Annotated in this window: 187 protein-coding genes, 3 tRNA genes, 1 other RNA gene and 10 pseudogenes (1 of these 201 cut by a window edge); 108 read left to right on the forward strand and 93 right to left on the reverse strand. The window is 57.0% G+C overall.

Features of this window, described 5'->3' with window-relative positions:
- The 18 genes from ACTG19_RS00005 to ACTG19_RS00090 all read right to left on the reverse strand — a co-directional run.
- Positions 1-2,764: retention module-containing protein (locus ACTG19_RS00005; RefSeq protein ID WP_439988538.1), on the reverse strand; the 2,764-nt coding region annotated here is incomplete at its 3' end.
- A 383-nt stretch (positions 2,765-3,147) separates the two neighbouring features.
- Entirely contained in the window at positions 3,148-3,339 is a 192-nt protein-coding gene (locus tag ACTG19_RS00010) for a hypothetical protein (protein WP_439988539.1), read from the reverse strand.
- A 30-nt stretch (positions 3,340-3,369) separates the two neighbouring features.
- Positions 3,370-3,711 (reverse strand): hypothetical protein, encoded by a 342-nt coding sequence (locus ACTG19_RS00015; protein WP_439988540.1) that lies wholly within the window; start codon positions 3,709-3,711, stop codon positions 3,370-3,372.
- Between the two features lies 1 nt (position 3,712).
- Complete coding sequence (locus ACTG19_RS00020) at positions 3,713-4,255, reverse strand: hypothetical protein (RefSeq protein WP_439988541.1); 543 nt, start codon at positions 4,253-4,255, stop codon at positions 3,713-3,715.
- A 28-nt stretch (positions 4,256-4,283) separates the two neighbouring features.
- Positions 4,284-4,592, reverse strand: coding sequence for a type IV toxin-antitoxin system YeeU family antitoxin (locus ACTG19_RS00025; RefSeq protein ID WP_254127577.1), 309 nt, complete (start codon positions 4,590-4,592; stop codon positions 4,284-4,286).
- 14 nt (positions 4,593-4,606) lie between these two features.
- A complete protein-coding gene (locus ACTG19_RS00030) occupies positions 4,607-4,969 on the reverse strand; it encodes a hypothetical protein (RefSeq protein WP_439988542.1) in 363 nt (120 codons plus the stop codon).
- Positions 4,966-5,181 carry a hypothetical protein gene (locus ACTG19_RS00035; RefSeq protein WP_042019084.1) on the reverse strand — a complete coding sequence of 72 codons (216 nt, stop codon included), beginning with the start codon at positions 5,179-5,181 and terminating at the stop codon, positions 4,966-4,968. The genes ACTG19_RS00030 and ACTG19_RS00035 overlap by 4 nt, the downstream gene beginning before the upstream one ends.
- Positions 5,181-5,687 carry a hypothetical protein gene (locus ACTG19_RS00040; protein ID WP_439988543.1) on the reverse strand — a complete coding sequence of 169 codons (507 nt, stop codon included), beginning with the start codon at positions 5,685-5,687 and terminating at the stop codon, positions 5,181-5,183. The genes ACTG19_RS00035 and ACTG19_RS00040 overlap by 1 nt, the downstream gene beginning before the upstream one ends.
- A 161-nt stretch (positions 5,688-5,848) precedes the next feature.
- Complete coding sequence (locus ACTG19_RS00045; RefSeq protein ID WP_439988544.1) at positions 5,849-6,187, reverse strand: hypothetical protein; 339 nt, start codon at positions 6,185-6,187, stop codon at positions 5,849-5,851.
- 24 nt (positions 6,188-6,211) lie between these two features.
- Positions 6,212-6,403 carry a hypothetical protein gene (locus tag ACTG19_RS00050; RefSeq protein WP_064336606.1) on the reverse strand — a complete coding sequence of 64 codons (192 nt, stop codon included), beginning with the start codon at positions 6,401-6,403 and terminating at the stop codon, positions 6,212-6,214.
- Positions 6,400-6,897 carry a JAB domain-containing protein gene (locus tag ACTG19_RS00055; protein ID WP_439988545.1) on the reverse strand — a complete coding sequence of 166 codons (498 nt, stop codon included), beginning with the start codon at positions 6,895-6,897 and terminating at the stop codon, positions 6,400-6,402. The genes ACTG19_RS00050 and ACTG19_RS00055 overlap by 4 nt, the downstream gene beginning before the upstream one ends.
- Positions 6,898-6,985: 88 nt before the next feature.
- A complete protein-coding gene (locus ACTG19_RS00060) occupies positions 6,986-7,288 on the reverse strand; it encodes a hypothetical protein (protein WP_439988546.1) in 303 nt (100 codons plus the stop codon).
- A 9-nt stretch (positions 7,289-7,297) separates the two neighbouring features.
- Entirely contained in the window at positions 7,298-7,723 is a 426-nt protein-coding gene (locus tag ACTG19_RS00065) for a DUF2787 family protein (protein ID WP_439988547.1), read from the reverse strand.
- 19 nt (positions 7,724-7,742) lie between these two features.
- Complete coding sequence (locus ACTG19_RS00070) at positions 7,743-8,321, reverse strand: hypothetical protein (protein ID WP_439988548.1); 579 nt, start codon at positions 8,319-8,321, stop codon at positions 7,743-7,745.
- 87 nt (positions 8,322-8,408) lie between these two features.
- On the reverse strand, positions 8,409-8,852 hold the full coding sequence (locus ACTG19_RS00075) for an IrmA family protein (protein ID WP_043123616.1): 444 nt from the start codon (positions 8,850-8,852) through the stop codon (positions 8,409-8,411).
- Between the two features lie 42 nt (positions 8,853-8,894).
- Positions 8,895-9,338 carry a hypothetical protein gene (locus tag ACTG19_RS00080; RefSeq protein WP_439988549.1) on the reverse strand — a complete coding sequence of 148 codons (444 nt, stop codon included), beginning with the start codon at positions 9,336-9,338 and terminating at the stop codon, positions 8,895-8,897.
- A gap of 76 nt (positions 9,339-9,414) precedes the next feature.
- Positions 9,415-9,963, reverse strand: coding sequence for a recombinase family protein (locus ACTG19_RS00085; RefSeq protein ID WP_231721767.1), 549 nt, complete (start codon positions 9,961-9,963; stop codon positions 9,415-9,417).
- A 746-nt stretch (positions 9,964-10,709) separates the two neighbouring features.
- Complete coding sequence (locus tag ACTG19_RS00090) at positions 10,710-13,502, reverse strand: hypothetical protein (RefSeq protein ID WP_227094737.1); 2,793 nt, start codon at positions 13,500-13,502, stop codon at positions 10,710-10,712.
- 423 nt (positions 13,503-13,925) lie between these two features.
- On the opposite strand from ACTG19_RS00090, the gene ACTG19_RS00095 reads away from it, so the two are divergent.
- The 4 genes from ACTG19_RS00095 (at position 13,926) to ACTG19_RS00110 (ending at position 18,139) form a co-directional block, all read left to right on the forward strand.
- Positions 13,926-14,225, forward strand: coding sequence for a helix-turn-helix transcriptional regulator (locus ACTG19_RS00095; protein WP_227094738.1), 300 nt, complete (start codon positions 13,926-13,928; stop codon positions 14,223-14,225).
- A 134-nt stretch (positions 14,226-14,359) separates the two neighbouring features.
- Positions 14,360-15,913 (forward strand): YfjI family protein, encoded by a 1,554-nt coding sequence (locus ACTG19_RS00100; protein ID WP_227094739.1) that lies wholly within the window; start codon positions 14,360-14,362, stop codon positions 15,911-15,913.
- A gap of 510 nt (positions 15,914-16,423) precedes the next feature.
- Positions 16,424-17,107 (forward strand): inovirus Gp2 family protein, encoded by a 684-nt coding sequence (locus tag ACTG19_RS00105; protein ID WP_227094740.1) that lies wholly within the window; start codon positions 16,424-16,426, stop codon positions 17,105-17,107.
- Positions 17,108-17,737: 630 nt separating this feature from the next.
- Positions 17,738-18,139: an H-NS family histone-like protein gene (locus tag ACTG19_RS00110; protein ID WP_227094741.1), complete on the forward strand. Its 402-nt coding sequence runs from the start codon at positions 17,738-17,740 to the stop codon at positions 18,137-18,139.
- A 180-nt stretch (positions 18,140-18,319) separates the two neighbouring features.
- On the opposite strand, the gene ACTG19_RS00115 is transcribed toward ACTG19_RS00110, so the two are convergent.
- Complete coding sequence (locus ACTG19_RS00115; protein WP_043852269.1) at positions 18,320-19,237, reverse strand: IS5-like element ISAs13 family transposase; 918 nt, start codon at positions 19,235-19,237, stop codon at positions 18,320-18,322.
- Positions 19,238-19,326: 89 nt separating this feature from the next.
- On the opposite strand from ACTG19_RS00115, the pseudogene ACTG19_RS00120 reads away from it, so the two are divergent.
- From ACTG19_RS00120 to ACTG19_RS00140, 5 genes and pseudogenes are all read left to right on the forward strand, one after another.
- Positions 19,327-20,217 (forward strand): annotated as a pseudogene (locus tag ACTG19_RS00120) (SEL1-like repeat protein); the annotation flags it as partial.
- 419 nt (positions 20,218-20,636) lie between these two features.
- The gene (locus ACTG19_RS00125) at positions 20,637-25,607 is read left to right on the forward strand and encodes an AAA domain-containing protein (protein ID WP_043852268.1); all 4,971 of its coding nucleotides are present in this window, start codon (positions 20,637-20,639) and stop codon (positions 25,605-25,607) included.
- On the forward strand, positions 25,604-27,046 hold the full coding sequence (locus ACTG19_RS00130) for a hypothetical protein (RefSeq protein ID WP_082044197.1): 1,443 nt from the start codon (positions 25,604-25,606) through the stop codon (positions 27,044-27,046). The genes ACTG19_RS00125 and ACTG19_RS00130 overlap by 4 nt, the downstream gene beginning before the upstream one ends.
- Before the next feature lie 350 nt (positions 27,047-27,396).
- Positions 27,397-28,815: an IS66-like element ISAs21 family transposase gene (locus ACTG19_RS00135; RefSeq protein ID WP_004576012.1), complete on the forward strand. Its 1,419-nt coding sequence runs from the start codon at positions 27,397-27,399 to the stop codon at positions 28,813-28,815.
- A gap of 8 nt (positions 28,816-28,823) precedes the next feature.
- A pseudogene (locus ACTG19_RS00140) lies at positions 28,824-29,066 on the forward strand (hypothetical protein); the annotation flags it as partial.
- A gap of 77 nt (positions 29,067-29,143) precedes the next feature.
- On the opposite strand, the gene glgC (ACTG19_RS00145) reads toward ACTG19_RS00140, so the two are convergent.
- Positions 29,144-30,418, reverse strand: a complete 1,275-nt coding sequence (gene glgC, locus ACTG19_RS00145; protein ID WP_043852307.1) for a glucose-1-phosphate adenylyltransferase — start codon at positions 30,416-30,418, stop codon at positions 29,144-29,146.
- A gap of 260 nt (positions 30,419-30,678) precedes the next feature.
- Between glgC (ACTG19_RS00145) and ACTG19_RS00150 the strand changes: the two genes are divergently transcribed.
- Positions 30,679-32,097 carry an IS66-like element ISAs21 family transposase gene (locus ACTG19_RS00150; protein ID WP_393923077.1) on the forward strand — a complete coding sequence of 473 codons (1,419 nt, stop codon included), beginning with the start codon at positions 30,679-30,681 and terminating at the stop codon, positions 32,095-32,097.
- Positions 32,098-32,163: 66 nt separating this feature from the next.
- Here ACTG19_RS00150 and ACTG19_RS00155 read toward each other — a convergent pair whose 3' ends face one another.
- A complete protein-coding gene (locus ACTG19_RS00155; protein WP_043851088.1) occupies positions 32,164-33,372 on the reverse strand; it encodes a tyrosine-type recombinase/integrase in 1,209 nt (402 codons plus the stop codon).
- A 280-nt stretch (positions 33,373-33,652) separates the two neighbouring features.
- Here ACTG19_RS00155 and ACTG19_RS00160 point away from each other — a divergent pair, with 280 nt between their 5' ends.
- From ACTG19_RS00160 to ACTG19_RS00195, 8 genes are all read left to right on the forward strand, one after another.
- A complete protein-coding gene (locus tag ACTG19_RS00160) occupies positions 33,653-35,041 on the forward strand; it encodes a site-specific integrase (RefSeq protein WP_102948322.1) in 1,389 nt (462 codons plus the stop codon).
- 244 nt (positions 35,042-35,285) lie between these two features.
- Positions 35,286-36,458, forward strand: a complete 1,173-nt coding sequence (locus tag ACTG19_RS00165; RefSeq protein WP_227656665.1) for a tyrosine-type recombinase/integrase — start codon at positions 35,286-35,288, stop codon at positions 36,456-36,458.
- Positions 36,459-36,655: 197 nt separating this feature from the next.
- The gene (locus ACTG19_RS00170; RefSeq protein WP_149153970.1) at positions 36,656-37,621 is read left to right on the forward strand and encodes a site-specific integrase; all 966 of its coding nucleotides are present in this window, start codon (positions 36,656-36,658) and stop codon (positions 37,619-37,621) included.
- Between the two features lie 508 nt (positions 37,622-38,129).
- Positions 38,130-39,485: a VapE domain-containing protein gene (locus ACTG19_RS00175; protein WP_102948324.1), complete on the forward strand. Its 1,356-nt coding sequence runs from the start codon at positions 38,130-38,132 to the stop codon at positions 39,483-39,485.
- Positions 39,486-40,411: 926 nt separating this feature from the next.
- Complete coding sequence (locus ACTG19_RS00180; protein ID WP_234923751.1) at positions 40,412-40,687, forward strand: hypothetical protein; 276 nt, start codon at positions 40,412-40,414, stop codon at positions 40,685-40,687.
- Positions 40,688-40,925: 238 nt separating this feature from the next.
- Positions 40,926-41,975 carry a chemotaxis protein gene (locus tag ACTG19_RS00185; protein ID WP_149153952.1) on the forward strand — a complete coding sequence of 350 codons (1,050 nt, stop codon included), beginning with the start codon at positions 40,926-40,928 and terminating at the stop codon, positions 41,973-41,975.
- Between the two features lie 56 nt (positions 41,976-42,031).
- A complete protein-coding gene (locus ACTG19_RS00190; RefSeq protein ID WP_201975651.1) occupies positions 42,032-43,741 on the forward strand; it encodes a hypothetical protein in 1,710 nt (569 codons plus the stop codon).
- A complete protein-coding gene (locus ACTG19_RS00195) occupies positions 43,735-44,022 on the forward strand; it encodes a YkgJ family cysteine cluster protein (RefSeq protein WP_149153902.1) in 288 nt (95 codons plus the stop codon). Before ACTG19_RS00190 ends, ACTG19_RS00195 begins: the two co-directional genes overlap by 7 nt.
- Positions 44,023-45,294: 1,272 nt before the next feature.
- Here the strand turns inward: ACTG19_RS00195 and ACTG19_RS00200 are convergent.
- The 8 genes from ACTG19_RS00200 to ACTG19_RS00235 all read right to left on the reverse strand — a co-directional run bounded on the left by ACTG19_RS00200 (position 45,295) and on the right by ACTG19_RS00235 (position 51,660).
- Entirely contained in the window at positions 45,295-46,017 is a 723-nt protein-coding gene (locus tag ACTG19_RS00200; protein WP_439988550.1) for an AcvB/VirJ family lysyl-phosphatidylglycerol hydrolase, read from the reverse strand.
- 11 nt (positions 46,018-46,028) lie between these two features.
- A complete protein-coding gene (mprF, locus tag ACTG19_RS00205; RefSeq protein WP_439988551.1) occupies positions 46,029-48,578 on the reverse strand; it encodes a bifunctional lysylphosphatidylglycerol flippase/synthetase MprF in 2,550 nt (849 codons plus the stop codon).
- A gap of 153 nt (positions 48,579-48,731) precedes the next feature.
- Positions 48,732-48,914, reverse strand: a complete 183-nt coding sequence (locus tag ACTG19_RS00210) for a hypothetical protein (RefSeq protein WP_439830913.1) — start codon at positions 48,912-48,914, stop codon at positions 48,732-48,734.
- Positions 48,915-48,968: 54 nt separating this feature from the next.
- Complete coding sequence (gene rstB / locus ACTG19_RS00215) at positions 48,969-50,294, reverse strand: two-component system sensor histidine kinase RstB (protein WP_439988552.1); 1,326 nt, start codon at positions 50,292-50,294, stop codon at positions 48,969-48,971.
- A gap of 21 nt (positions 50,295-50,315) precedes the next feature.
- Positions 50,316-51,026 carry a two-component system response regulator RstA gene (rstA, locus tag ACTG19_RS00220; protein WP_439988553.1) on the reverse strand — a complete coding sequence of 237 codons (711 nt, stop codon included), beginning with the start codon at positions 51,024-51,026 and terminating at the stop codon, positions 50,316-50,318.
- A gap of 315 nt (positions 51,027-51,341) precedes the next feature.
- Positions 51,342-51,417 (reverse strand) — tRNA-His (locus ACTG19_RS00225).
- 52 nt (positions 51,418-51,469) lie between these two features.
- Positions 51,470-51,546: transfer RNA gene (locus ACTG19_RS00230), tRNA-Arg, on the reverse strand.
- 37 nt (positions 51,547-51,583) lie between these two features.
- Positions 51,584-51,660, reverse strand: a tRNA-Pro gene (locus tag ACTG19_RS00235).
- A gap of 213 nt (positions 51,661-51,873) precedes the next feature.
- Here ACTG19_RS00235 and folD point away from each other — a divergent pair.
- Entirely contained in the window at positions 51,874-52,728 is an 855-nt protein-coding gene (folD, locus tag ACTG19_RS00240) for a bifunctional methylenetetrahydrofolate dehydrogenase/methenyltetrahydrofolate cyclohydrolase FolD (RefSeq protein WP_439988554.1), read from the forward strand.
- A 117-nt stretch (positions 52,729-52,845) separates the two neighbouring features.
- Here the strand turns inward: folD and cspD are convergent, their stop codons facing one another.
- Positions 52,846-53,064 carry a cold shock-like protein CspD gene (cspD, locus tag ACTG19_RS00245; RefSeq protein ID WP_005300025.1) on the reverse strand — a complete coding sequence of 73 codons (219 nt, stop codon included), beginning with the start codon at positions 53,062-53,064 and terminating at the stop codon, positions 52,846-52,848.
- A 229-nt stretch (positions 53,065-53,293) separates the two neighbouring features.
- Here cspD and clpS point away from each other — a divergent pair, with 229 nt between their 5' ends.
- Both clpS and clpA read left to right on the forward strand, forming a co-directional pair.
- The gene (gene clpS / locus ACTG19_RS00250) at positions 53,294-53,611 is read left to right on the forward strand and encodes an ATP-dependent Clp protease adapter ClpS (RefSeq protein ID WP_005337111.1); all 318 of its coding nucleotides are present in this window, start codon (positions 53,294-53,296) and stop codon (positions 53,609-53,611) included.
- 59 nt (positions 53,612-53,670) lie between these two features.
- Positions 53,671-55,926 (forward strand): ATP-dependent Clp protease ATP-binding subunit ClpA, encoded by a 2,256-nt coding sequence (gene clpA / locus ACTG19_RS00255; protein ID WP_005337110.1) that lies wholly within the window; start codon positions 53,671-53,673, stop codon positions 55,924-55,926.
- Positions 55,927-55,994: 68 nt separating this feature from the next.
- On the opposite strand, the gene infA is transcribed toward clpA, so the two are convergent.
- The 3 genes from infA to aat form a co-directional block, all read right to left on the reverse strand.
- Positions 55,995-56,213, reverse strand: a complete 219-nt coding sequence (gene infA / locus ACTG19_RS00260) for a translation initiation factor IF-1 (RefSeq protein ID WP_005300033.1) — start codon at positions 56,211-56,213, stop codon at positions 55,995-55,997.
- A 68-nt stretch (positions 56,214-56,281) separates the two neighbouring features.
- Positions 56,282-56,998, reverse strand: a complete 717-nt coding sequence (locus ACTG19_RS00265; RefSeq protein WP_005337108.1) for an arginyltransferase — start codon at positions 56,996-56,998, stop codon at positions 56,282-56,284.
- Positions 56,995-57,702 (reverse strand): leucyl/phenylalanyl-tRNA--protein transferase, encoded by a 708-nt coding sequence (gene aat / locus ACTG19_RS00270; protein WP_439988555.1) that lies wholly within the window; start codon positions 57,700-57,702, stop codon positions 56,995-56,997. The genes ACTG19_RS00265 and aat overlap by 4 nt, the downstream gene beginning before the upstream one ends.
- A gap of 19 nt (positions 57,703-57,721) precedes the next feature.
- On the opposite strand from aat, the gene ACTG19_RS00275 reads away from it, so the two are divergent.
- On the forward strand, positions 57,722-58,192 hold the full coding sequence (locus tag ACTG19_RS00275) for a glycine zipper 2TM domain-containing protein (protein ID WP_058059142.1): 471 nt from the start codon (positions 57,722-57,724) through the stop codon (positions 58,190-58,192).
- A 108-nt stretch (positions 58,193-58,300) separates the two neighbouring features.
- On the opposite strand, the gene ACTG19_RS00280 is transcribed toward ACTG19_RS00275, so the two are convergent.
- The 3 genes from ACTG19_RS00280 to ald all read right to left on the reverse strand — a co-directional run bounded on the left by ACTG19_RS00280 (position 58,301) and on the right by ald (position 61,862).
- Positions 58,301-59,548 carry a diguanylate cyclase gene (locus ACTG19_RS00280; protein WP_439988556.1) on the reverse strand — a complete coding sequence of 416 codons (1,248 nt, stop codon included), beginning with the start codon at positions 59,546-59,548 and terminating at the stop codon, positions 58,301-58,303.
- Between the two features lie 62 nt (positions 59,549-59,610).
- On the reverse strand, positions 59,611-60,561 hold the full coding sequence (gene trxB, locus ACTG19_RS00285; protein WP_439988557.1) for a thioredoxin-disulfide reductase: 951 nt from the start codon (positions 60,559-60,561) through the stop codon (positions 59,611-59,613).
- A gap of 185 nt (positions 60,562-60,746) precedes the next feature.
- Positions 60,747-61,862: an alanine dehydrogenase gene (ald, locus tag ACTG19_RS00290; protein ID WP_076494667.1), complete on the reverse strand. Its 1,116-nt coding sequence runs from the start codon at positions 61,860-61,862 to the stop codon at positions 60,747-60,749.
- Between the two features lie 150 nt (positions 61,863-62,012).
- Between ald and lrp the strand changes: the two genes are divergently transcribed.
- The 5 genes from lrp (at position 62,013) to serS (ending at position 68,930) form a co-directional block, all read left to right on the forward strand.
- Complete coding sequence (gene lrp / locus ACTG19_RS00295; RefSeq protein WP_005300047.1) at positions 62,013-62,504, forward strand: leucine-responsive transcriptional regulator Lrp; 492 nt, start codon at positions 62,013-62,015, stop codon at positions 62,502-62,504.
- 202 nt (positions 62,505-62,706) lie between these two features.
- Positions 62,707-65,223: a DNA translocase FtsK gene (locus ACTG19_RS00300; RefSeq protein ID WP_113739365.1), complete on the forward strand. Its 2,517-nt coding sequence runs from the start codon at positions 62,707-62,709 to the stop codon at positions 65,221-65,223.
- 80 nt (positions 65,224-65,303) lie between these two features.
- Entirely contained in the window at positions 65,304-65,912 is a 609-nt protein-coding gene (gene lolA / locus ACTG19_RS00305; protein ID WP_041202312.1) for an outer membrane lipoprotein chaperone LolA, read from the forward strand.
- 76 nt (positions 65,913-65,988) lie between these two features.
- On the forward strand, positions 65,989-67,326 hold the full coding sequence (locus ACTG19_RS00310) for a replication-associated recombination protein A (protein ID WP_113739366.1): 1,338 nt from the start codon (positions 65,989-65,991) through the stop codon (positions 67,324-67,326).
- A 308-nt stretch (positions 67,327-67,634) separates the two neighbouring features.
- The gene (gene serS, locus ACTG19_RS00315) at positions 67,635-68,930 is read left to right on the forward strand and encodes a serine--tRNA ligase (protein ID WP_005351225.1); all 1,296 of its coding nucleotides are present in this window, start codon (positions 67,635-67,637) and stop codon (positions 68,928-68,930) included.
- Positions 68,931-68,932: 2 nt separating this feature from the next.
- Here the strand turns inward: serS and ACTG19_RS00320 are convergent, their stop codons facing one another.
- Positions 68,933-69,109 (reverse strand): hypothetical protein, encoded by a 177-nt coding sequence (locus ACTG19_RS00320; RefSeq protein ID WP_155395816.1) that lies wholly within the window; start codon positions 69,107-69,109, stop codon positions 68,933-68,935.
- 8 nt (positions 69,110-69,117) lie between these two features.
- Between ACTG19_RS00320 and ACTG19_RS00325 the strand changes: the two genes are divergently transcribed.
- The 9 genes from ACTG19_RS00325 (at position 69,118) to ACTG19_RS00365 (ending at position 77,263) form a co-directional block, all read left to right on the forward strand.
- Positions 69,118-69,606, forward strand: a complete 489-nt coding sequence (locus ACTG19_RS00325) for a CvpA family protein (protein WP_005337086.1) — start codon at positions 69,118-69,120, stop codon at positions 69,604-69,606.
- Between the two features lie 21 nt (positions 69,607-69,627).
- Entirely contained in the window at positions 69,628-71,148 is a 1,521-nt protein-coding gene (purF, locus tag ACTG19_RS00330; protein ID WP_005351229.1) for an amidophosphoribosyltransferase, read from the forward strand.
- Positions 71,149-71,352: 204 nt separating this feature from the next.
- On the forward strand, positions 71,353-72,111 hold the full coding sequence (gene miaE, locus ACTG19_RS00335) for a tRNA isopentenyl-2-thiomethyl-A-37 hydroxylase MiaE (RefSeq protein WP_005346385.1): 759 nt from the start codon (positions 71,353-71,355) through the stop codon (positions 72,109-72,111).
- Positions 72,112-72,414: 303 nt separating this feature from the next.
- Positions 72,415-73,059 carry an adenylate kinase gene (gene adk, locus ACTG19_RS00340; RefSeq protein ID WP_005337083.1) on the forward strand — a complete coding sequence of 215 codons (645 nt, stop codon included), beginning with the start codon at positions 72,415-72,417 and terminating at the stop codon, positions 73,057-73,059.
- A gap of 98 nt (positions 73,060-73,157) precedes the next feature.
- A complete protein-coding gene (gene hemH / locus ACTG19_RS00345) occupies positions 73,158-74,132 on the forward strand; it encodes a ferrochelatase (RefSeq protein WP_439988558.1) in 975 nt (324 codons plus the stop codon).
- Positions 74,133-74,166: 34 nt separating this feature from the next.
- A complete protein-coding gene (locus tag ACTG19_RS00350; RefSeq protein ID WP_005337081.1) occupies positions 74,167-74,559 on the forward strand; it encodes an MAPEG family protein in 393 nt (130 codons plus the stop codon).
- Between the two features lie 186 nt (positions 74,560-74,745).
- On the forward strand, positions 74,746-76,050 hold the full coding sequence (locus tag ACTG19_RS00355) for an inosine/guanosine kinase (RefSeq protein WP_005337079.1): 1,305 nt from the start codon (positions 74,746-74,748) through the stop codon (positions 76,048-76,050).
- 180 nt (positions 76,051-76,230) lie between these two features.
- The gene (locus ACTG19_RS00360) at positions 76,231-76,593 is read left to right on the forward strand and encodes a DUF2750 domain-containing protein (protein WP_439988559.1); all 363 of its coding nucleotides are present in this window, start codon (positions 76,231-76,233) and stop codon (positions 76,591-76,593) included.
- Between the two features lie 175 nt (positions 76,594-76,768).
- A complete protein-coding gene (locus ACTG19_RS00365; protein ID WP_042055706.1) occupies positions 76,769-77,263 on the forward strand; it encodes a hypothetical protein in 495 nt (164 codons plus the stop codon).
- Here the strand turns inward: ACTG19_RS00365 and ACTG19_RS00370 are convergent.
- Entirely contained in the window at positions 77,226-78,866 is a 1,641-nt protein-coding gene (locus tag ACTG19_RS00370) for an EAL domain-containing protein (RefSeq protein ID WP_088869175.1), read from the reverse strand. The two genes, ACTG19_RS00365 and ACTG19_RS00370, sit on opposite strands and share 38 nt — an antisense overlap.
- 189 nt (positions 78,867-79,055) lie before the next feature.
- On the opposite strand from ACTG19_RS00370, the gene glgC (ACTG19_RS00375) reads away from it, so the two are divergent.
- Positions 79,056-80,330: a glucose-1-phosphate adenylyltransferase gene (gene glgC, locus ACTG19_RS00375; protein WP_201989305.1), complete on the forward strand. Its 1,275-nt coding sequence runs from the start codon at positions 79,056-79,058 to the stop codon at positions 80,328-80,330.
- A gap of 84 nt (positions 80,331-80,414) precedes the next feature.
- Here glgC (ACTG19_RS00375) and ACTG19_RS00380 read toward each other — a convergent pair whose 3' ends face one another.
- Together ACTG19_RS00380 and ACTG19_RS00385 are read right to left on the reverse strand one after the other, a co-directional pair.
- On the reverse strand, positions 80,415-82,412 hold the full coding sequence (locus ACTG19_RS00380) for a hypothetical protein (RefSeq protein WP_201989307.1): 1,998 nt from the start codon (positions 82,410-82,412) through the stop codon (positions 80,415-80,417).
- A gap of 195 nt (positions 82,413-82,607) precedes the next feature.
- Positions 82,608-83,159 (reverse strand): lipoprotein, encoded by a 552-nt coding sequence (locus tag ACTG19_RS00385; RefSeq protein ID WP_033138307.1) that lies wholly within the window; start codon positions 83,157-83,159, stop codon positions 82,608-82,610.
- A 285-nt stretch (positions 83,160-83,444) separates the two neighbouring features.
- On the opposite strand from ACTG19_RS00385, the gene ACTG19_RS00390 reads away from it, so the two are divergent.
- Positions 83,445-84,164 (forward strand): hypothetical protein, encoded by a 720-nt coding sequence (locus tag ACTG19_RS00390; RefSeq protein WP_234923090.1) that lies wholly within the window; start codon positions 83,445-83,447, stop codon positions 84,162-84,164.
- A 12-nt stretch (positions 84,165-84,176) separates the two neighbouring features.
- On the opposite strand, the pseudogene ACTG19_RS00395 reads toward ACTG19_RS00390, so the two are convergent.
- The 4 genes and pseudogenes from ACTG19_RS00395 to ACTG19_RS00410 form a co-directional block, all read right to left on the reverse strand.
- Positions 84,177-84,636, reverse strand: a pseudogene (locus tag ACTG19_RS00395) (DUF2919 domain-containing protein).
- 148 nt (positions 84,637-84,784) lie between these two features.
- Positions 84,785-85,732 (reverse strand): magnesium/cobalt transporter CorA, encoded by a 948-nt coding sequence (gene corA, locus ACTG19_RS00400; RefSeq protein ID WP_005337059.1) that lies wholly within the window; start codon positions 85,730-85,732, stop codon positions 84,785-84,787.
- 399 nt (positions 85,733-86,131) lie between these two features.
- Complete coding sequence (locus ACTG19_RS00405) at positions 86,132-86,227, reverse strand: 4Fe-4S dicluster domain-containing protein (protein WP_082034880.1); 96 nt, start codon at positions 86,225-86,227, stop codon at positions 86,132-86,134.
- A gap of 12 nt (positions 86,228-86,239) precedes the next feature.
- Positions 86,240-87,883, reverse strand: coding sequence for an electron transfer flavoprotein-ubiquinone oxidoreductase (locus tag ACTG19_RS00410; protein WP_201989308.1), 1,644 nt, complete (start codon positions 87,881-87,883; stop codon positions 86,240-86,242).
- Between the two features lie 169 nt (positions 87,884-88,052).
- Between ACTG19_RS00410 and ACTG19_RS00415 the strand changes: the two genes are divergently transcribed.
- From ACTG19_RS00415 to aroG, 5 genes are all read left to right on the forward strand, one after another.
- Complete coding sequence (locus ACTG19_RS00415) at positions 88,053-88,820, forward strand: electron transfer flavoprotein subunit beta/FixA family protein (RefSeq protein ID WP_113739373.1); 768 nt, start codon at positions 88,053-88,055, stop codon at positions 88,818-88,820.
- Positions 88,817-89,743 (forward strand): electron transfer flavoprotein subunit alpha/FixB family protein, encoded by a 927-nt coding sequence (locus tag ACTG19_RS00420; protein ID WP_111900017.1) that lies wholly within the window; start codon positions 88,817-88,819, stop codon positions 89,741-89,743. The genes ACTG19_RS00415 and ACTG19_RS00420 overlap by 4 nt, the downstream gene beginning before the upstream one ends.
- A 225-nt stretch (positions 89,744-89,968) precedes the next feature.
- Positions 89,969-91,057 (forward strand): 3-phosphoserine/phosphohydroxythreonine transaminase, encoded by a 1,089-nt coding sequence (serC, locus tag ACTG19_RS00425; protein ID WP_058057450.1) that lies wholly within the window; start codon positions 89,969-89,971, stop codon positions 91,055-91,057.
- 227 nt (positions 91,058-91,284) lie between these two features.
- Positions 91,285-92,568 carry a 3-phosphoshikimate 1-carboxyvinyltransferase gene (gene aroA, locus ACTG19_RS00430; protein ID WP_113739374.1) on the forward strand — a complete coding sequence of 428 codons (1,284 nt, stop codon included), beginning with the start codon at positions 91,285-91,287 and terminating at the stop codon, positions 92,566-92,568.
- A gap of 220 nt (positions 92,569-92,788) precedes the next feature.
- Positions 92,789-93,844, forward strand: coding sequence for a 3-deoxy-7-phosphoheptulonate synthase AroG (aroG, locus tag ACTG19_RS00435; RefSeq protein ID WP_139708301.1), 1,056 nt, complete (start codon positions 92,789-92,791; stop codon positions 93,842-93,844).
- Positions 93,845-93,970: 126 nt separating this feature from the next.
- Here the strand turns inward: aroG and ACTG19_RS00440 are convergent, their stop codons facing one another.
- Positions 93,971-95,566: a methyl-accepting chemotaxis protein gene (locus tag ACTG19_RS00440; RefSeq protein WP_113739376.1), complete on the reverse strand. Its 1,596-nt coding sequence runs from the start codon at positions 95,564-95,566 to the stop codon at positions 93,971-93,973.
- Between the two features lie 256 nt (positions 95,567-95,822).
- Here ACTG19_RS00440 and hutW point away from each other — a divergent pair, with 256 nt between their 5' ends.
- Positions 95,823-97,184, forward strand: coding sequence for a heme anaerobic degradation radical SAM methyltransferase ChuW/HutW (gene hutW, locus ACTG19_RS00445; RefSeq protein WP_439988560.1), 1,362 nt, complete (start codon positions 95,823-95,825; stop codon positions 97,182-97,184).
- 111 nt (positions 97,185-97,295) lie between these two features.
- Here hutW and ACTG19_RS00450 read toward each other — a convergent pair whose 3' ends face one another.
- Both ACTG19_RS00450 and ACTG19_RS00455 read right to left on the reverse strand, forming a co-directional pair.
- Entirely contained in the window at positions 97,296-98,699 is a 1,404-nt protein-coding gene (locus tag ACTG19_RS00450) for a DEAD/DEAH box helicase (RefSeq protein WP_113739378.1), read from the reverse strand.
- Positions 98,700-98,881: 182 nt separating this feature from the next.
- Complete coding sequence (locus ACTG19_RS00455; protein WP_042080383.1) at positions 98,882-99,358, reverse strand: glutathione peroxidase; 477 nt, start codon at positions 99,356-99,358, stop codon at positions 98,882-98,884.
- Between the two features lie 350 nt (positions 99,359-99,708).
- On the opposite strand from ACTG19_RS00455, the gene ACTG19_RS00460 reads away from it, so the two are divergent.
- Positions 99,709-100,317 carry a 2OG-Fe(II) oxygenase gene (locus tag ACTG19_RS00460; RefSeq protein WP_005344994.1) on the forward strand — a complete coding sequence of 203 codons (609 nt, stop codon included), beginning with the start codon at positions 99,709-99,711 and terminating at the stop codon, positions 100,315-100,317.
- Between the two features lie 204 nt (positions 100,318-100,521).
- Complete coding sequence (locus ACTG19_RS00465) at positions 100,522-101,511, forward strand: D-alanine--D-alanine ligase (RefSeq protein WP_058057457.1); 990 nt, start codon at positions 100,522-100,524, stop codon at positions 101,509-101,511.
- Between the two features lie 164 nt (positions 101,512-101,675).
- Here ACTG19_RS00465 and mngB read toward each other — a convergent pair whose 3' ends face one another.
- A complete protein-coding gene (gene mngB / locus ACTG19_RS00470; RefSeq protein ID WP_439988561.1) occupies positions 101,676-104,330 on the reverse strand; it encodes a mannosylglycerate hydrolase in 2,655 nt (884 codons plus the stop codon).
- Positions 104,331-104,416: 86 nt separating this feature from the next.
- Entirely contained in the window at positions 104,417-106,363 is a 1,947-nt protein-coding gene (gene mngA / locus ACTG19_RS00475) for a PTS 2-O-a-mannosyl-D-glycerate transporter subunit IIABC (protein WP_439988562.1), read from the reverse strand.
- 246 nt (positions 106,364-106,609) lie between these two features.
- On the opposite strand from mngA, the gene ACTG19_RS00480 reads away from it, so the two are divergent.
- Positions 106,610-107,329, forward strand: a complete 720-nt coding sequence (locus tag ACTG19_RS00480) for a GntR family transcriptional regulator (RefSeq protein WP_047438273.1) — start codon at positions 106,610-106,612, stop codon at positions 107,327-107,329.
- Positions 107,330-107,457: 128 nt separating this feature from the next.
- Here the strand turns inward: ACTG19_RS00480 and xseA are convergent, their stop codons facing one another.
- On the reverse strand, positions 107,458-108,837 hold the full coding sequence (gene xseA / locus ACTG19_RS00485) for an exodeoxyribonuclease VII large subunit (protein ID WP_439988563.1): 1,380 nt from the start codon (positions 108,835-108,837) through the stop codon (positions 107,458-107,460).
- A gap of 289 nt (positions 108,838-109,126) precedes the next feature.
- Here xseA and ACTG19_RS00490 point away from each other — a divergent pair, with 289 nt between their 5' ends.
- The 7 genes from ACTG19_RS00490 (at position 109,127) to ACTG19_RS00520 (ending at position 120,378) form a co-directional block, all read left to right on the forward strand.
- Positions 109,127-109,678: a cytochrome b gene (locus tag ACTG19_RS00490; protein ID WP_439988564.1), complete on the forward strand. Its 552-nt coding sequence runs from the start codon at positions 109,127-109,129 to the stop codon at positions 109,676-109,678.
- Between the two features lie 442 nt (positions 109,679-110,120).
- Positions 110,121-111,584 (forward strand): IMP dehydrogenase, encoded by a 1,464-nt coding sequence (gene guaB, locus ACTG19_RS00495; protein WP_041207517.1) that lies wholly within the window; start codon positions 110,121-110,123, stop codon positions 111,582-111,584.
- Positions 111,585-111,668: 84 nt separating this feature from the next.
- Positions 111,669-113,258 (forward strand): glutamine-hydrolyzing GMP synthase, encoded by a 1,590-nt coding sequence (gene guaA / locus ACTG19_RS00500; protein WP_041207518.1) that lies wholly within the window; start codon positions 111,669-111,671, stop codon positions 113,256-113,258.
- Positions 113,259-113,636: 378 nt separating this feature from the next.
- Positions 113,637-113,909: a hypothetical protein gene (locus ACTG19_RS00505; protein ID WP_033115211.1), complete on the forward strand. Its 273-nt coding sequence runs from the start codon at positions 113,637-113,639 to the stop codon at positions 113,907-113,909.
- Positions 113,910-114,127: 218 nt separating this feature from the next.
- Positions 114,128-117,802, forward strand: coding sequence for a YobI family P-loop NTPase (locus ACTG19_RS00510; protein ID WP_439988565.1), 3,675 nt, complete (start codon positions 114,128-114,130; stop codon positions 117,800-117,802).
- Positions 117,803-118,082: 280 nt separating this feature from the next.
- The gene (locus ACTG19_RS00515) at positions 118,083-119,462 is read left to right on the forward strand and encodes a leucine-rich repeat-containing protein kinase family protein (protein ID WP_439988566.1); all 1,380 of its coding nucleotides are present in this window, start codon (positions 118,083-118,085) and stop codon (positions 119,460-119,462) included.
- Between the two features lie 268 nt (positions 119,463-119,730).
- Positions 119,731-120,378: a thiopurine S-methyltransferase gene (locus ACTG19_RS00520; RefSeq protein WP_203130791.1), complete on the forward strand. Its 648-nt coding sequence runs from the start codon at positions 119,731-119,733 to the stop codon at positions 120,376-120,378.
- 329 nt (positions 120,379-120,707) lie between these two features.
- Here the strand turns inward: ACTG19_RS00520 and ACTG19_RS00525 are convergent, their stop codons facing one another.
- The gene (locus tag ACTG19_RS00525) at positions 120,708-123,494 is read right to left on the reverse strand and encodes an insulinase family protein (RefSeq protein ID WP_439988567.1); all 2,787 of its coding nucleotides are present in this window, start codon (positions 123,492-123,494) and stop codon (positions 120,708-120,710) included.
- A 162-nt stretch (positions 123,495-123,656) separates the two neighbouring features.
- On the opposite strand from ACTG19_RS00525, the gene sixA reads away from it, so the two are divergent.
- The 3 genes from sixA to ACTG19_RS00540 all read left to right on the forward strand — a co-directional run bounded on the left by sixA (position 123,657) and on the right by ACTG19_RS00540 (position 125,546).
- On the forward strand, positions 123,657-124,124 hold the full coding sequence (gene sixA / locus ACTG19_RS00530; RefSeq protein ID WP_005351311.1) for a phosphohistidine phosphatase SixA: 468 nt from the start codon (positions 123,657-123,659) through the stop codon (positions 124,122-124,124).
- Positions 124,125-124,257: 133 nt separating this feature from the next.
- Positions 124,258-124,464, forward strand: a complete 207-nt coding sequence (locus ACTG19_RS00535; protein ID WP_005336998.1) for a DUF1107 domain-containing protein — start codon at positions 124,258-124,260, stop codon at positions 124,462-124,464.
- A gap of 164 nt (positions 124,465-124,628) precedes the next feature.
- The gene (locus tag ACTG19_RS00540; RefSeq protein WP_075115921.1) at positions 124,629-125,546 is read left to right on the forward strand and encodes a DMT family transporter; all 918 of its coding nucleotides are present in this window, start codon (positions 124,629-124,631) and stop codon (positions 125,544-125,546) included.
- A gap of 103 nt (positions 125,547-125,649) precedes the next feature.
- Here the strand turns inward: ACTG19_RS00540 and ACTG19_RS00545 are convergent, their stop codons facing one another.
- Positions 125,650-127,266: a peptide ABC transporter substrate-binding protein gene (locus tag ACTG19_RS00545; protein ID WP_439988568.1), complete on the reverse strand. Its 1,617-nt coding sequence runs from the start codon at positions 127,264-127,266 to the stop codon at positions 125,650-125,652.
- Positions 127,267-127,649: 383 nt separating this feature from the next.
- On the opposite strand from ACTG19_RS00545, the gene fbp reads away from it, so the two are divergent.
- Entirely contained in the window at positions 127,650-128,684 is a 1,035-nt protein-coding gene (gene fbp, locus ACTG19_RS00550) for a class 1 fructose-bisphosphatase (protein ID WP_005336993.1), read from the forward strand.
- A 240-nt stretch (positions 128,685-128,924) separates the two neighbouring features.
- On the opposite strand, the gene mfd is transcribed toward fbp, so the two are convergent.
- Positions 128,925-132,392, reverse strand: a complete 3,468-nt coding sequence (gene mfd, locus ACTG19_RS00555) for a transcription-repair coupling factor (protein WP_174218723.1) — start codon at positions 132,390-132,392, stop codon at positions 128,925-128,927.
- Between the two features lie 55 nt (positions 132,393-132,447).
- Positions 132,448-133,023 (reverse strand): PilZ domain-containing protein, encoded by a 576-nt coding sequence (locus ACTG19_RS00560; RefSeq protein WP_113739392.1) that lies wholly within the window; start codon positions 133,021-133,023, stop codon positions 132,448-132,450.
- 76 nt (positions 133,024-133,099) lie between these two features.
- Between ACTG19_RS00560 and ACTG19_RS00565 the strand changes: the two genes are divergently transcribed.
- The 3 genes from ACTG19_RS00565 to lolE all read left to right on the forward strand — a co-directional run bounded on the left by ACTG19_RS00565 (position 133,100) and on the right by lolE (position 136,372).
- Positions 133,100-134,335, forward strand: a complete 1,236-nt coding sequence (locus ACTG19_RS00565; RefSeq protein WP_005345085.1) for a lipoprotein-releasing ABC transporter permease subunit — start codon at positions 133,100-133,102, stop codon at positions 134,333-134,335.
- A gap of 97 nt (positions 134,336-134,432) precedes the next feature.
- Entirely contained in the window at positions 134,433-135,131 is a 699-nt protein-coding gene (gene lolD, locus ACTG19_RS00570; RefSeq protein ID WP_005336988.1) for a lipoprotein-releasing ABC transporter ATP-binding protein LolD, read from the forward strand.
- The gene (gene lolE, locus ACTG19_RS00575; RefSeq protein ID WP_439988569.1) at positions 135,131-136,372 is read left to right on the forward strand and encodes a lipoprotein-releasing ABC transporter permease subunit LolE; all 1,242 of its coding nucleotides are present in this window, start codon (positions 135,131-135,133) and stop codon (positions 136,370-136,372) included. Before lolD ends, lolE begins: the two co-directional genes overlap by 1 nt.
- Positions 136,373-136,459: 87 nt before the next feature.
- Here the strand turns inward: lolE and yfbR are convergent, their stop codons facing one another.
- Entirely contained in the window at positions 136,460-137,050 is a 591-nt protein-coding gene (gene yfbR / locus ACTG19_RS00580; RefSeq protein ID WP_047436789.1) for a 5'-deoxynucleotidase, read from the reverse strand.
- A gap of 92 nt (positions 137,051-137,142) precedes the next feature.
- Positions 137,143-137,577: a YccF domain-containing protein gene (locus ACTG19_RS00585; protein ID WP_076495751.1), complete on the reverse strand. Its 435-nt coding sequence runs from the start codon at positions 137,575-137,577 to the stop codon at positions 137,143-137,145.
- A gap of 442 nt (positions 137,578-138,019) precedes the next feature.
- On the opposite strand from ACTG19_RS00585, the gene tig reads away from it, so the two are divergent.
- The 6 genes from tig to ppiD all read left to right on the forward strand — a co-directional run bounded on the left by tig (position 138,020) and on the right by ppiD (position 146,458).
- A complete protein-coding gene (gene tig / locus ACTG19_RS00590) occupies positions 138,020-139,330 on the forward strand; it encodes a trigger factor (RefSeq protein WP_005336981.1) in 1,311 nt (436 codons plus the stop codon).
- Positions 139,331-139,416: 86 nt separating this feature from the next.
- A complete protein-coding gene (gene clpP / locus ACTG19_RS00595) occupies positions 139,417-140,040 on the forward strand; it encodes an ATP-dependent Clp endopeptidase proteolytic subunit ClpP (RefSeq protein WP_005336979.1) in 624 nt (207 codons plus the stop codon).
- A 70-nt stretch (positions 140,041-140,110) separates the two neighbouring features.
- Entirely contained in the window at positions 140,111-141,385 is a 1,275-nt protein-coding gene (gene clpX, locus ACTG19_RS00600; RefSeq protein WP_439988570.1) for an ATP-dependent protease ATP-binding subunit ClpX, read from the forward strand.
- A gap of 141 nt (positions 141,386-141,526) precedes the next feature.
- On the forward strand, positions 141,527-143,881 hold the full coding sequence (lon, locus tag ACTG19_RS00605; RefSeq protein ID WP_005336976.1) for an endopeptidase La: 2,355 nt from the start codon (positions 141,527-141,529) through the stop codon (positions 143,879-143,881).
- 240 nt (positions 143,882-144,121) lie between these two features.
- A complete protein-coding gene (gene hupB, locus ACTG19_RS00610) occupies positions 144,122-144,394 on the forward strand; it encodes a nucleoid-associated protein HU-beta (RefSeq protein ID WP_005315375.1) in 273 nt (90 codons plus the stop codon).
- 150 nt (positions 144,395-144,544) lie between these two features.
- Positions 144,545-146,458, forward strand: a complete 1,914-nt coding sequence (ppiD, locus tag ACTG19_RS00615) for a peptidylprolyl isomerase (RefSeq protein WP_162628380.1) — start codon at positions 144,545-144,547, stop codon at positions 146,456-146,458.
- A gap of 210 nt (positions 146,459-146,668) precedes the next feature.
- On the opposite strand, the gene ACTG19_RS00620 is transcribed toward ppiD, so the two are convergent.
- From ACTG19_RS00620 to ACTG19_RS00640, 5 genes and pseudogenes are all read right to left on the reverse strand, one after another.
- Positions 146,669-148,261 carry an ABC-F family ATPase gene (locus tag ACTG19_RS00620; protein ID WP_439988571.1) on the reverse strand — a complete coding sequence of 531 codons (1,593 nt, stop codon included), beginning with the start codon at positions 148,259-148,261 and terminating at the stop codon, positions 146,669-146,671.
- Between the two features lie 167 nt (positions 148,262-148,428).
- A complete protein-coding gene (locus tag ACTG19_RS00625) occupies positions 148,429-150,081 on the reverse strand; it encodes a cation acetate symporter (RefSeq protein ID WP_335848737.1) in 1,653 nt (550 codons plus the stop codon).
- On the reverse strand, positions 150,078-150,389 hold the full coding sequence (locus ACTG19_RS00630; protein WP_040068110.1) for a DUF485 domain-containing protein: 312 nt from the start codon (positions 150,387-150,389) through the stop codon (positions 150,078-150,080). Before ACTG19_RS00630 ends, ACTG19_RS00625 begins: the two co-directional genes overlap by 4 nt.
- 105 nt (positions 150,390-150,494) lie before the next feature.
- Positions 150,495-151,120: pseudogene (locus tag ACTG19_RS00635) on the reverse strand (3'-5' exonuclease).
- A 2-nt stretch (positions 151,121-151,122) separates the two neighbouring features.
- A pseudogene (locus ACTG19_RS00640) lies at positions 151,123-152,909 on the reverse strand (putative nucleotidyltransferase substrate binding domain-containing protein).
- Between the two features lie 168 nt (positions 152,910-153,077).
- Here ACTG19_RS00640 and ACTG19_RS00645 point away from each other — a divergent pair.
- The 3 genes and pseudogenes from ACTG19_RS00645 to ACTG19_RS00655 all read left to right on the forward strand — a co-directional run bounded on the left by ACTG19_RS00645 (position 153,078) and on the right by ACTG19_RS00655 (position 154,739).
- Positions 153,078-153,884 (forward strand): crotonase/enoyl-CoA hydratase family protein, encoded by an 807-nt coding sequence (locus ACTG19_RS00645; protein WP_113739396.1) that lies wholly within the window; start codon positions 153,078-153,080, stop codon positions 153,882-153,884.
- Between the two features lie 18 nt (positions 153,885-153,902).
- Positions 153,903-154,429, forward strand: a pseudogene (locus ACTG19_RS00650) (phage portal protein); the annotation flags it as partial.
- Positions 154,430-154,487: 58 nt separating this feature from the next.
- Complete coding sequence (locus ACTG19_RS00655) at positions 154,488-154,739, forward strand: ogr/Delta-like zinc finger family protein (RefSeq protein ID WP_042067783.1); 252 nt, start codon at positions 154,488-154,490, stop codon at positions 154,737-154,739.
- Between the two features lie 132 nt (positions 154,740-154,871).
- On the opposite strand, the gene ACTG19_RS00660 is transcribed toward ACTG19_RS00655, so the two are convergent.
- The 5 genes and pseudogenes from ACTG19_RS00660 to ACTG19_RS00680 form a co-directional block, all read right to left on the reverse strand.
- Positions 154,872-155,291 carry a hypothetical protein gene (locus ACTG19_RS00660; protein WP_113739398.1) on the reverse strand — a complete coding sequence of 140 codons (420 nt, stop codon included), beginning with the start codon at positions 155,289-155,291 and terminating at the stop codon, positions 154,872-154,874.
- Between the two features lie 281 nt (positions 155,292-155,572).
- A complete protein-coding gene (locus ACTG19_RS00665; RefSeq protein ID WP_113739399.1) occupies positions 155,573-155,896 on the reverse strand; it encodes a type II toxin-antitoxin system RelE/ParE family toxin in 324 nt (107 codons plus the stop codon).
- Complete coding sequence (locus ACTG19_RS00670) at positions 155,871-156,101, reverse strand: TA system antitoxin ParD family protein (protein ID WP_005308760.1); 231 nt, start codon at positions 156,099-156,101, stop codon at positions 155,871-155,873. Before ACTG19_RS00670 ends, ACTG19_RS00665 begins: the two co-directional genes overlap by 26 nt.
- A 292-nt stretch (positions 156,102-156,393) precedes the next feature.
- A pseudogene (locus ACTG19_RS00675) lies at positions 156,394-157,110 on the reverse strand (replication endonuclease); the annotation flags it as partial.
- Positions 157,111-157,468: 358 nt separating this feature from the next.
- Positions 157,469-158,967 (reverse strand): annotated as a pseudogene (locus tag ACTG19_RS00680) (alanine/glycine:cation symporter family protein).
- 348 nt (positions 158,968-159,315) lie between these two features.
- Here ACTG19_RS00680 and ACTG19_RS00685 point away from each other — a divergent pair.
- On the forward strand, positions 159,316-159,753 hold the full coding sequence (locus ACTG19_RS00685; protein ID WP_113739400.1) for a GNAT family N-acetyltransferase: 438 nt from the start codon (positions 159,316-159,318) through the stop codon (positions 159,751-159,753).
- Between the two features lie 76 nt (positions 159,754-159,829).
- The gene (locus ACTG19_RS00690) at positions 159,830-160,594 is read left to right on the forward strand and encodes a zinc-dependent peptidase (protein ID WP_439989583.1); all 765 of its coding nucleotides are present in this window, start codon (positions 159,830-159,832) and stop codon (positions 160,592-160,594) included.
- Positions 160,595-160,675: 81 nt separating this feature from the next.
- Here the strand turns inward: ACTG19_RS00690 and ACTG19_RS00695 are convergent, their stop codons facing one another.
- The 9 genes from ACTG19_RS00695 to ACTG19_RS00735 all read right to left on the reverse strand — a co-directional run bounded on the left by ACTG19_RS00695 (position 160,676) and on the right by ACTG19_RS00735 (position 172,296).
- Positions 160,676-161,272: an acetate uptake transporter gene (locus ACTG19_RS00695; protein ID WP_005336948.1), complete on the reverse strand. Its 597-nt coding sequence runs from the start codon at positions 161,270-161,272 to the stop codon at positions 160,676-160,678.
- A gap of 225 nt (positions 161,273-161,497) precedes the next feature.
- Positions 161,498-164,494, reverse strand: coding sequence for a DUF748 domain-containing protein (locus ACTG19_RS00700; protein ID WP_113739402.1), 2,997 nt, complete (start codon positions 164,492-164,494; stop codon positions 161,498-161,500).
- A gap of 52 nt (positions 164,495-164,546) precedes the next feature.
- The gene (locus ACTG19_RS00705) at positions 164,547-165,308 is read right to left on the reverse strand and encodes a substrate-binding periplasmic protein (RefSeq protein ID WP_113739403.1); all 762 of its coding nucleotides are present in this window, start codon (positions 165,306-165,308) and stop codon (positions 164,547-164,549) included.
- 36 nt (positions 165,309-165,344) lie between these two features.
- Positions 165,345-165,755: a MerR family transcriptional regulator gene (locus ACTG19_RS00710; RefSeq protein WP_439988572.1), complete on the reverse strand. Its 411-nt coding sequence runs from the start codon at positions 165,753-165,755 to the stop codon at positions 165,345-165,347.
- Positions 165,756-165,757: 2 nt separating this feature from the next.
- Positions 165,758-166,726 carry a hydroxymethylglutaryl-CoA lyase gene (locus ACTG19_RS00715; protein WP_439988573.1) on the reverse strand — a complete coding sequence of 323 codons (969 nt, stop codon included), beginning with the start codon at positions 166,724-166,726 and terminating at the stop codon, positions 165,758-165,760.
- Positions 166,723-168,693, reverse strand: coding sequence for an acetyl/propionyl/methylcrotonyl-CoA carboxylase subunit alpha (locus tag ACTG19_RS00720; RefSeq protein ID WP_439988574.1), 1,971 nt, complete (start codon positions 168,691-168,693; stop codon positions 166,723-166,725). The genes ACTG19_RS00715 and ACTG19_RS00720 overlap by 4 nt, the downstream gene beginning before the upstream one ends.
- The gene (locus tag ACTG19_RS00725; RefSeq protein WP_439988575.1) at positions 168,690-169,544 is read right to left on the reverse strand and encodes an enoyl-CoA hydratase-related protein; all 855 of its coding nucleotides are present in this window, start codon (positions 169,542-169,544) and stop codon (positions 168,690-168,692) included. The genes ACTG19_RS00720 and ACTG19_RS00725 overlap by 4 nt, the downstream gene beginning before the upstream one ends.
- An 11-nt stretch (positions 169,545-169,555) precedes the next feature.
- A complete protein-coding gene (locus tag ACTG19_RS00730) occupies positions 169,556-171,157 on the reverse strand; it encodes a carboxyl transferase domain-containing protein (RefSeq protein WP_439988576.1) in 1,602 nt (533 codons plus the stop codon).
- Positions 171,154-172,296 carry an isovaleryl-CoA dehydrogenase gene (locus ACTG19_RS00735; protein WP_439988577.1) on the reverse strand — a complete coding sequence of 381 codons (1,143 nt, stop codon included), beginning with the start codon at positions 172,294-172,296 and terminating at the stop codon, positions 171,154-171,156. Before ACTG19_RS00735 ends, ACTG19_RS00730 begins: the two co-directional genes overlap by 4 nt.
- A 304-nt stretch (positions 172,297-172,600) precedes the next feature.
- On the opposite strand from ACTG19_RS00735, the gene ACTG19_RS00740 reads away from it, so the two are divergent.
- The 8 genes from ACTG19_RS00740 (at position 172,601) to ffs (ending at position 180,308) form a co-directional block, all read left to right on the forward strand.
- Positions 172,601-173,758, forward strand: a complete 1,158-nt coding sequence (locus tag ACTG19_RS00740) for an acyl-CoA dehydrogenase family protein (protein ID WP_113739410.1) — start codon at positions 172,601-172,603, stop codon at positions 173,756-173,758.
- Between the two features lie 140 nt (positions 173,759-173,898).
- The gene (locus ACTG19_RS00745) at positions 173,899-174,486 is read left to right on the forward strand and encodes an enoyl-CoA hydratase-related protein (protein ID WP_439988578.1); all 588 of its coding nucleotides are present in this window, start codon (positions 173,899-173,901) and stop codon (positions 174,484-174,486) included.
- A gap of 18 nt (positions 174,487-174,504) precedes the next feature.
- Positions 174,505-175,617, forward strand: a complete 1,113-nt coding sequence (locus tag ACTG19_RS00750; RefSeq protein WP_439988579.1) for an enoyl-CoA hydratase/isomerase family protein — start codon at positions 174,505-174,507, stop codon at positions 175,615-175,617.
- 51 nt (positions 175,618-175,668) lie between these two features.
- A complete protein-coding gene (mmsB, locus tag ACTG19_RS00755) occupies positions 175,669-176,589 on the forward strand; it encodes a 3-hydroxyisobutyrate dehydrogenase (RefSeq protein WP_439988580.1) in 921 nt (306 codons plus the stop codon).
- Between the two features lie 52 nt (positions 176,590-176,641).
- On the forward strand, positions 176,642-177,421 hold the full coding sequence (locus ACTG19_RS00760; RefSeq protein WP_439988581.1) for an SDR family oxidoreductase: 780 nt from the start codon (positions 176,642-176,644) through the stop codon (positions 177,419-177,421).
- 358 nt (positions 177,422-177,779) lie between these two features.
- A complete protein-coding gene (arcD, locus tag ACTG19_RS00765; RefSeq protein WP_005336921.1) occupies positions 177,780-179,216 on the forward strand; it encodes an arginine-ornithine antiporter in 1,437 nt (478 codons plus the stop codon).
- Between the two features lie 104 nt (positions 179,217-179,320).
- The gene (locus tag ACTG19_RS00770) at positions 179,321-180,109 is read left to right on the forward strand and encodes a sulfite exporter TauE/SafE family protein (protein WP_113739414.1); all 789 of its coding nucleotides are present in this window, start codon (positions 179,321-179,323) and stop codon (positions 180,107-180,109) included.
- Positions 180,110-180,211: 102 nt separating this feature from the next.
- Positions 180,212-180,308, forward strand: an RNA gene (ffs, locus tag ACTG19_RS00775) — signal recognition particle sRNA small type.
- A gap of 335 nt (positions 180,309-180,643) precedes the next feature.
- On the opposite strand, the gene ACTG19_RS00780 is transcribed toward ffs, so the two are convergent.
- On the reverse strand, positions 180,644-182,470 hold the full coding sequence (locus tag ACTG19_RS00780) for an ATP-binding protein (RefSeq protein WP_368174108.1): 1,827 nt from the start codon (positions 182,468-182,470) through the stop codon (positions 180,644-180,646).
- A gap of 8 nt (positions 182,471-182,478) precedes the next feature.
- Positions 182,479-182,970 (reverse strand): molybdopterin-dependent oxidoreductase, encoded by a 492-nt coding sequence (locus ACTG19_RS00785; protein ID WP_219264008.1) that lies wholly within the window; start codon positions 182,968-182,970, stop codon positions 182,479-182,481.
- Between the two features lie 339 nt (positions 182,971-183,309).
- Here ACTG19_RS00785 and ACTG19_RS00790 point away from each other — a divergent pair, with 339 nt between their 5' ends.
- The 6 genes from ACTG19_RS00790 (at position 183,310) to ACTG19_RS00815 (ending at position 189,463) form a co-directional block, all read left to right on the forward strand.
- The gene (locus tag ACTG19_RS00790; RefSeq protein WP_005333409.1) at positions 183,310-183,660 is read left to right on the forward strand and encodes an STAS domain-containing protein; all 351 of its coding nucleotides are present in this window, start codon (positions 183,310-183,312) and stop codon (positions 183,658-183,660) included.
- Positions 183,657-184,073 carry a hypothetical protein gene (locus ACTG19_RS00795; protein WP_139429626.1) on the forward strand — a complete coding sequence of 139 codons (417 nt, stop codon included), beginning with the start codon at positions 183,657-183,659 and terminating at the stop codon, positions 184,071-184,073. Before ACTG19_RS00790 ends, ACTG19_RS00795 begins: the two co-directional genes overlap by 4 nt.
- Positions 184,074-184,091: 18 nt before the next feature.
- Positions 184,092-186,197 carry an SLBB domain-containing protein gene (locus tag ACTG19_RS00800; protein ID WP_005360128.1) on the forward strand — a complete coding sequence of 702 codons (2,106 nt, stop codon included), beginning with the start codon at positions 184,092-184,094 and terminating at the stop codon, positions 186,195-186,197.
- 1 nt (position 186,198) lies between these two features.
- Positions 186,199-186,867, forward strand: coding sequence for a tyrosine-protein kinase family protein (locus ACTG19_RS00805; protein WP_005360129.1), 669 nt, complete (start codon positions 186,199-186,201; stop codon positions 186,865-186,867).
- 23 nt (positions 186,868-186,890) lie between these two features.
- A complete protein-coding gene (locus ACTG19_RS00810) occupies positions 186,891-188,381 on the forward strand; it encodes a SpoIIE family protein phosphatase (protein ID WP_439988582.1) in 1,491 nt (496 codons plus the stop codon).
- Between the two features lie 80 nt (positions 188,382-188,461).
- Complete coding sequence (locus ACTG19_RS00815) at positions 188,462-189,463, forward strand: glycosyltransferase family 4 protein (RefSeq protein WP_113739418.1); 1,002 nt, start codon at positions 188,462-188,464, stop codon at positions 189,461-189,463.
- 193 nt (positions 189,464-189,656) lie between these two features.
- Here the strand turns inward: ACTG19_RS00815 and ACTG19_RS00820 are convergent, their stop codons facing one another.
- Genes ACTG19_RS00820 through ACTG19_RS00830 form a run of 3 tightly spaced genes read right to left on the reverse strand, consistent with a single transcriptional unit; the run spans position 189,657 to position 192,629 of the window.
- Positions 189,657-190,292 (reverse strand): sugar transferase, encoded by a 636-nt coding sequence (locus ACTG19_RS00820; protein ID WP_113739419.1) that lies wholly within the window; start codon positions 190,290-190,292, stop codon positions 189,657-189,659.
- Positions 190,289-191,482, reverse strand: a complete 1,194-nt coding sequence (locus ACTG19_RS00825) for a glycosyltransferase family 2 protein (protein WP_113739420.1) — start codon at positions 191,480-191,482, stop codon at positions 190,289-190,291. Before ACTG19_RS00825 ends, ACTG19_RS00820 begins: the two co-directional genes overlap by 4 nt.
- A 31-nt stretch (positions 191,483-191,513) precedes the next feature.
- Positions 191,514-192,629: a glycosyltransferase gene (locus ACTG19_RS00830; RefSeq protein WP_439988583.1), complete on the reverse strand. Its 1,116-nt coding sequence runs from the start codon at positions 192,627-192,629 to the stop codon at positions 191,514-191,516.
- A gap of 157 nt (positions 192,630-192,786) precedes the next feature.
- Between ACTG19_RS00830 and ACTG19_RS00835 the strand changes: the two genes are divergently transcribed.
- The 4 genes from ACTG19_RS00835 to ACTG19_RS00850 all read left to right on the forward strand — a co-directional run bounded on the left by ACTG19_RS00835 (position 192,787) and on the right by ACTG19_RS00850 (position 196,896).
- The gene (locus ACTG19_RS00835) at positions 192,787-194,202 is read left to right on the forward strand and encodes a GumC family protein (RefSeq protein ID WP_021230256.1); all 1,416 of its coding nucleotides are present in this window, start codon (positions 192,787-192,789) and stop codon (positions 194,200-194,202) included.
- Between the two features lie 357 nt (positions 194,203-194,559).
- On the forward strand, positions 194,560-195,126 hold the full coding sequence (locus ACTG19_RS00840) for a hypothetical protein (protein ID WP_113739422.1): 567 nt from the start codon (positions 194,560-194,562) through the stop codon (positions 195,124-195,126).
- Between the two features lie 244 nt (positions 195,127-195,370).
- Positions 195,371-195,745: a hypothetical protein gene (locus ACTG19_RS00845; protein WP_113739423.1), complete on the forward strand. Its 375-nt coding sequence runs from the start codon at positions 195,371-195,373 to the stop codon at positions 195,743-195,745.
- Between the two features lie 71 nt (positions 195,746-195,816).
- Entirely contained in the window at positions 195,817-196,896 is a 1,080-nt protein-coding gene (locus tag ACTG19_RS00850; protein WP_113739424.1) for a hypothetical protein, read from the forward strand.
- Positions 196,897-196,990: 94 nt separating this feature from the next.
- Here ACTG19_RS00850 and ACTG19_RS00855 read toward each other — a convergent pair whose 3' ends face one another.
- Positions 196,991-197,836, reverse strand: coding sequence for a DUF1194 domain-containing protein (locus ACTG19_RS00855; protein ID WP_113739425.1), 846 nt, complete (start codon positions 197,834-197,836; stop codon positions 196,991-196,993).
- Positions 197,837-197,993: 157 nt separating this feature from the next.
- Between ACTG19_RS00855 and ACTG19_RS00860 the strand changes: the two are divergent.
- A pseudogene (locus ACTG19_RS00860) lies at positions 197,994-198,759 on the forward strand (hypothetical protein).
- Positions 198,746-199,192, forward strand: a complete 447-nt coding sequence (locus ACTG19_RS00865) for a hypothetical protein (protein WP_113739427.1) — start codon at positions 198,746-198,748, stop codon at positions 199,190-199,192. The pseudogene ACTG19_RS00860 and the gene ACTG19_RS00865 overlap by 14 nt, the downstream one beginning before the upstream one ends.
- Here ACTG19_RS00865 and ACTG19_RS00870 read toward each other — a convergent pair.
- From ACTG19_RS00870 to ACTG19_RS00885, 4 genes are read right to left on the reverse strand one after another with little or no spacing between them, the layout of a single operon-like run.
- Positions 199,170-199,646, reverse strand: coding sequence for a hypothetical protein (locus ACTG19_RS00870; protein ID WP_113739428.1), 477 nt, complete (start codon positions 199,644-199,646; stop codon positions 199,170-199,172). The two genes, ACTG19_RS00865 and ACTG19_RS00870, sit on opposite strands and share 23 nt — an antisense overlap.
- Before the next feature lie 11 nt (positions 199,647-199,657).
- A complete protein-coding gene (locus ACTG19_RS00875) occupies positions 199,658-202,192 on the reverse strand; it encodes a hypothetical protein (RefSeq protein ID WP_439988584.1) in 2,535 nt (844 codons plus the stop codon).
- Positions 202,189-203,388: a glycosyltransferase gene (locus tag ACTG19_RS00880; RefSeq protein ID WP_111900038.1), complete on the reverse strand. Its 1,200-nt coding sequence runs from the start codon at positions 203,386-203,388 to the stop codon at positions 202,189-202,191. Before ACTG19_RS00880 ends, ACTG19_RS00875 begins: the two co-directional genes overlap by 4 nt.
- Positions 203,385-204,140 carry an acyltransferase gene (locus ACTG19_RS00885; protein ID WP_439988585.1) on the reverse strand — a complete coding sequence of 252 codons (756 nt, stop codon included), beginning with the start codon at positions 204,138-204,140 and terminating at the stop codon, positions 203,385-203,387. Before ACTG19_RS00885 ends, ACTG19_RS00880 begins: the two co-directional genes overlap by 4 nt.
- Before the next feature lie 299 nt (positions 204,141-204,439).
- Between ACTG19_RS00885 and ACTG19_RS00890 the strand changes: the two genes are divergently transcribed.
- From ACTG19_RS00890 to ACTG19_RS00905, 4 genes are read left to right on the forward strand one after another with little or no spacing between them, the layout of a single operon-like run.
- The gene (locus tag ACTG19_RS00890) at positions 204,440-205,759 is read left to right on the forward strand and encodes a lipopolysaccharide biosynthesis protein (protein WP_439988586.1); all 1,320 of its coding nucleotides are present in this window, start codon (positions 204,440-204,442) and stop codon (positions 205,757-205,759) included.
- A complete protein-coding gene (locus ACTG19_RS00895) occupies positions 205,747-207,153 on the forward strand; it encodes an O-antigen ligase family protein (protein ID WP_421332456.1) in 1,407 nt (468 codons plus the stop codon). Before ACTG19_RS00890 ends, ACTG19_RS00895 begins: the two co-directional genes overlap by 13 nt.
- A complete protein-coding gene (locus ACTG19_RS00900) occupies positions 207,150-208,421 on the forward strand; it encodes a glycosyltransferase family 4 protein (RefSeq protein WP_421332454.1) in 1,272 nt (423 codons plus the stop codon). The genes ACTG19_RS00895 and ACTG19_RS00900 overlap by 4 nt, the downstream gene beginning before the upstream one ends.
- A gap of 12 nt (positions 208,422-208,433) precedes the next feature.
- Positions 208,434-209,570, forward strand: a complete 1,137-nt coding sequence (locus ACTG19_RS00905) for a glycosyltransferase family 4 protein (RefSeq protein WP_439988587.1) — start codon at positions 208,434-208,436, stop codon at positions 209,568-209,570.
- A gap of 44 nt (positions 209,571-209,614) precedes the next feature.
- Here the strand turns inward: ACTG19_RS00905 and ACTG19_RS00910 are convergent, their stop codons facing one another.
- The gene (locus ACTG19_RS00910; RefSeq protein ID WP_213389574.1) at positions 209,615-210,661 is read right to left on the reverse strand and encodes a diguanylate cyclase domain-containing protein; all 1,047 of its coding nucleotides are present in this window, start codon (positions 210,659-210,661) and stop codon (positions 209,615-209,617) included.
- A 1,249-nt stretch (positions 210,662-211,910) separates the two neighbouring features.
- Here ACTG19_RS00910 and hybO point away from each other — a divergent pair.
- The 11 genes and pseudogenes from hybO (at position 211,911) to ACTG19_RS00965 (ending at position 222,964) form a co-directional block, all read left to right on the forward strand.
- Positions 211,911-213,044, forward strand: a complete 1,134-nt coding sequence (gene hybO, locus ACTG19_RS00915; RefSeq protein WP_439988588.1) for a hydrogenase 2 small subunit — start codon at positions 211,911-211,913, stop codon at positions 213,042-213,044.
- A gap of 2 nt (positions 213,045-213,046) precedes the next feature.
- Entirely contained in the window at positions 213,047-214,093 is a 1,047-nt protein-coding gene (hybA, locus tag ACTG19_RS00920; protein ID WP_113739437.1) for a hydrogenase 2 operon protein HybA, read from the forward strand.
- Positions 214,086-215,273 (forward strand): Ni/Fe-hydrogenase cytochrome b subunit, encoded by a 1,188-nt coding sequence (gene hybB, locus ACTG19_RS00925; RefSeq protein ID WP_005351459.1) that lies wholly within the window; start codon positions 214,086-214,088, stop codon positions 215,271-215,273. Before hybA ends, hybB begins: the two co-directional genes overlap by 8 nt.
- The gene (gene hybC, locus ACTG19_RS00930; RefSeq protein WP_113739438.1) at positions 215,270-216,973 is read left to right on the forward strand and encodes a hydrogenase 2 large subunit; all 1,704 of its coding nucleotides are present in this window, start codon (positions 215,270-215,272) and stop codon (positions 216,971-216,973) included. The genes hybB and hybC overlap by 4 nt, the downstream gene beginning before the upstream one ends.
- The gene (locus ACTG19_RS00935; protein ID WP_113739439.1) at positions 216,973-217,503 is read left to right on the forward strand and encodes a HyaD/HybD family hydrogenase maturation endopeptidase; all 531 of its coding nucleotides are present in this window, start codon (positions 216,973-216,975) and stop codon (positions 217,501-217,503) included. The genes hybC and ACTG19_RS00935 overlap by 1 nt, the downstream gene beginning before the upstream one ends.
- Entirely contained in the window at positions 217,485-218,000 is a 516-nt protein-coding gene (gene hybE / locus ACTG19_RS00940; RefSeq protein WP_113739440.1) for a hydrogenase-2 assembly chaperone, read from the forward strand. The genes ACTG19_RS00935 and hybE overlap by 19 nt, the downstream gene beginning before the upstream one ends.
- Positions 218,001-218,131: 131 nt before the next feature.
- Positions 218,132-219,742, forward strand: coding sequence for an ABC transporter substrate-binding protein (locus ACTG19_RS00945; protein WP_439988589.1), 1,611 nt, complete (start codon positions 218,132-218,134; stop codon positions 219,740-219,742).
- The gene (locus ACTG19_RS00950) at positions 219,727-220,737 is read left to right on the forward strand and encodes an ABC transporter permease (RefSeq protein ID WP_439988590.1); all 1,011 of its coding nucleotides are present in this window, start codon (positions 219,727-219,729) and stop codon (positions 220,735-220,737) included. Before ACTG19_RS00945 ends, ACTG19_RS00950 begins: the two co-directional genes overlap by 16 nt.
- A complete protein-coding gene (locus tag ACTG19_RS00955; protein ID WP_439988591.1) occupies positions 220,727-221,542 on the forward strand; it encodes an ABC transporter permease in 816 nt (271 codons plus the stop codon). Before ACTG19_RS00950 ends, ACTG19_RS00955 begins: the two co-directional genes overlap by 11 nt.
- Positions 221,536-222,323, forward strand: a pseudogene (locus ACTG19_RS00960) (ATP-binding cassette domain-containing protein). The gene ACTG19_RS00955 and the pseudogene ACTG19_RS00960 overlap by 7 nt, the downstream one beginning before the upstream one ends.
- Positions 222,323-222,964, forward strand: a complete 642-nt coding sequence (locus tag ACTG19_RS00965) for an ATP-binding cassette domain-containing protein (RefSeq protein ID WP_439988592.1) — start codon at positions 222,323-222,325, stop codon at positions 222,962-222,964. Before ACTG19_RS00960 ends, ACTG19_RS00965 begins: the two are co-directional and overlap by 1 nt.
- 221 nt (positions 222,965-223,185) lie before the next feature.
- Here ACTG19_RS00965 and hypB read toward each other — a convergent pair whose 3' ends face one another.
- The gene (gene hypB, locus ACTG19_RS00970) at positions 223,186-224,022 is read right to left on the reverse strand and encodes a hydrogenase nickel incorporation protein HypB (RefSeq protein ID WP_439989584.1); all 837 of its coding nucleotides are present in this window, start codon (positions 224,020-224,022) and stop codon (positions 223,186-223,188) included.
- Between hypB and ACTG19_RS00975 the strand changes: the two genes are divergently transcribed.
- Positions 223,903-224,283 (forward strand): hypothetical protein, encoded by a 381-nt coding sequence (locus tag ACTG19_RS00975; RefSeq protein ID WP_439988593.1) that lies wholly within the window; start codon positions 223,903-223,905, stop codon positions 224,281-224,283. The genes hypB and ACTG19_RS00975 overlap by 120 nt on opposite strands.
- On the opposite strand, the gene hypA is transcribed toward ACTG19_RS00975, so the two are convergent.
- The 6 genes from hypA to selB all read right to left on the reverse strand — a co-directional run.
- Positions 224,261-224,602 carry a hydrogenase maturation nickel metallochaperone HypA gene (gene hypA / locus ACTG19_RS00980; RefSeq protein WP_439988594.1) on the reverse strand — a complete coding sequence of 114 codons (342 nt, stop codon included), beginning with the start codon at positions 224,600-224,602 and terminating at the stop codon, positions 224,261-224,263. The two genes, ACTG19_RS00975 and hypA, sit on opposite strands and share 23 nt — an antisense overlap.
- Before the next feature lie 69 nt (positions 224,603-224,671).
- Positions 224,672-225,676 (reverse strand): hydrogenase expression/formation protein HypE, encoded by a 1,005-nt coding sequence (hypE, locus tag ACTG19_RS00985; protein ID WP_439988595.1) that lies wholly within the window; start codon positions 225,674-225,676, stop codon positions 224,672-224,674.
- Positions 225,673-226,785 carry a hydrogenase formation protein HypD gene (gene hypD, locus ACTG19_RS00990; RefSeq protein ID WP_439988596.1) on the reverse strand — a complete coding sequence of 371 codons (1,113 nt, stop codon included), beginning with the start codon at positions 226,783-226,785 and terminating at the stop codon, positions 225,673-225,675. Before hypD ends, hypE begins: the two co-directional genes overlap by 4 nt.
- On the reverse strand, positions 226,779-227,030 hold the full coding sequence (locus tag ACTG19_RS00995) for a HypC/HybG/HupF family hydrogenase formation chaperone (RefSeq protein ID WP_040065728.1): 252 nt from the start codon (positions 227,028-227,030) through the stop codon (positions 226,779-226,781). Before ACTG19_RS00995 ends, hypD begins: the two co-directional genes overlap by 7 nt.
- A 5-nt stretch (positions 227,031-227,035) precedes the next feature.
- On the reverse strand, positions 227,036-229,462 hold the full coding sequence (gene hypF / locus ACTG19_RS01000; RefSeq protein WP_439988597.1) for a carbamoyltransferase HypF: 2,427 nt from the start codon (positions 229,460-229,462) through the stop codon (positions 227,036-227,038).
- A protein-coding gene (gene selB, locus ACTG19_RS01005; protein ID WP_439988598.1) for a selenocysteine-specific translation elongation factor crosses the window boundary here: on the reverse strand, positions 229,459-230,686 show its 3' portion. Its footprint extends 668 nt past the window's final position; only the last 1,228 of its 1,896 coding nucleotides appear in the window; its start codon lies off the right edge, out of view; it ends in the stop codon at positions 229,459-229,461. Before selB ends, hypF begins: the two co-directional genes overlap by 4 nt.

Raw genomic sequence — 230,686 nt, forward strand, 5'->3', positions numbered from 1 at the left:
TCGCCTCGGCGGCGTTGATGACGTCGTCGTCGGTGATGTTGGCATCGAGGGTGATGGTGAGCTCCGGCGCCGCGGTGTCGACCCCGTAGTCTTCGCTGTCGGTCACGGTGGTGCTGTTACCGGCCGTATCGGTGCTGGTCACGCTGGCGTCGATGGTCTTGTCGCTGTCGGCCGCCAGGTCGCTGCCCGCCACCAGGATGGTGAAGCGGCCAGCCGCATCCACCTGGCCTGTGTATTTGACGTTGTTGACGGTCAGGGTGACGGTGTCGCCCTCGTTGAACTCGCCCCTCACGGTGCCGCTCACCGGGATGTTCACTTTCGCCTCGGCGGCGTTGATGACGTCGTCGTCGGTGATGTTGGCATCGAGGGTGATGGTGAGCTCCGGCGCCGCGGTGTCGACCCCGTAGTCTTCGCTGTCGGTCACGGTGGTGCTGTTACCGGCCGTATCGGTGCTGGTCACGCTGGCGTCGATGGTCTTGTCGCTGTCGGCCGCCAGGTCGCTGCCCGCCACCAGGATGGTGAAGCGGCCAGCCGCATCCACCTGGCCTGTGTATTTGACGTTGTTGACGGTCAGGGTGACGGTGTCGCCCTCGTTGAACTCGCCCCTCACGGTGCCGCTCACCGGGATGTTCACTTTCGCCTCGGCGGCGTTGATGACGTCGTCGTCGGTGATGTTGGCATCGAGGGTGATGGTGAGCTCCGGCGCCGCGGTGTCGACCCCGTAGTCTTCGCTGTCGGTCACGGTGGTGCTGTTACCGGCCGTATCGGTGCTGGTCACGCTGGCGTCGATGGTCTTGTCGCTGTCGGCCGCCAGGTCGCTGCCCGCCACCAGGATGGTGAAGCGGCCAGCCGCATCCACCTGGCCTGTGTATTTGACGTTGTTGACGGTCAGGGTGACGGTGTCGCCCTCGTTGAACTCGCCCCTCACGGTGCCGCTCACCGGGATGTTCACTTTCGCCTCGGCGGCGTTGATGACGTCGTCGTCGGTGATGTTGGCATCGAGGGTGATGGTGAGCTCCGGCGCCGCGGTGTCGACCCCGTAGTCTTCGCTGTCGGTCACGGTGGTGCTGTTACCGGCCGTATCGGTGCTGGTCACGCTGGCGTCGATGGTCTTGTCGCTGTCGGCCGCCAGGTCGCTGCCCGCCACCAGGATGGTGAAGCGGCCAGCCGCATCCACCTGGCCTGTGTATTTGACGTTGTTGACGGTCAGGGTGACGGTGTCGCCCTCGTTGAACTCGCCCCTCACGGTGCCGCTCACCGGGATGTTCACTTTCGCCTCGGCGGCGTTGATGACGTCGTCGTCGGTGATGTTGGCATCGAGGGTGATGGTGAGCTCCGGCGCCGCGGTGTCGACCCCGTAGTCTTCGCTGTCGGTCACGGTGGTGCTGTTACCGGCCGTATCGGTGCTGGTCACGCTGGCGTCGATGGTCTTGTCGCTGTCGGCCGCCAGGTCGCTGCCCGCCACCAGGATGGTGAAGCGGCCAGCCGCATCCACCTGGCCTGTGTATTTGACGTTGTTGACGGTCAGGGTGACGGTGTCGCCCTCGTTGAACTCGCCCCTCACGGTGCCGCTCACCGGGATGTTCACTTTCGCCTCGGCGGCGTTGATGACGTCGTCGTCGGTGATGTTGGCATCGAGGGTGATGGTGAGCTCCGGCGCCGCGGTGTCGACCCCGTAGTCTTCGCTGTCGGTCACGGTGGTGCTGTTACCGGCCGTATCGGTGCTGGTCACGCTGGCGTCGATGGTCTTGTCGCTGTCGGCCGCCAGGTCGCTGCCCGCCACCAGGATGGTGAAGCGGCCAGCCGCATCCACCTGGCCTGTGTATTTGACGTTGTTGACGGTCAGGGTGACGGTGTCGCCCTCGTTGAACTCGCCCCTCACGGTGCCGCTCACCGGGATGTTCACTTTCGCCTCGGCGGCGTTGATGACGTCGTCGTCGGTGATGTTGGCATCGAGGGTGATGGTGAGCTCCGGCGCCGCGGTGTCGACGGCCATCGTCGGTGGCGGTGGCGGTATTGCCGGCGTATCGGTGCTGGTCACGCTGGCGGTCACGTCATAGCCGCCATCCGGCAGAGGGGTCACCACATCCACACTGAAGCTGCCATCTGGATTGACCGTGGTTGTCAGGGTCTGCTGATTGCCATTGGCGTCGGTCACCACCAGGGTCACAGTGCTGCCGGGAGCGGCGTCCGTGGTCCCTGTGAGGGTCGGGGTGTTGTCGTTGATGTTGTCCGGCGCGGACACTGTGATGGTGGGTGCAGTGAGATCGAGGAGTTCATCCTCATCGTCCAGTACCTCGGCCAGTGGCGCGGGATTATCCGGATTGGCGGTATCAAAGCCGGCGGTGGAGATGGTCGAATCGCCGGTTCTGTCGATGGTGACGAAGCCGCCGTTGCCACTGGCCCCAGCAACGCCGCCTATGTTGTCCGCAGCGAGTGCCCCGCCCGCAGCAGCCGCTTCAAATGCCTGGGTCGGGTCCGTCCCCGCCAGGATCGCCTGCTGCAGGGCGGCAATGTCGTCAGGCTCATTCGCCTGCGCCGGTTGGGGTTCCTCCGACTCGGGAGTATTGCTCGGGCTCAGGGTAAAGGTGGTCTCTCCTCTCTGGAAAGTGGCCCCCTCAGGCGCGAGCAATACCGCATCCTTGGGCAGCACATCGCCTTCAGAAAGAAGCGTGCGGCTCCCATCATCGGCAACCAGGTAGACTTTGCCTTGCAATTGGGTCACAACGACATCTTGATCCAGTACGATGCTCTTGCTGCTCATAGTTTTTTCCTTAAATATCAATGGGCATAGATTTCCAGTCTCCAATGTACCTACAAGTCTGACCAGATACCAGTGAGAAAAATCGAACGGACAGACCGAAATGAAGCTTGGATTCGCGCCGAAAACGAAGGGTGTTTAAAAAACAATAAAATTAGTTAGTTGGGTAACTGTAAGGTCTTGATCCAAAGTTACGCTAGCTAGGCTCATAGTCTCTCCTTGATCTCATTTAACATCACAAATACAACGAAACGTTTTTATGATGACGATTCTTATAATTCAATACCAATGTAATTAGCATGGAATTCATCAAAATGTGATCTGAAGGGATTTCGCCCCCCGCAGGACCCTATTGAGAAACTACGACTAAAGATGTGAAGTTATGGTCATTTCTGGTCTATCGGGGGATCGAGGAGGCCGACATGTTCATGGGAGGCCATACGCTTGACCCATTGCCATTTCGGCACCAAGTCTGCGTCATCGTAATCGCCCACGATGGTGCTCATGGCGACATCCAGCATTTTCATCACCGGATAGCCGACCTGCAGGGCGGGTGTTGTGGGGAGGAGAGGGGTCATTGTGTCGTTCCTTGTTGTCTGGGCGGTGCGTTACAGCCGATTGATAACCGGCTTGCAATTGAGTCGGTCCAGCAGGTGCAGTGAGCCGTACTGGGCCACTAGCCGGTCTATGACCATCTGGGCGCAGGCCGTTCTGCTGGGCTTGTTCTCCGGTACTGAGTAACGTGCGGTCAGCCAACCTCCGAGCAACGCGATGCGATAGCCACTGGGGATGTGGGTGAGCGACGTACCGATGCCCCTCCCGTGAATGAGGAAAGGCACGGCTTGCCCGCCGATGCTGATATCAATACGTTGTCCCTTCTGCTCAAAGGTGGAGAGCACGCCGGTTTGCGGATGTTTGCCGGGTACCTTGATGGTGATGTTTTTTGCCATCTCACACCTCCGGCTTGGCTTCAAAGTGGTGGGCCACCACGCCAGCTTCCGGGTCGATGCTGATAAACGCAGGGGCCTGTGGGTGGTACTGGTATAGCCGCGCCAATTCAGCACGAAACGCTTCTACGTTTGGCGCAATCACATGACTGGTATCCCCCTCGGCGTAGGTAAAAGTCTCCAGCTTCTCTGTGTGAATCCAGATGCCGAAGTACCAAGCATCTTCCTCTGTGTCGTATTGCTGCCAACCTTGAGCCAGCAGCGTGCGGTCGTAGTAGTAGCGGTCTGCCTGATGGCTGCCACGGTCGATGCGGCAACCCGTCACGGTGAGCTCAAGCGGGATACGCCCTACCTTCAGAGCCTTCTTGACCCGGCGCAATGTGTGCCGTGCCTTGGTCTTCTCTTTACGCGGGTCGTAGGGGTTCAGCTTGCTGCCCACGTAGTTGAGGATCCCCTCGGCATTGGCGGCTGCATTGTGCGTCAGCGTGTGCAGCAGGGCGGTGACTTCACGGCGGGCCAGTGTGCCCACGTGATAGAACTTGTTCATGATATTTATCCTTGAAACAAACACCCCGCTAACTAGCGGGGTGGTAGATGTCGAGGTAGAGGTAGCCGTAGCTGCGCCTCGGACTGGCTTCACACACCCAGCCCTTGTGTTCAAGGCGAAACACCTCGTCCATGTCGGTGCATATCTGGTATGCCTTGGCCATCTTGGTTAACTCACGCAGGAAGTGCGGCAGCACCGTGTCGCACTCGGCCCGCCACGCCTCGTCTGGCTCGCCGTACATACCGGCACGGTCGCCCAGGAAATCAATATAACCACGTTGCAAAATGGCTCGAGCCCCCAGCTTGGGCAGGTTCGGGGTGCCCAGTCCCCATGTCATGTGCTCGAAGATGCTCATGTGTGGCTGCTCCAGTTTGGGTTGTCGTTGGTGCCGTGGTTGACGTAGGCACCCACAATGGTGCGTCTCCACTCCCCAACGGGATAGCCGAGGTCGTTGCACTCACGCTCCCACCACGCAAAGTTAATCTCGCGGGGCAGGTTGTCCACCATGTCCAGTGGACTCACGAACAGCGAGGTCTTGTGCATCGTTGGCACGGGCTTGATCTTGTCGGGGCCAGTGCGCTTGCCGATCTCGTCATAGTCGTGTGCCCACTTCGGGAAGGTGAGCTGATAGGTAATGAGCCGATGCAAATCGCCATGTGCGCTCATTGCCTGAGCTACTGCGACCTGAGTGAAGCTATCGTTGAATTCGATCATGGGTGTTTCTCCCTTTCTGCAGGTGAACGGTAAGCCGCTGCCAGCAGCGCAAACTGTTCGACTAGGTAACTGATGCTGATTCCCAGTTCATCACTGACCCCATCCCCTAGACGGTGATGCAGGTGTGCCATGTCATCGGCGATACGCTGGGCTATATGGGCAGTTGAGCTCGGTGGTGAGCTTGTCACCGTCAGGATGATGGAAAGGTTCATCACATCTCTCCCCAAGGGGCTTGCTCCCACAGTGACAGCCGGGTCAGCACGTCTTGCGCGAGAGCCTGTTGCAACTGCTGTAGTACCTTCACAAGCCGAGGTGCCTGTTCATGGCTCCCGCTCCATTCACTCGATTGGTACAGGGCGCAGCAGGTGAATTTGTAGAGGGCTACCAGTGCGGCATCGTTGAGTGGTGCCTGGTGGTAACGGTGGGCAGGTTTAAGCGGTCCCAGTTTGGTTGAGCCACGCTGGCGTGGTTCCTTCTGGTCTTGCTGGCGTCCTAACTGATAGCGATGCCAGACTGCCCGCCGATTGGCGAGCATCATCAGCCGTACCAGCCGGTCTACCCGCCACGTCCAGATACTGGTGACATCCATTGGTGAGTTCCACCAGAGGGAGCGCAGCAGCTCAAGGGTGTAGTGCGGTGGCATGGGGGCATTGCAAAAACGGTGTAACTGTACGGCAAAGGCCAGGTAGTCCTTGCGATCGATCATGAAGGCAGACATGGGGTGACTCCTTGAAATGCAAAAGGCCACCTTCGGTGAGGTGGTCTTGGGGTAATGTCGGGATATCCGGATCATGGTGTGGGACCTGATGATCCTGGTTTGATTATTCGGGTGATCGGGTGGAAACGTGATCGACATGTGATTGGGCGATCGACGGTTCGTTATTGGTGATCTTGGCGTGTGTCGGGGTAAGCCGCATCGAACAGGATGGCGTAGAGCGCACAATCAATGCAGTTGACGGCATCGTGATGCGGGTAATAGGGCGGTGCGTCTCGGGAGCGTTCGAAGTAGCCGCCAAAGCAACTGAGGCACTCGCGTATCTCAACGGTAGAACCGTGCAGCAAGGTCTCTTCAAACTGCTTGGCATAACTCCGGTCATCACGAGTCTTGGTGACGGCCTTCTCCAGCAACGTCAGCGCATCTTCGTTGTAGGCGGCTGCCAGACGATGGCGCAGCTTCTCGAGGGTTTCCTCCAGGGAATAAGGATTAGGTAATCGCATGGCGTTTGTTCCTTCTTAGCGCGACTAATGGCGTAGTTGGTGGAGCAGTGTGTCAATGGCCTCGATGCAGTCGGCTTGGGTGAGCAGGTAGCCATTGGGCAGATGAGCGACGATAGCGGGCTCGGCCTGCATCTGAACGTTATCTTCAAGCCAGCAGCGCAGCTCGAGGAGGATATCGAGGGCAGTGAGGTGTGACTTACCTTGGGTCTGGTTCATAGCTGGCCTCTTTCGGCCATCGAGACTATGCCCTCAGCCCCGACCACCAGATGGTCGAGTAATCGCACATCGACCAGCGCCAAGGCCTCTTTGAGGGCTTGGGTAAAGACCCGGTCAGAATGGCTGGGCTCGGGGTAACCGCTGGGGTGATTGTGCACCGCGATAATCGAGGCACTGCAAAGCAGTATGGCCCGCTTGACCACTTCTCGAGGGTAGATGCTGGCACTGTCGAGGGTGCCGCGAAACAGTTCCTCAAAGGCCTGCACGCGATGCTGGGAGTCGAGGAACAGTGCACCAAACACTTCATGCTCCCGGTCCTGCAGCAGGGTTTGCAGTCGCTCTGCGGCCTCTGTAGTACTGGTAATGGCAGTGCCTTTGGCCAGGCGTTTGCGGGCAATCTGGTTGGCGATGCGAAGCAGGTCTTGCTCGGTCACCGGTTCAGTGACGACATAAGTGCCGGGGCATTCCCCGGCTTTGAGTTTGTGGTAACGCATGGTGGTCTCCTGAAAAAGAAAGACCCCGGCAGCGCGAGGCATACCGGGGCTAAGTGCAGAGGTGTTGTTGGTTCACTTTGAGGGTAGTTCAGTTGGCCGTCGTGATGGGGGCTGCCATGGCTGTGGGCTCACTCTTCACTGGCACCAGCGATTCGGGGACCAGCACGGTGAGCGGGATAGCGAGCGCCACACTCAGCCGTTCCGCCAGTTGGTAAGCCGGTCCTATGGTGTCGTAGTCAGCGACCCAGGTGGCCAGGGCCAGTCTGCTGGCTTCGACGGCCCGCAGGTAGACGCTGTAGCCCTGTACGGTCAGGCCGCTGTCACGTACTACCTGTGTCTCTCCCTCTCGATTGATGGCCTCCAACTCAACGGCTATCGGTTGCTTGGGCATCAGGCCTCCTCAGTCACCACTGACGGTGACGGTAAAAAAGCCCAGCTGGGCGTAGGCAAGAAAACTGTTCTGCCACATGTTGAATAACTCTTGGGCATCCGCCATGGGGAGCGGTCCCCAGCCTTGCAGGTAGTGCTCGTTATCCAGGAAGTTGAAGTCGAGTTCTTTGCAGAGCTCGGTATCTTGTCCCAAGCCTTGGTAGCTAAAATCAGTGACGTAGTCGAATAGCCAACCATCAAGACCACGTATCAGCTGGATTTCGACCGGATGGACCCCACCACTTTGAGGTTGATAGTCAGGGTTGCGAAAGCTAAAAGTAAGCCGGGTGAGTTGTTCAAGGTCGAAGTCATATTTCACGGCTTCCTGGTTGAGTAGTACCAGCAGTGGCTCTGTCACAAACAGGCTAACGCCATCCCGGTGAAAAGGAATTGTCACGATGTCTCCTCGTATAGATTCAGTCTTTGAACCAATCCCAGAGTTTGCTGACGCCATAGGCAGCAACGGCGCCTACTGCAAGAGGCGCTAACAGCGGGGCTGAAGCAATGCCGGTGATCGACACTACCGTCGCTGCAGCCCCACTACCGCCAGCAGTTGTGGCTAGCGTACTGGCAGCAAGCCCTGCGGTTGCACTGGTGGCCGCCTTGCCCAGCGTATTGCGGGCCACTTCGGCTGCCACTACCGTTGCTACCGCGGTCTGCAGCAGCTTCGGGGGATGCTGAACCCCTTCAATGCACCAGGTAACAAATTGTTCGCTAGTGGCAAATGGCTGGCCTTGTTCACCTTCATTGAGCCGTGCGTAGGCCCGCGTCAGGCTCTCCTCTCGACAGAACAGGCGTTGGACATGGGGCCAGACCTCAATAGCGTTGTTCTGGCTGAATTCAGCCAGCGAGGTCAACGCCAGTTGGCCTGAGTGCTCTCCGGAAGGGGATAGTCGACAGTGAATGACCAGGTCATGGCCAACAAAGAGTCCGTGATGGTGGCCTTCAGGCTGTGATGTAACCAAGTGATCGCCGATAATGAAATGTCGTGACATGGGGTGATGATCCTCATCAAGGGTTGGAAATGAAAAAGGGCGTCACCGTGATGGTGACGCCCTTTGGCTTTGTTTTTCCTGAGCGGACTACTTGCCGCCTACGGTGATCTTCAGTGGTTGATGAAACTCGGGTGTGAAGGTGGAGATTGGGAGCCGGGTAACTTGGTTATGAGCAAAGACTTCGGTCGCCTGAATAATGGCGATAGACTTGGCTTGCTCAACCTGTCCGCAATCCACTTCAGTAAAACCACCGCCATAGCGTGTGGCTGAGCTCCCGCCGAAAGGTTCCACTTCTAGTGTTGATTCGGCCAGTGCTTTGCCCTTCTTGTCATTGAATTGCAGCGTGATATACAAATGACCAAACTCGTCTGCCCCGCCACTATCCAAAGAGAAGTGATACGCACAGACGCCTTGGTTTGCGTAAACGGTGTCAGTGTGCTGGATAGCGAGGTAGCGTTGCTCTTGCGCATTGCAGGCTAGGGCCGAAAATATCAGAGTCGAGGCCAATAAATACCGATGTATGTCTTTCATAAAAACCCTCGTAGCATTTACTCATATCTTAAAAGCATCTGGTTATTTACGCCCCAGATATCTGAATATTTCTTTGCCATTGTAAAAACCAACTAGGTCTTCCTCATTTTTATACTTCTTGTTTGGTTGAAATTTGACAACAGTACCTGGACGACACATATCTTTCAGTGAAATATTGAATTTTTCATCGGGTGTAATTGTATAACCAATGGCAATTTTGTGTGGAGAGCCAGCTGTGGAGATCCAGCCCCACATGCCAGCTTCACAGTCACCGAATGGCTGACTGCGAACAATGACCATTGAAAGATTGCTGATTTCAGTTGCGATGCATTTTCTGTTTAAATTTAAATGTGCGTTGCACCAAAATGGTTTTCCTGTTTTGTCCTGCACTAGTGCAGGCAGAAAGCCTGTGAATGGCTCCGCCGCCTGTATTGATTGACTTCCAGACATAAGAGTTAGTAGTAAGCAGAATGTCAGCTTTTTCATTTTTTTATCTCACTGAATAACTATGATCAAATAGATGTGTATGGCTATCGTCAGAAACGGTAAACCACACTACTTTTCAGTTGCTCTGAGATCTGAGAATGCGTTGCACACTGGAGATACTGATCCCCGTGCGTTTGGCAATTTCAGCTCTGGGTAACCCTTTGGCAACCAATGCAAGAACTTCATTACCTTTTGCCATTGCGGTAGGCTTACGGCCTTTATAAACACCTCGTCGCTTGGCTAACTCAATTCCTTCAGCTTGCCGCTCCAACATCAACTCTCGTTCGAATGTTGCGATAGCACCGATCATGGTTAGCATTAACTTGCCAGTAGGCGTTGAGGTATCGATCCCCAGATTCAATATCCGTAATGCAACTTGCTTATGTTGTAGAAATTCTGATATCTCCAATAGGTGACGAGTATTACGAGCCAGACGATCCAGCTTGGTAACCATCACCACGTCTCCTTCCTTCACATAATCCAAGAGGAGAGTAAGCTGTGGCCTATCATCACTGGCACCGCTAACCTTCTCCTGGAAAACTTTATTGCATTCAGCCAGTGCTCGAAGCTGGACTTCAAGGCTCTGACCTCCCGTACTAACACGTGCGTAACCTACCAGTGCCATGGTCTCCTCCCGGTCAATAGGGCAAGGTACACTGACCCCCATGGTCAAAAGTCTCGAAGAGACCTTAATGACCAGAAAATGGGGGGGAATAGATGAAATGAGTGCCGATTTCGTGAGTGTCACTAGGGCTTGATCTATTGAATCACACCAGTTGTTTAAATAAGAAACCGGTTGTCTGATTGAGCTGTACTGGGGCGCAGAGCGTTCTACCACAACAGAAGATAGGACTTCACCTTATCCCTGCCTTGGAATATCGGGTCTTGGTTGGTAAGGCCAGTACCTATAATTTCGACCGCCCTTGAGCAACCCAGCTGTCTCCAGTTCAAAGCCACCGGCTGCCTGCAACCACATATAGAGCAACGGCGTTAGGAGGGGGATAATTACCGAGGCTATGCCTGGGTGGTTGGCCGATATAGGCCACGGAGTCAATGAAATAAGTCATGAAATATCTCCAATGAAAATTGGACTGATAGAGTAGTCCCTTGGTTAGGTTCATGGAGATAACATATATCTCAAATTTTTTATAATAGGAGGGGGGAGAAACACCAACTATTTAGGGTCAAAAGCGCGTGAAAATTTAGAGCCAGCTATGAGCAAGGAACAGCAATTCAACACCTCCCCCACACTCATGAAATGAAGAAACAGTCAATAGGCTGCAGGGCTTTTTTTGGTCTTAAGACACTGCTATTTTTGCTACAAATAGCAAAAATAGCAGTGTCTTACGGGGACGGTAGGTCACCATACGGTCAGTTTACGGTGACACCGAGGATGCTGTCCCGAGCCTTAGAGCGCAGGTGGTCATACAAGCGTGCCATATTCTGTTGTTGAGATGCAAATTGGGAAATAGCCAAGATGTCATTAGGCGCCATCGAAGGTCCGCATAGATGTTCAATTAAAAACAAATTTTCTGACATACAGTAAATGAAGGATGAATCCTTGAGGAAGGGAATAAGATCACCATGAAGGTCATCTTCTGTCAGCGTTGTACGGTTCATGAATATTTCTGCGCGTTGTTCTGGTGAAGCATCTGGTGATATATTGTTTAATTCAGCCGTCAACGTAGCGCTAACATGATATAACCTGTCTAACATACCGTATATTGCTTGTGGTATGGGTTCGGTCCCATAACCTTTCTTGGAGGTACAGGTCAATTTTAATGTTAGCTGATTGTAGGCATAAATGGCACGTATGATTGAGATGTTGTTAGGGGAAGATATTAAGGCATTGCGTGGCTCACTAGTGAGCGTTCCATTTATGAGCTGGCTTATTGCAATAGGGCTTTTTTGGCATGTAGTAATAAGTCCCTGCCCTGCTATGATGTAATGAGACAAGATAGTCAACTTACTGTTACTTAACTTTCCTTTCTTTAAGCGAAAATGCAATCCAACGTAAAGCATCGAAAAGGCATAGGCAAGAAAACTAAATTGTTCACATGCACCATATGGCGCATCATCAGCTAATGCGTAAGCATCATCTAACTTTTCATCCTGAATGCAGTTGATAATCTTGATAAGATAGGCATAGGGAATAAAAAGAGTCCGATGAGCCCAATCCTGTTGATCTATATCAGTGATAGGTTTAAAAATAGTTCGGTCATAGATATCAAAAGAAGATTGGTGTGGGCTGGAAACGAGATCTTTTAGCTGATTTATTAGATGTTCACTTCCCTGCATAGCTTCTACTGACAACTCACGTCTGACTGGTGTGTGAAGAAGATTAATCAGTGGTGCAAACTGGCGCTTTAAGTTATTTTCACCAAACCTATTGATGTGATCAATGCCAAGGTCCCCCGTCAAATTTGGCAGGAAGAAAAGATTTTGTAGATGATATTGCAGACAAAGCATTTCTTCATCCTTAGATAACAGCTTATGATAACAGTGAACAAGTGTTTCTAAATGAATTGACTTGCTTTCAAGCCTAGACAAAAGTGACATAGCGAGATATGCCGTGTTTAGTTTTAGCAATTTCGCTGACTCTACACATTCATTCTTAAATTCAAACATGTCACGAATGGCATCAGCTGTTTGCATTTTGCCAGGGCCAATATTCTTGATGTTTCTTTCTATTTCCTTGGCGATATTGCTTTCATTTAAATCCAAATGCTGAATGTACTGCCTTAAGTAAAGCTTTATCCTTACATGCAAGTTATCAGAGCTGAGTGTTTCACCTTCAAAATTCGATTCAATCATTTTGTGAATGTGATAAAAAAACGACTCAGCGCGTTCGATAGTGCTTTCTTTGTGAATGATAATGGCGATTATCGGCATTAACACATGCTTGGCATAGCAATCCTTTACATCCTCTTTGGACTTTAATGTGATGATAGGGATAGATGAAACTTCTAAATATAGATGCTCCAGTACACTATAACGAAAGGGCGTAAAATCGTTGGTTGTGCCACTTATTAGATCGATAAGCAAAGGCATGTAAGTGCCAAACATATCCTGGTGTGCCTTAAAGTCATTAGTGTTTTTAAAATGCCCCTTTCTGGTCTGCTTTATACCATCTGGGTTCGAATTCTCATTGATTAGTTTCAATGAGTAAAAAATATCATATATAAAACTCTTTAAAAAATGCGTCTGTACAAAAGGTTGCAATGGCTCTCTAATGAATAGCTTAGGGGCAGTTTTATAATGTGCTTGTAGACGTGTAAAAGGTGTAAGATTTTTTATGGCACGTTGAGGTATGCGATGGTTATACCAATATGTAAAGCGTTCTAGCTGTATTTTAAGAACGTGCCAAAGCACCACTGATGGAGTTTTATTTGTCAATAAGTCGCTATCTCGAAAGAGCTTGTCACTATCTGTACATCGCTCATTATTGATTAGCATCAATTCAAGATGTGGCAGTGCTAACACATCGCAGATTTCGGTCGGGGCACTGATAAGGCCGGCTTCCTTTGACAGAGAATATTTATTTAATACGCGAAGGTGTTGTTCGACAAGCAGCACCCGGATATGAAACGGAAAATGTGCCTTCACGTTCTTCAAAAACGACATCACGTTAGCGGCATTATTGTATTTTTGTATCTCGATATAAGCCCAGTGAGATGCGCTATCTTGTGCGACCAACACGTAATGATGCCCAGTGCCCCTCGGCATATCGGGTAGACGCCTGACCTTTATCTCAACGATGCCTGGCTTGTTGAGATGTCGTCGCGATTTGCCCTTTGCCTGGACGTATTGAGAGAACGGATCGGTGATACTGGTCTCCCCGCCACGCGCTAGGCAGCGGTACAGGGTAGAACGAGATGTCGTTGATAGGACGAAGGTTCTCGCGACATACAAGAGATCATCAAGCGTCAGGCGAAGCATTTTGTGTATCGCAATCAGAAACCACTGCTGCTCTTCTGTGAGCGTTGTTGGAAGACTGTGCGGAGTATGTGAGGCATCCTCCGTCGTCGTCCTGGGCCTCCAGCGTCTTACTGTTCTCTCGGAAACCCCCAACTTCTTCGCCAGCTCAGACGTCATCAGTGTAGAGTCTTGAATGAGCTTGCGTTGTTCGGGGGTTGTCGTTGCATTGGGATGTCGTGATGCCATGGTGCGTTCTCCTTCCATTTAGCAAGTCGATACGATAAAGCAAACGGCACCTACCTACGACCAATCATTGGAACAAGTTGGCCAAAACCAGAAAAAAATTCCCTCTAATGCAAAGTTACATTTAAATTTTTGATCTAGTTGGTTTTTTTAAGGGTTGACTTGTATCTGTATGCATTTTGTTAAGTTTAAGCCAACACACTCGTGGGCACGGCTTGATGTGAAGGTCGTGGTGTAAGCTAACCGATTGAAAATAAAAGTTTAATTTTCATTGTCGCACGAGGTTTGCTTGTCGTTTTTGACATCAATACAAGGCATTGCACAGCATCAAACATGGTAGGTCGTATATTTTGTATAGTTACCGATAATCGCGAATTGCATGAAATGATTGCTTCACAGACAAGCACTATCGATGTGGAGGTAAACATGGAACATGCGAAGAAACTCAAGTTAATTAACGATGACGCTGTGCAGGCTCAGTATCATCACACTCGGTATAATGCAACGTTAACTAAGCCAGCTTCAAAAATACCTTATCCTATTCAGATTATTCGCATTAAGGATTTAGTGGTGTTGCTTGGTCTTAGTCGCTCTACTATCTATAACAAAATAAATCCACGCAGCCGGTGGTATGACAAGCGGTTCCCCACGCCACTGCGTTTGGGAGGTGCCTCAATAGGATGGCTGTTAGCAGATATTGAAGAATGGCTTCACTCTTTGTCGTAGCCAGCAAAAATATAACGTCATACTGAACGGTATAAACAACCATTATTAAATGGCTGTTAAGTTGTTGGCTATCATCATCCTGATAGATGGTTGCATTAATCATAAAAGCATTGATTGTTTAAATGAGGGAGTGAATGATTTGTGAAATTAAAATCGTGCCGCCAGGTGAGTTTCCCATAGAGAGCTTTCCTGCATTTTTGCAAGGCACCGCCAAAAGCATAAAGGATATAAGCCAAGCACATGAGAGCCTTATTATACCTCTGATGTTGAGCGTTATGGCTGCGGTATGTCAAGACTTGGTTATTGTCGAGGTCAATGAGAGACTGAAATTTCAGGTGACACTGTATTTTATTGTTATTGCCGATTCGGGTGAGCGCAAGACATTTGTGTTTAATCTGTTGACGTCTTCAATCCATGATATTCAAGCGAGATTGAGCAGAGTGTATGAAGAGGCGCATAAAAAATTCATTAGCGAAATGAAAATATGGCGTTTAAAAGAATCAGCAGCAGATAAAATGTTTAGGGATGCGATTAAGAAAGGGGACAGTACTGAGCATGTGGAGGAGATGATCAGAAAGCTTCATTATAGCAAGCCGACAGAACCACCATATATTAATTTGATACTGAATGATGTCACGACAGCAGCAATCAAGCAGCAGCTAAGCATGGGAAATATGTCATTTTCTATCATGAATGATGAAGCCGGTCGTCTTCTTACAATGGACTTTCTAAATGAGACGTCGTTATTGAACAGTTTGTGGTCAGGTGGGCGTATTGTTCAAGAGAAAGGTGTAGGTCCAGGAATTAACATTAGTGATGCTCGTCTTGGACTCACGCTAATGGTCCAGCCAAAGGCCTTTGAACGTTTTTTAACTAAAAATGGGGATGTGGCGCGTGATAGTGGATTTCTTGCCAGGTGCCTGATTGCTACGTGCGAGTCAACTCAGGGAAAGCGTCTGCAAACAAGTGAGCCTTTGCTGGGGGAGGAAGACCTGACGTGGTTCCATGAGCGTGTCACTACCTTACTGAAGCAAGGAATAGAACGACGTAAAAACCGTCAGCCGCATACTACAATTAAGCTATCAAAGGAGGCGCTAGCGCATTGGAATCACATGTGCGTGACGTTTGAAAAACATCTCGCTGCTGGGGAGCAACTGGAAGCATACCGTGACTATGCATCAAAGTTTCACGAGCAGGCGGTTAGGTTGGCAGCAGTGATTGAGGTTTTTGTTAATGGATGTGATTCCGACATCTCTATTGGTTCAATCAAAGCTGGGTATAAAATCGCCAATTGGTATTTTGACCATTTTATACAGTTAATGAGTTCGTGTGATAAAGCCGGGGTGAAAAGTGATGCGAAATTATTAGATGAGTGGCTTTATAAGCATGTATATCAAAACAACCTCGTTTCAATCGAGAAAAATGACATATTGCAGCGGGGCCCTAATCCGTTGAGAAATGCGAAGTCCCGTGATGAAGCGCTCAGGCAACTGGAATTCGATGGCAGAGTGCGAAACTATAAAAAGGAAGGGAAGATGATGATTGAGTACACCCAAGCTAAACAACGCAACGAGTTTGAAGATTCAAGAGTAGCTTCTTTTTCAGGAGGATTGCATTCAGAGTTTAAATTTGTCTCTTATCAGGAGTCAGAGGAAAGAAAAACAAAAGACCCAATACTTTGGAAATAACTAATTGGTAGGGTTTGTAAGTGTCAACTTAAATAACATAATTTAAGGCTTGTTTTGTAGGCTATTCAGTTAGTCCTTATTTTACAAGGCCTTATATAGCAAGGCTTGCGTCAATTGCATGGCATTATATATCAGTTTTAAATGTCCGGTATAGGTAATATATGCATGCAGTATATACACCAACTAATACACTGCACATATTCTGTACAGATACCAAGTTTATACATACCTGGTACAGTACATGCCTGTTGATACAAGCATGTACTCATCAACAGAGTCAGGCAATGGGTGGCGTACACCCATTGAGAGCATATCAATTGATAGTGCGTGTATATCCTGAAGGAAATTAAATGCATGTGCTATCTAGAGTCGTATCCTAGCAATATCCAAGACTACTAGGGACTGGTGTTAACAGTGCCTGACTTAGTGAGTAACATAAACCTAGCTACTACCCTGAGCCAAGTGCTCAGGGAGTACTAGCCTGGTTAATAACACATTGGAGCAATGAACGTGTTGAATAACATTAAATTGAATTTATCAGAGCTATCTAAATTGATGACACTAAGTGAAGCCAATTATGGCTCCATTGATCGTCGCTGTTTATTTCGTAGCCTGGATGTCATTTACGATATGCTTATTCGATATCCACGTGTCTATGCGTTACGTATAGACCTGCGTTTTGCTATCGAAAGCCCACCTGACGATCCTGATACGCTGCTCTGCCAACAGCGTTCAGATCCAAGAGCGATTACCCGTTTTTTTGAATCACTTAAAGAACAACTCCGAGCGGACCACATACGCAATAACCGGCGAGGTGAACCTGAGCTGCCAGCCTATATCTGGTGCCGGGAACGGGATACCTCAGTCCACAGTCATTACCACGTCGTATTGCTCTTTAACAAAGACGTATATGCCTTTTTAGGCAATTATCAACGTAGTGATGCTGACAACATGGGTGTCAGGCTTCAGAAGGCTTGGTGTAGTGCATTAGCGCTCCCTTACCGTGATTACACACACTTGGTCGAATTTCCTGAAAATCACAACTGCTGGTTTACGAGAGATGATGCAATCTTAAGGAGAAGCGACTATTTAGGATTTTTATTTCGTATTGCGTATCTGAGCAAGCAGGAAGGCAAGATAAGTGATGACTACCGGAACTTCGGTACTAGCCAAGTCCGCTCATTGGGGCATTAACTGTGTAAACCCATTATGTTGTTCACAGTGAACGAGTATCTTGGATGATGGAGATATAAAACTGCTACCAGATGATTACTCGATTCCTGGCAATGGGGTATCAGAAGATATTGTTAATGTCTTAATGGGGGGGGCATGCAACAGTTTGTGAGCGAGATGGCTAAGATGCGATAACATAATATCGCAGAATTTAAAGAAACACTGTCTAGGTTGTGTATTGCTTCGGAAAGGCTGCTAGCGTTCACCAGAGGCCCTATACACGCGTCAAAGGGCAAGTTGATACATGAGGGAGATAATTAACAGGATGTGCTATATGAGTATTACAAGCGATTTAATAGGCATAGCCAATGGCTGTATAACGAGAGTAGCTATGCGAAGGTGGCTCTCTCTCAATTTTAATATCAAAGGTATTGTTAAATCCTGTTCTATTGATGGTGATAGAAATCACAGACAGCAGTTGCTTTAAATAGGAACATTAATGTAATCTTTATTGTAGTTGTTTTTGTATCATTGCGAACACAACGAGCTACCATCGGTCATCCGTTCGTTCTGGTTAAACATGTACACTCCCTGTATTACGGTTATTTATAGCACCTGACAGGTATCCCCTTATCGAGAGAGATTTTAATCATGAGTGAATTTCTTAAAGTATCGTTAAATGTGCGCAGTCTGCGAGCAGCACTGCGTGAGCTGTCCCTAGAGCAAGTCAAAGAAGCTCATGAGAAAATCGAGCTGATTTATCTGGAGAGATTGGAGCTGGCAGAAAAAGAACAAGCCGCCCAAGCTGAGCATCAGCAAAAGCTGGCCGAATTCCAAGCGATGTTGGCCCAAGCTGGTATCGACCCCACTGAGTTGGTAGGCAGTGCCCCAGCAGCAGCGACTGCGGCTAAAGCTAAAAGAGCACCTCGTCCCCCAAAATACCGTTATGTTGAAAATGGTGTAGAGAAAACCTGGACCGGTCAAGGCCGTACCCCCAAGTTCCTGGCTGAGCAGCTCGAGCAAGGTCACCTGTTGGATGAATTCCTTATCTAACTAAATAGACAAGGCCATGCCCTTACGGTGTGGCCTTTCTGTTAACCGGCTCAGTGACCCAAATCATGACAGCCCTCATAGCTACGAACTTGTTCTGTCGCATGACTGAGGTTAGCTCTAATGAGGCCTTGTTGCCCAAATAAGCCAGCAAGTCCTGGCTTTCCCAGCACCAGGTTACCGCTACACTCGGGGCTGCCTGACAGGTAGGTCCAAGGTATTCAGTTTGTTTATGGCACTGACATACGCCATGACTTCTCCCACTTGGCCATTGTAGTTACGCAGACTGATTCTCCCCGCCAGCAACTGCTTGAACCGATACATCGCCGTTTCCGCCAGCGAGCGACGGTGATACCCCGATATCTTCTTCCAGTGCGCCAGCCCTTCCTTGCGCATCACCAGCACAGCCTCATTTCTTGGATGTCCTTTTTCCCATAGCCCAGCGTTCTTGCGAGGCGGGATACAGGCTGTCGCCCCTTTGCGCGAGATTAGCTGATGGCTGGCTTTGCTGTCATAGGCGCCATCCGCATAAACACGTCCCAGCTTGCGCCGCAGTGGGTTGAGCAAGGTCGGCAACACCTCGGCATCATGGACATTTTCCAGCGAGACTTCCGCCGCCACGATATCGTGGGTCACCGGGTCTACCGCCAGATGCAACTTGCGCCACACTCGCCGCTTCTCGGCGCCGTGTTTTCTGACCTTCCACTCGCCTTCACCAAATACCTTCAGGCCCGTCGAATCGATAACCAAGTCAGTGATGCGCCCCTTAGAGGGCTGTCGATAAGCCACCGCCACCGTGCGTGCTCGCTTGCTGACACAGCTGTAATCGGGGGCACAAAGCGGTACGTTCATCAACTCGAACAGGGAGTCGAGTAGTCCCTGGGTGGCCCGCAGAGTGAGGTTGAAAATCCCCTTGAGCATCAGGAAGGTGCAGATGGTCTGGTCAGTGTATAGTTGGCTGCGGCCCCGCCGCCCATGATGGCCGTGGTGAAACCAGTTGTTCATGGCCTCGGCATCAACCCAGAAGGTGAGTGAACCACGGTTAATCAAAGATTTGTTGTATGTAGGCCAGTTGGTGATGGGGTGAAGCGACGTGCTCATGATGCAGACTTGAAGGAGATGGTGGTGATCAGATCACCAAGTCCTCAGTTAGTTCCATTCAAGCTGCATCGATTTGGGCAACAACGCCGTACAGCACCCAACCGGGGGCAGATGCAGACGCTATCAAGTGGCTTGAACGGTCCGCAGAGCTGGGTAACCGTGATGCCCAGTACCTGCTGGGTGAGCGATATGCGCAAGGTAAAGGGGTAGTCAAACGATCAGACCTCGCCCAGCGCTGGAACGACAAGGCTGCGGCTCAGCAGCAGCCGAATGCGTTACTACAGCAAGCCAAGCAGGCCGCTCCCACTAATGCGTTCACAGCCTATCAGAGAGCCGCTACAGCTGGCTCTGCCGAAGCCGAACTCTGGCTTGGCAAGGCTTATCTGGCTGGGGAGCAGATCCCCAAAGACCCCTCTCTAGGTCGTTACTGGCTGGAGCTGGCTGCAGGACACGGCTCCCATGAAGCAGAGTACCAACTGAGCTTGCAGCAGGTAGACCAGAAGCAGCAGGTCTATTGGTTAGAGAAGGCTGCTGACAGTGGCGTACCAAAGGCATTGTTCGAACTGGCGGAGCTACAGCATAAACAAGGTGAACTGGAGCAGGCCAGAGCCAGTTATGCCAAGGCAGCCCAACAAGGGCACATTCTCGCGCAGTACACCTACGGTGAAATGCTGCGTCTGGGACAAGGCGGCAAAGAAGATTACGCACTGGCCTTCAAGCAGTATCGCCTAGCGGCCCAGCAGGGTGACCGCCAAGCCCAATACCGAATGGGGACGCTACGAGAGGAAGGCTTGGGGGCCCCGCGCAATCGGGTGCATGCCTATGCCTGGTTGTCACTGGCCGCGATAGAAGGGATGCCTGAAGCCGTGCTGGCCCGTGATGAACTCGAGGCCACGATGACCAAACCAGAAGTAAAGCAGGCTCAGAAGCTGTCCGAGCACTGGTTTGACAAGATGTCATCAAGGGCCAAGAAAAGCTAAAAAAGCATAGAGGGAAGCTGCTATTTGGCCGCTTCCCTCTTATTCAGTTAGCAAATTACCAGCCACAGGCCAGTCCAGGTCTCCATCATAGGCCGCATGTGATCGCGATAGCACGAGCCCTTCTTACATTGCTTCAGCTTATCAGCCACTTCGTTGCAAGGGGAGGCTGGCCTATCGCAGCATTTCTTCCAGGCGGGTATGGTGGATAGTTTCCGATTTGAGGAGCAATGTTATCGAAGGACAGATTGTCAAGAATACCAAGTACTTACTTGAGACTTATTGATTTTCATAGACTATTCAGGCTGCTACAATGGGACAAGTTTGGATATTGAAAGTAAAGTACAGTTAGATCATGCATAACTCAAATACTTTTACTAAAAAGCATGATTTCCCTACCATGTCTCAATGAGGAATAACGATTGGAAGTAGAAATTTGGGATGGCGGTTTACAAGAGCAAGAAGTAGCTGCTATTGAAAAGATCAAGGCTGCATTTTCGGATACTGTTACTGTGCCTAAGGTTCCTCTTCGAGGGGGGTCTCTTCGAGATCAGTTGCAAAGTAATTATGGTATCAGCAACAACAGCATGTTCCCTTGGAAAGGCTATGCCGGATTTCGATTCGTTGATTCCAAGAGCCATGCTGGTGAGTTTGACTTGGTTATTGTAACCCACTGCAATGTGATTATTGTCGAGTTAAAAGATTGGAACTATCAATCGGTCACGGCAAAGGGAGATATCTGGTACAAAGGTACCAAAAACATGAAACGCTCCCCGGTGAGCACTACTCGGGTTAAGAAGCAAACATTAGATACCAAGTTATCTAGGCTAGCACACCGCTTTACCAATAAAGGATTTGTACCCCATGTGCATTTCTTTGTTGTAATGACAGGTAATGCTGATTTTAGCCAATTGCCTGAGGAGCAGTTACTTCATACAATATCGCTTGATGATTTTCTTAAGTTTGCTGATAAAAAAACCTTCAATGAACGATTTAGACCACACCCAAGCGCTCAAGTTCTGAACAAGGATTTTTTGCTTTTTGATGAGCTCTTTTTAGGAAATAACACGGCTCCAAAAGCTTTACTGGTTGATGGCTATGAGGCCAAAGACATCATCTTTGAACATCCCAAGATGATTTATAAAGAGTATATTGCTAGATCTGAAATATCGACCAATACAGAGGTTTTGCTTCGTATTTGGAAATTTAAGAATGTTGATGGTAACAAAGCGTTCACATCTGAAGGGCGTGCTGAGATTGTTTCACGTGAACGTGTTATTTTAGAGCGCATAAATCATCAGAATCGGGATCTATATAATCATTGCTTGCGATCACTTACAAGTTTCCAAAAAGATGAGGTGACAGCAGAGTACAGTGAGGTATATGAGCTACCTCCTGGTCATGTTCGGTTTAACGAGTTTATTGGAAAGTATGGAAAGGCATTCTCAGAGTTAGACCGTTTGAATGTCACTAAATTATTGCTCGCAAAGTTTGGTGATCTACATGAAATGAAAATTGCTCATAGAGATATCGCAGATCATAGTATTTGGATCTCACCCTCAAAAGAGGTTGCACTGTCAAACTTTATCTCGGCATATCATCAACCGATTGGTACTGTTGGAGATTATAGAAAGAGTCTTTCTGTCGGTGCTGTTGAAGTGCAAGATATGTTAGATGGAGTAAGTTTAACTCCTTATCAGCAGGATGTTCATGCCTTGGGGATTGTAGCTTGGCACTTATTAAGCGGCAAACGTATGTCCCCTAAAAGTTTGCAAACAATACAAGACGAAATGCTTAATAGCGAGGCATGGTATTCAAATGCCTTGCTTAATGCTGTTACTGCAAAGTTTAATTCAGCAGCAGATTTCTTTGATGCTCTGAAACAAGCTGAACCAATAGGCGAGACTATCCCAACGTTTGATGATACTGAGCTTGATCCCTACCGCCATTCTATCAACCATTCCCGTCAATATCGGGAGGACGATGATTTTCTCGTAGAGACGACGGAAAAAGAAGTTTATATATCCGGTGGAAGACTAGTAAAAGCTTGGTTGAATGTCGGCGGGCAAGATAACGACTCTGTAGCTAATTTCCAAGTTCTTAAATTTCTTAAGCAATTAGATAAGTTATCATCGGTTAAACCGACGTATCTACCAGAAATCCGTGAGTTTGGTATTGCTTCTAAGTCATCAAGTTTGTATATGGTTACAGACTTGGTTAATGGAGAAACCTGGGATAACGCTATTATTGCTGACGACGAAAAAATTGATTTAATTGGTAAGTTTATTGCGGCAGTTGAGCATTTACACAGTCTTGGTGTTTCTCACGGAGATATCCACCCAGGCAATGTTATGCTAGAAACCCAATGTCGCTCCATTTATCTAATAGATATCCCTGACTTTTCTCTCTCCGGAGACGAACCCAAGAATCACAGCTACAGTCCTGAATATATCGACAGTTGCTCTTCTTTTGAACGTGACAACTTTGCTGTGATGAAAATGTCCTGTGAGTTATTAGGCTTGCCTTGGGGCCATGAGTCTGAAAATTATCCTGCCGTGGCAAGAGCGATTATTGCTGAACTAGAAGATTATCAATTTGGGTTTAAGGATTTGGGGCGCTTTAAAAAGGCGATTGATAGAGGCGATGTATTGCCAGAGCAAACCCTGATTGAGATCACAGCAGGACATGCCGATGAAGTTATCACTATCTTACCTGATAATGGTCATCTTTATGTCAAAGTGGAACCCAGTCATAAAGAATTACATGAAGTGAAGGTAACCTTCACTGGGATCGGTGGTAGCTTTTCTGCGATGTACTGCAAACAACAACAAGCTTTAATTGTTGGCTTTAAGCCAAGGCCGCGATCATCGATTCGGAAACAGGATATTGATGAAAGTCAGTTTGAAATTAGTACAGGCATAAGGATTATCCCAGGTCGCCCGCACGAGATGTCTTCTTTGACGTACATACTCAATGAAGATGAAGCATTCTCACGAGCGATTGAACTAGCCATAGCACCTGAGGTAAATCAAGATAAAAATTTACTCACTCTTCAACTGAAAGAAGCTTTTGCAAGGCTAGATAAGCAAGCTGAGCAACCAATTTCAGCAAAGACATTTGAAATTCAGACAGAGAAACTTTGGCGGGCAATTTTAGATACGGAGACTGAGTCGTATCCAAATATTGAGGTCAGTGGTGAAATTATTCCTGTTGCTGACGCTCATGGAGAACTTCTAATCCCGTATTCTGCAGATATAGATCCACTTGGCGGATTCAGCAGTAGTGATGAAGTCGAGGCGTTATTGGTGGATCAGGACGGTATCGAACGGTTTATTGGTGAAGTGTCGCTTAAGATGTCTGCTCTTAAGGAAATTAGGCTGATTAAAACTCGGGCTGATGCATACAAGTTAACAGACTCTGATATTGTCTATTTCCGTTCCAAGAAAGATCGTTCGTCGTATCACAAGCGCAAAAGAGCATTAGAGCGATTGCTTGATCGTGAAGCAGTAATGCCCGACTTGATAGACCTCTTCGATCCATCTTGCGAAGTCGCAGCCCAAAATTACGGTATCTCGTTAAGTGATAATGATTTTGCGAGATATGATCGTGAAGACCAGTACGGAAATAAGATTAGCTTGAATGAACAGCAAAGAGAAGCGTTTGCTAAACTAGTTAATAATGGCCCCCTTTCCTTACTACAAGGCCCCCCAGGGACAGGTAAAACCGAGTTTATCGCTGCTTTTGTGCATTATTTGGTAGAGAAGCAGAATACTAAACGTATCTTGTTGGTTAGTCAGTCTCATGAAGCAGTTAATACAGCCGCTGAACGGATTCGGAAGCACTGCGCTCGTCTTAATACAGATCTAGAAGTCGTAAGGTTTAGTAACCGCGAAGGCGCTGTATCTCAAGGGCTGAAAGATGTCTACTCGAACGCAATCACAACGGAGAAGCGTGAATTGTTCAGCGCTGAAAGTAAGTATCGTGTAGAGGCCTTGAGTGAAGCAATTGGTTTGGATCCAGAGTTTATATCTAGTATTGTGCAGGCAGAGCTTAAGCTTTTCAAAAAAATTGACCATCTTGAGACATTGCTTTATCAAGTGAATGACCTGAGAGACGAGAGTGATATTAAGGTTCTGAAGGAAATTTCAGTAGAGCTTGATATTTCAATACGCTCAAAGTTAAGTTATGAGTATGATGTTAATTTGGATGCCGATGCTAATATATCGGAAGCAAAAGAAATTCTGATATATAAATTGTGTCGGGAGTATGGTGTTAGGCCCGATGAGGCACGCCGAGTAAAAGCATTAGCTAAGATATCACGAGATATGCTGGATGCTTTGTCGGGAGAGCGGGTTAACGTTGACGAATTCTATGCACGTTCGAGACAGTTAGTAGCAGGAACATGTGTCGGTATTGGACAAGGCCATATTGGCATTCAGGACAATATATACGATTGGGTGATTATCGATGAGGCTGCACGCTCAATTGCGAGTGAATTAGCTATTGCTATGCAGTCAGCGAGACGTATTCTGCTAGTTGGAGACCATTTGCAACTTCCTCCATTGTACTCCGATGCACATAAAGCCGCTTTGGCAAGAAAATTGGGTATCAATAGTTCGCGCACTGAGATCGATGAGCTATTACGAAGTGACTTTGCTCGAGCATTCAACTCTACCTATGGTAAGCAAGCAAGTGCAGCATTGCTTACTCAATATCGTATGGCCCCCCCTATTGGGAGTCTTGTATCGGAGACCTTCTATGAAGGTAAGCTTCGAAATGGTGTGCGAACAATTCCAGATGTCTATCAGCACGCGCCACCTGCTTTGCACAGTATTGTGACTTGGCTAGATACCTCTTCTCTGGGTCAGCGCGCACATCACTTGGAAGATCGTGGGACAAGTATCTACAACCGCAGTGAGGCAGATCAGATTATTTCTGTACTTAAACAGGTGTCAGAAAATATAGATTTCGTTGCGAAGTTATCGAATCTTACCAGCAAAGATGAACCCGCTATAGGTGTGATTTGTATGTATGCCGAACAAAAAAAATTATTGCGCCAGAAGTTCAACCAGGAAATCTGGAGTGACGGATTCAAAGATATTGTAAAAATTGACACAGTAGATAGCTATCAAGGTAAAGAAAACAGGATTATCATTTTGTCCTTAACTCGTTCTGATAAAAAGCATAGCCCTGGTTTTTTACGAGCCCCAAATAGAATAAACGTTGCGATGTCTCGAGCGATGGATCGTTTGTTGATTGTTGGCAATGCGGATATTTGGAAAGGAAATAATAAAGAGTTGCCATTAGGATCTGTTGTTCGTTATATGACCGAGTCTGGTGAAAAAGCTGGGTATAAATTTATCTCCGCTGAGCAAGGTGGGAAAAGAAAATGATATCAGAAAATAAGGTAACTTATCATGAGGTCGATTTTTTGCTGCCTGCGCAGAGATTTAACATTCAATTCTCATATGTCTCTAAGAAGGGGCTTCCATTTATAAGAGAATTTGTGCTGAGGCTTGTTCATGTGGCATCAATGAGTAAGTCACAAATTTCAAAATATTTTGGACTTAGCCGTCGTGAGACAGAAGAGGCTATATCTGATTTAGTTCAACGTGGTGAGTTGACTCTTTCAGATGACGGTCGTTTAACATTGACAGATAAGTCAAATGGTTATTTTTCAGAAATTGGTGAAATACCACAGCTTTCTACTGTACAAGATAGTGGAGCTACGTTGTCATTTGATTTGGCTACATTTAGTTGTTTCAGTAATCAGAATATCCAAGAGAAGTGGAATGCCGGAATATCTCTGAAAATCGTTGACAGCAACGTTTCTCAAAGTGAAAGGTTAGTAGAAAAACATTTTCAGCATCAGTTTACCCAAATTCTGGATAAAGGATATCTATCTCATTTACTGACTCAAGATGGGAAAGAACGTCCCTCTGTTTATACCGTAAACTCTGTCAACAAACTGCGACAATTTCCATTGCGTTTGACGACCTATTTTAAAATGGATACTGATGGAAAGGCTGTCGAACGTGAAGACTATGAACAGTTGAATAGTTCGGAGTGTATTCATGAACTAATGGCTTTAGAGCTATCTCGGATATCTATGGTCAACAACTCCATGAGTATCTTCAAGTCCATGGTTTCCCTGAATGATGAAGATACACTTAAATTATTTGACTCAAAAACAAATCTATTCAATCCAAAGTATATAGAAGATATCCAGGTATTAGAGGCTCATACAACATCTGAGAGGTTGACTTTTCTTGGTCCAATATACTTAAAAAACAACTGGGAAAAGCTACAAAAGATTCTAAATCCTGTGCTCAGTAAGCGAATTAAAGAAAAATCAGATACCAGTAATAGTCGATTTACCTGGATTGCTCCTTCAGACCCATATTGGGCGAAGAGCGCTCGTTTTATTTCTAGTTTAAGTGACTTCATCCACAGATCTAGTACGAAAGAGAAGAGGCTTTATAAGCCTGTGCTATACGTTCCAGTATGCGACCATCGGGATATAAAAGGAGCCAAACAGTGGGAGCGTGAACTTGGTCAGTTCTATAATGATGCGAAGGGCCTTGCTGAGGGATTCCTGGACGGCAATGTTGAGATCCTTCATCTTGAAGATGAATTTGGTGTTGTTATTTACCATTTTTCTCAACCAGAGACTTTACCAATAACTATGCCGATTGGCTATATTACAAAAAATAAAGAGTTGGTTAAGAAGATTGGGACCTTGGTTAATGATTATATTAGAGATATCTCTGCATTTGATAAACCAAATGACTGTGGTGCTATTTCTTCGTTAGCTAAAGGGGTTAATGCTTAGCGATTATTACTAAGGGGGCCTTAAGAAAATATCTAACTTAGGTCCCTTTCTCCATTGTGTCACTTGGTAAAACACGAGGTTTTAAATAGGAACCAAGCGTTCACTCCTGACTATCCGTTGCTTACCAGTTTAATTATTTGTTGGTTAATACGGAGATGAGCAACTACTCAAGTTATCGACAAAGCGATGAGGGGAGGCGTTGTTCTTTCTGACCGGTAATAATTTTTTACAGTTGGAATACAGTGGGGTAACTGTTCACCCAGATGGCATTGACAGGAAAAAGTGAGACGATCATCCCTTGATCCACTGTTGCCCCTTGCCTGATCCCGCCAGCTTGGCACCATCACGTCATGAGCAAACCCATTACGCCACCACCCGGCCTGCCGCTGACCCTCGAGCAAGCCAACGAGCTGATTTACAAGCTGATGGCGCGCATCGCCGAGCTTGAAGACCGCCTCAACCAAAACAGCAATAACTCCTCCAAGCCCCCCTCCACTGATGGCTCGGGGACCCCGCCTGCGCGCAAGCGCCCCGCTTCCGGCAAGGCTCGTGGTGCCCAGCCTGGCCACAAGGGGCAGCGGCGTGAACGTCATCCTGAGGACGACCGACTGACGGCAATACCACACTATCCTGCCCGGCAGTGCGCCTGCTGTGGTGAGCAGGTGGTGTCCCATGACAAGCCCTACCGGGTTCATCAGGTGTTTGACCTGCCCGAGGTCAGCTATGTGGTGACAGAGCATCAGCTGTATCGGGGCACCTGCCGTGGGTGCGTCACCACCAGTGAAGCAGCCCTGCCCGATACGGTGAGCCACAGCCAGATGGGGGCTAATCTGCTGAGCTATATCGCTTTGCAGAGTGGTCAGTTCCACCAGAGCATCAGCAAGATACAGCAGCAGCTCAAGCAGCACTTCGGTTTGAGCTTTAGCCGAGGCGCCATCAGTGAAGCGCAAGGCCGGGTCAGCGCCATGCTCACCCCGACCCACCAAGCCATCAAACAGCAAGTGCAGTCTGCCGCCATCATCCATGCCGATGAAACCCGGCACCAGCGGGGCGGTGAGCGACGCTGGATGTGGCTGGCCCTGAGCAAGGTCGCGGTCTGCTTCATGACGGCGTTTGGCCGCGGTCAGGAGGCAGCGAAGCGGTTGCTGGGCAGTGAGCTTGATGGGGTGCTGGTGACCGACCAGTATGCGGGATACCGCTTCATCGACAGCGCCCAGCGCCAACTGTGCTGGGCGCATGTGCTGCGCAACGTGGCGGCGATTGCCGAGAGTAGCGACGCCGTCAACCAGCCTATCGGAGCCCGGCTGGTACTGCTGGCTGACACGGTGTTCAGAACCCGGCATGGCTATGAACAAGGCTGCTTAAGCCGGGAGCAGTACCAGCGAAGGTTGCAGCGATGTCGGCAAAGCTGGCGAAGGCAGCTGGAGCGGGGCAGTGTACTGTGTTCCAAGCGCTACCGTGGGCGCTGCCAGTTACTGCTCAAGGACGATGAGATGCTATGGCGTTTTATGGAAAACGACGAGATAGCGCTGACCAACAATGAAGCGGAGCGGGCGCTGCGTGGCTATGTGCTGTGGCGCAAGGGAAGCTATGGCGTCTGGTCGCATCGAGGCGAGCAGTTCAGGCAGCGTATCCTATCGTTGGTGGAGACGGCCAAGCGATTGGGCCGCTGCCCGCAGGAGTGGCTGAGGGCAGTTGTCAGGTCCTGCATCGAGAAAACCGACTACCCGTTCCCGGAGGAGTTGGTGCTGTCAACACCGTCCCGGTGAACGGTTACGGGGCCGAGAAGGCACCCGAGCTTGAGCTGGCACAGCTGACCCAGCGCTACGTGGGCTGGTTCCGCGGCACCGTCAACGGCGGCATGCAGATGGCCGAATGGGTCGGTGACTCCGGCGAGAACGTCATCGAGGGTGCCGGCAGCGACACCGACGAAGATGGCGTCCCGCAAGTGACCGCCGCTGGTGGCAAGCACGGCACCGCCATGGTGATGGCCACCAAGGCGCTGATCACCGAAAAATAATCAGCCACTCGCTGAATAGAAAAAGGGAGCCATATCGGCTCCCTTTTTAGTTGTGACGTCTGACGTTGGCAATGGTGTCACCCCAGCTTGGCCAGCATCGGCTTGGTCACCAGCACGATGCCCTGCTCGGAGCGGTAGAAGCGGCGGCTATCCTCGTCTGCATTCTCCCCCACCACCAGGCCGTCTGGCAGCTTGCACCCCTTGTCCACCACCACCCGGCGCAAGCGGCAACCAGCCCCGATCTCGACCCCGGGGAAGATCACCGCCTGATCCAGGGTACAGAAGGAGTGCACCCGCACGTTGGTGAACAACACCGAGTTGAGCACGAAGGAGCCGCTCACGATGGAGCCCCCCGCGAACATGGAGTTGATGGTCATGCCGTGCTGCCCGTTTCTGTCCTGCACGAACTTGGCCGGGGGCGACATGTTCTGGCTGGTCCAGATGGGCCAGTTCTCGTCATAGATGTCGAGCTCGGGCACCACGGAGGCAAGGTCCATGTTCGCCTCCCAGAACGAATCCAGGGTCCCCACGTCACGCCAGTAGGGTTTTTGCCCCTCCTTGGCCCCGACACAGGACATGTTGAACGGGTGGGCAAAGGCCTTGCCCTCCCCCACGATGCGCGGGATCACGTCCATGCCGAAGTCGTGCTTGGACTCCAGGTTGTGGATGTCCTCCTCCAGCAGCTGATAGAGATATTCCGCCTCGAAGATGTAGATCCCCATGGAAGCCAGGGAGACCTGGTCATTGCCCGGCATGGCGGGCGGGTTGGCCGGTTTCTCGACGAAGGCGCGGATTTTGCGCTGCTCGTCGATGTCCATCACCCCGAAGGCGGACGCCTCCGCACGCGGCACCTCGATGCAGGCCACCGTCACCTTGGCGCCGAGGCGCACGTGATCGAGCAGCATAGCGGCATAGTCCATCTTGTAGATGTGATCCCCCGCCAGCACCACTATGTATTTGGGGCCGTAGTCGCGAATGATGTCGACGTTCTGGTAGATGGCATCGGCGGTGCCGCGATACCAGTGCACCTCGTCCACCCGTTGCTGGGCAGGCAGCAGATCGATGAACTCGTTCATCTGATAGCGCAGGAAGGACCAGCCCGATTGCAGGTGGCGCAGCAGGCTGTGGGACTTGTACTGGGTGACCACACCCACCCGGCGAATGCCGGAGTTGATGCAGTTGGAGAGCACGAAATCGATGATGCGGAACTTGCCGCCGAAATGGACGGCGGGCTTGGCGCGGTTGTCGGTCAACTGCTTCAGGCGACTACCACGTCCCCCTGCGAGCACCAAGGCCATACTCTGATTCAATAGTTGCCGTGCTTTGGCTGTGTCTACGGGTTCTTGCAACATATTTACCTCTGCTCTGTTGGGGCTGTTTTCAACCCATCTTCGCTTTTTTCACAAACTATGAAAGTGTTTTCACTCACATTTAGTTGCTTTCCGCCGGTCCTTTTCACGGAGTTGCGTGAGTACTCATGCTTTGTGCCGGCGGCTTGGTTAGAATTTCGTAACTGTTCACCCAGATGGCATTGACAGGAAAAAGTGAGACGATCATCCCTTGATCCACTGTTGCCCCTTGCCTGATCCCGCCAGCTTGGCACCATCACGTCATGAGCAAACCCATTACGCCACCACCCGGCCTGCCGCTGACCCTCGAGCAAGCCAACGAGCTGATTTACAAGCTGATGGCGCGCATCGCCGAGCTTGAAGACCGCCTCAACCAAAACAGCAATAACTCCTCCAAGCCCCCCTCCACTGATGGCTCGGGGACCCCGCCTGCGCGCAAGCGCCCCGCTTCCGGCAAGGCTCGTGGTGCCCAGCCTGGCCACAAGGGGCAGCGGCGTGAACGTCATCCTGAGGACGACCGACTGACGGCAATACCACACTATCCTGCCCGGCAGTGCGCCTGCTGTGGTGAGCAGGTGGTGTCCCATGACAAGCCCTACCGGGTTCATCAGGTGTTTGACCTGCCCGAGGTCAGCTATGTGGTGACAGAGCATCAGCTGTATCGGGGCACCTGCCGTGGGTGCGTCACCACCAGTGAAGCAGCCCTGCCCGATACGGTGAGCCACAGCCAGATGGGGGCTAATCTGCTGAGCTATATCGCTTTGCAGAGTGGTCAGTTCCACCAGAGCATCAGCAAGATACAGCAGCAGCTCAAGCAGCACTTCGGTTTGAGCTTTAGCCGAGGCGCCATCAGTGAAGCGCAAGGCCGGGTCAGCGCCATGCTCACCCCGACCCACCAAGCCATCAAACAGCAAGTGCAGTCTGCCGCCATCATCCATGCCGATGAAACCCGGCACCAGCGGGGCGGTGAGCGACGCTGGATGTGGCTGGCCCTGAGCAAGGTCGCGGTCTGCTTCATGACGGCGTTTGGCCGCGGTCAGGAGGCAGCGAAGCGGTTGCTGGGCAGTGAGCTTGATGGGGTGCTGGTGACCGACCAGTATGCGGGATACCGCTTCATCGACAGCGCCCAGCGCCAACTGTGCTGGGCGCATGTGCTGCGCAACGTGGCGGCGATTGCCGAGAGTAGCGACGCCGTCAACCAGCCTATCGGAGCCCGGCTGGTACTGCTGGCTGACACGGTGTTCAGAACCCGGCATGGCTATGAACAAGGCTGCTTAAGCCGGGAGCAGTACCAGCGAAGGTTGCAGCGATGTCGGCAAAGCTGGCGAAGGCAGCTGGAGCGGGGCAGTGTACTGTGTTCCAAGCGCTACCGTGGGCGCTGCCAGTTACTGCTCAAGGACGATGAGATGCTATGGCGTTTTATGGAAAACGACGAGATAGCGCTGACCAACAATGAAGCGGAGCGGGCGCTGCGTGGCTATGTGCTGTGGCGCAAGGGAAGCTATGGCGTCTGGTCGCATCGAGGCGAGCAGTTCAGGCAGCGTATCCTATCGTTGGTGGAGACGACCAAGCGATTGGGCCGCTGCCCGCAGGAGTGGCTGAGGGCAGTTGTCAGGTCCTGCATCGAGAAAACCGACTACCCGTTCCCGGAGGAGTTGGTGCTGTCAACACCGTCCCGGTGAACGGTTACTACAGTGGGTTCATCATCGCGGTAAAAATGAAGCGGCCTATTCGGCCGATTCATTTTTTTATTCAGTTGTTTGGCAACCGGAAATAAATGCAGCCCATGCATCCATCATGGGCCGCCGCTGGTCCAGCAAGTCGGTGCGATGGTACGCTGCCTCTACCTTGTTTTGTACTGTGTGGGCTAACGCTCGTTCAGCAAGATCCCGCGCATAACCCTGCTCGCTGCACCAGTCGCGAAAGCTGGAACGAAAGCCATGTGCCGTTGCCAGACGGCCAGGAGTAGAGCTTGGCGCTTTTACCCGTCGCAAAAATGTCGTTAGTACCATATCTGATAGGGGGACTTGATCGCGTGGAGAAGGGAAGACCAATTCATCATGCAACCCCTGTAATCCCATCAGGATCTCAACAGCTCGAAGAGATAACGGGACGCGATGCATTTGTTTGGCCTTCATTCGTTCTGCTGGCAAGGTCCAGATCTTTGCTTCCAGATCTACCTCTGACCATTTCATCGCTCGGACTTCACCTGAGCGGCAAGCGGTCAGGATCAAGAACTCCAGCATTAAGCGAGTAACATCGTAACGTTGTATTGTCCTCAGATGCTGCTGAACAAAGGCTGGAATATCACGCCAGGGCATCGCTGGCTGATGCTCTGTACGAACGGCTTTACTGGGTTGCAGCGGGAGCAAGTGATTTACCACATCGACCGGATTTGCTTGGCAGTGACCATGCGCCCAGGCCCAAGCCATGACCGCATGCAGCCGTTGTTTCACACGGCTGGCAGTTTCAGGGATCTCCAACCAGATCGGCATTAAGACCTCAGCGATCTGTGCAGGGGTGATGGCAGAGATTGAGTACTGGCCAATCATGGGGAATGCATACTGCTCGAGCGTCGAGATCCACTGTTTGCCGTGTTTGGGGTTTTTCCATCCAGGCAGCAGTTTGGAGTGAACTTCTCGAGCCGCAGCCTCAAAAGTTGGGATAGAGGGTTTGCTCTCTTCTGCACGTTTGAGTTCGAGTGGGTCAAGGCCATTGGCGAGTTGCTCTCGCATCTTCTGTCCTTGCTTGGTGGCATCGGCGATTGATATCTCTGGGTAAGAACCAAGCCCCGCATTTCTGCGTTTGCCGGTCACTGGGCTGACATAACGAAGCACCCAGTTGCCACGGCCTTTCGCTGTTGATGGATGAAGTGCAAGGCCTGTTACGCCACCATGTGCAATAGCTTTGTCATCTGGCTTGAGATTACGTGCTTTAGTATCGGTAAGAAGTGCCATAGGGAAGATTCCTTGAGAATGTGGCATGCCATGGACTATGCCATCCATTGTGCCATTTAGTACGGGATAGAGTCATTTTTAGTTGGACCACACTGGACTAATTTATTTGTAAGATGTTGATTTTATATGGGTTTGTTGGATGTGGCTGGCTTTGGCTGGACTTGATTCAGGCGGTCTCCCTCACCGCCAAATTGAGTGTGAATCAACCCCATGAATTTCATGGGGTTTTTTCGTTTCTGGAGGAGCGAAAAGGCCAGTGTCACTATGAGGTGTCACGATCATGCCGAGCTACCTGCTGAAAAACCGAAACGGAAACTACTATACCCGCATTCCGTTTCCCCAATCCCTCCGCCTGTTAGGCTGCCCCCTAGAGATCAGAGTCTCCCTGCTTACCAAGGATCGCAGTGAAGCCACGCTACGCAATCTGGTTGCAGCACATGGCATCAAGATAATGATGGGCAGATTACCCGCTCTCTTGAGGACTGACAGCCATCAGCCGACGACCCGTTTTCGAGACCTTATCGCGCCGGATCTGGCTCGCTTACGCCAACAACTGCTTTCCTCTGCTAACGGGCTTATTCAGTCGTCCCCACTTCCTTATAGTCAGCCCGATGACGTGTCAGCAGCATCCTGCTGCGACTCTCCAATGAGGGCATCGCAGTTACAGCCGTCTCTTGAGCCGATGCAGCACCTTGATCCGGTTACAGTGCCCAAGGCAATGGGCCAGTTGCAGGCTGAGTTTCTGGAGCGCAAATCGAATGAAAAAATCTCATCACGTTCGCTCCAGCAGCTCCAGACTCGTACAACAGCACTTATCAACGCTGTGGGTGGTGGCTTCTTCGTACAGGCTTTGAAATTCAGGCATGTAGATCAGTTTGTTCAGGAGCTGGCGACCAGTAAGGGACTGAAGACTGTGCGTGAATACAAGGCGGCCTGTACCCAGATGCTGAATTTTGCTGTGCAGATGGAATATACGGCCAAAAATCCATTTGATCAGGTCAAAATAAAATGTGCGCAGCCTACCCCACGACAGCGCTGGGAGCCCACCCAGCTCAGGGCATTGTTCAGCTCGGTAAACTTCACCCAGCACGCTTACAGCAACGTCGATGACTATTGGATACCCCTGGTACTACTACACACTGGCGCACGGCCTGCGGAGATCTGTCAGCTACGTGTCAGTGATGTGATGACCCAGGATAATATCGCTTGCCTCAACATTACCGACGAGGGAGAGGCGCAGTCGATCAAAAACGGCAACAGCAGGCGACTCGTACCCATCCACAGCAGGTTGATTGCGCTGGGATTCCTGCATTATGTCGAATTACGACGTAGGCAGGGCCATGTGCAGCTATTCAGTTGTACGGCTACAGGGGAGTTTGGCGAATGGACCAAAAATTTCGAGTGTCGCTTCTCCCGCTACCTGGGGAAACTGGGATTTGTGGCGGGGCAACGACCTACCGCCTATGGGTTCCGTCACACCGTTATTGATGAGCTGCAACAGCGTGATACACCCGAACATGCGGTCGCAGACCTGGCAGGACATAGCAAAATTGGTTTTACCTATCGCCATTATGGAAAAAAATCCACAGTGCAGCGTTTGCAGGCTGTAGTAGAACAATTAGATTTTTCTGATGCGCTTAAATTTGTTCTCCCTCACCGTCCAGAATAAGATTATCAAATAATATAAATAATTTCATCTGGACTATTTATATTGTTTTTTCTGGTGATGAATGACGCACATTAGGAATATCTAATAACCTGTCTTAAATTCCACTGAAATATTAGTAAAAATGGATATTGACAAGCCTGAAAAAATGTGATTTTGCATGTTGGCATGTCGTTTTGATGCGGTTAGTCTCACCGCAAATGACATGAGGATGGAGTTAATGGCGTATAGAAAAAACAGGATGGCAATGACGATTGAAGTGGCACTAAAAAATAATGTTCTTATTATGAAGCCGGCATATGCGCCAGCTACATTTAAGGCTTTTCGTCGCAAATCTGAACAGCTGAATAAATGGATTGGTAGGCAGATTATCTCTGATGTGACCGCAACCGACATGGGCCTCTTTTTGGCTAGGTTGCATCAGGAATATAGTAACAAAACTGTAAATCACTATCTCTCAATCTTGCGGCAGATATTCACTCGGGCTGTGGACGATAGGCTGATTGCCATGAGTCCGATACAAAATATAAAAACGTGTAAAACATCTTCCAACGATCCCGATCCATTTTTACAGCATGAGATCCAGGCTCTGAGGAGTTGCGAGGAGCATTATCCGATTGAGGTGGCATTAATCACCCTGGGAATCGGTACTGGGCTGCGAATTAGCGAACTCATGGCTCTTACTGTCGAGTCAATTGATCTGAATAAGCAGCAGCTGTTTATCGATTTAGCGCTGGTGGATAAGGAATTTAAAATCCCAAAAACCAGGGAGTCAAAACGGGTCATTGAACTGTGTGGCTGGACTCTGAGCGCAGCCAAAACACTGGTTGAGTATGCCCATCAAAGACAACCTCAGTTAATTACTGTATTACAAGCGGACAATAAAAAATCTTTACAGATGTATAGAACCTTATTGGCGTATTCGCAGGAAGAAGATCGGCCCTATGTCTCTGTTGACGATTTTCGGGGGGCATTTTTTAGGCCCTATTGTGAACGAGTAGCTGTACGCTATCGAGGGCCTAGCCAATTCCGCCACACCTATGCGAGTCAGATGCTCACTGCGGGCGTCTCTGTAGAGCGGATTGCCCGTAAAATGGGGCTAACCAGTACCGCCATGATATATAGGCACTACGGGAAATGGATTGTAGAGGATGCACCTGATTATGATGCCGTTGAGGATACTGTGCTGGACCGCTGTTTTAATGGTTTTACGAAACTGGAACCAGCTACGATAGCTAAATCCGACGAGTCTCATCAGTGTTATGGTTCAGACACTGCGTCTATAGACGATAGTGATTCGAGAATACACGATATTTCCGTTAATAGCTCATCTACATTACATATGGATGATAGGCGGATGGCAGCTATACATAAATTGAGCCAGCGATGGGGAGTAGACAAAAACAATATATTCTTATAGGTCAAGTGGTTTTATTTAACTAACAACAAATCCACGATATAATACTGTATGCAATAATTCAATTATTGTAGTGATACCGTTCACTATCATTTTACGATAAACGTTACGTGAGGTGTTATCCTATATGGCTGGCGCTCATAACTGTTGCGTTAAGATAATAGATTTAAATAGGGGCCGAAAAGAGCCCTAGGAGATATATGACTACCAAAAAGACTGAGTTTGAGTATACGAAGCTGGCTGAATTTTTTTACCAACGCCTTGAAAATAGGGCGATACCACTCACGGCAAAAAATATTTCTAATGAATTGCTAGCCTGTGCACCAGATTACCGACCAGGGTATTGGCGGAGACTGCGATGTGCTCTGGCATATCACCAGAATATGCTGGGCTATGTTGATGCTGCCGAGCGTATTCGGAGGGCGAAAAACCCTGTGACTGCACATGGTAGTAATTTATCAAAAAAATCCAGACAGCCCCGCGCGAGGGCGATCAATCAGGCAGATGAGGATGCTCTGAAATCATATTTTAACCAGCGTGGTGACATTAGTATGGTTTCTGCCATCCTCATTTTTAAAAACGCAGGTATTAGACCCGCAGAGCTTTCAGGTCTGAGAGTGGATGGAAATCGGCTTATTGTGACGGGCGCTAAAAAAAGCCATAGCGGACAACGGGGGGCAGACCGCACTTTACTGTTGGATGGCATCGATTCTGGCCTGCTCAGATATTGTGTCATGCAGGCGAAACGAGTAGACATTGGTGTGATGCAGGACAGGCTGCGGGCTGCTGGTAAAAAACTATGGCCTAGGCGTAGGGCTCTACCCACATTTTATAGCTGGCGTCACCAGCTCGGCTCTGAGCTCAAAGGTTCCGGAATGGACCGCCAACGTATTGCATATTTGATGGGCCATCAGGCCACTGGCTCTGTTGACCGTTATGGCAATAGGAAATTGGCTAGAGGTGGGCGACTGCCTAGCTGCCCTGCTGATGCCGATTTAAGCGGAATTCGTATGACTCACAGTCAGCTATCAGCGGATAATACACATTATATCAAGCCTGAGTCTCCAGTAATAAATCAGGTCAATAATAATTCTGTGGGGAATAGAGGATTGGCCGCATTCATACGCAGAGGGAAAAATGAATCCAGTGGGAATGATTTATCATAGTCAAAAAACTCAGGGCGAATTATCTAAATGCAATCATTTTAAAATGGGAGGAAGTTGACAATACACAACATGGTAATGCCGACTGCCACACACGTAAGTACGAGGCGTGATACCACGTAAGAACGCGTTTTAAAACCATACTTACGCGCACAAAAGTGCGTAAGTATGTGGATGGGTCGAGGCACGAGACCGGAACCCCGTAGAGAGCTTGCGAACGGAGTGGGTGGAGAATCCATTTTTATGGATGGCATGAAGCGGGAAATATGGAATGACATCGGAACCATATGTGTGCCAAGGTGACATCTGACGAAGTATGAGGAAGATCAACCTTGACACATATATTGGTGACGGTCATCCATATTTATAGCGCAATGCCATTCATAAAAACTTTTTAGATTTAATTGAATTGGCTGGCTAATGTATTAGCGGCTCATGAAATTAATAAGTAGAAAATAATAAGGGTTCATATATAACAACAATCAGGCGATAACGCCCAGGATAACAAAAAATGAAAAACAATAAAAATACAACAGTTGAGCATGATATTCCGTCATATGACGGTCAGAACGATGGTGTTGCCACAGAGCAGGTTCAGCAGGCTGTTAGGTCAGTGATGCAGGGTGAACTGCTGACTCTGCCGGACATGGGCCCTACTGGCCGCCCTATCAAGACCAGTGCAAATCTGTGCGCCCTGATTCGATTTCAGGCATGGTTGCCGCGCTACAACCTGATGACGGGTGAGCCGGAACTGGCGGGGGCTGATGGTGAGCGCCTGGGGGGCTCTGAGGCGGGCCAGCGATCTGCGCTGGTTGATGCCTGCCAGCTGGCAGGTGTGCCGGATGCCGCAATTGATGAGCACCTGATCGCGATTTGTGAGCGCCACAGTTATCACCCTGTGCGTCACTGGCTCGAACGTGGAGCCCCGTGGGACGGGATACCGCGCATCGATGCGGTGATTGCTACCCTCAATGCTGCAAATCCTGCCTATGCGAGTGCGGTGCTACATGCATGGCTGGTTGGGTGTGTTGCTGCGCTCTATCAACCACGTTGGAATTCAAAACTGGTGCCCGTGCTGGCGGGGGCACAGTCCTATCGAAAAAGCGCCTGGGTGAGTCGTTTGGCTGCCGTGGTGCCAGGTTCGACCCTCGATTGCTCCATTAATCCAGACAAGCCGGATGACGTGCGCCGTGCGGTGTCAGCGTGGATTGTGGAACTGGCTGAGTTGGAAAGTACGACGAAGCATGAGTCTGGCTCGCTCAAAGCGTTCCTAACCAGGGAGAGCGACTGTTTCCGCCTGCCCTATGCCCGTAGCATGACAATCAAAAAGCGCCAGACGTCATTCATTGCCACGGTTAATGGATCAGATTTCCTCAGAGACCCAACAGGGAGCGCCCGATTTGCGGTTATCGAACTGGCCGCAGCGGCTGATGTTGATCGCTTGAATGCGATCTTGGGTTGGAGCTGGAATGCGGGCCGCCTTTCCCAGACTGATCCTGAGCAACTGCGCCAGTTCTGGCTAGAGGTGCTAGCTCTTTATGAGTCTGGCGTGTCGTGGTTCCTAGATGATGCGACCGCTGCACAGGCCGCATCGGCAAACGATGCTCACACCGACAAGGGCCCATTGTATGAATTGATAGCTCATCACTACCTGTCGAGCGAGCATTCCAATTTTGAATGGCTCATCGCAAGCGAACTGTGTACCAGGCACGGTGAGAAATTGAGCGCAGCTGGGGCCTGGGGTAAAGCTCTCAGGCAGCATGCGAATGATGGAAACATCGAGAGCAGGAAAGGGCGCTCAAACCAAACTCAGTACCGTTTGCCCATTGTTAACCCAAAAATGATGGGCAAAATCGACAAGAAATGACGTTCAAGCCCTGCCGATAAGGTGGGGCTTTTTTCTGCCCGCCTGTTGGATGCTGATGATTAAGTGGTTAAGCGCCGGTTAAGTGGGTTTTCGCGCTTCTTAACCAGCCTCAAACCTTCGCCATTACTGGCATTCGGTGAATTTTGGTTAATTGATTAAGTAATTTTTATATAAAAAGTCATTGAGTAAATATGCATGGGCTCCTCAAATGCTCACAACGCTTTGCGGCAACGGTGCTTAACCACCTAACCATCATTGCATCAAACGCTGTCATAGCAAGGCTCAGGGGTTGATTAAGAGGGGTTTGACTGGCTTAACCAGTGCCTAATCACAACAACCTATCACACACCATAAAGATTTCCGATCACCATTATACCGAGAGCCCAGCAGGCATATTGGGAATTGACGCTGCACAACCTAATGGTCGTCGGTGCTGATTTTCTTATTGCCGTTGAATACTCAACGGCAGATTAGCCACATTGGCACCCAGTATCCTTGTTTGGGTGTATCAGACCGCTCGATCCATTCCAGACAGCAGAGTCATACATTGACAATATTCGTTTGAGTAGTGATATGGCTCATGTTCATGGTGATAACACCATGGTAATATTGAAAAAATCATGAAGCAGCGCCCAAATGACTACGGCGATACTCATCCCCTGATAGTGCTGTCAGTTGGGTGCGGTAGCCATCCCAATGTGGAGCAGAGCTACAACAAGCCGGACGGGAGGGTTGTGACTCAAATGAGTTACAATTTGAACTCATTGGGGCAGATCTAACGTGGTTTGACGCCGGTATAGCTTTACTAGCATGAGTGCAATAGGAAACCCGGCAAGAGCCAGCCTGTTGCCTTGCCGCGCCCAGGGCCGTACATGCGGAATACGCTGAATGTGAATCTTTCCAAGATTACCTGAGTAAGAGGAATAATGATGAAAGTTTTGAATGAAATTTTGGCAATTATAAAGGAACATCCGCAGACCAAATCCAGCGGGGTGCTGGCTGCCGCGCTGGCATCCGCTTGCAACGCAGGCTACGCAGTATCACTGCTAGATGTGTCTGCTAGCCTTGACGATAACGGTAAAAGATTGGTTGACCGGCTTGCTCGAATTACTCAGGAGCCTGATTACTCGAACGGTGCGCAGGATGAGGCTCTCTACCAACTACGTGCGCTCGGGTTCATCCACGGATCGAGTAAAGAATGAAATCATACATGAACATAGCATGGCATGGCATTGTTGAGCAAAAACATCCTTTACTGATGTCGAGTACCTGTATCCCCCCGGATGAACATCAAGTGCGTGACTTTATGAGGGGTGATCAAAGCATGATCATTATTGGTAATAGTAGACGCGACAACAGGACACTCTTGGCAACCTCAGAGCATCAGTCTAATGCCATCAGCCTAGCCAGTGAAAATCAATAATACAAGGAGTTTATATTATGCCATTACCATTTATCTTAGGAGCAGCTGCAATCGCAGCAGCAGGATTTGGTGCAAAAAAGGGTTATGATGGATATCAGGATAAATCATTAGCGAATGATATACTCGAGGAAGCTCGTTCAAAATATGAAAAAGCAAAAGGCTCGTTCGATACCATCAATAATGAAACAACTACTGGTCTTGAGCAGCTCGGTTCTCTACAATTAAAAATAGGCTCTGATTTTAAAGAGTTTCGCAAACTATCAAAAGAAATTCTTGCCAAAATCAATTCCGCAAATAATAAAGACGTAGAGTTTACGTTACCAAAACATAAATTGGTGAAAATAGATGAGCTAGCCATGTCAACAACCGCATATCTAGGTAAGATTGCTGGTGCTGGTGTTGGCGGTGCAGCTGCGGCATATGCCGTATATGGTGGAGTAATGGCATTGGCGGCCGCTTCTACCGGTACTCCGATTGCAGCTCTCTCAGGTGCGGCTGCTTATAATGCTGCCATGGCAGCAATAGGTGGAGGTTCACTAGCTGCCGGTGGTTTTGGTATGGCGGGGGGCGCAATGGTATTAGGGTCTGTGGTCGCAGCCCCCATCATAGCTATTGCTGGTTGGGCTTATGCCGCCCACGCTGAAGAAGCGTTAAAGGATGCTCGTTCTACTCGTGATGAAGCAAATGCTGCCGTGGACAAACTCGAGCGAGCCAAAATACAGCTTAAAAAAACCTCTATTTATGTGGATAAAATCCATCGCCATACTAATAACCTCTATCAACAGTTTACGCCATATTTTGATATGCTTAAGTATATTAACAATCAAATTATAACCCGAGGGGCTATAGGTGATCTGAAAGAAGAGGCCTTGCAAATCATTGAAAATGGTATGCAGTTAGCCTCTATCCTGACTGATATTATTACTACTCCACTGTTCAAGCCGAAAATGGATAATAAAGGCAAGATTATCATGGACAAAAATAATATCCCTCAATTTGATACGGATGCCAATGGCATGCAGATATTGAATGAAGATGCAATAAATTCAGCATTAACTTTAAAATAGTTAAAAATAGCAGCGATGCTATCGTTACATCGCTGCTTTTTTCTATAGGTAAGACTATGAATAATGCACAAAGTATAGAGTTTGACTTTACCTCTGAGCTTCACACGCAAGTTGTAAAAAGCTTAGTCACATCCTTTGGTTTGGATTTTTTGCTGCTGGAAGATAAGAAAGGCGGTAACATCGATACCATCCATAATGTCAGACAACGGCAGCGTGGGGAGACCGATATCCATGTCTCAGATGATTTTAAAATATCATATGAGAACAAAGGTGAATATCGGCCAATAAAAAAGAATGAGCACGGCGACACCATTTTTTCTAAAAATAGCAAAGCTAAAAGAGAGGATATTTATCGCTCTGATGACAACTACAGAGCTCGTGGTGCTCAGGATAAAATTTTGCATAAAGATGGTCAACTCTATGATATATATAGAGGCGACACTATGCGACAGAATGAAGATCGCCAATTGGATCATGTTATCTCTGCCCATGAGGTACATCACGATGCAGGGAGAGTTCTAGCAGGGGTGGATGGCGTCGCGCTAGCCAATCAAGATTCTAATCTCATTTCTACACACTATTACATCAATAATATCAAACGAGAGCACTCGGTAGAAAAATTCGTCAATGAAATTGTCCCACAAAAGATAGAATCAACCAAAGACAATATTCATAAAATTAAAGCACGGTTAGATAAGATCCCTATTGATAGTCCAGAGAATCGACATAAGAGACGAGAGCTAGAGGCTGAAATTAACAGTGCTGAGCAAAAAATTGCTACGCTGGAGAGCATTGATACACAAAAAATGCTGGCAGCAGATAAGGTTGCACGCAAAAATTATGATCACCACATAAATATAGCATACTATACCAGTAGCAAATTCCTTACTAATACTGCGTGCGCATCAATAAACACCGGTGTGCGTATGGGTATGAGAGAAACGCTTGGTATCGTGCTGGCCGAAGTATGGTTCGAGTTAAAAGAGCAGTTTCCTGTTATTTTTCATAAGAATAAACATAACTTCACGTTAAGATCGTTCATGACAGATATTGGTAATATACTGAAAAATATCTGGCAGCGGGTAACCGATAAATTTAAAGACTTGCTGATCACCTTTAAAGACAGTGCCGTGGGTGGCATCCTTTCCAGCATAACAAATACACTTATAAATATTTTCACTACCACAGGTAAGACTCTTGGTAAATTTATTCGTGAAATGTGGGGCACTATGGTAAATGTTGCCAAATTGGTGTTTTTCAATCCACAAAATCTTGAGTTGGGAGATCTGACGCGTGAAGTGCTGCGCTTAATCTCCATGGGAGTTTCACTGTCGCTCGGTGTAGTATTAAATCAACATCTGATCACGGTGATGACATTTCCATTCGGCACGGAAATAGCTGCTTTCTTGAGCGCCATGGCAACAGGGATCATGACCGTTGGTATGACCTACTTCCTCGATCACAGTGAATTGATGAAAAAGGTTTGGAGTTTCTTAAATCAATTTAAGAGCCACTACAAGCGAACTCTGGAGCAATTCCAAACAATCAATTACAAATTGGACATGTATCTCGCCGAGTTGGCAAGACTAGACTTCAATATGGATGTTAACGAGTTACAAGCGTTCACAGATGCACTGTCTGTCACCAATAGCGAATATGAGCGTGGTCTTATTCTTCATGCAGAGATTATCAAACGAAATATTGATCTGCCATTTGAGCCTGGCAATTCCGAAAGTACCCGTAGTTGGCTAAAGAGCTTATGCTAAAATCGTTGAAATCTTTCCCATGTAATCAATGTGGCCTGTGTTGCCGCAATGTTGGCATGAGTGAAGTTACCGCCTATCTGGATGCGGGAAATGGGGTGTGTCGTCATTTTGATGACACTACCCATCTTTGTACCATTTATCATGTTCGGCCATTGATATGTAGGGTTGAAGATTATTATCATGCGAATTTGTCTCATCAGATAACATGGGCGGATTTTGTTGTTATAAATGAAGAAATCTGTAAAAACTTACAAGAACATGGTGTTCCATGGGGGAAGTAGTGAGTTTATTCTTATCAACGTGATGAGTTGCTGAATAAAGAATTCTTCCACTGACTGGTTGCAAATTTAGCTCTCGCCAGATGCTTGAAGGGGGTATTCCTTTGTCTTCACCTTTCTGTGTAACGACCGAATTAGCTGATGTAGATAAAAATTCGATCATATGTATCGTTTAAACACTACATTCAGAATTATAAACTCTAGTTTTTAAACGCACTATACGTTTGTAGCGTGACAAATCAGGGTGAGAGCGTGAGTTGCTGAAATGTTCACTTAACCATGTATCTTCTGAGTTGCAAGGGTAATTTATGTGCATATTTCATACAGGCTAATAGTGAGTATGCGATGTCAAATTTTCCGATAATTTGTAAAATTACCTATATAGACATGAAAATAAACAAAGATATTCTCATGATCTCGCCTTGTGTGATCCTGCGTGCTCAAGGTCTGTTTTCACTAAAGCTTCGCTGATAATAAAGCCATAAGGTTTTATTATCTAACGATCACAGTAATTGAATCCCCCCCTGATGATGAAAGAGGCAATAGGGAAATATTATACTTCGGCAGTATCAATCCAATAGCCTTATTGCACTCAGTTCCTGCATCCACCGCACTTAAGCTCCGCCCCTTATGTGACTGGCCGTACCAACTCTGCTTCATACATCAACGGCATGAATATTGCTTGGACTGCGCCACGAACGATGAATCTATGCCTGTCACTGCGTGACTTCATGCTGTGGATTGTAAGCTCTGTTTGAAAGTGATCTTGACTGGCTAGGTCTGTAACTGTCTTGGATCCGGTATCTGTCATGCTCAGTGATGGCCAGAAGAAGGAGACCTTTATTGGAGTGAATCGAAATATTAAATATAATTGATGTTGTCACAAAATCGTGGCACGATATTACTTGCTTTTAACTATAACTGGTTGATTCACAACGATTTAGTGAGTGATTTCGAGGGTTCGAATCCCTCCCTCACCGCCAAATTGCAAAGCCCTGATGGAAACATCAGGGCTTTTGTTTTATGGCGCAATCCCGAGCGGTTGTCAGCATAGGACTGCAAATCCTCATTGTTGATCGCCCAGCATCTGGCTGAACCTCTTGGGCAATCGTAGTGAAAAGCCTCGGTTACTTTGACGCCACGGCCAACCCATTGGTCGATCCTTTTAAAGTTTCCACCCGATTCAGTAAAAGGGCCTCTCGCAAGAGAGGCCCTTTTCATTGTTCGCTGATTTGCCCTGCTCGGTACTTGAAAGGCATTCCGTGGTGATACGGGTTAATGCTCAACAGTCAGTGGATCCGGGGGCAGGTTCAGATGCTTGGTGATGGCCTGATAGAGCTGGGGGTAGTTATCGTCAAAATGGTGTCCTCCCGGCAGGGTGATGCTGGTGACGTTGGGTTGGTTGAGACGGGGGCAGAGGCGGTCGTCGTCATCATCATCGGCACCTTGCAGGCAGACCATCGGCAGATCCCGGATGGTTTTCACCTGCGGTTCGGTCGGATAGCTGCGCGCCTTGTGGGTCAGCATGTCGCTGACGTGGATCTCGAAGTCCGAGCTGGTGGAGGGGGAGAGCATCACGGCCCCGACCAGCCCCTGACGATAGTGCTCCGGCAACCGGTTGATGACGAAGGGGACAATCTCGGCACCAAACGAGAAGCCGACCAGCAGCCAGCGGGGACGCTGCCAGCGAGTCTGGTAATCATCGAGGATCCGTTCCAGATCGGCGGTCACCTGCTCCGGGGTTTTCTTCTTCCAGTAATAGGTGAGGGAGCTCCAGCCCACGACCGGCATGTCGTGCAGCTGAAACTGGGCGCTCAGCCCCTTGTCGAGAGCCGCCCAGCCACCATCGCCGCTGAGAAAGATCACCATGGGGGCGTCGGATGGCTGCTTGACCGGCAGCTCAATCAGGCTCAGGTCATCCTTGACCGGGGCGGCGTGCGCCGCAAAAGATGCAACGGGCAGTACGAGACTGAGTAACAGCAATATCAGGGCTCTCATTGGCCATGCTCCTATTTCTTGATCAGCCCCAGCGGGCCGCGATTAATCAGGGTGATCAGGTGAGTCAGGGTTCTGGGCAGTACCAGCTTGCTGCTGCAGAGCAGGTAGCGGGGTTCCCAGCGGGGCGAAAATTTCTCCTTGTAGCGTCTGAGCCCCCGAAAGTTGTAAAAACGGCTGCCACGCACAAACAGGGTATTGCCAAGGCGGGCCCAGTAGCTGTTGAGCGGGTGATCGTTGAAGCCGGACATGGGGGCCATCCCCAGATTGAAGCTGGCGTACCCTTGCACCTTGCCCCACAGCAGCAGTTCGACAAAGAGAAAATCCATGATGGGGGCGGTGCCGGTATCCAGGCTGTAGCGCATCAGATCGATGGAGAGCATCTCCTTGTTATCGCTCACCCAGAGATTGGCAAAGCCGACGATCTGTCCCTCGTGCCACACCAGCGCAGCTGGGCTCAAGGTCAGGTAGTCAGGCTCGAAACGGCCGACCGAGAAGCCCTTTTCCTTGCCCATCTTGCTCTGCAGCCAGGTGTCGGAGACGGTCTGCAATCTGGGCAGCAGGGGGGCCACGGCACTTGCCTCGAACACCTCGAAGGTCAATCCTTCCCGTTTGCCCTTGGCGTGGCTCTGGCGCAGGTTGCGCAGCCGGCTGCCCGCCAGATCGAAGGTGGCCAGATCGACCATCGCCTCTTCACCAAGCTTGAAGGGGATCAGCCCCAGCTCCAGATAGAGCGGCAGATAGCGGGCCGAGACCTGATAAAAGACCGGATTGGCGTCGTGCTCGTCGCACCGCTCGCGAAATTGCCAGAGCAGCTCTTCGATCTGCTCGGGGCGACCGACCGGATCCCCCATCACAATCCAGCTGCTGCCCTCGATGCCATACATCAGGAAGGCGTCGCCTGCGGGGTGGAACAGTAGGGACTTGTCCTGCAACTGGGCCAGATAGCCTTGGATCCCCCCTTCACGCACCACCAGTTCGTGGGCGCGAGCAAGCGCCTCCTTGTCCGGCTTTTCACCGACTACGCGCAGCGGTGCAAGCAACTGGGCAACCCCGGCCAAGGCCAGCACGGCCACCACGCTCCCCATGGCGCGCAGGCCGCGGGCCGCCCCGCTATGGGGCGAGAAGTGGAACCAGAGGGCGTGGTCATACTCCACCTGACGGTAGGAGAAGAGCAGCAGCCACAGCGCCCCCAGCAGCACGGCGCCGACCGAAATGAGCCAGCCCGGGGTGTACTGGGGATAGAGCAGCGACCCCTTGCGATAGAAGAGGGAGCGGCAGGGGGTCATGATCAGCAGTAAGCTGCCGAGCAGCAGGGCTGACTCCCAGTCCCCCCCCTTGAGCAGGGAGAAGGCGATCCCCAGAGCCAGCAGCAGCTGGGTGATGCGAAACGCGGCGTCGTGACGGCGATAGAGGCTGCGAGCCAGCAGGATCAGGAGGATACCGCTCACGCTGCCGAGCACGTGGGAGAGCTCGAGCAGATGGAGCGGTAACACCTGCAGCCACACTTCGATGTGGCTGCGCATAGTCGGGATCATCCCCGAGCAGAGCAGCAGGCTGCCGGCGGCGAAGGTGCCCATGCTGATAAGGGCAGGCAGAAATTCGCGCACTGCGCTCATCAGCCCCTGTAGCCGCTGCCAGCGCGCTTTTTGTTGCAACATCTCCTGGCTGGTAAAAAGCAGCAGGGCGCAGAGGAAAGGCAGTAGGTAATAGATGCAGCGGTAGAGCAGCAGCGAGGCGAGCAGCTTGTCGGCTGGCAGGTAGTGAGCCAGCAACAGGCTCATGCTCGCTTCGAACACCCCAATCCCGCCCGGCACGTGGGCCAGCACCCCGAGGAAGCTGGCCAGCACGAAGGCACTGAGCAGCACGGGGTAGGGGACGCTATCTGCAGGCAACAGCACAAACAGCACTGCGGCGGCGGCCATCCAGTCGGCCAGCGCGACCAACAGTTGCAACAGACGTATCCGAAAGCCCGGCAGGGTCAGGGTGTGTTTCCGCCAGGAGAGACGGTGTGTAGGCCAGCAGAGGTAGCTGGCCACCAACAGCAGAGCCATCATGCCCGCCAGCCTGAGCAGGGTATCTGCCCACTGCGGCCAGTTAGGCAGCAGCTGTGATACATCGCAGGTCAGTAGGGCGCCACCTCCCCACGCCAGCAGGCCGAGGAAAAAGGTGATGGAGCAGAACAGCACCACTCGGGCTACCTCACCGGTCGCCAGACCGAGAGCTGAGTAGAGCCGATAGCGTACCGAGGTGCCGGTCAGCAGGGCAAATCCCAGGGTGTTGGAGAAGGTGTAGGCGATAAAGGAGGTGATGCTGACCTGTTGCCAGGGAAGGCGCTTGCCCAGCGCATGGAGCGCCAGCATGTCATAGCTGCAGAGGCAACCATAACTGAGCAGGGTCAGCAACAGGGCGCCCGCCAGTCGCAGCAGGGGTTGGGACCAGATGGTCACACGAATATCGTGCCAGTGCCATGCCTGAGTCAGGTGATACAGCACGGTCAGTGCGGTGCCGAGCAGCAGCAAGCTGCACAAGGGGCCTAGCCATTTAAGCAGATGACGCCACATGCCATGTTCCTGTGGTCATTGACCGTTTCCCGCAAAGGGGGAGCCGGGTCGTGGATCCGGTTTGGACGAGGGAGGCTCTCGTCAGGAAAATTTCGGGAAGAGATGGAAAGGGAGGCGTCAGCCTCCCTCTGTGTTATCCAGTGACCGGTTGGATCACTTGGTTTTCGGCGCGACTTTGACGGCAGGAGTCTTGGCGTGGGTGGTTTTATGGTGTTTTTTCACCACCTTGGTCTGGGTCGCCTGCGGTGCGGCTGTCTTGGTCGGGGTGGCCGCCATGGTGAAACCGGAAGTGAGGGCGAAGACGGCTGCCAGGGTCAGAGGAATGATCTTTTTCATGTTCAATTTCCTTATTCGGGTTGATGTTATGGAGCGTTCTCCATGACAGTCATCCTATGACGGTTGCGGCGGCCCTTCAGTGAGCGGTTGGTGACGGTTTGTATCCAAATGTACAGGCAGGGTGAGGCAGAAGCGGGCGCCGTGGTCACTGGCCAGCAGCGCCACATCGCCCCCGTGATGACGGGCAATGCTGCGCACGATGGCCAGTCCCAACCCGGTGCCGCCGGTGCGACGATCCCGACTCTGATCAAGACGCACGAACGGCTCAAAGATCTGGGGCGCCAGCGCCGGATCGATCCCCGGTCCATCGTCGCTCACCTCTAGCAGATAGTTCTCCTGTAGCCGCGAGATGGAGAGGGTAACCTCGCTCTCGGCGTAGCGCAGAGCATTGCCGATGAGGTTCTCCACCGCGCGCGTCAGCAGACGCTGATCGCCGCACCAGGGCATATGACGTGGTGGCAGATCGAGGGTGAGCTTCTTTTCGGGGGCCAGCGCTTGCCAGTCGCCGAGATGCGCTTGTGCCCAGTGGCTGAGCTCCAGCTCGTCGCGCTGCAACGGCAGCTCCGGCCTGTCCAGCTTGGCGTAGGTGAGCATCTCTTCGATCAGAGCGTCCAGCGCTCCCAGATCTCGCTCCAGCGCCTGCTGCTCCTGCTCGGCAGGGGCAGGATCGAGCATGGCAAGCCGATAGCGCAACCGGACCAGCGGGGTGCGCAACTCGTGGGCGATGGCATCGGTCAGTTGCTTGCGGCTGGCAATCATGGCCTGCAATTGGGTCGCCATTTGATCGAAGGTGCGTCCCACCCGGGCCAGGCTGCTGCCCGGTGGCAGATTGGTTCGGCAGGAGAGATCCCCATCGCCCACGCGACGTGCGGTTTGCTCCAACTGCTGCAATCCCTGCCAGTGGGGGCGCAACCAGAGCAGAATGGGCAGGCCGAGGGATAGGCCGATCACCAGCAGCAGCCCCACATCGACCCAGTGCAGCTCGTGCAGGTAGGAGAGGTAGGGTACAGGGCCGACAATCAGCACCTGGTCGGTCTCGGGGATGCGCTGCAGGAAGGTGTCATCCTCCTCGACGATGACAATGTTGCCGGCAGCCAGAAAGGCCTGATCCTCGCTGGCCAGCGGCTGGTGCACCAGCTCGCCGATCTTGAGGGGGAGGGTAAACTGGCTGCTCTGCTCGGCCAGCCGATCGGTCCAGCGCTCTGGCGGGGTTCTTGCCAACTCGCCGGTCAACAGGCCAAGAGAGCCCTGCATCATGCGTTCGAGATAGCGATCACCCGCCCGTTCGGCGGTCACCTGATAGACCACGCCCACCAGCAGGATGGCCAGGGTGAAGCAGCTGATCAGCAACAGATAGAACTGGATAAAGAGACGGCGCATGGCGGTGCTCCCGAAAGAGGGTTATTCCCAGGCGTGGGGGACGAAGAGGTAGCCTTTCTGGCGCACCGTCTTGATCCGGGTCGGGTTGTCAGGGTTATCACTCAGTTTGCGGCGCAGGCGGGAGATGGCCACATCCATGCTGCGATCCTGACCGTCGTACTCCCGGCCGCGCAAGCTGCGAAAGAGGGCTTCCCGACTCAAGATTTGGCCCGCGTGGCAGGCGAGCTCCCACAGCAGATCAAAGTCGGCGGTCGAGAGAGCAATGCTCTCGCCGTCGAGCCGCACATCTCGCCCCGGGCCATCCACCCGCAGCCGACCAAATTGCAGCTGCTGGGGAACGCAGCTGGTGGCGGCCGGTTGGGTTGATGCTTGCTGGTGCTGGCGAAACTGCACCCTCAGTCTGGCCAGTAGCACGGGGGGCGGGGTGGTTTTAAGGATGTAGTCGTTGGCGCCCAGCTCCAGACTCAGGATCTGGTTCATGTCGCTATCCAGCGAGGTGAGCATTACGATGGGGCCGTCGAAGCGCGGCCGCAGATCCCGACAGAGGGACATGCCATCCTGCCCCGGCAACATGATATCGAGCAGCACCAGATCGGGCTGTTCGGCCTCGACCCGAGCCAGCGCCATATCCCCTCTGGGCTCGAGGATCACGTCCATATCGTGGCGACCGAGCCAACTGCTGATGAGTTGGCCAATCTCGGGATCATCTTCGACAAAAAGAATGCGTTGCATAGAAAAGCTCCAACGGAAAGCAGGAGAGAAGAAGAGCGATCAGCATATCAATGGCGCTTGGGAAATACAGAAAAAGAACCGGGCAGGCTGATGTGTGGGGGAGAGTGGCTGTGTGTATCGATGAGGAGTCGCGAATCGTGACAAATGGGCGGAGCCGCGTTTATCGATCTGGAGGATGATGGCCTTGCAGACAAGGCATGGCACAGTCGAGCGCAAAACAAAAAACCGGCCAAGGCCGGTTTTTCGCGGAGCAGACCAGAAGGTCACTGCACCAAGTAGATGGACATCACCTTACGGCGATTATCGACAGAATAATGGGGTGGCTGATGGGGCTCGAACCCACGACAACCGGAATCACAATCCGGGACTCTACCAACTGAGCTACAGCCACCACTGAAATTTTCATCAACGCTCGCCAATCCAGAAGGATTGGGGAACATCAATGGCGCGCCCTGCAGGATTCGAACCTGCGACCCACGGCTTAGAAGGCCGTTGCTCTATCCAACTGAGCTAAGGGCGCTTTGTATCAACACGTCTTAAGGACGAGTCGATGAACATGGTCGGTGATAAAGGATTCGAACCTTTGACCCTCTGGTCCCAAACCAGATGCGCTACCGGACTGCGCTAATCACCGAAAATCCCTGACCAGCATATCGACATGAGTCGTACTGGGCAACGGGCGGGCATCATAGCCAAGCGTAAGGGCCAGCGTCAACGACTTTTTCCCCCAGTAAATTCAAGTGCCTACTTATTGCCCGCTACAGGTCTGGCGTGCGTCTGCCGCTAACATCCCGGCTAAAAAAATGCGACAATGCGCGGCAGTTGAACACATGGTGAGTGGAGAACGATGTCTGCCAAAATCATAGATGGAAAACAGGTTGCGCAAACGATTCGCAGCCAGGTCGCGGCGCAAGTCCAACAGCGGTTGGCGGCAGGGAAACGGGCTCCTGGGCTGGCAGTCATTCTGGTGGGGGCGGATCCAGCCTCTCAGGTCTATGTCGGCAGCAAACGTCGGGCGTGCGAGGAGGTGGGTTTTCTCTCCCGCTCCTATGATCTGAGTGCAACCGCCAGTCAGGAAGAGCTGCTGGCGCTGATCGACCAGTTGAATGCGGATAGCCACGTAGATGGCATTCTGGTTCAGCTGCCGTTGCCGGATCACTTTGATACCACTCAGGTGCTGGAGCGGATCCAGCCTGACAAGGATGTAGATGGATTTCACCCGTATAACGTCGGTCGTCTGGCCCAACGTATTCCGGCGCTGCGCCCCTGCACTCCGAAAGGGATCATGACACTGATCGAGACCACCGGCGTGAAGACACATGGTCTGCATGCGGTCGTGGTGGGAGCGTCCAACATAGTGGGGCGTCCCATGACTCTCGAATTGCTGCTGGCAGGCTGCACAACTACGACCTGTCACCGCTTTACCCGGGATCTGGAAGATCAGGTACGCCGTGCCGATCTGCTGGTTGTTGCGGTCGGCAAGCCCAACTTCATACTTGGCGAGTGGATCAAACCGGGAGCACTGGTAATTGATGTGGGTATCAATCGCCTGGCTGATGGCTCGCTGGTTGGGGATGTGGAGTTTGAGACGGCGCGCAGCCATGCCTCTTTCATTACTCCGGTACCCGGTGGCGTGGGCCCGATGACGGTCGCCAGCCTGATGGAAAATACCCTGATCGCCTGTAGTGAATATCACGACTGATCATGGCTGTTGATAACCCTGTGATCCCGTGAGGAGGCAGGGTTCTCCAGAAATCTGACAATAAAAAACCGGTTGCTCAGAGAGGAACCGGTTTTTTATTTATCCAACGGGTGTTATTTACATATTTTGTGCTTCGTTTGGCACAATCACAGAGGCGTGATTTCCTTTTGGCCCCTGTTGCAGTTCAAAATTGACAGCCTGACCCGCTTTCAGGGTCTTGTAGCCCTCCATTTGAATCGTGGAGTAGTGAGCGAATATATCCTCACCGCCCCCTTCCGGACAGATAAACCCAAATCCTTTTGCGTTGTTAAACCACTTAACTGTGCCGGTTGCCATACTTCTACATCCTTTTATTGATTACCCAGAAGTCGTTGAGTAACCTGCGCCAGCCCTTTATAACTAGGGACATGGGCCCATAGCAGACGGGCACAGATTAGCAAGTAACCAATCTAGTCTAACTTTTGAGCGAGTCAAGAAGTTGTTAACAGCTGATGTGATCTGGTTAACAAGTCTATTGACAACCTTGTGTTAGACGGTAGTAATCTAGAGGTACCAAAGCGCGATTATGAGCAAGCAGAAAGAACTCTTTGCTAATGAAGAGATTGCAGAAGCAGAGAAAACAAAGCTGCAGCCGCCACCCATGTATAAAGTTGTGTTGAACAACGATGACTACACCCCGATGGAGTTCGTGGTGGAGGTGCTGCAAAAGTTCTTTGGTATGGATTTGGACAAGGCGACTCAGGTCATGCTGAGTGTGCATTATAGTGGTAAGGGTGTCTGCGGCATGTTTACCGCAGAGATCGCCGAAACCAAGGTTGTCCAGGTCAACACCTATGCACGTAACAACGAACATCCACTGCTCTGTACTATGGAAAAGGCTTGAATCTGATGACTTGATGGCGAGTGTGACACCACATTGTAGCTGTACTAGGGGAGGTGCCTATGTTGAATAAAGATCTAGAAAAGACGCTGAACGAGGCTTTCAAACTGGCCCGTGACGAGCGCCACGAATTCATGACCGTCGAGCACCTGTTGTTAGCCCTTCTGGATAACAGTTCAGCCCATGAGGCGCTGAGCTCCTGTGGTGCCGATGTCGAGCAGATGCGCAAGGAGATCCGCGCATTTATCACCCAAACTACTCCGCTCATACCGCGCGATGATGAAGATCGTGAAACCCAGCCGACACTGGGCTTCCAGCGCGTGTTGCAGCGTGCCGTCTTCCATGTGCAATCCTCTGGCAATACCGAAGTAAGCGGCGCCAACGTGCTGGTCGCTATCTTCAGTGAGCAGGAGTCACAAGCTGCCTATTTCCTGAAAAAAGCCGAGATCAGCCGTCTCGACGTCGTCAATTTCCTCTCCCACGGGGTGCGCAAGGACAGCAAGCCGGATCTCGGCAGCAATAACAATCCCGAGTCTGATGATGATGTTTCGGCCGCACAGATCGAGAGCTTTGCCACCAACCTGAACCAGCTGGTGCTGGAAGGGCGCATCGATCCGCTGATTGGCCGTGATCAGGAGCTCAATCGTACCATTCAGGTGCTCTGCCGCCGTCGCAAGAACAACCCGCTGCTGGTGGGTGAAGCCGGCGTGGGGAAAACCGCCATTGCCGAAGGGTTGGCCTATCGCATCGTCAAGGGGGATGTGCCCGAGGTGATTGCGGGCAGTACCATCTATTCGCTGGATATGGGTTCTCTTCTGGCGGGCACTAAATACCGTGGTGATTTCGAGAAGCGCCTCAAGGTACTGCTCAAGCAGATTGAGCGTCAGGAAGGGGCCATCCTCTTTATCGACGAGATCCATACCATCATTGGTGCCGGTGCGGCATCCGGTGGTCAGCTGGATGCGGCCAACCTGATCAAACCGCTGCTCTCCAATGGTTTGCTCCGTTGTGTGGGATCCACCACTTATCAGGAGTACGCCCAGATCTTCGAGAAAGACCGTGCGCTGGCCCGTCGCTTCCAGAAGATCGATATTGTCGAGCCGACTATCGATGACACCACTCGCATCCTGATGGGGCTCAAGAGTCGCTATGAAGCTCACCACGGCGTGCGCTATACCGCCAAGGCGATCCGTGCAGCTGCCGAGCTCTCTGCCAAGTACATCAATGATCGTCACTTGCCCGACAAGGCGATCGACGTGATCGACGAAGCGGGTGCCGGTCAGCGGTTGCTGCCGGCGAGCAAGCGCAAGAAAGTGATCAATGTGCAGGAAATTGAGTCCATCGTAGCCAAGATAGCCCGTATTCCGGAGAAATCAGTTTCTTCCTCGGATAAAGAGGTGCTGAAGAACTTGGAGCGCAATCTGAAGATGGTGGTCTTTGGTCAGGATAAAGCCATCGAGGTGCTGACCGATGCGATTCGCCTCTCTCGTTCAGGACTTGGCAACGAGCGTCGTCCGGTTGGTTGCTTCCTGTTTGCCGGTCCTACCGGTGTTGGTAAAACAGAGGTGACCCAGCAGTTGGGCAAGGCATTGGGTGTCGAGATGCTGCGCTTTGATATGTCCGAGTACATGGAACGTCACACCGTCTCACGTCTGATTGGTGCGCCTCCCGGCTATGTTGGTTTTGAGCAGGGGGGGCTGCTGACCGATGCGGTGATCAAGCATCCTCATTCCGTCGTGTTGCTTGACGAAATTGAGAAAGCTCACCCGGACGTATTCAATCTGCTGTTGCAGGTGATGGACAACGGCACCTTGACCGATAACAACGGGCGCAAGGCGGATTTCCGTAACGTCATTTTGGTGATGACTACCAACGCTGGTGTGCAGGAGACCCAGCGCAAGTCGATTGGCTTCCAGCAGCAGGATCTGAGCCACGATGCTATGGCGGTGATCAACAAGACCTTCAGTCCGGAGTTCCGTAACCGGCTTGATCACACCATCTGGTTCAACCATCTCGATATGACGGTGATCCATCAGGTGGTCGACAAGTTCATTGTCGAATTGCAGGTTCAACTGGATGCGAAGGGCGTTTCTCTCGAGGTGTCCGAGCGTGCCCGCCACTGGTTGGCGGAGAAGGGGTATGACAGAGCCATGGGTGCCAGACCGATGGGTCGGGTAATCCAGGAGCACCTCAAGAAGCCCCTGGCCAACGAGATCCTGTTCGGTTCACTGGTTGACGGGGGGATAGTGAAGGTTGAGTTGGTAAATGACAGCCTCAGCTTTGATTTTCAGGTCAATGTTGAAGCTGTTTCCCACTAAGCGTCAGTGATCAGAAAACGACAAAAAACCCCAACCGAAAGGTTGGGGTTTTTTGCTGAATTCCTGGCTTAGCGAGAGCGGAAAACAATACGTCCCTTGGAGAGATCGTAGGGAGTCAGTGCTACCGTTACTTTGTCTCCAGTCAGGATACGAATGTAGTTTTTGCGCATCTTGCCTGAAATATGAGCGATAACCACGTGACCATTCTCCAGTTCCACACGGAACATGGTATTGGGCAGGGTTTCGAGAATAGTGCCCTGCATCTCAATACTGTCTTCTTTAGCCATTGAATCCTCTTGATAAGCCACAACAAAAAACCGCTGGATCATGCCGGATTTAAGGCTATGTGTAAAGTTTACTCGGGCTTGGTGTCGATATTTTTCCATTCCCCCTGAATTAACAGCTCATGAGGGAGGTAATTGCGCTTGTAATTCATCTTGCGACACGCCTCTACCAGATAGCCAAGATAGAGCCAGCTTCGCCCTGTTCGCTTGGCCAGATCGAGCTGGCAGAGGATGGCAAAGGTGCCCAGGGAGCGATCGGCATAATCCGGATCGAAGAAGGTGTACATAGCGCTCAAGGAGTGGGGTAGCAGGTCTGTGGTGGCCACGCCGATAAGACGGCCCTCCTTGCGCATTTCCAAATAGAGTGGCGGCATCCAGTCACAATGGAGAAACCCGCGATACTGGCTGCGGTTGGGGGGATACATGCTGCCATCGTGATGGCGTTCGCGGATATAGCGTTCGTAGAGCAGGTAATACTCGGGTTTGTCATCATAGCTCAGGACGATTTCGATATCCCTGTTGAGCTGGCGGATCCGTTTCTGGCCACGGCTGGGACGAAAGCGTTCGCTGTGAATACGAAGGGACTGGCAGGCATGGCACGCCGGGCAGTGGGGGCGATAGATGTCGTTGCCACTGCGGCGAAAACCGGCAGTCAACAATCGCTCGTAACCGTTGGCGTTGAGCAGATTGTGATCCATCAGCACCAGCAACTGCTCCTGTTCATGGTCCAGATAACTGCAGGGATGCTTGGGAGTCAGCCCTACTTTAAGGATCACTTCTTCTGTCATAGGCTGATCTCCCCCTCTTGCCAGCAGGAAGCCAACAGTGGTTGATGGCCAAGGCGCGCCAGCTCGGCCAGAAAACGGGCCCTTGGCCATTCCTCGATACCCAGGGTCGCCAGAAACGGGTTCTGCATCTGGCAATCGATGAGGGCGCCGCGATGGCGTGCGAAGTGGCGACAGAGTGCCACCATGGCAAGTTTGGCGCCGTTATCAATCCGGCTGAACATGGATTCACCGCAAAACAGTCGGCCGATAGATAGGCCATACAGTCCCGCTTGCAGCTCTCCCTCCTGCCAGATCTCGATAGAGTGGGCATGACCCAGTTGGTGCAACTGCTGGTAGGCCTCGATCATGGGTTGGCTGATCCAGGTGCCATCGGCAGTGCGACGAGGGGCGGCGCAGGCGGTAATGACTTCATTAAAGGCGCGATTGACGGAAATATCGAATGGGGTACGGCGGATAATCTTCTGCAGTGTCCGCCCCACATGGAGTTGGTCGGGACGGATCACTCCGCGGGGATCCGGTGACCACCACAGGGTCGGCTGGTGGGGTTCATTCCACGGGAAGATCCCCTTGTGATAAGCTGCCAGCAATCTGGCCGGGGAGAGATCCCCGCCGATCGCCAGCAAGCCGTTGGGCTCTTCCAGCGCATGGCTGGGGTTGGGAAACCAGCAAAGCTCATCATCCAGTTGGGTAAGATAGCGAGACATAAGGCAACGAGGTTCATAGATGAAGGCCATTATCCTGATAGTATCCAGCTTGCTCTGCTTTGTCACGGCGCCCGCCGGGGCGGAGGTCTACCAGCGCAATACCGCGCGGCCGGTCAATCAGGTGGTGTTTGGTCAGGTCGAAACGGTGCGCAATATTACCCAGCGCCAGATCCTGGAGTCCGAGCACTCTGGCTGGAAGACGCTGGGTGGTGCCGTGTTGGGCGGCCTGCTGGGGAACCAGTTTGGCGGCGGTCATGGCCGTGAAATCGCCACCGCCGTCGGCGCGCTCGCGGGGGCTGCAGCTGCCCAGCAATACCAGTCCGGGGGAACCGTGGTGGAAAACAAGCTGGTGGAGCTGCTGATCCGCAACGAGCAAAATGCCCTTATCAACGTGATCCAGGATTATGATCCCGCCATGGTCTTTACCAATGGGGATAAGGTGCGCATTCTCTACTTCGATGATGGGGTGCGGGTCGACAAGACTTACTGACTTTCGATAGTCATTGTGATGGGGAGACTGTGGCAGGAAAGGAACCCGCAGACTCTCCTGCCGGAAAGTCTGTCGGGCGGTAATACACGGGACTGATGCCCTGAGGATTCAGATAGCTGTCTCTTGAGAGACTATCTTGTCGCGACCGGTGTTCTTTGCCTGATAGAGCAGCCGATCCGCTACGCTCAGCGCCTCGTCCATGGATATCCGCCTGACGCTGATCACGCCGTAACTGGCGCGAACAAAGAGCGGGGTTTCCGGTGACAAGGGTTGCTGGCGCAGCTGCTGACGCAGCCCTTCAAGACGCTTGATCAACACAGGGACGGTACAGTGAGGCACCATCATGGCAAACTCCTCTCCGCCAAACCGGGCGATCATGGCATCGGGGAAGAACTGGGTCAGTAGCCGGGTCAGATGACAGAGCAGTTGATCGCCGATGGCATGGCCCCAGTGATCGTTGACCTGCTTGAAGTGATCCACATCGAGCACACATAGTGCAAGAGGCGTCTGCTGGCGCTGATGTTCTTCAAACCATTTTTGCCCTTCGTTGAACCAGTAGCGCCGGTTGTAGAGACCGGTCAGGTAGTCACGATTGGCTGACTCCTGAATGCTGTTGAACTGCTCGAGCGCTTCCAGATTGTGGCTGACCCGACACTGCAGCTCTTCCGGTTCGAACGGCTGGTTGAGAAAGTCGTTGGCGCCCTGCTTGAGATAGCGAGCAGAGAGACCGCGCTTGTCCGAGACCGAGATCCCGATAATCGCGAGCTGCTGCTTGCTGTAACGCTCTCTCAGCATCCGCACCAGACTGATGCCATCGATATCCGGCATATAGTAGTCGACCAGTGCCAGCCGGATGCCCGGGTGTTGCTCCAGCATCGCCATCGCTTCACGGGCATGACTGGCCTCATGCACCTGCAACAACTGCTTGCGCAACTGGGCCATGGTGCGGTGACGGGAGGTGCGTGAGTCATCGACCACTAGCACTTCGATGGACTGGTTGAGATAGAGGCGGTGCACCAGACTGACGGCATATTGCAGCGAGTGGCGCGAATCCTTCATCACATAGTCCAGCACGCCGGTTTCCAGCCAGGCGGCACGTTTATCCTCGCTGATGTCGGCAGTGAGGATCACCACCGGCAAACCTCGAGCCAGCAGCTCGTTGACCGCTTCGCCACGGGGCGCATCCGGCAAGGTCAAGTCCACCAGCGCGACCACATACTCCTCGCCCCGACAGTGACGGGCACCTTCGAGGGTATCGAAGGCGTCAATCTCGAGGCCAGTTTGCTGGGCAATAGCCTGAGTCAGCATACGGCGGATGGTCAGGCTATCTTCGACAATCAATATCTTCTGTTTCATTAGACTCCTTTAAATAAAAAAGGCATACCGACTGGTATGCCTTATATCACAACTGCGCTTGTTTATTGCGCGTCGAGGTAGCGTTCGGCATCGAGGGCTGCCATGCAGCCGGTACCGGCAGAGGTGATCGCCTGACGGTAGTTGTGGTCGGCCACATCGCCGGCAGCGAAGACACCTTCAATGCTGGTCTGGGTGGCAAAACCGTCGAGGCCGCCACGTACCTTCAGATAGCCGTTTTGCATCTCCAGCTGGCCATCGAAGATCTGGGTATTGGGCTGGTGGCCGATGGCGATGAAGACGCCCATCAGCGGCAGCTCGCTGGTGCTGTGGTTCTGAGTGTTGCGCAGGCGCACACCGGTGACCCCCATCTGATCGCCCAGCACTTCGTCCAGGGTCTGGTGGGTGTGCAGCACGATGTTGCCGCTCGCAACCTTGTCGTGCAGACGCTTGATCAGGATCTTCTCGGCACGGAACTCGTCGCGGCGGTGGATCAGATGCACCTTCTTGGCGATGTTGGCCAGATACAAAGCCTCTTCAACAGCGGTGTTGCCGCCGCCGATCACCGCCACTTCCTGATTGCGGTAGAAGAAACCGTCACAGGTGGCACAGGCAGAGACGCCGCGACCCTTGAAGGCCTCTTCGGAGGGCAGGCCCAGATACTTGGCGGAGGCGCCGGTCGCGATGATCAGGGCATCGCAGGTGTATTCGCCGTTGTCGCCCTTGAGACGGAACGGGCGCTGAGTCAGTTCGACACTGTTGATGTGATCAAACAGGATGCGGGTATCGAACTTCTCTGCATGCTCTTTCATGCGCTCCATCAGGGCAGGGCCGGTCAGGCCTTCCGGATCACCTGGCCAGTTTTCTACTTCGGTGGTGGTGGTCAGCTGACCCCCTTGCTGCATGCCGGTGATGAGCAGGGGATTGAGGTTGGCGCGGGCGGCGTAGACGGCCGCGGTGTAACCGGCCGGGCCTGACCCTAAGATCAGCAATTTGCTGTGAGTGACTTGGCTCATGATGTCATTTCCGGGATGTGATGAGTTTGCGCGATTGTAGGTAATTCGTGATCCGGGGTCAAAGGCTGGTGAGTCGATTGCACTAATCGTGTTCACAAGGGGTGACATGCAAAATAAAGGAATAAAAAAACCGCCCATCGCGGGCGGATTTTCACTCATCTCCAACTGGCGCAGGCCAGAGCAGATCAGTTCAGCAGGGTCAGGGGATCCGTGTAGGCAAGGCCATGTGCCACGGCCACTTCCTTGCAGGTGAGCTTGCCCTCCATCACGTTGAGCCCGTGCAGCAGGTTGGGATCGCTCAGCAGTGCCTGACGATACCCTTGCTGGGCCAGCTTGATGATAAAGGGGAGGGTGGCATTGTTGAGCGCCACGGTCGAGGTGCGGGCCACCGCCCCCGGCATGTTGGCGACACAGTAGTGCACCACCTCATCGACAATATAGGTCGGATCCTGGTGGGTGGTGGCGTGGGAGGTTTCCACACAGCCGCCCTGATCGATGGCCACATCGACGATGGCAGAACCCGGCTTCATGCGCGCAATGTGGTCACGGCGGACAAGTTTTGGCGCAGTGGCACCCGGTACCAGCACGCCGCCGATGACCAGATCGGCCGCCAGCAGATGGCGCTCCAGCGTCTCGCTGTTGGAGTAGACCACCTTGGCTGCTCCCTGGAACTCGTTATCAAGACGACGCAAGGTATCGATGTTGTTGTCGAGGATGGTCACATCCGCGCGCAGGCCAATGGCCATGCGGGCTGCATTGGAGCCGACCACGCCGCCGCCGATGATCACCACCTTGGCCGGTTCGACACCGGGTACGCCGCCGAGCAGCACACCGCTACCACCGCGCGATTTTTCCAGCGCCTGGGCACCCGCCTGAATAGACATGCGTCCGGCCACTTCCGACATGGGGGCCAGCAGGGGCAGGCCGCCACGGCCGTCGGTGACGGTTTCATAGGCGATACAGATGGCGCCGCTTTTCAGCAGGGCTTCGGTCTGGGGCAAGTCTGGCGCCAGATGCAGATAGGTGAACAGGGTCTGACCCGGACGCAGCATGGCACATTCGACAGGCTGAGGTTCCTTGACCTTGACGATCATCTCGGCTTTGGCGAAAACCTCTGCTGCAGAGGCCAAAATTTCGGCTCCAACAGCGATATAATCTGCATCGCTGAAGCCAATGCCGTTTCCGGCACCGCTTTGGACGAAAACAGTATGGTTTCGTGCTGTCAGTTCACGTACACTGGCCGGAACCATGCCTACGCGGTATTCATGGTTTTTTATCTCTTTAGGTACACCGATAATCATGCTATCCCTCGTCTATCGATTGGTGTTTCATGTTGCCAAAATGTTAACCAACATTTGCGCCTAGTATATTCAGGTATTGACAGGATTTGTGACCATAATTATAAAATGACTGGTGATTCTTACCAAAAAATAGCCAAAGGATGGAATAAAATGATGGAAGCTAAGAGTCGGCTAAAGGATTTGGACAGGATTGACCGCAACATTCTTAATGAACTGCAAAAGGATGGCAGGATTTCGAATGTTGAGTTGTCCAAGCGAGTTGGCCTGAGTCCTACACCGTGTCTGGAACGGGTTCGTCGCCTCGAGCGACAAGGTTATATCGAAGGATATGCCGCTATTCTGAACCCTCATTATCTGGACGCATCTCTGCTGGTGTTTGTAGAGATAACCCTCAATCGCGGGGCGCCTGATGTGTTTGAACAGTTCAACAAGGCTGTTCAGGTGCTCGAAGAGATCCAAGAGTGTCATCTGGTTTCCGGTGACTTCGACTATCTGCTCAAGACCCGAGTCAGCGACATGTCGGCTTACCGCCGTCTGTTGGGGGAAACCCTGCTGCGTCTGCCCGGTGTCAATGACACCCGTACCTACGTGGTGATGGAAGAGGTCAAGCAGAGCAGTCGTCTGGTGATCAGCACCCGATAAAGCAGGTTATGCCGCGGTATCTTTTCCATATGAGACACCATGACAGTCAGAAACGAGCGGCCGGTCCGCTCGTTTCTTCTTGTAAAGATAATTGCAAATATGGCCCCGTCCCATCAGGCTCTGGCTGACAATCGATGGGCTTTTCGGGGATACTAGGCCCCCTTATTTCCTGCATTACATGTTTTCAGAAAGGAGCCGGAGTTTGGCCGATAAAAAGCTGTTTACTCCTTTATCAGGTACACAACGGATCTTCGAAGCCGTCTTGATCGCCATCACCCTGATGGCTGCTTATCTTCTGCTTGCCCTGTTGTCCTATCATCCCGCTGATCCCGGCTGGTCCCAGACCTCCTGGCAAGGGGAGGTGAAAAACCTCGCCGGTAGTGCCGGTGCCTGGCTCGCCGACATCACCATGTTTACCTTTGGTGCCTTCTCCTATCTGGTGCCGCCGCTGGTGGTGCTGCTGGGCTGGAGTCTGTTCTGGCGCCCGAGCCGTCTGCTCGATGTGGATTACCTCACCCTGGGGGTGCGGATCATCGGCTTTATCCTGACCGTGCTCGGCATGTCGGCCATTGCCAGCATGAACTTCAACGATATGCAGAACTTCTCCGCCGGTGGTCTGGTGGGGGATGTGATCGCCTCCGCGGTGGTGCCGCTGTTTGGCGGCGTCGGGGCCAATCTGATGCTGCTCTGCTTCGTGGCAACCGGCATCACCCTGTTTACCGGCTGGTCCTGGCTCACCATCGTCGAGCAGATCGGCGCGGCCTGCACCGGTTCGGTCAGCGCTGTTTACCACTTCCCGACCACCCTCGGCCGCTGGCTGACCGGTGGCTGGCGTCAACCCCGCAACGAGGGGCCGGATCCCTTGCTGGAAGGCGGGGTAGGGGCCATCGCGTTTGATGACGAGGAAGATGAGCCGCATACAAGTTGGACTCGCAAGCCCAAGGCCAAGAACCAGAAGGCTGCCTCCGAAGAGTGGCTGCCGGAACTCGACGACGATACCTTCGAGTTCGATCCCCAGTTTGATGATGAAGATGATGAGCCGGCTCCGGCTGCCAAGCCGAAACGTGCGGTGGCGGCTGCCAATGGGCGCCGTCAGCCGGTACTGGCTGTGGCCGACGACGATGATGATGACGATCTGGATCTGCCGTGGGCCGAAGGGGACGACGAGGTCGCCGCGCCGGTAGCCGTCGCACCGACCAAGCCCAAGCGTCGTCCGCAATCTACGCTGCCGCCGTTGCCGAGTATCGAACTGCTCGACCGTCCACCCGCCAAGACCCAGATGATGAGCAAGGATGAGCTGGATCGCATGGGTCGTCTGGTGGAGGCCAAGCTTGCCGACTACAACGTGCAGGCCAAGGTGGTGGGTGTCTATCCGGGTCCGGTTATTACCCGTTTCGAGCTGGATCTGGCGCCGGGCATGAAGGCGAGCAAGATCACCAACCTCTCACGCGATCTGGCCCGCTCCTTGTCTGCCAGCAGCGTGCGGGTGGTTGAGGTGATCCCGGGTAAAACCTATGTCGGTATCGAGCTGCCCAACCGGGTGCGTCAGACCGTTTACCTGCGCGAAACCCTCGACTGCGATGCTTTCCGCGATAGCCGCAACCCGCTCACCATGGGCCTGGGTCAGGACATCGCAGGAGAGCCGGTGGTGGTGAACCTGGCCAAGATGCCGCACCTGCTGGTGGCCGGTACCACAGGTTCCGGTAAGTCGGTGGGGGTGAACACCATGATCATCTCGATGCTCTACAAGTCATCCCCCGATGATCTGCGTTTCATCATGATCGACCCCAAGATGCTGGAACTCTCGGTCTACGAAGGGATCCCGCACCTGCTGACCGAGGTGGTGACCGACATGAAGGATGCCGCCAACGCCCTGCGCTGGTGTGTGGGCGAGATGGAACGCCGTTACAAGCTGATGTCGGCAGTCGGGGTGCGCAACCTCAAGGGCTACAACGACAAGGTGCTGGCTGCCATCGAGGAGGGGGAACCTCTGCTGGATCCGTTGTGGCGCCCGGGTGACTCCATGGATCAGATGCCGCCAGAGTTGGAGAAACTGCCTCACATCGTGGTGGTGGTGGACGAATTTGCCGACATGATGATGATCGTCGGCAAGAAGGTGGAAGAGCTGATCGCCCGTATCGCCCAGAAGGCGCGGGCCGCCGGTATTCACCTTATTCTGGCGACCCAGCGTCCGTCGGTGGATGTCATTACCGGTCTTATCAAGGCCAACATCCCGACCCGGATCTCGTTCCAGGTGTCGAGCAAGATCGACTCGCGCACCATCATCGATCAGGGTGGTGCCGAATCTCTGCTCGGTATGGGCGACATGCTCTACATGCCGGCCGGTACCTCCAACCCGACCCGGGTACACGGTGCGTTCGTCGATGATCACGAAGTGCACAAGGTGGTGGCGGACTGGAAACTGCGCGGCGAGCCGAACTACATCGAGGAGATCCTCTCCGGTGAGTCGGGTGGTGAAGGTGGCAGCGGCGAATATGGCGGTGGTGGCGATGAAGAGCTGGACCCCCTGTTCGACGAAGCGGTCGCTTTTGTGGTGGAGTCCCGCCGTGGCTCGACCTCCAGCGTCCAGCGCAAGTTCAAGATTGGTTACAACCGGGCAGCCCGTCTCATCGAGCAGATGGAGAATCAGGGCATCGTCAGCTCACCGGGTGGCAATGGTCAGCGCGACGTCCTGGCACCGCCGCCGGTGCGGGACTAAGCCTCATCGTTTCATACTATCCTTGGCCATGCCCTCCGCGGGCGTGGCCTTTTATCGAGAGCGTCTTTATGAAGAGCGTGATGAAAAAACAACTGTTGATGGGTACCGTGCTGCTGATGGCCAGCAGCCAGGTGTGGGCCGATGCGGCCAGCGATCTCAAACAGAAGCTGGCGGGTGTCAGCCTCTTCTCCGCCAAATTTGCCCAGACCGTCTATGACAGCAAGGGCAAGGAGCTGCAAAAGGCCAGCGGCGATCTGCTGGTGCAGCGGCCAAACCGTTTCAACTGGCACACCACCTCGCCGGACGAGAGCCTGATCGTGGCCGATGGTCAGGATGTCTGGGTCTATGATCCCTTCGTCGAGCAGGTGACCGCCCTCAAGCTGAAAGATGCGGTGCTCAACACCCCCTTTATTCTGATCGCTGGCAATGACGACAAGTTCTGGAAGAACTATGACGTGACCCAGCAGGGGGATGTCTACACCGTCACCAGCCGCAACAAGGATGAGCTGATCGCCTCCTTCCGTGTCACCTTCGACAGACAAGACAACATCAGTCGTTTCGATGTGAAAGAGGCACAAGGGCAGTGGAGTGAATTCACCCTGAGCAGCTTCAATCGCAAGCCGGTGCTCAAGGGCAACGAATTTGTTTTCAAGATCCCGAAGGGGGTCGAACTGGACGACCAGCGCTAATGAGCAAGCGGTCGTTGGATTGCTCGCCACTGCGCCAGTCAAAGGCGAGTGGTGTGACGCTGGGTGGTCAATACAGATGAGCAACTTGTCGTTGGATTTCTCATCGGACTTTCGTCCGCTGGCGGCCCGGATGCGGCCGCAAAACCTCGACCAGTATATCGGTCAGCAACATATCCTGGGGGCTGACAAGCCCCTGCGCAAAGCGATCCTGGCGGGTCACTGCCACTCGATGATCCTGTGGGGGCCGCCCGGTACCGGCAAGACCACGCTGGCGGAGTTGATGGCTCACTACTGCCAGGCGGAAGTGGAGCGACTCTCGGCGGTCACCTCCGGTATCAAGGAGATCCGCGCCGCCATCGACAAGGCGAAGGAGAACAGCTGGCGCGGAGTGCGCACCATCCTGTTTGTGGATGAGGTGCACCGCTTCAACAAGAGCCAGCAGGATGTGTTCCTGCCTCACATTGAAGATGGCACCATCACCTTTATCGGTGCCACCACCGAAAACCCCTCGTTCGAACTCAACAACGCACTGCTCTCCAGGGCCCGAGTCTATCTGCTCAAGCGACTGGAGGAGAGCGATATTCTCGCCATGCTCGATCAGGCGATGACCGATCCCCGTGGTCTCAATGATCCGGCACTCACCTTCGCCCCCGGTGTCAAAGAGGCGCTGGCCAAGACGGTGGATGGGGACGGGCGTAAATCCCTCAACTATCTGGAGCTGTTGGCCGACATGGCCGAAACCGACAGCACTGGAGTGCGGGTGATCGACAGTGCCCTGCTCGCCGCCGTGGTGGGGGAACATGTGGCCCGCTTCGACAAGGGGGGCGATCACTTCTACGACCTCATCTCCGCGGTGCACAAATCCATTCGCGGCTCGGCGCCGGATGCAGCGCTCTACTGGTATGCCCGCATGGTGAGCGCCGGTTGCGATCCGCTCTATATCGCCCGCCGCTTGCTGGCGATTGCCTCGGAAGATGTGGGCAATGCCGATCCCCGTGCCATGCAGGTCGCCCTGTCGGCCTGGGATTGCTTCCATCGGATCGGTCCGGCGGAAGGGGAGCGGGCTATCGCCCAGGCGATCGTCTATCTCGCCTGTGCCCCGAAAAGCAATGCGGTCTACACCGCTTGGAAGGCGGCGCTTAATGATGCCAAAAACCTCCCTGACTTCGAGGTGCCGGTACACCTGCGCAATGCGCCGACCAAGCTGATGAGCGATCTGGGCTATGGCGCCGAGTATCGCTATGCCCATGACGAGCCGGGCGCCTATGCGGCGGGCGAGCAGTATTTCCCGCCCGAGCTGGCGGGCAAGCAGTACTACCAGCCCACCGATCGCGGCCTTGAAAAGCAGATTGGCCAGAAGCTCGATTACCTCCATGAACTGGACAGGCAAAGTCCGCAGCAACGGGGCAAATAGCCCCTTTGTTACCTCGCATGGCTGAAAATTGGTCAGGCGTTTGAATATGCAGGACGGTTTGCGTGCCAAAGTCGGTAAAAACGACACAAATAGTCCCTGTTCGGGCGGGGGGGCGGTCTGCTACACTGCCCGTCTGACCCCGCTTGTCTTGGCCTTGTGCCATCTTCTTGATCTCGAAGGCCTGTGATAGTTAAGGCCCGATTCTGAAGACGATTGGGGTGCGCCAACCGATGTTAACTTCCGGATCTGTTTCCCAGCCCGTCATGACGACTCAGGCCCAGATCCCATTTTAAAAAAGTAGGTAAACCATGCTGGATCCCAAATATCTGCGCAGCGATATCGAAGAGGCTGCCGCTCGTCTGGCGACACGTGGCTACGTTCTGGACGTAGCGGCTGTCAACGCTCTGGAAGAGAAACGCAAGGATCTGCAGTCCCGTACCCAGGAGCTGCAGGCCGAGCGCAACGCCCGCTCCAAATCCATCGGTGAAGCTGCCCGTCGTGGTGAAGATGTTGCCCCGCTCAAGGCCGAAGTGACCAAGATCAACGACGAGCTGGAAACCAGCAAGGTCGAGCTGGATGCCCTGCTGGCCCAGCTGAAAGCCATTGCCGACGCCATCCCCAACCTGCCGAGCGAGACCACTCCGGTGGGTCGTGACGAGAACGACAACGTGGAAGTGCGTCGCTGGGGGACCCCGCGGGAGTTCAGCTTCCCGGTACGCGATCACATCGATCTGGGCGAAGCGGCCAAGGGCGTTGATTTCAAGAACGGCGTCAAACTCTCCGGTACCCGTTTCGTGGTGATGAAGGGGCAGATTGCCCGTCTGCACCGTGCCCTGGCTCAGTTCATGCTGGATCTGCACACCCAGCAGCACGGTTACACCGAGTGCTACGTGCCCTATCTGGTGAACCCGGACAGCCTCTATGGCACCGGCCAGTTGCCGAAATTTGCTCAGGACCTGTTCAATACCGGTATCGAAGGTGAAGGGGAAGAAGAGGGCAAGCTGCGCAAGTTCTCCCTGATCCCGACCTCCGAAGTGCCGCTCACCAACATGGCCCGTGACGAGATCTTTGACGCGCAAGAGCTGCCGATCAAGATGACCGCCCACAGCCCCTGCTTCCGCTCTGAAGCCGGTTCCTACGGTCGTGATACCCGCGGCCTCATCCGTATGCACCAGTTCGACAAGGTTGAAATGGTTCAGCTGGTTCATCCGGAGAAATCCTGGGATGCACTGGAAGAGATGGTCGGTCACGCCGAGAAGGTGCTGCAACTGCTGGAGCTGCCGTATCGCGTGATGGCGCTCTCTACCGGTGACATGGGCTTCTGCGCTTCCAAGACCTACGATCTGGAAGTGTGGCTGCCGGCCCAGAACACTTACCGCGAGATCTCCTCTGTCTCCAACTGCACCGACTTCCAGGCGCGCCGCATGCAAGCTCGCGTGCGCATCGACGGCAAGCCGCAACTGCTGCACACCCTGAACGGCTCCGGTCTGGCAGTGGGTCGTACCCTGGTTGCCGTGATGGAGAACTACCAGCAGGAAGATGGCCGCATCGCCATCCCGGCTGCGCTGCAATCCTACATGGGTGGCCTGACCCACATCGGGTAGGTTCATGCCGCAGACCACAACGCCATGGCATTGCCATGGCGTTGTGCATTCTGGCGCCGATCAACCGTTTTAGTGCTGAAAAAATGCGGCTTTTCGGCGTCGCTTTGAACAGTTAACACATTTTTATCAAGCAATGCGCAATCGTTTTTGTTAGACTGCGCCGCAATTTCGCAGGACATCTTTTTCTATGGTCTGGATTGATTACGCCATCATCGGCATCGTCGGTTTCTCTGCTCTCATCAGCCTGGTGCGCGGCTTCGTCAAGGAGGCCATGTCTCTTGTCACCTGGTTCGTCGCCTTCTTTATTGCCAGCCATTTCTATCCTGATCTCGCCGTCTATTTCACCTCCTTCTCCGACGCGCTGGTTCGCAACGGTCTGGCCATCGCGGCGCTGTTTGTGGCGACTCTGATCCTCGGCAGCGTGGTCAACTATGTGGTGGGCCTGTTGGTGGACAAGACGGGTCTCTCCGGTACCGATCGGGTGCTGGGGGTCTGCTTCGGTGCAATTCGCGGGGTGCTGATCGTCAGTGCCCTGCTTTTTTTCATGGATACCTTCACCAGCCTCTCCCAGAGCGACTGGTGGGTGGCATCCAAGCTGGTGCCGGAGTTCAAGCCGGTGATCCAGTGGTTTTTCGGGTTCATGTTGAACTCATCCAGTTTTCTTAAACAGGTATAGTGACTTCGAGGTAGCAAAGACATGTGTGGTATTGTCGGTATAGTTGGCACCACCCCCGTCAATCAGGCCCTCTACGACGCCTTGACGGTGTTGCAGCACAGGGGACAGGATGCCGCCGGGATCGTGACCATTGATAGTGGAAACTTCCGGCAACGCAAGGCCAATGGCCTAGTGAAGGACGTGTTTGAAGTGCGCCACATGCAGCGTCTGCAAGGGAACATCGGCATAGGTCATGTCAGATACCCCACCGCAGGCAGCTCAAGTGCCGCTGAAGCCCAACCTTTTTATGTGAACTCGCCCTACGGCATGGTGCTGGCCCATAACGGCAACCTCACCAACGCCAAGGAGCTCAAGGAGCAGCAGTTCAAGGTCGCCCGCCGTCACATCAACACCACCTCCGACTCGGAAGTGTTGCTGAACGTGTTGGCCCACGAGCTGGATCGCTGTGACAAGATGGCCCTGCGTCCCGAAGATATCTTCGCCGCGGTGCGCAGAACCCATCAGCAGATCCGCGGCGCTTATGCGGTGGTCTCGCTGGTGATTGGTCATGGTCTCATCGGTTTTCGCGATCCCAACGGCATTCGCCCGCTGATCCTCGGTCGTCGTCAGGACGAGCAGGGCCAGGTGGAGTATATGCTCGCCTCCGAGAGCGTGGCACTCGACGCCATCGGTTTCGAGACGGTGCGGGATATTGCGCCGGGTGAAGCCATTTACATCACCGAGCAGGGCCAGCTCTTCTCCGAGCAGTGTGCGGAGAACCCGCAAATGAGCTCCTGTATCTTCGAATATGTCTATTTCGCCCGTCCCGATTCGTGCATCGACAAGGTCTCGGTCTACGCCGCCCGCCTCAACATGGGTCGCAAGCTGGGTCAGAAGATTGCCCGCGAGTGGGAAGATCTCGACGTCGATGTGGTTATCCCCATCCCCGAGACCTCCTGTGACGTGGCGCTGGAGATCGCTCACACCCTGGATCTGCCATACCGTCAGGGCTTCGTGAAGAACCGCTACATCGGCCGTACCTTCATCATGCCGGGTCAGACCCAGCGCAAGAAGTCGGTGCGTCGCAAGCTCAACGCCATCAGCTCCGAATTCAAGGGCAAGAAGGTGTTGCTGGTAGATGATTCCATCGTGCGTGGTACCACGTCCGAGCAGATCATCCAGATGGCCCGTGAAGCGGGGGCAGCCAAGGTCTACTTCGCCTCGGCGGCGCCGGAAATTCGCTTCCCCAACGTCTATGGCATCGACATGCCCACCGCCAACGAGCTGATCGCCCACGGTCGCGAAGTGGAAGAAGTGTGCAAGCTGATTGGCGCTGACGGTCTGATTTTCCAGGATCTGGAAGATCTGGAAGCCGCCGTGCGGGAGATCAACCCGGATCTGCGTCACTTCGAGACCTCGGTGTTCAATGGTCACTACGTCACCTCCGATGTGGACCAGTCCTATCTGGATCACCTCAATGCCCTGCGCAACGATGACACCAAAGCGGTGCGTGAGTGGCAGGAAGGCACCAGCAATCTGGAAATTTTTAACGAAGGAAGTTAAACGTTTGCGGTTTTGCCGGATGGGATAGCGAGATGGGGGCCTGTGGCCCCCATTGTCGTTTCTACCTAACACGGCAGAAGGGGGAGGAGATATCTGTTTGAAAAATATCCGCTTATCTTGCCGGATATGGGCATGGCCAGCAGGATCCGCTAGCATAGGCGGCAACATATATGATCGATACGCTTTTAAGAGACGAGAGTTCAGATGGATGATCTGCTAGCCCCAGTGCGCCAGTTTTTGCAGTGCGAGACCCCGGATGAGTGGGTAGAGATGGCGCGGGATCCGGCCCGTTTACCGACCCTGCTCATCGATCACGCCAACTGCGAGACCAAGGCCGCACTCACTGCACACAGTCTGGTGCGCCGCTACTGCCTGCCCAAGGGCAAGCGCCATCTGCTGCCCAAGCTGGAGTTTTATCGCGAGCTGGATGCCATTCCGGAGAAGGCCGAGATCTTGGGCAAACGCAGCATGGGGGAGTCTGATCGCACCGTCTTTGCCGAGCTGGAACGCAATCCGCTGCTGTTTCCCATGGTGCGACTCATTCAGGAGGAGCTGCACCACTTCGAGCAGGTGCTGGAGATCATGCAGGCCCGCGGCATCGAATACGGGCCGGTGACGGCCTCCCGCTATGCCCGCCAGTTGATGCAGCATGTGCGCACCCATGAACCGGCCACCATTGTCGACAAGATGATCATCGGTGCCTATATCGAGGCCCGCTCCTGCGAGCGCTTTGCCAAGCTGGCGCCCCATCTGGACGAGGAGCTGAGCCGCTTCTATGTCTCTTTGCTGCGCTCCGAAGCGCGCCACTATCAGGATTACCTGAGCCTGGCCGAACAGTACGCAGGGGAGGATATCAGCGAACGGGTGGCCTTCTTTGGCAAGCTGGAAGCCGAGCTAATCTGCTCGCCGGATCCGCAGTTCCGGTTCCATAGCGGCCTGCCTGTCACATCTGACAGTTGTTGACGCACAGGGGGCAAACTACTATTGCCCTGTTCCTACTACGAGCGACAAGTAGTTACTTTTGAGCGCAATTCCCGGCCCTGAGCCGGGATCTTTTTTTCTGTCGTACCTCCTTCCTGCATTTGGCGCTCTATGCTGAATCCCTGGCTATTTTTGCGTCTTCCCATTGCGATGAAATCCTGTTCGATCAGCCGGTTATTGTGGTGATAAAGTGCTCATTCAGGTGGCTCACCCTTGTAGAAACGGGCGAAACCGTGTACTTTTTTGCCTTCGCAAGATTTGAATAACCAATCAATAGGAGCGTGTATGCGCATTGTTCTGTTGGGGGCTCCGGGCGCCGGCAAAGGTACCCAGGCTCAGTTCATCATGGAAAAACACGGTATTCCCCAGATCTCCACCGGCGACATGCTGCGTGCGGCGATCAAGGCGGGCACCGAGCTCGGTCTGAAAGCCAAAGCTGTGATGGACGCAGGTCAGCTGGTCTCTGACGACATCATCATCGGTCTGGTCAAAGAGCGCATCGCTCAGCCGGATTGCGCCAAAGGCTTCCTGTTGGACGGTTTCCCGCGCACCATTCCCCAGGCGCAAGCCATGAAGGACGCCGGTGTCGTGGTTGATTTCGTACTGGAGTTCGATGTGCCGGACGAAGAGATCGTCAAGCGCATGAGCGGCCGTCGCGTTCACTCCGGCTCCGGCCGTACCTACCACGTGGTGTTCAACCCGCCGAAAGTGGAAGGCAAGGATGACGTGACCGGTGAAGATCTGGTGATCCGCGCCGACGACGAAGAGACCACAGTACGCAAGCGTCTGGATGTATATCATCAGCAGACCGCGCCGCTGATCGGTTTCTACGGCAAAGAGGCGGAAGCGGGCCACACCCGTTACGTCAAGATCGACGGCACCCAGCCGGTTGATCTGGTCAGCAAGCAGCTTGCCACCATTCTGGGCTGATCTTTGCTGCCGGCACTGTTTCCCGTGCCATCAGATAAATAAAGAGAAGGGCCCTGTCGGGCCCTTTTTGCATAATGACAGATAGACAGGAAGCCAACGTGACCACGAAAACCGGAATATTGCTGGTCAATCTGGGTACCCCAGCCGCACCGACCACCGCTGCCGTCAAAGCGTTCCTCAGCCAGTTCCTGCACGATCCCCGTGTGGTGGACCTGCCCCGTTACCTCTGGTGCCCGCTGCTCCACTTCATCATCTTGCCGACGCGCTCGCCCAAAGTGGCCAAGCTCTATCAGCAGGTGTGGACCGAGCAGGGCTCGCCGCTGATGGTGATAAGCAAGCAGCAGCGCGCCGCACTGGAGCAGGAGCTCAAGCGGGAGGGGGTCGATGTGCCGGTGGAGCTGGCGATGACCTATGGTTCCCCGTCAGTGAATGATGGCTGGCAGGCGCTCAAGGCCAAAGGGGTCAACCGGGTGATCCTGTTGCCGCTCTATCCGCAATATTCGGTCAGTACCACCGCCTCGGTCTTCGATGCCTGGGGCAAGGCGATGAAGAGAGAACGCAATCTGCCGGTGGTACGGCTCATTCGTGATTATCACGCCCATCCCGAATACATTCAGGCGCTGGCCATGAGCGTACGCCGTCACTGGGAGCAGCACGGTCAGGGTGGTCACCTGCTGATGTCGTTCCACGGTATTCCCGAGCGCTATGAGAACGAAGGGGACCCCTATGGTCACCAGTGTCGCCATACCGCCAGCTTGCTGGCCGAGGCGCTCGGGCTGGAGGCCGGGCAGTGGACGGCCAGCTTCCAATCCCGCTTTGGCAAGGAGGAGTGGCTCAAGCCTTACACCGACGTGACCATCGCCGGTATGCCTGCAGCGGGTATCAAGCGGCTCGATGTAATTTGTCCTGCCTTTGCCGCCGACTGCCTCGAAACCCTCGAGGAAATTCAGGTACAGAACCGGGATATCTTCATGGAGGCCGGTGGCGAGCGGTTTGAATATATTCCGGCCCTCAATAGCGATCAGGCCCACATCAGGATGATGGTCTCGCTCATCTGCCGCGAATTGGCATGAGTGACCGGCAGTCAGTCAAACAAGGAGTCGAGTCATGGTACATATCACGCTGATCTACGCAGGCCTGCTTGGACTGCTGTTTCTGGGGCTCTCCTTCTGGGTGGTCAGACGCCGCGCCCAGTTCGGGGTGATGATAGGGCAGGGGGAAGCCCCCGAGCTGCTGGCGGCGATCCGGGCTCACGGTAATTTTGCCGAGTATGTGCCGCTGACCCTGCTGCTGATGGCGCTGTGCGAGTTCTCCGGTGCCGGTGCGCTCTGGCTGCATGCCGGTGGCGCCATGCTGTTGGTCGGCCGCATCCTGCATGCCATCGGCATCCAGATCCCCAAAGCCCCCAATGTGCCCCGTTTTCTGGGCACCTTGCTGTTCTGGCTCGCCCTCGGCCTCTTCTCGCTGCTGGCACTGTTGCAGGGGATGGCGGCCGCCTGAAAACAGGCGCTTTTGTATGCTATGGAACCACCCCGGGCAGGGTGGTTTTTTTATGGTGAAAAGGCAAACGTTTTTCCTTGCAAGCCTTGTCTATACTGACTCCATTATTTAAACAGGGCGACTTTTCGGGGCGGCGGATTGTGTTAAAATCCCGCCCCTCTTTCCCCCAGAGCACAGAACATTGCCATGAAATTTCCCGGTCAGCGCAAGTCCAAACACTACTTCCCTGTCGACAGACGCGATCCCCTGGTTCCGCAAAATCCCCTGTTAACCGAGCTGGGCAAAGCCTACGTGGTCGGGATTGATCAGACCCTGGTTGATATCGAAGCCCATGTGGATGAAGACTTTCTGACCCGTTATGGTCTGAGCAAGGGACACTCCGTCGTCATCAATGACGACGTGGCCGAACGGATTTATGACGAGCTCAAGGCCAATAACATGGTGGTGAGCGAGTTTGCCGGTGGCACCATTGGCAACACGGTACACAACTACTCGGTACTGGCCGATTCCCACTCCATCCTGCTGGGTGTGATGAGTCAGGACATTCGCATCGGCTGCTACGCCTACCGTTATCTGTGCAACACCTCTTCCCGCGTCAATCTGGACTATCTGCAGCCGGTTGATGGCCCCATCGGCCGTTGCTTCACCTTCATTACCGAGTGCGGCGAGCGCAGCTTCGGCATCAACGCCGGCAAGATGAACCAGCTGGATGTGCAGCACATTCCGGAGGATGTGATTAAGGGGGCGTCAGCCCTGGTGATCACCGCCTATCTGGTGCGTGGTGACGATGGTGACCCGATGAAAGAGGCGGCCATGACAGCGGTGCGTTATGCCCGCGAGGCCGGTATTCCCGTGGTGCTGACCCTGGGCACCCGTTTCGTCATCGACGAAAACCCCCAGTGGTGGCGCGATTTCATTGCCGAGAACGTCACTGTGCTGGCGATGAACGAAGACGAAGGTGAAGCCCTGACCGGCATCGCAGATCCGCTGGGTGCTGCCGACAAGGCGCTCGACTGGGCCGACATGGTGCTCTGTACTGCTGGCCCCATCGGCCTTTACATGGCGAGTTATACCGATGAGGACTACAAGCGCGAGACCACCCATACCCTGTTGCCCGGCGTTATCCCCGAGTTCAACATGTATGAGTTCAGCCGCCCGATGGCCCGGGCCAAGTGCCGCAAACCGGCCCGTATCTACTCCCACATCTCCCCGTATATGGGTGGCCCGGAGAAGATCAAGAACACCAACGGGGCAGGGGATGGCGCCCTTTCCGCCGTGCTGCACGACATGGTGGCCAACTCCTATCACCGGATGAATGTGCCTAACTCCGCCAAGCACATCTCCGAGTTCCTGACCTACTCCTCACTGGCCCAGGTGTGCAAATACGCCAACCGCGTCAGCTACGAGGTGTTGGCCCAGAGCAGCCCCCGTCTCTCCCGCGGTTTGCCGGAGAAAGAGGACAGCCTGGAAGAGGTTTACTGGGAGCGTTGATCTCCTGAATCTGCAAGACGCCTCCATCGGGAGGCGTTTTTGCAGGCAAATATGAGTTATCCCGGCTTTTTTCCCGGAATAACCCCAATATGCTTGAGTCCATGTCACTTTTACGACACCATTTGGCCATCGTATTGTCGCCCGACAATGCCGCAGCACCCGAAAGAAAGAGAGAACCCCATGAGCATGCTTAACGACAACCTTGACGCCAATTTCCAACTGTTTATCGAACAAGTCCGCGAGTCGGGTCAGGTGTGGGGTCTGCGCTATGGGGAAGACTGGGTCGTCTGTCGCTCCGCCGAATTTGAAGATGCCGACGTGATGCCGCTCTGGTCTGCCGAAGAGGACGCCCGTCTGCACTGCGTCGACGAGTGGGCCGATTACGAGCCGGAAGTGATCGATCTGGAAGAGTTTCTCGATATCTGGATCAACGATCTGGATGAAGACGATGTACTGGTCGGCCCGAACTGGAACGCCGATCTGGAAGGTCAGGAGCTCGAACCCATCGAGCTGGCCAAGGCACTGATTGAACTGGACGCCTGAAAGCGCCTCCATTGATGGCCTGAACGCACAGGCTATCGGGACAAAGACCGGCATCCGTGAGGGTGCCGGTCTTTTTTATGGTCGAATGGCCCGATTGATGAGTTAAAAGCCGATTTGCCTTTGCACCTGTCAGGGGGATGGTCCATCATCAACCTTTTGCCAAGGGAGGAGCGCCATGTTTGTATTCGACGTAACGGGAGCTGCGGGTGAGAAGGCCAGCATTCGGGTGCAGGCGCTGGATTGGGCGCAAGCCGGACCTGTGACCTTCCAATGCGATGATGATCAGCTGGCGGTCGTGCTCCTGAGCGGTTGTCGTTGCGATGCGGTGGGCTTTTTCAATCTGTTGGCGGGGTGCAAACCCCTCTATATCGAGCAGTGGCTCAGCTATCTGCAGGAGAGTGGTCGCATTGGCAAGTGGAGCCATCAGACCGAGAGTCCCGCCGATGGGGACTATCTGGCCAGAGCCGGTCTGGAGCACGATGAACTCAATACCCTGCTTGGCCAGGTCTATCAGGTGGCGGGGTTCAATCGCCTGCAAATCAACCGTTACCTCAAGAACCGCCACAACCCCACCACGCTGGCGACCCGTTACGATCAGAAAGAGCTGGAGCGCTATCGCCAGCTCAATGACATCATTCTGACCCTTTTGAAGCTGAAGCATCCTCAGTAAAGAGCCCCAGCTGGCTTATATCCGGTCGCAGCGGTTGCGGCCGGGCGATCAGATAGCCCTGCAAGCCATCCACGTACATCCCCTGCAGCAGCTGTTTCTGACCAAGCTGTTCTACCCCCTCTGCAATCACCTGACACCCCATCCGATGTGATACATCGACGATCATCCGCACGAACTGCTGGTTGGTCTGATCCTGCTCCAGCCCGGTGATCAGGGCAGGGTCCAGCTTGATATAGTCGGGCTTGAGCTCGCGAAACAGGGTAAAGGAGCCGATCCCCTTGCCGAAATTGGCGATGGCCGAGCGGCTGCCGTTGCGGCGCAGCAATTCAAACACCCGCTTGGCGCCTGTCAGGTTGCGTTCCAGATGCTCTTCATCCAGTTCGAACACCAGATTGGCGCTGGTATTGGGATCTTTGAGCAGCTGGCGGTCAAGCCAGATCAGGAAGGCGCTGTTTTGCAGCAGGTTAGGGGAGAGGTTGATCCCCCAGCGACTCTGGTTGGCACCAAAGGCCCGGTACTGGCGCATGATATGGGTAATGACCAGCTGCTCCAGCCGCATCACCATATCGAGCCGCTGTGCCATGGCAAACAGGGTGTCGGTGGGCAGGGCAGTGCCGTCATTGCCGCTGAAGCGGGTGTAGATCTCGTTGTAAGCCAGCATGCTGCGGTGCAGGGGCTGGATTGGCTGATAGGTAAAGCTGAGGCGCTCCTGCGCCAGCACTTCGGTCAGCACGTCGCGCCAGTGGTGTTGCCCCTGTAGCTCGGAGGCGCTGTCATCCTGCTGGATGGCCCAGCCGTTGATGGTTTCAGTCTGGGCGCGAGCCAGCGCCAGATCCGCTCTGGCCAGCACGGCTTCAATTTTCTGGCCGCTGCTGAGCTTGGTCAGCCCCGAGTAACCGGTGCTCTCCAGCTCGTGCTGATCCTGATAGTGATCGAAGGCCACCTTCAAATCCTGCCCCAGCAGATGGGGGGGAATATTGGCCACCGGTTGCACCAGCACGGCGAAATCGGCCCCCGAAATGCGGTAGACCTGATTGCCCGGGAAGCGGCTTACCACCCGCTTGATGAGGGCGGCCATGTCCTTGATGTAGGCATCACCAGACTGGAAGCCGCGCTGGGCGTTGATTTTGCCAAGCTCGGTGGCACGGATCAGCACCAGGGTGGCGGTCTGGGTGTCCTGATCCCGCTGCAGCAACTCGGTCATGTCGCGGCGAAACGCGTGGCGGTTGAGTAGCTGAGTCAGCTCGTCGGTGGTGGCCAGGTTGCTGAGCTCGGTCAGCTGGCGATGAGCGCTCTGCTCGGCGCTTTCGAACTGCTCCAGCAGCTGTTGCAGCACCTCCCGGGAGGCGGGCTCATCGAGTTGTGAGGGGTCCCGCCCCCTGATCGCCTTGACCCAGGTGAGCTCCTGATGCTGGAGCATGCCATCCATGGTGCGGATGGCCAGCATCAACAGCAGGATCATGCCAAGCAGTGTGGTGGCCAGAATAATGGCCAAAGTGAGCGGTGTGCTCTGCAGGGCTAACCAAACTGCTTGCAGGAGCAGCAGGGGTATGGTCACTATGGTGGCGATCAGAAAGAGGGTACGTCCGAGCTTGTGAACCATCTTGTCATCCTTGAAGTGGCTGCTTTGTGGGGGAATTTTAACCAAGCTGGCGGAGCAAAGCATGCTATTCCTCGCAACTCGGTGAAAAGGGTCAATTGAGATCGGTTAAATGTGAGTGAAACCACTTTCACAGGTGCCGAAACAGGCGAAGATGAGTTGAAAATAGATCAAACAAGGCAGAGGTAAATCATGTTGTTAGAGCCCGAAAATAGTGCCAAAGCACGACAATTATTGAACCAGAGTATGGCACTGGTGCTGGCGGGTGGACGTGGTAGTCGCCTGAAGCAGTTGACTGACAACCGCGCCAAGCCTGCCGTCCATTTCGGTGGCAAATTCCGGATCATTGATTTTGTGCTCTCCAACTGTATCAACTCGGGGATCCGCCGCGTTGGTGTAGTCACCCAATACAAATCTCACAGCCTGCTGCGTCACCTGCAATCGGGCTGGTCCTTCCTGCGTTACCAGATGAACGAATTCATCGACCTGCTCCCTGCCCAGCAACGGGTGGACGAGGTGCACTGGTATCGCGGCACCGCCGATGCCATCTATCAGAACGTCGATATCATCCGTGACTACGGCCCCAAATACCTGGTGGTGCTGGCGGGGGATCACATCTACAAGATGGATTACGCAGCCATGCTGCTCGACCATGTGCGCCTTGGCGCCAAGGTGACTGTGGCTTGTATCGAGGTGCCGCGGGCCGAGGCATCCGCCTTCGGGATCATGGATATCGACGAGCAGCGCAAGATCCGCGCCTTCGTCGAAAAACCGGCCAATCCGCCCGCCATGCCGGGTTGCGAAGATCGCTCGCTGGCCTCCATGGGGATCTATATCTTCGAGGCGGAGTACCTCTACCAACTGCTGGAGGAGGATATTCACAATCAGGACTCCAAACACGACTTCGGGATGGATGTGATCCCCCGCATCGTGGAGGAGGGGATGGCATTTGCTCACCCCTTCAACATGTCCTGTGTCGGGGCGCGCGAGGGGCAAAAGCCCTACTGGCGTGACGTGGGTACGCTGGACTCTTTCTGGGAAGCGAACATGGATCTCGCCTCCGTGCTGCCCGAGCTCGATATCTACGATCAGAACTGGCCCATCTGGACCAGCCAGACCCTGACGCCACCGGCCAAGTTTGTGCAGGACCGCAACGGTCAGCATGGCATGACCATCAACTCCATGTTCTCGGGCGGTACCATCGTCAGCGGGTCGTTCGTGCTCAACTCGGTGCTCTTTACCAATGTGCGGGTGCACTCCTTCTGCACCCTGGATCAGGCCATCATCTTCCCCGGGGTCGAGATCGGCGCCGGTTGCCGTCTGCGCCGTGTGGTGGTGGACAAGGGATGTGTGCTGCCCGATGGGCTGGTGGTGGGCGAGAATGCCGATGAAGATAACCGCCGCTTCTACCGCTCCGAGCAGGGGATTGTACTGGTGACCAAGGAGATGCTGGACAAGCTGGTTTGAGGAAGGCCCTTGAAACTGTGTCAGACGCTGTAATGCAAAGGGAGCCAAGTTGGCTCCCTTTTTCATGCTGGTGAATGGCGAGGATTATTCGCTAACCACCGCTTTGGCGGCCATCACCATGGCGATGCCGTGCTTGCCACCTGCGGCGGTCACTTGCGGTACGCCATCTTCGTCGGTGTCGCTGCCGGCACCTTCGATGATGTTCTCGCCGGAGTCACCGATCCACTCGGCCATTTGCATGCCACCGTTGACGGTGCCACGGAACCAGCTGACGTACTGACCGGTCAGCTTCGCCAGCTCCAGCTCGGGCGCCTTCTCGGCCCCTTCGTTGCGCAGGTTCAGCATGGCAGAGCGCAGGGCGCCGGAGATGGCTGCTTGGGTCCAGGGGGTGTATTCACCCTGTTTACCCGCCAGCCAGGTGCCCGCTTTGGCATTGAAGTAGGCCTTGTCGACGGCGATGAACAGTTCGCGCGCCGCGGTGCGGTACTTGGCATCCGAGGTCGCCAGGAAGGCGGCGGTTAGGCCGCGGATGGCGGCAAACTGCGCGTCGATGGAGTGGCCGGCATCGAGCTTGCCATCTAGCGTGATGCCGTCATGCACCAGACCATTTTTGCCCTTGAGGTTGGCAAGGATGAAATCGGCCTGTTTGCGGATCAAGTCGAGCGCCTCTTGACCCTGCTGGGTCTTGAGGTTCAGCTCGCCATTGTCACCGGCGGCGTAACCGACCGGCAGCGCATCCTGAGCGCGCTGGAAGATCTGCAGGGCGACCAGTGCGTAAGCAGCGTCAAAGGTGGTGACGTGCTTGCCCTGTTTGCCTGCCTGCCAGCTGTCGACCAGGGTACCAGCCTTGGCATCAAAGTGCAGGGCCGCCAGGTTCTTGAAGGTGAGGTTGGAGAGATTGATCGCCAGCGAGAAGGCATCGCTGCCCGCGACCGCTTTGCCCAGGTCATTGGTCTTGTTGGCAGCCGGTGCGGCGGCAAACGGCGCGCCGTCAAACACGGCGTGGAAGGCCGGGTTCTGGTTGGTGTTGGCGCTGCGCTGATCGCTGAAGGCATAGAACTCGGAGAGCGGCCACAGCATCATCCAGGCATCGCGCAGCTGAGCGGAGCCATCCACCACCTCCAGCTTGCCGATGGCACCGGCATCGTTGTTGCTGGTTTCGGTCACTTTCACCTGATGGGGGAAGTAGACAACGCCCTTGGCCGGATCGTACTGCGGGGTGATCTTGGCGCCCAGTTGCTTGCCATCGAAGCCAAGCTGGTTCTGCATGATGGCCAGCTTGTCGATGGATTGCTCGGTCAGCATCATGCCGTTGAAGCCATCGGCGGCAGAGACGCCCAGCTTGTGCTTGCCATCCTGATCCATGGTGGCGGAGGCGGCTTCTACCTCTTCATCGGTCTCGGCTACGTGCATGCCGCCGAGGAAGTCCTGCGACCACATCACCTCTTTGAGCAGGATGCCGCCTACCGCTGCGGGCACCAGCAGGTTGTCACTGCCGCTCCAGCGCAGGGTGCTGTAGTCACGGAAGTAGGCGGGCACCTGGGTCTTGACGGTTTTCTCGGTCCCTTTGGCGGTCTTGATGGTGATCTGGTCGCCATTGACCGGGGTGGCGTTGACGGCCTGGGCAAACTCCGGATTGGCGGAGGCGTAGGGCAGGGAGAGGGGATACATGCCCTGCGGCACTTCATCCGCCGGGAAGCCAACGGCATCGGCCATGGCCAACACCCGTTGCCCCAGAGATGCCATGGTGCCGCCACGGGCCAGGTTTTGCGGCCCGTTCACCAGATGCGGGCCCATGCCGGATTGGTAGTTGAGGGCGTACATCGCCTCTTCGGAGTATTCGTAGGATTCGATGCCGGCAGCGAAGTCGAACGAGGTCGGCTCATCGGCACGGTTGGCATCCAGCACATCCAGATCCAACCCCAGCGCTTCGGCCAGCGGCTCACCGGAGAGCTCGAATTCGGTATAGGCCAGCATGTTGGCGGCGGTATTGAATGTCTTGTCTTCGACTTTGACGGCAGCGTGTGCGGCGCCGCTGATCAGTGCGCAGGCAATCGCCTGAACCAGTACGGTTTTTCTCATGTCCCTTCTCACCATTGGTTTTATTATTGACGCTTCTCATAACGAATCTAAATGAGAATGGTCTGCATTATGCTGTGTTGCAGGGGACTTGAGAAGTAAAAAACCGCCCCATTCGGCTGCACGTTAAACCGGATGTGCGCTGTCGAAGAGGACGGTTATCTGTTTATTGCGATGAAAGTGCCAGTGCGGCGGCGATCAGAGCACCTTGAACGGGATCACCAGACGGCCCGGCTCTACCTTGAGGGCTTCTACCTTCTCTTTGATCCTGGCTTCGTTCTTTCGGCTGCTGTCGAGACGATAGACCGGGGTTTGCGACAGGAACAGGGAGAGCGACTGATTGAAGGTGGGCAGGATGGGGGTCAATGCGGCACCTATGTTGGCCGGATCGGTCTGAACCGAGACCAGTTCGAGATCACGCAGGTAGATAGCGCCCTGATCGGCCACATAGTCCGGGCGGGCACTCAGGGCAAAGCGGATCTTCATCTGCTGGCTGCCAAGGGGACTGCTCACCTGCAGGTCGCCAGCGGCATCCAGCTCGATGCGATCCGGTTGCTTGCGGCCGATACGGCTCTGCATCTCATCCAGACGGATCTTGCTCGACATGATGCCGGGGATCCCCAGCTGTTTTTCAAAAGAGACCTGCTCTTTGAGGTACTGGTTGATTTCGGCCTCGCTGACGTTGTACTGGGTCAGGGAGCAGGCCCCCAGCAGCAGGGCGAGGGGGAGTAACAACAGCTGTTTCAACATGATGGATTCCGCGTGGGCAAATTTGATGGCGCTATCTTACGCGATAATGGGCGTGGAATGAGAGCCTCATACCGTGGGAAAGCACGGGGTTGCTGCATTCCCGGTTGTTTTTTGGCAACCGTCGGGTTCATCATCGACGGGTTAACTGAGTAGGACAGAGCTGTTGGCAACGGGAGTTGGCCCACGCCTGAGCAAAGCGTGAGTAGAGCACAAGAAGAGAGCGAGGAGAGGGCAATGGAGCGGATGGACAAGGTTGGCCGCAGGGTGCTGCTGTGGTTTGGCTGCATGATGGGACTCTGGAGCTCGTCGCTGTGGGCCGATGTGAAAGTGATCCCGGTCTTCGAGGCGCAGGCGGCTGTGCAGACCCTCAAGGAGATCTATCCCCAGCTTGGGGTGAGTGCCATGGGCAACCAGCTGGTGCTGAGCGGAACGCCAGCCCAGTTGCAGGAGGCCGAAGCCACGTTGGCCCAGATCAACCAGCCGCCGCAAAGCCTGCTTATCGAGTGGCGGGTCGATGGGGCCGCCAGCGGCCAGCAACTGGGGGGCTCAATCAGTCGCGACGAGGCCAAAAGGCAGTGGCTGCTCGATGGCAATGCAGAGCAGTATCAACGCAGCCAGAACGACAGCTGGCAGGTGCGTGGGCTTTCGGGTCGCCCCGTGCTGTTGCAGATGGGCTCCTATCAGCCGGTGACCTTCTATCAATGGAACGGGGGCGCCGTGGTGGGGATGATGCCGCTGGTGAACGGCCTCTATGCCACGGCCACCTTGATTGGCGATCGGGTGCAGATTGCGCTGAGCAGCGAGCAGGCGAGGCTGGAGCAGGGCACCATCAGCACGGGACAGAGTGCCACCGAAGTGAGCGGGGCCCCGGGCCAGTGGCTGACGGTGGGGGAACTTTCGACCAGTTCAGCAGATCAGGGGAGCCGCCTTGGCACCCAGCTACAGGTAGGGCGAGGCAGCCAGAGCGAGCGCCAGACCCTGCAGATCCGGGTCACTCGTCAATAGGTGTCAGCCCCGTCAGTGGGGCTGATCTGCGGCATATTCCCGCAGTTGGCGACTGCGCAGCAGATACCATAGTGACCAGAGGCTGGCGACCAGCACCAGTGCGGTGGGCCAGCTGAATGACCACTTCTGCAGATTGAGGCTGTGCAACTGCATCAGCAGGCCGCTGACGGCAGAGCAGAGCAGCAGCAGCGGGCTGTGGCGCCGGAGTCTGGCGCGAATGCTCTGGGTCTGCTGATAGGTGCCCCCGCAGGCGAGCAACGCCAGCATGGCGGGCACGTCGGTCAGCAGGCTGATGTAGAGGGTGATCTTGTCCGGATAAAAGAGGGTCAGGATCGCTGCCGCTCTCGCGGGTCACTCCCGCCATCAGAAAGAGCCAGACCGAGCGGGTCAGCAACAGGGCGATGGGCCAGAACCAGAGGGGCGGGCGCAACTGGCCGTGATCGTCATATCGGTGTTCGGGGTAGAGGGTCATGGTTGCCCGTTATCCACTTGAATTGAGTGATGAAGGGGATATGGGGCGACGAAGCGTCCTTTGCAAGGCGTTGGGTGTGGCGCAAATTAATCGGGGGGCCATGCCCCCCAATCCGTTTCTTCAGATATCGCAGCGCGCGTCGGCGGCGTTACAGCCAGCCTTTGCGCTTGAAGAAGAGGCCGGTACCGAGCGATGACATCACCATCAGCACCAGTGACATGGGATAACCATACTCCCAGGCGAGCTCCGGCATGCGGCCGAAGTTCATGCCGTAGATACTGGCGATCAGGGTCGGCGGCAGGAAGATCACGGCGGCTACCGAGAAGATCTTGATCACCTTGTTCTGCTCCAGATTGGTCACCCCCATGGAGGCCTCCAGCTGGAAGTTGATCTTGTCGAACAGGAACTGGGTGTGGGGCAAGAGAGACTCCACGTCGTGCAGCATCTCGTCGATCCACTTGTTCTGCTCAAGGCTCATGCGCTGGCGCAGGCTGCGTTTGAGGAAACGCAGGGCGCGGCGGGTATCGTGCAGAGAGAGACGGATCTGGCCGTTGGCCTCTTCCTGTGCCATCAACTCTTTCAGCATGGGGTTGATCTGATCCGGCTCGAAGATCTGATCGGCGGTGTTTTCCAAGGTCTTGTAACCATCTTCGATAAGGTCGGAGAGGTACTCCACCTTGAGGTTCTGCACCTCCAGCAGGATGTCGAGGGCATCCTCCACCTCCAGCCGATCCTGGCGCATATAGTGGCGCAGCAGGCGCACCAGCCCGATGTCATCTTCACGAATGCTGATCAGCAGGTTGTTGCGCAGGGTAAAGGAGACGTGGACACCCTTGGTGTCACGACCGATCCGCTGGGGAAACAGGGAGTGAATGTGCAGACCATCGGTATCCCAGTAAAAACGGGCGGATGCTTCGATGTCGTCGAGCTCTTCCTTGTCGGGGACCTCTTCCAGGAACAGGCCCGTCAACCATTCTCGCTCTGCCGTGTCCGGCTTGTAGGCATCCAGCCAGACCGTGTTGTCAGGTACTATGTCGTCAGGCCCGAGCGTGACTATGTCCAGCACCTTGTTGTTGAGAATGTAGGCGGTGATCATCTGTCCCCCCTTAAAAAGTCATGGGTAATCAGGGATGGTTGCACAGGTCATGCGACCTTAGATCGCTGCAGAAGGCGATCCCGTGGATAAGCAGATCGGGCCGATGGAAAACCTGAATGCGGCGAACTATACAGGGGCGGGCCGCGCTTGTCAGGGGCTATTCATCAGGGATTCAGCCTGTTTGTTCAAAAAAACAGCGAGGTCGGATCACCTGAGCGGCTATGCGGGGCAGAACCCGGCCTTTGGCTGGAGGAGGGCTAGCTGGGGCTGCTTGCTGCCGCTGCCCCGCTTCATCACATGTTCGGATAATTGGGCCCGGAGCCCCCCTGTGGTGGCGTCCAGACGATGTTTTGGGACTGAGTATCTTTGATGTCACCGCATCTTGGCATCGCCGTTCGATCACATATTCGGATAGTTGGGCCCGGAGCCCCCCTGTGGTGGTGTCCAGACGATGTTTTGGGACTGGGTATCTTTGATGTCACCGCGTCTTGGTATCGCCGTACTTCATCACATATTCGGATAATTGGGTCCGGAGCCCCCCTGTGGCGGCGTCCAGATAATGTTTTGACTGGGATCTTTAATGTCACAGGTCTTGCAGTGAATGCAGTTGGCGGCATTGATCTGCAGTTTGGCCGCACCTTCCATTTCCAGTACTTCAAACACCCCGGCCGGGCAGTAGCGTTGGGCGGGTTCGGCCCAGGTGGGCAGATTGACCTCGACCGGAATGCGCTCGTCCTGCAGCTTGAGGTGACAAGGCTGATCCTCGTCGTGACTGGTGTTGGCCAGATACACAGACGAGAGTTTGTCAAAGCTCAGCTTGCCATCGGGTTTGGGATAATGGATGGGCTCGCAGCGGCTGGCCACGCGCAGCTGACGGTAATCGTGAGCCTTATCGAGCAGCTTGAAGGGCGAGTTTGCGCCAAACAGCCGTTGCTCCAGCCAGTTGAAGGCACCGCCCAACCAGGGACCATAGCGATGAAGCGCCGCGCCGAAGTTGCGCGCCGCCTTGAGTTCGCGGGCCAGCCAGCTCTGGTGCAGCTCGTCACCATACTGGGCCAGATCCCGGCCCCCTTCATCACCACCTCGCAGCGCCATCGCGACGGTTTTTGCCGCCAGCATGCCGGACTTCATGGCGGTGTGGATCCCCTTGATGCGGGAAAAGTCGAGAGTGCCCGCATCGCAGCCGATCAGCAGGCCGCCCGGGAAGTGCATGCGGGGCAGGGCGTGCCAGCCCCCCTTGGTGATGGCGCGTGCGCCATAGCTGATGCGCTCCCCATCTTGCAACACGCCAGCGATAAGCGGGTGATGTTTGAGGCGCTGGAATTCGTCAAACGGGCTGAGCCAGGGATTCTGGTAGTTGAGATCGACGATCAGCCCGACCGCCACCTGATCCCCCTCCATGTGATAGAGATAGAAGCCACCGTGGCTATTGCCGCCCCCCTGCTTGCCAAGGGGCCAGCCACTACCGTGCAGCACCTGTCCTGCTTTGCCTTGGCCAGCAGGCAGTTGCCACAGCTCCTTGAAACCGATGGCATAGTGCTGGGGCTGGGCAGGGCTTGCCAGGTTGAAGTCGGCGATCAGCTGCTTGCCGAGATGACCTCGGGCACCCTCGGCAAAGAGGGTGTAGCGGCCGAGCAGCGCCATGCCGGGCACATGATCAGCTTTTGGATTGCCCGCCCGATCCAGCCCCAGATCGCCGGTGATGACCCCCTTGACCCGGCCCGCTTCCATGATAAGTTCGCTGGCGGTAAATCCCGGGTATATTTCGATTCCCAGTTTTTCCGCCTGTTGGCCAAGCCAGCGGCAGAGATTGCCGAGGCTGACGATGTGACAGCCCTCATTGTGCATCCGGGGCGGCACCGCCCAGGCGGGGAGTTGCAGGGAGTGTTGCTCGCTTTGCAGCAGATGAACCTGATCGTCGCTGACCGGCACGCCGAGCGGCGCTTGCTGCCAGCCATCCGGCAGCAGTTCTTGCAAGGCGACGGGATCAAACAGGGCGCCGGAGAGCAGATGGGCGCCAATTTCCGCCCCTTTCTCCAGAAGACAGACGGAGAGAGTGGCATCCTGCTGTTTCAGGGCGATGGCTGCACTGAGCCCCGCCGGACCGCCGCCGACGATGACGACATCAAATTCCATTGCTTCCCGTTCCATCTTGCCTCTGCGCTCTGGTTGGCCTAGGGTAATGCTGGTAGTTTACGTAAACGTAAAGCGGTTGTAAGCAAAACTGAGCAAGAAAAAGCAAAAAATCAGGGAAGAGCGTACTGCAACAAACGCAGAGGCACACTAATGAATTCAATCCAAAGAGACGAGGCATGACCCCATGAAGCTGCTGGTCGCGATCAAACGGGTAGTCGACTACAACGTCAAGATCCGGGTGAAGGGAGACGGTTCCGACGTGGAGCTGGCCAATGTGAAGATGGGGATCAACCCCTTTTGTGAAATTGCGGTGGAGGAGGGGGTCAGGCTGCGGGAAGCGGGTATCGCCAGCGAGCTGGTGGTGGTGACCTTTGGCCCTGACGCTGCCGCCGAGCAACTGCGCCATGGGCTGGCGCTGGGGGCGGATCGGGCGCTGCACTATATAACCGGTGAGAGTGTCACCGATGAGACGCTCACCCCGCTGACTGTCGCCCGCGCCTTGCACAAGGTGTGTGAGCAGGAGCTGCCGGATCTGGTGCTGCTCGGCAAGCAATCCATCGATTCAGACAACAATCAGGTGGCCCAGATGCTGGCTGCCCTCAATGAGTGGCCGCTGGCGACCTGCGCGTCAGCCCTCAAGGTGGAAGCGGGGGAACTGCTGGTGACCCGCGAAATCGACGGTGGCCTCGAGACCCTGGGCATGCCGTTGCCTGCGGTGGTGAGCGCCGATCTGCGTTTGAATGAACCGCGCTTTGCTTCGTTGCCCAACATCATGAAGGCCAAGCGCAAGCCGCTTGATAGCGCCCCGTTCTCGACACTCGCCGTTGAGGTGGCCAATCAGACCCGCTTGCTAGGGGTGATGGCACCGCCAGCCCGCAGCGCCGGGATCAAGGTGGGCTCGGTGGACGAGCTGGTGGACAAACTCAAACACGAAGCGAAGGTGCTGCCATGAGCGTGCTGATCATTGCCGAACATCATCAGGGCCATCTGGCCGACAACGTGGCACAACTGGTCACCGCCGCCGGATCCATCGGCGGTCAAGTTGACCTGCTGTTACTGGGTCAGGGGCTGACCGAGGCGGGTGAACAGGCGGCTGCCCTTGGCGGTGTCGACAAGGTGTTGCTTGCCGAACATCCCCGCTTGGCCGACGGGCTGCTGGATGGGGTGGACAAGCTGCTGGCCAGCTGGTGCGAAGGTTACAGCCACTGCCTGATGGCGGCGAGTGCCATGGGCAAGGCGCTGCTGCCACAGGTGGCGGCCCGGCTCGGGGTGGAGATGCTCTCCGAGGTGACGGCTATCGAGAGTAGCGACACCTTCCTGCGCCCCATTTATGCGGGCAATGCCATTGCCAGAGTGGCAAGCTCGGCACCCGTCAAGGTGATGACAGTGCGGGCCACCGCGTTTGCCAAGGCGGCGACAGGCGGGCAGGCTCTCATCGAACGCTTGGCCGTGCCCGAATTCGCTGGTCGTACCCGGTTGGTCGAGCGCCGCGCGGTGCGCTCCAGCAGGCCCGAACTGACCGCCGCCCGGGTGGTGGTCTCCGGTGGTCGGGCTCTGGGGTCCAAGGCGCAGTTTGCCCTGATTGAGGCGCTGGCCGACAAGCTGGGTGGGGCGGTGGGGGCATCGCGGGCCGCCGTTGATGCAGGATATGTCGCCAACGATCTGCAGGTGGGGCAGACCGGCAAGGTGGTGGCGCCCGAGCTCTATATCGCGGTCGGCATTTCGGGCGCCATCCAGCATCTGGCGGGGATGAAGGAGTCGAAGGTGATCGTGGCCATCAACAAGGACAGCGACGCCCCCATCTTTCAAGTGGCGGACTACGGGCTGGTGGGGGATCTCTTCACTCTGCTGCCGGAGCTCACCGCCAAACTGTAAATTTGTCAGAAACGGCACCGCAGTGGTCGTTTATGCGCTCTGCCCGCCATTTCTGTGCATGTTCCCTGCAAGCCCTGACCCGTTCAGGGCTTTTTCTCCTGCAAGGGGGTCGCAGAGTGACGGTAAAAGGCTGAGCCAGCTCCCAAAAAGCCTTTGATCCGCTGGCTGCTCTTGTGTAAAACCTGACAAGTCATCGATTACTCTCATCCACTCACGGAAAGCGTCATGAGCAAACAGATTTACAACTTCTGCGCCGGCCCCGCCATGCTGCCGGTTGAAGTCATGGAGCGCGCCCAGCGCGAATTTTGTAATTTTCAGGGGCTGGGAGCCTCGGTCATGGAGCTTTCCCATCGCGGCAAGCCCTACATGGCGGTTGCCGAGAAGGCCGAAGCGGATCTGCGCGAACTGCTGGCGGTGCCGGACAACTACAAGGTGCTCTTCATGCACGGTGGCGGCCGCGGTCAGTTCTCCGCTGTGCCCATGAACCTGCTGGGCGGGGCCAACAAGAAGGCGGACTTCCTGCTGACCGGTGTCTGGTCCCAGAGCGCGGTGGATGAAGCCAAAAAGTATGGCGATATCCAGACCTTCCAGGGGGTTGCCAAGAACGAGCAGGGGATCTCTCACCTGTTGCCGACCCCGGCGTTTCGCGCCGATGCGGCTTATGTTCACTACTGCCCGAACGAAACCATTGACGGCATCGAGATGTTTGACATCCCGGCCACTGGCGAGGTGCCGCTGGTGGCGGATCTCTCCTCCACCATTCTCTCCCGTCCTCTCGATGTGAGCCGCTTTGGCATCATCTATGCTGGTGCCCAGAAGAATATCGGGCCGTCCGGGCTTGCCATCGCCATCGTGCGCGATGACCTGCTGGATCAGGCCCGCGCTGATGTACCGTCGATTTTTGACTACCAGCTCACCGCCAAGAACGACTCCATGTTCAACACGCCGCCCACCTACGCCTGGTATCTGGCCGGTCTGGTGTTCGAGTGGCTCAAGGAACAGGGTGGCCTCGAGGCGATGGAAGCGCGCAACAAGGAGAAGGCCGACTTCCTCTACGACTATCTCGATCAGTCGAGCTTCTATGGCAATCAGGTGGATGTCAGCTGCCGTTCGCGGATGAACATCCCGTTCCAGCTGAAAAATGCCGAGCTGGACAAGCAGTTCCTGGCCGAATCGGAAGCCGCTGGCCTGCTGGCCCTCAAAGGGCACCGCATCGTCGGTGGCATGCGCGCCAGCATCTACAACGCCATGCCGCTGGAGGGAGTGAAGGCCCTGGTGAGCTTTATGGATGGCTTTGCCAAGCGCAACGGCTGAGAACAGAGCCCCTATGTGTTTGCTGGTGGCCTCTCGTGACAACCAGTGAGCCGCTTCCAGCTATTGCAGTGATTCAAGACGCCGGGGATACCCCGGCGTCTTTTTTTCAACAGAACCAGCGCGCTGGCGTTTGCCGTGCGATTTCCCCTGAAAGTGCCCTTGCCGAGCGGGACGCAGGCTGTTAACGTCCGGACAGGCGTTTATTTTTGAGATAGCACAGGAAGTCTATGAATTCGTTGCGTTTGGAACCCATTTCTCGTGTAGCCGGTGAGGTCAATCTGCCCGGATCCAAGAGTGTCTCTAACCGTGCGCTGCTGCTGGCGGCGCTGGCTCGTGGCACCACCCGTCTGACCAACCTGCTCGACAGCGATGACATTCGTCATATGCTGGCTGCGCTGACCCAGCTCGGGGTCAAGTACAAGCTCTCCGCCGACAAGACCGAGTGTACGGTGCAGGGCCAGGGCCGCAGCTTTGCGGTAAAAGAGCCGGTCAATCTGTTCCTCGGCAACGCCGGTACTGCGATGCGACCGCTCTGCGCCGCGCTATGCCTCGGCTCCGGTGAATATACCCTGGGTGGCGAGCCGCGCATGGAAGAGCGTCCCATCGGCCATCTGGTGGATGCTCTACGTGAGGCGGGTGCCCATATCCAGTACCTGAAACACGATGGTTATCCGCCGCTGGTGGTGGATGCCAAGGGGCTGTGGGGCGGTGACGTGCACGTCGATGGCTCCGTCTCCAGCCAGTTCCTGACCGCGTTTTTGATGGCGGCGCCAATGGCGGCCGGTGATACCCGGATCCACATCAAGGGGGAGCTGGTTTCCAAGCCCTACATCGACATCACCCTGCACATCATGAAGCAGTTCGGGGTGGTCATCGAGCACGACAACTACAAGCTGTTCTACATCAAGGGCAACCAGACCTACATCAGCCCGGGTGATTTTCTGGTGGAAGGGGATGCCTCCAGCGCCTCCTACTTCCTCGCGGCGGGTGCCATCAAGGGCAAGGTACGGGTCACCGGTATCGGCAAGCACAGCATTCAGGGTGATATTCACTTCGCCGATGTGCTGGAGAAGATGGGCGCGCGCATCACCTGGGGCGATGATTTCATCGAGGCGGAGCAGGCGCCGCTGCACGGAGTGGATATGGACATGAACCATATTCCCGATGCGGCCATGACCATCGCCGTTGCCGCGCTGTTTGCCGAGGGGCCGACCTCCATTCGCAATATCTACAACTGGCGGGTGAAGGAGACCGATCGTCTGCACGCCATGGCGACCGAGCTGCGCAAGCTGGGCGTCGAAGTGGAGGAGGGGCATGACTTTATCACCGTGACCCCGCCGACCCAGCTCAAGCATGCCGAGATCGATACCTACAACGATCACCGTATCGCCATGTGCTTCTCGCTGGTGGCGTTGTCGGATACCCCGGTCACCATCAATGATCCCAAGTGCACGTCGAAGACCTTCCCGGATTACTTCGACAAGCTGGCCAGTATCAGCCAGCGTGGCTGATCACTGACAAACCCGTCATCACCGACGCTTCGGGCCCGCGCTGAGCGGGCCTTTTTGCCTTCCTCACCAGCATCGTCATTTCGCTTAGCATCATTTCAATAACTTGCAAGATTGCCATATAAAATAGTTTTGTAATTGCTGTAATTTCCTATTTACACATGCGCGGTCGCGGGCTATGTTGAGATTTCCTAATCGCAGTCATCTAGCAGGAAGCCTTGTCATGCAGCATCAAACCGACGACGTTCGTATCAGTGAAATCAAAGAGTTATTACCCCCGGTTGCGGTGCTTGAGAAGTTTCCGGCTACCGAGGTGGCCTCGTCCACCGTTTTTGAATCCCGTCAGGCCATTCACAATATCCTGGCTGGCGAAGATGATCGTCTGCTGGTGGTGATTGGCCCTTGCTCCATCCATGATCCGGTTGCCGCGCTGGAGTACGGCAAGCGCCTCAAGGCGTTGCGCGACGAGCTGAAAGGTCAGCTGGAGATCGTGATGCGGGTCTACTTCGAAAAACCGCGCACCACAGTGGGCTGGAAGGGGCTGATCAACGATCCGTACCTCGACAATAGCTGCAAGATCAACGACGGTCTGCGCATTGGTCGCAAGCTGTTGCTGGATCTCAACGACATGGGGCTGCCGACTGCCTCCGAGTTCCTCGACATGATCACCCCGCAATATGTGGCGGATCTGATGAGCTGGGGCGCGATCGGTGCCCGTACCACCGAATCCCAGGTACACCGCGAGCTAGCCTCCGGCCTCTCCTGTCCGGTGGGCTTCAAGAACGGCACTGACGGCACCATCAAGGTCGCCATCGATGCCATCGGGGCTGCCAGTGCGCCGCACCACTTCCTGTCGGTCACCAAATACGGTCACTCCGCCATCGTGGCGACCCGTGGCAACCCGGATTGTCACATCATCCTGCGTGGTGGTCGTGAGCCGAACTACAGCGCCGCACATGTCAGCGAAGTTGTGAAGGGGCTGGAGAAGGCTGGTCTGCCACAGAAGGTGATGATCGACTTTAGTCACGCCAACAGCAGCAAACAGTTCAAGAACCAGATGGTGGTGGCTGAAGATGTAGCCGATCAGCTGCGTGCCGGCAGCAAGGCGGTGTTTGGTGTGATGGTGGAGAGCCATCTGGTAGAAGGCCGTCAGGATCTGGTGGAAGGGTGTGAACTCACCGTCGGTCAGAGCATCACCGATGCCTGCATCGGTTGGGCTGATACCGAAGTGTTGCTGCGCAACCTGGCGGATGCAGTCGCAACCCGCAACGCCCGCTAAAGTCATCCCGGCGGCGTAGTTAATAGTCAGCGCGCCGCTGGAACAGCAACGATGCCATTCGGCCAAATCGAATCCATAAAGCAAAAACGCGACCCTCGGGTCGCGCTTTTTCATATGTGAAGTGGATTACCAGCGGTAGGTTTTCAGCAGCGCCTCCAGTTTCTGGCACTGCTCTACCAATTGGATGCTGGCGAGGTTGGCGGCGTGCGCTTGACCCAGGGTGTCGTTGGAGGTGTTGCGAATGTCGCTCACCGAGCTGTCTACCTCATGGCAGACCCTATCCTGCTCTTCGGCCGACTGGGCCATCTGGGCGTTGAGGTCATTGATGCGGGCGATGCGCTCGATGATGTTCTGCATGGCTGCCAGAGTCGCTTCGGTCTTGCTGATGCTCTCATCGGCTTTGCTTTTTGCATCCCCGATCACCGTAACTGCGCTCTGGGCCTCATTTTGCAGGGCGGCGATCATCTGGGAGATCTCTTCGCTAGCGGTGCGGCTGCGGTTGGAGAGGGCCCGCACTTCATCGGCCACCACCGCAAAGCCACGGCCTTGCTCGCCTGCCCGGGCCGCTTCAATCGCAGCGTTGAGGGCCAGCAGGTTGGTCTGATCGGCAATCCCCTTGATCACCTCGAGCACACCGTCAACCGCAAGACAGCGACTGTCGAGTTGCTGGATTACCTGATCCACCCGATCGATCTCTGCCGACATCTCGCCCATATCGGTGATGGAGTGCTGGGCGAGGCGACTGGTGTCAGCGGCATCCTGATTGGTGAGGGCGGAGAGCTCGGCGCTGTGGCGGGCATGTTCGCGCACCTCATGAGAGCTGGCGGCCAGCTCGCTGACGGCGGCGGCAACCTGGGTGGTCATCCCCTCTTGCTGGCGGGCCGAGTTTTCGGTCTGGGTCGCCACCTGACGGATCTGGTTCGACTCCTGATAGAGCTGGTGGGTTGCCCCTTCCACCTCCTGCAGGCTGTGGCGGAATCCCTGCACCATGTCATTGACGGCGCGGGTCATCTGGCCCAGTTCATCCCGGCTGTGATTGACCAGGGGGAGGGCGAGGTCGCGCTCTTTGGCCATCCGGATCATGGTGAGCTGCAGCTGGCGCAGAGGGTGTTTCACGTAGCGTTGCAATACCCACCAGAGCAAGCCGAAGCCGAGGCTGAAGACGGCGGCCAGGCTGCCGCTCAGGATCAGGTTGTTGTGGCGGATCTCGCCGAAGGTGTGGCTGAGGTCATAACTGATCCGCACAGCCCCCATCACGGTCCCCTCATTGACCTGATGACAGGTGAGGCATTGGGTGCCGCGATACTCCTTGTAGGCTTTGAACGGTTTGATCAGGGTGAGCCGGTTGCCCTGCTGCTCCAGAATGGCTTCGCCCTGATTGATGGCTCGCTCATCGAGGGGATCCTGCGCTTTCTGATCCGGGTGACCCGGGCCAAACAGGTTGCTTACTGCTGGTGCGCGCACCAGACGGGCCTCAACGATGCCCGCTTCACTCTTGAGTTTGGTCTGCACTATCTGCCGGTTGGCCATGCCACCAGTCATCATCAGCACGTTCACCTGATCCATATAGGTGTTGGCCATGCTCTCAACTTTCTCCTCAGCCAGCCGGATGGCGAGATCCCGTTGCAGCCATGCGGAGAGTTCGAAGCAGAGGCCAAAGGTGGTGCTGATGACCAGCGCAAGAGGGAGGAATATTTTCCAGTTCAAGGAGAGGTTATGCATTTTGGGCAAGTTCCATGCGCTTGGTGTTGTTATGTGATCCCGTATCATCTTGATCGTAGACGAAGAAACGGCGGGAGATGGTTCTCTATCGGCACACGATAACCACTCTTGAGTAAATAATCTGTTAAGCAGATCGGTAATGCAGGTTGCCAAAATGCCTTTCGGGAGGGGGGCTGCTCCTCGGGTTGATCCAGAACAAATTGCCAGTAACGATAATCGTTATCATTGTCATTATTTGCTGATAATAGTGACCATCATGAATCTGACCCCTTCCATGACCGGTATTGCCACGCCGGATCCCCTCAAGTTTGCTTTTAGCGCCAAGACCTCGGCTCACGCCAGTCGGGGAGGGATGCGCCCCTTCCCGCTGGATGAGGCTGGCTGGCAGAGTTGGTGGCTGCGAGAGAGTGAAGCTGAGGAGCGAGCCCTCTACATCCACATTCCGTTTTGCCGAAAGCGCTGCAGCTTCTGCAATTTCTTTGAAAATGGCGCCAATCCGGCGCGGATCAACCGCTATGTCAACGCCCTCTGCGCCTCCCTTGCGCAGGCGACTGACACCCCGTTGGCGCAGAGCATGCCGTTTTCAGCCGTCTATGTGGGGGGCGGTACGCCGACCGACATGAGCGCCGACGAGCTGGCCATGCTGGCCGCCGTGATCCGCCGTTTCCCGTTGGCGGCCGATGCCGAGGTGACGCTGGAGGGACGGCTCAACGGCTTTGATGATGAGAAATGGCAGGTTGCGCTGGCGGGGGGCTTCAACCGCTTCTCATTTGGGGTGCAGAGCTTTGATACCCGGGTGCGTCAGCAGGCGGCCCGTTTCGATGACAGGGAGACGCTGCTGACCCGTCTGGGTGAGCTGACCCGGGATGATGCTGCTGTGATCGTGGCGGATCTTATCTTTGGTCTGCCCGGTCAGGATGATGCCGTGTGGCAGCAGGATATCCGCGATGTGATGGCGAGCGGTGTACACGGGGTCGATCTCTATCAGCTCATTGCCATGCAGGGCACCAATCTGGAGCGGGCGCAGGAGAAGGGCACCCTGGATTGGCTCGCTGATGGCCAGCAGCGGGCGGCCATGTATGCCTATGGCGGGGCGCAACTGGAAGCTCAGGGCTGGGAGCGTCTATCTTGCAGCCACTGGCGGCGCAGTCCGGCCGAGCAGAGTCGTTATAACCAGATGGCCAAGCGCGGTGCGGAGATCCTCCCCTTTGGTGCCGGTGCTGGGGGCAGCATTCTTGGCCATGGCTTGATGTATGGACGGGATCTGGCCCCCTGGCACGATGCGCTGGCCAGTGGCAAGCGGGCGCCCGGGATGGTGATGGGACGCAATCCCAATGCAAGGATGGACGGTCTGCTGCGTGGCGCCCTCGACAGTGGCGTGCTGGCGCTGGATCGTCTGCCAGCGCCTTTGCTGACCCATCTGATGCCGCTTTTTGCCGCCTGGCAGCAGCACGGGCTGGCCGAGATAAGCCATGAGCGACTACAACTCACCCTCGCCGGACGCTTCTGGAACGTCAATATGCAGGCTGGCTTGTTCGAGTTCTTGCAGCTCAATCCGCTCGATGGTTCTGCGCCGCCCAGCCATGGTACTGCCGCGGTGCGCCATTCGCTGGTTTGAGCCCGAGCGGAGCATTTGCAAGGAGCACTTGCACGGCTCCGAGCGATCCATAACGAAAGAGGGAGCCTTGCAGGCTCCCTCTTTTGGCTTGGCAGTTAGCGTCGCGCGAGCTTACTCGTCGCTGCTCTCCTGATAGCTGTCGCGCATTGCTTTGGGCAGACGGCGCATCGGCGCAAAGCCGATATCCTCGCCCACTACTTCCCGCTTGCGGGACTTGTTTTGAGGAGACTGGGCCGGTTTTTTGCTTGCCTCTCCCTTGGTTTTGCCCTTGCCTGCGGCTGGTTTGCCCTTGGCATTGCTGCTCTTGGCGTTGGCATGGCCGCGAGCCCGAGGCGGGTTCTGCACCGGCTTGCTGCCCGGCAGAGTCTGGCGACTCGGCTTGCCGCTTGGCTCATACCCTTCCAGGATCTCCACGGTCAGGGATTGGCCGATCAGGGCTTCGATCGCCTTGAGCTGACCCAGCTCGTCCTGACTGACCAGCGAGATGGCCTCGCCGCCACGACCGGCGCGGCCGGTACGGCCGATACGGTGGATGTAATCCTCCGCCATCTGGGGCAGTTCAAAGTTGATCACGTAGGGCAGTTGATCGATGTCCAGACCGCGGGCGGCGATATCGGTCGCTACCAGCACCCGCACCTCGCCACTGCGAAAATCGGCCAGCGCCCGGTTGCGGGCTCCCTGGCTCTTGTCACCGTGGATCGCCACGGTATTGAGGCCATCTTTTTGCATCTGCTGGGCGAGGCGGTCGGCGATCTGCTTGGTGCGGACAAACACCAGCACCCGCTGCCAGTTGCCACGGCCAATCATATGGGAGAGCAGCTCGCGGCGGCGTTCCCGATCTACCTGAATGATGCGCTGGGTCACCTGCTCGGCGGCAGTATTGCTGGGGTCCACCTCGATCAGGGTGGGGTCGTTCAGCAGATCATCGGCCAGCGCCTTGATGTCGTTTGAGAAGGTGGCAGAGAAGAGCAGGGTTTGCCGCTCTGCAGGCAGCGCCTTCATGATGCGGCGGATGTCGACGATAAAGCCCATGTCGAGCATGCGATCCGCTTCATCCAGCACCAGCACTTCCAGCTGGCTCAGGGTCAGGGCGCCCTGGGTCAGCAGATCCAGCAGACGGCCCGGGGTGGCGACAAGAATGTCAACTCCCAGCTTGATGGCGTCCAGATTGGGCTTGATGCTGACACCGCCATAGGCGATCAGCGTCTTGAACGGCAGGTGGTGGGCATACTTGATGATGCTCTCGCCAACCTGGGCCGCCAGTTCGCGGGTCGGGGTCAGTACCAGTGCGCGCACCTGACGACGGCCACGACCGTGGTTGGCCAGCAGACGCTGCAACATCGGCAGGGTGAAACCGGCCGTTTTACCTGTGCCTGTCTGAGCGCCGCCGAGCACATCCTGACCGGCCAGAATGGCCGGAATCGCTTGCTGCTGGATGGGGGTTGGCTGTTCGTAACCCAGCTCCTTGACGGCCCGCAGAATATGCGGAGACAGACCCAGTTCGTTGAATGACATGTTCGAGAGAAACTCCTGAGATGAGCCTTTGGCTCAACGGGCAGCCGGCGTGTTGGGGCCAGCCACGATATGGAAAAGATAGTGGGGCCGTAATATAGCAAAAGAGCGGCCGATGCGCAGTAGCTGTCGCACCGGCCGCCATACAATCGTTCAACGCAGTGGCGTAAAACGGTGCGGGAGCATCAGAGCATCTCGCGGATCTGCTCGGCCAGACTCTCCGGTTTGGCCTGGGGGGCGAAACGCTCTACCACATTGCCATCGCGGTCGATCAGGAACTTGGTGAAGTTCCATTTGACGTTTTCCAGCCCAAGAAAGCCCGGTTTCTGTTGCTTGAGCCACTGATAGAAGGGGTGGGCATGCTCACCGTTGACATCGCACTTGGCCATGATGGGGAAGGTGACCGGATAGTCGAGGGAGCAGAAGCGGGCGATCTCGTCCGCATCCCCCGGCTCCTGATTGCCAAACTGGTTGCAGGGGAAGCCCAAAATCACCAGCCCCTTGGGGCCGAGCTCCCGATAGAGCGTTTCCAGCCCTTCATATTGGGGAGTAAAGCCGCAGCGACTGGCCACATTGACCACCAGCACCACCTTGCCCGCCAGTTGAGTCAGCGGGTAGGGGGTACCATCCAGTCGTTGCAAAGTGAGATCGGGCAGAGGCATAAGAAGATCCTTTCGTGGGTGATGCGCGGGTTGTGCCGTGAGTGGTTCGGTCGGTGACAGAGACAAGCGCCGGATGAACAGCAACATGGCGATGCGGCTACGGTATCGGTTGGCTCTTGGCACCGCAAGGAGGCCGCGGCGCCTCCTCGTCCCGATTGCAAGGGCCATCACAGTTTCGACAGCCAATACGCTCTTTGGCAGGGCGGGATCACAACTGGCGACAAAAATGCGGGGCGGCGGGCAGCAACTCGCGTATTGATGTTGGGACTTCTCAAGAGAAGCAAACCGGTTTGTGACTTTGCCGGTAAGTCGCTACAAAGCGCCCTCTTTCCACTCATTGTGAGCCAATCTTGGACTATCAAGCTGCCATGGATGCCATTTACACCCGGGGATGGGTGATAGTGGATGATTTTTTGACCGCCGCCGAGGTGGATGCCCTCAAAGCCTGTTTGCCAAGCGAATGGCAACCGGCCGGGATCGGCCGTGACGCCCTGCACCAGGGCAATCCCGATATTCGCCGTGACCAGATCCACTGGCTGGAGCCCTCCCTCGGTGCGCCGGTGGCCGACTACCTCGCCCGGATGGAGTCCCTGCGTCTTGCCGCCAACCGGATGCTGATGCTGGGATTGTTCGACTACGAGGCACACTTCGCCCGCTATCGCAGCGGGGATTTTTACGCCACCCATCGGGATGCCTTTGCCGGTCGCTCCAACCGCCGTCTTACCACCGTATTTTACCTCAACAACGACTGGCTGCCCGAAGCGGGTGGAGTGCTGCGCATGTATGACGACAAGGAGCAGTTTCTGATGGATGTCAGCCCCAAGGGGGGGCGGCTGGTCATGTTTCTCTCCGAGGAGTTTCCCCACGAGGTGCTGCCTGCCAATCAGGAGCGCTACAGCATTGCCGGCTGGTTTCGGGTCAATGGCAACGGCATGGGAAGGGTCGATCCCCCGCGCTGAGGGGCAATGTGTCCCGATTTTGACACAGGGGAGACTTTTCACTGCAAGAAGTGGGGTCATGGGTCTCCCATCAGCTGACAAGGGTTGAGCTCCCTTGCTACACTGGCGCGCACTTATGTTCGTATCTGGCTTCGTCCGGTTTTTATGGTGGTTGGCTTATCAAATGGTCATGACGAGGCCGCTTTTCCCAAGGGATCACATCTAATGAAGAACATGCATGTCTTGCTGCTGTGCGGCGGCGGTGGCTCAGAGCACGAAGTTTCTCTGCGCAGCGCCAATTTCCTCGAGCAACAACTGGGCCTTCTGCCCGGTGTCGAAGTGACCCGCGTCGAGATGTTCGCCGATCGCTGGCTCAGTGCCGATGGCCGCGAGTGCAAGCTGGGGCTCGACAAGCTGCTTTCGTTCGACAGCGTGGCCCGTCCGGTGGATTACGTGGTGCCCTGCATCCACGGCTACCCGGGTGAGACCGGCGATCTGCAATCCTTCCTCGAACTGGCCGGATTGCCTTATCTCGGTTGCGATGCCGAGGCGAGCAAGATCTGCTTCAACAAGATCAGCACCAAGCTGTGGCTCTCCGCCATCGGCATTCCCAACACCCCGTACCTGTTCCTAACCGAGCAAAATGAGGCGGCGCTGGCCGAGGCCAAAGCCGCGCTGGCCAAGTGGGGCAAGGTCTTTATCAAGGCCGCTTCCCAGGGCTCTTCCGTTGGCTGCTACTCCGCCAGCAACGAAGCGGATCTTGTGAAAGGTATTGCCGATGCATTTGGTTACTCCGAACAGGTTCTGATCGAGAAAGCGGTCAAGCCGCGTGAGCTGGAAGTGGCGGTTTACCAGTATGGTGACGAGCTGGTGGCGACTTATCCGGGCGAGATCTGCGTGCCGCAGGACAAGTTCTACACCTATGAAGAGAAGTACAGCAGCGCCAGCCATACCGAGACGGCACTGCGTGCCGAGGGACTGACCCAGGCGCAGGCCGATGCGATCCACGAGTATGCCCTCAAGGCGTTCCGTCAGCTGAAACTGACCCATCTCTCCCGCATCGACTTCTTCCTGACCGAGGAGGGGGAGATCCTGCTGAATGAAATCAACACCTTCCCGGGCATGACCTCCATCTCCATGTTCCCGAAACTGTTGGAGCATCACGGTCACCGCTTCGCCGACTACCTTGAGCAGATCCTGCGCAAGGCCAGCTAAGCGTGCTCTCCCGCTCGCGGGATGAAGCAGGACCCAATAAAAAATCCCCGCCAATCGGCGGGGATTTTTTATGTCTTTATCAAGCGGGGCAGGCCAGCTTGAAGGGATAAACAGGCGGGGATGACTCTTCCCCGCCTGTTGCTACCTGTGGGTGTTACCGGCGGTTAGCCGCGAGCCACCCGAAAGCGCACGCTGCGGGAGTGGCACGGCGCCAGCTCGCCAAACTCGCCAGCGGCCAGTTCAAGGGGCAGGGGCTGCTCGTCCATCCGCACCGCTTGCCAGTCGTGCAGGGCGTGTTCGCAGCTCACTTTGCCACCCTCCAGTACCGCCTGCTCGCTCGGGTTGTAGACCCGGATCACCAGCGCCTCTTCATCCTCGGCCTTTTTCAGGGCGCTCAGCACCGGACCGGACGGGTCCATGGAGAACAGACTGAAGTGCAGCGGGGTGGTGAAGCTTGCCTTGTTGAGCTTCATGGCATCGAACGGGATCTTGTTGTAGCAGCGCACCGGGGTGAGGTAGCTGCGCGCCGCCTGCATCACGTTGGCGCTGATGTGATCGCCAGCAAACGCCAGCAGGCTGAAACGGCAGCTGAGTTTGCCACGCACCTGGGAGTCCGGGGTGGGCAGCTTGATGCCGGAGGGGCGACCCGGGCGCAGCAGCAGCTCCTCTTTACCTAGTACGCCGACCCCGCGCAGCAGGGTGAGAGCCAGGGTGTCGCACTGCTCACCGATCACTTCAAACTCGCGCAGACCGTCGCTCAGCACCGCCAGCCCCTGCTTGCCATCTTGCAGGGCGACGAAGTTCATCAGTTGCCAGACCGGAATGGGGGCCTCTTTCCACCCCTCCGCTTCCCAGTTCGCCATGGCGCTGTCGCGGGTGGGGCGGGTGATGCAGCCAAACTGGTTATCGGATACCACTGTGTCGCTCGGGAAGGGGGTGGGGATCAGCACCCGCACCCGGTGATCATCGGCCTGATTGTCGAGCTCCAGCTCGATGTCGATCCGTGGGCTCTGGTGCGCCAGCGTGATGCGGCAGGTGACATCGAGATGGCCGCTGCACTGGCGGTTGGCACGCTCGGTGAGGTTGGCAGGCAATGCCATACGCAGTTTGAGCGTAGCGATGCTCTGCCACGCCTGATGGGTGACCTCGCGGGTCACCGCAAACTCGGTGGAGTAGCGCAGCCACTCGTCGCGCGATGGCGAGTAGTCATACTCGTCGCCATCATCGGAGCCCTCTTCCAGCGTGAGCACCTGATCGAAGGTGGTGCCGCGCAGCTTGTCCAGGATCTGCAGGGTGCCGTTGTCATTGAGGGCGATGCGGTAAAAATTGTTCTCCAGCAGATCGTCGCTGGCCGTCACCGGCTGCTCCAGTCCCGGCTGGTTGCCCTCAATATGGAGGGTGCAGTAACCCATGGCCGGCAGAGGATGGCAGAGCTGGATGTCGTACTCCATAAAGGGGTCGTAGTTGCCGTAGTGAACGATCTGTCTGTCCACCAGACCCGGGTCAATCTCGCGTCTGGCGCGGATGAAGTAGGGGACCGGCTGGCCCGCTTCATCGCGCAGGGCAAAGGATTGAGCGCGAATGCGGATGCTGGTGTTGATCACCTCCTGACGGGGGAAGGGCATCAGGTTGAACAGGCAGAGCTTGTCGGCTACCTGCACGCCGTCTTCGCACAGCGCCACCGGCATGTTGTCGACAATCTTGCGCATGTAGAAGCGGATCAGGTTTTCGGCCATGTCGTCGGCCAGAATGAAGCGGGTCATCACCTCCTGATGCACCTTGTCGCTGCAGCAGCAGCCGATGCTGTCGTGGGCGTGGTTCTTCATGATCTCCTTCCACATCTTCTCAAGCAGCCCATGGTGGTACTCGAAGCCGAGTGCCCAGGCGATGCTCGCCAGCGGCTCGAGGATGTTGACGATCTTGTTCTCGATGGCGGCGTGGGCCAGCTTGATGTCCATCCGGGTGGAGGAGATGGTACGGTGTACCCGCATGTATTTGCCGTCGTTGAACTCCCCCTTGAGGGTGGCCAGTTGGTCGCGGCACGCCTCGATGCGCTCGAAGACCTGCTCGAAGCGGCTCATGTGGAATTCACGCTGGGGGTAGATCTCGCGCAGCTTGTCGATGATGGCGAAGATGTTCTGTTGCAGCGGCATCTGATCGTGGCCGTTGGGCAGCAGGATATCCTGGGTCACCGAGGCCTTCTCCAGCACCTCGAAGTAGGATTCGAGCCGCTTGCGCAGGCCCGCTTCATCTTCCGGCAGGTACTTGCCGATGGCGTAGCCAAGCGGCAGCACCTGGGCGGTCACCTCGCTGCCATCGTTGCTCTGCCAGAGGAACTCGGTCTTGTCGGTGCCGTGGCGCTCGGAGCAGCCGCGCCAGAACATGGCCCGATCGATCCCGAAGCCGTTGAAGATGTGGGGCAGTTGGGAAGACATGCCGAACGAGTCGGGCAGGTAACCGATCTTCATCGGCTCGCCAAGGCTAAGGCAGTCGCGCATCCCGTAGAGCAGGTTGCGCAGGATGGACTCGCCGCTCACCTGCATGGTGTCGGTCTGGGTGTACCAGGGGCCGATGATGAGCTTGCCCGCTTCCACCAGCGCCTTCACCCGGGCTTTGTTCTCGGGCTGGATGGCGAAGTAATCCTCCAGCACCGCAGTCTGGCCGTCCAGCACATAGAACTTGTAGTCGGGGTCGGATTCAAGACGCGCCAGGATCTCAGCCATGTTGTTGACCAGCAGGATGCGGGACTCCTCGGTGGTGAAGTACCACTCCCGATCCCAGTGCATGTGCGGCGTGATGTGAACTCGTGAAACAGTCATGACAATGATCCTTTGTTGACGCACGGCGGCCCTTGCCTGCCGTGCGGAAAAATAGTCTGTTGAAAAAGTGGTGGTGAAGATGAGCCTTACTCTGCGGCAACCACCTGATAAGTGCCGCGCTGCATGGCGTGACGGCGCCAGCCGATCAGCACCACAGTGGAGATAAGGGTGCCCACCAGCGCCGCCCCGAGCCAGACGGCGGCAGCCATCAAGGCGCCGTGGCCGCCATCGTGGAGCAGGAACAGGGAGAAGATGCCGGCCCCCGGGGTGGAGAGACCAATTCCCATGGCACCCACCATGGCGCCGGTGACCACCGATCCTGCGAGGAAGGAGCCGATCACCCGGATCGGATCTTCGATGGCCATCGGAATGGCGCCCTCTGTGATCCCCGCCAGCCCCAGCAGCCAGGTCGATTTGCCGGTCTCGATCTCGAAGGTCTGGAACAGGCGTGGCGCCAGCAGGGTGGAGAAGGTGACGGTAAAGGCCGAGACCATCTTGACCGCGCCGAAGATGGCGTAAGGGCCGTAGACCCCGTTGGCCATGGCGCCGAGGCAGAAGGCGTAGGCCGCCTTGTTGACCGGGCCACCCAGGTCAAACGAACACATAAAGCCGAGCAGGGCACCCAGCACCAGCGCATTGGTGCCGGAGAGGCCGTTGAGCCACTCGGTGAGGCTGTTGTTGAGCCAGGCCACCGGCTGGCCGATGACAAACAGCATCAGGCTGCCCGCCACCAGAGTGCCGATCACCGGATAGAGGTAAAAGGTGAGAAAGCCGTTGAAGTTGGGGCTCAGGCGCACATGCTGCTTGACCCAGCGCATCAGGTAACCGGCGATAAGACCACCGACCACGCCGCCGAGAAAACCGGAGCCAATCATGTTGGCGGCCAGTCCCGCTGCAAAGCCCGGGCCCAGCGCCGGTTTGTCTGCCAGCGAATAGGCGGTATAGGCCGCCAGCACCGGCACCATCAGGGTGCCCAGCATGCCACCGCCGAGTTTTCGGTACATCCAGAGCCAGGAGTTCTCGGTATCAAACAGATGTTGCAGGCCGAAGATCTGGGCCAGCAGCACAGAGACGGCGAGCACGGTACCGCCCGCCACGATGAGCGGTACGGCAAAGGAGATGCCGCTCAGCAGCGCCTGCTTGAGCTCGGTCTTGAGGCTCACCTTCTTGCCGGTCGGCGCGTCGCTCTGGCTGGGGTTTGGCGTCGGGGCGGTGCGACCGGCCTTGGCCGCTTCCAGCGCATCATTGAGGATCCGCTCGGCATGGCGAATGGGCTCGGCCACCGGCGTCTCGATCCGGGGGATACCGGCAAAACGCTCCTGCTCCTTGATGGCCACCTCGGCGGCGAAGATGCAGGCCACCGCAGCATCGAGCGCCTCTTGCGGCAGGCGATCCTCGATGCCGTTGGCACCCTGCTTCTCGACCAGTACCCGAATGCCCAGCTTGCGCCCCGCCTTTTCCAGATACTCGGCAGCCATATAGGTGTGGGCGATCCCCGCCGGACAGGCGGTGACACAGACCACTGTGGGTTGATTTGTATCTAAGTTGTCTTCTTTTGCTGGTTGCTTGCCGCTATCCCCTTCACCATCGAGCAGCGCCATCAGCTGCTCGGCACTCTGGGCCGCCAGCACTGCCTCGCGGGTATCGTCATCCACCAAGGCTGTAGTGAGGGTGGTGAGCAGCTGCATATGGGTCGAGCCCGCCTGATCGGTCGGGATCGCCAGCATGAAGATCAGGTTGACCGGCTCGGGGCCGTCGATCCCCTCCCAGCCCAGCTCCTCGCTTAAGGTTGCGACGGCAAAGGCCGCTTCGCGCACCGCATCGCACTTGCCGTGGGGCACCGCCAGCCCTTCGCCAAGGGCGGTGGGGCCCTGTGCCTCGCGGGCCATGACCGCGGCCAGAAAGGCGGCCTTGTCGTGCAGCTTGCCGGCCTGATCGAGCCGATCAGCCAGGGCATGAATGGCCGCATCCCGATCGGCAAACCGGGTTTGCAGCGTGATGAGATGGGGGCCGGTAAGACTGGTCAGATTCATGATGATCCTCTGTCAGGTTGGCTTGCCAGCAAGCCGTCATGGTGAAAGTGACAGCGATGCTAACAAACCGGCCGACTGATTTTTGTGAGTGGTATCATACAATTAATTATTTGTATTGTTTTTGTATTGTCTTGCCAAGGTGATTTGTTAGGTCAAATGGAGCGAGCCGTTTTGTCTGCCGGGCAACTGGGGTAGAATGGCGCCTCTTCCATTTATCATGGCGCAGAGCCGACGAGGTGGCCTTTCGTGTCGAAAAAACCCATGTACCGCCAGATAGCCGACACCATCCAGCAGTGGATTGCGCAAGGGGAGCTGGCCCCCGGCGATGCCCTGCCCACCGAAGCCGAGTTGCGCGAGCAGTTCGGGGTGAGCCGGGTGACGGTGCGTCAGGCCCTCAAGCAGCTGACCGAACTCAACGTCATCGAGAGCATTCAGGGCAGCGGCAGCTACGTGCGGCAGGAGAAGGTGAACTACGACATCTATCAGCTCACCAGTCTCTACGAGAAGGTGACTGATCCGGCGGCCGAGACTCACAGCGACATTCTTGCCTTCGAGGTGATCAAGGCGAGCCGCGAGCTGGCCGAGCGGCTCAATCTGCTGGAAGGGGCGCTGGTCTACTACGTCAAGCGGGTGCGCTTTATTCGCCAGATCGCGGTAACGCTGGAGGAGACCTGGATGCCGCTCGCTCTCTTCCCCGATCTCAGCTATGCGGTGATGCAGGGCTCCAAGTACCACTACATCGAAGAGGTCAAGCAGCTGGTGATCGACCGCAGCGAGCAGGAGATCATTCCGGTGCTCCCCTCGGCGCAGGTGGTGGAGGCGCTCGGTATCGATCCCGCCAAACCCATTATCGAGAAGGTCTCCCGCGGCTTCTTGCAAGATGGCACAGTGTTCGAGTTCAGTCGCAACTTCTTCAAGAGCGATGATTACAAGTTCACTCTGGTCGCCCGCCGCACCAAGGGGTGAGCAGGCGGCAGCACCCGAGATAAAAAAGGCCACCACCCTGTTTGCGGTGGTGGCCTTTTTGTTTGACCGATTAACGGGCCAGCAGCTGGGCTGGATAGTTCGTTGGCTGGTCGTTTGACTCAGCCGATCTACTGCGCAGAGTCCTTGACGATCCCCTCGACCCGCACCTGCAGGCTCCCTTGTGCCAGGGTGGTGACGAGCTGGTCGCCGCTGCTGACCTGATCGGCGCGGCTAATGACTTCGCCGCGTGGAGTGCGGGTGATGGAGTAGCCGCGCCCCAGAGTGGCAAGCGGGCTTACCCCGTCGAGGCGGGCGGTGAGCATCGCGAGGCGGTGACTGGCAAGGTCTTGCCGCTTGGCAATCAGGGCATGGAGCCGCTCCTCGGCCAGCTGGTGGCGGCGCTTGCCAGCTGCCAAGAGGCGCTCCGGGCTCTTGCCCTGCAGGCGCAGCTCAAGGTTGGTGAGGCGCCGCTCACCCTGATGCAGCCGCTGGCGCAATAGCTGTTGCAAACGGGTGGAAAGCTCGTCGAGGCGCTGGGACTGCTGCTCCAGCCGCCGCTTCGGATCCTGATGGTCGAGCCGCTTTTGCAGCAGGATGAAATCGTGGCGGGCGGCGGTCTGCTGGCGACTCATCGCCTGCAGCAGTCGCTGCTTGAGGTGGGCGAGGCGCTGGGCACGGGCGCTCTGATCCGGCGCCACCAGCTCGGCGGCGGCCGACGGGGTAGGGGCGCGCAAGTCGGCGGCAAAGTCGCTGATGGTGACATCCACCTCGTGGCCCACCGCGCTCACCACAGGTATGGCGGAGTGGGCAATGGCGCGCGCCACCGCCTCTTCGTTAAAGCACCAGAGATCTTCAAGCGATCCACCGCCGCGCCCGACGATCAGCACATCCACCTCGGCGCGTCGGTTCGCTTTGGCGATCGCCGCGACGATCTGGCTGATGGCGGCGCTCCCCTGCACCTGAGTCGGGTAGATAAAGACCGGCAGATCCGGCGCACGCCGTTTGAGCACGGTGAGCATATCGTGCAGGGCGGCGCCGGTGGCGGAGGTGATAAGGCCCACCGCCCGCGGTTCGCGGGGCAGCGGCCGCTTGCGGCTTTCGTCAAACAGCCCCTCGGCGCCGAGGCGGCGCTTGAGCTCTTCAAAACGCAGGGCCAATACGCCGTCGCCCGCCGGCTGCATCGACTCGATGATCAGCTGGTAGTCGCCGCGCGGCTCATAGAGAGAGACCCGCGCCTGCACCAGCACCTGCATGCCATCCTGCGGGCGGAAGGCCACCCGTCGGTTGTTGCCCTTGAACATGGCGCAGCGCACCTGCGCCGACATGTCCTTGAGGGAGAAGTACCAGTGGCCGGAGCTTGGCATCGCCAGATTGGAGAGTTCGCCGGTCAGCCACACCAGCCCCAGATCCTGCTCCAGGATCATGCGCACGGCGCTGTTGAGGCGGGTGACGGTAAAGACCTGCTGCTCGCGGCCGCTTGCCGCACTGGATGGGGTAAATCGGTTCAATGGTGTACCTGTGGTCTGCTCCGGCGGGGCCGGGATAAAACAATGGCCGCTATCTTAACCCGAAACAGGGAGAGGGCGTTAAGCAGGAGGCGTCAGCAGCAGAAAAGCAAGATTGGAAACGCTGCCGTTTATCCGGGCAGGCAGTATGGCTCCCGACAAAGCCCTCGCGCTTGCCCGCATCTGGCCGCGTTGCAGCTTGTCTCGATGCCGTTGATATCTCAGGTGCTGCTGATATTCACGGCGCCACCATCTTGACCAGCGTTTACTTGCCCCCTGTTTGGAGTTGCTTATGAATCCCTCAACCCACTTAAGTTTGACGACCCGTTTGCTGCACTGGTCGGTTGCCTTGCTGATGATTGGCCTGACCCTTGTGGGTTATCTGATGGTGAAATTTGAAATATGGGATCTCTATGCCCTGCATAAATCCCTAGGGGTGATTGCACTGATCTCGATCCTGCCCCGCGCCATTCTCCGCCTTGTTAAAGGGTGGCCTGAGCCTGTGCGTCAATATCCTGTTTACGAGGCATTGGCAGCCAGGGCGATCCACTGGGGTTTGCTGATTTCAACGCTGCTTATTCCGGTGTCCGGTCTCTGTTATTCTGCTGCGGCTGGCCGAGGTGTTGCGATATTTTGCTGGTCTATTATTCCGATGAATCCAGATATCCATGATCCGGCCAATGTGATTCCATTCAGTGAATCCGTTCGGGATATTGCCCACACAATCCATATTTATTTGCCATATGTCATGCTGGCATTTTTGCTAGTGCACATTGTCGGGGCGTTGAAACATCATCTGCTGGATAAAGATAATACCTTGCTGCGGATGGTGGGGCGAAAATAATAAAGAGAGGCAACCCTTGTTGTGCCAGAAAATATATATTGGCAGCGGGCTAAATTTATTATCCAGACCGAGTAAAGGACATTGAGAAGATAATGATACCGGTGCGAGTGGTCGCCGCGAGGGCAAGAGACAATACAAGGACACAAGACAAGGGGAGGGGGGCAGAAGCCGTTTGCCCCTGAGCCCCTGTCGACCATCCCTTTGCATGGGGGTTGCGCCGCGTCGGCACCTACCGGTTTTGCATAAATCACCGGTTAGCCAACTCTTTTGCCCCGAAATGGCGCTTTTCGTACTGATAATCTTGGTTTTTTGGCGTTTTGGCCGCCTAAAAGAGGGCTATGCCATAAAAAATTCAAAAAACTTCTTTACCAGTGACCAATGCGTGAGTAAACTTCGTCGGCAATATTTTACACCCCCACTTCCTCAACGGTGAGATATTGCCATGCTCAGGATTGCCAAAGAAGCGTTAACCTTCGACGATGTACTGTTGGTTCCCGCCCACTCCGAAGTTCTTCCCAATACTGCCGATCTGCGTACCAAGCTGACCTCCGCCATCAGCTTGAACATCCCGATGATCTCCGCTGCCATGGACACAGTGACCGAAGCCCGTCTGGCTATCGCACTGGCCCAGGAAGGCGGTATCGGCTTTATCCACAAGAACATGTCCATCGAGCAGCAGGCTGCCGAAGTGCGCAAGGTCAAGAAGTACGAGAGCGGTGTGGTCACTGACCCCGTCACCGTGCGCCCTGACATGACCATCGCCCAAATCAAGGAGCTGAGCCACAAGAATGGCTTCGCCGGTTACCCCGTGGTGACTGACGGCAATCAGCTGGTCGGTATCATCACCGGTCGTGACGTGCGCTTCGTGATTGACCTCTCCCAGACCGTTGAACAGATCATGACCCAGAAAGATCGTCTGGTCACCGTGCGTGAAGGGGCCCCTCGCGAAGAGGTGGTTGCCCTGATGCAAAAGCACCGTATCGAAAAAGTGCTGGTGGTGAACGCCGACTTCAAACTCAAGGGCATGATCACCGTTAAAGATTTCCAGAAAGCCGAGCGCAAGCCCCACGCCTGTAAAGATGACAAGGGTCGTCTGCGGGTCGGTGCTGCGGTCGGTGCCGGTGCTGGCAACGAAGAGCGCGTCGCTGCGCTGGTGGAAGCCGGTGTTGACGTGCTGCTGATCGACTCCTCCCACGGCCACTCCCAGGGCGTGCTGGATCGCATCAAAGCCACCCGCGAAGCCTATCCGGATCTGCAGATCATCGGTGGCAACGTCGCGACCGCCGCGGGCGCCAAGGCGCTGGTTGCTGCCGGCGTCAACGCCGTCAAGGTTGGTATCGGCCCGGGCTCCATCTGTACTACCCGCATCGTGACCGGCGTGGGCGTGCCCCAGATCACCGCTATCTCCGACGCCGTTGATGCGCTGGAAGGCACCGGTGTACCGGTTATCGCCGACGGCGGCATCCGCTTCTCCGGCGACATCGCCAAGGCCATCGCCGCGGGCGCCAGCTGCGTCATGGTCGGCTCCATGTTCGCCGGTACCGAAGAAGCGCCGGGCGAGATCGAGCTCTATCAGGGGCGCTCCTTCAAATCCTACCGTGGCATGGGCTCTCTGGGCGCCATGTCCAAAGGCTCCAGCGACCGCTACTTCCAGACCGACAACGCCGCCGACAAGCTGGTACCGGAAGGTATCGAAGGTCGCGTGCCTTATAAAGGTCGCCTCAAAGAGATCATCCATCAGCAGATGGGCGGCCTGCGCTCCTCCATGGGCCTGACCGGCAGCGCCACCATCGACGACATGCGCACCAAGGCTGAATTCGTGCGCATCTCCGGCGCCGGGATGAAAGAGTCCCACGTCCACGATGTGACCATTACCAAAGAAGCCCCCAACTATCGGATGGGCTGATAAAACGGGGCCCTGCGCCCCGTTTTTCCACCCTTTTTTTATCCCGTGCCCTTTGTGACAACATCAGCCTGATGCAGGAATAAAATGACTAAAGACATTCACCAGCACCGTATCCTTATCCTCGACTTCGGTTCCCAGTACACCCAGCTGATCGCCCGCCGCGTGCGCGAAATCGGCGTTTACTGCGAACTGTGGGCCTGGGACGTAACCGAAGAGCAGATCCGCGAATTCAATCCGAGCGGCATCATCCTTTCCGGCGGCCCCGAGTCCGTCACCGAAGCGGGCAGCCCGCGCGCCCCCGAGTATGTATTCAACGCCGGTGTCCCTGTGTTTGGTATCTGCTATGGCATGCAGACCATGGCCGAGCAGCTGGGTGGCAAGGTGCAATCCTCCACCGAGCGTGAATTCGGTTACGCCAAGGTGGAAGTGCTGGGCGAGGCTGGCAAGAGTAGTGCGCTGCTGCGCAACATCGAAGATGCCATCGCCGACAACGGCAATGCCCTGCTGGATGTGTGGATGAGCCACGGTGACAAGGTCACTACCATTCCGGCCGACTTCACCACCATCGCCCAGACCCCGACCTGCCCGCACGCGGCCATGGCGTGTGAGGCCAAGCGCTTCTACGGCGTGCAGTTCCACCCGGAAGTGACCCACACCCGTCAGGGTGCCCGCATGCTGGAGCACTTCGTCAAAGACATCTGTGGCTGCGAATGCCTCTGGACCCCAGCCACCATCATCGACGACGCCGTTGCCCGCATCCGCGAGCAGGTGGGGGACGATGAAGTGATCCTCGGCCTCTCCGGCGGTGTCGACTCCTCCGTGGTCGCCATGCTGGTACACCGCGCCATCGGCGATCGCCTGACCTGCGTCTTCGTTGACAACGGTCTGCTGCGCCTGAACGAAGGCACCCAAGTGATGGAGATGTTTGGCGATCACTTTGGCCTCAACATCGTCAAGGTCGATGCCGAAGAGCGCTTCCTCTCTGCCCTGGCCGGTGTTGACGAGCCGGAAGCCAAGCGCAAGATCATCGGCCGCGTCTTCGTCGAAGTGTTTGATGATGAAGCGAAAAAGCTGAAAAACGCCAAGTGGCTGGCACAAGGCACCATCTATCCGGACGTTATCGAATCCGCTGCCAGCAAGACCGGCAAGGCCCACGTCATCAAGTCTCACCACAACGTCGGCGGCCTGCCGGAAGAGATGAAGATGGGTCTGGTCGAGCCGCTGCGCGAACTGTTCAAAGACGAAGTGCGCCGCGTTGGCCTCGAGCTGGGTCTGCCCTACGACATGCTCTACCGTCACCCGTTCCCGGGCCCGGGTCTGGGCGTGCGCGTCCTTGGCGAAGTGAAGAAAGAGTACTGCGATATCTTGCGCCGCGCCGATGCGGTCTTTATCGAAGAGCTGCGCAAAGCTGACCTCTACAACCAGGTCAGCCAGGCGTTCGCTGTGTTCCTGCCGGTGCGCTCCGTTGGCGTCATGGGCGATGGTCGTAAATATGACTGGGTTATTGCGCTTCGCGCCGTTGAAACCATCGACTTTATGACTGCCCACTGGGCTCACCTGCCGTACGACTTCCTCGGTCACGTATCGAACCGCATCATCAACGAGATCAACGGTATCTCCCGCGTGGTGTACGACGTCTCCGGCAAGCCGCCTGCAACCATCGAATGGGAATAAGCGGCTCGCGCCCTTCTGCCCTTCGAGCATAAAAATGCAAAAAGACGCCCTTGAGGCGTCTTTTCTTTTCTCAATCGTTTGCGCCACACATCTTCTTTTTCGAGCAGCTTTTTTGCCACCTTGCCCCTGTCATATGTGACAGGGGCATTTTTGCCATCCCGCACTAGGCTCTCTCATGCCAATTGAGCCCGCTGTCAACAGTGGCTTGTGGCTGGGGGGAGGGCTGATCCAGTTGCAGATAGCTGCGCAAATTTGCTCATCGTCATCGCGCCAACTGGCAGTGACGACACCCCGGTGGAGACCGGAAACCACTTGAATCAACGGGGCGCAGCCCGAACGGCCAAACGAGTCGGGATCATAGAGCACGGAGAGTTTGATATGTCAGAACAAGCAGTGTTGGTGGGTGGATGGACCGCATATCACAAGCTGACCGCCGAAGATCAGGCAGTGTTCAACCAGGCGATGAAAGGATTTGTCGGGGTACAGTACACCCCCTTTGAAGTCTCCACCCAGGTGGTGGCTGGCACCAACTACCGCTTCAAGTGCAAGAGCACTGTGCCGCTCGCCCAGCCGATCCATGGCGAAGCCGTGGTGCAGATCTTCCAGTCTCTGGATGGCTCGGCCCATATCACCTCCATTACCCCGATCTGATAGGGTTGCGGGCAAGATGGGGAGGGGGAGATCTCCTAACCGGTTTGCTACAGACTCCAGATAAAGAAAGACGCCTTAGGGCGTCTTTTTAATTCTGATGCACCTTCATGTTTATCTGCGGCCTATTGCGTAGTTAATTTATTTTTGCTCCAGAACAAAATTTTATGCGATCGGTTTGGGTATTTCTCTATAGGGAGTGGCACAATGTGATGTCCTGAATGGAGAAAATGTGCGACATGATGGTGTGCCAAAAAAATACTTCGTCTGAACCTTGGAATCTAGTACCTCTTACGCCCGAATACCTCGAGGCTGAACATGGTGAGTATGTTGCGGCAATTGAATCAGCTTTTGCTGACGAGCAAATCCGGAATATAGCCTTGTCTGGTAATTATGGGGTAGGTAAAAGTAGCATCCTGCGAGAGGTTGCTCGCAGACAGAAAGACCGAGTGGTTGAGCTATCGTTGTCGACCCTTGCTCCAATCGAAATGTCACAACTCGACGAATCTGTGCCAAAACAGGCAACTACCCAGACCAATCGTATCCAGCAGGAAATCGTCAAACAGTTACTCTACCGAGAAGAGCCAAGTAAAACGCCAGGTTCGCGGTTTCAACGTATTCAGCGCTTTCGATGGCCACGAGAAATTGGGATGGCGATAGTACTTGGATTTGTTTTTGCGATCATTTTCTTACTGACCGGATGGACAAATCAGATTATTGCCTCGCTGACAATGTTAAAAGGTGTCGGTGATTGGGCTCACGCTGGAGTTTTAGGGCTAGGTGCGGGGGCTGCGCTTCTGGTTCGCTGGTGGTTCTATGGGAAATTTCACATCAAGCAGTTTTCAGCTGCTTCGGCAACTGTGACTCTTGACGACCATTCTGTTTCATACTTTGATCAGTATCTTGATGAGATCGTCTACTTTTTTGAAGTGTCAGAACATGATGTTGTGATCTTCGAGGATATTGATCGCTTCAACGACTCATATATTTTCGAAACCCTCCGAGCGTTAAATACATTACTTAACACCGCACCTCAGATAAAAAACTCAATTCGTTTTATCTATGCCATTAAAGACAGCATCTTCGACCAGATTGGATTAGAAGCAGAAGGTCGAAAGCTTGAGATGGGTATAGTTACAACCGATGATCCTGCACTGGTTGAGTCCGCACGAGCAAACCGTACTAAATTCTTTGACATGGTTATTCCCGTTGTCCCATTTATCACTCACAGAAGTGCTCGCAATCTAGCAACACAACTGCTGGGGAAAATAGATCATGACGTAGCTCCTGCTCTGCTAGATTTAGCTGCACAATATGTCCCAGACATGCGATTGCTAAAAAACATTCGAAACGAGTTTATTGTTTTTCGTGGTCGGATTTTTTCGGGTGACGGTGAGCAGCTCCAGCTAAGTGAAACCGATCTTTTTGCGATGATGCTATACAAAAGTACTCATTTGACAGACTTCGAGTATATCCGGCTTGGCAAGAGTAATCTTGATATTCTTTACAAATATAGTCGCGAAATTGTAAATTCGAACATAACTAAACTTGATAAGAAATGTATAGAGTTACGTCAACAGCTCGCACGGCGAACTGGTGCTGAAAGACGCAACAATAAATTAGGTGAGAAGCTAATTGCACATGTAGAGCGGACGCTAGAATCAATCGGCACTCAGTGGAAAAATGGTTCTTTAAATTTTAAACAAGAAGCCTTGTCTAAGGATGAACTTAAGCAACCAAGTTTCTGGGCTAGTTTCGTCGCGGCAGATTCTAATACTGCTGTACTTCAATGGCACAGTAACAGTAATTATTACAATAAAACTTCACTGTCATTCACTCGTAATAATCTCGCAGGTGCTCTAGATGATCCTCTAGATGCTGAAAGTTGGAACGAAGAGGATCACAGATTTTTAACTGAACAGATTGAGGATAAGCAGCAAGATATAAGATTCTTGAGAACTGCTGAGCTTAATGAGTTAATTAAACGACCTGATTTTATTGTGATGTATGAGGGGGTTGAACAGCCCTTCGATACAATTGCGAAGTCTCTCCTGAAACCTGGTTTAGCTTATCAGCTTGTCTGCGCAGGATACCTCAACAGAAATTTCACTTTATATACGTCAACCTTTCATGGAGATCGAGTAAGTCCTGCAGCGACTAACTTTATCATTCATCATGTTGAAAGAGGCCTGATGGATGAGTATTTTGAATTATCTCCAGATGATGTTGATGCCGTCGTTCGTGAGCGAGGTCGAAGCTCACTGAAAGAATCCGCATTGTATAATATAGCCATCCTTGACCACCTTTTGGTGACTGATATCAATGGATCAGATATTATGGTTCGTTCCCTTGCGGAGCTTGGGAATAACCAGACGCGTTTTTTACAGTCATATCTCTCTGCAGGAACACAAAGCGCAGCCTTTATTAAGCAATTTACAGCTGTTTGCCCGAGGGTACTTGTTTATCTGATCACTCAAGTCGAATTGGAAGAAGGATTACGGTTGAAATTGGTCGATATGACACTGGCTCATCTTACATCATTAAAGCTTCGTGCTGATTCGGCGGTAGCTAAATATCTCTCAACATACTATTCAGAATTCATATCGTTGACTTCTGACTCTACTGAATCTGCCATAGCAGAGCGTATAGGTAATCTTTATGCTGATTCGAGTATCAAGGTGTTTAGCCTCAAGCATCTTGGCAAATCTGTTTGTTCATCATTTGTCTCACGTAATGTGTATGAGATCACTCATGAGAACCTCACTATTGCGATCAGCAACACAAATACAGTAGCACTTGATGTCATTCGTACAGCAAACAATACAACTTACGAGTATGTACTTGCGCATTTAGGTGCTTATTTAAAAAATACGAAAGGACTTACCACGACAATTGATGCAAATGAGCACTTCAACATAGTGATAGAAGATGTGCTTGGGCGAGAAGAATCTCTCCTTGGTGATGTGATCGAGCGTGCAGCGTCAAATTGTATAATCACAGATTTGAATGACGTGTCTGATACCGCGTGGCCTGCTTTGGCAGAGCATTTGCGTTTCCCTGCTACCTTTAATAATGTCAGTTGTTATTTCGATGTGTTTAATTCGATTGATTCACACTTGGCAAAGGTGCTGACTCATGCAGGATGTATCACCGAGAATAAAAAAAATGAAGATAAGATAAAGGAAAAATTAGCTGTCGCTGTACTGGAGGCGAAGGTAGATATCCCATCACCAATATTACGTGTAGAACTTGTCACAAGCTTGGATTTGGGCGAATTCCTAAATGTTGAGGATGTTGCACCGGAAGCTGGGGAATTATTCCCTCTGCTGCTAAAAAACAAAATTATTGCGGACGAGTTTGAAACTTACGCGTATCTTGCTACGTTGGATTGGTCGACGCGCCATCAATTTATTTGTGCATCGGAGAAATTTGTCAATTACATGTCGCCAGAGCTAGTGGGTACAGATTTGGCTAGGCTTTTGACCAGCAATGATATTGATTCAGTGATCAAAATGGTGATTATCGAGCAGTCTGTTGAATATGTAGAGGTGGGTGGTGCTCAGGGGCTTGAGGAGTTGGCTCAGTTTGCAGCTATCAATCGACATCAACTACCGTCGATAGTTTTGCATAAAATGGCACAGGCAGGTATTGATGCTCAATTGCTCGTACAGTTACTCGAACCTAATCTGGTATCAATCCCAACTGAACAGTTATTCAAAATTTTAACTTCAGTCGGTGGCGATTATGCGAAGCTAACTACGGTCGGATATGACAAACCTAGGATTCCAAATACATCAGCCGATCGTGCGCTGCTTGATCGTCTCAAACAAGATGGGATTGTCGGAAAATATGACGAACAGGGTGGGTTGATAAAAGTAAATAAGAGATACAAATAAGTAGGGTGCAATGAAATTGCACCTCTACTTTTGTTCCTCATACATTGCACAAAAGCCGCTCAGTAAACGGTGCAATGCGCTGCGCTTATTGCACCCTACTTCTCGTCGTCAATTCGCCGGGGTGGGGCGGCTGAGCGCCGAGCCTTGCCAAAGCAACAAAAGGGGCGATCTGCGCCCCGAATTCTTTATAATGCCCCCCTTTAAAATCGCCGGACCCGGGTTCGGCGCGCGCTGATGGTCGCTGTGCCATCAGGCAGATCATCAGGATTGAGAAACGGTTATGCATACTCTGGAACAGCTGCGCGCGGGTGAACTGTGCGGTGCCCGCCATTTGAAGCTCTCTGAAAATCTGACGGAGTTCCCCCACGAGATTTTGAGCCTGAAAGAGACGCTGGAGGTGCTGGATCTCACCGGCAACCAGCTAAGCACGCTGCCGGACGAGCTGGCCGGGTTTGGCAAACTGCGCATCATCTTCTGCTCCGAAAACCGCTTTACCGAGCTGCCCGAGGTGCTGGGGCGCTGCCCGGCGCTTACTATGGTGGGCTTTAAGGCCAACCAGATTGCCACCGTCTCGGCAAAAGCACTGCCCGCCGGTTTGCGCTGGCTGATCCTGACCGATAACGCAATTGAGCGGCTGCCCGATGAGTTGGGCCAGTGCGACGCCCTGCAAAAGCTGATGCTGGCGGGCAACCGCCTGCGCGAGCTGCCGGAAAGCCTTACCAACTGCCGCAAGCTGGAGCTGCTGCGCATCGCCGCCAACCGCATTGAGCGCTTCCCCGAGTGGTTGCTCTCGTTGCCGCGCCTTGCCTGGCTTGCCTACTCCGGCAACCCCTTTAGCGAGGGGGCGGAGGCGCGCGCCATCAGCGATGAGCAGGTTGCCACCCTGCCGTGGCAGCGCCTTGCGCTCGGCGAGCTGCTGGGGCAGGGGGCCTCTGGCGTTATTTATCGCGCGGCCATGCGCAGTGAGCCGCTGATGACTGAGCGTATGGCCGATGAGTCGAGCGATGCCATTGGCGCGAGTGAGGTTGCGGTCAAGATCTTCAAGGGGGCGGTGACCAGCGATGGCTTGCCCCAGTGCGAGATGGCGGCGTCGCTGGCGGCAGGCGCCCATCCCAACCTGATCCCCGTGCTGGGGCGGGTGGCCGCTCACCCCTCCGGTATGCCGGCGCTGGTGATGGCGCTGATCGACCCGGCCTTTGCCAATCTGGCGGGGCCGCCGAGTCTGGCCTCCTGCACTCGAGATGTCTATGACGACGGGCTGCGCTTTACCCTGGCCGAGGCGCTGACATTGGCTCTGGGGATTGCCTCGGTGGCGGGTCATCTGCACCAGGCCGGCATCATGCACGGGGATCTCTACGGCCACAATATCCTCTTTACCCGCGGGCCCTCTGCCCACGCCCTGCTCGGTGATTTTGGCGCCGCCTCCCTCTATGACCTGCATGATCGCGAGCTGGCACAGGGGCTGGAGCGACTGGAGGTGCGCGCCTTTGGCTGCCTGCTGGAGGAGCTGCTGGCACGCTGCGATGGCGATGTTGATGACGCGCAGCTTGCCGGTTTGCACCAGCTCACGGCGGCCTGCCTCTCTGAACTTCATGGCGAGCGGCCCGCTTTTGCCGAGATCGGCCGTCAGCTTGCGGCGGTGCGCAGCACGCTGTTGTGATCTTGCGGGCCTCTTCGGCCCGTTAAATCCTCCTCTTTTGCTCATTAATCATCACCAACCCATGCCGTTTTGGCATGGGTTTAAGCCCCTGTTTGCCTGCGGGAGAGGCCAGAGTGTCCCGCAGGCCATCACAGGAGAGGCGGTGAGGGGCCGCCCGATAAAAAGGGTGGGCAGAGGGTTGCGTGGTGTCGGTTAAGTTGTGATATTGAGGCATCTTTTAGTAAGCAATTTTTCGTAAGCAATTTTTCGTAAGCAATGGGGAATCATGATGGAAGCTGCGTTTTGGCATCAGCGTTGGGAAGAGAACCGAATTGGCTTTCATCAGGCAGATTTCAACCGCTGGCTGCAATCCTGGTGGTCGGCGCAGCAGCCGGATGAGCCGGTGCTGGTGCCCCTGTGCGGCAAGTCCCGCGACATGCTCTGGCTGAGCGGGCAGGGTCATCCGGTCGATGGCTTCGAGCTCTCCTCCGTCGCCATCGCCAGCTTTTTCAGTGAAAACCACCTGAAGGCGGCGGTGAGCGAGGTGGGCCCCTATCAGTGCCATCAGGTCGATAGCCTGCGCATCTTTGAGGGGGATTTCTTTGCCGCCCCCGAGCTTGGCCGTCGCTATCGGCTGGTCTATGACCGGGCGGCGCTGATCGCCCTGCCAACCGCCATGCGCCGCCAGTATGCGGCGCTGATGAGCCGGTTGGTGGAGGAGGGGGGCCAGATCTTGCTGGTGACCCTTGAATATCAGCCGGAGCAGCAGAGCCAGCCGCCCTTCTCGGTGGGCGAGATGGAGGTGCGGGCGCTGTTTGAACGGGACTTTCGGGTTGAGGTGCTGGGGCGGGCTGCCGAGGTGGATCACCCGCGGGTGCTCTCCGGTCAGCTCTCCTATTTTGACGAAGTGGCCTATCGCCTGATCCGCCGCGCCTGAGAGGCAGCTGGCGGGCGCCAAAGAGTGATCCGGCAGGGCAAATGAGTCGTCAGGTGGACTCTTCGCTACCTCCTTTGACGTAGATCAACGTGGTTTTCGGGGGGAGTGCCTAAGATGTGGCTGTTTCTCAATCACTGTTGGCATTGTACGGCGAGTTCAAGGGGTTTCCTGCTTGCCTGTCATCAACTCAGTGTCTGATTTTCACGCTCATGTTCACTTTTGGCGGCTTTGTCGCAATTGTTATGGTTTTTCCAGCCGACCCTCGTGGGTCGGCTTTTTATTGGCTGCGATTTGCCGTGGAAGGAAAAACGGGGAGATGCGAGGCCTGATCAGGCCTCGAAGGTGGCGGCATTGAGCCGGAAGGCCCGCGGGTCGTCGATAAACTGGCCGGTGATCCGCTCCTCGTGCTCGTGGCCCTGCCCGTAGCTGCAGAGGATCAGCCGATCGGAGGTGCGTGAACGCAGCTGGGTGATAAAGCGCACCAGATCGGCGCGCGTCAGCTTGCCGACCTCCTCGCAGACCCGTTCCCGTTGGTCGAACCCCAGATCCTTGTTGCCGATGCTGACCCACAGCCGCTGGCCGCGGCTGCGCAGATTGGCGTCGCGCTCGCTGAGCTGGGCCTGCAACCCGGCCTTGCTCTCCTGCCACTGCTGCTCGGTAAATTCGAGCATGGCCAGCGGGAAGAGGTCGATAAACTCCTCCACCGCATCGAGCAGATGCTGGGGCCCCGCCACCGGCGACTGGATATAGAAGATGAGACCCGGGTGGCGATTGAGCGGCAGGTTGCCAGCCCCCACCACATAACCGAGCTGCTGGCGGGTGCGCAGCTCGTGGAAGAAGGTGGAGGACATGATGTGGTTGGCCAGGGTAAAGCAGGCGAGATCCCGTGCCCGGGTGGTGCGGGACTGGTAGTAGACCAGGAGCGCCGAATCTTCGTGCTCGCAGCCCTGCTCGCGAATAAGGGTGCCCCTGTCCTGAATCGAGATAAGCGGGCGGCGGGTCTCGCCACTCGGTTTGCTGCTGGTGCCATTGATGTCGCTCAGGTGGCGCTCCATCAGGGCGGCCAGCTCCAGTGCTTCGGCGGCAGTCCAGTCGCCATGCACCAATGCCTCGACATGCACCTCGCCAAACAGCTGGGCCACGAAGCCGGGCATCTCCTCCAGCTCGACGGTGCGCAGGTGGCGCAGCAACTGCTCGAACGGCGGGTTGTTCGGTTGCAGCAAACTGGTGAGCTGGTTAAAGAGCTGGGAGATGGGGCGCGCCTTGGACTGGTTATCCCAGTTGCGAATGAGCTGCTCCTTGATCTCGGCGAAGCGACCCGGATCCGGATACCCCAGGGTGCGGTTGCCGAGGATCATGTCGAGCAACAGCGGCTGCTTGTCGGCAAAGCCGCTCAGGTTGATGGTAAAGCCCCCCTGATGGGCATAGATCTGGTAGCCAAGCCCCGCCAGCTCCGCCGGATAGGTGAGGGCATTGAGGTGGTCGGCCAAAAGCTCCACCGCTAGGCGCGCCATGGCGATGTGGCGCGGGCTTTTGACCGCGTGTTCGCTGTCGATGGAGATATAGAGATTTCCCTTGGGCACACTGAACAGGTGCTCATGGAGGTGCCAGAGGCGAAAGCCGGGGCGATCGATAAGACAGGCTGGCATCTCGGCGGCGATCTCCGGCGTGCGCGGATCGAGCCGGCTGCTGATAAAGGGGTTGGGTTTGGGCAGCGCCAGTGCCTTGTCCGGTTCGCTCTGCTGCCAGCGGATCTTCTCCGCCTCGGTGATGGTCGCCACGCTGTAGGGGGTCTGATACCAGCGGGCCAGCCGGTCGGTGGTTACCTCCGGCGCCGTGATGGTCATGCGCAGGTTGTGCGGGGTGAGTTTGGCGAGGAAGCGACGGATCAGCGCCTCGTCATACTCCCGCATCATGTAGTCACCGTGCAGCAGATCCTCCGGCTGGTAGCTAAAGAGGTTGAGCACCAGCCCCGAGACGGTATCGAGCGGGCGGCCGCGCTCCTGAAAACGGAACGCCGATTCGAGCACGGTGCGCTTCTCGTCGTAGCGCCAGGCCTCCAGCCCTGCACGGTCGATAAGCTTGAGGTAGCCAAACAGGAAGGCCACGATCTCGTCCACATGCTCAAGGCCCAAGGGGGTCAGGCCAAAGTTGACGCCAAAATCCTTGAAGTTGGCGCCGCTGATGCCACCACCTGCCGAGAGCTGGTTGACCCAGCCTTTCGCCTTGAGCAGGGAGAGCAGGCTGCCATCCCCCTCGTAGCCAATCAGATGGCTCAGGAAGGTGAGGGGCTTTTTGTCGTAAAACTCGTCCACATTGGGCAAGGGGAAGCTCAGCGACAGCTTGCGGGTCTCCTTGACCGGATTGATGTGGATGCGCACGCCGAGATCATCGAGCCGATAGAGCGGCATGGTGAGGGTCGGGGTTCCCAAATTGCGATTCAAAATGGGAGCAAAGTAGCGACAGCACCACTGCAACTGGGTATCGATGGATTCCGGCGAGATCATCACCAGCGCCATGCGATCCGCGCTGTAGTGGCTTTCGTAAAAACGGATAAGGTCGGAGCGCAGATCCCGTCCCGGCAGATCGGCCAGGGTATCAAGGTTGCCCACCGAGAACTTGGAGAAGGGGTGCGCCGGGTTGACCGTCTCTTTATGCACCTGATAGCTGCGGCGCATGTCGTCCTGCAGCTTGAGGCGATACTCGGAGTCGACCGCGTTGCGCTCCTTGTCCACCCACTCCGGATCAAAGGTGGGGCAGATAAAGAACTGGGAGAAGCGATCCAGCCCCGCTTCGAAGAAGCCGTTGTCGATCTCGAAGAAGAAGTTGGTGAACTCGGTGCCGGTCCAGGCGTTGTTGCTGCCGCCATGACGGCTCATAAATTGCTGGTACTCACCAGGCTTGGGGTAGGTGCAGGTGCCGAGAAACAGCATGTGCTCCAGAAAATGGGCCATTCCCTGCCGGTCGGCGGGATCGTCAAAATGGCCGGTATTGACCGCCAGCGAGGCGGCAGATTTGTCGGTGTCGGGATCACAAATCAACAAGACCCTGAGCCGGTTGGCCAGCTCCAGAAAATGGTATTGCCGATGGTCATTGGGACTGGCATATGGGCTCATTGGCGTGTGACTCACGTTGGATTTATTTGAATTTAAACATGATTATCGACCCCGCTATCCCGTCAGGCAAACCCTTTTCTGAGAGGTAGCGCAATTGTTTCCACTCCCGTGGCGGGGTAAGATTCCCCGGCTATCAAAACAGGCCCGTTGGGCGAGGTTGTAATGAAGATCTATATCATGCGTCATGGCCAGGCTGGCATGAATGCGAAAACAGATGAACAGCGTCCATTGACCGAGCAGGGTATTGAAGAGTCTATCCAGATGGCCCGCTGGCTGGCGCCTCAGCTGATTGGCCCGCTGGATCGGGTGATCCACAGCAACTATCTGCGGGCACGTCAGACCTGGCAAGCCATATGCAGTGAATTACCTGACGCAGCAGCCGTTGAAGAGAGTGGCGACATTACCCCTTACGGTGATCCCGCTTTCGTGGCCAGCTACCTCACCACTTTGGCGCAGCAACATGACCAGATCCTGATGGTCAGCCATCTGCCGCTGGTGGGTTATCTGGTGCAAAGCCTCTGCCCGGCCGCAGGAGCACCCATGTTCGCCACCTCGGGGATCGCTTGTATCGAGTGGCACGATGGCAAAGGAGCCTTGCTCTGGCTCGAAGGGCCGCATACAATAGGCTAAAAGTTAATAAAAAGTTATAGATTGAATTTTTTGGGAAGAGATGGGCGAGTTTTCCGGATTTTTATAAATACTTTACGGAATTAATTCGCAGAAGCTGCTGTCATACGGATACAACTGCAAGAGGTTGCAAACGATGAGAGTGTTCAAGAAGTACCTGCCACTGATGGTGGCAAAGCATGTCAAAACCTTCTTTAAAGGTCGGATTTACATCCATGGTCGGGGGCGGTTTGATTTCCAATCCGGTTTGTTGCTGATGCCGAATCCGGCGGATATTCCCCATCGCCAGACAGTCACCGAGGTCAACGAGCTGATCTCAAGACTGCACATGGATGCCGCGTGATGCGCTTCTGAACCTGTTTCTGCACTGATATGCCCGCACTTTTGCGGGCATATTTGTTTCTGGCGACTGGCGTTCACCATGTGGCTGTTCAGGCCCACACCTTTGTTTATCTCCCATCGCCCCCTATACTGGCCCGCTGTTGTCTCTTCGGTCTGGATCTTCTCATGCCCCTTGCCTTTCTGTTTCCCTTCTCCTGCATTGCCATCTGGGCTGGCAATGGCATCGTCAGCAAACTGGCGGTTGGCGTTTTGTCTCCTGCAGCCTTGGCCTGGTCGCGCTGGGTGGTGGCTGCGCTGGTATTAAGTCCGTTTCTGGCCCGTCGGGTATGGCGTGCGCGTGCCCGCATTCGTGCCGGCATTTGGCAGATCGCCATGCTGGCCTCGCTGGGCATGGTGCTCAACCAGACTTTTGGTTACTACGCGGCGCAAACCCTGGGAGCCACCGAGATGGGGTTGATGATGGGTCTGACGCCGCTGCTGACCGTGTTGTTCAGCATCTGGCTGCTGCGCGAGCGGCCCACCTGGGGCGCTGTACTGGGGGCGCTGCTTTCCATCCTTGGCTTGTCTATCTTGCTGGGGCAGGGGGATCCTACCCGGCTGTTCACCCAAGGCATTCATATTGGCTCTGTCTATATGCTGATTTCGGCGGGAACTTACGCCCTTTACAGCGTGCTGCTCAAGAAGTGGGATCTTGGGCTCGACAACTGGTCGTTGCTCTACGGTCAGGTGATCTGCAGTGTGGTGATCCTGACCCCCTTCTTTTTGCTGGTGGATGGCCAGTGGCCGGATGGTCGGGCCCTGTGGCTGATCCTCTATGCCGGTATCCCCACCTCGGCACTCTCGCCCTGGCTCTGGATGCAGGGCATCGCCCTGCTCGGCGCCAACCGTACCGCCATCTTTATGAACCTGCTGCCGGTGATGACGGCTGGCCTTGCCATCACCCTGCTGGGTGAGCGGCTGACCAGCTATCACCTGATCGGGGGCGGTCTGACCCTGCTGGGTGTCTTGCTGGCACAGTTGCTGGTGCGTCCGGTGGTGATGGGTCGTCGCCGGGTGGTGCTGGCACCCTGTCCCGAAGAGTAATCTTGCGCGAAAGCGTAGATGGGCCCAATGGCCTGCTTGGCCGCCAATGAAAAGCGCCTGCAGCAATGCAGGCGCTTTTTTATGGTTACATCTTCCTAGCTGGTTACTGGGCAACCAGATAGAGCTCCTTGCTGTAGACCACATCCTGCGGGTTAAGGTGGGGGTAGCCTTTCACGAAAGGCTTGAGCAACCTGGATTTGACCGAGAAATAGATAGGGGCGATGGGGGCATCCGCATCAATGAGCGCCTCTGCCTGTTGATACAGGGCATTGCGTTCAGCGGGATCCAGCGAGTCGTGGGCCTTGGCCAGCAGGGCGTCATACTCCTTGTTGAACCACTTGCCGCTGTTGGCACTGCTGCTGGAGGTCATTATGTCGAGGAAGGTGGAGGCATCGTTATAATCCCCGTTCCAGCCATAGCGGCTAACCCCGAAATCCCCCTCGTTGAGTGCCGAGACCATGGTCTTCCACTCCATGTTGTTGAGGGTGGCGGTGACCCCCAGGTTGTGTTTCCACATGGAGGAGACGGCCAGCGCAATCTTTTTGTGGCTCTCGTTGGTGTTGTAGAGAATGTCCACGGTGAGTGGCTTGTCCGGGCCATATCCCGCTTCGGCCAACAGCGTTTTGGCCTGCTTGATCCGCTCCTCTTTGCTTTGCTGCTGACTGGCCGGTTTTTTCAGGTCAAAGCCATCGACACTCGGTGGGGTCAGGCTGAAGGCGGGCAGTTGCCCTTGTCCCAGGATCTTGTCGGTGATGGTCTCCCGGTCGAGGGCCAGCGAGAGCGCCTTGCGCACTTTCGGATCATCGAACGGTTTGCGGTTCACGTTGAACACATAGTAATAGGTGGCGAGCATGGGGGCGCTGACCAGATCTTGCGGGCTCTGGCTCTTGATGTGCTTGTACTGCTCCAGCGGGTAGGTGGTGTAGTGCAGCTCGCCGGTGCGGTAGCGGTTGTAGGCGGCGGTTTCGGAGACGATCTCCAGATAGACCACCTTATTCAGGACGGTGTGCTGGTTGTCCCAGTAGTGGGTATTGCGCTCGGCACTCAGCCGTTCGTTGGGGGTCCACTCCTTGAGTACAAAGGCTCCGTTGGAGACGATATTGCCCGGTTTGACCCAATCCTTACCGAATTTTTCAATGGTGGCCTTGGGGGCCGGGAACGTGGTGTAGTGGGCCAGCATCTTCAGGAAGAAGGGGACCGGATTTTTCAGGGTTACCTGCAGGGTGTGGTCATCGAGCGCCTTAATCCCGAGCTCTGACGGGCTCTTCTTGCCCTGGATCACCTCGCTTGCATTGACCACACCGGTCAACTCGATAAACCAGGCGTAGTTGGAGGCGGTCTTGGGATCGGCTGCCCTTTGCCAGCCGTAGACATAATCGGCGGCAGTGACCGGTTCACCGTTAGACCATTTGGCCTCGGGCCTCAGCTTGAAGGTGTAGACGGTACCGGTTTTGTCGACCTCGTAACTGACGGCACCAGCTGGCTGGGTTTTGCCCTTGCCATCCAGTACATAGAGCCCTTCAAACAGATCGTTGACGATCTCGCTACCGGCACTCTCTTCCACCAGCTGGGGGTCGATGGTGGTGGGTTCGGTGCCGATATTGGTCACGTAGATTTGTTGGGCATCCGGCAGCAGCTTGGTACCGGCAGGCACCTGGGCAGCCCAGGCGGGAAGGGCAAACAGTCCGGCTACCATGCCGGCAATGAGAGTCTTGTTCATTGATAATCCTTGAGTTTTATTTGCTTCCAAAGCGAAATCAGTGTGCTGGATTGGCGATCGGATCTCAAGAGGCAATGGCTGAGGGAACGGCAGGCCCATCAGACTCCATTTTTAATGGCTCAAGGTCAGTCAACTCATGGCTTGCAGCAGGTTATTGCCACGAATTAAGGGGCCGAAAGTTATCGAATGAAACCGAATAAAACGCGTTTTTTACCATAACGTTAGGCGAGATAGCCTATTTAATAGGCCGCTTAATTCGCTGCAAAAACAAAAAACAGACGTTACATTAGGTTACAAATCAAGGCCGCCGGTGATCGGCATTTTTTTTTGCTGACGCCTGCAAACGTTTTCAATGCCAACGGATGCGATCTAAAGGAACAAAAATGCGAAACATGATCACCATGGGTGAGTTCATCGTCAAAAAGCAGGCGGATTATCCTACCGCGACCGGCGAGCTGACCTCGTTGCTCAGCTCGATCCGCCTTGCTGCCAAGGTGGTGAACCGGGAGATCAACAAGGCGGGACTGGCGGATATCATCGGTTCCATGGGCGCTGAAAACGTACAGGGCGAGGTGCAGCAGAAGCTGGATGTTTATGCCAACGAACGCTTCAAGGCGGCGCTGGAAGCGCGCGGCGAGGTGTGCGGCATGGCTTCGGAAGAGGAAGAGGACTTCGTCGCCTTTGACTCGCCGCTCTCCAAAAACTCCAAGTATGTGGTGCTGATCGACCCGCTCGATGGCTCCTCCAATATCGACGTCAACGTCTCGGTCGGGACCATCTTCTCCATCTACCGCCGTTTGAGCCCGCAGGGTTCGCCGGTGACGCTGGAGGACTTCCTGCAACCGGGCAACCGTCAGGTCGCCGCCGGTTATGTGGTCTACGGCTCCTCCACCATGCTGGTCTACACCACCGGTTTTGGCGTCAACGGCTTTACCTACGATCCCTCTATCGGCTGCTTCTGCCTCTCCCACGAGAACATCCGCATTCCGGAAGAGGGCAAGATCTACTCCATCAACGAGGGCAACTACATCAAGTTCCCGGACGGGGTGAAGAAGTACCTCAAATATTGCCAGGAGCGTGATGAGGCGACCCACAGACCCTACACCTCCCGCTATATCGGATCCCTGGTCTCCGATTTCCATCGCAACCTGCTCAAGGGTGGTATCTACATCTATCCGTCCGGCACCAACTCGCCAAACGGCAAGCTGCGCCTGCTCTATGAGTGCAACCCGATGGCGTTTCTGGTGGAGCAGGCTGGTGGCAAGGCCTCCGATGGTTTTGGCCGCATCATGGATATCCAGCCCACCGCGCTGCACCAGCGTACCCCTTACTTTGTTGGCTCGACCAAGATGGTGGAGCGCGCCGAGGCCTTTATGCGCGAGTTCTCCGCCCATGAGGATCCAGCCAACCAGGGCTGATCGTCAGAGGTGTAGGTTGGTGCTGAGCGCAGCGAAGCCCAACATTTACCGATGCGATTCCCTCTCCCCCAGGGATAGGGCAGGGTGAGGGGAATGGTTTTCACTGCCCCCCCTCATCCCCGACCCTTCTCCCACAAGGGGAGACGCTAGTCACCAGCCAACATAAACAAAACGGGAGCCAATGTGGCTCCCGTTTTAGTTGGCATTATCTCTCTGGCTCGCCGCCAGCGTTGCAGAGACTCACAGGCTGTTGTTGGCCAGATCAGCCAGCAAACCATCCACCAGTTTCAGGCGCATGGCGCGATCCTGGGTCGGCACCTGGAAGCGCAGCCGGGTCGGCCCGTCCATCTTGTAGACCCTTGGCTGGCTGGAGAGCAGCTTGACCAGATAGGCCGGATTGACCTTGGTCTCCTGGGTGAAGTCCAGATAGCCGCCGCGCTCGCTCATCTCCACCCGGCGAATGCCAAGGGCGGTGGCGCGCTGGCGGAAAGCGGCCAGCTCCAGCAGGGTTTTGGTTGCCTCCGGCAAGAGGCCGAAGCGGTCGATCAGCTCCACTTTCAGCTCGCGCAGCTCCTGCTCGTCCGCCGCACTGGCGATCCGCTTGTACATGGAGAGGCGCATGTTGACGTCCGGAATATAGTCATCCGGCAGCAGTGCAGGCAGGCGCAGCTCCACCTCGGTGTGCTGGCTCATCAGCTGCTCCAGCGACGGCTCCTTGCCATTTTTCAGCGCCTCGACCGCCTGCTCCAGCATCTCCATATAGAGGGTGAAGCCCACCGATTCAATCTGGCCGCTCTGATCGTCGCCGAGCAGTTCGCCTGCGCCACGGATCTCCAGATCGTGGGTCGCCAGCGCAAAACCGGCGCCGAGATCTTCAAGCGAGGCGATCGCCTCCAGCCGCTTGGCCGCATCCTTGGTCATCAGCTTGGGATGGGGGGTGAGCAGGTAGGCATAGGCCTGATGGTGGGAGCGGCCAACCCGGCCCCGCAGCTGGTGCAGCTGGGCCAGACCCAGGTGATCCGCCCGATCCATGATGATGGTGTTGGCGCTCGGTACGTCGATACCGGTCTCGATAATGGTGGTGCAGACCAGCAGGTTAAAGCGCTGGTGGTAGAAGTCGGACATGATCCGCTCAAGGTCGCGCTCGCGCATCTGGCCGTGGGCGATGCCGATGCGGGCCTCTGGCACCAGCTCCGCCAGGTCGGCTGCGCACTTCTCGATGCTCTCGACATCGTTGTGCAGATAGTAAACCTGACCGCCACGCTTGAGTTCCCGCAGTACCGCTTCGCGCACCACCGCCGGTTCGTGCTGGCGCACGAAGGTCTTGATGGCGAGCCGCTTGGCGGGTGGGGTGGCGATGATGGAGAGATCCCGCATGCCCGACATCGCCATATTGAGGGTGCGCGGAATAGGGGTGGCGGTGAGAGTGAGGATATCCACATCGGCTCGCAGTGCCTTGATCTTCTCCTTCTGGCGCACCCCGAATCTGTGCTCCTCATCGACGATGAGCAGTCCCAGATCCTTGAAGGTGAGTTCGGAGCTGAGCAGCTTGTGGGTGCCGATGATGATATCCACCTTGCCCTCCGCCAATTCCTTCATCACAGCGCTCTGCTCCTTGGCTGAGCGGAAGCGGCTCAGCACCTCGACCCGCACCGGCCAGTTGGCAAAGCGATCGCGGAAGTTGTCGTAGTGCTGTTGCGCCAGCAGGGTGGTGGGCACCAGCACGGCGACCTGCTTGCCGCCGTGGACGGCCACAAATGCCGCCCGCATCGCCACCTCGGTCTTGCCGAAACCCACGTCGCCGCACACCAGTCTGTCCATGCTCTTGGCCTGACACATGTCCCCCAGCACCGCATTGATGGCGTTGAGCTGATCGTCGGTCTCCTCGAACGGGAAGCTGGCGGCAAACTGGCGATAGGCCTCTTTGTCCTGCTTGAAGGCAAACCCGGCGCGAGCGGCGCGGTGGGCATAGACATCGAGCAGCTCGGCTGCCACGTCGCGCACCTTCTCCGCCGCCTTGCGCCGCGCCTTGCTCCAGGCTTCACCGCCGAGCTTGTGGCTGGGCGGGTTATCAGAACCGGTGTAGCGGCTGATAAGGTGCAAACTGGTAACCGGCACGAACAGCTTGTCGCCGCCGGCATATTCGAGGGTCAAAAACTCGGTGGGCAGACCACCGGCGTCGATGGTTTCGAGCCCCAGATAGCGGCCGACCCCGTGATCCAGATGGACCACCGGCTGGCCCTGGGTCAGCTCGCCCAGGTTTCTGATCACTGCATCGGAGCTTAAGTTTTTGCTCTTCTCCCGCGCTCGCTTGCTGCGCACCTTGCCGCCCAGCAGCTCGGTCTCGGTGATCAGCGCCAGTGGATCCTGACCGACCTCCTGCCACAGGAAGCCACGCTCAAGGGGTGCAACCAGCAAGCCGTGTCGAACCGGGCTCGCCATAAAGGCGTCAAGGGAGGGGAACTCCTTGGGTTGCAGCGAGATACGCGCCAGCAGATCGCCGAGCACCTCCCGTCGCCCTTCGGATTCCACCGCAAACAGGGTGCGCCCGGCAAAGCCTTGCAGGAACTGGTTGAGCGCCAGCAAGGGTTGCTCCTTGCTGTGATCGAGTTGCAGGTCGGGCAGCGCCTCGATGGGCAGATCGTGCTGACCTGCATCACCGGCGGTAGCGGCCTCTTGCAGCCGCACCGCGCCATATTGGCCCAGAGAGGCAAAGAGCTGCTCCACCGGCAGATAGAGCTGGGCCGGTGGCAGCAGTGGGCGGGTGTTGTCCCAGCGTCTGTCTTCATAGCGCTGGCCGATGTCGTTCCAGAAGCGCTGGGCGGCGGGGTAGATGTCCCCCACAGTGAGCAGCAGTGTATCTTCCGGCAGGTAGTCAAACAGGCTGGCTGTCTGGTTGAAGAAGAGCGGCAGATAATACTCGATGCCGGCGGGCCAGCGTCCCTTGCTCACCTCCTGATAGACGGAACCCTCGGCCCGCGACAGCTCGAACTGCTCGCGGAACTGGCCGCGAAACAGCTCGATGGCCGCCTCGTCGGTAGGGTATTCCCGGGCGGGCAGCAGGCTGACTGTCTTGACCGGTTCGCTGGAACGCTGGGTCTCGGGATCGAATGGGCGGATGGAGTCCACTTCATCATCGAAGAAGTCGATGCGATAGGGGCTGTTGCTGCCCATCGGGAAGAGATCGAGCAGGGAGCCGCGAGCGGCAAATTCGCCATGTTCCAACACCTGATCCACCGCCACGTAACCCGCCTCGGCCAGCCGCCCGCGCAGCTGTTGCAGGTTGAGGCGCTGACCGGCCTTCACCATCAGGCTGTATTTGTCGAGATAGACCTGGGGGGCGCAGCGCAACATCAGGGTGGAGATGGGGACAATCAGCACCCCCTTGCTCATCTGCGGCAGCTTGTAGAGAGTCTCGAGCCGCTGGGAGATGATGTCCTGATGGGGGGAAAAGGTGTCGTAGGGCAGGGTCTCCCAATCGGGGAACAGCAATACGGGGACGGACTGATCGGCTTGCTGCTTGCCTGCCAGCAAATACTGCAGCTCCTGTTCCAGGCGCAGGGCGCTCGGGGTATCTGCGGTGATAAGCAGTACTGGCCCCTTGGCTTCACTGGTGAGACGGGCTGCAATCAGCGAGAGGCTGCTGCCGACCAGCTGGCCGAGCGTGATCTTTTGGCCCGCTTTGGCGGGCAAGGCGGGGAGTGTCATTGGCATGATTCGATTCTTTTAACGTTGACGTTATCTATCGCGACGTTCGCTCTGGTTAGCGCTGACGTTCTTGGGCGCGCAGCTTGAGCTGCTTCGATTGCACGTGGAGGCTGGCACGAACCAGCAGTTCACGGTCATCTTCGCGGATCCGCACATAGTCGAGCTGCACATGGGTACCATGTTCACCGCCGTCGAGCTGTTTGACCTGGCCATAGCAGTAGATGGCGGCCGCCTCTTCCCGCAGGAAGAGCTTGAGACGCACGATCTGGTGCAGGTGCGGCGCATCCCCGTGACCATGATAGGGGTGCAGGTAGGTGAGTTGACCAGCCCCGAAGCGTAGGGTGTGAAAGCGCTGCTCCGGATGGTCCTGCAGGGAGAGCACATAGCCCATGATCATGTCGATCTTGCGGGACTGTTGATTGACGATCTCGATCAGATCGTGCATCGACTCGTTTTGGTTGCGCAGCAGGCGAGTGGTCACCAGATCGATGGAGGTAATGGCCGAAGAGATCCGAAAGGGCTCCGGCAGCTCAGCGTCCAGCTCCTCCAGCGAGGGGAGGTGGAAGTCGGCCGGCATGGGGATCACATTGACCGGCATGGCATGAGTGACGCTGAAGAACTGTTCCTGCATGGAGGCTATCCCTTGTTGTCATGGACGGTTTCCCTTTATTATCCGGTATCTTATTTTGTTGGCAACGTACATATCCTTGAAGACCGGACTTTTTCAGCCCCTTTCGCTGGCCATCGGCCTGCGTTATGCAGGCTCGAAGCGCAGCAATCGCTTCGTCTCATTTATCTCCCTGTTCTCTACCTTTGGCATCGCCATCGGGGTTGCCGCCCTGATGGTGGTCATTTCGGTAATGAACGGTTTCGAAGGGCAGCTCAAAGGGCGCATCCTCGGGGTGATCCCCCATGTGGTGGTGACCAATCAGGCTGGCCGCATTGATGCCGACCCGCAAGGCTTGCCGGATCTGGCCAAATTACCCCATGTGGTCGCCTCGGCCCCCATGCTCGACAGCGAAGGGATGCTGCAAAGCCCCGGCCAGCTGACCGGGGTGAGCGTGCAGGGGATTGACCCTGCGAAGTGGCCCAAGGATGACATCCTCCACAGCCAGATGCTGGGGGGGCGCCTCGATACCCTGCAGGCGGGTCACTACCGCATCGTGCTGGGGCAGGGGGTGGCACGTCGCCTCAATGTCTCCATCGGCGATCAGGTTCGCCTGATCCTGACCGAAGGGACCCGCTTCACTCCGTTTGGTCGGGTACCGGCCCAGCGCCTCTTTACCGTCTCCGGCATCTTCGGGGTCGGCGCCGATGTGGATAACCAGATTGCGCTGATCGCCCTGGGGGATGCCCAGCGGCTGCTGCGCCTGCCGCCAGAAACCGTCGGTGGCATTCGCCTCTGGCTCGATGATCCCTTTGCGGCCGACGAGGTGATCAAGACGCCGCTGCCGGATGGGCTGCTGTGGCAGGATTGGCGCCGCGAGCGGGGCGAGCTGTTCCAGGCGGTCGCCATGGAAAAACGGATGATGGGGCTGATGCTGGTGCTGATCATCGCCGTCGCCACCTTCAACATCCTCTCTGCGCTGGTGATGGTGGTGACGGACAAGGAGGGCGAAGTGGCCATCCTGCGCACCATGGGTATGAGTGAATCAGGGATCGTTAAAATCTTCATGGTGCTCGGCGCCTCCAGTGGTGTAATTGGTGCCCTGTTTGGCGGACTGGCGGGCCTTGCGCTCTCCCTGGGTCTCAACCCTCTGCTCAATGCAGTGGGGCTCAACCTCTATATGGCGGCTGGCGGCAGTGGCTTGCCGGTGATTGTCGAGCCGGCTCAGGTCATCACCATCTTGCTGGGCGCCGTGCTGCTGAGCTTCAGTGCCACCCTTTATCCGGCGGCCCGCGCCGCACGGGTGAAACCGGCCGAGGCGCTGCGTTATGAGTAATGCCGTGAATAATACATCTTCTGTTGTTACCTCCGGTGCGAGTACCGGCGTTGTTACTGGTGCCTCTGTGGTCACTGGCGTAAGTGGAGCCCCTGTTATGAATGAAGCCGTATCCCGTGAACCTCTGCTGCGCTGCCAGGCGCTCAACCATGTCTATAAAGAGGGGGAGCTGGAGACTCAGGTGCTCAAGGGGATCGATCTCTGCGTCGCGCCCGGTGAAATGCTGGCGGTGGTGGGGAGCTCGGGCTCCGGCAAGACCACTCTGCTGCATCTGATGGGGGCGCTGGACAACCCCTCCAGTGGCGCTGTGCTGTTCAAGGGGGAGGATATTCACCATTGGGACAGCCGTACCCAGGCCCGTTTTCGCAACCGCGAGCTGGGCTTTGTCTACCAGTTCCACCACCTGCTCTCCGAGTTCAGTGCGCTGGAAAATGCGGCCATGCCGCTGCTGATCGCCGGTGAGTCGGTGGCGGTTGCCACCGAAAAGGCAACCAAGATGCTGGGGCGGGTGGGGCTCTCCCATCGCTTGAACCACCGTCCCTCCGAGCTTTCTGGTGGCGAACGTCAGCGGGTGGCGATCGCCCGAGCACTGGTCAACGAACCGAGTCTGGTGCTGGCGGATGAACCTACCGGCAATCTGGATCACGCCAGTGCCACCGCGGTGTACGAACTGCTGTGTGAACTGAATCGTGAACTGGGCACTGCGTTTGTGGTAGTGACTCACGACTTGAGCCTCGCGGCCAAGCTCCATCGCCGGGTGACCCTGGTGAGCGGCGTGATGGCGGAGGTTGCCTGATGTTCAAACCGCTGCCCCTCTTTCTGGGCCTGCGTTACAGCCGCTCCCGCCGTCGCAACGGGTTTATCGCCTTTATCTCTGCCTCTTCCCTGATCGGTATTGCCCTCGGGGTGATGGCGCTGATCCTGGGCCTCTCTGCTATGAACGGTTTCGAGCGGGAGCTTAAAGATCGGGTGCTCTCGGTCGTGCCGCAAGGTGAGCTGGACGCCGTCGAGCGGCCGCTGCCGGATTGGCCACGTCTGCGTGACTATCTGCTGGCCCAGCCGGGCGTTGAGGCGGCCGCGCCGGTCATTCGCCTCAATGGCCTGCTGGAGCATGGCTCTGCCCTCAAGGGGGTGCAACTGCGCGCTGTGTTACCCGATCTGGAAGCCAATCTGTCTGATGCCGGCAAATACATGACGGGCCGTGGTCTGCGTGAGCTGCAACCGGGTGAACGTGGGGTGATCCTTGGCAAGACCATCGCCGACAAACTGGGCGTCAAGGTGGGGGATTCTGTTGCCCTGCTGCTGCCGCAAGGGGGCGATCAGGCGGGGATCAAGAATCCCCGCCGCGAAGCCCTGACCGTGGTGGGGCTGCTGGAGATCGGCGGTCAGCTCGACGGCCTGCTCGGCTTTATGCATCTGGCCGATGCACAAGGGATCACCGGCATGGGCAGTGATGTGGAGGGTTTCAGCCTGCGGGTGAGCGATGTGCTCAAGGCGCAATCCATCACCGTAGCCGCCGCACAGCAGTTCCCTCATCACGTCTATATCCGCAGCTGGATGAACAGCCAGGGCTACCTCTATCAGGACATCCAGATGGTGCGTACCGTCATGTATGTGGTGATGCTGATGGTGGTGGCCGTCGCCTGCTTCAACATCGTCTCCACCTTGGTGATGGCGGTGAACGAGAAGCGCAGCGAGATCGCCATCCTGAAGACCATGGGGGCGAGCCCCGGTCAGATCCGGCTTACCTTCGTCATTCAGGGGATGGTCAACGGCGTGGCCGGTGCCCTGCTTGGTGCCCTGCTGGGCGGGCTGCTTTCGAGCAAGCTGACCCAGATCCTGGGTGTCATCGAGAAGCTTATTGGCCACCGCTTCCTCAATCCGGATATCTACTTCATCGACTTCTTGCCGACCGAGTTGCATATGCAGGATCTGCTTATCGTGACGGGCGCTGCCATCCTGATGAGCCTGGTGGCGACCCTCTATCCCGCCTGGCGGGCGAGCGGTCTGGTGCCATCTCGCGAGCTGGGTCACTGATGCGTTGCATCTAATGCGCAATAAAGAACGAAGGGCCCGCTGGTGCAAACCGGCGGGCCCTTCTGTTTTCAGGTCATGTAGACTGGCTTAGTGAGCGTTAAGCTCATCGAGTGGCAGGGAGAAGCTGGCTACGAAGGTGTCGATAAAGTAGCGCATCTCATCGCTCATCCGGGCTGCCAGCATGGCTTCAAGGCGCTTGCGAGCCGGTTCGAACTCCCGGTTGCCCGCGTTGATCTCCTCCAGACACTTGGTATAGGCGCAGAGGGTGTCGGCATCCTTGACCAGCCTGGCCAGCTCGTCATCCTGGGCTGCCGAATCGAGCAGGGGGCGAAAATCCTCCACCAGCTCCGGCGGCAGCATGCCAAGCAGACGCTGCTCGGCGGCCAGCTCTATCTTTTTGTACTCGCGGGCGATCTCGGGATTGAAGTATTTGACCGGGGTGGGCAGATCGCCGGTCAGAACCTCGCTGCTGTCGTGATAGAGGGCCATCACGGCGGCACGGTCGGCATTCACGCTGCCGCCAAAAAGCCGGTTTTTGATGATGCCGAGGGCATGGGCCACCATGGCCACCTGCAGGCTGTGCTCGGCGATGTTTTCCGGCTGGATGTTGCGCATCAGGGGCCAGCGGTAGATGAGTTTCATGCGGGCGAGATTGGCGAAAAAGTGGCTGGGTAACATGATGGCCTCAACAAAAGAGAATAGAAAAGGGCAGACCCTAGTCTGCCCTTTTTTTCGTTGCAGGGCAGCGTCTGCCCGCGCATTTCCCGTGTTTAGCGGATATAGCGGCCCGATTCCGCCTCCTGGTTGGTCACAATCATCTGGCCGATAGGAGCCAGGCTGATCAGCGCCAGCTTGAGGTGCTGGATACCGAACGGGATACCGATAATGGTCACGAAGCAGGCCAGCGCGGAAGCGATGTGGCCGATGGCCAGCCAGACGCCGATCAGCACGAACCAGAGGATGTTGCCAATCAGCCCCAGAGTGCCGGTGCCGATATCGCTCTGGCCGGTCATGGTCTTGCGATTAACGGCCTGCTTGCCAAACGGGAAGAAGGTAAAGGTGCCGATGACGAAGCAGGCACGTCCCCAGGGGATGCCGACCAGCGAGATAAAGCAGATAAGACCGGCCAGCCACCAGGCCAGGCCCATAAAGACACCTCCCAGTACAAACCAGAGCAGATTGAACAAGAAGCGGAAAAAGGCCATGTGAGTGACTCCAGATCATCAATTTGGTTGCCACCATAACGAGGGAGGGATAGGGACGCAATGGTTGATTGGTCCAATCGCCATTTGGCTGGTCAAATTGAGTCGCCGCCCGCAACGGTGGGCTGTTTTTCGGCGAAAGATGGGTAATAAAGCGGCGTTCGGATGAAATAAAGGTGAGCAAACGCAAAATTATTGCCATCGGATAGTTGAAGTCGGGCACCTCTCTCCCCATATAAAGGGCAGTTTTGCACGAATTGTGCTTGCACGCCGCTCAATGTGGGGGATGTGTAGCTCGACTCGACCAAAGTGCGCCGCTATAATGCCGCGTCATATTTTCTCATCACAAAGACATATCGTTGTCTTTATAAACAGGAAGACTCCGGGCTTTGCCCAGGGGCAATAAAGGGTCAGCACACAGTGCTGAGTTGAACGAGGTAGAAGAATGCAAGTTTCTGTAGAGACAACCCAGGGTCTGGAACGCCGTCTTACCATCACTGTACCGGCCGCTACCGTAGACGCCGCTGTGCGTAAAGAATTGAATGGCCTGGCCAAAACTCGTCGCATCGACGGTTTCCGTCCTGGCAAGGCTCCGGTTGCCATCATCAAGAAGATGTTCGGCGCCATGGCTCACGCCCGCGTTGCTGATGAAATGATGCAGAGCAACTTCATCAAAGCCATCATCGAAAACAAACTGAGCCCGGCCGGTGCCCCGACCATGGATCCGAAAGAGATCAAAGAAGGTCAGGATTTCGAATTCACCGCCACTTTCGAAGTGTATCCGGAGTTCGAAGTTGCAGGTCTCGAGACCATCAAGGTCGAGAAGCCGGTTGCGACCGTGAAGGATGAAGATCTGGCCAACATGATCGACACCCTGCGCAAGCAGCACGCTACTTGGGCTGATGCCGATGTTGCCGCTGCCAATGGCATGCGTGTGACCATGGACTTCGTCGGTTCCATTGACGGTGAAGAGTTCGACGGCGGCAAAGCTGAAGGCTTCAACCTGGTGCTGGGCGCTGGCCGTATGATCCCGGGCTTCGAAGACGCCATCATGGGCAAGAAAGCAGGCGACGAGTTCACCATCGAAGTGACCTTCCCGGCTGACTACCACGCTGAAAACCTGAAAGGCAAAGAAGCCAAGTTCGCTTCCAAGCTGATCAAGGTTGAAGAGCAGATCCTGCCTGAGCTGACCGAAGAGTTCGTGAAGCGTTTCGGTATCGAAAGCGGTTCTGTTGAAGAGCTGAAAGCCGAAGTGCGCAAGAACATGGAGCGCGAACTGGCTCAAGCCCTGAAAAACAGCGTGAAAGAGCAGGTTCTGAACGGTCTGGTTGAAGCCAACCAAATCGACCTGCCGAAAGCTGCCGTTGCTCAAGAGATCGACGCACTGCGTCAGCAGGCTCTGCAGCGCTTCGGTGGCTTCCAGGGCGGCAACGCTCCCGAGCTGCCGGCTGAACTGTTCCAGGCTCAAGCCGAGCGTCGTGTACGCGTAGGTCTGCTGCTGGGCGACGTGATCCGTACCAACGAGATCAAGGCTGACGATGCCCGTGTAAACAGCATCATCGAGTCCATGGCCACTGCCTACGAAGATCCGAAGGAAGTGATCGAGTACTACCAGAAGAACGAACAGATGCTGAACGGCGTTCGTAACCTGGCAGTAGAAGATCAAGCTATCGACCTGATCCTGTCCAAAGCGCAAGTGACCGAAAAAGAAGTTGCCTTTGACGAAGTGATCAACAAGTCTGGCGCCGCTGCCTAAGAACATTTGACTTAAGGTCAAGACTGTTAAGTATAATGGCTCGTGTGATCTCCACTCGGGCCATTTTATTTTAGGGACAATGCCTTATGTACAAGAACTATAACGATATGACCGATTCTCCCAGCAATGCGCTGGTCCCCATCGTGGTCGAACAGACTGCCAAGGGTGAACGTTCCTACGATATTTACTCCCGTCTGCTGAAAGAGCGGGTGATCTTCCTGACTGGTCAGGTTGAAGATCACATGGCCAATCTGGTGGTTGCCCAGCTGCTGTTCCTCGAGTCCGAGAATCCGGACAAGGACATCTATATCTACATCAACTCGCCGGGTGGTTCGGTGACTGCGGGCATGTCCATCTATGACACCATGCAGTTCATCAAGCCGGATGTCAGCACCGTCTGCATGGGGCAGGCCTGCTCCATGGGTGCCTTCCTGCTGGCCGGTGGCGCCAAGGGCAAGCGTTTCTGCCTGCCTAACGCCCGTGTGATGATCCACCAGCCGCTGGGTGGCTTCCAGGGTCAGGCATCTGATATCCAGATCCACGCCCAGGAGATCCTGAAGATCAAAAATACCCTGAACGAGCGCCTGGCCTTCCACACCGGTCAGGACATGGCTACCATCGAGCGTGATACTGATCGTGACAACTTCATGTCCGCCGAGCAGGCCGTGGCCTATGGCCTGGTAGACGGTGTCCTGAGCCAGCGTAGCTGAGCAGGGTGTCCCGGTCTGTTGTAAACTCAACAGGCCGATCCATCCTCTATTGATAAAACGAGGTTGCTGAATGACAGAGAAACGCAAGGGTGAGGGTGATAAGCTGCTCTACTGCTCTTTTTGCGGCAAAAGCCAGCATGAAGTGCGCAAGCTGATCGCTGGCCCTTCCGTCTACATATGTGATGAGTGCGTCGAGCTGTGCAACGACATCATCCGCGAAGAGATCCGCGAGATCTCGCCCAAGCGCGATGGTAACGAGCTGCCGACCCCTCATCAGATCCGCGCTCATCTCGATGACTATGTGATCGGGCAGGAGTACGCCAAGAAGGTGTTGGCCGTTGCCGTCTACAACCACTACAAGCGTCTGCGCAACAGCGGCGAAAACAGTGGTGTGGAGCTCGGCAAATCCAACATCCTGCTGATTGGCCCGACCGGTAGCGGCAAGACCCTGCTGGCCGAGACTCTGGCTCGTCTGCTGGATGTGCCGTTCACCATGGCCGATGCGACCACCCTGACCGAAGCCGGTTATGTGGGCGAGGACGTGGAGAACATCATCCAGAAGCTGCTGCAAAAGTGCGACTACGACGTAGAGAAGGCCCAGCGTGGCATCGTCTACATCGACGAGATCGACAAGATCTCCCGCAAGTCAGACAACCCTTCCATTACCCGTGATGTCTCCGGGGAAGGGGTGCAGCAGGCACTGCTCAAGCTAATCGAAGGGACCATCGCTTCCGTGCCGCCGCAAGGTGGTCGCAAGCATCCGCAGCAGGAGTTCTTGCAGGTTGATACCTCCAAGATCCTCTTCATCTGTGGCGGTGCCTTTGCCGGTCTGAACAAGGTGATCGAGCAGCGTTCCGTGAAGGGAACCGGTATCGGTTTTGGCGCCGAGGTGAAATCCAAGGATGCCAAGGCCACCCTGAGCGAGACCTTCGCCAAGGTAGAGCCGGAAGATCTGATCAAGTATGGTCTGATCCCCGAGTTCATCGGCCGTCTGCCGGTGGTCGCGACCCTGACCGAGCTGGACGAGTCTGCCCTTATCCAGATCCTGAAAGAGCCGAAAAACGCGCTGACCAAACAGTACGCTGCGTTGTTCGATCTGGAAGGGGTTGAGCTGGAGTTCCGTGACGATGCGCTCAACGCCATTGCCCGCAAGGCGATGGAGCGTAAAACCGGTGCTCGTGGTCTGCGTTCCATCGTGGAAGCCGTGCTGCTGGATACCATGTATGACCTGCCTTCTCTGGAAGGGGTCAGCAAGGTGGTGATCGACGAGACCGTGATCAAAGGGGACTCTGCGCCCTTGATGATTTACGAAAATCCCGAAACCCAGGCTGCTGCATCAGAGTAAATGTCTGATTTTTAATCGAATGGAAGGGGCTTTTTGCCCCTTTCATGCTTTTTACGGTTTCGGCGATTGAATCTCATCTCAGCGCCCCCATATACTCAGCCAAGCGCTTTGCCAACGGTATAACAAGCCGAGAGGACATATATGAACCTAGAGCGTTCAGAACGCATCGAGATTCCCGTCCTGCCTCTTCGTGACGTGGTGGTTTATCCCCACATGGTCATTCCACTCTTTGTGGGGCGGGAAAAATCCATTCGCTGTCTGGAAGCGGCCATGGAGCAGGACAAGAAAGTTCTGCTGGTGGCCCAGAAGGATGCGTCAACCGATGAGCCAACGGTGGAGGAGATCTTCACCGTCGGGACAGTGGCCAATATTCTGCAGATGCTCAAGCTGCCGGACGGCACCGTCAAGGTGCTGGTAGAGGGGGGGCAGCGTGCCCGCCTGGAGCGGATGATCGACGACAAGGATTTCTTTGTCTGCGAGGCCCAGTACATCCCCTCCCAAGCCATTGAGGAGAAGGATCAGGAAGTGCTGGTTCGCTCCGCCATCGGCCAGTTTGAAGGCTATATCAAGCTCAACAAGAAGATCCCGCCCGAGGTACTGACCTCGATCTCGGCGATAGACGATGCTGCGCGTCTTGCTGACACCATGGCGGCCCACATGCCGCTCAAGCTGGAAGACAAGCAGAAGGTGCTGGAGATCGTCTCGGTTTCCGAGCGCATCGAATTCCTGATGGCGATGATGGAGTCGGAAATTGACCTGCTGCAGGTCGAGAAGCGCATCCGTACTCGCGTCAAGAAGCAGATGGAAAAGAGTCAGCGCGAGTATTACCTCAACGAGCAGATGAAGGCCATCCAGAAAGAGCTGGGTGAGCTGGAAGATAGCCCGGATGAGTTTGAAGCCCTCAATCGCAAGATTGAAGAGGCTGGCATGCCGGAAGATGCCCGTGAAAAGGCCCAGGCCGAGCTTGCCAAGCTGAAGATGATGTCTCCCATGTCCGCCGAGGCTACCGTGGTTCGCAGCTATGTGGACTGGATGGTACAGGTGCCGTGGAAGGCGCGCTCCAAGGTCAAGAAAGACCTTGGCAAGGCGCAAGAGGTGCTGGACGCCGATCACTATGGCCTCGAGAAGGTCAAGGATCGCATCCTCGAATATCTTGCGGTACAGGCACGGGTGAACAAGCTCAAGGGCCCCATCCTCTGTCTGGTTGGGCCTCCCGGTGTGGGCAAGACCTCGCTGGGTCAATCCATCGCCAAGGCGACCGGCCGCAAATATGTGCGGATGGCCCTCGGTGGGGTGCGTGACGAAGCGGAGATCCGCGGTCACCGCCGTACCTATATCGGTTCCATGCCTGGCAAACTCATCCAGAAGATGGCGAAAGTCGGTGTGAAGAACCCGCTGTTCCTGCTCGACGAGATCGACAAGATGAGCTCGGACATGCGTGGCGATCCCGCATCCGCCTTGCTGGAAGTGCTGGATCCGGAACAGAACAACAGCTTCAACGATCACTATCTGGAAGTGGATTATGACTTGTCGGACGTGATGTTCGTGGCTACCTCCAACTCCATGAACATCCCGGGGCCCTTGCTGGACCGGATGGAAGTGATCCGCCTCTCCGGTTACACCGAAGATGAGAAGCTCAACATTGCCAAGCAGCATCTGGTTGCCAAGCAGATCCAGCGCAACGGCCTGAAAGAGTCCGAGATCACCATCGAAGATTCTGCCCTGGTCGGAGTGATCCGCTACTACACCCGCGAGGCGGGTGTGCGGAGTCTGGAGCGCGAGATCTCCAAGATTTGTCGCAAGGCGGTCAAGCGCATCCTGCTGGACAAGAGCATCAAGCATGTTCAGGTCAATCAGGAGAACCTCAAGGAGTTCCTCGGGGTGCAGCGTTTCGATTACGGCAAGGCGACCGACCAGAATCAAGTGGGTCAGGTGTGTGGTCTGGCGTGGACCGAAGTGGGGGGCGATCTGCTCACCATCGAGACCACCAACATGCCGGGCAAGGGCAAGCTCACTTATACCGGTTCTCTCGGTGACGTGATGCAGGAGTCGATCCAGGCGGCCATGACGGTCGTACGGGCCCGTGCCGAGAAGCTGCGCATCAACGCCGACTTCTACGAGAAGCGCGATATCCACGTGCACGTACCGGAAGGGGCTACCCCGAAAGATGGTCCGAGCGCCGGTATCGCCATGTGTACCGCCTTGGTCTCCAGCTTGACCGGTAATCCGGTTCGTGCTGATGTGGCGATGACAGGGGAGATCACCTTGCGCGGCGAAGTGCTGCCCATCGGTGGTCTCAAGGAGAAGTTGCTGGCAGCCCACCGTGGCGGCATCAAGCGAGTGCTTATTCCGAAAGAGAACGAGCGTGACCTTGAGGAGATCCCGGCAAACGTCAAACAAGACCTTGAAATTTACCCGGTTCGCTGGATTGACGAGGTGCTGGAACTGGCGTTGCAGGACAATCCACAGGGGTTTGAGCGCGTTTCTGTCGTGTAAATGTTGATGCGCCGCAAATTTGGCGCATTCGGCGGGTGGTTAAGGCTTGCATGCGCCCGATAACGGAAGTAGCCTTGACCACCGTTCGGGTACTCGTGATGAGTCGCAATGCGTTGTGTGGCGCGGGTTTGCGCCAGATTGTCACTTGCAACTGATCAGGAGGCTTGCTATAAAACCTCCACTTGTTGTGGCCAGGGAAATCAGCGCCGCAGCGGTGTTTGATAAAAGGGGAATATAAGAGTGAATAAATCTCAACTGATTGACAAGATTGCAGACGGTGCCGATATCTCCAAAGCTGCCGCTGGCCGTGCGTTGGATGCCTTCATTGATGCTGTTGGTGAAGCGCTGAAAGAGGGTGACCAGGTTGCTCTGGTTGGTTTCGGTACTTTCGCTGTACGCGAGCGTGCTGCCCGTTCAGGCCGTAACCCGCAGACTGGCGCGACCATCGAAATCGCTGCTGGTAAAGTTCCTGCCTTCAAAGCCGGTAAGGCCCTGAAAGACGCTGTTAACTAAGTCGGTCGCTGATATCCGTCGGCTACCGTCCTTGGTCGCAGACCAGACAAGTTAGAGAGTCTTCTCTCATACTGATTGACCAAGGCGCATCGCAATCGGTGCGCCTTTTTATTGTTTACGCCCATCGAGTTCGGGAGCATAAGTACAAACATGATGTTGGATAAACTACGCGAAGGGGCGCAGGGCAAGGTAGCCAAGGTTATCTTGGGCCTGATCATCCTCTCCTTTGCCTTGGCTGGTGTAGGTAGTTACCTGAACGGCCCCGCCCGTACCGCCCCCGCCACCGTCAATGGCACCGAGATCAGTGCTGCGGCACTGGAAAATGCCTACCGTAACGAGCGCGCCCGCATGGAATCCCAGATGGGAGAGGCATTCAGCCAGCTGGCCGCGAACCCCGATTACATGAAACAGTTCCGTCGCGGTGTGCTGGATCGGCTGATCGATCAGGCTCTGCTGGACAGCAAGGCCCGTGAACTGGGTCTGCGCATCAGCGATGAACAGATCAAGCAAGCCATCGTGGTCATGCCGGAGTTTGCCGAGAACGGCAAGTTCAACAATGATCGCTATCTGCAGCTGATCCGCCGTGCCGGCATGACTCCCGAAATGTTCCGTGACTCCCTGCGTCAGGACATGGTGCGTCAACAGTTGATGAGCGCTCTGCTGGGCACCGAATTCTCCCTCAAGGGCGAAGCGGAGCAGCTCGACAAGCTCTACAACCAGACTCGCGATCTGCGTCTGGTGCGTCTGGCTGCCGCCAACTACATGGCTGATGTTCAGGTCTCCGACAACGAGCTCGAGCAGTACTACAAGACCAATGGCGCCCGTTTCATGAACGATGAGCAGGTCAAGGTCGACTATCTGCTGCTGGACGCTGCCAACCTCGCCAAGGATATCAAGGTCACCGAGCAGGATGCCCAGGATTACTACGACCAGCATCAGGACTTGTTCCAGCGTGCCGAGCGTCGCCACGTGGCTCACATCCTTATCCCGTTTGGCAAGGATGAGAAAGCGGCCGAGCAGAAAGCAGAAGCCGTGCTGGCCAAAGCCAAGGCGGGCGATGATTTCGCTGCGCTGGCCAAGGCTGACTCTTCCGATACCTTCTCTGCCAAAAAAGGCGGCGAGCTGGACTGGTTTGAGAAAGGGGTGATGGATCCGGCCTTCGAGAAAGCCGCGTTCGCCTTGGACAAGGCTGGCGATCTCTCCGGCGTGGTGAAGAGCCCGTTCGGTTTCCACATCATCAAGCTGCTGGGGGTTGAAGCAGCCCAGACCAAGCCGTTTGCCGATGTGAAAGAAGAGACCATCACTCGTCTGCAAGCTGACAAGGCCAAGGAGAAATTCTTCGCCGAGCAGCAGAAGATGGCTGACAACAGCTTCGAAAACCCGGACTCGCTGGATCTGACCGCTGATGCCATGGGGATGAAGGTTCAATCTTCCGATTTCTTCACCCAGGCGACTGCTCCGGCTCCGCTGAACGATCCCAAGGTGCTCTCTGTTGCGTTCTCCGAACAGCTGCGCGATGACAACACCAACTCCGACGTGATCGAGCTGGCTGACGGCAAGGCGCTGGTGCTGCACATCACGGGTCACAAGCCCAAAGCGGTCAAGCCGCTGGCCGAGGTGAAAGAGCAGGTGATTGCCGCCATCAAGCATGACAAGGCTAGCGAAGTGGCCCGTGGCAAGGCCCAGGGCCTGCTGGACAAGCTGAAAGTCGGTGAGAGCATCACCGCCGATCTGACTGCACTTGGTCTGAAAGTGGAGACCCACAAAGGGGTTGCCCGCTTCGATCGCGAGCTGGATCAGAATCTGATTGCCCAGGCGTTCACGCTGCCCCATCCGATCGACGGCAAGCCGAGCGTGGCTCTGGTTGCCGAGACCAATGGTGACCGCGTTGTGGTTGCGCTGGACAAGGTCAACGTCCCTGCCGCCGCATCCGGTATGGCTGCCATGCTGCAAGCTCAGCTGGGTCAGGGCAAAGCCCAGGTGGATTACAAGTCTCTGATCGACGAGCTGCGTAAAGCGGCCAAGATCGAGTACTTCACCAGTGTGGAAGCGACCGTCGAGTAATAGGCACTGCACAACCCATTGAAAACGGCTCCTTGATGGAGCCGTTTTTTTTTATCTGTGGGCAAGAGGAGGAGACTCAAGTTCTGTGCTCTGTTCTGTGGCGTGTAGTCACACCGCGGTTATACGCCATCTCAGTCGTCTAAAAACGGGATATAAAAAAACCGGCACGTGAGTGCCGGTTTTTCATTGCGAACTTACGCAGGAGCGGGGTTATACCACGCCCTGGGTGCGCAGGTAATCCTCGTACGTGCCGCCGAAGTCGCGGATGCCATCTTCGGTCAGTTCCAGGATACGGGTCGCCAGGGAGGAGACGAACTCGCGGTCGTGGGAGACGAAGATCAGGGTCCCCTGGTAGAGCTCCAGTGCCATGTTCAAGGATTCGATGGATTCCATGTCCAGGTGGTTGGTCGGCTCATCCATGATCAGGATATTGGGGCGCTGCATCATCAGCTTGCCGAACAGCATGCGACCCTGTTCACCACCGGAGAGCACCTTGACCGGCTTCTTGATGTCGTCCTGAGAGAAGAGCAGACGGCCCAGTATGGAGCGTACAGCCTGCTCGTCTTCGTTCTCCTGTTTCCACTGGGCCATCCAGTCGAACACGTTGAGATCAGTGTCGAAGTCTTCGGCGTGATCCTGAGCGTAGTAACCGATCTGGGCGTTCTCGGACCACTTGATGGTGCCGGTATCCGGAGCCAGTGCACCGACAAGGGTCTTGATCAGGGTAGACTTACCGATACCGTTGGTACCCAGAATGGCGACCTTTTCGCCCACTTCCATCATCATGTTGAGGCCCTTGAACAGGGGACCGTCGCCATACCCCTTGGATACACCTTCCACTTCCAGGATGTTGCGATAGAGCTTTTTGTCCTGCTCGAAGCGGATGAAGGGGTTCTGGCGGCTGGAGACCTTGACGTCCTCAATCTTGATCTTGTCGATCTGCTTGAGGCGGGAGGTCGCCTGGCTGGACTTGGATGCGTTGGCACTGAAACGGGAGACGAAGGATTGCAGATCGGCGATCTGGGCCTTCTTCTTGGCGTTGTCGGCCAGCAGACGCTCGCGCGCCTGAGTGGCGGCCAGCATGTAGTCATCGTAGTTGCCCGGGTAGACGCGCAGCTCGCCGTAGTCCAGATCCGCCATATGGGTACAGACGGAGTTCAGGAAGTGACGGTCGTGAGAGATGATGATCATGGTGCTTTCACGTTCGTTGAGCACCTGCTCCAGCCAGCGAATGGTGTTGATATCCAGGTTGTTGGTCGGTTCGTCCAGCAACAGGATGTCGGGGTTGGAGAACAGCGCCTGTGCCAGCAGCACCCGCAGTTTCCAGCCCGGGGCCACTTCGCTCATCGGGCCGTTGTGCTGCTCGATGGGAATACCGGCACCCAGCAGCAGTTCACCTGCGCGGGACTCGGCGGTATAGCCGTCATACTCGGCGACCAGACCTTCCAGCTCGGCGGCCTTCATGTAGTCGTCGTCGGTCGCTTCGAGGTTGGCGTAGATGGCATCGCGCTCGGCGATGGCAGCCCACAGCTCGGTGTGACCCATCATGACCACGTCCAGTACGCGCATATCTTCGTAGGCGAACTGATCCTGACGCAGCTTACCGATGCGCTCGTTGACGTCCAGGCTCACATTACCGCCAGTGGGCTCCAGATCACCGCCGAGGATCTTCATAAAGGTGGACTTGCCACAGCCGTTGGCGCCGATAAGGCCATAGCGGTTGCCGCCGCCAAACTTGACGTTGATGTTCTCAAACAGTGGCTTGGCGCCGAACTGCATGGTGATGTTGTTGCTACTTAACAAGGTATGTGTCCCGATTGGTCTGTCAAATGGCGCGCATTATGGCACAGATCCCCCGAAAGTTTTAGCTAGAAGTGTGATCTTGATCGGGGCAAGCGGGGCGTGCAGCCGATTGATGGGCAATAAAAAAAGCCGGCATGAAGCCGGCTTGGAAGTATGAACTTGATCTGTTAGTGGGAGGTGGCACCAGAGGCACCCAGCCCAGTCTGGGAGCGAACGAACTGCGGCAGGAACTTGGCGTGTTCGTCGGCGGCGTTCTGGGAGCTGTCAGTGATGGAGAAGAACCAGATCCCGACGAAGGCCAACCCCATGGAGAAGAGGGCAGGGTATTCGTAGGGGAAGATGGCCTGGGCATGGCCCAGCACTTTCACCCACACGGTCGGGCCCAGAATCATCAGGGTTACGGCGCTCACCAGTCCCAGCCAGCCGCCGTAGACGGCGCCACGGGTGGTCAGGCGTGACCAGAACATGGAGAGGAACAGCACCGGGAAGTTGCAGCTGGCGGCGATGGAGAAGGCCAGACCGACCATGAAGGCGATGTTCTGCTTCTCGAACAGGATCCCCAGACCAATGGCAACCACACCCAGCACCAGAGTCGTCATCTTGGAGACACGCAGTTCATCGGTCTCGTTGGCCTTGCCCTTCTTCAACACGCTGGCATAGAGGTCATGGGAGACCGCAGAGGCTCCCGCCAGGGTCAATCCGGCAACTACCGCCAGAATGGTGGCAAATGCCACGGCGGAGATGAAGCCGAGGAACAGGCTGCCACCGACCGCATTGGCCAGATGGACTGCCGCCATGTTGGTGCCGCCCAGCAGGGCGCCGGTGGCGTCCTTGAAGGCCGGGTTGGTGCTCACCAGCAGGATGGCGCCAAAGCCGATGATGAAGGTGAGAATGTAGAAGTAGCCGATAAAGCCGGTGGCGTAGAACACCGATTTACGCGCCTCTTTGGCATCGCTCACGGTGAAGAAACGCATCAGGATATGGGGCAGACCGGCGGTGCCGAACATCAATGCCAGACCGAGCGAGATGGCGGAGATGGGATCAGCAACCAGGCCACCCGGGCTCATGATGGCGATCCCTTTCTCGTGCACCTTGACCGCTTCGCTAAACAGGGCACCGATATCGAAGTTGACCGATTTCATGACCATGATGGCCATGAAGCTGGCACCGGAGAGCAGCATCACTGCCTTGATGATCTGCACCCAGGTGGTGGCCAGCATGCCGCCAAACAGCACGTAGAGCACCATCAGGATACCGACCAGCACTACTGCCACATGGTATTGCAGGCCAAACAGCAGCTCGATCAGCTTGCCGGCACCGACCATCTGGGCGATCAGGTAGAGGGCGACCACCACCAGCGAACCACAGGCTGAGAGGGTACGCACTTCAGTCTGCTTGAGACGATAGGAGGCGACATCGGCAAAGGTATATTTGCCGAGGTTGCGCAGTCGCTCGGCGATCAGGAACAGAATGATGGGCCAGCCCACCAGAAAACCGATGGAGTAAATCAGACCATCGTAGCCGGAGGTGTAGACCAGCGCGGAGATCCCGAGGAAGGAGGCGGCGGACATATAGTCACCGGCGATGGCCAGACCGTTCTGGAAGCCGGTGATACGGCCACCGGCCGCATAGTAGTCGGAAGCCGAGCGGTTGCGCTTGGAGGCCCAGTAGGTGATGAACAGGGTAGCGGCCACAAACACCAGAAACATCACGATGGCGGCGACATTAAGGGGCTGACGCTCCACGGCGCCAGAGATTGCATCGGCCGCCAGCAGGGGAGAGGAGGCCAGTGAGGTCAACAGCAGCAACTTGCCTTTCATGATTGCACCCCTTTGAGGATCTTCTGGTTCAGTTCATCAAACTCGCCGTTGGCGCGAAAGACATAGACGCCGGTCAACACGAAGGAGGAGAGGATCAATCCTACCCCGACAGGAATGCCGCGAGTAATGGTCGACCCTTCGCTCAGGGGGGTGCCGAGCCAACCGGGGGCAAAGGCGATGAGCAGAATAAACGCCAGGTAGAGTCCCAGCATCAGAGCCGAGAGGGCCCAGGCAAAACGCTGGCGCTTGGCGACCAGCTCCTGGAAGTTGGGATCTTGCTGGATCCTCAGATAGCTTTGCTGTTCCATTGCAGTTCTCCATGACATGAGTGTCAGCGGTGGATGGGGTAACCCCGACGAGCAGGCAACCTGCTCATGTAAGCAAAATGTGAATTAAATGTTACTTCTCGACAATTAGACTTTGGGATAAGTGAGCGGCGAGCCACAGGTCAGGCGCAGATAGATGAGCGCGGCCGTGGTGGCATCGGCAAGGGCATCGTGGGCGGGCAGGGATGGTAGTTCAAGGTGGCTGCAGATGGAACTTAAACGTAGGTCAATGGCCGCATCGGGGTAGCGGCGATAGAGGTGGTCATGATAAAGCTGGCTCACCTCGATCCCTCGCTGGGGCAGAGTCAATCCCCACAATTTCTGGCAGGCGAGATTGAGAATACGCAGGTCGTAGGCGATGTGATAGCCCACCAGTTCACGGGGGCCGATAAACGCCAAAAGTAAGCGCAGCGCGGCTTCCTGCTCCATCCCCTGTTGCAGATCCTGATGGCGCAGACCGTGGATCACCACAGATTGGCTGGTCAGGCTGGCCGGTGGCTGTACCTTGATGGCGAGGGCCTCGCCGGTCAGCAGCCGGTTGCCCTGAATGCGCACCGCCCCGATGGAGACGATCTCGGCCTGCTCGGATCGAGACTGGTGGTCTCGAAATCGAGGGCGATCCGTTCATCTTCCGGTGGGGTGGCAAAGAGCGGCGCGAACTCGCCCGTTCGGAACGCACGGCCATACCAGTAGCGTCGAACGCGGCTCAACATGGCTATTGTCTCAGACGAAAGTGCAAGGTGAGCCACTGCTGGAACTTCTTCACCTGATGCAGCGCCTGACGCAGCAGATCCCGCTCGCTGTGGCTGAGCTCGCTTGTCTGCACCCGACTATTGCCCCCCTTGAGCTGGCTGCGCAGCCTAAGCCGGATAAAGAGCCGGAACGCCTCCGCCAGATTGCTGCCATAGTCGGCACTGAGCCGATCGGCGGCCACCAGCGCATCGATACGCCCCAAGGTTGAAGTCTCCAGAATGCCTGCCTCAAGGGCCAGCATGCGGATGCCGTGCACCAGCGGGAACAGGCCACCCCGTTTCAGATCCAGCCCTTCCGGTGGCTGCTCCAGCCGGCCAAACAGGGTGAGCGGGGCATGGAAGGCCACCGCCGGTCGCACCATCTCCGCCAGCAGATCCCGCCTGTCCGCCAACTGCTCGCGCAGCGCTCTGGCAACCGGCAGATGGAGCTGACGGTCCCCTGCTATGGGGTGAGCATCGGCCAGGGTGGCGAGCCAGAGCAGCTCATCCTCCTTTGCCGTGGTACAGGCGCTAGCAATGGCGCTTTGCCACTCGCTGCCTGTTTTCACCCAGGCCGGATTGTTCACCATCACCTGCCCGGGGCAGAGGGGGTAGCCGAGCCGCTCCAGCAGGGCGCTGAATTCGGCCAGATCGGCTGCCTGGGTGGGCCATGCCAGCCCCTCTGGCAGGATCAGGGCGTTGTCCTGATCGGTTTTGAGGATCTGCTCGCCGCGCCCCTCCGAGCCCAGCATCAACAAGCAGACGTTATCCTGCACCTCGGGGGGATCACCAGCGCAAAGGCTTTGGCGATCAGCTGTTCGTTGATGGTGGCGATGAGCTTCATCAAAAAGGCGGTGTGGATCCCCTGGGCAAACAGGGATCGGGTCAATTGCTGCTGCTCGCGGGCGACCGCCTCCAGCGCCGGCAGGCTGTCGGCGCGGGCGATACGCAACGTCAGCACGTGGGAGTGGGTAGAGAAGAGCCCCAGCACCTGAGTCAGTTGCAGGATCCCCGCCACCTCATTGCCGCGCCACACCACCAGTCGCTTGATGCGATGGCGGGTCATCAGCAGCAGGGCATCAAACAGATAGCTCTCCAGCGGCAGACCAATCAGGGGCGTGGGGGTCAGCACCGAGAGGGGGGCTGTCAGCGGCAATCCCTTGAGGGTCAGGGCATGGAGCAAGGTCTTGCGGGTTGCCAGCGTGAGGGAGCCGTCGTGGGCCGGGTAGAGCAGGCAATCGGTCCCCTTGCTCACCATGGCTTCGGTGGCTGCCAGCAGTGACAGCTTGCTGTCGACGATAAGCGGTGCCTGCAGGTGGCCGGGTTCGATTCGGGTCAGGATAAATTCAGCCAGATTCTTCTGACCCAGTTGTTCGCGCTGCTCCTGCTGGCGCTGGCGCTCGGCCAGATTGGCGGTGAAGTAGCTGGCAAACTGCGGATCCTGCTCACAGAGCGCCAGAAAGGTGTGGCGAGGGATGAGCTGGCAGAGGCTATCTTCCAGCGCGGTGAAGCGGTGGCGGCAGCGGCCGTCAAACTGGGCGCGCACATCGAACAGATCATCGACCCCGTAATCACCAAACTGGTGGTGAGGGGCCGACTCTTCCACCGCCCCCTTGATGATGAGATAGAGGCCGGGAGGCTCGTCCCCCTCCTGGAGCAGCAGATCCCCGGCCCGAAAATAGCAGAGCGAGAGGTGACGGGAGAGCCGCTCGCGCGCCTCCTCATCCAGTCGGTCGAACGGTGGTCTGGCAAAATTGAACAGGGTTGACATGACAGCGTCCTCTGCTGGCTTGCGGCACTCATGCAGCTCCCAGTGTGACAAAGGGAGGGGGAGGCGACCAGCCGACTTTAGTCTCAGCTGTACCGGATGATAACACTCTGATAACGTGGTGGTATGACCAGTGAGTCAGTTTCAGGTATCAAGGAGAGGATAAGGGAGATGGAAAAACCAAGGATCAAGTGCGAGATCCACGACGGGATTGCCGAAGTGATGCTGACGCGGGGGGACAAACTCAATGCGCTGGACCGCGCCATGTTCAGCGCCATCGACGAGACGCTGACGCAGCTCACCCGGCACAAGGGGCTGCGGGCGGTGATCCTGCACGGCGAGGGGCGGGCCTTCTGCGCCGGGCTGGATGTGAAATCCATGCTGAGACAGCCGGTGGCGGCGCTCGATATTCTCAAGCGTGAAGCGGATGAGGCCACCAATCTGGCCCAGCGGGTTGCCTATGGTTGGCACCAGCTGCCGGTGCCGGTGATTGCGGTGACCCAGGGAGTCTGTTTTGGCGGTGGCTTGCAGATTGCGCTCGGGGCCGATTTTCGCTTCAGCACCCCCGATTGCCGCTTCTCGGTGATGGAGATCAAGTGGGGCATCATTCCCGACATGAGTGGCAGTGTCACCATGCGCAACCTGATGGGGCTGGATACTGCCATGGAGCTGGCCATGAGCGGGCGTGAGCTTGATGCCGTCGAGGCGAAATCCCTCGGGATGGTGAGCCGGGTCTGCGCCGATCCGCTGGTGGAGGCGCGGGAGTTTGCCCGCACCCTCATCACCAAATCGCCGGATGCACTAGCGGGGATCAAGCAGCTCTACAGCCAGGCCTGGGCCCGCAGTGACGAGGCGATGCTCAAAGAGGAGACCCGCCTGCAAAAGCAGATCCTGGGGCGACCCAATCAGTGGCGGGCCACCCTTAACAGCCTGTTTCGCTGGCGGCTGCCCTTCGGGCCGCGCCGCAATCCGCTCTGACTGCGAGCTGCACGAGCGATCTACGGTATGCCCGATTACCTGGGCGGCCTGCAGTCGGCTCTGCTTAACCAGGATGCCACCCTGTTTCGGCGCAAATACTTCCTCAACGGCGCCCACATGGGCTTCATCTTCTACGCCACCGACCCGAACATGGACGACGACACCGAAGAGGAGATGAAGGAGATGATTGCGAGCAGCAAGGGGGTGGGGAATTTCCGCTCCATGTTCGTCAACATCCCGGACGGCAAGCCCGATGGCATCAAGCTGATACCAGTGGGCGATATCGCCACCAAAGACGAGTTCGCAGCCATCAAGGGGATCACCGCCCAGGATGTGCTGACATCCCACCGCTTTCCAGCGGCGCTGGCCGGCATCATTCCGACCAATGGCGGGGGAGGGCTTGGGGATCCCGAGAAATACGATGCCACCTATGCCCGCAACGAGGTGCTACCGCTGTGTGAGCTTATCCAGGATGCCATCAACAGTGCGGGACTTCCGTCTCCCTGCGGGTCGATTTTCGGGAGAATATCGGTTCAACTGTATAAACAAACAGTGTTTGCTGTGGCAAGATAGGCTGTTGATTTGGATAGAAAAGGGGGCGTAATGCGGGTTTATTGCAAAGTGTGTGGCCAGCGGGGCCGTATTACCAAGACCAACCGACTGAGCGATGATGTCTCAGATCTCTATTGCCAGTGCACCGATGCTGAGTGTGGCCACAGCTGGGTGGCTACCCTGTCGTTCGCCCACACCCTAAGCCCGTCAGCAAAGACCACCAACCAGCTGGTGCTCAGCTTGATGGGCTCGCTGACGCCCGAGGGACGGCAGTTGGTGTTGAAAGGACTAGGGGCGCAATAGCCCCCCCATTACCTGTCCACTTTGTGAGTCGATTTGTAGTGGTCTAGTCATCCCATCCAGCAGCACAACACCGCAGACCGAGTACCGATTCTACACAGAGAAGTGAATGTTAGTTTTGGTAGGCTGCATAAGCTAGATCCTAAATGGAAGGTCCCCGTAAGCCCATATGAGAGTGCCGGCTACAACTAACAAGAGAGAGATGACATCCTTTTTGCTTTTTGCCGTAATCATATTGTGTATGCGTTTGATGAAATCTCGTGAATCCCAACCTTCTTGGGCCATGGCGCGCATGCTGATGCCTTGTCCAGACTCTGAGCTTGTTTTTGTTGGAATATTGTTGATTTCATTTTCAAACGCTTGTGCCCATGAGTTGGCAATTTTTTGATATTGAAACCAAACGCTTGCGATAGTTATCAAAGCACCTGAGCGCTGGAACCAATACTTGTCGTTAGGGAAGGCAAGGTCTGTATAGAGCGATACAGCAGTGATGAGAAAAATCAAAGTTAACCCGCAGATTGAGCGCCACTCATCACGAATACAATTCAGAAGCATAGTAATTACCTGAATAAAGTTTTTCTTACAAATAGATACGGCGTCAGCAGGTGTTCTGTAAGCAGAATCAATAGGGGGCCTCTTCCTGTGACATCTCAGACTTTCTGGGCGTTGTCAGTTCTGGCTGCGACCTCACGCAGTTTGTCGTATGTATTAAGGTTCACCTTTCGTTTTTACCAGCATATGTTATTGATTAATTTGAAAAATAAATCATGGCATATCAATAGTGGGGGCGTGTGGGTTCGCTGTAAAAAAATGGGCCCATGAGGACCCACTTTTAGTCAGCCTATCAGTTTCAGATCGGCCTTGCGACGTTCTTTCAGCGAGTCGTAGAAGTTTTCATGAGGGCCAATGCTCAGCAGATAGAGCTGCAGCTCTGCTTCTTTCCAAGAGTAGCCTAGTAGTACCAACTGCCCATTGAGCTTAAATTTGTGCACTCGGAGGTATGACAAGTCCCCTTTCTTCTGCTCCCCTATCTCGGGGTCGTCAATGACCCGTTCGATCTCGTCTTCCACTGCTTTTAACTCATCATCAGAAAGTTTTTTGAGTTGTTTGGTAAACTTGCTTGACTCAAAAACCTCAATCTCGTTTTGTTCTTCTGACATAGCGGGTTACTTGCCCTTCTTTGACTTGCTCCGCAGCAAGCATTACGTCTTTGATGAAGCTGAAAGGAAGGTCCGGGTTGTCTTCAACCATGCGGCCGATCTTGGACCAATACTCAATCTGCTTTGGCAAAGAACGATGTGCTGCAGACGCGTGAATCTTCACGTCGGCGATGAAATCATCGTCTAAGCGTACTGTTTGAGCCATTTTTATGTCCTAGATTTAAGTATTTAAGTATTTGAGTATTTGAGTATTTGAGTATTTAAGTATTTAAGTATTTAAGTATTTAAGTATTTAAGTATTTAAGTATTTAAGTATTTAAGTATTTAAGTATTTAAGTATTTAAGTATTTAAGTATTTAAGTATTTAAGTATTTCGATTGACTCGCAGTTAGTATACCTCAAGGTTTTCTCTTTGCAACAAATTGTCGCGTTTTGATGTGCTTTCCTAGGGGGATGAGTAGCTATGCTTGGTTACAACCTGACGGCATTACCTTTGACTATACTGCTTGGCAGCTCTTCAGGTGCAGCATGTCCAACCCTTCCAGTACTCTCCACATCTCGGACTGATAGGGCTCGGGCAGCATCTCGATCCAGCGGTGCGCCCCAGCGTGACCTTGTGCCTGGTAGACCTTGCCGCACAGCTCAACCAGCATCGGCCAGTCCGGATCGTCTTCCGGTACCGCGAACTCATCCGGCTGGTCCAGTTCGGTTGGTGGTTGGCCATATGCTATCCAATCTGGTTCGTTTGGTAACGATCGGCACGACTGTACCTGTCCATTCTCCAGCCACAGTGTGAAACCATCCTCCCTTACGCTGGCACCTGACCGTAATCGGTCGATGGAGAAGGGCGATAACCCCCATTGTTCCCTCATGATCTGGTCTGCGAAGGTATCAGGAGCCGGTAGCGTACAGTTATTGTCAGAGCTCCAAGGTGCCGGGCTGTCGCCCGTCTTAACCCCAACCCCTCTCGCTGCAGCCTCGGCGGCTTTCCTGGCTTCATGGGTACCGGCAGGCACAATTTCCCATCCTTGCAGGCGGGTCTTGATGCCCAGGCGGGCAGAGGTCAGGCCCATCAGGCGCTTGATGTCTTCGCCATAGCTGTTGGCTTGCTCCTCAATGAGGTGGGCCAGCTTGATGGGGTGTTCGGCACGGGTGGCCAGTGCGCCGCCCATGGCATGCAGGTAGCAGCGAAAGATGCCGTTATCTGCGGCAAAGGGTGAGCCTCGCACACGCGAAATCCATAAACGGGGGCGTTCCACCGCTTGAGAGCGGCCCTGGCGCGGCTCCTTGATATTTCATCAGATGATAACTTATGCCCACTTTGCACCGGATTATCTTAATGATGCGGTCCGCTTTAACCCGCTGGAAAATCATCTTAAACCAGCTTGATCTGCCTCGAGAATGGGCCGAAAAAAGTGTCCACATTTTGCCAATTTTGGTGTCTTTTCACGTCCCAAAGTGTCCCCTTGCGCGGCGCTTAACTCCTTGGTTTTAATGTAAGTTTTTGAAATTAAATAAATAAAAATGGCAGCCGAGGCTGCCATTTTTATTGATGTCTTATGTCGTTCTGGTTCAGGAGGTCTTGCGATCCTGATCCGGCTCGAACTGATGGCCTGATTTCTCCAGTTCCAGGTTCTCTTCGGAGCGCTTGCCCACCCAGTAATCGGCGTTCTTGATGCCGAGCTTCTCCGGGTGGAATACGGGGTCAATCCCTTGTGCCTGCTGCGCTTCATAATCCTTCAGACAGGTGAAGGCGGTTTTTTGCAGCAGCAGAATGGCGATGATGTTGAGCCATGCCATCAGGCCAACCCCGATATCACCCATGCCCCACGCCAGATCTGCAGTCTTGACGGTGCCGTAGACGGTGGCAGCCATCAGCGCAATCTTCAGCAAGAAGGTGAGCCAGGGGCGATTTATCTTGCGGTTGATGTAGGCGATGTTGGTTTCGGCGATGTAGTAGTAGGCAACGATGGTGGTGAACGCGAAGAAGAACAGCGCGATGGCCACGAAAATGCTGCCAAAGCCCGGCATCATGCTCTCCATGGCGGTCTGCACATAGCCCGGGCCTGCTGCGATACCGGCAATACCCGTGTAGATGGCGCGCCGTCCGGCCCTTGTACGTTATAGAGGCCGGTGATCAGCAACATAAAGCCGGTGGCGGAGCAGACGAACAGGGTGTCGATATAGACGGAGAACGCCTGCACCAGACCCTGCTTGGCCGGGTGGCTCACTGCCGCAGCAGAGGAGGCGTGCGGTCCGGTACCCTGACCCGCTTCGTTGGAGTAGACCCCGCGTTTTACCCCCCACATGATGGCCAGACCCAGAATGGCACCGAAACCGGCATCCAGACCGAAGGCACTCTTCCAGATCAGCAGGATCACGCCCGGCAGTTGACCGATATTGAGGGCGATGATGACGCAAGCCACGATGATGTAGCCCAGCGCCATAAAGGGCACCACGGTACTGGCGAAGCTGGCGATACGCTTGACGCCGCCGAAGATAATAAAGCCGAGCAGCAGCGCCAAACCGGCGGCGGTGACGTTCGGATCGATATTAAAGGCGGTCTGCAGGCTGGAGCCGATGGAGTTGGCCTGCACGCCCGGCAGCAGTACGCCGCAGGCGAAGACGGTCGCGATGGCGAAGGTCCAGGCGTACCACTTCATGCCAAGCCCTTTCTCGATGTAGAAGGCCGGGCCGCCGCGGTATTCACCGTTGATCTTCTCTTTGTAAACCTGACCCAGAGTGGACTCCACGAAGGCTGAGCTGGCGCCGAGGAAGGCGACCATCCACATCCAGAACAGGGCGCCCGGGCCACCGAAGGTGATGGCGGTGGCCACACCGGCGATGTTACCGGTACCCACACGACCGGCCAGGGTCATGGCCAGCGCCTGGAAGGAGGAGACACCGGCATCGGTGCTCTTGCCATCAAACATCAGGCGCACCATCTCTTTGATATGACGCAGTTGCAAAAAACGGGTGCGCAGGGAGAAGTAAAGACCGACCCCCAGACACAGGTAGATGAGCGCAGGGCTCCAGATTACACCATTGATGGCATTGACGATTTCATTCATGTACAACAACTCCTTTGTTGTGTTTGTGGCGCTGTCTTGGCGAGATCTTGGCCTCGCTCTCTGTCACTGTTTTCGGCCCTGTTTGTTAACAATCCAGTTAACAAATGAGCGCGAGGTTGAGGGGTTAAGCAGAGCGCAAACACGCGCCATGCATGGCTTGTAACATATCGAGTTGTATCGGTGCTTCCCAGCGAAAAATGTTGCCTTGTTGCAAATTTGTGAATTGACAAGGGTGGGGGGATAATGGCAGGCAGCGTTTTCTATGAGTAAAGATGAGATCCTCCTTGTTGATCTGCGCCGGACAATGTGACGGGCGTAACACTATGGAAAGCAAACATAAGGCCAACAATGAAAAATGACCCTGAGACGTTGACGATCCGTCCCCCTGAGGCCGACGACGGGAGCGCAATCGCCCACCTGTTCACCCAATTGGGGTATCCTGCCGAAGGCGCTGACGTGACGGAGCGCCTGTTGGCGCCGGATCCCGCGAGCGTTGTGCTGCTCGCATCCCTGGCCGACAAGGTGGTCGGCGTGCTGGTGTGGCACAAGCTGGCACCCCTGCATGTTGCACCAGCTTGGGGCCTGATCTCGGCGCTGGTTGTCGATGAAGGGGCAAGAGGGGCGGGAGTGGGCGCAGCCTTGCTCAAAGGAGCAGAAGCGATGGCGCGGGCCGCAGGTTGCGCCCAGCTGGAGCTTTCCAGCAGTCTCAAGCGCGAGGCGGCCCACCGTTTCTATCTGGCGCAGGATTATCAGGAGCGGCCGAAACGGTTCGTTAAACTGTTGTGACCTGTTGTTTGCATCAAAAGAAGGAGTAGGCGTGCTGGGATGGTTCAAATGGCTGGGTGGTCGCCCGCAAACGTCCATGAGTGAGGATGAGTTGGCACTGTGGCGTCAGGCGCTGGCGGCTGTGCCCATCTTGCAAGGGCTCAGCGACACCGAGCAGACGACGCTTATCGGCTTGGGGCAACAGCTGCTCAAGCGCAAGACCCTGACCCTGATCGGGGTCGAGCTCAGCCCCCGCCAACAGGCGGTGCTGGCGCTGCAGGCTGCGTTGCCCATCTTGCACCTCGGCCTTGACTGGTATCGCGGCTTTCACGAAATCATCATTATTCCCGAGCCCGTGACCCGGCGCCAGGAGGTACAGGATGAGTTCGGGCTGGTGAGCGAGTTTGAAGAGGAGAACGCCGGTGAATCATGGCCGCAAGGGCCGCTGGTGCTGGCCTGGAGCGAACTGCAGCAAGATGGCGACTGGGACGGCTTTAATCTGGTGATCCACGAGCTGGCCCACAAGCTCGATATGCTGGGCGGTGAGGCGGATGGCACGCCCCCATTGCCGGGGCCGATGAGCAGCCAGTTGTGGCAGCAGGCCTTTCAGGCTGCCTTCGATGCGCTCTGCCAGCAGCTCGACCGGGACGAGGTAACCGCCATCGATCCCTATGCGGCCGAACATCCCGCGGAGTTTTTCGCCGTCAGCTGCGAGTGTTTCTTTACCGATCCGCTCCGGCTGCAGCAGGTCTATCCCGACGTATACCGGCAAATGAGCCAGTTCTTTAGCCAGGATCCCGCACTGCGTTTCCCCGCGACCCGCTTGCTGGCGGGGGAGGCGGACTCCGAGTCACTTATCTGATAACTGATCTGTTGAACGTTTATTCGAGATAGCAAAAAGGCACCCGAGGGTGCCTTTTTCACAATCTGAGTGGCTTGCCTATCAGGCTGCGGCTTTCAGCTGTACGGCGGCGGCTTTCTTGTGATCGCCGATCGGCATCACGGTGCGGCCGAACTGCTCGTTGATCACGGTGGCCATGGCCAGGTAGATGGCGCTGGCGCCACAGATGATGCCTTCGAAACCGGCGATGGTGCCGATCAGGGTGCTGCCGGTGAAGTCACGGGCGGCCAGCAGGAAGAACAGCACGGTCAGGGAGGCGAACACGAACTGCTTGGCGCGCGGGTAGTTGATGGTGCCAACCAGCATGAACAGGGTGAACATGCCCCACATCAGCAGATACCAACCCATGTAGGCGTGCGGAGTGGCTTCGGCCAGACCCATGGTCGGCATGATCAGCAGAAACACCAAGCTCAGCCAGAACAGGCCGTAGGAGGTGAATGCGGTCACACCAAAGGTGTTGCCACGCTTGTACTCCATGATGCCAGCGATGATCTGGGCGATGCCGCCGTAGCACAGGCCCATGGCCAGGATCATGGCGCTGATGGGGAAGAAACCTGCGTTATGGATGTTCAGCAGGATGGTGGTCATACCGAAACCCATCAGACCCAGAGGGGCAGGGTTGGCCAATTTTTCGCTCACGTGGCGTTCTCCAAAAATAGAGGTGGGGGTTAACAAAAGACGCGCGATTTTAGGCAGGCTGCGGCGTGCCCGCAAGGGGGCAAGGGGGATAAATCGTAAAAAAACTACGTGATTATTTGCATCAGAGGCCAAATGCTCACCAAGACAGGCTGTTTGGTGAGCAAAAGGTGTCAAAATAGTTGAGGGGTTGTATTTTTATTACGCTTTTTACGAAGTGCGGCGGCCTTACTGATCCAGTGTCAGGATCACTTTGGCTTCCTTGTCTTCTTCTTTGACCTGGCTGTCGAGCACGAACAGCCGCTCCGGGGCGATCCCCTGGCTGTCGACCAGAAACTCCTTGGTATTTTGCGCCCGGCGCATGGCGAGATTGCGCAGGGATTTGGCGGTGATGAGCTGCTGATCCCGCAGCAGGATCACCGCCTGGGCCCGCAGTGCCGCGCTCTCTTCATCCAGATGGAGGCGATCGGCCAGATCTTCCAGATCTTCGCCAAAGCGCTCTTCATAGGCCTGGGCCAGCGCCTCTTGCAGGGCGGGGTCCTGTTCCAGCAGGTCGAGATCCGCTTGATTGCCGGTGAGCTTGGCCAGTACCCGTTCCAGCTTTTGCCGTTGCAGGATAGGGCGCTCCTCGTTGAAGTTGACCTTGCCGCGAATGTTCATGCTGAGCTTGGGTCTATCCTTGAGGGCCTGCGCCAGTTTGACCAGTTTCTCCTGCTGGGTGGGGGTGAGATCGGGATCCCCCGGCAGGAAGGGAAGTTCGTCGAGATCTTCGGTGCCATCGGCCAGCGAGGCGAGCAGCGAGAAGGGGGAGGTGATCGCCTTGCTCAGTGTGTTGCCCAGCACATCCCAGAAGATATTGCCGATGCTGAAGTCCGGTTGATCGAGATCCCCCTTCACCTTGAGGTTCATCTGTATCACCCCGTTGGCATCGCTTAGCAGGGCGATGGCCAGCCCCAGTGGCAGATCCTTGGCCTGATCGCTCTTGATCTTCTCGCCCAGTTGCAGCTTCTTGATGGTGATGTCGTTATCCCCCTCCAGCCGGTTGCCCTCCAGCTTGTAGTGCAGCTTCATGGAGAGCTGCCCCTTGTCGATGGCATAACCGGCATAGGTGCCCGAATAGGGGGTAAAGGTGGTGAGCTCCAGATTGTGGAAAGCGACCGCGATGTCGAGGATCGGGTTGGCGACCAGCAGGTTGGTACCGCCGCGAATGGTCACTGGCGCATAGCGATCCACCTTGCCATTGAAGGCGAGATCGGAGCGTTGCCCCGGAATATTGCTGATATGGCGGCTCTGGCCGCCCAGCGAGGCGATATCGGCCACAAAATCCTGACTCAGGCTGCGGTCGGCAAAGCGCAGGTTGCCCTGCTCGGTGCGCAGCTGATCGATGGTGAAACGAAAGTCAGGAGCCTTGCTGCCTGCCGTCGCGTGAGTACTTTTGGTTGCCGCCGGCTGCGGTAACAGCAGCTGTTGCAGGTTGGTGGTGCCATCTTCGTTGATCTCGATGCGAGCGAAGGGCTTGTTCAGAGCAATGTCCTTGATCCGCATCTGCTGGCTGATGCCGTCGTACGTCAGACCGGTGAGAGCCAGGGTGTTGAACTCCAGCAGCCGCTGATTGTCTGCCCGATCGACTACTTTGAGTCCGTTGATATCGAGCCCCCCTTGCAGGGTCAGCTTGCTGAGATCTCCCTGGGCGGTGGTGGCGAGATCAAGGCGGGTCTTGCTGCTCAGCAGCCCGTTTTGCACCTTGATGCGTACCAGATCGGCCAGATAGGGCTGTGCCAGCGTCAGGGGCAGCCCCTGCTGGTTGATGTCGCCGCTTAAGGTGAAAGGAGTCAGGGTCAGTTGGCCATCAAAGGCGAGGGGGCTGCTCTGGTTGAACTGGGTGGCCAGAGTCAGTTTGCTCGGTTGCTCCCCCTTGCTGCCCAGTGGCCCCAACGCCAGCTTGAGGCCGGAGAGCTGGCGTGCCTGCGGTTTGCCGCTGCTCGATTCGGTGAGAGTGAGATCGCCCTTGTCGATAAGGATCTGCTTGATCTGCCACTGCCAGGGTTTGTCTGCCCCGTGTTTCTTGCCGTTATCGGCTGTTTTTGCTTGTTGTGCCGACTTGGGCGCCGCATTGTTGGCCACCTCGTTTGCGGCGTGGGCCCCTTTGACGGGCTTGGCGGGGGCCTGTTCAATCAGCAATTCAGCCAGATCCAGCTCCTGCTGTGGGTTGAGGGTGGCCTTGAGCAGGGGCTGTTGCAGGGTCACCTTGCCGATCTGAAGCGAATGTTTCTGGCCATCGACAGCCAGATCGCTAAGGGCCAACTGGCCGAAGCGGGCAAATTCGTCGCCCTTGTGTTTTTTAAGCTGCCAGTTGTCCAGCGTCAGCTTGCCTTTGGACAATTGCCAAAGCACCCCTTGCTTGCCCTCTTTAAGCTGGTACTGCACCTCTGCATTGGCGTGGCCCTTGGCCAGATCCAGCTTGAGATAGGGTGCCCAGAGCGGGGCGAAGGGTTTCAGCTCGACCTGCTTGAGGCTCACCTTACCCTGACCCATGCCGCTCATCACATCGAGTTTGCCATGAGCGGCGAGGCTGCTTTTGCCGTTGATGGCGGCGCTCAGCTGATAGGCGGTCGGGTGATTTACTTCGGTGCGCAGGTTATCGAGCTTGAGGGTCACTTTTTCCAGATTGAGGGGCGGCAACCAGCCGGGTTCGCTCTCCTTGCGCTGATCCTGATAGCGCACATGGCCGTCAGTGACATTGACACTTGCAATATCGACCAGCAGCGGGGCGCTGGCTGTTTCGGGCTCGGGGGAGGGGGCGAGCAGGGTCGCCAGCGCATCGGTCAGATTGAGTCGAACCTCCCCTTTTTTGTCTGTCAGCCGTTGCAGCTGCACCACGGGGTTGGTCAGGGTGACTGCGGAAAGCACGACCCCTTTCTGCTGCCAGCTGGCTTGCAGGTTTGGGGTGATAAAGAGCTGCTCAAAACGGATGATAGGCTGCTGTTTGGCATCGAGCAGGGCAGTCGCGCCGAGGGTGAGAGAAGGGTTGCGCAGCCCTACGTCAATCTCCCCCAGCGTCAGTTGCAGGCCGTAGTGCTCGGCCAGCCAGCCGGGCAGATAGCGCTGGACCAGACGGGGGGTTTGCCACAGCAGCAGGGTGATCAGGATAAGAAGCAGCAGAAAAGCGTAGGCAAGGTAGCGCAGCAAGCGGAGCTTGGGGGACGCGGGCTCGGTGGTGTTCATTTGGTGCACTCCCATTTGGTTCCCGCCATGGTACAGAAAAGCTGGATAGTAATCATGGGGTTGCGTGCTGTTGTACGCCGTACTTTGTCCAAAGGCGATCCAGTTCACCCTTTTGTTGCAGAGTTGCCAGCCATTGTTCCAGCTGGGCAGGGGTAATGGGGGCCTCAGGGTGAAGGATGGCGCGGTGTTGATACTGTTGATCCCATTTTTGCGAGATCAGCAGCTGGTCGGCTGTGTCGGGATTGGCCAGCAGATACTGATTAAGGTACGAAACGTTGAGAATGGCTACCTCGCCGCGCCCTTTGAGTAGCGCTTGCAGGGCGCTGACGTTGTCTTTGACCAGGGTGATATTGAGCTTGCGCTGCAGGTAGAGAGGATCGGCATTGAACTGGCCGACGCCGTAGTGATAGCCGGTCACCCCGATGAGGTGATGGCTGGCAGGATCGTCAAAAAAGCGCTGATCCCGGCCCGCTTTGTTCAGGGCCACATAGACCTCGCCACCACCGAGGAAGGGGGTTGTCATCTTGAATTTATCGGTGTCCCAGCCCCACTTGGTGTCTTCAAACAGCATCAGCGAGAAACGGCCCAGATCGAGCGCCTTGTAACGGTTGGCGGCCGAGGTGGGGACAAAGACGAAGGTCACCTCTTTCTGTACGGCATTGAGCTGGTCGATAAGCTCCAGAGTCAGTCCTTCATAGCGGGAATCGGGGAGTTTGATCACAAAGGGGGCATAGGGGTATCCACCAACCTTGATGAGGGGATGGCTCCAGCCAGAGAGGCTGAACAAGAGCAAAAACCAGCACCAATATCTCATGGGATCCCCAAGGCAATAGCTTGCTCCCAGATTCGGTTAATCTGCGCCAGTTTTCAAGCTGTTAAGGGAATTAACACAGCGTTGTTCGGCGGCTTCCAGCTCGGCCATCACCATATGGATATCCTCCAGTTGCTGGCGCAGGGCGCCGCGTTTTGCCTCGATCAGCTGGATCATGGAGTGGAGCTGGGTTTTGCTCGATTTGTCGGTGTCGTACATATCGAACAGCTCGCGGATCTCGGCCAGGCTAAACCCCAGCCGTTTGCCGCGCAGGGTCAACTTGAGCCGGATCTTGTCCCGATGGCTGTAGATGCGGGTTTGCCCCTCCCGTAGCGGGGTGAGCAGCCCCTCATCCTCGTAGTAGCGGATGGTGCGCGGCGTGACATCGAACTCGTGGGCCAGCTCCGAAATGCTGTAGGTGATCTCCTTGCCGGGCAGGGAACGGGACATGATCATGACTCCTGTTGCTGGGCGTGTGGCTGGCAGAGGCGGGCACGCAGCCGTTCGGCATTGGCGTGCAAGGCCTGACCGACCCGCGAGCCGTTGGCGCGGCCGAGCTGCTCGCTGACCCACTGGCCGGTGGCCGCCAGTTTGTCGAGATCCACTCCCGTCGTCATGCCAAGGCCGTGCAGCAGGTAGACCACCTCTTCTGACGCCACATTGCCGGAGGCGCCCGGCGCATAGGGGCAGCCGCCAAGCCCCGCCACCGAGCAGTCGATGGTGCGAATACCACGCTCCAGCGCGGGTAGCAGGTTGGCCAAGCCCTGACCGTAGGTGTCGTGAAAATGGACCGCGAGCCGTCCCGCCGGGATCTCGTGCAGCACCGCATCCAGCATGGGGGCCACGGTGCCCGGAGTGCCGACGCCTATGGTGTCCCCCAGCGAAATTTCGTGGCAACCGAGATCCAGCAGTTGCTCGGCCATCGCAGCGACTCGTTTCGGGCGGGTCGGGCCATCGAACGGGCAGGCGATGACGGTGGAGAGGTAGCCACGCACCTTGATGCCGAGGCGGCGCGCCTCCTGAACCAGCGGGGCGAAGCGCACCAGCGATTCCTCCACGCTGATGCCGATATTGGCGCGGGTAAAACCGTCGGAGCAGGCGGTGAAGAGGCCAATCTCATCGGCGCGGGCGGCAATGGCTGCCTGCAAGCCTTGCAGATTGGGCACCAGAGCGCCGTAACGGGTTGAGCCCTTGCGCGGCAGTGCCTCGAACAGCGCTGCGGAGTCCGCCATCTGCGGCACTTTTTTGGCAGAGACAAAGGCACCCACTTCGATGCGTTGCAGGCCGCTGTCGGCCAGTCGCTGGATCAACTCCAGCCGTTGTACCAGGGAGAGGGGCGCAGCTTCATTTTGCAGGCCATCGCGCGGCCCCATCTCCACCAGACTGACTCTGTCGTCACGGACGTCCTGTGATCGGTTCATGGGTGATCCTCCTGTGAAGCTATCTCTTCGGCAAAGCGCACCAGCACGGCCCCCTGGCTTACCTGTTCGCCCTGTTTGCACTGCAGGGCTTCAATTACCCCGTCCTGCTCTGCACGCAGTTGGTGTTCCATCTTCATCGCCTCCAGCACCAGCAGGGGTTGCCCCTTGTTGACCGCTTGTCCCTGTTCGACCAGCACGGCCACCACGATGCCGTGCATGGGGGCAATGGCACCCTGCGCCTGCTCATTCGCCTGATCATGATGGTGACTGCACTGCTGATCATCGGTTGCGAAACGGATGCGCTGGCCCCCCAGGGTCATGATGAAGGCTGCCTCCGAGCCTGCGACCGTCTGAATGGGGATCTGTTGCCAGCAGCCACCTTGTTGTAGCCGGATATGATCGTCACCTCTCTGGTAGCAATGAGTCTCCTCTTGCCACTCAAACTGGCCGCCATGATCGTTAAGGGTCAATACCCGGTGCTCATCACCGATGCGCACCGCCGCTGTCCAGCTGCGATCCGGTCCCAACCGAAATCCGCAGGCTTGCTGCCAGGGGGAGGTGCCCGCAGGGCGGCTCGCCAGCCAGAGGGCGGCCAGCGGCCAGGCGAGCTCAGGAATGGGCCGTGCTGTGGTGGGTATGGGCCACTGGGTATGGTGGCCCATGGCCAGGACGTCAGGCTCTTCACAAAGGCGCAGCAAGAGCGCGCCGTTGTGCACCAGCGGGCCGAGATCCAGCGCCGCCAGCGCATCGGCCAGTTTGGCGAACGCCTCGGTGCGGCTCTGGCCGTGGGCGATCAGCTTGGCGATCATGGGATCGTAATAGGGGCTCACCTCATCGCCAACGGTAACGCCGGTGTCGATGCGCACGCCAACGGGCCAGTGGAGCCAGTGGATAGGCCCGCTGGCAGGCAGAAAACCGGCCGCCACATCCTCAGCGTAGAGGCGCGCCTCCACCGCATGGCCGCGCAGCACCACCTCATCCTGGGTGAGTGGCAGTGGCTTGCCCTCGGCTACGGCCAGCTGCCAGGCCACCAGATCCTGCCCGGTCACCGCTTCGGTGACCGGATGCTCCACCTGCAGCCGGGTGTTCATCTCCATAAAGAAGAACTCATCCTTGCAGAGCAGAAACTCGATAGTGCCCGCCCCCTGATAGTGGATGGCTTTGGCTGCGGCCACGGCTGCCTCCCCCATGGCGCGGCGCAGAGCCGGAGGGATGTCGGGGGCGGGCGCCTCTTCGATCACCTTCTGATGGCGTCGCTGCAAGGAGCAGTCCCTGTCCCCCAGATAGATGGCGTTGCCGAGGCTATCGGCAAAGACCTGTACTTCCACATGGCGAGCCTGGGGCAGATAGCGCTCCAGCAGCACCAGATCGTCGCCAAAGGCGGCCTTGGCTTCCCGTTTGACTGCCGCCAGCGACTCGTCAAAGTCGGCCAGCTGATCGACCCGGCGCATTCCCTTGCCACCGCCGCCGCTGGCCGCCTTGATAAGTAGCGGGAAGCCAATCTGGCTCGCCTGATCGCGCAAGAAGTCCGGCCGCTGATCCGTGCCGTGATAGCCAGGCAGTACAGGTACGCCGGCGGACTGCATCAGCGCCTTGGCGCCCGATTTGTCGCCCATGGCGAGAATGGCGGCGCCGCTTGGGCCGACAAAGCGCAGGCCGCGCTGTTCGCAGGCGGTGGCAAAATCGCTGTTTTCCGACAGAAAGCCGTAACCGGGATGGATGGCATCGGCGCGCGCCTCTTTGGCAATCTTCAGCACCTTGCTGGTGTCCAGATAGCTCTCTCTGGCCGGTGCGGGCCCCAGATGCCAGGCCTCATCGGCTAGACGGGTGTGCATGGCATGGGCGTCGGCATCTGAGTAGATCGCGATGGTGTGAATGCCGAGGCGTTTCGCCGTTTTGATGATGCGCACGGCGATTTCGCCGCGATTGGCAATTAGCAGGCGTTTAATCTGAGTGTGATGGGTCATGTCTCATCCTTGAAACGGGGACGCCAGGCGGGAGGACGTTTGTCGAAGAAGGCCTGCATTCCCTCCTGGGCTTCGAGCCCCACCCGAACCCGGGCAATGGTCTCGACGGTTCTCTCTTCGTGCAGGCGGGAAGGATGGGTCTCTATCGCCGCCAGCAGCCGTTTGGTCTCTTTCATCGCCTCCGGCCCGTTGCGGCACAGACGAAGGGCCTGCGCCCGTCCCTCCGCCAGCAGTTGATCCGGCTTGCAGAGTTGATGTGCCACATTGAGCCGACAGGCGGTGATGGCATCGAACGGCTCGGCACTGAGCATGTAGCGGCGCGCCTGACGCATTCCCATGGTGCGCACCACGTAGGGGCTGATCACCGCAGGCACCAGACCCAGGCTCACCTCGGAGAGGCAGAAGCGCGCATCATCGCTGGCCAGCACCAGATCGCAGGCGCAGATAAGGCCGAGCGCCCCGCCATAGGCGGCCCCCTGCACCAGAGCTACCGTGGGGAAGGGGAGCTCGTCGAGGGTCTGCATCAGCCGGGCCAGTACCCGGGCGTCTTCGCGATTGTGCTCGAAATCGGCGTGGGCCAGATTACGCATCCAATTGAGATCGGCGCCCGCGCAGAAGTGCTTGCCCTCGGCCCGCAGCAGCAGGGCGTGAGGACGTTCGGCGAGATCATGACCATGGAGATGGGCCAGATCATCGAGGCAGTCGAGCAGCCCCAGCATCAGGTCGGCATCAAAGGCGTTGTGGCGGGCCGGGCGCGACAGCACCAGCTCGGCCAGTGGGCCGTGCCGCTCCAGCCGAAACGTGTTCTGGGCTGAAGAGCTGAGTGCAGGGGAAGTGAGTGGATCGGACATATGCTTGCTCCTTACATCCGGAAGATGCCGTACTGCTCGGGTGCAATGCGGGCACCCTGACAGGCGGCCAGTGCCAGTGCCAGCACGGTGCGGCTCTGGGCCGGGTCGATGACGCCATCATCCCACAGGCGAGCGCTGGCGTAGTAGGGGTGACCCTGCCGCTCATACTGCTCGATCACCGGGGCACGGATGGCGGCCGCCTCCTGCTCGCTCAGGCTCTTGCCCTCGGCAGCCAGCTTGTCCCTGCGCACCTGCACCAGCACCCCGGCCGCCTGCTCGCCCCCCATGACGGAGATGCGGCTGTTGGGCCAGCTAAAGAGAAAATCGGGTTCATAGGCGCGGCCGCACATGCCGTAGTTGCCGGCACCAAAGCTGCCGCCGACGATCAGGGTGATCTTGGGCACCCGGCTGCAGGCCACTGCGGTGACCAGTTTGGCGCCGTGCTTGGCGATCCCCTCCTTTTCTGCGCTACTCCCCACCATAAAACCGGTGATGTTCTGCAAAAAGAGCAGCGGGATGGCACGCCGGTTACAGAGCTGGATAAAGTGGGCCCCCTTCTGGGCGCTGTCGCTGTGCAGCACGCCGTTGTTGGCGAGGATCCCCACTTCCATGCCGCAAATACGGGCAAAGCCGGTCACCAGAGTGGAGCCGAACAGCGCCTTGAATTCTTCAAAGTCAGAGCTATCCACCAGTCGTGCAATCAGTTCGCGGGCGTCGTAAGGGCGTTTGAGACTGGTGCCCACCAGACCGTAGAGCTCCTCTATGGAGTAGCAGGGTGGCTCGTAGCCAGGGCTGCTCTCTATCGGCTCGTTACCCAGATGAGTAACCAGCGTGCGGGCGATGGCCAGCGCGTGGGCATCGTCACGGGCCATATGATCAGCAACGCCGGAGTGGGCGCAGTGCACTTCGGCGCCGCCCAGGGCCTCGGCGCTGATCTCCTCGCCGGTGGCAGCCTTGACCAGCGGCGGGCCCGCCAGAAAGATGGTGGCCTGTTCCCTGACCATGATCGACTCGTCCGCCATGGCGGGCACATAGGCGCCGCCTGCGGTGCAGAGCCCCATCACCACCGCCAGCTGCGGAATGTTTTGGGCCGACATGCGGGCCTGGTTGTAGAAGATGCGGCCAAAGTGATCCCGGTCGGGGAACACCTCATCCTGCATCGGCAAGAAGGCGCCGCCGGAATCCACCAGATAGAGGCAGGGGAGGCGCAGCCGCTCGGCGATGGCCTGGGCGCGCAGGTGTTTTTTCACCGTGAGCGGGTAGTAGGTGCCGCCTTTCACGGTGGCGTCGTTCACCACCAGCATGCAGAGCCGGCCCGAAACCCGGCCGATGCCGGTGATGATGCCGGCGGCGGGCACCGGCTCGTCATAGACCTGCCAGCCAGCCAGCGCCGACAGTTCGAGAAACGGGGAGCCCGGGTCCAGCAGCTGATTGATGCGCTCGCGGGGCAGCAGCTTGCCACGGGCCTGATGGCGGGCGTTGTTGGCCGCGCCGCCTCCTTGAGCGATCTCGGCAATGCGGGCATGGAGATCATCGACCAGCCCCTGCATGGCGGCTCGATTGGCCGCATATTCCGGGCTCGCCGTGTCGAGGTGGGAGTGGATACGACTCATGCATTTTCTCCCATCAGCTCGCGACCGATGAGCCAGCGGCGGATCTCCGAAGTGCCGGCGCCTATCTCGTAGAGCTTGGCGTCCCGCAGCAGGCGGCCGGTAGGGTATTCGTTGATGTAGCCGTTGCCGCCGAGCAGCTGGATAGCGTCGAGCGCCATCTGGGTGGCATTTTCGGCGGCAAACAGGATGGCGGCAGCGCAATCCTTGCGGCTGGTGCGACCCTGATCGCAGGCGCTTGCCACCGAATAGACCAGCGCCCGGCTGCTGGCGAGGCGGGTATACATGTCGGCGAGCTTGCCCTGCACCAGCTGGAACTCGCCGATGGCTTGACCAAACTGCTTGCGCTCACGCACATAGGGCAGCACTACATCCATGCAGGCCTGCATGATGCCAAGGGGGCCGGCAGCCAGCACCACCCGCTCGTAATCGAGCCCGCTCATCAGCACCTTGACCCCGCCGTGCAGGGTGCCCAGCAGGTTTTCCTGCGGTACCCGGCAGTTGTCGAACACCAGCTCGCAGGTGCTGGAGCCGCGCATCCCCAGCTTGTCGAGCTTCTGGGCGGTAGAAAAACCGGGAGTGCCGGCTTCAACGATAAAGGCAGAAATTCCTTTGGGGCCCGCACTGGTATCTGTCTTGGCATAGATGACGAAGGTGTCGGCATCCGGGCCGTTGGTGATCCACATCTTGTTGCCGTTCAGCACGAAGTGATCGCCCTCGCTCTCCGCGGTGAGGCGCATGCTGACCACATCGGACCCGGCTCCCGGTTCGCTCATGGCCAGCGCCCCCACATGCTCGCCGCTCACCAGCGGGGGCAGGTAGCGCGCTTTTTGCTCCGGTGTGCCGTGGCGGTGGATCTGGTTGATGCAGAGATTGGAGTGGGCGCCATAGGAGAGGCCGACCGAGGCGCTGGCGCGGCTTACCTGTTCCATCACCAGCACGTGGGCCAGATAGCCGAGATTCACCCCGTCATACTCCTCCGCCACCGTGATGCCGTGCAGCCCCAGTTCACCCATCCGGGGCCAGAGATCACGGGGAAAGGCGTTGCTCTGATCGATCTCGTTGGCGCGCGGGGCGATCACTTTCTGGCAGAAGGCCGCAACCTGTTCGGTCAGGGCATTCAGGGTCTCATCCATCTGCATCCATGCTCTCCTTGCGGATATGACAGTCGGGTAGGAAGGTTGATTCGACCGGCTGACTCGGCGTTACGGCTGGCAGTGGTCGGTCCATTTTGTACTTCACTTCTGCCACAAGTTTACGTTAGCGTAAACGTAAATCAATTGTTAATCTGTTGTGTGTCGATAGAGAGGTGGTAGTGAGATCGTCATCTGCTACCACGACAACAGCGCCATAGTGGCAGATCCGAATGACCAGTGTGTGGGCGCCGCGTCATAAAGCACTAACTCAGGAAAATAAGCGCGGGGTAACAAGGGAGCGAACGACGAGATGGATTTTACCCTGAACGATGATCAACAGGCGTATGTAGAGGCGGCCGCCGCCTTTGCCGATGAGGCGCTCAAACCCCATGCCGCGCGCTGGGACAAGGAGCATGAGTTTCCGATCCCGACCATCAAGCAGGCGGCCGAGCTCGGGTTTTGCGGTCTCTATACCCCGGAGCAGTTTGGCGGATTGGGGTTGCCGCGACTTGACTCGAGTCTCATCTTCGAGCGCCTCGCCATGGGCTGTACCTCGACCACGGCTTATCTGACAATTCACAACATGGTGAGCTGGATGCTGGGCAGCTGGCTGCCCAACGAGGTTGCCAAGGAGTGGGTGCCCAAACTGGCCAGTGGCGAGCTGCTGGGCTCCTATTGCCTCACCGAGCCGGGTGCGGGTTCCGATGCGGCGGCACTCAAGACCCGAGCGGTGCGTGAGGGTGACAATTATCTTATTGAGGGAACCAAGGTCTTTATCTCGGGAGCGGGCAGCAGCGATGTGCTGGTGGTGATGGCGCGCACCGGTGGTGAAGGTGCGAAGGGGATCTCTGCCTTTATGGTACCGGCTAATGCCCCCGGCGTGAGCTACGGCAAGGCAGAAGAGAAGATGGGCTGGAATAGCCAGCCGACCCGGGAGGTTGTTTTCAATGGGGTTCGCATTCCTGCCTGCTATCGGTTGGGCGAAGAGGGGGAAGGGTTCAAGTTCGCCATGCAGGCGCTTGATGGGGGGCGAATCAATATTGCCACCTGCTCGGTGGGCACTGCCCAGCAGGCACTGGACGATGCGCTGACCTATGTGCAGCAGCGCCAGCAATTTGGTCACCCGATCAGCGAATTCCAGAGCGTGCAGTTTCGCCTGGCAGATATGGCGACCGAGCTGGCTGCAGCTCGCCTTCTGGTGCGTCAGGCGGCTGACAAGCTGGATCGCGGGGATCCCGACAAGAGTGCCTGGTGTGCCATGGCCAAACGGTTTGCCACCGACGTCGGTTATCGGGTCTGTGATGAGGCTCTGCAACTCTTTGGCGGCTATGGTTATATCCGCGAGTATCCGCTCGAGCGCTATCTGCGCGATACCCGGGTACACCGCATTCTGGAGGGCACCAACGAGGTGATGCGACTCATCATCGCGCGCCGCATGCTGGCCGATCCCGGTTTGACGCTGGGCTAACCGGTGGTCGCATCAAGGGGGTGTCTACTGCCACCCGATTTGCACCATGCCATGCCGGTTTCGGCTTTGTGAGCCAGCCACAGGTTGGTGTCATTCAAGCCTGTCATCATGGCGGCAGCTTCATCGACAAGGACAATGCTATGACAAGGATCAGACTCGAATATCATGGCCACGTGGCCTATATCACCCTCGACCATCCCCCTGCCAACACCTGGACCCTCGCCAGCCTGCAGGCCTTTTTGCAGATGATGGTGGAGCTCGACAGTCGTCCCGATGTGGTGGCGCTGGCTTGTGATATCCGTATCGCCGAGCAGCAGGCGTTGCTGGGACTGCCGGAAGCTTCGGTGGGCTTGCTTCCCTGTGCCGGTGGCACCCAGCGTTTGACCGAGCTGGTGGGGCCGGGCTGGGCCAAGCGGATGATCCTCTGCGGTGAGAAGGTGAGTGCCTCGCTGGCCTACGAGATGGGGCTGGTGGAGGAGGTGGTGAAAACCGGTCAGGCGTGGGAGGCTGCGCACCAGATGGCCCATCTGGTGGAGCGCCAGAGCCCGAGCGCCCTGCGCGCCTGCAAAACCCTGATCAATCAGGGCCGCAGTGGCCCGCGGGATGCCGCCTTGCCCCTTGAGCGGTCGCTGTTTCTCGATCTCTTTAGCGATGCCAACCAGCGTGAAGGGGTGGCCGCCTTCCTGGAGAAACGCTTACCGCGCTGGCAATATGGCCCAACAGAATAAATCCATACGGAGCCGTTTATGAGTGAGCCGGTCAAGGTTAGCTGTTATCCCACCGAAGATGGTCATCAGATCGGGGTGTTGACCCTCGACAGCCCTGCGTCTCTCAACGCATTGAGCCTTCCGATGATCCAGATCCTGCAACAGACGCTGACCCGTTGGGAGCAGGATCCCGCCATCGTCTGTGTGCTGCTGCAGGGGGCGGGTGAGAAGGCGTTCTGTGCCGGTGGCGATATCCGCTCCTTCTATTACCGCAAGCAGGAGGCGAGCGAGGCGGAACTGTTCGAATATGCCCGCGACTTTTTCGAGCAGGAGTACCGGCTCGACCACCACATCCACTCTTACCGCAAGCCCCTGATCTGCGTGGCGGACGGTATCTGCATGGGGGGCGGCATTGGCCTGTTTGCCGGAGCCGATTTTCGGGTGGTGACCGAAAGAAGCCTGTTTGCCATGCCGGAGGTGACCATCGGCCTCTACCCCGACGTGGGGGCGAGCTGGTTTTTAAGCCGGATGCCGGGGCGGCTCGGGCTCTGGCTCGGTCTGACTGGCGCCCGCTTTAATGGCGCAGATGCCCTTGGGGTGGGGTTGGCGGATCACGCCATCGCCAGTGGCGAGCGCAGTGCGCTGTTGTCACGCCTCGCCGTGCTCGACTGGACTGGCAGTGGTGATCCCCGTGAGCAGATCGATCAGTTGTTCAGGGGGTTGCACCGTGAGGTGGTGGCCCGCTTGCCAGCGCCAGTGCTGCTACCCCATCAACAGAAAATCGATGCCTTGCTGGCGGGACGCACGTTGCATGGGGTATTGGCGCGGTTGTTCGAGGCTCAGTTCGATGAACAGGAGACGGTACTCCAGCAGGCGCAGCAGCTTTGCCGCACCGGCAGCCCCATCAGCCGCGCCATTTTGTGGCGCCAATATTGGCAGGCTCGTCGCAACTCCCTGACCGAAGTATTTGCCGAGGAGCTGACCCTCTCGGTCAACTGCGTGCTCAAGGGGGATTTTGTGGAAGGGGTGCGGGCACTGCTGATCGACAAGGATAAAGATCCCCGCTGGCAACAGTTGCCACCGGAGGGGGAGTGGCTGGACGAGTTCTATCGCTGGCCGCAGGGGCGCAATCCGTTGGCCTGCAAGGAATAACATCTTGGCAACCGGCGGACGCCGCCATCAGCAACGCAAGGAGCAAGCGGGATGACAAGGATAGGGTTTATCGGGCTCGGCAACATGGGGGGGCCCATGGCGGCCAATTTGGCCAGGGCCGGGCACAGGGTGCAGGTGTTTGATCTGGTTGCCCAAAACATTGAGCGCGCCATCGCCGCTGGCTGCATCGCCACGGGGGATGCCCGTGAGGCGGTGACTGGCTGCGAGGTGGTGATCAGCATGCTACCTGCGGGGGAGCATGTACGCGATCTTTGGTTGGGCGAGAGCGCCGGTGAGCGAGGTGGGCAGGATCTGCTGGCAGCCCTGCCGGTTGGTGCACTGGTGATCGACTGCTCCACTATCGATGTCGACTCTGCCCGTCAGGTCGGGGAGGCGGCCCGCGCACGCGGTTTGCGCTTTATTGATGCCCCTGTCTCGGGCGGTGTCGCCGGTGCGGCCGCCGGGACGCTCACCTTTATCGTTGGCGGCGCCGCGGCAGATTTCGAGGCGGCAAAACCCTTGCTCGCCTGCATGGGGCAGAACCTGTTTCACGCCGGGACGCTGGGCGCCGGGCAGATCGCCAAGATGTGCAACAACATGCTGCTTGCGATCCATATGGCGGGCACTGCCGAGGCGCTGGCCCTCGGGGTGAAGGAGGGGCTGGATCCCGCCGTGCTCTCCACCATCATGGGCAAGAGCTCCGGCAACAACTGGAGTCTGGAGCGCTACAACCCCTGGCCCGGGGTGATGGAGAATGTCCCTGCCGCCCGCAACTATCAGGGGGGCTTTATGACCCGCCTGATGGTGAAAGATTTGGGGCTGGCCATGGCGCTGGCCGAGCATGGCCACAGTACGGTGCCCATGGGGGCGCTCGCACGTAACCTGTTCAACCTGCATGCCGCTCAGGGGCAGGGGAGCCGTGATTTCTCCAGCATCGTCGAACTCTATCTGGATAAACAGGATCCCGCCTGACGGGCCACCTCTCTTCAAGGCATCTCCCCTCGACCAGCTACAAGGAGCATTGATGGATATCAAAGATAAGGTCATCGTTATTACCGGTGCCGGACGTGGCTTGGGACGGGCCATTGCGCTGGCCCTGGGCGCACAGGGGGCGACGCTGGCGCTGCTCGACATCAATCGCGCCGATCTGGAGGCGACCGCAGCCCTGGTGCGCAGTCAGAATGATCAGTGCGATCAAGATAGCCAGTGCGAGCTGTTTGTCTGCAATGTGGCGAGCGAAGCCGAGGTTGAGTCGGTTTTTGCTGCCATCAAGGAGCGTTTTGGGGGGCTGCACGGTCTTATCAACTGCGCCGGCATTCTGCGCGACGGCATGCTGATCAAGGTGAAAGAGGGTGAGCTGGTGGAGAAGATGACGCTGGCCCAGTGGCAGAGCGTGATTGACGTCAACCTCACAGGTACCTTCCTCTGCGGTCGCGAAGGGGCGGCACTGATGGCGCAAGGGGGGCAGGGGGGCGTTATCATCAACATCTCCTCCATTGCTCGCGCCGGCAATATCGGCCAGAGCAACTATGCCGCCAGCAAGGCAGGAGTGGCTTCGCTAGTGGTGACCTGGGCGCGGGAGCTGGCGCGCCATGGCATTCGGGTGATGGGGATTGCCCCCGGGGTGTTTGCCACCGACATGACGGCGGCGATGAAGCCGGAGGCGATGGCGCGGATGCAGCAGGCCATTCCGGTCGGCACCCTTGGCGAGGCGCAGCAGCTTGCCGAGACGGTGAGCTTTATTTTTGCCAACGACTATCTGTCGGGAAGGATGATAGAACTGGATGGCGGTTTGCGTTTATAGGGATTTACATAATGGGCCCCGGTGTTTCCACCGGGGCTTTTTTATGCAGATTATTTATACAGAGAGTGCCTGAATGGCGATGCATAGGAACCATGCGAGTCAGGCTGTGTTGGCAGAAAAATGAGAAATATCAATGGGTCTTGGTTAATTTGAGCCAGCTCACAGGCCATATGGGTCAGTGCTGTAAAATTGCGCGCGGTCAAGGCGGTGCATGATTGACGGGACGAGGGATTGCGGTCGGAATAGTCATGCAATATAGTTGCCGCCTTTTTCACGGGGTCAGGATTCCCAGCCCCTCCCATATTGCGCGCAGTATGAATACGGACGCTCTGCCGCCGCCTAAATAAACAGGATTGAAATGGACAAGAAACTAGGGCTGGGCGCCCTCATTTCGCTGGTGATCGGCTCCATGGTCGGCGCCGGGGTCTTCAGTCTGCCACAAAACATTGCTGCGCATGCCAGTGCCGGGGCGGTCGCCCTGGGTTGGGCCATCACCGGTCTTGGCATGATCTGTCTCGCGCTAGTCTATCAGAACCTCTCCATGCGCCGCCCCGATCTCGATGGCGGTATCTTCAGCTATGCCAAGGCCGGTTTCGGCGATTTCATCGGTTTCAACGCCGCCTGGGGTTACTGGCTCTGCCAACTGCTGGCCAACGTCTCCTACGCCATCGTAGTGTTCAGCGCCCTGAGCTACTTCTTCGATACGCCTGACAACGTCATCTTCGGTGACGGCAATACGCCGGTGGCCATCACGCTGGCCTCCATCCTGATCTGGTCGGTGCATGCGCTGGTGCTGCGCGGGGTGCAGGTCGCTGCGCTGGTGAATATCGTCACCACCATCGCCAAGATGGTGCCGCTCATCGTCTTCTGTGTCGCGATCCTGCTGGCCTTCAACATGGATACCTTCACTCTGGATATCTGGGGCCAGAACAACATGGAGCTGGGCTCCGTGATGGATCAAGTCAAGTCCACCATGAAGGTGACCCTCTGGGTCTTTATCGGGATTGAAGGGGCCGTGGTGGTCTCTGCCCGTGCCCGTCATCGCAAGGATGTGGGCCGTGCCACCGTGCTGGCGCTGCTCGGCGCCTTGACACTCTATGTGATGGTGACCCTGTTCTCGCTGGGTGTCATGAGCCAGCCGCAACTGGCGGCGCTCAAGAACCCTTCGACCGCCATGATCCTCGAAGCCGTGGTCGGCCCCTGGGGCGCCTGGCTTATCAACATCGGTCTGGTGGTGTCGGTGATGGGTGCTCTGCTCAGCTGGACCGTGCTGGCCGCTGAAGTGCCCTACATCGCGGGCAAGACCGGTGTGTTCCCGGGCTGGTTTGCCAAGGAGAACAAGAACGGCTCGCCGCAGGTGTCCCTCTGGTGCTCTACCTGTCTGGTGCAGATCTTCCTGATCATCATCTACTTCCAGAGCAGCACCTATCTGGCGCTGGTCAACATCGCAACCTCGGCGGCGCTGGTGCCTTACGTCTTTTCGGGCGCTTATGGCCTGAAGCTGGCATTGAAAGGGGAGACCTATCAGGGTCAACCTCATCAGCGCAAGCGTGACCTGCTGCTGGCCTTGGTGGCGACGGTTTACGGCTGCTGGCTGGTATACGCTGCCGGTGTGGAGTACCTGTTGCTGGTGGCGCTGCTCTATAGTCCGGGCATCTTCATCTACTGGAAGGCGCGTCAGCATCACGGTCTGCGCGGCCTTAACCGGTTGGAGCAGGGGATGACGGCGGCCCTGCTTGGCTGTGCCGTGCTGGCCTTCTACAAGGTGATGGACGGTACCATTCCACTGCACTAACCGGCACAATGAAGAGATGGCCCTCGCGCCATCTCTTTTTTTCATGCAGATATCCACTGTTGCCCGGCCGTGTTGGCCAGTTTTTGTTTAACACAGGAATTTTTATGCTGTTTATGGGTTACCTCCTGCTGGGCGCCTTTGCCGGCATGCTGGCAGGGCTGTTCGGGATTGGCGGTGGATTGATCATTGTCCCCGTGCTGGTCATGACCTTTCGCGCCCAGGGCATCGACCCTGAAATAATTACCCATCTGGCCCTCGGCACCTCGTTGCCCACCATGATCTTTACCGGATTCAGCTCGCTTAGAGCACATCAGGAAGCGGGCGCCGTCGATTGGGTGATGATCCGCCGACTCGGCGCCGGCATGCTGATCGGGGGTTGGCTCGGCGGCATGACCGCCAATCTGCTCAGCACCAGCACCCTCAATATCATCATCGGCTGCTTCGCCTGGAGCATGGCGCTACAGATGGCGCTCAACCTTAAACCCAAAGCGGAGCGCCATATGCCGGGGCCGCTCGGCACAGGCATTGCCGGTACCATCATTGGCTGGATGTCAGCCCTGTTTGGTATTGGCGGTGGCTCGCTCACTGTCCCTTATCTGAGCTGGAACTCGGTGCCAATGCGCAATGCGGTAGCGGCCTCTGCAGCCTGCAGCATACCCATCGCGCTGGCGGGGAGCCTCAGCTACCTCTATGCGGGTTGGGATCATGCCGATCTGCCCGAGTGGAGTGTGGGCTACATCTATCTGCCCGCCCTGCTGGGCATTGTGCTGACCAGTACCCAGTTTGCCCGCCTTGGTGCCAAGCTGGCACACCGATTGTCACCAAGACGCCTCAAGCAGGCATTTGCTCTGCTGATGCTGCTGGTGGGGGCGAAATTTATGCTGTTTAGCTGATTCATTCGGCAGATTGTTGAAAAATAAGGCAAACGATCTGTTGGAGGGTAGAAAGCCGTTGCATTGAACGCCCAGTTTGCCTATTCTCTTCGCCGGTGGTCCTATTGGTCCTCTCGCATTGATAACCCGTCGACCTGGTCAGGACCGGAAGGTAGCAGCCAAGGCGGGGGACTCGAGTGCCGGGATGTGGCTGGTAGGGCCACCACTTGTTTCTGCAATTCAATAAGTTACAGCTAATAGCCCCCTTCAGACCTCTTGGTAATCCACTTTGTTTGGATGAATCAGGAGTCTTCTCTGTGAATCTCTGGCTCAGTCCCCACGGCATCTGGTATTACCGGAAAGTCACCACGCTCCCCTGGTCGCCGCAAATAGATCCAAAAATCCCTGCATACCCGAGACAAACTTTGTGCATGCAACAAGGTGACCAAGCTGTTTGCTTGCCTGTATGCGTTTCAGACCCAAGCCCATTCAGTTGCCTGCAGAGGTCAATGTTGCCCCACATGAGCAATCAGTAGCCCGGAATCAGGGGGGGGGTTATTGCTTGGTGACACGCATGGCTGCGTTGTATTTGAGCCGCCCATGGGAAATATGTCTGTTTATCTCGCTCAGTAGCGTCTCTTTATTGATGGGCTTGGTGATATACCCGTTCATGCCATGGGAAAGATAGTATTGCTTGGATTCCGGCATCGCATCCGCCGTCAGGGCGATGATGGGGATATCTGCCCAAGGCATCTGGGAGGTGCGGATCCGGGTGGTGGCCACCAGGCCATCCATCACTGGCATCTGGACATCCATCAACACCAGATCAAATTCGGTGTGACCCAGTTTCTCCAGCGCCTCTTCTCCCTGAACGGCCAGTGTGACCTGATGGCCCACGGAGTCGAGCATGGCGCCGATCACCTTGCGGTTGGTGGCATTGTCATCAACCAGCAAGATGCGATAGCTCTCCTGATCCAGCGGCTTGGACGGCAGGCAAACAATCGAGGGGGTCGTGGCTCTGGCGGGCCAGATGTAGGTAAAAGTACTGCCATGCCCCTCGCTGCTCTCTACCGAGATATCGCCGCCCATCAGGCGTGCGAGGTTACGGGATATTTCAAGTCCCAGGCCCGATCCGCCATATTGGCGGGTGATCGAGACATCCGCCTGGGCGAAACGTTGAAACAGGTTCTTTAGCTGACTTTTGCTCATGCCGATCCCGGTGTCCTGGATCGAGATGCGTATCGAGTGGCGATCCTGCTCCAACAGGGTGCTATCAACGCGAATATTGACCTCTCCCTGATGGGTGAATTTGATGGCATTGCTCACCAGATTGAAGAGGATCTGGCGCACTCTCAGCGGGTCGATCATCAACCACTCCGGCGTATCGGGGGCAACAGTCAGGGTCAGTTTGATCCCTTTCGCATCACAGTTGCTTTGCATCAGGGCCCGGATATCCTCCAGCAGCTGGGGCAAGTGATGGGGGGCCAGTTGCAGCTCGATCTTGCCCTCTTCCAGCTTGGATACATCCAGAATGTCGTTGAGCAGACCGAGCAGATGGTTTGCCGATTCCCGCGCCGTCTCCAGATAGTCTCGCTCCCTCGGATCCATATCCCGGTCGGCCAGCAGGGAAAGCATGCCGAGAATGCCATTCATGGGTGTGCGAATTTCATGGCTCATGTTGGCCAAAAAGCTGCTTTTGGCTCTTGTGCCTGCCTCTGCCGCCTGATTTGCCCGCAGCAGTTTGTCATTGAGCTGCTGCATCAGTTTGTGTTGCAGAAACGAGATATTCATTTGCCGCCAGATCAGCAGGGCGAGCACAAAGAGCAGCGCAAATTGCAGGGTCGCGATGAGTGTCGTCGTGATGATCTGCTCCCTCACGCTGTCGCGACGCGCCACATCAAACAGGGTCGCCTGCTGGTTCACCTCCAGAGTCAGCTGATGGAGCAGGGGGAGCAGGGAGGCAAGCTGTTGGCGCAGCTCCTGATGGGCAAGATTGTCGAGCGGCTTGGTGGCTTCCGGGCCGAGCCAGATATCCGCCAGAGAGATGTAGGATCGAATGGCTTTGCTTGCCTGCTGATATATTTCTGTTTGCTGAAGCAGGCTGCGATCCTTGCTCTCCAGCACCAGATCCATGCGGCTGACCAGAATATCGTATCTGAGCTGGAAGGTCGGTTGCGACTCATGGAGCAGTGAGCTTTGAAAACGCAGTGCTTCGTTATAGAGCTGGAAATAGTTCCACATCACGTTGTCTTCGCCTTGGCTGGTACTGCGCTGCAGATCCTGAAATTGCCGGTACTGAATGGTACCAATACCGGCAAAGGCAAGGAGCAGCACGCAGAGCACCACAAACAAGAAACGTTGACTGGCCGCCATGGAACGCATGATGGGATTTACTCCACTTTTATCGCGCTGATCTGCCAGATAGCCCGACCGTAATAGAGCTTGTTTTGCAGTTCGGGATATTGATCAAACGGATAGACAAGGAACAGCGGCCCTTTGTCACGCACCGACAGTGGCTTGCCATTGATCGTGCGGGCGAGGATGACCCGATACTGCTCGGCATCGCTTGTCGGCACCTGTACCGAGTAGTCATTGAGCGCGGTAATGGTGAGCTGTTTGCCGGTTGCCCCGACCTTGGCCAATACATCTTGCAGCAGCGGGCCGCGAAAAGTCTTGGCTTCGTCATACCAGGGGGTATGGGTTTTGATTTCGTGTACCGGCAGTTGATCCAGCATGGCGCTGTCCCACAGGGCCAGAGCCTGATGAGTGGGGCTGCTGATGGCGCCTTCAACCTTCAACACGGCGCTGTCAGGGGAGGGGGCTGCGTATGCGGTGCCGCAAAGGGCTGCCAACAGTGGTGCGATGTAAAGGCCTGTTTTCATGATCTCTCCTTCCTGGAAAATGGCGGCATGGGGGGCCGAGCCAACGGTGGCTTGTGAGGTGTGTCCAAAGGCAAGCAATAATCGGGCCCAGTCTAATGGGCTTGAATTATCAGCCATTTAGCCTGTTATCTGGCGATCTCGGCCAAGGTGAATTGCAGTTTGCAACGTGCGGGGGAGGTTAATTGCAATTTGGCAATCAAAACGAGGAGTGGGTGTCGGTGAATAAGGCACAAAGAGTATCATTTGGAGAACAAGTGCCGTGGCACTGCCCGGCATAACATTTGCAACGTGCTGAATGCCGTGACAGCAAATAGTCTGAGAATCGACAAGGAGCTAGCGATGGAAAGCATGACTTACACCCTTAATGATATCCAGGTAGTGGTACTGGAAAACGAGTTTGACGCGATGGCCGTCAGTGAGCTCCGCCCGTTGTTTGAAACCCTCTCGACCCACCCGGGAGATATCCTGGCCGATATCAGCGATGTTCATTTTATCGACTCGTCGGGGATCGGAGCCTTGGTATTTCTCTATAAAAGATTGATTATGAACGGGCATCAGATGGCCCTTGTCTGTGGACCCGGTCAACCTCATGACCTGCTGGAGATGCTGCATATCGACCGGGTGATCCCCTGCCATGAGAGCATCAAGGCCTATATGCGTTCCCGTGGCATGATGGCCGCGGCATCATGAAACGCTTTGGTATCCTGCTCTCGTCCATTCTGCTGTCGGGTTGTGCGCAGTGGCCGCCGGAGGGGTATGGCGGCATGGCAGAGGCAAGACCTACCCGTATTCCGGTCAATGAGGATGAACGGCGGGCCTGGTCTCGTTATGATGAGCGTCAGAAGGAACTCGACTTGCTGCTGACGGAATTAAAGCAAGCGAGTCTGCAGGGGTGTATGCCTGCCGAGTTGAAACGACTACAATCTCAACGTATTGATATCGAACGGGATATGCACGGACGGCTCTGGTCGGATGTAGCCTGGCGTCAGACCGTGCTGGCACAATCACTACAACAAGTACGTTTGCGGCTGCAACAGACAACAGCGGATGGCTGTCGTGCTGATTGGTCAGGGCTCCCCTTACGCCAATGGGGGCAGACGTAACAGACGAAAAGGATGTCTATGAAACGGGGCGCTCTCGAAGGATTGATCTGTGTTCTCTTGCTGTTGTTCACCTGCCCGTTACTGGCCTCCACCTTGTTGGCTCCCGGTGATCGGTTGGCCATAGTGCAACCCGGTGAGCCTGCTTTTGATCAGCCTTTCCAGATCAACAAGCAGGGGGAGATTGCACTGCCTGAAGTTGGCAACGTCGTGGTGGGGGGAAAGACCCTGCAACAGGCGGATGAACTGATCCGCACCGCCCTCAAACCTGTTTACAACAACCTCTCTCAATTGACCGTCACCTTGCTGGAGAAGCGGCTGCTGATCAGCGTGATGGGCTATGTCAAAAAACCCGGCAGTTATGATCTGGCGCCCGATGGCAACGTGCAGATGGCCCTCGATGCCGCTGGCGGTCTGGTGCCCGGTGCTCAGCTCAACAATATGCAGGTGCGGCGTGGCAGCACGGTCTCTAGCTTCGACTACAAGCGTTATCTCGATACCGGCGATGCCAGCGTGTTGCCGCCATTGCAATCCCTTGATGTGGTGTTCGTACCCGCCTCTCCGCTGATCGGCAACGTGCAAATAGATTTTGATGCGGCAACCCTGGCGGCAGGCGGGGATGGCGATACCGGTAAGGCGATCAAGGTATTTGGCGAGGTCAACAGCCCTGGCGCCTTCAGTTTCAAGAGCGGCAACTCCATCGTGGATCTGCTGATGCGAGCCGGTGGGGTGACCCGCTTTGCCGGGGTGGAGCGGATCCGGGTGATCAATGGTGATGCTCCCGAGCTGTTCGATCTCAAAGCCTATCTCGACTCCGGCAACAACAAGTTGCTGCCCAATCTGGCGCCGGGCGCCACCATCTTCGTGCCCAAGGATGAAGAGCAGATAAAACGGGGGGCACGCACCATCTACATCATGGGCGAGGTGTTCAAACCCGGCGCCTATGAGGGGCGGGAAGGGGACTCCTTCCTCGATATTCTGGCCAATGCCGGCGGCCCGACCCGCTATGCCGAGAGTCGCCAGATCCGTTTGCTGCGCACCGATGGCACGATCGAACCCATCGACTTGCAGGCCTATACCGAAGGGATGCAAAAGGCGCTGCCCCAAGTCAAACCCGGTGATGCCATCTTTGTGCCGGAAAAGACCGATATCAACGAGAAGTCCTGGTTGAAAGTGGCACCCGGGCGGGCGGTGATGGTGATGGGGGCGGTGCGGATCCCGGGGCGTTATGAATGGTCTGACGAAATGTCGTTGCTGGATCTGATCGCCCACGCCGGTGGCCCCAACGAGCGGGCCGATATCGCCAAGGTGCAGATCCTGACCGCCGAAGGGGGGCAGGCCACGCCAACCCTGTTTGATCTCGACAAGTTCCTTCATCAGGGGGGGGCGCTGGCCAGCCTGCCGAAGATCCGGGCCGGATTCACCATCATGATCCCCGAGCTGCCCACCGATCCCAGTGACAACAAATCCCAGTGGGTGCGCCAGTCACCGGACAGTTCCATCTATATCTTCGGTCAGGTCGGAGCCCCCGGTCGCTATGCCTTCAATGAGCAGATGGGCTTTATCGACATCCTGTCGGCCGCCGATGGTCCGACTGCGGCGGCGGATCTGCGCAATGTGCGCATCGCCCATCGCAGTGGCAGCACTGCGCGGGTCAGCAAGCTCGACCTTGCTCTCTACTTTGAAACCGGCGATGAAACCTTGCTGCCCAAGGTGCTGCCCGGCGACTCCATCTACCTGCCGGAGAAGAATCGCCCCTGGCTCGATGAGCCCAAGGAGAACACCATTCGGGTGTTGGGGGCGATTGCCCGTCCCGGTCGCTACCGTTTTGACTCCTCCATGACCCTGCTGGATCTGCTGGCCGAGGCAGGGGGCCCGACCAGCAGCGCCTATATCAAGAAGATTGTGGTGATCAACATGGCCACCAGTGGTCAGGGGGATCAGGCCCGCAGCTTCGATCTCGACGGCTTTGCCAAAGAGCCCGACTTTAGCCAGTTACCGGTGCTGCGCGCAGGGGACACCGTCTTTATCCCTGATAGCAAAAGCAGCAACTGGGCCATCTTCATGGATGGCATGCGCGACATCCTGACCACGATCTCGGTGGTGGCCCTGGTCGGGACGCTTTGATATGAGCATCCCCATTCAATATCTGGAGCTCGAATCCCTCTACGCGGCGACGGTCGCCCGGGGGATCCGCTCGCTGGCGGTCACCTCGTCGGAAGGAGGAGAGGGGGTGAGCTCCATCTGCGATGCGCTGGCGAGGCGCTCGGAGGCGGATGGGCTACGCACCCTGCTGGTGGATCTCAATCTCTATCACCCCGGCCGCGCCACGGCGGTTGCCTGGGGGCCCAATGATGTGCCCGAGCCGGTGGCCACTGGCCGCTCCTTGTCCTTGCTCCCGGCGCCGGGCAAGGATCTGATGGCTTTTCGCAACAAGGATACCTTGCGTCAGCTGCTGGTTCGCTGGCTGGAGCATTACGATGTGGTGATCTTCGATACCTCGCCGCTCACCGCTCTCAATCGGGGCAATATTCCGGCCGATCAGGTGTGTGGGGCCTGTGAAGGGGCGCTGCTGGTGGTACTGGCGGGGGTGACCCCGACGACCGTGGTACAAAGTGCGGTGGATAAACTGACCCGTGCCGAGGCCAATCTGATTGGCGCTGTCTATAACGACAAACTCAACCCGGGGCTGGCCAGCGAGATCCTGCGCGAGCTCAACCGGCTGCCCAGCAACCGGGTGACCGAATGGCTCAAGCGCTGGTGCCGGCGCAGTGCCTTGCTCAATTTCCGGATCTGATCGCCCGCTGATGGAGGCCCGATATGGATGACTGGTTGCGATCTGCTCCGGCAACCCTGCAGTCGGTGCGCGAACTGCGCAACCGGCTGGCGCAGGGACTCTCCCTGTTTCAGGTCTCCCCAAAGGATCAAGCCAACTGGCTGCTCTGTTTCAGTGAGCTGGCCACCAATAGCGTCAAACACACAGCTCCTCCCGCGACCCGGCTCTGGCTCACGCTGAAAGAGGATGAAACGGGCTTGAGTCTGATACTGGAGGATGATGGCGGCCCGCAACCCGGTCTTGCCAGTGCGCCGTTACCCGATGAGCTGCAGGAGGGGGGATACGGGCTGGCGCTGGTGCACCAACTGTTTGCCGAGGTGCACTTCTCTCGCGACGGTGATCGCAATCGCGTGACCCTTCGCCAGCAGGGCCCGGTCAACCAACTGCCGGTGATCGCGGTGATCGACGATGACAAGGTGATGCGTGCCTTGCTCACCGCCTACCTTCATGAGCACTACCGAGTTGAAAGTTATGCCGACTCCCATGCCGCCCTGCTGGCGCTCGGGAAGCAACCCCCCGCGCTGGTGCTCTCCGATATCGAGATGGAAGGGATCGATGGCTTTGGGCTGCGCCAGCAGTTGATGAAGGATCCCAAGATGAAGGGGGTGCCCTTTATCTTCCTGACCGGTCATCAGGATCAGTGGACCCAGAGTCGGGCGGGGGCGCTGGGGATCGATGACTTTCTGGTTAAACCCATCACCAAGAAGGACCTGTTGCTGGCGGTTTCGCGGGTGTTGCAACGCTCGCAGCAGCTCAAGTCGCAATGGGGCGAGCAGCTGGATCAGCGCATGACCTCGGCGCTGCGCCCGTTATTGCCCGCCACCTCCATAGGGGGATACCAGCTGGCGTTGCAAACACGCGCGGCCACAGTGGGGGGCGGTGACTTTCTGCTGGTCAAGGATCGGGTGCTGTGGCTCGGAGATGTGATGGGCCACGATGCGGAAGCCAAGTTCTTCGCCCATGCCTATGCCGGTTATCTGCGCGGCTTGCTGACGGCGCACGATCTGGAGCGCGCCCCCGCCCGCTTGCTGACCATCTTGTCCAATGCGGTTCACAGTGATCCGCTCCTCGGGGCTACCCTGCTCACCACCCTCTGCATTGAACTCGGCAACGAGGGGCGGGTACAGTGGGCCAGCGCGGGCCACCCGGCGCCCTGGCTGGTCGGGCCCGGTGCCATCCGTCAGGTCGGCGTGACCGGCCCCTTGCCCGGTTTGCGCCCGGATCCCCACTTCGTGACCAATGAGCGTCAGCTCAAGCCCGGCGAGATCCTGCTGTTCTGGACCGACGGTCTGCTCGATAGCCGTGATGCAGAAGAGCGCCAACGCTGGGAGTCGCAGCTCAAGGAGATCTGCCTGACTTCGGGGCCCGGTCTTGAGCAACTGGCTCATCGCATTGCCCGCTGGTTTGATGAGCGCATCAATGATGCCGCCCTCGATGACATGACCCTCTTGCTGGTCGCCTGTCCCGGCGCCTGATCCTGCCCCGCTTTGCCTGACTGGCCCGCTCTATGCAGCGCCTCATTTCAGGTGGCATGGAGCCACGGGAGGAGGGCCTTATGTTACCCATGCAGCAGATCTGGCTGGCTATCGATGCGCGTCAGGTCGGTGGAATTGAAGTTCACATTATCCATCTCGCCAACGATCTGCTGGCCAGGGGATTTCGCCCCACCATAGTGCTGGTGAGCAACCACGGCATGACCCCGTTTACGACCCTGCTCAAACAACAGGGCTTGCCCTACGAGGTGTGCCAAAACAGCCGCGATTTTATGCGCCGTCTGGCCCGCCAGCCTGCTTCTGTGCTGATCCATACCCACGGCTACAAGGCCGGGGTGCTGGGGCGGCTGACAGCCTGGTTCACCGGTAAATCGGTGGTCTCGACTTTTCACAGCGGGGATGACGGGGAGGGATTGCTGAAGTTTTACAGCTGGCTGGATCGCACTACAGCGCGTTTTGCGAAGTGTATTGCAGTAAGCGAGCCCATCGCTCGCAAATTGCCTGTGCCAAGCACGGTGATCAGCAACTTTGTCCCCATGCCTGCGACGCCGGCTACGGTAACTGGCAACCGGATTGCCTTTGTCGGCCGCCTCTCGCCGGAAAAGGGGCCGGAGGCGTTCTGCCAGCTCTCAGCCTTCTGCCCGGAGGGTGCGTTTCATCTCTACGGGGATGGCCCCATGAAAAGTGCCTTGTTGCAGCAGTATGGTGATCGCGTCCAGCTTCATGGTTTCCAGAACATGGCCAATGAGTGGCACAACATCGACCTGCTCTGCATCACTTCCCGCTTTGAAGGGTTGCCGCTGGTGGCCCTGGAGGCGATGGCCCACGGCATACCGGTTTGTACCTTTGCAGTGGGGGGCCTGGTCAATCTGATCGACCATAAATCCAATGGCTGGCTGGTGGAGCCCGGCCATGTGAGGGATATGGCGGAGCTGGTCAACTACTGGCTGCGCAGCGATGGGGTGGTGCGCAGCAAAATGAGTCAGGCGGCCCGCAACACCATAGCCCGCGGGTACAGCGTCAACAACAGAGTGACCGATATTCTGGCTGTCTACGGCGCCTGAATCACGGAGAAACCTGTCAAAACGAGTGGCCGCTGGCCACTCGTTTTTTTCTGTGCCGGTGTTAGGGGGAGCAGGGGGCGGATTGCTTCTGTGATCACCATTGATGTGCCACAAGGATGCGCCATAAAAAAGGCCATTGCAGTAGCAATGGCCTGATGGGCGTTGATATGTGGTTGAGGTTGATGCGGCGGGATTAGCGCCCCTTCTTGCCAACCATGATGGCAATCGTCTTGCCGATGATATGCACATCCTGCACCAGCCAACGCCAGGGGTGGAGCAGGGCGACCGAGTAGGCCAGATCGAACGCCAGCTTGCTGCGCACATCATCCAGCGACTCGTCGTAACCCTGATTGACCTGTGCCAGACCGGTAATACCGGGGGCCACTTCATAGGTGCGTTCGATAAAGTACGGCACCGCATCTTCCAGCCGGTTGGCGATCCCGGGTCGCTCCGGCCGGGGGCCGATCAGCGACATCTCCCCCTTGAGCACATTGATAAACTGCGGCAGCTCATCGAGCCGGGTTTTGCGCAGAAAGTCGCCGCTGCGGGTGATCCGGCAGTCCCCCTTGCCACACCAGATCGGCCCGGTGCCCGCCTCGGCGTCGGCGCGCATGGTGCGAAACTTGATCATGAAAAAGAGCTCGGTATGGGTAGCGTGGCTGCGCCCGATCCGCAGCTGACGAAAGAACACCGGACCCGGGCTATCGAGCCGGATGGCCAACATGATCAGCGGCCACAGTGGCAGCGTCAGCAGCAGGCCAAGAGTGGCACCGAGCAGATCCATGCTGCGTTTGACCACCAGGGTCAATCTTGGAATGGGGTGTGTCATACGGCTTTCTCCTGTGACATGAAACGTATGGGGGCGCGCAGGCAGTAGCGCAGGGTGCCCATGCCGTTGTACCAGTGTCCGAGTACCAGATAGTGGATCTTGCGAAACAGATTGGGCCAGGGGTGCACAGGGGTCAGCTGGATCAAGATGACCAGCAGATACCCCAGCAGTTGCAGCCCCAGCAGCAGCTGAAATAGCAGGGATTGGGTGGCCAGCGGGATGGCGCAGAGCCACAGCAGGGTCAGGCAGAGTGGCATCAGTACCCGCAGCCCCTTGCCACTGGCAAAGTTGAAGGCAACCCAGCCGAACTTGGGGTGCAGCAGGGGCAGCAACCGCAGCAGCTGCTGGGTGTTGCCAGCGCCGATCCGCTTGCGTCGTGTCGCCTCCAGCGCGGCATCCGAAATTTCCAGCTCCAGTGCGGCGCAGCGATTGTCATAGACCGCCCGATACCCCTTGGCGATGGCCTGCATCGGCAGGATGAAATCGTCGTTGATGGTATCGGCAGCCAGCGGGGTGAGGCACTCCCTGCGCATCATGTAAAAGGCCCCGTGGGCCCCCAGCATGCCGCCAAGAGCCGATTCGCAGAGCTTGATCTGGCTTTGATAGTGCCAGTAACTCTCCTCGCCCTGGGAGCCCGGTTGCCAGAAGCGGTATGCTTCCCCGACCACCCCTACCTTGGGATCGGCAAAATGGGCGACCGCCAGCAGCAGGCTGTCGATGGGCAGCAGGGCCGAGACATCGGTGAGGGCCACCAGATCGCTGTGTACCCGGGTCATGGCCTCATTGAGCACGGCGACCTTGCCGCGATTGCGGGGGTGATCAAATAGCCTGATCTGCAACTGCTGCAGGGCGGGATCACCGAGCTGGCTCAGCGCAATGGGGTAGCTGTTGTCGCTGCAGCCGTCGAAATGCACATGCACCCACAGCTTGTCGGCGGGGTAATCGAGGCTGGCGAGGTTTTGCAGCTTGGCCGCGATGGTCGCCGCCTCGTTGTAGACCGGCATCAGCAAAGTGATGGTCGGCAGCGCCTCATCGGCGGCGTCTGTTTTGAACCCTCGATCCAGAGGGCGGGGCGGATTGGCTACCTTGCGCGCCTGCCGACCACCGAATTTGAGCAGCAGGGGATAGCCGACATGGTGGTAGACCACCAGTACAGCGCACAGCCAGAACACGATCATGATCCATTCCATGGGATGCTCCTCTGGTCATCGGGTCGCTTGATCAGCGGCTGTAAAGCTGCTGATAGGCCTGAGCCATCCGGCTCAAGCTGCTTTGCTGGCACACAAACTCTCGGGTGACGGCACGCAGGCTATGGCAGTGCAGCAACCCTTGTGCCAGAAGCTGGGCAAGGCGGTCGGGATCCCGCTCCGACAGGATATGGCCGCTGGCCTGACAGACGATCTCTCTGGCCGCCCCCACATCGCTCATCACCACCGGCACCCCGCACGCCTGTGCTTCCAGCACACAAAGCGGCATCCCCTCCGCCAGTGAGGGGAGGCAGAAGAGATCCAGCCCCTGATAGAAGCGCGGCATGTTTTCGACCAGCCCCAGAAAATGGACGCGATGGGCGATCCCCAGCTGCTGACACTGTTGTTGCAACGCATTTTGCAAACTGCCGACCCCTGCCAACGCAAGATGCACCTCCTCCGGCAGGGTGCGGACCGCCTCCAGCAGCAAGGTATGCCCCTTGACCGACTCAAGGCGGGCGGCGCAGCCAATCAGTTTGACCCCTTGCGGCAATCCCATCTCCTGACGGGCGAGGGCGGCGGCGCCCGGGGCAAAGCGCTGCTCATCGATGCCGTTGGGGATCACGGTTGGCGACAACTGGCCCAGCTTGGCCAGCAGCTGGTTGGCCACCGGCTTGGCATCGGCCACCAGAATGGGTTTGAAGGCGCGCAGCCCCCACAGGGCCAGCGTGCGCTGATGGAGATCATCGAGATACCAGGCATCGTGCTCTGTGTGTACCAGGGTGGGCACCCGGGCCAGCCGGCTGGCCAGACCGCCATAGAGCATGGGCCCCAGATGGTGGGTATGTACCGCGACGGGCTTGAGTTGGCGCAGCAGTCGGGTGAGCCGCCAGAGGGTCGCCAGCGACCAGCCCGCGGGCTTTTCCAGACAGTGAATATTGCCTGCGAAGGGACGCAGGGCGGGCCACGCCCTTAGCACATCCCCTTTGCGCCCTTCGAGGGAGATGATATGCACCGGTTGCTCGGCGGGGCTCGCCTGCGTGAGGTTGAGCACCATGGTCTCCAGCCCGCCGGGCTGCAGGTGCTGCACTATTTGAACGATGGAGCTTCTGCGGGGATAGGGTCTGTGCGACGGGGTTGATGACAACATGGTTCGCGCTCCGGCAAGGGAAGGGGTGACACCCCGGATAGCGGGAGAATGCGAATCTTGTACCACTCTTGCGATCTGCTCACAGAGGCGATCAGCTCCTCTGGTGGCACTGCCTTTGCATCGTGCGGGGGGAGGGCCTTTCTCAGGGAGTGATGCCATGCCTGTCCAGTTCTATTACAACCTCTACATCATTCTCTTTGCCGCCTGGCGCCGTCGCTATCTGCTGGTGATCCCGGTACTGGTGATGCCGCTGGTGGGCGTCACGGTTGGCCTGCTCACCCCCAAGGAGTATGAGAGCCGCACCACCTTTATGGTGCCGCAAGATGCCAACCAGACCCCGACCCTCAAGGATCTGATCACTCAGGAGAGTCTCAAGGATCGCTTTGCGGTGCTCGAAGCCCTGCTGCGCAGCCGTTATGTACTGGACGGGGTGGCGCGGGATCGCGGTCTGGTCAATGACGAGACCCCGCCAGCTCAGCGCGATGCCATCATGGACTGGCTCTCGAGTGCCGTCTCGCTGCGGCTGATCGGTGATGAGGTGATCGAGATAAAGGTCAAAGCGGATTCGGCGGCCAACAGCGCCGGTTTGCTCGAAGCCATTTCGCGGCGCTTTTTCTTCAACCTGCTCAGCAAGGGGCGCCAGTCGGCGGAATCGTCCGAACGTTTCCTGCAAAGCCAGCTCGACAGCCGCCGCAGCGAACTGCAAGCGGCTGAGCAGCTGCTCGCCGATTTTAAACGGGAGCATGCCAGCGCCTTGCCCCAGCAGCAGAGTACCAACGTCGCCCGTCTCTATGGTTTGCAGGAGCGTTACGCCGAGAGCCTGATCACCTTGCAGCAGGCTAAGGCCCGGGTCGATCAGCTATCACTGGGGCAGGAGAGCCAGCTGGCCCGCCAACTGGATGAGAAGCTCCAGCTGATGCGCACCGAGCTGGTGTTGCTGCGGGCCCGCTACAGCGACGAGCACAGCAAGGTGCAGAGTTTGCGCTATCAGATTGACCAGTTGCAGCAGGAGTTCGAGCAGCTCAAATCCCAACCGGATATGGCCCGTGGGCCCGAGTGGCAGCTGGCCCAGACGCAGCTGACGGAGGCGGAGCAAAACGCCGCCGGCTTGAAGAGTCAGCTGGATGGGCTGGACAAGGTGGTCGACTCCCAGGGAGATACCGAGCGCCAGCTCGCCGAGCTGGAGCGGGATCTGGCGGTCAAGCGCACCCTCTATCAGGATTTGCTGCTGCGCTATGAGAAGGCCAAGGTGACCGGCGATCTGGGCAACTTCGAGCAGGGGGAGCGGATCAAGGTGATCGACAAACCCTTTGCCCCCAGCAAGCCGAGCAACTACCCGCTCTGGCTGTTTTTGCTGGCGGGCATTGTTGGCGGGTTGGGGCTGGGCTGCGGTCTGGCGCTGGTGGCCGAACTGGCGGATGCCAGCCTGCGCCGCTCCGATCAGCTGGCCGCCCTGGTCAAGGCGCCGGTGCTAAGCCGCATTCCCTACTGCGAGCCGGTGCCGGACTATCCATCCAATAGTGATCATGCGCTGGATGGGCAGGTGTTGCCCTTGTCACCAGAACCGGGGTGATTGCCGTAAAAGCGGGCTGCCAGCAGGAACCGGAATATGTCTGATTAGGCCTCGTAATGAGGCCTTTTTTATATCATGCAAATAGCGGAGTAAACATCGCGGCATGTCCATAAAAGAGGAGATAGACTTCATTTTCAAATTCCGTTTGTTGACTGTGGTTTTATCCAGTGGTACAAGTGGAGCTGACTTAAGAAGTTGATAATACACTGATAAATCATAAGTTGGTTGGTAATTCAGAAATTTTTAAATGATTAAATTGGTTGTGATGACGAGTGGTAGGGCGGAGTTATATAGAAGGCGATATTAAAGTGTTAGTTACGTTTTTCAACTAATTAATGTTGGCTTTCAAGGAGAGGTATGGAGAATTATAAATATTTCGTAGATGCATTATCTTCTACAGCAGCATTAATTGCAATTATTACTGTCTTGTGGAGTTGGTTTAAAAATTCTCAAAAGCCTTTAACAATTGAACGATTAGTTGTCCACAATAAAACAGCTGAGAGCACATATATTCTTGTTATAAAGAATAGGAAGTCATACCCTGTAATCATAAAGTCGACATTTTGTCATGTTAAGGCTTTATACATAGTTGAGAAAAAGAACAATCAGAAGCCAGAATATATGGAGACATTATCCCTTTCGGATAGTTTATTTATGAACAATGATACCTTTGAAATAGGAGCAAATGGTCATACCGACATTCGTATTTCCGGGAAGAATTTACCAAAGGGCATAAGAAAACTGTTTTTTTCTATCCAAACTTCGCACGGCTATCATCAAGCTTGGTGTAAAAATATTAAAACAGTGGATATGACTGGTAAAACACAAGTTTTTGGTATGGAGGAAATGTATGATTTCGACTCAAAATTTAAGGCTAAAAGAAAGTTCTATTGGTTAATAGTTGTTAACTTATTTCAGCAGTGAGAGATTATAAGTTCGATTAGCCGATAGGTGTAATCGGACACTCACAATGAAATCAATAACTAATGTGGTAACTATGCTCTGTTTAGTTATTTTGGTTGCATGTTAGAGGAAAGATTTCGGGGGCGAAGTAGGTGGATTATGGTTAGTTAGATGTATGTTTTATACAAATATCGAAAATGTTCATTCAAGCTTCGCCAATCGAAGCTGCTACCCTAATTTTCACGCATAAAACTAAAGGAAAGTCATGAGAAAAAGTCTCAGGAAGGGATATTTTCACTTAGAGCTAAACCATGAATACGGTGCTGATACGATCGGTGCCGAAGCGGCAGAAGTAGAACTTAAAGAGGGGGTGGCTATTTTTAGAGCTAAGCTAAAGCCTGCAAGTGAAAATCAGATTTTGGATGCTGTTCATTGTAAGGAGCAAAGTTTTAAGAATGTAGAATCCTTTTCCTTTATAGATGAACACATTCGGAAAGGCATGTCATCTTTCGTAAAGATTAATAAGGCAAAAATTAAAAGCTGGCGCATAGAAATTGACTATGAACAAAAGTATGATTTCTGTTGTGAGATTCAGTCTATGAATCCTGACGGGCTATTATTCCGTGTTGTAAGTTCGTAGGTTAGATTACGGCTTCGCTAGTCAGTCGATCTGTGGCCTTTGGGATTATTTGACTAAATGGATAGTTTGGAATGGAAGTTTTATATACTTTTCCTGAATATTTAGAAAGCATTATCAAGAAATTGATTGGTAGAGACTGGATTGTTCATAATTTCAACTTGGTTGATGATTTAGAGGTATATAATGTCTCTAACTATATATATAATAAACAAATAAATGCCGTTACTTACACTATACATCTTGATTTAAATGTCTATCAGTTCATTTTGAATGCATTTAAGAAAAATAAACCTAAGCAAGAGTTTCGTGACGCAATTGCACTTGTTGCTTTTTGTCAATTTGCAGAGATTGAGTTAGACCCAACTTATGCAGTATATGAAAAAATAAACTATAGAAATGATGCTGAAGTTCTTGATGAAGTTTTGTCTGACTTGGAATTATTTCATCGTATTAACAATATAAATAACTCGTCAATAATAGATTTTGCATTGGGTGAGATAGACACGATTACTCCTGCAGATTCTTATGTTATGGATATACCTTTTATCAGGAGCAATCTCACTAAATATAGGCGCCTACGTGAGTGGGATTCACTATATTTAATTGTTTTGTATATTATCTATGTGTCTCACATTCCAAATATTAGCCGACTGGATAAGCTGAAAAAAGTGGTTGAGTGGATGATTACTGAGTTTATGTTATCTCTAGTGGGTATTACTTTTGCCTCTATTTATTTCAGTGAAACGCCCATGAAGAGAATGATGAAATATAAAGTGTCAGATGATCCATGTTCAAAACAACGTAGTGCATTTAATATGACATGGGACTTATATAACTTGAATCGTTACTTCAGAATGTGGACTGAACGTGAGTCCGAGCAAGAGAGTATGTTCGCTAGTGGAGACAAAGTATTCAATTTGGTGCTGAGAAAGTCAATTCAGGTACAACAAACGGGTTGCTTAGATAGCTTTAGAGATTTCCTCCCACAAGATATAGTTCTCTATTTAGAGGAAATCACTGCTCAGCCAGATAAATATTTTGAAAGAGCGTATAATTCAGGAGGATGGTCCCCTTCATATAGAGATGAATTAATCAGGAAATATGAATCACTAACTGGCATAAAACACAGTGGAGAAATACAAGTCAATTAAACGATAAAATCTGATGTTGTATGCAAAATATACGTACATACAGATAGAAATCAGGGAGCCATAGCTCCCTAATCGCGACACACGGGGTGATAAATCAGCCAATGGCGGGTGCCAGTTGCCCGTTGGCGGGCTGCAGGCGTCCTTGGTTACGGCGCTGATAGCGCCAGGCCAGCAGTAGCGGCATACCGAGCAGCAGCTGGGCGGCCAGCGGGATCTCCTCGATGGGGGCGGCCAGTGCACCTTCCGGAATAATGCCTCCCTCAATTTCGGCCGCCAGTTTGAGCTCCAGCGCATTGCCAAAGTCGGCGAAGGTGGTGGCATTGATAACAAACGCATCCTGACCGCCCGCCACGTTCTCCACATACCACTCTTGTAGCACCCCATCGGCATAGTCCTGACCTATGGTGATGCCGTTGATGGTATCAATGCCGGAGGCGAGCAGTTGATCCCGCACGGTAGAGGTATCCAGCCCGTTGTTCTGGATACCGTCACCCGACACATCCATCACCTGGCGGGCGGCGGTGTAGTTGTTGGTATCAAACTGCTGGGCACCAAAGGCCATGGCCGAACCGGGGGCCGTCATCCCCGCATAGGGGCGTACCAGGGCATCCAGGGTGGCGGCGAAGTTGTTGATGGAGGTCATGTCGTAGAGGTGGAACCAGTCAGTCATCACGCTCTGCTGGTTGCTACTGCTCCACATGATCATCTGTACGGCGATGGACCCGAGTTTGCCGCCACTGGTGTCGAGGATGGCGCTTTGTACATCCTGACTGTAAAAGGCGTCCACATAGCCCTGTAATTGCAGATTGAATTCCGATGAACTGACACTGCCCGACACATCCATCAGCAGCTGCAGTTCGGTATCGACTTCGGTCAAGGCGTATGCGGGGGAGGTTACCAACAACATCCCCAGCAGCCCTGCCAACGGTTTGAGTTTCATTGCTCACTCCTTCTCCCTGGCGCTAGTGCCAGCAGGGGGAATGAATAAAGCGTGCCAGCTTTGTTGCATCCTCTGACTTGGCTTGGTCCGGGTGAGAGCGGGCAGGCATGGAACTTGCGACAGCGGTCAAAAGCGCTGATAACCGGCAGGAGTTGCGATGGAGATCCGTCCCTGGCAGTGGGCACCTAACTGGCTGCTACTTGGTTTGGCCAATCAGTGGGGCATGGTGTGGCTCAATATGGGTCACTTCAACCTGCTGGTGGTGTTGCTGATTGCTATCTGGTGGCAAATTGCATCGCGGGTTGCACCGAGCTGGCGCCCGCATCCACTGGCGCTCTCCCTCTTTATCCTGCTGATCCTGATCCCCAGCGCCAGCTGCAAGGCGCTGGCCTGTCTGTTGCTGGTGGCCTCGCTATGGCGCCGTCATCAGAGTGGCGATGAGCGGGCGGTATTGCAGATTGTGCTCGCCTTTACCGTGGCGGTGTTGTGGGGGCAGCAGGTGTTTGCGTTGCTCTCCGGCCCTGTGCTGGCGCTTGACGCCTGGGGTGTGGGCCAGTGGTTGCAGCTGCTGGGCTGGGAGACTCGCCTTGATGGCAATCGCATCGAGCGGCTGGGAGGCCATGCCCTGATTGTGCTCAAGGGGTGCTCCTCGTTTTCAGCTCTATCTGGTGATGCTCTCCTGGCTGGTCTCCTGCTCCTGGCTGGCGCCGGATCGGCCCCTCTACCGGCAGTGGCCCATGTTGCTGCTGGTTTGTCTGCTCTATATCGGGGCCAATCAGCTGCGGTTGGTGCTGATGAGTCTGGATCTGCGCTGGTACGGCTGGCTGCATACCGGCTCGCTGGCCCAGCTCTACCAGTGGGCCATCATGTTGTTGGTGATGACCATCCTCTTTATCCGGGGACGCCGTGATGCATCTATCTAGGGGATATCTGTTGCTGTTGCTGGTGGCGCTGCTCAGTGCTGCCGCCATGGGCTGGCGTTATCAGAACCGGGCAGTTAACGAGGGAGCCAAGCCCATGCTGCTGGAGCTGGTCCAGATGGGCTGGCGCTTGAGGGTGGCTACGCCGGTATTGGGCGGCACCTATGTCAGCTATCAGCTGGCCCATCCCCGCTGTGACGGCCTGCTGCAGGCCATGCTGGTGACGCCTGATCGGGAGGCGATGTCAGTGACGCTGGCGAGTGAAGGGATGAGTCAGGGGGTGATGTTTTTAGGCGAGCTGCACCAGAGCCCGCCGCTGCTCTCTTACCGTCTGACCCAGGGTTGGCGCAAATTGTGGGGGCTGGCCCCTTATCCCCTCTATCGGGTGGCCTTTCCGACTTCTTGCATTGACCTTATTGCGCCGCCGATGGGGTGACAGCCCCCGGTTCACCGTTTGGCAGGATGCGGATCAGCAAGGTATTGGGGGCCAGCATGGGGTCATAGCGGGGCTCCAGCTCAATGGCGCGAGAGCCCAGCAAGCGGGTGAGTGCGGTCAGCCGCACGCTCGCCATCCGCGCACTCTCCAGCATGTCGGTTTGCAGCCCGGGGCCGCTTACCAGCGCAATCCGGGCCGGATTCTTGCGTCCCAAAAACTGATGCAACTGCTGCTCCTGATCCGCTGGCAGTTGCGTCTCCGCTTGCTGGTACTGCAGTTGCAGTTGGGGCTGTTCGGCCAGCTGTTGTTCCCGCAACTGGTTGAGGATCGGCAGGGTCTCATTGACCGGCTCCTGACGGGCGCAACCGGTGAGGAACAGCAGCGGCAGCATCAGAGGCAACAGGCGGCGCAGGGCGCTGTCTTTGGCTGTGGAGCGGGGAGTCTGGTTGGCCATACGCAGTCACTTCAGGAGGATGAGTTGGCACCAGTTTGCAATGTTTTCAATCCCTTGGCCAGTTGTTCAATCTCGCGGCGCCACTGGATCCAGGCGGCAGAGGGCTGTTGCTCTGCCACCTGCCAGCGGGTCGGCAGCTGATCCCGCAGACGCTCCAGCAGCAGGGCGGCTTCCACCTGATAGCGGGCCTCCTGCTCCAGCCAGGCGAGCCAGCGCAGATCTTCGATGGCTTGCTGCAACAGCAACAGATCGTGAGAGAGGCGGTGCGCCTCGCAGGCTTGCGGGCCGAGCAGCATAAAGTCGCTCTCCCGCCCATCGGTGGGGTCATAGGGCAGGGCGGTGGGCATGCGGCCATGCCACTGCAAATAGCCCTCGGCGCCGCTTTGCCACAGATAGAACCCGGCGGCTCTCGGGGTGCCCAGATTGTAAAACCAGGTGGTGACCTTGTGTTGGCGCACCCGGGCCACATCGGCCTTGTCGGCGCCAAAACCTGCGTTGATCAGGGCAATCTCCACCTCTGCCAGCAGACCAACTTGACCCGGATGATTGAAGTGGCCTGCGCGGATCACCGCCGGATCCCGCCGTTTCATCTCCCGCGCCAGGCTGGTGATGGCGGGCAGGGTGGCGAGATCCGGCTCATCAAACAGGCTCCATGCCAGCGGGGGCAAGCCGCTGGCGGTCAGCCCCTGTTGCCGCGTCTGCCACTGATCAAGCTGGCTGGCAGGGTCGTTCCCCCAGCGTTTGAGCGGGGTATAGGCCAGCAGGGGGGGAACAAAACCGAGCCCCACCGCCTCTCCCATGATCTCCCGCATCCCCGCTTCATCCTGTGGCAGGGCGGGCGAGAGGCCGCTGATCCCGAGTTTGGCGAGCCGCTGCAGGTCGCAGCGACTGGCCGCGGCGATCTGCTCTTTTAACGCCTTGGGATTGGGGTTCAGCCAGTTCAGATAGGGGGGCGCTTCGACATAGATGCCGACCGGCTTGCTGGCCGCGGGCAGGGTCAGCGGCAGCACCTCGATAGTCAGTGGCAGCTGCACCAGTTGCTGTTGGCTGAGCAGCTGAATATTGCCCAGATAGTGACCCGCCGGCGCATCGCGGGGGACGGTGATCTGCAGCACCAGACGCCGAGGTACGCCTGCCAGCAGGGTGAGCCCGGCGACCCCCTCGACCAGCTCCTGATCCGAGGGGGCCAGCAGGGTGCCACTCGCCTGCGGGCGAACCAGATGCCACTTGCCGTAATAGGGGGTCAGCGCCAGCGGGGATCCTGCCTGCTCGGGGGGCTGGATCACCAGCAAGGGGGCCGGATCGTCGGTGGCGGCGTGGATGGCAAACTCCAGCAACAGCTGGCTGCCACGGGCGGCCAGCACCGGTTGTGAAGCCTGCTGCAACGCATCGGCCGCAGATAGCGGGGCGATCTGCAGGGTTGGGGCGGCATCCGTAATCGGCGTGAGGCTCAGTTGCTGTGAAGCTGGGGCTGGGGAATAGGGGGCCAGAGTCCACTTTTCCAAAAACAGCTGGCGCTGCTTGGTCAACACGCTTGCGGTAGCGTCAGCCAATACGGTGCGATCTTTTCCACTATTCGGGAGAGCCTCTTTGCTGGTGGGGGCCGGATAGGGGGCAAGCAGTAGCCCTGCCAGGTATTTGGCATCCGGTGAGTGGCCCACCAATGTGATAGTGAGCGGGCCGCCGGGGTGGTTCAGGGTGGCATGAACGGGGCCGCCCTGTCGTGCCCCGAACAGCTGCCAGGGATCCGGATTTGGCAGTGCCTCGCGAGATTGTCCCGCCAGATAGCGCTGCGTTAGCCACTCCTGCGGTTGCCACTGCTCGGCCCAGATGGGTTCGCCATTGACCAGCACGCTGCGCTCGAAGGGGTGGGGGAGGTACTCCCATTCACCGGGGTCATCCAGCCAGAGGGTGAGCTGGTAGCGCCCTTTGGCTAGGTCCAGTCGCACTCCGTCGAGATTGCGCAGCCCATCGCGAACCAGGGCATCGCCGGAGGGACGCAAGATGGGGGTGGGATGGCCAATCAGCCGGGGATCCCCCGGGCTCAGGGGCTCAAAGCCGGTAAAGCGGGGCGCAGCCGCCGCCCCCAGATCCAGCGCAATGGTGCCCGCAGGCAGAGTCAGACCGGGCTCCCAGTACCAGCGGTGAATGGTCAGCGAGGGGGCGTTATCGGCCATAAAGAGATAGAGCTTGGTGAGTTTGTCCAACGCCAGCGCTCTGGGTTGGCTGGTGCGCCACTCACTCAAGGCCAAGCGCTGGGTGAAGGGGCCGGGAGCGACAATTCGCTCCAGATTGACCCGGCTACGGTAGTTGACCGAGGCGTTATCGTCGATACGCAGGATCAGGGTTTGCGGGCGGGCGCTGGGGTTATGGCCCTCGATCACCAGTTCATCATCGCTGCCCACCGGCCAACTGTGGGGGCTCAGATCGAGCCGCTGGGGTGTCTGGTTACCCGTCAGGGGCAGCGGGGTCAGCCCTTCCAGCCGGGTGGTGGCCATTGCTGCATTGGCGCAGAGCAGGATAACCAGCCAGAGCCCCCTGCTCATCCGGCCAGCCCCTTCAACCAGTTGTTCAGCTCGGCAGCCTTGTGATCCCAGCTTTGCAGGGCCACCTGCTGCTGGCGAGTATGGCGCCCTTCGCTGCGAGTCAGCCCCTCCCAGCCACTCTCCTGAAACCAGCCCGGATTGGGTTGATCAAAGGCGGCCCGGTTGATGGCCTGGGCCAGGCTCTCCCCATCGTGGGGCAGCTGGATCTGATCCCGATAGCCATCGAGAGCCGGAAAATCGGTGCTGACGATGGGGCGCCCTGCGGCCAGATATTCGCGCAATTTCAACGGATTGCAGGCACGGATCTGGGCGTTGTCGACAAAGGGCAGCAGGCTCACCTGCCAGTGCTGGGCATAGGCCGCCAGCGTGTGGTGGGGACGGGGCCCCAGCAGATGGATATTGGGGAGCCCCTTGAGGGGGGAGATATCGGTCTGGACCGGGCCAATCAGCACCAGATCCCAGTGGGGCAGGGCGGCAGCCGTCTCTGCCAGCAGGGGAATATCAATCCAGTCGCTCAGGCTGCCGTAAAATCCGGCAATGGGGCGGCCGGAGGGGAGATCCGCCGGACGCTCTCTGGGGGGCATAAACAGCTCGAGATCCACGCCGTGGCTGAGCAGCCGGGTTTTATGGGGGGGAAAGCGGCTGGCCAGCGCGGGGCTGGCGGCCAGAATGAGATCCGCTTTTTCCACCAGTCGGGCCTCGCAGTGAGCGATGGCCTGATGATCCACCCCTGCCAGCGCCGAGAAGTCATCGCCGCAGTAGTAGATGACCGCCCGCTCTTCGAGCTTGCCAATCAGATCGACGGCGCTGGGCAGGGAGATCCAGAGCAAGGGGCGATCCAGCTCGGGCAACTGGCGCCGGATCTGCGCCGCCAGCCAGTGGCCATTGATCTTGCCCGCCAGCCGACTGCCCGGCAGCGGTAAGGCGAGCGGCGGCAGAACCCGGGGGCTGCTGACCTCTGATGGCGCAACCGACTGGCCGCCAGCATGGCGCGCGCCGCGCAGCACGGCCCCCAGTTTGCGGACGATGCGGGTGAGATCATGAAGGGTAAAGCGGGGGCAACGCATGCCGATGGAGTTGACCCAGAGCACCTGATAATCGGGCAACAGACGCTTGATCAGGTGCTGGGTGCTGGAGGGGTGCTGGCCCCAATCCTCTCCCAATACCACCAGTTGCGGCAATGAGTGTGGTTTCATGCAAAGGTCTCCGAAGCGTGTGCGAGGTCGCTGTGATCTTGTGGCTGCAAGGGGCGCAGTACGGTGGCCGGTACCCCCGCTGCCAGCACACCTGCAGGCAGATCCCGAGTGACGACGCTGCCTGCGGCGACAATGGTACCGGTGCCTATGGTGACACCGGCCATCACCATCACCCCGGTGCCGAGCCAGACATCCTGCTCAAGCACGATGGCCCCCACCTGTTCATCGCGATCCGGTTTGCCAAGAGCGCGATCGCGGGCGTTGATCGGGTGCCCCGGGTAGCCCGCCAGAAAGGCACGGCCTGCAATTCTGACGTTATCCCCCAGCACTATCTTGCTGCCCACCGCCAGGGTGGTCTGCCAGCCAATCCCGACATTGCGGCCAATGACCAGCCTTGGTGTCTGGCTCGATGCCCGGCCGCTGATGGTCATGGCGGCGCTGAGGCGGCAGTCGGCACCAATTTCGATGGTGACCGGACCGCTGATATAGGGGATGCCGCCATAGAGATAGAGGCGCGGGGCGGGGGCCGCCAGGCGAGATTGAAGCAAGGGGGTCCACCAAAGGGTGCGGGTCAGGGTTGCCAGCGCGTTGCTGCCCAGCAGATAGAGCCGATAAAGCAGCCGATGCAGGGGAGGGATCACCGGGCATGACCAGTGGCGGGCACTTTTGGCCAGACGCCATACCCGGCGAGCCAGTGGCGTTTCCCCCTGTTTGGCCCAGCTTTTCATCCGGTGCAGGTTGATGGTATTCATGGCGACCTCTCCCTCTGGTGCAGTCCGTTGCTCGCTAAGCAGAAAGCAGGGATCGGGCCAACAGGACGACCCCGGTGGGATCGAGCCAAATGGGGCTAAGAGGTGGGGCAGATTGCGCCGGTCGGTGCAATTTGCAGCCAGCGTTGTGCAAAACGCAAATGCCAGTCTCATTCTGGGCCTGTTCAGGCCGGTTAAGCCGCGCAGAGGAGCTATCGTCTCTGGGCGGGAGTGAGTGGCGTGGGCTTTGCATTAGCGGTAGCTGACCCGAAGCGGGATGCTTCGGGAGGCTGGGAGGCCCTATGAAACTTGGTGTGAACCAGATTGCCATGCTCTATTACGCCGGCGGCTTGCTCCTGATGAAGGGGATCTCCCTGCTGATGCTGCCGGTGTTGACTCATCAGCTGCTGCCTCGTGAATACGGCCAGCTGGAGGTGCTGCTCACCCTCATCAATCTGGGCTCCCTCATTCTCGGCTTCGGGTTGGTGGATGCCCTCTACCGTTTTGCCGGATTGGCGAAAGATGAGCAGGAGCGCCAGCAGGTGGTGGCCCGCATGTTTGGGCTGGTCTGGCTGATCGCCCTGGCCAGTCTGGTGCTGCTCTGGCTGCTGGCACCTGTGGTACAAGCCTGGCTGCCGGTGGAAACCCGTCTTGCGGATGTGCGCTGGGTGCTTTGCGCCCTGCCGTTTGAAGGGGTGATCGGCGTGCCACTGGCATGGCTGCGGATGCGCAATCAGGCCCGGCTCTTTTTCGTGGCGACCGCAGGCAAGGCGGTGATCCAGTCGGTGCTGACCGGCTGGTGGCTTTGGCTCGGCTGGGGCGTGAGCGGGGTGCTGGCTTCCGGCACCCTGACCTGCGTTGCACTGGCGCTGCTGCTGAGCCTCTGGCAATGGCGAGATAGCGGGATCCGCTTTGACTGGCAGCACTATCGGCCGCTGCTGCGCTATGGATTGCCCCTGGTGGTGAGCGGGCTGGCAGGCTTTGCCCTGAGCGGACTGGATCGCTGGCTGCTGGCCGATGTGGTGGGTGAGGCGCTGCTCGCCTACTACGCGGTGGCGGGCAAGCTGGCGCTGGCGGTGGGACTTCTGCTGCAACCCTTTGCTCTCTGGTGGTATCCCCGCCGTTTCATGCTGCTGCGCGAGCCGGATGGACTGCGACTCAATGCTCACTACAGCGTGATGGGGTCGGTACTGGGGTTTGTTACCGCGGGGATTGTCGGGCTCACTGCCCCCTTGCTCATTCGCTGGCTGACCCCGGAGAGCTATCACGGGGCGATTGCCTATATTCCGCTGCTGGTGCTGGGTATGGCGGTGCGCAATGTTTCGGACTTGCTCAATGTCGGCTGCTTTAGCGGCGAGAAGAGCAATGCCCAGATGGTGATCAATCTGAGCTGCAGCGCCCTTGGGGTCGCAGGCTTTCTGCTTGCCATCCCCCCCTTCGGGGTTGCCGGGGTGATCTGGACTCTGCTGCTGGTCTATCTGGTACGGGCGCTGGCCTTTTATCTGGTGAGCCAGCGGTTGCTGCCGCTGCCGTATCGCCTCTCGACCCTCTGGGCCAGTTCCCTCGGGGCGCTGGCGATGGTCTGGCTCGGCCAATGGTGGGCAGGATCATGGCTCGTCTAGCGCCAGCCATCTGGGCAAGCGTCATCTGTCTGGTGCTGGCTCTACTCTGGTGGCGGCTGCCCCATCCCTTGCTGCTGCCGGTGCTCGGCCTTGCCATTCCCGCCATCTGGTTTGCCTTGCGCTGGCCCTTCTTGATGGTGCTGGGGTTTGTCACCTTCTCCTTCTTTCGGCTGCATGAGGTGTTCCCCCAGCTCTATCCCCTCAAGATCCCGCTGCTCTTCTCGCTGGCCGCCATCGGCGCACTGGTCTGGCACATTTTGCTGACCGGCCGGATCAAGCCCTACTGGAGTCCTGCCCTGAGCTGGCTGACGGCCTTCTTTGTGATGGTCTCCATCGGTGTGCTGTTTGCCAGCAACCGGGGCGAGGCGATCGCCACCTGGACCGGCAGCTACAGCAAGATCTATCTGATGACCCTGGCAACAGCCTGGCTGGTACGCACCCCGGGGGATTTTGCGCTGGCGGTGCGCACCTTTGTGGTGGCGGGTTGTCTGGTGGCAATGGTGGCCCTCTACAACAAGGCGAGCGGGATCGGGCTGGTGGAGGGGACCCGGGTGACCATAGGGCGCGAGCTGGGCTCTGTGCTGGGTGATCCCAACGATCTGGCGCTGGTGCTGCTCTTTCCTGCCGGTTTTTCGCTGAGCTTGCTGCTCAATCAGGGTAATGGGGTGGGGGGGCGTTTACTGGGTGGGCTCGGCTTTGCGCTGACTGCGGCTGCCATTATCGCCACCCAGAGCCGGGGTGGTTTGCTGGGTATCTGCGCCGTTGGTGGCCTGTTTGCCTGGCAGCGGGTGAAGTCGAAAACCCTGTTGATCTCGCTGGGGATGGTCGCGCTGGTGGTGCTGTTTGCCGCTGCCGGGATCAGCGACCGGGCATCTGGCGGCGCCGCCGAGAGCGGGGTCGATGCCTCGGCCATGGGGCGGATCTACGCCTGGCAAGCAGCCTGGGGGATGGCGCTGGGCCATCCGCTGGTGGGGGTGGGCTTGTCCAATTTCTATTACAACTATTTCTTCTACAGCCCCCATTGGGATGGACTGAATCATGCGGTGCACTCCACCTGGTTCGGGGTGTTGGCTGAAACCGGCTTTGTCGGGTTGGCGCTGTTTATCGGCATGGTGACGGTGACCCTGCGCAGTTGCTGGCGTTGCCAGCTCGCTGGCATGCCTCCTGCAGTGATCACGGCAATGCAGGGGGTGATGGCCAGCATGGTGGGGTTTGTGATTTCGGGATCCTTCCTGACCCAGGGCTTTACCTGGCCCATCTATCTGGAGTTGGCGCTGGCCGTCGCCGCCATCAAGTACGTGCAGCAGGCGGCCACAGAGGTGAAGGCCACCGCTGAGGAGCATCAGGAGGCAACCCGGTTGCCGGCAGTGCCACCAAAGGGAGCAAGAGGATGAACGCAACCCCTGTTTTGTTGGTTCACTACGGAGAGGACTGGATCCGCGGCAGCGAACGCTGCCTGCTGGATCTGCTGGCCCACCTCGATCGCAGCCGGTTTACGCCGTTGCTCTGGTGCAATAGCCCGACGCTGGCGGCAGAGGCGGCCACCCTCGGGGTCGAAACCATGGTCGAGCCGTTCAGCCTGCTGCTGGGATGGCAGGCGCCCCGCTTTGATCTTGCTGCCCATCGGCGCCTCTCCCGGCAAGCCAGAGAGCTCATCACCGAGCGGCAGATTGGGCTGGTGCACGCCAACAGCGCGGCTCCTTGTCAGTGGCTGGTGGGTGTCTGTCGGGCGTTGCAGGTACCGCTGGTGTGCCACCTCCATGCCCGTTATCAGCCCAGAGACAGGTTCAGCCTGCGGGTTCATCAGGCAAGCGTGCTGATCGGGGTGAGCGAGCCGGTGTTGACCGGTTGGCGCCAGGATGGCTGCGCGGCCGATCGATTGATCCGGGTACCCAACGGGGTCGATGCCGCTCGCCTGAATGGCGGTGCTCACTGGCCGGTCGTCGGCATGCTGGGCTTGCCACCGGGGGATATGATCATCGCAACCGTCGGCTCATTGATCAAACGCAAGGGGATTGATCTGCTGATCCGCTCGCTGGCTGCCCTGATGGCATCGGGGGAGGAGGCCCAGTTGCTGATTATTGGCAGCGGCCCGGAGCGGGAAGCATTGATGGCGTTGGCTGTCGAGCTCGGGGTGGCCGAGCGGGTCCACTTTCTCGGCGAGCGGCCGGACAGTGCCGCTATCTTGCGGGGCGGGGTGGATCTGCTGGTCTCCGGAGCCCGTGAGGAGGTGTTTGGTCTGACGTTGGCGGAGGCGGGCATGTTGGGGCTCCCGGTCAGTGCCTATCGGGTGGGCGGCATCCCCGAAGTGGTGGAGGAGGGGGTGACCGGCTTGCTGGCAACCCCGGGGGATTGGGCCGAGATGGCTGATCACTGGCGGCAATTGAGCAATCCGCAGCGCCGATGTGAAATGGGGCGGGCCGCTCAGCTGCGTGCCGCACAGCTGTTCACGGTGGCGCGCTATGTTGACGGGGTCACGGCGGTGTGGGACGCCGCGCTGGCTGGTCGTTGGCACTTAACGGCCCCCGCGCCCTATCGCACACTCATTCATTGGGCGGGGCAACGACTCCTTGCCAGAGGGCGCAATATGCTGGCGAGTGGGATGGCAAAAGTGGCGCAAAAAGTGCAGTTGGGGTTTGGCCGCCGCAAGGTGCCAGAGTAAGGGAGCAGCAAGATGAGCATGCAAACTGAGCCGGTGTTTGGAAAGATCATCGTCGTGGATCCCATCCCGTTTCGCGGTGGCTCCAAGGTTGCGACCGAAGTGCTGCTCGATGAGTTGGCCAAGCGGATGCCCGGGCTCACATGCCATGTGCTGACCCAGGATCCTGACTCCTGGCCCCGTTGCCAACATCATCCCCTTTGGCTGCCCCACATATTGAAGGGGCGGGAGTCCGGCATCGGCTATCTGCTCAAACAGGGGTGGCAGACCCTGCTGATCCTCTGGCTGGTGTTGCGTCTGGGGCAGGTGAAGTGCCTGGTGGCGGCGTCCGGGCCGGGGGTGGATCTCTGCTGTTACTGGGCGGCCCGCTGGTTGCGGTGCCGGGTGGTTCAGCTGATCCATGGCCCTGTGGGGGGGTCGGGGCTCTCTGCCAGAGCCCTGCAGCGGGCGAGTTTTGTATTTTATCTCGAATCGACGCGCAGCTCCCTGGCGGCATTGCTGGCCCGGCTTGGCGAGACCGAGTTCCCGTCACACTGGCAGCCATTTACCAATGGCTTGAGCGAGATTGATTGGCCCAAAGCGACCCTGGGGGGGCCTCGTATTTTGTGGGCGGCCTCGTTGCTGCGCTGGAAGGGACTGGAGACCATGCTGGCCGCCCATCAGATGATCCCTGATGCTCGCCCCGAGCTGATGGTGTGCTATCTGCAACCCAAGGGCACGCTGCAGCCCTGCAGCCAGCCTCAGCCACAGCTGCCAGACACGCACTGGTATGCCAACCCCGCCAATCTTGACGAGATCCGATCTCAATGCGGCATTTTTGTCTCCACCAGTCATCAGGAGCCCTTTGGCCTCTCCATTCTGGAGGCCATGGCGGCAGGATTATGCGTAGTGATCCCGGCCGATGGGGCCTGGTGGGATCGACACCTCACCGATGACGTGAATTGCCGCAAATATCAGCCAAACGATCCCGGCGATCTGGCGCGGGTGCTGGCCAGCCTCAATGCCATGCCCGACGTGGTCAAGCGACTTGGCCATCATGCCCGCCTGCATGCCATGGCCCATTACAACGCGGCGGATACCTATCAAAGCACACTGGATCAGTGGGAAGGCATGTTGCGATGGGATGTGTTGAGCCTTGCCGTGCATGGTTAGCGCGCAGTGATTCCCCACGGGGAGGATGGGGGTGTATGAGGGACTTATGGGCAGACTGGTTGCGGGAGGCTGGGTGACTCCGCCACTCTGATGCAGTTACGGCCGGATGATTTGGCGGTGTAGAGCGCAGCATCAGCCAGTTTTACCAGTTCAGATGGCTGCCAGTGACTCGATGGTCTGAGGCAGGCAACACCCATGCTAACTGTCACCAGACCGGTGGCATTTTGTGCGTGTGGCTGCGCGAGTGCAAAAATCAGCCGCTGGATATGTTGGGCAATTTCATAGGCGGATTGACGCTCGACATGTGGCAACAGGATGACAAATTCCTCTCCGCCGTAGCGAGCCACCAACTCCCCCGAGCGGCGCCCGGATTGCGCCAGGGTATGGGCCAGCAATCGAAGGCACTCGTCACCGGCAACGTGGCCATAGAGGTCGTTGAACTGCTTGAAATGATCGATGTCGAGCATGATGAGCGCAATCGGCATCTCTGTCTGAATACAGTGTTCCCAGGCCTGGTTCAATGAGTTGTCGAACAGACGACGGTTGCCGATGTTGGTGAGCCCGTCGGTATTGCTGAGCGCTTCCAGTTTCCGGTTCGCTTCCGCCAGCTCCTTGGTTCTGAGCTCGATAATGAGCTCCAGCTCATGTTGGCGCTCCTCCAGACTGGTCATCGGGTAAATTTCGCTTTCCCGAGCAGCACTGTAAGGGATGGAGATACTGCTGTGAGCAATTTTCCACGCCATGGCTTCGTGTCGAAAAATCAGCACCAACCTGGCGGTTCTGCGGGAGAGGATGGGTTCTGATTTCGGTAGATGGATATGGAAGAAGGCGGTGACCGCCACCACATCAGCGGCCAGATCTTGCAGGGTTACATCGAGTATTTCCAGGCGGATCCTGCCCGGGATCTGGGCAAAATCGCGGCGGGTTATCCGGATCCACTCATCTTTATCGGTAACCAGAACATCACTGCTGCCGGCAAAACCGCTGAAATTGTCGCTAAACCGCGTGGTGAGCCGATCATCCCGTGATGAATACAGCTCGATGTACTCATCAAACAGTGAGCGGATCAACTGTTCCCGTTCAGTGGTCATTGCGCTGGGCCCATATGAAGTGGTCACGTTTTTAAAACGTTCGATTGAACTATAGTCAATTATGTCATTTTAATTGGCTATCTATCTTGATTTTTATCGTTTTTTTGTTCAATTCTCGCACTTGGCAAGTGTCCGTAGGGCCAGCCAGAAACAAGGCTCCATGGCGTGGTTATCAGAGGCAGTCAGGGGGAGGTTTCTCTCTGAAACTGCGGCCGGCTGAATTTCACGAGCTGAGTAGGGCTGTCAATGAGTTCGATCAGGCAAGGTAGTGGCTGGCACCACTGCTTGGGTGATGGTTAACACCCTTATCGCTTGTCATGTTCATCGTCATCCCAACTCATTTTTTAGGGTTGCCATTGAACAAGAACAATTATCATCTATATCGATGGAGATGGATATTTACGCTCTGGTTAATTACGCAGGGTGACGTGAAGGTAAATAGTGTGAAGGTGGGCGGTAACATCTGTAACCGGATGAGCGAATGCATCGCGAGTTAAATATGATCACTATGTTGCAGGCAGCCTTCCACCTTGCCTTTTCTCTTACCATTAATTTGAATGCAGATTCACGATGATGCGTAAACATATCCGTGAGCGCGATATTTTTACTCACCAGCACCCAAGACAATAAAGAGTGGGGGGAGGCCATACTGATATGCATACCTCGGCGGCATCTTTTCATTAAGCTGTGTTAAACGGCAGGGAGGCCAAGCGGGGTTGTGCTGTGTGGGCTAGCAGGAGCAATCATCGCCCTGCAGCGCAGGCAAGATGCAAGCAGATATCAAGCGACAGCAGGTAAATCGTGCCGTGCAGGCCGTGCTTGCTACCGGTGACAGCTGGCCGTGAGGCAGTTCTGGTGTGGGGAGGCAAGTCAGGAGGTTGCCCGTAGATGACAGCATGAAATATGCAATGAGATGAGTAAAGATATATTCAATGGATCATTTATTGGTGGGCATCAGTATTGTTAAATGAGCGGTATAGCCAAGATTTCAGTCATGTTAATTTGGTTCACAGTGAAAGAGAGGACATGCGGTGATTAATTATTTAATATCCAATTAAGTTCATAAAATTTACGGAGGTGCTAAATATCTCTTTGGGGGTAATTAATTTCATTTGTGATGTGGCTCGCTATGAAAATAGGGGTAAGCCGGTCGAAATTGATAGAGATCAATACTGCAGGGTGGGTGAGTCCTTAGCATTTCCGCTATTAAGCATTTATCAAACAAGTGCTCACTACGGGAATAAGAAGAATGGTCGAGGATAATTTTTTATCGGCTCATGGGATTAATCGCCGTGATTTTATGAAATTGTGTGCCGGGATGGCCGCAACCCTGGGATTAAGTCAGCATGCCGTCGCCAAGATGGCCACTGCGCTCACCAGCCCCGAACGGCCGCCGGTGATCTGGATTGGGGCGCAGGAGTGCACCGGTTGTACCGAATCGCTGCTGCGGGCCACCCACCCCACCATCGAGAACCTGATCCTCAACACCATTTCGCTGGAGTACCACGAGGTGCTCTCGGCGGCCTTCGGTCATCAGGCCGAAGAGAACAAGCACAATGCCATCGAACGCTACAAGGGCAAGTATGTGCTGGTGGTGGATGGCTCCATTCCGCTCAAAGATGGTGGCGTCTACTGCATGGTGGCCGGTGAGCCCATCGTCGACCATATTCGCCGTGCTGCCAGTGACGCGGCTGCGGTCATCGCCATAGGCTCCTGCGCCGCCTGGGGCGGTGTGCCTGCCAGCGGCGGCAACCCGACCGGCGCCGTCAGTCTCGAAGAGGCCCTCGGCAATATCGGCACCCCGATCATCAATATCCCGGGCTGCCCGCCCAATCCCCACAACTTCCTCACCACGGTTGCCTACTACATCACCTACGGCAAGCTGCCGGCGCTGGATAGCAAGAAGCGCCCGCTGTTTGCCTATGAGCGGCTGATCCACGAGAACTGCGAGCGTCGTCCGCACTTCGACGCAGGGCGTTTTGCCAAGGAGTTTGGTGATGAGGGTCACCGGCAGGGTTGGTGTCTCTACCATCTTGGCTGCAAGGGGCCGGAGACCTACGGCAACTGCTCGACCCTGGAGTTCTGCGATGTGGGCGGCGGCATCTGGCCGGTCGGCATCGGTCACCCCTGTTATGGCTGCAACGAGCAGGGGGTCGGTTTTAGCAAGGGGATCTTCCAGCTTGCCAAGGTAGAGAACCCGACTCCGCGGGTGGATAAACCCGATGTGAAAATTCAGGAGGGGGGCTATACCTCGCCCACCGCGACCGGCCTTATCGGTGGCGCCCTCGGGGTGCTGGTGGGGGTGAGTCTGATGACGGTGCGTGAACTCGGTCGCCAGCAAAAACGCCACGAAGCCGGGCAGTCCCCATCACGGGAGGAGTAACCGTGAACAGACGCAACTTCCTCAAATTTGCCTCCGTCGGTGCGCTGGCGGCGGGCACAGCCGTACCCGGCACCGCACTGGCGGCGGCCAAGAACAAGCCGCCCATTCCCGGGTCACTCGGCATGCTCTACGACTCCACCCTCTGCGTTGGCTGTCAGGCCTGTGTAGCGGAGTGTCAGCGCCTCAACGGCAACCCGGCCAATCCAGCCGGGGCGCAAACCTGGTCCAACAACGACAAGCTGACCCCCTACACCAACAACATCATTCAGGTGTGGAAGAGCGGCACTGGCGAGCACAAGGATCAGCTGGTGGATGGCTACGCCTACATCAAGAAGCAGTGCATGCACTGTGTCGATCCCAACTGCGTCTCTGTTTGTCCGGTGCAGGCTCTTAAAAAAGATCCCAAGACCGGCATCGTTCACTACGACCCGAGCGTCTGCACCGGCTGTCGCTACTGCATGGTGGGTTGCCCGTTCGATGTGCCCAAATATGACTATGACAACCCGCTGGGGGCGATCCACAAGTGCGAGCTCTGCAACCAGAAAGGGCTGGAGCGGATTGATCAGGGCAAGTTGCCCGGCTGCGTTGAGGTGTGCCCCACCGGCGCCGTGATCTTCGGCACCCGCGAGGAGCTGATGGCCGAGGCCAAGCGTCGTCTGCTGGCGACTCCGGGCAGCGAATATGCCTATCCGCGCCAGACCCTCTCTGCCAACGACCCCTACCTGCACGAAGTGCCCAACTACCAGCCTTACGTCTATGGCGAGAAGGAGGGGGGCGGCACCCAGGTGCTGGTGCTGGCCGGGGTGCCCTATACCAAGCTCGACATGCCCGATCTGCCGGAGCTCTCCTCCGGTGCCCGCTCTGAGCATATCCAGCACACCCTCTACAAGGGGATGGTGCTGCCCATGGTGGTGCTGACCGGCCTCTCGGTGCTCATTCGCCGCAACACCAAGAATGGTCACGATCACCATCACGATGATGGCCATGATCAGGGGAGTGTGCAGATCAAGGATCAGGGCACTACAAAGGGAGGCAAGGATCATGAGTAACCACAAGGCACATCCCCTCGGCGGCAAGCTGGTCAGCTGGCCTGTGCTGGTGCTGGCCCCCTTTGCCGTGCTGTGCGGCATGTTGATTTTAAAACGCCTCGTCTTCGGGCTGGGTTCGGTCACCGATCTGAATGGCGGTTATCCCTGGGGACTCTGGATCTCGTTCGATCTGCTGATAGGCACCGGTTTCGCCTGCGGCGGCTGGGCACTGGCCTGGGCTGTCTATGTGTTCAACCGGGGCGAGTATCACCCGCTGGTGCGACCGGCCCTGTTGGCGAGCCTGTTTGGCTACTCGCTGGGCGGCCTCTCCATCACCATCGACGTGGGGCGTTACTGGAACCTGCCGTACTTCTACCTGCCCGGTCACTTCAACACCTCCTCGGTGCTGTTCGAAACTGCGGTCTGCATGACCATCTATATCGGGGTGATGGCGCTGGAGTTCGCTCCCGTGCTGCTGGAGAAGTTCGGCTGGAAGGCGTCACTTATTCGCCTCAACAAGATCATGTTCTTCGTGCTGGCGCTGGGGGCTCTGTTGCCCACCATGCACCAATCCTCGATGGGCTCGTTGATGATAGTGGCGGGGGAGAAGATCCATCCGCTCTGGCAAAGCTACGAGCTGCTGCCGGTCTTTTCGCTGCTGACCGCCTTCATCATGGGTTTTTCCATCGTGGTGTTTGAAGGATCCCTGGTGCAGGCGGGACTGGCGGGGCGGGGCCCCAACGAGAAGTCGCTCTTCTACAAACTGACTCAGGTGATCGACATCTTCCTGATCCTGTTTGTGGCGCTGCGCTTTGCCGAGATCGTCATCCACGACAAGTCGGAGTATCTCTCCGAGTTCAATCGCTTCTCCATCATGTTCTGGAGCGAGATTGCGCTGATGATCTTCCCGCTGCTGGTGTTCCACTGGGACAAGAGCCGCCGGGATTCGCGCATGTTGTTCCTGGGGGCCCTCAGCATGCTGCTGGGCGCCGCCCTCTGGCGACTGGATTACTCCCTGCTCGCCTTCAACCCCGGCAATGGCTACCACTACTTCCCCTCTGCGGAGGAGGTGCTGATCTCTCTGGGCTTTGTTGCCATCGAGGTGTGTGCCTATTTGCTGTTGATCCGGCTCTTGCCGGTACTGCCATCACTTGAACGTGTTCACCAAGATTATCAGGCCCGAGGGAAAGCCAACGTATGAGCCAACGTATCACCATAGACCCCATCACCCGCATTGAGGGGCACCTGCGTATCGACTGCGAAATCGAAGGCGGAAAAGTGACCAAAGCCTGGTCGTCCGGCACCATGTGGCGCGGCATGGAGGAGATTGTCAAGGGCAACGACCCGCGCGATGCCTGGATGATAGTGCAGCGCATCTGCGGGGTGTGCACTTCCATTCACGCCATCGCCTCGGTGCGGGCGGTGGAGAACGCCATCGGCGCCAAGGTGCCGGTCAATGCCCAGTTCATCCGCAACCTCATCATCGCGGCCCACAACATCCACGATCACATCGTCCACTTCTACCAGCTCTCCGCGCTGGACTGGGTGGATATCACCGCGGCCCTTGAGGCCAATCCGCAAAAAGCGGCGGACATGCTCAAGGGGGTATCGACCTGGTCCCTCAACAGTGCCGATGAACTGACCAAGGTGCAGGACAAGATCCGCGCGCTGGTGGCGAGCGGCCAGCTCGGCATCTTTGCCAACGGTTACTGGGGTCACAAGGAGATGAAGCTGAGCCCGGAGGTAAACCTCATCGCCGTGGCCCACTACCTGCAGGCGCTGGAGTGCCAGCGCGATGCCAACCGCATTGTCGCCATCCTCGGTGGCAAGAGCCCGCACATCCAGAATCTGGCGGTGGGCGGCGTGGCCAACCCCATCAATCTGGATGCACCAAGCGTGCTCAACCTCGAGCGGCTGCTCTATGTGAAGAGCTTTATCGACCGGCTCGGCGAGTTTATCGAGCAGGTCTACAAGGTAGATGCCGCCATCATCGCTGCCCACTATCCCGAGTGGCTGAGTCTGGGGCAGGGGGCCAAACACTACCTGAGCGTGCCGGAACTGCCCACCGATGCCAACGGCGGCAGCTTCCTGATGCCGGGCGGCTATATCGAGAATGGCAATCTGACGGGTTATCGCCCCATCGAGAGCCATCAGGATGGCTGGCTGATGGATGGCATCGCGGAGAGCAACAAGCACGCCTGGTACAAGGATGACGCTCCCCTCAAGCCTTGGGAGGGCAAGACTGAGCCTAATTACACCGGCTGGCAGGATGATGGCAAATACTCCTGGGTCAAGTCTCCCACCTTCTACGGCAAGGTGGTGGAGGTAGGGCCGCTCGCAGACTTGCTGGTGAAACTCGCCGCCAAGCACCCGGAGACGGTGGCGCATTTCGATCAGCTGAACGGCATCTACAAGGCGCTCACCGGCTCTGCCATCAAGACTGAACAGCTGCACTCCACCATGGGCCGCATCATCGGTCGCGCGGTGCGCTGCTGCGTGCTGAAAGATACCCTGGCGCACCAGTGGAAGGCGCTGGTGGACAACATCGGCAAGGGGGACACCACCGCCTACATCAAGGCGGAGATCCCGGCGGATAAAGAGTTTCGCGGGGTGGGCTTTGAAGAGGCGCCGCGCGGCATGCTCTCCCACTGGATCGTCATCAAGGGCGGCAAGATCGAGAACTATCAGGCGGTGGTGCCATCGACCTGGAACTCGGGCCCGCGCAACTTCAACGACGAACCCGGCCCCTACGAGCAATCTCTGGTAGGCACCCCGGTGGCGGATCCCGCCAAACCGCTGGAAGTGGTGCGCACCGTCCACTCGTTCGACCCCTGCATGTCCTGTGCGGTGCATGTGGTGGATACCCAAAATGGCGAAACGACTCAGGTGAAGGTGCTGTGATGAACACCCTGATCCTGGGCGTCGGCAACCTGCTCTTGAGTGACGAGGCCGTCGGCGTGCGCATCGTTGAGGGGCTGGGGCGCGAATACCGTTTCGCCCCCGGCATCGAGCTGCTCGACGGCGGTACCGCCGGCATGGAGTTGCTCGACGCGATGGCCAGTCGCGATCACATCATTCTGGTGGATGCGGTGCGCAGCGGTAATCCGCCGGGCACAGTGGTGACTCTGAAGGATGAGGAGATCCCGACCCTGTTTGGCCGCAAGATCTCCCCGCACCAACTGGGACTGGCGGACGTGCTCTCGGCGCTGCACATGACGGGGGAGTCGCCCAAGCGGCTCACCCTGATCGGGGTCGAGCCCGAATCCCTTGAGCCCCGTATCGGCCTCACCCCTGTGGTGGCGGCTGCCATGGGGGAGGCGACGGATCGGATTTTGACCCTGCTGGCCGCCGTTGGTGCGCCCGCCATTGCGCTCTCTGAGCAGGAGAAAGCTGAACAAGCACGGGAGGGCCTATGGCGCAGTCCCATTTAAGCGAGCTTGATGCTGTGCAGGAGTTTGCCGGTTTTGCCCGCGACCCCGCACCTCTGCTGGTAGCCCAGTACGAGCGGATCGCTCGCGAAGAGATGCAGGCGTTGCCCTTCTATCACGCCTCCATGCCCATTGTGGCGGAGTGCACGTTGTTTGAAGGTCAGTGGCTCGGCTGCGTGCTCACCCCCTGGATGCTGAGCGTGGTGGTGCTGCCGGGGCCGGATCAGCTTTGGCCGATTCGCAGCAGCAGCGATCGACTCGCCCTGCAGCTCCCCTGCGGCAACATGACCTTTATGGTGGGTGAATTGCCCGAGACGGGACAGCTGCTGGCCTGCTCTCTGATGTCGCCGCTCGATCCCCATCTCGGTGCCGGGGAGGGGCGCTCACTGGTGAGCAGCACCCTCAAGATGCTGCTCTCCTTGCCGGTGCAGCAAGGGGCTGGCGGTGTGGATCTGGGTCGCAGACGGCTATTCGGTGCCCGGCGCGGTCAACCGGCATAGTCGCTAGGTTTCACGCGAAATCAAGTTTAGAATAGGGGGCCATTTTGGCCCCTCACTCCCATGTTAAGACACGCATTCCACCTCTTTTTTGAGTGATGATCCGTGAGTGGTACAAAACAAGAAGGATCCCCATGACTGTTTCTCGCAATTCCCTTCGCCATTACTGTGGCACCAGTGCTGCCGCCCTGTTGACTCTGCTGCTGGGCACTGCCTCTCACGCGGCGCTGGCCGCAGCCCAACCTGTGCCTGCCGAGCTCAAGCTCGCCATCGGCGCCGAACCCACCGAAGGGTTTGACCCTTTGCTTGGCTGGAGCCACGGCAGCTACCTGCTGTTGCATAGCCCGCTGCTCAAGCAGAACGCCGATCTCAGCTGGCAGAATGTGCTCACCCAGTCGGTGACCCCGAGCAAGGATGGCAAGGGGTGGCTCATTACCCTCAAGCCTGAACTGAAATTCTCCAACGGTGCGCCGCTCACCGCCGAAGATGTGGCCTTCACTTACAACAGCGCGGCCAAGGGTGGCGGCAAGATCGACATGGGCAACTTTGTCTCGGCCAAGGTGCTCTCGCCTACCGAAGTTGCCATTACCCTGAGTGCTCCCCAGAGCACCTTCGTCAACGTGCTGGGATCTTTGGGGATAGTGTCGAAGCGGGATTACGACGCAAAAGCATATGCCCAAAAGCCGGTCGGTGCCGGCCCTTACCGGTTGGTGAGCTTCCTGCCCGGTCAACAGCTGGTGGTAGAGGCGAACCCCTATTACGCCGGTGGCAACAATGACTTCAAACGGCTGGTGTTTGTCTTTATCGATGAAGAGAGCGCCTATGCTGCCGCCCAGAGTAGCCAGCTCGATGTGGTGCGCATCGCCCCCTCGCTGGCGCCCACCGTGCCTGCTTCCCTCAAGCTGTGGGTGCGGCCGAGTGTGGAGAACCGCGGCATCGTCTTCCCTATTCCGCCGGCGGGTGGCAAGGATGCCAAGGGTTATCCCATCGGCAACGACGTGACCTCGGACGTGGCGGTGCGCCGCGCCATCAACTACGCCATCGACCGCAAGCTGCTGGCCGACCAGCTGCTGGAGGGGCACGCCATCCCCGCTTACAGCGCGGTGGAAGGCCTGCCCTGGCTAAACAAGGCCACCGCCTTCAAGGATGGCGATGCGGCCCACGCCAACGCCCTGCTCGACGAAGCGGGTTGGAAGATGGGCAGTGACGGCATTCGCCACAAGGGCGACCTGCGCGCCGCCTTTACCCTCTGGTACACCAGCGGTGACAGCACTCGCCGGGATCTGGCGGAAGCGGTGCGCGCCATGCTCAAGCCCATTGGCCTTGAGGTGAGCCTCAAGTCCGGCAGCTGGGAGCAGGTGGAGCGGGAGATGCACGCCAACCCGGTGCTGATGGGGTGGGGGAGTCTGGATCCCATGGAGCTCTATCACCACTACCAGAGCGGCTCCGGTGGCGTGGAGTTCTACAATCCGGGCTACTACAGCAACCCTGTGGTGGATGGCCACCTCAAGCAGGCGCTGGATGCCCCGAACTGGCAGGCGGCCGTGCCGTTCTGGCAGCAGGTGGAGTGGGATGGCAAAACGGGCGCCGGAGTGCAGGGAGATGCCGCCTGGGCCTGGCTGCTCAACGTGCAGCACACCTATCTCGCCAACAGTTGCATCGACCTTGGCAAGGGGGCGCCGGAAATCCACGGTAGCTGGTCACTCCTCAACAACCTGCAGGATTGGCGGTGGACGTGCCGGTAAGTTCGCCCTTGAGTCATTCAGGTTATCTGTTGCTAAAAGCCCTGCTGCGTCTGGCAGGGCTGTTATGTCTGGTCTCGGTCGCCACCTTTGTGCTGCTGAGTTACTCCCCCATCGACCCCATCAAGGCCTATATCGGCAACGATCTGCTCCATGTGCCGCCGGAGCAGTACGCCCGCATTGCCGCTCGCTGGGGGCTGGATCAGCCGCTCTGGCTGCGCTACTGGCACTGGTTTACCCAGGTGCTGCGGGGGGATCTCGGTTACTCCATGCTCTATAACGCACCGGTGGGTGAGGTAATAGGCCAGCGCTTTGCTGCCTCCTTCCTGTTGCTGGCGGGCGCCTGGCTGCTCTCCGGCTTGTTCGGCATCCTGCTTGGGCTCTGCGCCGGTCGCTATCTCAATCGCTGGCCCGATCGACTTATCTGCCGCTTTGCCTACCTGCTCGCCTCCCTGCCCACCTTCTGGGTCGGCCTGTTGCTGCTCGCCCTGTTTGCGGTGTACTGGCCGCTACTGCCGGTCTGCTGCGCCTGGACGCCGGGGCTCGCTGCCGATGAGGCGGATTGGGCCATGCGGTTGCGTCATCTGCTGCTGCCGGTCACCACGCTCGCCCTGCTGGGGCTGGGCAATATTGCCCTGCATACCCGGGGGCGGGTGGCCGAGGTGCTGGAGAGCGACTTTATCCGCTACGCCCGCGCTCAGGGGGATGGCGGCTGGCCCATGCTGCGTTTTCATGTGCTGCGCCACGCCCTGACCCCGGCGCTCTGCCTGCAGTTTGCCTCCCTTGGCGAGCTGATTGGCGGCTCGCTCTTGGCCGAGAAGGTCTTCTCCTATCCGGGGCTCGGCCAGGCCACCGTGGATGCAGGGCTGCGGGGCGATATTCCCTTGCTGATGGGCATAGTGCTCTTTTGCACTCTGCTGGTCTTTATTGGCAATACGGTGGCCAGTTTGCTGCTGGCGCGCATCAATCGTGGCTGGGAGGGTGAGCATGCTGTTTAATCCGTTACCCTCCATCCTGCGGCTGGGTTTTGCCCTGCTCGGATTGACGCTGCTGGCTGCTTACGGCTGGAGCCTCTCTCATCAGGATGTGCTGATGGATCTGCTGGCGCGCCAGCAACCCCCCTCGCTGGCCCACTGGTTCGGCACCGATCAGATGGGGCGGGATCTCTGGTTGCGCGCCTTTCAGGGTACCCTCACCAGTCTGGAGCTCGGCATCAGCACGGCGCTCTGCAGTGGCCTGCTGGCCATGGTGGCGGCAAGCGTGTCGCTCATTCACCCCAGATGTGATGCGGCGGTACGAATGGTGATCGACGCCATGCTGGCGCTGCCCCATATGCTGCTGTTGATCCTTATCTGCTTCACCGTGGGGGGCGGCATGCGCGGGGTGATCCTGGCGGTGGCGCTCACCCACTGGCCCAAGTTGGCGCTCATTCTCTGCGCAGAAGCGCGGCGGATCGCCTGCAGCGACTATGTGGTGCTGGCCCGTTGTCAGGGGATGGGGGCGCTGCGTCGCTGGCGCATTCACCTGTTGCCGGGGCTGTTGCCCCAGTGGTTTATCGGCACCCTGCTGATGTTTCCCCATGCGGTGCTGCACAGCGCGGCCTTGAGCTTTCTCGGCTTTGGTCTGTCGGCCCACGAGGCCTCGCTGGGCCTGCTGCTGGCCGATGCCCTGCGTTATCTGGCCGGTGGCGGTTGGTGGTTGGCCCTCTTCCCGGGGCTGATGTTGCTGCTGCTGGTGTTGCTGTTTGATCAGGCTACCCGCGCCTTGCAACAGCTGCTGTGGCACAGGAGTGAACCATGCTGAGTTTTGATCAGGTGACCATAGAGGCGGCCCACTACTCCTGGCTGGGGCGGCGCAGCTGGCAGCCTTTGCTGACCGATATCAGCCTGCAACTGGCGCCAGGGGAGATAGTGGCGCTGGTGGGGGGAGCGGCGAGGGCAAGAGCCTGTTGCTGCAAAGCGCCCTGACCCTGCTACCGGACAACCTGAGGATGCGCGGCAGCATCTCCCTCGATGGCACACCTCTGTGCGATGCCAGCCGCGCCCGTCTGCGCGGTCACACTCTCTGCTATGTGCCACAGGGAGTAAGCGCCCTCAATCCATTGCTGACGGTGGAACGCCAGTTGGGCCGCGCAGCGCGCCTCTGCGGTCAGAGCGGTTCTCGCGAACGGCTCGGCGAGCAGCTGCTGCGCTACCAGTTGCCCGCGACCACCTTGGATAGCTATCCGCGCCAGCTCTCCGGCGGCATGGCCAAGCGCATTCTGGCCTGCACCGCGGCCCTTGGCGGTGCCCGCTACATTCTGGCAGACGAGATCACCGCCTGGCTCGACGAGGGGCTGGCTTGTCTGCTGCTCGGCCAGTTGCGTGAATTGGCCAATCAGGGCAGCGGTATCCTTTGGGTGACCCACGATCTGGCGCTGGCGGCCCGCTTCGCCGATCGCATCGTGGCGCTGCATCAAGGGCTGGTGAGCGATACCTTGAGCTGCCACCATCTGCGTCAGGGGCTGGGGAGCGAGATGCTCAGAGCCCACTGGCAGGCGCTGCCGGAGTTCAACGCGCTCTTCTCTGTGCCGGAGGTTTCCTGATGTTGGAAGTACGAAATCTCACCATCGCCCAGGGGGAACGTCCCCTCTGGCAGGGGTTATCGCTGACGGTGAAAGCGGGCGAGCGGCTCGGTATCTCTGCCCCGAGCGGTTATGGCAAGACCACGCTGGGGCGGGTATTGGCCGGTTGGCAACCGGTTAGGGCTGGCGGGCAGCTCCTGCTGGATGGGCAGCCGGTGCCTGAAGAGGTCAAAGGCTATAACCCCATCCAGCTGGTGCCCCAGCATCCGGAACTGACCTTCAATCCCTATCGTACCACTGGGCAGGCGCTGTGGGATGTATGGCGCCCCGATGAGGCCATGCTGGCCCGCTTTATGGTCAAGCCTGAATGGCTCGGTCGTAAACCCGGTCAACTCTCCGGTGGCGAGCTGGCCCGCATCGCGCTGCTGCGCGCCCTTGATCCTCGCACTCGTCTGCTGATTGCCGACGAGGTGACCGCCCAGCTGGACCCGCAAATCCAGCGCCATATTTGGCAGGAGTTAATGCGTGAGTGCGAGCAGCGCGGGCTTGGCATCCTGATTTTTAGTCACCAACAGGCGCTGCTGCGCCAGATCTGCCATCGGGTGCTGCGCTTTGGGGAGGTGCAGCCCGTGACTGGTGTATTGGCTGAAAATGCGGCCTGAGGGTTAGTTCCCCCTCATCCCCAGCCCTTCTCCCGCAAGGGGAGAAGGGAGCAGACGGTGACTCTCCCTGGGGAGAGGGCCAGGGTTCGGGGGGCGAGTATGAAACGCTGGCCATTCTTTACAGAGAAAATCGTTGGCAAAGTGCGCAGATAAAGAGAGGGAGGCATCAGCCTCCCTCTCTTGCTATCCGCCGTTGGTAACGGCATTTAACCGGTTCTGGTTCAGGCCGTTGCCAGCCAGTTAAGCCAGGCATCCATCCCTTCGCCGGTGGTGGCGCTGACCTGGATCACCTGAATATAGGGGTTGACCCGTTTGGCGTTCTCGATGCAGCGGGCCACGTCAAAGCTGACGTAGGGCAGCAGATCGATCTTGTTGATCACCATCAGCTGGGCAGCTGCGAACATGTCCGGGTATTTCAGCGGCTTCTCTTCCCCCTCGGTGACGGAGAGGATCGCCACCTTGTACTTCTCGCCAAGATCGAAGCTGGCAGGGCAGACCAGATTGCCCACGTTCTCGATAAAGAGGATGCCCCCTTCATTGGCGGGCAGCTGGTGGCAGGCGTCGTGGACCATTTTGGCATCCAGATGGCAGCCCTTGCCGGTGTTGATCTGCACGGCAGGGACGCCGGTGGCGCGAATGCGATCCGCATCGGCACTGGTCTGCTGATCCCCTTCAATCACGGCGCAGGGGCGTTTGTCGGCCAGCTGGCGCAGGGTTTCGCACAGCAGGGTGGTCTTGCCTGAACCCGGGCTCGACACCAGATTGAGCACCAGCTGGGCCGCTTCGTCGAAGTGCTCGCGGTTGTGGGCCGCCAAGGCATTGTTCTTGGCCAGCACATCCATCTCGATGGCGATCAGCTGGCGCTGCCCCATGCCGGGCACCGACAATCCCGCTTCCCCTTTGCCATAGTGCAGATCACCCTGCTGGTGGTCATGGTCATGGTCATGGTCATGGTCATGGTCATGGTCATGGGAATGCGCGTGGGAATGGCCGTGGTCATGAGAGTGGACATGATCATGATGATGGTCGTGGGGGTGATCATAGTGGTGCTCATGCAGCTGATCATGACCCTCATGGCTTATGGGAGCCCGCACCCCGTGGTAGTGGTGATGGACATCTCCCTGATGGTGATAGTGGTGGTGAATGATCAGGGTGCGCGGCGCACTCTGCTCGTGATCATGGTGGTGATGGGCGTCATGAGCATGATGATGGTCGTGCTTATGATCGTGCTTATGATCATGTTCGTGCTCATGGCCGGCAATCCGCGCCTGGCCGCATCCGCATACGCTACACATATCAACTTACCTCGATGTCGGTGATGCGCAGGCTATCACCCTGCGCGACTCGTAATTTGTATCCGCCACACCCGGGGCAGGCCTGCCCGCGCTCGGTGAGGGAGACCGTCTGGTTGCAGTCGTAACACCAGGCCTCTGCCGCCTGGTGCTGAAAGTGAAGCTGGGCCCCTTCGACGACAGTGCCCTTGGCGGCGGCCTCGAAACAGAAGGCAATGGTGTCCGGGTCAACGCAGGAGAAGCTGCCAACCTCGAGCCAGAGGGCGGTCACCCTAGTAAAACCCCGCTGGGTGGCCTGCTCGGCTGCCAGATCGATGGCGGCCATGGCCAGAGACATTTCGTGCATGGTGGCTCCTTAACCGATATGGGGAGGAGCAGTGACTCCTCCCTGTAATTGACGGAACGGCATGGCTGCTCAACAGATCCGCGGCAGCAGTTCCCCTTGCGGCAGCTCCAGATAGCGGCGGCTGCCCCAGGGATTGTTGAGGATCACCTTGTGGCGATCGCTTGTCTGCACCACGCCGATCTGGCTTGCTGCGGGGTTGAATTGCCGCAAGATGCCCAGTGCGTCCTGCGCCTGTTCGGCAGGCAGGGCCAGCACCATGGTCCCCTCGTTGGCGAGATCATGGGGCTCGAAACCGTAGAGCTCGCACAGGCCGCGCACCGGATCGCACACCGGAATGGCGGACTCCTCCAGCTCGATGGCCACTTGGGAGGCGCTGCTCCACTCGTTGAGCACGGCGGCAAGGCCACCGCGGGTGGCGTCGCGCAGGGCGTGAGGGGTAATCCCCGCTTTTAGCAGCGCTTCTACCTGCGGCCAGAGGGTGGTGCAGTCGCTCTTGAGATCAGATCCCAGTTGCAGGGCGTCGCGGGCCATCAGGATGCAGGCGCCGTGGCTGCCGATATCCCGCGACACCAGAATGGCGTCACCGGCCTTGAGGTTGCGTACCGAGATGCCCCGGCTCTGCTCAGGCAACGGGAAGGTGCCTACCCCACTGGTGTTGATAAAGATCTTGTCGGCCGCTCCCTTGGGCACCACCTTGGTGTCGCCGCAGACGATGCGGGCGCCGCTCTTGGCAAGCTCCGCGGCCATCGACTCGACGATGCGGGCTAGATCGGCGTAGGGGAACCCCTCCTCGATGATAAAGCTGCAGCTCAGATACTCGGGCTTGGCCCCCATCATGGCGAGATCGTTGACCGTACCGGCGATGGCCAGCTTGCCGATATCGCCCCCCTCGAAGAAGAGCGGCGAGACGGTAAAGCTGTCGGTGGTGAAGGCAACGGGGCCGCTCACCGGCAGCAGGGCGGCATCTTCACCGCGCAGCAGGATCTCGTTGCCAAAGTGGCGAAAGAATAGCTGGTTGATCAGCTGATTCATCTCGACGCCGCCGCCGCCGTGGCTTAACTGAATTTCTCTCATTGGATCCCCATATATCGGTAGTAGGCATTGCAGGCCCCTTCGGAGCTGACCATGCAGCTGCCCATGGGCTGGGTCGGGGTGCAGCCCCGGCCAAAGACTTTGCACTGGTTCGGTTTGGCCAGGCCGCGCAGGATATCGGCGCACTGGCACGCCTTGTGGTCATCGATGGGGGTCTGATCAAGCTGGAAGTGACGCTCCGCATCGCGCTTGGCGAAGGCATCGCGCAGGCGCAGGGCGGAGGCGTTGATATCCCCCAGACCTCGCCAGCGAAAGTGCTCGCGGGTCTCTAAAAAGCGCTCGACCAGCCGCTGGGCGGCTTTATTGCCGCTGGCGGTGACGGCGCGGCTGTACTGCACCTCCAGCGCATATCGACCCTCCACCTTCTGGCGCACCATCATCAAGAGCGCCTCCATCACATCCACCGGTTCGAAGCCACTCACCACCACAGGCACCTGATAGCGATCGACGATAGGCAGGTAGATATCGGCGCCGGTGATGACGCTGACGTGAGAGGGGCCGATAAAGGCGTTCACCTTGGCCACCCCGTCGGCCATCACCGCATGAATGGCGGGCGGCACCAGCACATGGTTGATATGAAACAGGAGGTTATCGACCCCTTGCTCTTCAGCGGCAGCCAGCAAGGCGGCGGTCATCGGGGTAGAGGTCTCGAAACCGATGGCGAAGAAGACCACGGTTTTTTCCGGGTTCTCTTTGGCGATACTCAGGGCATCGAGGGGGTCATAGACCGGACGGATATCGCTCCCCTTGGCCCGCTGCTGGGCCAGCGTGCCTTTGGAGCCCGGCACCCGGATCATGTGCCCCAGGGTGACCAGAATGACATTCGGTTGACTCGCCAGCTCGATGGCCTGATCGATGCGCTCTTTGGGCATGATGCAGACCGGGCAGCCGGGGCCGTGGACAAACTCGATGCTGGCGGGCAGCAGCTGGTGCAGGCCGTACTTCATGATGGTGTGGGTATGGCCGCCGCACACCTCCATCACCCGCAGCGGCTCGGGCAGATCCTTGGCCAGTTCTGTAATTTGGGCGGCGAGGGCGCGGATCACCTCGGGCTGGCGAAAGCCCTGGAACAGGTCATTCAAGGTCAGCATGGCAAGATATCCTGTTTGGGCATCAGGGCCACCATCTGGCGGAAGCTCTCGAGGCTGGCCTGCGCCTCCTCTTCGTCAATCTTGCTCATCACAAAGCCGATATGGAGCAGCACATAGTCGCCCACCTGGAGGGGCTCTTCGAGCAGCATGCAGCTGACGCGCCGCTGCACCCCCAGGGTATCGACGGTGACGCAGTTATCTTCGGGGTGCAGCTGCACCACCTGAGAGGGGATGGATAGACACATGAATTTCAGGACTCCGACAAGGTGGCACAACCGGTTGTAACAGGCTGATGCGTGGCAAGATGGTGGATGGCAAACCAGAGCTGACCGGCGGCGATGCCACCGTCATTGAGCGGCAGGGTTTCGCTGGTCAATACCTGCCGACCGGCCGCTTCGAGAGCGGGCACCAGCTCGTCCATCAGCACCCGGTTTTGAAAGACGCCGCCCCCCAGCACCACCGGATAGCCGGGGAAATGCTCGGCCAGGGCAACCACCAGATTGCTGATGGCGCGGATAAAACCGGCGGCCAGGCTGGCAGTGGCGGTGCCTTTGCACCGCTCGCTGACAAGGGTATGGATCAGCTCGGCCCACAGGATCTGCAGTGGTCCCTCCGCTGATTGGCTGAGATCAAAGGCGAGGGGGAAGGGTTGTTCGTCGGGGGTGAGCTGCAAGGCGGCAGACTCCAGCAAGAGTCCGGCCTCGCCTTCGTAATCGTGGGTATCGATCACCCCCAAGAGCGCCGCCACCGCATCAAACAGACGGCCGATGGAACTGGTATAGGGGGCGTTGCGACCAAGGTGCCAGAGTTGGTGCAGGTTGCTGCTCCGCTCGATAGGCAACTTGTTGATCAACGGAATATCGAGGGCGCTGATCTGCTCCATGCCATATGACTCAAACAGCAGCCCCAGCAGCTGGCGCACCGGCTCGCGAATGGCCGCCTCGCCACCGATCAGCTTGAAGGGCTGGAGATGGGCAACGCGCTCAAATCCGTGAACGTCTGCGATCAGCAGCTCGCCGCCCCAGAGGGTGCCGTCATCGCCAAGGCCGGTACCATCGAAGGCAACACCCAGCACCGGGCCCGTGATGCCGTGCTCGGCCATCACCCCCAGCAGGTGGGCGTGATGGTGCTGCACCTCGAGGTGGGTCGCACCCTGATCCTGGCAATAGCGTTTGGCCCACTGGTGGCTGAGGTAGCCAGGGTGGCGATCCGACACCAGCAGTTCGGGTTTGAGATCGTAGAGATCGCGAAAGGTCGTCAGGGTCTGCTCGAAGTGCTCCTGCATCGGCAGGCTGTGCAGATCGCCGATATAGGGGCTGTAGATGCGCTGGCGGCTGAAGGCGAGCGCCAGCTGGTTCTTCTGTTGAGCCCCGACAGCCAAGAGCGGCGCCTTGACCGCCTCTTTCAGGCTGGGGGTGCAGGGGGCATAGCCCCGGGCCAGCCGCAACGTCTGGCGTCGCCCGCCTGCCCACTGCACCAGACTGTCGTCACACGGGTGCAGGATGGGGCGGTTGTGATCCAGGATGCCATCAATCTCGCTGCCGAGCTCCCTGACCACCGCCTCACAGTCGATCAGGATCGGGCTGCCGCGACCATTGGCGCTGGTGGCCACCAGCGGCATGGCGCAGGCGTCCAGCAGCAGCTGATGGAGCGGGGTGTAGGGGAGCATGATGCCAAGGTAGGGGATGCCGGGGGCGATCCCCTCGGCCAGCGGCGCGGTTGCAAGTAGGGATTCTGAGAGCCGATCATCATTTTTGCGCTTGCGCAGCAAGGTGATGGGTCTGGCCTGAGAGGTGAGCAGTTGCCACTCGTCTTCGCTGCCGGTGACATGCAATTTGGCCTCGGCAAGGGAGCCCATCATCACCGCCAGCGGTTTGCGCGCGCGCCGCTTGAGTGTTCGTAATCTGGCCACACTCTGTTCATTGCGGGCATCACACATCAGGTGATAACCCCCCATCCCCTTGACCGCAATCAGCGCCCCCGCTTGCAGGGCGCTGGCAGCTGCTTGCAGGGCATCCTCGCGCTCGGCCAGCGCATCGCCGTTGCCGCTGCGCCAGGTCAGATGCGGCCCGCACTCGGGGCAGCTCACCGGCTGGGCGTGGTAGCGTCGATCCAGCGGGTTTTCATAGGCCGCCGCACAGCGCGGGCACTTGGCAAAGCCTGCCATGGCGGTGTGGGGGCGGTCGTAGGGGAGGCGGCGGATGATGGTGTAGCGCGGGCCGCAGTGGGTGCAGTTGGTAAAGGGGTAGCGATGGTGGCGATCCGCGGGGTTGGCCACGTCCCGGGCGCACGCCTCGCACATCCCCTGATCCGGCGAGATGGCGACCGTGGCGGCGCTCTGCTGCTGGCTCGCTTTAATTCGAAACTGGCTATCAAAGTCGGGATCATGAGCAAGGGGCAGCTCCCGCTCGCTGAAATGATCAATACGGCTCAGTGGCGGCGCCAGCTCCCGTAGTTCGCGGGCAAAGGCTGTGAGCTGCTCAGGCGATCCTTCGGCGCCAATGGTGACGCCGTTGGCATCGTTCAAGACATAACCGGCAAGGCCGTGGCGCAGTGCCAGCCCATAGACGAAGGGGCGAAAGCCGACCCCCTGAACGATGCCGTCGATATGAAATTCGCGGCGCAGCCGGTTGGCCACAGGATTGGCAGAGCCAGAGGGGGCGATGGTGGTGCTCATGCTGGTTCCATCTCATCTTGAGTGGTTGGCAAACGCAGCACCCGGCGCTCGTTCTCCTCGCGCCGCACCCAGCCATCCATCTCCATGCGCAGGCAGAACGGAATGGCGTATTTGCGCGACAAACCGGTGATCTCCTTGAGGGATGCCATGTCGATCAGATCTCCCACCTGCTGGCCCGCCAGCACGGCGGCGACCATCTGGTTGTAAAGCTCGGCGTCGTAGTAGATGGGGCCATCGAGCTGCACCAGATACTTGAGTCGCGCCAGGTTGCGCAGCTGCTTTTGCAGCGCGCCTTTTTGCTGCAAGCCCTGCTGCAGAACCGCGGGCAGCTTGCGGGTGATAAAGGGATCCAGCTCCACGCCGCCGGGGCCCAGTTTACCGGGCTCGTAACCCTCCTTGCCTTGATCTCGCACCACCTTGAGCACCAGCTGCGCCTCTTCCCCCAGATCATCTTCCGACTCGCCGCTGCCCGGTTGCCACTTGTCATGGTGCAGGCGGATCAGCTGCTCGCTCTTGAGCTGCTGGAGCAGGGCCTGAGTGACCGGCAGGGCGATGCCAAAGCGGGTTGCAAGCTCTGCGGCGCTAAGCGGTTCGCTGGCCAATGTAGCGAGCAGCTGGTCGCGGCTCTGGGCCAGCCAGTGGTTGTCCAGCAGCCAGTCACCGAGGGGGGTGACCTGCTCTGGCTGCTGGTCAAAGCGGCTGGCTAGCACATAGCCGTTGAGCCCCAGTTGCAGGGTGGCCGGGTTGTAGTGCTCGAGCTCATCTGGCAGCTCGCCCAGCAGGGTGTGCAGTGCCTTGCGTCTGGCGGGATGGATGTCGCCGCACCAGACGATGCGGGCGCCGTGCAGCAGTTCGCTGCTGCCGTGGCGAATGATGGCGAGCGGCTGGCCGAAGAAGCAGGGGATGGGGCTGGTAAAGATCAGCCGCGCCAGCCGGGTATCCTTGATGGGCACGAAACGGGCCCGGCCATGCCAGCTGCCAAGGGCCACTTCGATCTCCTTGTTGTGCAGAGAGGGGCGTAGCGTCTTGGTGCTCAGGCTCTCGGCGTTGAGTCGCACGATAAGGTGGGTGGCCACCTCGCACTGACCGGCGGCGCTGGTGAGGCAGTGACCGCGGGCCACCTCCTTGTGGGGCACTTTTTTAAGGCCCACCGCTACCCGGCAGACGGCACCGATCTCGTCGACGCTCTGGTGATAGGCCTGCAGGGAGCGCACCTGCACTTCC

It is taken from the genome of Aeromonas sp. 3P, assembly GCF_051919745.1.
Classification (GTDB): Bacteria; Pseudomonadota; Gammaproteobacteria; order Enterobacterales; family Aeromonadaceae; genus Aeromonas; species Aeromonas veronii.

What these genes read in the sequence shown, in the direction of transcription:
- serC (WP_058057450.1), top strand. Translation starts at nt 89,969, where the DNA reads ATGAGCAAACAGATTTACAACTTCTGCGCCGGCCCCGCCATGCTGCCG.
- mngB (WP_439988561.1), bottom strand. Translation starts at nt 104,330, where the DNA reads ATGACTGTTTCACGAGTTCACATCACGCCGCACATGCACTGGGATCGG.
- ACTG19_RS00890 (WP_439988586.1), top strand. Translation starts at nt 204,440, where the DNA reads ATGAAACTTGGTGTGAACCAGATTGCCATGCTCTATTACGCCGGCGGC.
- guaB (WP_041207517.1), top strand. Translation starts at nt 110,121, where the DNA reads ATGCTCAGGATTGCCAAAGAAGCGTTAACCTTCGACGATGTACTGTTG.
- ACTG19_RS00820 (WP_113739419.1), bottom strand. Translation starts at nt 190,292, where the DNA reads ATGACACACCCCATTCCAAGATTGACCCTGGTGGTCAAACGCAGCATG.
- glgC (WP_043852307.1), bottom strand. Translation starts at nt 30,418, where the DNA reads ATGTTGCAAGAACCCGTAGACACAGCCAAAGCACGGCAACTATTGAAT.
- ppiD (WP_162628380.1), top strand. Translation starts at nt 144,545, where the DNA reads ATGATGTTGGATAAACTACGCGAAGGGGCGCAGGGCAAGGTAGCCAAG.
- corA (WP_005337059.1), bottom strand. Translation starts at nt 85,732, where the DNA reads ATGATCACCGCCTACATTCTCAACAACAAGGTGCTGGACATAGTCACG.
- ACTG19_RS00880 (WP_111900038.1), bottom strand. Translation starts at nt 203,388, where the DNA reads ATGAAACCACACTCATTGCCGCAACTGGTGGTATTGGGAGAGGATTGG.
- ACTG19_RS00965 (WP_439988592.1), top strand. Translation starts at nt 222,323, where the DNA reads ATGTTGGAAGTACGAAATCTCACCATCGCCCAGGGGGAACGTCCCCTC.
- ACTG19_RS00900 (WP_421332454.1), top strand. Translation starts at nt 207,150, where the DNA reads ATGAACGCAACCCCTGTTTTGTTGGTTCACTACGGAGAGGACTGGATC.
- sixA (WP_005351311.1), top strand. Translation starts at nt 123,657, where the DNA reads ATGAAGATCTATATCATGCGTCATGGCCAGGCTGGCATGAATGCGAAA.
- ACTG19_RS00535 (WP_005336998.1), top strand. Translation starts at nt 124,258, where the DNA reads ATGAGAGTGTTCAAGAAGTACCTGCCACTGATGGTGGCAAAGCATGTC.
- ACTG19_RS00935 (WP_113739439.1), top strand. Translation starts at nt 216,973, where the DNA reads ATGAACACCCTGATCCTGGGCGTCGGCAACCTGCTCTTGAGTGACGAG.
- ACTG19_RS00995 (WP_040065728.1), bottom strand. Translation starts at nt 227,030, where the DNA reads ATGTGTCTATCCATCCCCTCTCAGGTGGTGCAGCTGCACCCCGAAGAT.
- ACTG19_RS00135 (WP_004576012.1), top strand. Translation starts at nt 27,397, where the DNA reads ATGAGCAAACCCATTACGCCACCACCCGGCCTGCCGCTGACCCTCGAG.
- ACTG19_RS00560 (WP_113739392.1), bottom strand. Translation starts at nt 133,023, where the DNA reads ATGCAGGAACAGTTCTTCAGCGTCACTCATGCCATGCCGGTCAATGTG.
- ACTG19_RS00280 (WP_439988556.1), bottom strand. Translation starts at nt 59,548, where the DNA reads ATGAAACAGAAGATATTGATTGTCGAAGATAGCCTGACCATCCGCCGT.
- ACTG19_RS00800 (WP_005360128.1), top strand. Translation starts at nt 184,092, where the DNA reads ATGAAACGGGGCGCTCTCGAAGGATTGATCTGTGTTCTCTTGCTGTTG.
- ACTG19_RS00115 (WP_043852269.1), bottom strand. Translation starts at nt 19,237, where the DNA reads ATGAGCACGTCGCTTCACCCCATCACCAACTGGCCTACATACAACAAA.
- ACTG19_RS00975 (WP_439988593.1), top strand. Translation starts at nt 223,903, where the DNA reads ATGGTCATGGTCATGGTCATGGTCATGGTCATGGGAATGCGCGTGGGA.
- ACTG19_RS00805 (WP_005360129.1), top strand. Translation starts at nt 186,199, where the DNA reads ATGAGCATCCCCATTCAATATCTGGAGCTCGAATCCCTCTACGCGGCG.
- hybC (WP_113739438.1), top strand. Translation starts at nt 215,270, where the DNA reads ATGAGCCAACGTATCACCATAGACCCCATCACCCGCATTGAGGGGCAC.
- tig (WP_005336981.1), top strand. Translation starts at nt 138,020, where the DNA reads ATGCAAGTTTCTGTAGAGACAACCCAGGGTCTGGAACGCCGTCTTACC.
- mfd (WP_174218723.1), bottom strand. Translation starts at nt 132,392, where the DNA reads ATGACACTCCCCGCCTTGCCCGCCAAAGCGGGCCAAAAGATCACGCTC.
- ACTG19_RS00905 (WP_439988587.1), top strand. Translation starts at nt 208,434, where the DNA reads ATGAGCATGCAAACTGAGCCGGTGTTTGGAAAGATCATCGTCGTGGAT.
- ACTG19_RS00740 (WP_113739410.1), top strand. Translation starts at nt 172,601, where the DNA reads ATGGATTTTACCCTGAACGATGATCAACAGGCGTATGTAGAGGCGGCC.
- ACTG19_RS00310 (WP_113739366.1), top strand. Translation starts at nt 65,989, where the DNA reads ATGAGCAACTTGTCGTTGGATTTCTCATCGGACTTTCGTCCGCTGGCG.
- hypE (WP_439988595.1), bottom strand. Translation starts at nt 225,676, where the DNA reads ATGAGAGAAATTCAGTTAAGCCACGGCGGCGGCGGCGTCGAGATGAAT.
- aroG (WP_139708301.1), top strand. Translation starts at nt 92,789, where the DNA reads ATGCAGCATCAAACCGACGACGTTCGTATCAGTGAAATCAAAGAGTTA.
- ACTG19_RS00710 (WP_439988572.1), bottom strand. Translation starts at nt 165,755, where the DNA reads ATGTCCCGTTCCCTGCCCGGCAAGGAGATCACCTACAGCATTTCGGAG.
- ACTG19_RS00275 (WP_058059142.1), top strand. Translation starts at nt 57,722, where the DNA reads ATGAAGGCCATTATCCTGATAGTATCCAGCTTGCTCTGCTTTGTCACG.
- hypA (WP_439988594.1), bottom strand. Translation starts at nt 224,602, where the DNA reads ATGCACGAAATGTCTCTGGCCATGGCCGCCATCGATCTGGCAGCCGAG.
- ACTG19_RS00515 (WP_439988566.1), top strand. Translation starts at nt 118,083, where the DNA reads ATGCATACTCTGGAACAGCTGCGCGCGGGTGAACTGTGCGGTGCCCGC.
- ACTG19_RS00045 (WP_439988544.1), bottom strand. Translation starts at nt 6,187, where the DNA reads ATGCGATTACCTAATCCTTATTCCCTGGAGGAAACCCTCGAGAAGCTG.
- ACTG19_RS00190 (WP_201975651.1), top strand. Translation starts at nt 42,032, where the DNA reads ATGAATAATGCACAAAGTATAGAGTTTGACTTTACCTCTGAGCTTCAC.
- ACTG19_RS00770 (WP_113739414.1), top strand. Translation starts at nt 179,321, where the DNA reads ATGCTGTTTATGGGTTACCTCCTGCTGGGCGCCTTTGCCGGCATGCTG.
- ACTG19_RS00750 (WP_439988579.1), top strand. Translation starts at nt 174,505, where the DNA reads ATGAGTGAGCCGGTCAAGGTTAGCTGTTATCCCACCGAAGATGGTCAT.
- ACTG19_RS00170 (WP_149153970.1), top strand. Translation starts at nt 36,656, where the DNA reads ATGACTACCAAAAAGACTGAGTTTGAGTATACGAAGCTGGCTGAATTT.
- ACTG19_RS00450 (WP_113739378.1), bottom strand. Translation starts at nt 98,699, where the DNA reads ATGTCATTCAACGAACTGGGTCTGTCTCCGCATATTCTGCGGGCCGTC.
- ACTG19_RS00525 (WP_439988567.1), bottom strand. Translation starts at nt 123,494, where the DNA reads ATGAGCCCATATGCCAGTCCCAATGACCATCGGCAATACCATTTTCTG.
- clpX (WP_439988570.1), top strand. Translation starts at nt 140,111, where the DNA reads ATGACAGAGAAACGCAAGGGTGAGGGTGATAAGCTGCTCTACTGCTCT.
- ACTG19_RS00840 (WP_113739422.1), top strand. Translation starts at nt 194,560, where the DNA reads ATGGAGAATTATAAATATTTCGTAGATGCATTATCTTCTACAGCAGCA.
- ACTG19_RS00070 (WP_439988548.1), bottom strand. Translation starts at nt 8,321, where the DNA reads ATGTCACGACATTTCATTATCGGCGATCACTTGGTTACATCACAGCCT.
- ACTG19_RS00195 (WP_149153902.1), top strand. Translation starts at nt 43,735, where the DNA reads ATGCTAAAATCGTTGAAATCTTTCCCATGTAATCAATGTGGCCTGTGT.
- ACTG19_RS00955 (WP_439988591.1), top strand. Translation starts at nt 220,727, where the DNA reads ATGCTGTTTAATCCGTTACCCTCCATCCTGCGGCTGGGTTTTGCCCTG.
- ACTG19_RS00910 (WP_213389574.1), bottom strand. Translation starts at nt 210,661, where the DNA reads ATGACCACTGAACGGGAACAGTTGATCCGCTCACTGTTTGATGAGTAC.
- ACTG19_RS00060 (WP_439988546.1), bottom strand. Translation starts at nt 7,288, where the DNA reads ATGCCCAAGCAACCGATAGCCGTTGAGTTGGAGGCCATCAATCGAGAG.
- ACTG19_RS00155 (WP_043851088.1), bottom strand. Translation starts at nt 33,372, where the DNA reads ATGGCACTTCTTACCGATACTAAAGCACGTAATCTCAAGCCAGATGAC.
- hybB (WP_005351459.1), top strand. Translation starts at nt 214,086, where the DNA reads ATGAGTAACCACAAGGCACATCCCCTCGGCGGCAAGCTGGTCAGCTGG.
- hybO (WP_439988588.1), top strand. Translation starts at nt 211,911, where the DNA reads ATGGTCGAGGATAATTTTTTATCGGCTCATGGGATTAATCGCCGTGAT.
- ACTG19_RS00520 (WP_203130791.1), top strand. Translation starts at nt 119,731, where the DNA reads ATGGAAGCTGCGTTTTGGCATCAGCGTTGGGAAGAGAACCGAATTGGC.
- glgC (WP_201989305.1), top strand. Translation starts at nt 79,056, where the DNA reads ATGTTGTTAGAGCCCGAAAATAGTGCCAAAGCACGACAATTATTGAAC.
- ACTG19_RS00645 (WP_113739396.1), top strand. Translation starts at nt 153,078, where the DNA reads ATGGAAAAACCAAGGATCAAGTGCGAGATCCACGACGGGATTGCCGAA.
- ACTG19_RS00390 (WP_234923090.1), top strand. Translation starts at nt 83,445, where the DNA reads ATGATGGGACTCTGGAGCTCGTCGCTGTGGGCCGATGTGAAAGTGATC.
- ACTG19_RS00490 (WP_439988564.1), top strand. Translation starts at nt 109,127, where the DNA reads ATGAATCCCTCAACCCACTTAAGTTTGACGACCCGTTTGCTGCACTGG.
- ACTG19_RS00785 (WP_219264008.1), bottom strand. Translation starts at nt 182,970, where the DNA reads ATGAAAACAGGCCTTTACATCGCACCACTGTTGGCAGCCCTTTGCGGC.
- ACTG19_RS00035 (WP_042019084.1), bottom strand. Translation starts at nt 5,181, where the DNA reads ATGAACCTTTCCATCATCCTGACGGTGACAAGCTCACCACCGAGCTCA.
- ACTG19_RS00320 (WP_155395816.1), bottom strand. Translation starts at nt 69,109, where the DNA reads ATGTCCTGCGAAATTGCGGCGCAGTCTAACAAAAACGATTGCGCATTG.
- hybE (WP_113739440.1), top strand. Translation starts at nt 217,485, where the DNA reads ATGGCGCAGTCCCATTTAAGCGAGCTTGATGCTGTGCAGGAGTTTGCC.
- ACTG19_RS00660 (WP_113739398.1), bottom strand. Translation starts at nt 155,291, where the DNA reads ATGCTTCTGAATTGTATTCGTGATGAGTGGCGCTCAATCTGCGGGTTA.
- ACTG19_RS00015 (WP_439988540.1), bottom strand. Translation starts at nt 3,711, where the DNA reads ATGGCAAAAAACATCACCATCAAGGTACCCGGCAAACATCCGCAAACC.
- ACTG19_RS00080 (WP_439988549.1), bottom strand. Translation starts at nt 9,338, where the DNA reads ATGAAAAAGCTGACATTCTGCTTACTACTAACTCTTATGTCTGGAAGT.
- mngA (WP_439988562.1), bottom strand. Translation starts at nt 106,363, where the DNA reads ATGAATCTGACCAGTCTTACCGGCCCCCATCTCATCACGCTGCAAACC.
- ACTG19_RS00175 (WP_102948324.1), top strand. Translation starts at nt 38,130, where the DNA reads ATGAAAAACAATAAAAATACAACAGTTGAGCATGATATTCCGTCATAT.
- ACTG19_RS00185 (WP_149153952.1), top strand. Translation starts at nt 40,926, where the DNA reads ATGCCATTACCATTTATCTTAGGAGCAGCTGCAATCGCAGCAGCAGGA.
- ACTG19_RS00855 (WP_113739425.1), bottom strand. Translation starts at nt 197,836, where the DNA reads ATGAAACTCAAACCGTTGGCAGGGCTGCTGGGGATGTTGTTGGTAACC.
- ACTG19_RS00440 (WP_113739376.1), bottom strand. Translation starts at nt 95,566, where the DNA reads ATGCATAACCTCTCCTTGAACTGGAAAATATTCCTCCCTCTTGCGCTG.
- ACTG19_RS00830 (WP_439988583.1), bottom strand. Translation starts at nt 192,629, where the DNA reads ATGTTGTCATCAACCCCGTCGCACAGACCCTATCCCCGCAGAAGCTCC.
- ACTG19_RS00700 (WP_113739402.1), bottom strand. Translation starts at nt 164,494, where the DNA reads ATGAACACCACCGAGCCCGCGTCCCCCAAGCTCCGCTTGCTGCGCTAC.
- ACTG19_RS00150 (WP_393923077.1), top strand. Translation starts at nt 30,679, where the DNA reads ATGAGCAAACCCATTACGCCACCACCCGGCCTGCCGCTGACCCTCGAG.
- ACTG19_RS00010 (WP_439988539.1), bottom strand. Translation starts at nt 3,339, where the DNA reads ATGACCCCTCTCCTCCCCACAACACCCGCCCTGCAGGTCGGCTATCCG.
- lolE (WP_439988569.1), top strand. Translation starts at nt 135,131, where the DNA reads ATGTTCAAACCGCTGCCCCTCTTTCTGGGCCTGCGTTACAGCCGCTCC.
- ACTG19_RS00585 (WP_076495751.1), bottom strand. Translation starts at nt 137,577, where the DNA reads ATGGCCTTTTTCCGCTTCTTGTTCAATCTGCTCTGGTTTGTACTGGGA.
- hutW (WP_439988560.1), top strand. Translation starts at nt 95,823, where the DNA reads ATGAATCTGACCCCTTCCATGACCGGTATTGCCACGCCGGATCCCCTC.
- guaA (WP_041207518.1), top strand. Translation starts at nt 111,669, where the DNA reads ATGACTAAAGACATTCACCAGCACCGTATCCTTATCCTCGACTTCGGT.
- ACTG19_RS00030 (WP_439988542.1), bottom strand. Translation starts at nt 4,969, where the DNA reads ATGATCGAATTCAACGATAGCTTCACTCAGGTCGCAGTAGCTCAGGCA.
- ACTG19_RS00465 (WP_058057457.1), top strand. Translation starts at nt 100,522, where the DNA reads ATGAAGAACATGCATGTCTTGCTGCTGTGCGGCGGCGGTGGCTCAGAG.
- ACTG19_RS00160 (WP_102948322.1), top strand. Translation starts at nt 33,653, where the DNA reads ATGCCGAGCTACCTGCTGAAAAACCGAAACGGAAACTACTATACCCGC.
- ACTG19_RS00415 (WP_113739373.1), top strand. Translation starts at nt 88,053, where the DNA reads ATGAAGCTGCTGGTCGCGATCAAACGGGTAGTCGACTACAACGTCAAG.
- ACTG19_RS00690 (WP_439989583.1), top strand. Translation starts at nt 159,830, where the DNA reads ATGAGTGAGGATGAGTTGGCACTGTGGCGTCAGGCGCTGGCGGCTGTG.
- ACTG19_RS00730 (WP_439988576.1), bottom strand. Translation starts at nt 171,157, where the DNA reads ATGAGTCGTATCCACTCCCACCTCGACACGGCGAGCCCGGAATATGCG.
- ACTG19_RS00815 (WP_113739418.1), top strand. Translation starts at nt 188,462, where the DNA reads ATGTTACCCATGCAGCAGATCTGGCTGGCTATCGATGCGCGTCAGGTC.
- ACTG19_RS00715 (WP_439988573.1), bottom strand. Translation starts at nt 166,726, where the DNA reads ATGAACCGATCACAGGACGTCCGTGACGACAGAGTCAGTCTGGTGGAG.
- ACTG19_RS00720 (WP_439988574.1), bottom strand. Translation starts at nt 168,693, where the DNA reads ATGACCCATCACACTCAGATTAAACGCCTGCTAATTGCCAATCGCGGC.
- ACTG19_RS00040 (WP_439988543.1), bottom strand. Translation starts at nt 5,687, where the DNA reads ATGTCTGCCTTCATGATCGATCGCAAGGACTACCTGGCCTTTGCCGTA.
- ACTG19_RS00265 (WP_005337108.1), bottom strand. Translation starts at nt 56,998, where the DNA reads ATGACAGAAGAAGTGATCCTTAAAGTAGGGCTGACTCCCAAGCATCCC.
- ACTG19_RS00200 (WP_439988550.1), bottom strand. Translation starts at nt 46,017, where the DNA reads ATGAGAGCCCTGATATTGCTGTTACTCAGTCTCGTACTGCCCGTTGCA.
- purF (WP_005351229.1), top strand. Translation starts at nt 69,628, where the DNA reads ATGTGTGGTATTGTCGGTATAGTTGGCACCACCCCCGTCAATCAGGCC.
- miaE (WP_005346385.1), top strand. Translation starts at nt 71,353, where the DNA reads ATGGATGATCTGCTAGCCCCAGTGCGCCAGTTTTTGCAGTGCGAGACC.
- ACTG19_RS00630 (WP_040068110.1), bottom strand. Translation starts at nt 150,389, where the DNA reads ATGGAACAGCAAAGCTATCTGAGGATCCAGCAAGATCCCAACTTCCAG.
- ACTG19_RS00865 (WP_113739427.1), top strand. Translation starts at nt 198,746, where the DNA reads ATGCATCTATCTAGGGGATATCTGTTGCTGTTGCTGGTGGCGCTGCTC.
- ACTG19_RS00745 (WP_439988578.1), top strand. Translation starts at nt 173,899, where the DNA reads ATGACAAGGATCAGACTCGAATATCATGGCCACGTGGCCTATATCACC.
- ACTG19_RS00670 (WP_005308760.1), bottom strand. Translation starts at nt 156,101, where the DNA reads ATGGCTCAAACAGTACGCTTAGACGATGATTTCATCGCCGACGTGAAG.
- ACTG19_RS00850 (WP_113739424.1), top strand. Translation starts at nt 195,817, where the DNA reads ATGGAAGTTTTATATACTTTTCCTGAATATTTAGAAAGCATTATCAAG.
- aat (WP_439988555.1), bottom strand. Translation starts at nt 57,702, where the DNA reads ATGTCTCGCTATCTTACCCAACTGGATGATGAGCTTTGCTGGTTTCCC.
- ACTG19_RS00210 (WP_439830913.1), bottom strand. Translation starts at nt 48,914, where the DNA reads ATGAAAAAGATCATTCCTCTGACCCTGGCAGCCGTCTTCGCCCTCACT.
- ACTG19_RS00625 (WP_335848737.1), bottom strand. Translation starts at nt 150,081, where the DNA reads ATGAAAGGCAAGTTGCTGCTGTTGACCTCACTGGCCTCCTCTCCCCTG.
- lon (WP_005336976.1), top strand. Translation starts at nt 141,527, where the DNA reads ATGAACCTAGAGCGTTCAGAACGCATCGAGATTCCCGTCCTGCCTCTT.
- ACTG19_RS00540 (WP_075115921.1), top strand. Translation starts at nt 124,629, where the DNA reads ATGCCCCTTGCCTTTCTGTTTCCCTTCTCCTGCATTGCCATCTGGGCT.
- ACTG19_RS00410 (WP_201989308.1), bottom strand. Translation starts at nt 87,883, where the DNA reads ATGGAACGGGAAGCAATGGAATTTGATGTCGTCATCGTCGGCGGCGGT.
- rstB (WP_439988552.1), bottom strand. Translation starts at nt 50,294, where the DNA reads ATGCGCCGTCTCTTTATCCAGTTCTATCTGTTGCTGATCAGCTGCTTC.
- ACTG19_RS00355 (WP_005337079.1), top strand. Translation starts at nt 74,746, where the DNA reads ATGAAATTTCCCGGTCAGCGCAAGTCCAAACACTACTTCCCTGTCGAC.
- ACTG19_RS00665 (WP_113739399.1), bottom strand. Translation starts at nt 155,896, where the DNA reads ATGTCAGAAGAACAAAACGAGATTGAGGTTTTTGAGTCAAGCAAGTTT.
- ACTG19_RS00835 (WP_021230256.1), top strand. Translation starts at nt 192,787, where the DNA reads ATGCCTGTCCAGTTCTATTACAACCTCTACATCATTCTCTTTGCCGCC.
- ACTG19_RS00705 (WP_113739403.1), bottom strand. Translation starts at nt 165,308, where the DNA reads ATGAGATATTGGTGCTGGTTTTTGCTCTTGTTCAGCCTCTCTGGCTGG.
- ACTG19_RS00365 (WP_042055706.1), top strand. Translation starts at nt 76,769, where the DNA reads ATGTTTGTATTCGACGTAACGGGAGCTGCGGGTGAGAAGGCCAGCATT.
- ACTG19_RS00505 (WP_033115211.1), top strand. Translation starts at nt 113,637, where the DNA reads ATGTCAGAACAAGCAGTGTTGGTGGGTGGATGGACCGCATATCACAAG.
- ACTG19_RS00090 (WP_227094737.1), bottom strand. Translation starts at nt 13,502, where the DNA reads ATGGCATCACGACATCCCAATGCAACGACAACCCCCGAACAACGCAAG.
- ACTG19_RS00055 (WP_439988545.1), bottom strand. Translation starts at nt 6,897, where the DNA reads ATGCGTTACCACAAACTCAAAGCCGGGGAATGCCCCGGCACTTATGTC.
- ACTG19_RS00545 (WP_439988568.1), bottom strand. Translation starts at nt 127,266, where the DNA reads ATGAACAAGACTCTCATTGCCGGCATGGTAGCCGGACTGTTTGCCCTT.
- ald (WP_076494667.1), bottom strand. Translation starts at nt 61,862, where the DNA reads ATGATTATCGGTGTACCTAAAGAGATAAAAAACCATGAATACCGCGTA.
- ACTG19_RS00385 (WP_033138307.1), bottom strand. Translation starts at nt 83,159, where the DNA reads ATGTTGAAACAGCTGTTGTTACTCCCCCTCGCCCTGCTGCTGGGGGCC.
- ACTG19_RS00020 (WP_439988541.1), bottom strand. Translation starts at nt 4,255, where the DNA reads ATGAACAAGTTCTATCACGTGGGCACACTGGCCCGCCGTGAAGTCACC.
- ACTG19_RS00025 (WP_254127577.1), bottom strand. Translation starts at nt 4,592, where the DNA reads ATGACATGGGGACTGGGCACCCCGAACCTGCCCAAGCTGGGGGCTCGA.
- clpP (WP_005336979.1), top strand. Translation starts at nt 139,417, where the DNA reads ATGTACAAGAACTATAACGATATGACCGATTCTCCCAGCAATGCGCTG.
- ACTG19_RS00795 (WP_139429626.1), top strand. Translation starts at nt 183,657, where the DNA reads ATGAAACGCTTTGGTATCCTGCTCTCGTCCATTCTGCTGTCGGGTTGT.
- ACTG19_RS00735 (WP_439988577.1), bottom strand. Translation starts at nt 172,296, where the DNA reads ATGCAGATGGATGAGACCCTGAATGCCCTGACCGAACAGGTTGCGGCC.
- lrp (WP_005300047.1), top strand. Translation starts at nt 62,013, where the DNA reads ATGATGGAAGCTAAGAGTCGGCTAAAGGATTTGGACAGGATTGACCGC.
- mprF (WP_439988551.1), bottom strand. Translation starts at nt 48,578, where the DNA reads ATGTGGCGTCATCTGCTTAAATGGCTAGGCCCCTTGTGCAGCTTGCTG.
- ACTG19_RS00050 (WP_064336606.1), bottom strand. Translation starts at nt 6,403, where the DNA reads ATGAACCAGACCCAAGGTAAGTCACACCTCACTGCCCTCGATATCCTC.
- ACTG19_RS00510 (WP_439988565.1), top strand. Translation starts at nt 114,128, where the DNA reads ATGGAGAAAATGTGCGACATGATGGTGTGCCAAAAAAATACTTCGTCT.
- ACTG19_RS00110 (WP_227094741.1), top strand. Translation starts at nt 17,738, where the DNA reads ATGAGTGAATTTCTTAAAGTATCGTTAAATGTGCGCAGTCTGCGAGCA.
- ACTG19_RS00810 (WP_439988582.1), top strand. Translation starts at nt 186,891, where the DNA reads ATGGATGACTGGTTGCGATCTGCTCCGGCAACCCTGCAGTCGGTGCGC.
- ACTG19_RS00075 (WP_043123616.1), bottom strand. Translation starts at nt 8,852, where the DNA reads ATGAAAGACATACATCGGTATTTATTGGCCTCGACTCTGATATTTTCG.
- lolA (WP_041202312.1), top strand. Translation starts at nt 65,304, where the DNA reads ATGAAAAAACAACTGTTGATGGGTACCGTGCTGCTGATGGCCAGCAGC.
- lolD (WP_005336988.1), top strand. Translation starts at nt 134,433, where the DNA reads ATGAATGAAGCCGTATCCCGTGAACCTCTGCTGCGCTGCCAGGCGCTC.
- clpS (WP_005337111.1), top strand. Translation starts at nt 53,294, where the DNA reads ATGAGCAAGCAGAAAGAACTCTTTGCTAATGAAGAGATTGCAGAAGCA.
- arcD (WP_005336921.1), top strand. Translation starts at nt 177,780, where the DNA reads ATGGACAAGAAACTAGGGCTGGGCGCCCTCATTTCGCTGGTGATCGGC.
- ACTG19_RS00725 (WP_439988575.1), bottom strand. Translation starts at nt 169,544, where the DNA reads ATGTCCGATCCACTCACTTCCCCTGCACTCAGCTCTTCAGCCCAGAAC.
- ACTG19_RS00095 (WP_227094738.1), top strand. Translation starts at nt 13,926, where the DNA reads ATGGAACATGCGAAGAAACTCAAGTTAATTAACGATGACGCTGTGCAG.
- hypF (WP_439988597.1), bottom strand. Translation starts at nt 229,462, where the DNA reads ATGAGCACCACCATCGCCCCCTCTGGCTCTGCCAATCCTGTGGCCAAC.
- fbp (WP_005336993.1), top strand. Translation starts at nt 127,650, where the DNA reads ATGCGAAACATGATCACCATGGGTGAGTTCATCGTCAAAAAGCAGGCG.
- ACTG19_RS00455 (WP_042080383.1), bottom strand. Translation starts at nt 99,358, where the DNA reads ATGCCTCTGCCCGATCTCACTTTGCAACGACTGGATGGTACCCCCTAC.
- ACTG19_RS00370 (WP_088869175.1), bottom strand. Translation starts at nt 78,866, where the DNA reads ATGGTTCACAAGCTCGGACGTACCCTCTTTCTGATCGCCACCATAGTG.
- ACTG19_RS00875 (WP_439988584.1), bottom strand. Translation starts at nt 202,192, where the DNA reads ATGAGCAGGGGGCTCTGGCTGGTTATCCTGCTCTGCGCCAATGCAGCA.
- ACTG19_RS00825 (WP_113739420.1), bottom strand. Translation starts at nt 191,482, where the DNA reads ATGGAATGGATCATGATCGTGTTCTGGCTGTGCGCTGTACTGGTGGTC.
- ACTG19_RS00360 (WP_439988559.1), top strand. Translation starts at nt 76,231, where the DNA reads ATGAGCATGCTTAACGACAACCTTGACGCCAATTTCCAACTGTTTATC.
- ACTG19_RS00380 (WP_201989307.1), bottom strand. Translation starts at nt 82,412, where the DNA reads ATGAGAAAAACCGTACTGGTTCAGGCGATTGCCTGCGCACTGATCAGC.
- ACTG19_RS00655 (WP_042067783.1), top strand. Translation starts at nt 154,488, where the DNA reads ATGCGGGTTTATTGCAAAGTGTGTGGCCAGCGGGGCCGTATTACCAAG.
- ACTG19_RS00100 (WP_227094739.1), top strand. Translation starts at nt 14,360, where the DNA reads ATGATTTGTGAAATTAAAATCGTGCCGCCAGGTGAGTTTCCCATAGAG.
- ACTG19_RS00685 (WP_113739400.1), top strand. Translation starts at nt 159,316, where the DNA reads ATGAAAAATGACCCTGAGACGTTGACGATCCGTCCCCCTGAGGCCGAC.
- ACTG19_RS00945 (WP_439988589.1), top strand. Translation starts at nt 218,132, where the DNA reads ATGACTGTTTCTCGCAATTCCCTTCGCCATTACTGTGGCACCAGTGCT.
- ACTG19_RS00130 (WP_082044197.1), top strand. Translation starts at nt 25,604, where the DNA reads ATGATATCAGAAAATAAGGTAACTTATCATGAGGTCGATTTTTTGCTG.
- ACTG19_RS00350 (WP_005337081.1), top strand. Translation starts at nt 74,167, where the DNA reads ATGGTACATATCACGCTGATCTACGCAGGCCTGCTTGGACTGCTGTTT.
- ACTG19_RS00885 (WP_439988585.1), bottom strand. Translation starts at nt 204,140, where the DNA reads ATGAATACCATCAACCTGCACCGGATGAAAAGCTGGGCCAAACAGGGG.
- ACTG19_RS00325 (WP_005337086.1), top strand. Translation starts at nt 69,118, where the DNA reads ATGGTCTGGATTGATTACGCCATCATCGGCATCGTCGGTTTCTCTGCT.
- yfbR (WP_047436789.1), bottom strand. Translation starts at nt 137,050, where the DNA reads ATGTTACCCAGCCACTTTTTCGCCAATCTCGCCCGCATGAAACTCATC.
- clpA (WP_005337110.1), top strand. Translation starts at nt 53,671, where the DNA reads ATGTTGAATAAAGATCTAGAAAAGACGCTGAACGAGGCTTTCAAACTG.
- infA (WP_005300033.1), bottom strand. Translation starts at nt 56,213, where the DNA reads ATGGCTAAAGAAGACAGTATTGAGATGCAGGGCACTATTCTCGAAACC.
- ACTG19_RS00420 (WP_111900017.1), top strand. Translation starts at nt 88,817, where the DNA reads ATGAGCGTGCTGATCATTGCCGAACATCATCAGGGCCATCTGGCCGAC.
- trxB (WP_439988557.1), bottom strand. Translation starts at nt 60,561, where the DNA reads ATGAGCCAAGTCACTCACAGCAAATTGCTGATCTTAGGGTCAGGCCCG.
- hypD (WP_439988596.1), bottom strand. Translation starts at nt 226,785, where the DNA reads ATGCTGACCTTGAATGACCTGTTCCAGGGCTTTCGCCAGCCCGAGGTG.
- ACTG19_RS00845 (WP_113739423.1), top strand. Translation starts at nt 195,371, where the DNA reads ATGAGAAAAAGTCTCAGGAAGGGATATTTTCACTTAGAGCTAAACCAT.
- ACTG19_RS00165 (WP_227656665.1), top strand. Translation starts at nt 35,286, where the DNA reads ATGACGATTGAAGTGGCACTAAAAAATAATGTTCTTATTATGAAGCCG.
- adk (WP_005337083.1), top strand. Translation starts at nt 72,415, where the DNA reads ATGCGCATTGTTCTGTTGGGGGCTCCGGGCGCCGGCAAAGGTACCCAG.
- aroA (WP_113739374.1), top strand. Translation starts at nt 91,285, where the DNA reads ATGAATTCGTTGCGTTTGGAACCCATTTCTCGTGTAGCCGGTGAGGTC.
- serS (WP_005351225.1), top strand. Translation starts at nt 67,635, where the DNA reads ATGCTGGATCCCAAATATCTGCGCAGCGATATCGAAGAGGCTGCCGCT.
- ACTG19_RS00180 (WP_234923751.1), top strand. Translation starts at nt 40,412, where the DNA reads ATGATGAAAGTTTTGAATGAAATTTTGGCAATTATAAAGGAACATCCG.
- ACTG19_RS00780 (WP_368174108.1), bottom strand. Translation starts at nt 182,470, where the DNA reads ATGCGTTCCATGGCGGCCAGTCAACGTTTCTTGTTTGTGGTGCTCTGC.
- rstA (WP_439988553.1), bottom strand. Translation starts at nt 51,026, where the DNA reads ATGCAACGCATTCTTTTTGTCGAAGATGATCCCGAGATTGGCCAACTC.
- ACTG19_RS00895 (WP_421332456.1), top strand. Translation starts at nt 205,747, where the DNA reads ATGGCTCGTCTAGCGCCAGCCATCTGGGCAAGCGTCATCTGTCTGGTG.
- ACTG19_RS00870 (WP_113739428.1), bottom strand. Translation starts at nt 199,646, where the DNA reads ATGGCCAACCAGACTCCCCGCTCCACAGCCAAAGACAGCGCCCTGCGC.
- ACTG19_RS00760 (WP_439988581.1), top strand. Translation starts at nt 176,642, where the DNA reads ATGGATATCAAAGATAAGGTCATCGTTATTACCGGTGCCGGACGTGGC.
- ACTG19_RS00790 (WP_005333409.1), top strand. Translation starts at nt 183,310, where the DNA reads ATGGAAAGCATGACTTACACCCTTAATGATATCCAGGTAGTGGTACTG.
- ACTG19_RS00085 (WP_231721767.1), bottom strand. Translation starts at nt 9,963, where the DNA reads ATGGCACTGGTAGGTTACGCACGTGTTAGTACGGGAGGTCAGAGCCTT.
- cspD (WP_005300025.1), bottom strand. Translation starts at nt 53,064, where the DNA reads ATGGCAACCGGCACAGTTAAGTGGTTTAACAACGCAAAAGGATTTGGG.
- folD (WP_439988554.1), top strand. Translation starts at nt 51,874, where the DNA reads ATGTCTGCCAAAATCATAGATGGAAAACAGGTTGCGCAAACGATTCGC.
- mmsB (WP_439988580.1), top strand. Translation starts at nt 175,669, where the DNA reads ATGACAAGGATAGGGTTTATCGGGCTCGGCAACATGGGGGGGCCCATG.